This is a genomic window from Bacteroides celer, assembly GCF_002632415.2.
Lineage (GTDB): Bacteria > Bacteroidota > Bacteroidia > Bacteroidales > Bacteroidaceae > Bacteroides.
In genome coordinates this window covers 4,037,004-4,267,689 of sequence record NZ_CP178209.1, presented here as the reverse complement: position 1 = coordinate 4,267,689, position 230,686 = coordinate 4,037,004, and the positions used below count along the sequence as shown (strand labels likewise).

At 42.4% G+C, this 230,686-nt stretch carries 195 protein-coding genes, 2 tRNA genes and 5 pseudogenes (1 of these 202 running past the window's edge); 112 read left to right on the top strand and 90 right to left on the bottom strand.

Annotation, left to right across the window (positions count from 1 at the left end; genetic code table 11):
* Window positions 1-42: 42 nt before the first annotated feature.
* Window positions 43-1,494, bottom strand: coding sequence for a glycoside hydrolase family 10 protein (locus CJF29_RS17560; RefSeq protein ID WP_099146064.1), 1,452 nt, complete (start codon window positions 1,492-1,494; stop codon window positions 43-45).
* A 108-nt stretch (window positions 1,495-1,602) separates the two neighbouring features.
* Here CJF29_RS17560 and CJF29_RS17555 point away from each other — a divergent pair, with 108 nt between their 5' ends.
* Genes CJF29_RS17555 through CJF29_RS17545 form a run of 3 tightly spaced genes read left to right on the top strand, consistent with a single transcriptional unit; the run spans window position 1,603 to window position 3,749 of the window.
* Entirely contained in the window at window positions 1,603-3,033 is a 1,431-nt protein-coding gene (locus CJF29_RS17555; RefSeq protein ID WP_074556859.1) for a carbon starvation protein A, read from the top strand.
* Window positions 3,030-3,251, top strand: a complete 222-nt coding sequence (locus CJF29_RS17550) for a hypothetical protein (RefSeq protein WP_099146065.1) — start codon at window positions 3,030-3,032, stop codon at window positions 3,249-3,251. Before CJF29_RS17555 ends, CJF29_RS17550 begins: the two co-directional genes overlap by 4 nt.
* A 12-nt stretch (window positions 3,252-3,263) precedes the next feature.
* Window positions 3,264-3,749: an outer membrane beta-barrel protein gene (locus tag CJF29_RS17545; protein WP_008999784.1), complete on the top strand. Its 486-nt coding sequence runs from the start codon at window positions 3,264-3,266 to the stop codon at window positions 3,747-3,749.
* A 118-nt stretch (window positions 3,750-3,867) separates the two neighbouring features.
* On the opposite strand, the gene uvrA is transcribed toward CJF29_RS17545, so the two are convergent.
* On the bottom strand, window positions 3,868-6,639 hold the full coding sequence (uvrA, locus tag CJF29_RS17540) for an excinuclease ABC subunit UvrA (RefSeq protein WP_099146066.1): 2,772 nt from the start codon (window positions 6,637-6,639) through the stop codon (window positions 3,868-3,870).
* Window positions 6,640-6,655: 16 nt separating this feature from the next.
* Between uvrA and CJF29_RS17535 the strand changes: the two genes are divergently transcribed.
* Entirely contained in the window at window positions 6,656-8,242 is a 1,587-nt protein-coding gene (locus CJF29_RS17535; RefSeq protein WP_176553103.1) for a glycoside hydrolase family 10 protein, read from the top strand.
* Between the two features lie 106 nt (window positions 8,243-8,348).
* Here the strand turns inward: CJF29_RS17535 and CJF29_RS17530 are convergent, their stop codons facing one another.
* The 4 genes from CJF29_RS17530 to purL all read right to left on the bottom strand — a co-directional run bounded on the left by CJF29_RS17530 (window position 8,349) and on the right by purL (window position 17,498).
* A complete protein-coding gene (locus CJF29_RS17530) occupies window positions 8,349-8,897 on the bottom strand; it encodes a chromate transporter (protein WP_074556857.1) in 549 nt (182 codons plus the stop codon).
* A gap of 84 nt (window positions 8,898-8,981) precedes the next feature.
* The gene (locus tag CJF29_RS17525) at window positions 8,982-9,524 is read right to left on the bottom strand and encodes a chromate transporter (RefSeq protein WP_008999788.1); all 543 of its coding nucleotides are present in this window, start codon (window positions 9,522-9,524) and stop codon (window positions 8,982-8,984) included.
* A complete protein-coding gene (locus CJF29_RS17520; protein WP_074556856.1) occupies window positions 9,521-13,525 on the bottom strand; it encodes a response regulator in 4,005 nt (1,334 codons plus the stop codon). The genes CJF29_RS17525 and CJF29_RS17520 overlap by 4 nt, the downstream gene beginning before the upstream one ends.
* A 268-nt stretch (window positions 13,526-13,793) precedes the next feature.
* Window positions 13,794-17,498, bottom strand: a complete 3,705-nt coding sequence (gene purL / locus CJF29_RS17515) for a phosphoribosylformylglycinamidine synthase (RefSeq protein ID WP_074556855.1) — start codon at window positions 17,496-17,498, stop codon at window positions 13,794-13,796.
* A 258-nt stretch (window positions 17,499-17,756) separates the two neighbouring features.
* On the opposite strand from purL, the gene CJF29_RS17510 reads away from it, so the two are divergent.
* The 9 genes from CJF29_RS17510 to CJF29_RS17470 all read left to right on the top strand — a co-directional run bounded on the left by CJF29_RS17510 (window position 17,757) and on the right by CJF29_RS17470 (window position 27,196).
* Complete coding sequence (locus CJF29_RS17510) at window positions 17,757-18,410, top strand: LysE family translocator (RefSeq protein ID WP_008774798.1); 654 nt, start codon at window positions 17,757-17,759, stop codon at window positions 18,408-18,410.
* A 10-nt stretch (window positions 18,411-18,420) separates the two neighbouring features.
* The gene (locus CJF29_RS17505) at window positions 18,421-18,963 is read left to right on the top strand and encodes a DUF4924 family protein (protein WP_008999791.1); all 543 of its coding nucleotides are present in this window, start codon (window positions 18,421-18,423) and stop codon (window positions 18,961-18,963) included.
* Window positions 18,964-19,824 carry a dTDP-4-dehydrorhamnose reductase gene (gene rfbD, locus CJF29_RS17500; RefSeq protein WP_008999792.1) on the top strand — a complete coding sequence of 287 codons (861 nt, stop codon included), beginning with the start codon at window positions 18,964-18,966 and terminating at the stop codon, window positions 19,822-19,824.
* Window positions 19,825-19,900: 76 nt separating this feature from the next.
* Window positions 19,901-21,475 (top strand): peptide chain release factor 3, encoded by a 1,575-nt coding sequence (locus CJF29_RS17495; RefSeq protein WP_008025990.1) that lies wholly within the window; start codon window positions 19,901-19,903, stop codon window positions 21,473-21,475.
* Window positions 21,476-21,553: 78 nt separating this feature from the next.
* Window positions 21,554-22,144: an RNA polymerase sigma factor gene (locus CJF29_RS17490; protein ID WP_008999793.1), complete on the top strand. Its 591-nt coding sequence runs from the start codon at window positions 21,554-21,556 to the stop codon at window positions 22,142-22,144.
* A 10-nt stretch (window positions 22,145-22,154) separates the two neighbouring features.
* Window positions 22,155-22,994 (top strand): FecR family protein, encoded by an 840-nt coding sequence (locus CJF29_RS17485; protein ID WP_074556854.1) that lies wholly within the window; start codon window positions 22,155-22,157, stop codon window positions 22,992-22,994.
* An 844-nt stretch (window positions 22,995-23,838) separates the two neighbouring features.
* Window positions 23,839-24,099 carry an OadG family protein gene (locus CJF29_RS17480; protein WP_008999795.1) on the top strand — a complete coding sequence of 87 codons (261 nt, stop codon included), beginning with the start codon at window positions 23,839-23,841 and terminating at the stop codon, window positions 24,097-24,099.
* A 26-nt stretch (window positions 24,100-24,125) separates the two neighbouring features.
* Window positions 24,126-25,961, top strand: coding sequence for a biotin/lipoyl-containing protein (locus tag CJF29_RS17475; protein ID WP_099146067.1), 1,836 nt, complete (start codon window positions 24,126-24,128; stop codon window positions 25,959-25,961).
* The gene (locus CJF29_RS17470) at window positions 25,961-27,196 is read left to right on the top strand and encodes a sodium ion-translocating decarboxylase subunit beta (protein ID WP_008999797.1); all 1,236 of its coding nucleotides are present in this window, start codon (window positions 25,961-25,963) and stop codon (window positions 27,194-27,196) included. Before CJF29_RS17475 ends, CJF29_RS17470 begins: the two co-directional genes overlap by 1 nt.
* A gap of 107 nt (window positions 27,197-27,303) precedes the next feature.
* Here CJF29_RS17470 and CJF29_RS17465 read toward each other — a convergent pair whose 3' ends face one another.
* The 5 genes from CJF29_RS17465 to CJF29_RS17445 form a co-directional block, all read right to left on the bottom strand.
* Complete coding sequence (locus tag CJF29_RS17465; RefSeq protein ID WP_074556852.1) at window positions 27,304-28,575, bottom strand: TolC family protein; 1,272 nt, start codon at window positions 28,573-28,575, stop codon at window positions 27,304-27,306.
* A 48-nt stretch (window positions 28,576-28,623) separates the two neighbouring features.
* Window positions 28,624-31,656 carry an efflux RND transporter permease subunit gene (locus tag CJF29_RS17460; RefSeq protein WP_099146069.1) on the bottom strand — a complete coding sequence of 1,011 codons (3,033 nt, stop codon included), beginning with the start codon at window positions 31,654-31,656 and terminating at the stop codon, window positions 28,624-28,626.
* A 60-nt stretch (window positions 31,657-31,716) separates the two neighbouring features.
* Window positions 31,717-32,769, bottom strand: coding sequence for an efflux RND transporter periplasmic adaptor subunit (locus tag CJF29_RS17455; protein ID WP_074556851.1), 1,053 nt, complete (start codon window positions 32,767-32,769; stop codon window positions 31,717-31,719).
* Window positions 32,770-33,529: 760 nt separating this feature from the next.
* Entirely contained in the window at window positions 33,530-33,937 is a 408-nt protein-coding gene (locus tag CJF29_RS17450) for a hypothetical protein (protein ID WP_032853677.1), read from the bottom strand.
* Between the two features lie 243 nt (window positions 33,938-34,180).
* Window positions 34,181-34,435: a type B 50S ribosomal protein L31 gene (locus tag CJF29_RS17445; RefSeq protein ID WP_005678397.1), complete on the bottom strand. Its 255-nt coding sequence runs from the start codon at window positions 34,433-34,435 to the stop codon at window positions 34,181-34,183.
* Window positions 34,436-34,885: 450 nt separating this feature from the next.
* Here CJF29_RS17445 and CJF29_RS17440 point away from each other — a divergent pair, with 450 nt between their 5' ends.
* The gene (locus CJF29_RS17440; RefSeq protein WP_008999802.1) at window positions 34,886-35,890 is read left to right on the top strand and encodes a class II fructose-bisphosphate aldolase; all 1,005 of its coding nucleotides are present in this window, start codon (window positions 34,886-34,888) and stop codon (window positions 35,888-35,890) included.
* A gap of 205 nt (window positions 35,891-36,095) precedes the next feature.
* Here the strand turns inward: CJF29_RS17440 and CJF29_RS17435 are convergent, their stop codons facing one another.
* The 6 genes from CJF29_RS17435 to CJF29_RS17410 form a co-directional block, all read right to left on the bottom strand.
* Entirely contained in the window at window positions 36,096-37,256 is a 1,161-nt protein-coding gene (locus CJF29_RS17435) for a sodium ion-translocating decarboxylase subunit beta (protein ID WP_004304407.1), read from the bottom strand.
* 1 nt (window position 37,257) lies between these two features.
* Window positions 37,258-37,689, bottom strand: coding sequence for an acetyl-CoA carboxylase biotin carboxyl carrier protein (locus CJF29_RS17430; RefSeq protein WP_004304406.1), 432 nt, complete (start codon window positions 37,687-37,689; stop codon window positions 37,258-37,260).
* A 24-nt stretch (window positions 37,690-37,713) separates the two neighbouring features.
* The gene (locus CJF29_RS17425; RefSeq protein ID WP_004304405.1) at window positions 37,714-38,634 is read right to left on the bottom strand and encodes an OadG family transporter subunit; all 921 of its coding nucleotides are present in this window, start codon (window positions 38,632-38,634) and stop codon (window positions 37,714-37,716) included.
* Between the two features lie 31 nt (window positions 38,635-38,665).
* A complete protein-coding gene (locus CJF29_RS17420) occupies window positions 38,666-40,219 on the bottom strand; it encodes an acyl-CoA carboxylase subunit beta (protein WP_004327014.1) in 1,554 nt (517 codons plus the stop codon).
* A gap of 28 nt (window positions 40,220-40,247) precedes the next feature.
* Complete coding sequence (mce, locus tag CJF29_RS17415; RefSeq protein WP_004311398.1) at window positions 40,248-40,652, bottom strand: methylmalonyl-CoA epimerase; 405 nt, start codon at window positions 40,650-40,652, stop codon at window positions 40,248-40,250.
* A gap of 175 nt (window positions 40,653-40,827) precedes the next feature.
* On the bottom strand, window positions 40,828-41,826 hold the full coding sequence (locus tag CJF29_RS17410) for a GNAT family N-acetyltransferase (protein ID WP_004327013.1): 999 nt from the start codon (window positions 41,824-41,826) through the stop codon (window positions 40,828-40,830).
* Window positions 41,827-42,065: 239 nt separating this feature from the next.
* Here CJF29_RS17410 and CJF29_RS17405 point away from each other — a divergent pair, with 239 nt between their 5' ends.
* From CJF29_RS17405 to CJF29_RS17395, 3 genes are all read left to right on the top strand, one after another.
* Window positions 42,066-45,245 carry a SusC/RagA family TonB-linked outer membrane protein gene (locus CJF29_RS17405; RefSeq protein WP_074638675.1) on the top strand — a complete coding sequence of 1,060 codons (3,180 nt, stop codon included), beginning with the start codon at window positions 42,066-42,068 and terminating at the stop codon, window positions 45,243-45,245.
* Between the two features lie 19 nt (window positions 45,246-45,264).
* A complete protein-coding gene (locus tag CJF29_RS17400; RefSeq protein ID WP_074638607.1) occupies window positions 45,265-47,295 on the top strand; it encodes a RagB/SusD family nutrient uptake outer membrane protein in 2,031 nt (676 codons plus the stop codon).
* Between the two features lie 103 nt (window positions 47,296-47,398).
* A complete protein-coding gene (locus tag CJF29_RS17395) occupies window positions 47,399-47,941 on the top strand; it encodes a beta-class carbonic anhydrase (protein WP_004321516.1) in 543 nt (180 codons plus the stop codon).
* Between the two features lie 88 nt (window positions 47,942-48,029).
* On the opposite strand, the gene CJF29_RS17390 is transcribed toward CJF29_RS17395, so the two are convergent.
* Entirely contained in the window at window positions 48,030-48,254 is a 225-nt protein-coding gene (locus CJF29_RS17390; protein WP_004300876.1) for a hypothetical protein, read from the bottom strand.
* 122 nt (window positions 48,255-48,376) lie between these two features.
* Between CJF29_RS17390 and CJF29_RS17385 the strand changes: the two genes are divergently transcribed.
* From CJF29_RS17385 to CJF29_RS17365, 5 genes are read left to right on the top strand one after another with little or no spacing between them, the layout of a single operon-like run.
* The gene (locus CJF29_RS17385) at window positions 48,377-48,913 is read left to right on the top strand and encodes a nitroreductase family protein (protein WP_004327009.1); all 537 of its coding nucleotides are present in this window, start codon (window positions 48,377-48,379) and stop codon (window positions 48,911-48,913) included.
* Window positions 48,914-48,915: 2 nt separating this feature from the next.
* Window positions 48,916-49,251 (top strand): hypothetical protein, encoded by a 336-nt coding sequence (locus CJF29_RS17380; RefSeq protein WP_004311402.1) that lies wholly within the window; start codon window positions 48,916-48,918, stop codon window positions 49,249-49,251.
* A gap of 7 nt (window positions 49,252-49,258) precedes the next feature.
* Entirely contained in the window at window positions 49,259-50,053 is a 795-nt protein-coding gene (locus CJF29_RS17375) for a Rossmann-like and DUF2520 domain-containing protein (protein ID WP_074638606.1), read from the top strand.
* Window positions 50,034-50,555, top strand: coding sequence for a KdsC family phosphatase (locus tag CJF29_RS17370; protein WP_074638605.1), 522 nt, complete (start codon window positions 50,034-50,036; stop codon window positions 50,553-50,555). Before CJF29_RS17375 ends, CJF29_RS17370 begins: the two co-directional genes overlap by 20 nt.
* 40 nt (window positions 50,556-50,595) lie before the next feature.
* Entirely contained in the window at window positions 50,596-51,177 is a 582-nt protein-coding gene (locus CJF29_RS17365; protein ID WP_004300871.1) for a Maf-like protein, read from the top strand.
* 183 nt (window positions 51,178-51,360) lie between these two features.
* Here the strand turns inward: CJF29_RS17365 and CJF29_RS17360 are convergent, their stop codons facing one another.
* Both CJF29_RS17360 and CJF29_RS17355 read right to left on the bottom strand, forming a co-directional pair.
* Window positions 51,361-53,568, bottom strand: coding sequence for a tetratricopeptide repeat protein (locus CJF29_RS17360; RefSeq protein WP_081352740.1), 2,208 nt, complete (start codon window positions 53,566-53,568; stop codon window positions 51,361-51,363).
* A 7-nt stretch (window positions 53,569-53,575) separates the two neighbouring features.
* Window positions 53,576-54,586 (bottom strand): annotated as a pseudogene (locus CJF29_RS17355) (DUF418 domain-containing protein); the annotation flags it as partial.
* A gap of 87 nt (window positions 54,587-54,673) precedes the next feature.
* Here CJF29_RS17355 and CJF29_RS17350 point away from each other — a divergent pair.
* Window positions 54,674-55,084: a hypothetical protein gene (locus CJF29_RS17350; RefSeq protein WP_002558307.1), complete on the top strand. Its 411-nt coding sequence runs from the start codon at window positions 54,674-54,676 to the stop codon at window positions 55,082-55,084.
* Window positions 55,026-56,102: a transposase gene (locus CJF29_RS17345; RefSeq protein ID WP_002558306.1), complete on the top strand. Its 1,077-nt coding sequence runs from the start codon at window positions 55,026-55,028 to the stop codon at window positions 56,100-56,102. Before CJF29_RS17350 ends, CJF29_RS17345 begins: the two co-directional genes overlap by 59 nt.
* Window positions 56,103-56,127: 25 nt before the next feature.
* Here the strand turns inward: CJF29_RS17345 and CJF29_RS17340 are convergent.
* The 7 genes and pseudogenes from CJF29_RS17340 to pheS form a co-directional block, all read right to left on the bottom strand.
* Window positions 56,128-56,307 (bottom strand): annotated as a pseudogene (locus tag CJF29_RS17340) (hypothetical protein); the annotation flags it as partial.
* Between the two features lie 155 nt (window positions 56,308-56,462).
* On the bottom strand, window positions 56,463-57,506 hold the full coding sequence (locus CJF29_RS17335; protein ID WP_099147592.1) for a porin: 1,044 nt from the start codon (window positions 57,504-57,506) through the stop codon (window positions 56,463-56,465).
* 10 nt (window positions 57,507-57,516) lie between these two features.
* A complete protein-coding gene (locus CJF29_RS17330) occupies window positions 57,517-58,485 on the bottom strand; it encodes an ABC transporter substrate-binding protein (protein ID WP_099147591.1) in 969 nt (322 codons plus the stop codon).
* Between the two features lie 106 nt (window positions 58,486-58,591).
* A complete protein-coding gene (locus CJF29_RS17325) occupies window positions 58,592-59,851 on the bottom strand; it encodes a phosphoglycerate kinase (RefSeq protein ID WP_004300866.1) in 1,260 nt (419 codons plus the stop codon).
* Between the two features lie 93 nt (window positions 59,852-59,944).
* Window positions 59,945-60,622: an endonuclease III gene (gene nth, locus CJF29_RS17320; RefSeq protein ID WP_004300865.1), complete on the bottom strand. Its 678-nt coding sequence runs from the start codon at window positions 60,620-60,622 to the stop codon at window positions 59,945-59,947.
* Window positions 60,619-61,818 (bottom strand): MFS transporter, encoded by a 1,200-nt coding sequence (locus tag CJF29_RS17315; protein WP_008648869.1) that lies wholly within the window; start codon window positions 61,816-61,818, stop codon window positions 60,619-60,621. Before CJF29_RS17315 ends, nth begins: the two co-directional genes overlap by 4 nt.
* A gap of 148 nt (window positions 61,819-61,966) precedes the next feature.
* Window positions 61,967-62,986, bottom strand: a complete 1,020-nt coding sequence (gene pheS, locus CJF29_RS17310) for a phenylalanine--tRNA ligase subunit alpha (protein ID WP_099147590.1) — start codon at window positions 62,984-62,986, stop codon at window positions 61,967-61,969.
* Window positions 62,987-63,106: 120 nt separating this feature from the next.
* Between pheS and CJF29_RS17305 the strand changes: the two genes are divergently transcribed.
* From CJF29_RS17305 to CJF29_RS17295, 3 genes are all read left to right on the top strand, one after another.
* On the top strand, window positions 63,107-64,123 hold the full coding sequence (locus CJF29_RS17305) for an energy transducer TonB (RefSeq protein WP_004300861.1): 1,017 nt from the start codon (window positions 63,107-63,109) through the stop codon (window positions 64,121-64,123).
* A 563-nt stretch (window positions 64,124-64,686) separates the two neighbouring features.
* Window positions 64,687-65,553 carry a hypothetical protein gene (locus tag CJF29_RS17300; RefSeq protein ID WP_008648861.1) on the top strand — a complete coding sequence of 289 codons (867 nt, stop codon included), beginning with the start codon at window positions 64,687-64,689 and terminating at the stop codon, window positions 65,551-65,553.
* Window positions 65,554-65,681: 128 nt separating this feature from the next.
* Entirely contained in the window at window positions 65,682-65,915 is a 234-nt protein-coding gene (locus tag CJF29_RS17295; RefSeq protein WP_099147593.1) for a hypothetical protein, read from the top strand.
* Between the two features lie 27 nt (window positions 65,916-65,942).
* On the opposite strand, the gene tnpC (CJF29_RS17290) is transcribed toward CJF29_RS17295, so the two are convergent.
* The 6 genes from tnpC (CJF29_RS17290) to CJF29_RS17265 all read right to left on the bottom strand — a co-directional run bounded on the left by tnpC (CJF29_RS17290) (window position 65,943) and on the right by CJF29_RS17265 (window position 70,295).
* Complete coding sequence (tnpC, locus tag CJF29_RS17290; protein ID WP_004300191.1) at window positions 65,943-67,721, bottom strand: IS66 family transposase; 1,779 nt, start codon at window positions 67,719-67,721, stop codon at window positions 65,943-65,945.
* Between the two features lie 88 nt (window positions 67,722-67,809).
* Entirely contained in the window at window positions 67,810-68,154 is a 345-nt protein-coding gene (gene tnpB / locus CJF29_RS17285; protein ID WP_004297053.1) for an IS66 family insertion sequence element accessory protein TnpB, read from the bottom strand.
* Window position 68,155: 1 nt separating this feature from the next.
* Entirely contained in the window at window positions 68,156-68,524 is a 369-nt protein-coding gene (locus CJF29_RS17280) for a hypothetical protein (RefSeq protein WP_170834904.1), read from the bottom strand.
* A 180-nt stretch (window positions 68,525-68,704) separates the two neighbouring features.
* Window positions 68,705-69,124 (bottom strand): hypothetical protein, encoded by a 420-nt coding sequence (locus CJF29_RS17275; RefSeq protein WP_004304388.1) that lies wholly within the window; start codon window positions 69,122-69,124, stop codon window positions 68,705-68,707.
* A 1-nt stretch (window position 69,125) separates the two neighbouring features.
* Window positions 69,126-70,124, bottom strand: coding sequence for an AAA family ATPase (locus CJF29_RS17270; protein WP_004311410.1), 999 nt, complete (start codon window positions 70,122-70,124; stop codon window positions 69,126-69,128).
* A 97-nt stretch (window positions 70,125-70,221) separates the two neighbouring features.
* A tRNA-Ala gene (locus CJF29_RS17265) sits at window positions 70,222-70,295 on the bottom strand.
* A gap of 115 nt (window positions 70,296-70,410) precedes the next feature.
* Between CJF29_RS17265 and CJF29_RS17260 the strand changes: the two genes are divergently transcribed.
* The 3 genes from CJF29_RS17260 to pulA are packed head-to-tail and all read left to right on the top strand — an operon-like array spanning window position 70,411 to window position 73,334.
* Complete coding sequence (locus CJF29_RS17260) at window positions 70,411-70,713, top strand: DUF4286 family protein (protein ID WP_004311411.1); 303 nt, start codon at window positions 70,411-70,413, stop codon at window positions 70,711-70,713.
* Window positions 70,710-71,276 (top strand): crossover junction endodeoxyribonuclease RuvC, encoded by a 567-nt coding sequence (gene ruvC, locus CJF29_RS17255; RefSeq protein WP_004300848.1) that lies wholly within the window; start codon window positions 70,710-70,712, stop codon window positions 71,274-71,276. The genes CJF29_RS17260 and ruvC overlap by 4 nt, the downstream gene beginning before the upstream one ends.
* A 51-nt stretch (window positions 71,277-71,327) precedes the next feature.
* A complete protein-coding gene (pulA, locus tag CJF29_RS17250) occupies window positions 71,328-73,334 on the top strand; it encodes a type I pullulanase (RefSeq protein ID WP_099147048.1) in 2,007 nt (668 codons plus the stop codon).
* Between the two features lie 80 nt (window positions 73,335-73,414).
* Here the strand turns inward: pulA and CJF29_RS17245 are convergent, their stop codons facing one another.
* The gene (locus tag CJF29_RS17245; protein ID WP_099147047.1) at window positions 73,415-77,548 is read right to left on the bottom strand and encodes a two-component regulator propeller domain-containing protein; all 4,134 of its coding nucleotides are present in this window, start codon (window positions 77,546-77,548) and stop codon (window positions 73,415-73,417) included.
* Between the two features lie 395 nt (window positions 77,549-77,943).
* Here CJF29_RS17245 and CJF29_RS17240 point away from each other — a divergent pair, with 395 nt between their 5' ends.
* From CJF29_RS17240 to CJF29_RS17195, 10 genes are all read left to right on the top strand, one after another.
* A complete protein-coding gene (locus tag CJF29_RS17240; protein ID WP_004311414.1) occupies window positions 77,944-81,117 on the top strand; it encodes a SusC/RagA family TonB-linked outer membrane protein in 3,174 nt (1,057 codons plus the stop codon).
* Window positions 81,118-81,136: 19 nt separating this feature from the next.
* Window positions 81,137-82,783: a RagB/SusD family nutrient uptake outer membrane protein gene (locus CJF29_RS17235; protein WP_004300844.1), complete on the top strand. Its 1,647-nt coding sequence runs from the start codon at window positions 81,137-81,139 to the stop codon at window positions 82,781-82,783.
* Between the two features lie 14 nt (window positions 82,784-82,797).
* Window positions 82,798-84,201 carry a glycan-binding surface protein gene (locus tag CJF29_RS17230; RefSeq protein ID WP_004311416.1) on the top strand — a complete coding sequence of 468 codons (1,404 nt, stop codon included), beginning with the start codon at window positions 82,798-82,800 and terminating at the stop codon, window positions 84,199-84,201.
* A gap of 24 nt (window positions 84,202-84,225) precedes the next feature.
* Window positions 84,226-86,448 (top strand): endo-1,4-beta-xylanase, encoded by a 2,223-nt coding sequence (locus CJF29_RS17225; protein WP_009040541.1) that lies wholly within the window; start codon window positions 84,226-84,228, stop codon window positions 86,446-86,448.
* A 332-nt stretch (window positions 86,449-86,780) separates the two neighbouring features.
* The gene (locus CJF29_RS17220) at window positions 86,781-88,439 is read left to right on the top strand and encodes a sialate O-acetylesterase (RefSeq protein WP_004304379.1); all 1,659 of its coding nucleotides are present in this window, start codon (window positions 86,781-86,783) and stop codon (window positions 88,437-88,439) included.
* 16 nt (window positions 88,440-88,455) lie between these two features.
* A complete protein-coding gene (locus CJF29_RS17215) occupies window positions 88,456-89,871 on the top strand; it encodes an MFS transporter (RefSeq protein ID WP_099147046.1) in 1,416 nt (471 codons plus the stop codon).
* 39 nt (window positions 89,872-89,910) lie between these two features.
* Complete coding sequence (locus CJF29_RS17210) at window positions 89,911-91,041, top strand: endo-1,4-beta-xylanase (protein WP_004326483.1); 1,131 nt, start codon at window positions 89,911-89,913, stop codon at window positions 91,039-91,041.
* A 26-nt stretch (window positions 91,042-91,067) separates the two neighbouring features.
* Entirely contained in the window at window positions 91,068-92,045 is a 978-nt protein-coding gene (locus tag CJF29_RS17205; protein WP_099147045.1) for a glycoside hydrolase family 43 protein, read from the top strand.
* Between the two features lie 165 nt (window positions 92,046-92,210).
* On the top strand, window positions 92,211-94,346 hold the full coding sequence (locus CJF29_RS17200; protein ID WP_074558741.1) for an alpha-glucuronidase family glycosyl hydrolase: 2,136 nt from the start codon (window positions 92,211-92,213) through the stop codon (window positions 94,344-94,346).
* 107 nt (window positions 94,347-94,453) lie between these two features.
* Window positions 94,454-95,908, top strand: coding sequence for an ATP-binding cassette domain-containing protein (locus CJF29_RS17195; protein WP_008774775.1), 1,455 nt, complete (start codon window positions 94,454-94,456; stop codon window positions 95,906-95,908).
* A 35-nt stretch (window positions 95,909-95,943) separates the two neighbouring features.
* Here the strand turns inward: CJF29_RS17195 and CJF29_RS17190 are convergent, their stop codons facing one another.
* The gene (locus tag CJF29_RS17190) at window positions 95,944-97,764 is read right to left on the bottom strand and encodes a PAS domain-containing sensor histidine kinase (protein WP_081352754.1); all 1,821 of its coding nucleotides are present in this window, start codon (window positions 97,762-97,764) and stop codon (window positions 95,944-95,946) included.
* 492 nt (window positions 97,765-98,256) lie between these two features.
* On the opposite strand from CJF29_RS17190, the gene CJF29_RS17185 reads away from it, so the two are divergent.
* The 8 genes from CJF29_RS17185 to fsa all read left to right on the top strand — a co-directional run bounded on the left by CJF29_RS17185 (window position 98,257) and on the right by fsa (window position 110,326).
* Window positions 98,257-98,760 (top strand): RNA polymerase sigma factor, encoded by a 504-nt coding sequence (locus tag CJF29_RS17185; protein WP_004300832.1) that lies wholly within the window; start codon window positions 98,257-98,259, stop codon window positions 98,758-98,760.
* A gap of 66 nt (window positions 98,761-98,826) precedes the next feature.
* On the top strand, window positions 98,827-99,894 hold the full coding sequence (locus CJF29_RS17180; protein WP_004321485.1) for a FecR family protein: 1,068 nt from the start codon (window positions 98,827-98,829) through the stop codon (window positions 99,892-99,894).
* Window positions 99,895-99,913: 19 nt separating this feature from the next.
* Window positions 99,914-103,510, top strand: a complete 3,597-nt coding sequence (locus CJF29_RS17175; protein WP_074638729.1) for a SusC/RagA family TonB-linked outer membrane protein — start codon at window positions 99,914-99,916, stop codon at window positions 103,508-103,510.
* Between the two features lie 20 nt (window positions 103,511-103,530).
* On the top strand, window positions 103,531-104,958 hold the full coding sequence (locus CJF29_RS17170; protein ID WP_004311426.1) for a RagB/SusD family nutrient uptake outer membrane protein: 1,428 nt from the start codon (window positions 103,531-103,533) through the stop codon (window positions 104,956-104,958).
* 19 nt (window positions 104,959-104,977) lie between these two features.
* On the top strand, window positions 104,978-107,482 hold the full coding sequence (locus CJF29_RS17165) for a zinc-dependent metalloprotease (protein WP_074638730.1): 2,505 nt from the start codon (window positions 104,978-104,980) through the stop codon (window positions 107,480-107,482).
* 293 nt (window positions 107,483-107,775) lie between these two features.
* Window positions 107,776-108,522, top strand: a complete 747-nt coding sequence (gene gpmA, locus CJF29_RS17160; protein WP_074638919.1) for a 2,3-diphosphoglycerate-dependent phosphoglycerate mutase — start codon at window positions 107,776-107,778, stop codon at window positions 108,520-108,522.
* A 27-nt stretch (window positions 108,523-108,549) separates the two neighbouring features.
* Window positions 108,550-109,602: a class I fructose-bisphosphate aldolase gene (locus CJF29_RS17155; protein WP_074638920.1), complete on the top strand. Its 1,053-nt coding sequence runs from the start codon at window positions 108,550-108,552 to the stop codon at window positions 109,600-109,602.
* Between the two features lie 67 nt (window positions 109,603-109,669).
* Window positions 109,670-110,326, top strand: coding sequence for a fructose-6-phosphate aldolase (gene fsa, locus CJF29_RS17150; protein ID WP_074638921.1), 657 nt, complete (start codon window positions 109,670-109,672; stop codon window positions 110,324-110,326).
* An 85-nt stretch (window positions 110,327-110,411) separates the two neighbouring features.
* On the opposite strand, the gene CJF29_RS17145 is transcribed toward fsa, so the two are convergent.
* From CJF29_RS17145 to CJF29_RS17100, 10 genes are all read right to left on the bottom strand, one after another.
* Complete coding sequence (locus CJF29_RS17145) at window positions 110,412-114,356, bottom strand: two-component regulator propeller domain-containing protein (protein ID WP_074638922.1); 3,945 nt, start codon at window positions 114,354-114,356, stop codon at window positions 110,412-110,414.
* A 107-nt stretch (window positions 114,357-114,463) separates the two neighbouring features.
* Window positions 114,464-115,996, bottom strand: a complete 1,533-nt coding sequence (locus tag CJF29_RS17140) for a FimB/Mfa2 family fimbrial subunit (protein WP_074638785.1) — start codon at window positions 115,994-115,996, stop codon at window positions 114,464-114,466.
* A 14-nt stretch (window positions 115,997-116,010) separates the two neighbouring features.
* Complete coding sequence (locus CJF29_RS17135) at window positions 116,011-117,036, bottom strand: hypothetical protein (RefSeq protein WP_074638776.1); 1,026 nt, start codon at window positions 117,034-117,036, stop codon at window positions 116,011-116,013.
* Window positions 117,037-117,071: 35 nt separating this feature from the next.
* Window positions 117,072-118,154 (bottom strand): FimB/Mfa2 family fimbrial subunit, encoded by a 1,083-nt coding sequence (locus CJF29_RS17130; RefSeq protein ID WP_074638777.1) that lies wholly within the window; start codon window positions 118,152-118,154, stop codon window positions 117,072-117,074.
* A 35-nt stretch (window positions 118,155-118,189) separates the two neighbouring features.
* Window positions 118,190-118,795 carry a hypothetical protein gene (locus CJF29_RS17125; protein ID WP_255299393.1) on the bottom strand — a complete coding sequence of 202 codons (606 nt, stop codon included), beginning with the start codon at window positions 118,793-118,795 and terminating at the stop codon, window positions 118,190-118,192.
* A 102-nt stretch (window positions 118,796-118,897) separates the two neighbouring features.
* Complete coding sequence (locus CJF29_RS17120) at window positions 118,898-119,026, bottom strand: hypothetical protein (RefSeq protein ID WP_413544504.1); 129 nt, start codon at window positions 119,024-119,026, stop codon at window positions 118,898-118,900.
* Between the two features lie 544 nt (window positions 119,027-119,570).
* On the bottom strand, window positions 119,571-121,349 hold the full coding sequence (gene tnpC, locus CJF29_RS17115; protein ID WP_004300191.1) for an IS66 family transposase: 1,779 nt from the start codon (window positions 121,347-121,349) through the stop codon (window positions 119,571-119,573).
* Between the two features lie 88 nt (window positions 121,350-121,437).
* A complete protein-coding gene (gene tnpB / locus CJF29_RS17110; protein ID WP_004297053.1) occupies window positions 121,438-121,782 on the bottom strand; it encodes an IS66 family insertion sequence element accessory protein TnpB in 345 nt (114 codons plus the stop codon).
* 1 nt (window position 121,783) lies between these two features.
* Window positions 121,784-122,152: a hypothetical protein gene (locus CJF29_RS17105; RefSeq protein ID WP_170834904.1), complete on the bottom strand. Its 369-nt coding sequence runs from the start codon at window positions 122,150-122,152 to the stop codon at window positions 121,784-121,786.
* Between the two features lie 158 nt (window positions 122,153-122,310).
* A complete protein-coding gene (locus CJF29_RS17100; RefSeq protein WP_074638778.1) occupies window positions 122,311-123,207 on the bottom strand; it encodes a helix-turn-helix domain-containing protein in 897 nt (298 codons plus the stop codon).
* Between the two features lie 343 nt (window positions 123,208-123,550).
* Between CJF29_RS17100 and CJF29_RS17095 the strand changes: the two genes are divergently transcribed.
* Together CJF29_RS17095 and CJF29_RS17090 are read left to right on the top strand one after the other, a co-directional pair.
* Window positions 123,551-125,227: an alpha/beta fold hydrolase gene (locus tag CJF29_RS17095; RefSeq protein WP_074638786.1), complete on the top strand. Its 1,677-nt coding sequence runs from the start codon at window positions 123,551-123,553 to the stop codon at window positions 125,225-125,227.
* Window positions 125,228-125,236: 9 nt separating this feature from the next.
* Window positions 125,237-125,728, top strand: coding sequence for a cupin domain-containing protein (locus tag CJF29_RS17090; protein ID WP_074638779.1), 492 nt, complete (start codon window positions 125,237-125,239; stop codon window positions 125,726-125,728).
* 20 nt (window positions 125,729-125,748) lie between these two features.
* On the opposite strand, the gene CJF29_RS17085 is transcribed toward CJF29_RS17090, so the two are convergent.
* On the bottom strand, window positions 125,749-125,934 hold the full coding sequence (locus tag CJF29_RS17085; protein WP_255299425.1) for a hypothetical protein: 186 nt from the start codon (window positions 125,932-125,934) through the stop codon (window positions 125,749-125,751).
* Between CJF29_RS17085 and CJF29_RS17080 the strand changes: the two are divergent.
* The 14 genes and pseudogenes from CJF29_RS17080 to CJF29_RS17015 all read left to right on the top strand — a co-directional run bounded on the left by CJF29_RS17080 (window position 125,843) and on the right by CJF29_RS17015 (window position 151,713).
* A pseudogene (locus CJF29_RS17080) lies at window positions 125,843-126,713 on the top strand (EFR1 family ferrodoxin). The gene CJF29_RS17085 and the pseudogene CJF29_RS17080 sit on opposite strands and share 92 nt — an antisense overlap.
* Window positions 126,714-126,742: 29 nt before the next feature.
* Complete coding sequence (locus tag CJF29_RS17075; RefSeq protein WP_074638780.1) at window positions 126,743-127,396, top strand: flavodoxin; 654 nt, start codon at window positions 126,743-126,745, stop codon at window positions 127,394-127,396.
* Window positions 127,397-127,523: 127 nt separating this feature from the next.
* Window positions 127,524-128,954: a phosphotransferase gene (locus CJF29_RS17070; RefSeq protein WP_074638781.1), complete on the top strand. Its 1,431-nt coding sequence runs from the start codon at window positions 127,524-127,526 to the stop codon at window positions 128,952-128,954.
* Window positions 128,955-128,989: 35 nt separating this feature from the next.
* Window positions 128,990-129,739 carry a nucleotidyltransferase family protein gene (locus CJF29_RS17065; RefSeq protein ID WP_074638782.1) on the top strand — a complete coding sequence of 250 codons (750 nt, stop codon included), beginning with the start codon at window positions 128,990-128,992 and terminating at the stop codon, window positions 129,737-129,739.
* A 108-nt stretch (window positions 129,740-129,847) separates the two neighbouring features.
* On the top strand, window positions 129,848-131,836 hold the full coding sequence (locus CJF29_RS17060) for a response regulator (protein WP_099147346.1): 1,989 nt from the start codon (window positions 129,848-129,850) through the stop codon (window positions 131,834-131,836).
* Between the two features lie 825 nt (window positions 131,837-132,661).
* Window positions 132,662-135,994: a SusC/RagA family TonB-linked outer membrane protein gene (locus CJF29_RS17055; RefSeq protein WP_074638643.1), complete on the top strand. Its 3,333-nt coding sequence runs from the start codon at window positions 132,662-132,664 to the stop codon at window positions 135,992-135,994.
* A gap of 16 nt (window positions 135,995-136,010) precedes the next feature.
* Window positions 136,011-137,816, top strand: a complete 1,806-nt coding sequence (locus CJF29_RS17050; RefSeq protein WP_074638642.1) for a RagB/SusD family nutrient uptake outer membrane protein — start codon at window positions 136,011-136,013, stop codon at window positions 137,814-137,816.
* Window positions 137,817-137,849: 33 nt separating this feature from the next.
* Window positions 137,850-139,778: a DUF5006 domain-containing protein gene (locus CJF29_RS17045; RefSeq protein WP_074638641.1), complete on the top strand. Its 1,929-nt coding sequence runs from the start codon at window positions 137,850-137,852 to the stop codon at window positions 139,776-139,778.
* A 38-nt stretch (window positions 139,779-139,816) separates the two neighbouring features.
* Window positions 139,817-141,169, top strand: a complete 1,353-nt coding sequence (locus tag CJF29_RS17040) for a PL29 family lyase N-terminal domain-containing protein (RefSeq protein ID WP_074559928.1) — start codon at window positions 139,817-139,819, stop codon at window positions 141,167-141,169.
* Between the two features lie 232 nt (window positions 141,170-141,401).
* On the top strand, window positions 141,402-142,985 hold the full coding sequence (locus CJF29_RS17035) for a sulfatase (RefSeq protein ID WP_074559926.1): 1,584 nt from the start codon (window positions 141,402-141,404) through the stop codon (window positions 142,983-142,985).
* 14 nt (window positions 142,986-142,999) lie between these two features.
* Entirely contained in the window at window positions 143,000-145,324 is a 2,325-nt protein-coding gene (locus tag CJF29_RS17030; RefSeq protein ID WP_074638640.1) for a family 20 glycosylhydrolase, read from the top strand.
* Between the two features lie 39 nt (window positions 145,325-145,363).
* The gene (locus CJF29_RS17025; RefSeq protein ID WP_099147350.1) at window positions 145,364-148,438 is read left to right on the top strand and encodes a glycoside hydrolase family 2 TIM barrel-domain containing protein; all 3,075 of its coding nucleotides are present in this window, start codon (window positions 145,364-145,366) and stop codon (window positions 148,436-148,438) included.
* 142 nt (window positions 148,439-148,580) lie between these two features.
* Window positions 148,581-150,398 (top strand): alpha-L-fucosidase, encoded by a 1,818-nt coding sequence (locus CJF29_RS17020; protein WP_099147347.1) that lies wholly within the window; start codon window positions 148,581-148,583, stop codon window positions 150,396-150,398.
* Window positions 150,399-150,537: 139 nt separating this feature from the next.
* Entirely contained in the window at window positions 150,538-151,713 is a 1,176-nt protein-coding gene (locus tag CJF29_RS17015; protein ID WP_099147348.1) for a mechanosensitive ion channel family protein, read from the top strand.
* A gap of 164 nt (window positions 151,714-151,877) precedes the next feature.
* On the opposite strand, the gene CJF29_RS17010 is transcribed toward CJF29_RS17015, so the two are convergent.
* Complete coding sequence (locus tag CJF29_RS17010; protein WP_074559917.1) at window positions 151,878-153,077, bottom strand: endonuclease/exonuclease/phosphatase family protein; 1,200 nt, start codon at window positions 153,075-153,077, stop codon at window positions 151,878-151,880.
* Window positions 153,058-154,518, bottom strand: a complete 1,461-nt coding sequence (locus CJF29_RS17005) for an aminoacyl-histidine dipeptidase (RefSeq protein ID WP_074638638.1) — start codon at window positions 154,516-154,518, stop codon at window positions 153,058-153,060. The genes CJF29_RS17010 and CJF29_RS17005 overlap by 20 nt, the downstream gene beginning before the upstream one ends.
* Window positions 154,519-154,651: 133 nt before the next feature.
* On the opposite strand from CJF29_RS17005, the gene CJF29_RS17000 reads away from it, so the two are divergent.
* Window positions 154,652-154,885 (top strand): hypothetical protein, encoded by a 234-nt coding sequence (locus CJF29_RS17000; RefSeq protein ID WP_004300805.1) that lies wholly within the window; start codon window positions 154,652-154,654, stop codon window positions 154,883-154,885.
* Window positions 154,886-154,912: 27 nt separating this feature from the next.
* Window positions 154,913-155,515, top strand: a complete 603-nt coding sequence (locus tag CJF29_RS16995; RefSeq protein ID WP_004300804.1) for an OmpH family outer membrane protein — start codon at window positions 154,913-154,915, stop codon at window positions 155,513-155,515.
* 100 nt (window positions 155,516-155,615) lie between these two features.
* On the opposite strand, the gene CJF29_RS16990 is transcribed toward CJF29_RS16995, so the two are convergent.
* Both CJF29_RS16990 and CJF29_RS16985 read right to left on the bottom strand, forming a co-directional pair.
* Entirely contained in the window at window positions 155,616-155,957 is a 342-nt protein-coding gene (locus CJF29_RS16990; RefSeq protein WP_074638637.1) for a hypothetical protein, read from the bottom strand.
* A gap of 3 nt (window positions 155,958-155,960) precedes the next feature.
* Window positions 155,961-156,257 (bottom strand): FtsB family cell division protein, encoded by a 297-nt coding sequence (locus CJF29_RS16985; protein ID WP_004300802.1) that lies wholly within the window; start codon window positions 156,255-156,257, stop codon window positions 155,961-155,963.
* A 157-nt stretch (window positions 156,258-156,414) separates the two neighbouring features.
* Between CJF29_RS16985 and CJF29_RS16980 the strand changes: the two genes are divergently transcribed.
* The 5 genes from CJF29_RS16980 to CJF29_RS16960 all read left to right on the top strand — a co-directional run bounded on the left by CJF29_RS16980 (window position 156,415) and on the right by CJF29_RS16960 (window position 161,464).
* A complete protein-coding gene (locus CJF29_RS16980) occupies window positions 156,415-158,280 on the top strand; it encodes a DNA polymerase III subunit gamma/tau (RefSeq protein WP_074559913.1) in 1,866 nt (621 codons plus the stop codon).
* 104 nt (window positions 158,281-158,384) lie between these two features.
* Window positions 158,385-158,759, top strand: coding sequence for a hypothetical protein (locus CJF29_RS16975; RefSeq protein WP_099147684.1), 375 nt, complete (start codon window positions 158,385-158,387; stop codon window positions 158,757-158,759).
* Window positions 158,753-159,088 (top strand): IS66 family insertion sequence element accessory protein TnpB, encoded by a 336-nt coding sequence (gene tnpB, locus CJF29_RS16970; protein WP_099147683.1) that lies wholly within the window; start codon window positions 158,753-158,755, stop codon window positions 159,086-159,088. The genes CJF29_RS16975 and tnpB (CJF29_RS16970) overlap by 7 nt, the downstream gene beginning before the upstream one ends.
* A 68-nt stretch (window positions 159,089-159,156) precedes the next feature.
* Window positions 159,157-160,941: an IS66 family transposase gene (tnpC, locus tag CJF29_RS16965; RefSeq protein WP_413544503.1), complete on the top strand. Its 1,785-nt coding sequence runs from the start codon at window positions 159,157-159,159 to the stop codon at window positions 160,939-160,941.
* 40 nt (window positions 160,942-160,981) lie between these two features.
* Window positions 160,982-161,464, top strand: coding sequence for an IS66 family transposase (locus CJF29_RS16960; protein ID WP_413544502.1), 483 nt, complete (start codon window positions 160,982-160,984; stop codon window positions 161,462-161,464).
* 35 nt (window positions 161,465-161,499) lie between these two features.
* Here the strand turns inward: CJF29_RS16960 and CJF29_RS16955 are convergent, their stop codons facing one another.
* The 4 genes from CJF29_RS16955 to CJF29_RS16940 all read right to left on the bottom strand — a co-directional run bounded on the left by CJF29_RS16955 (window position 161,500) and on the right by CJF29_RS16940 (window position 164,436).
* Window positions 161,500-162,924, bottom strand: coding sequence for an IS66 family transposase (locus CJF29_RS16955; RefSeq protein WP_413544501.1), 1,425 nt, complete (start codon window positions 162,922-162,924; stop codon window positions 161,500-161,502).
* Window positions 162,925-163,002: 78 nt separating this feature from the next.
* Window positions 163,003-163,338: an IS66 family insertion sequence element accessory protein TnpB gene (gene tnpB, locus CJF29_RS16950; RefSeq protein WP_008998566.1), complete on the bottom strand. Its 336-nt coding sequence runs from the start codon at window positions 163,336-163,338 to the stop codon at window positions 163,003-163,005.
* The gene (locus tag CJF29_RS16945) at window positions 163,332-163,706 is read right to left on the bottom strand and encodes a hypothetical protein (protein ID WP_009041306.1); all 375 of its coding nucleotides are present in this window, start codon (window positions 163,704-163,706) and stop codon (window positions 163,332-163,334) included. The genes tnpB (CJF29_RS16950) and CJF29_RS16945 overlap by 7 nt, the downstream gene beginning before the upstream one ends.
* A 124-nt stretch (window positions 163,707-163,830) precedes the next feature.
* Window positions 163,831-164,436, bottom strand: a complete 606-nt coding sequence (locus CJF29_RS16940; protein ID WP_008644546.1) for a hypothetical protein — start codon at window positions 164,434-164,436, stop codon at window positions 163,831-163,833.
* A 499-nt stretch (window positions 164,437-164,935) separates the two neighbouring features.
* Between CJF29_RS16940 and CJF29_RS16935 the strand changes: the two genes are divergently transcribed.
* A complete protein-coding gene (locus tag CJF29_RS16935; protein ID WP_008644548.1) occupies window positions 164,936-165,148 on the top strand; it encodes a hypothetical protein in 213 nt (70 codons plus the stop codon).
* Window positions 165,149-165,261: 113 nt separating this feature from the next.
* On the opposite strand, the gene CJF29_RS16930 is transcribed toward CJF29_RS16935, so the two are convergent.
* The 14 genes and pseudogenes from CJF29_RS16930 to CJF29_RS16865 all read right to left on the bottom strand — a co-directional run bounded on the left by CJF29_RS16930 (window position 165,262) and on the right by CJF29_RS16865 (window position 178,110).
* Window positions 165,262-166,473 carry a hypothetical protein gene (locus CJF29_RS16930; protein ID WP_008644549.1) on the bottom strand — a complete coding sequence of 404 codons (1,212 nt, stop codon included), beginning with the start codon at window positions 166,471-166,473 and terminating at the stop codon, window positions 165,262-165,264.
* A 55-nt stretch (window positions 166,474-166,528) separates the two neighbouring features.
* Window positions 166,529-166,957, bottom strand: a complete 429-nt coding sequence (locus CJF29_RS16925; protein ID WP_008644557.1) for a hypothetical protein — start codon at window positions 166,955-166,957, stop codon at window positions 166,529-166,531.
* 23 nt (window positions 166,958-166,980) lie between these two features.
* Window positions 166,981-167,844 carry a WG repeat-containing protein gene (locus CJF29_RS16920; RefSeq protein ID WP_008644563.1) on the bottom strand — a complete coding sequence of 288 codons (864 nt, stop codon included), beginning with the start codon at window positions 167,842-167,844 and terminating at the stop codon, window positions 166,981-166,983.
* A gap of 329 nt (window positions 167,845-168,173) precedes the next feature.
* Window positions 168,174-169,934: an IS66 family transposase gene (tnpC, locus tag CJF29_RS16915; protein ID WP_304323848.1), complete on the bottom strand. Its 1,761-nt coding sequence runs from the start codon at window positions 169,932-169,934 to the stop codon at window positions 168,174-168,176.
* An 87-nt stretch (window positions 169,935-170,021) separates the two neighbouring features.
* Entirely contained in the window at window positions 170,022-170,366 is a 345-nt protein-coding gene (gene tnpB, locus CJF29_RS16910) for an IS66 family insertion sequence element accessory protein TnpB (protein ID WP_004297053.1), read from the bottom strand.
* A 1-nt stretch (window position 170,367) separates the two neighbouring features.
* A complete protein-coding gene (locus tag CJF29_RS16905) occupies window positions 170,368-170,736 on the bottom strand; it encodes a hypothetical protein (RefSeq protein WP_176817105.1) in 369 nt (122 codons plus the stop codon).
* A 792-nt stretch (window positions 170,737-171,528) separates the two neighbouring features.
* Complete coding sequence (locus tag CJF29_RS16900) at window positions 171,529-171,984, bottom strand: JAB domain-containing protein (RefSeq protein ID WP_099147091.1); 456 nt, start codon at window positions 171,982-171,984, stop codon at window positions 171,529-171,531.
* Between the two features lie 8 nt (window positions 171,985-171,992).
* On the bottom strand, window positions 171,993-173,078 hold the full coding sequence (locus CJF29_RS16895; protein ID WP_099147090.1) for a DUF3871 family protein: 1,086 nt from the start codon (window positions 173,076-173,078) through the stop codon (window positions 171,993-171,995).
* On the bottom strand, window positions 173,044-173,931 hold the full coding sequence (locus CJF29_RS16890) for an AAA family ATPase (RefSeq protein WP_099147089.1): 888 nt from the start codon (window positions 173,929-173,931) through the stop codon (window positions 173,044-173,046). Before CJF29_RS16890 ends, CJF29_RS16895 begins: the two co-directional genes overlap by 35 nt.
* A gap of 94 nt (window positions 173,932-174,025) precedes the next feature.
* A complete protein-coding gene (locus CJF29_RS16885) occupies window positions 174,026-174,295 on the bottom strand; it encodes a hypothetical protein (protein ID WP_099147088.1) in 270 nt (89 codons plus the stop codon).
* A gap of 330 nt (window positions 174,296-174,625) precedes the next feature.
* Complete coding sequence (locus tag CJF29_RS16880; protein WP_099147087.1) at window positions 174,626-175,294, bottom strand: hypothetical protein; 669 nt, start codon at window positions 175,292-175,294, stop codon at window positions 174,626-174,628.
* A gap of 233 nt (window positions 175,295-175,527) precedes the next feature.
* A pseudogene (locus CJF29_RS16875) lies at window positions 175,528-176,301 on the bottom strand (hypothetical protein); the annotation flags it as partial.
* 335 nt (window positions 176,302-176,636) lie between these two features.
* Entirely contained in the window at window positions 176,637-176,855 is a 219-nt protein-coding gene (locus CJF29_RS16870) for a hypothetical protein (protein ID WP_099147086.1), read from the bottom strand.
* Between the two features lie 442 nt (window positions 176,856-177,297).
* Complete coding sequence (locus CJF29_RS16865) at window positions 177,298-178,110, bottom strand: helix-turn-helix transcriptional regulator (protein ID WP_099147085.1); 813 nt, start codon at window positions 178,108-178,110, stop codon at window positions 177,298-177,300.
* A 132-nt stretch (window positions 178,111-178,242) separates the two neighbouring features.
* Between CJF29_RS16865 and CJF29_RS16860 the strand changes: the two genes are divergently transcribed.
* A complete protein-coding gene (locus CJF29_RS16860) occupies window positions 178,243-178,494 on the top strand; it encodes a hypothetical protein (RefSeq protein WP_099147084.1) in 252 nt (83 codons plus the stop codon).
* A gap of 183 nt (window positions 178,495-178,677) precedes the next feature.
* On the opposite strand, the gene CJF29_RS16855 is transcribed toward CJF29_RS16860, so the two are convergent.
* Window positions 178,678-178,929 carry a hypothetical protein gene (locus tag CJF29_RS16855; protein ID WP_141561027.1) on the bottom strand — a complete coding sequence of 84 codons (252 nt, stop codon included), beginning with the start codon at window positions 178,927-178,929 and terminating at the stop codon, window positions 178,678-178,680.
* Window positions 178,930-179,031: 102 nt separating this feature from the next.
* Here CJF29_RS16855 and CJF29_RS16850 point away from each other — a divergent pair, with 102 nt between their 5' ends.
* The 13 genes from CJF29_RS16850 (at window position 179,032) to CJF29_RS16790 (ending at window position 186,191) form a co-directional block, all read left to right on the top strand.
* A complete protein-coding gene (locus CJF29_RS16850; protein ID WP_176553159.1) occupies window positions 179,032-179,205 on the top strand; it encodes a hypothetical protein in 174 nt (57 codons plus the stop codon).
* Between the two features lie 265 nt (window positions 179,206-179,470).
* Window positions 179,471-181,540: a hypothetical protein gene (locus CJF29_RS16845; RefSeq protein ID WP_255299401.1), complete on the top strand. Its 2,070-nt coding sequence runs from the start codon at window positions 179,471-179,473 to the stop codon at window positions 181,538-181,540.
* Window positions 181,541-181,569: 29 nt separating this feature from the next.
* Window positions 181,570-182,484: an AAA family ATPase gene (locus CJF29_RS16840; protein ID WP_099147081.1), complete on the top strand. Its 915-nt coding sequence runs from the start codon at window positions 181,570-181,572 to the stop codon at window positions 182,482-182,484.
* The gene (locus CJF29_RS16835; RefSeq protein ID WP_255299400.1) at window positions 182,481-182,915 is read left to right on the top strand and encodes an AAA family ATPase; all 435 of its coding nucleotides are present in this window, start codon (window positions 182,481-182,483) and stop codon (window positions 182,913-182,915) included. The genes CJF29_RS16840 and CJF29_RS16835 overlap by 4 nt, the downstream gene beginning before the upstream one ends.
* A 24-nt stretch (window positions 182,916-182,939) precedes the next feature.
* The gene (locus CJF29_RS16830) at window positions 182,940-183,158 is read left to right on the top strand and encodes a hypothetical protein (protein WP_255299399.1); all 219 of its coding nucleotides are present in this window, start codon (window positions 182,940-182,942) and stop codon (window positions 183,156-183,158) included.
* Window positions 183,124-183,558 carry a hypothetical protein gene (locus tag CJF29_RS16825; RefSeq protein ID WP_099147080.1) on the top strand — a complete coding sequence of 145 codons (435 nt, stop codon included), beginning with the start codon at window positions 183,124-183,126 and terminating at the stop codon, window positions 183,556-183,558. The genes CJF29_RS16830 and CJF29_RS16825 overlap by 35 nt, the downstream gene beginning before the upstream one ends.
* Window positions 183,545-183,769, top strand: a complete 225-nt coding sequence (locus CJF29_RS16820) for a hypothetical protein (RefSeq protein ID WP_004303283.1) — start codon at window positions 183,545-183,547, stop codon at window positions 183,767-183,769. Before CJF29_RS16825 ends, CJF29_RS16820 begins: the two co-directional genes overlap by 14 nt.
* Before the next feature lie 23 nt (window positions 183,770-183,792).
* The gene (locus CJF29_RS16815) at window positions 183,793-184,440 is read left to right on the top strand and encodes a DUF3164 family protein (RefSeq protein ID WP_004303282.1); all 648 of its coding nucleotides are present in this window, start codon (window positions 183,793-183,795) and stop codon (window positions 184,438-184,440) included.
* Window positions 184,437-184,826: a hypothetical protein gene (locus CJF29_RS16810; protein WP_099147079.1), complete on the top strand. Its 390-nt coding sequence runs from the start codon at window positions 184,437-184,439 to the stop codon at window positions 184,824-184,826. Before CJF29_RS16815 ends, CJF29_RS16810 begins: the two co-directional genes overlap by 4 nt.
* Window positions 184,807-185,028: a hypothetical protein gene (locus tag CJF29_RS16805; RefSeq protein WP_099147078.1), complete on the top strand. Its 222-nt coding sequence runs from the start codon at window positions 184,807-184,809 to the stop codon at window positions 185,026-185,028. The genes CJF29_RS16810 and CJF29_RS16805 overlap by 20 nt, the downstream gene beginning before the upstream one ends.
* A gap of 13 nt (window positions 185,029-185,041) precedes the next feature.
* Window positions 185,042-185,335 carry a hypothetical protein gene (locus CJF29_RS16800; protein ID WP_099147077.1) on the top strand — a complete coding sequence of 98 codons (294 nt, stop codon included), beginning with the start codon at window positions 185,042-185,044 and terminating at the stop codon, window positions 185,333-185,335.
* Between the two features lie 19 nt (window positions 185,336-185,354).
* Window positions 185,355-185,627 (top strand): hypothetical protein, encoded by a 273-nt coding sequence (locus CJF29_RS16795; protein ID WP_099147076.1) that lies wholly within the window; start codon window positions 185,355-185,357, stop codon window positions 185,625-185,627.
* Window positions 185,628-185,882: 255 nt separating this feature from the next.
* On the top strand, window positions 185,883-186,191 hold the full coding sequence (locus CJF29_RS16790) for a hypothetical protein (RefSeq protein WP_099147075.1): 309 nt from the start codon (window positions 185,883-185,885) through the stop codon (window positions 186,189-186,191).
* A gap of 59 nt (window positions 186,192-186,250) precedes the next feature.
* Here CJF29_RS16790 and CJF29_RS16785 read toward each other — a convergent pair whose 3' ends face one another.
* The 4 genes from CJF29_RS16785 to CJF29_RS16770 all read right to left on the bottom strand — a co-directional run bounded on the left by CJF29_RS16785 (window position 186,251) and on the right by CJF29_RS16770 (window position 188,302).
* Window positions 186,251-186,739 (bottom strand): formyltransferase family protein, encoded by a 489-nt coding sequence (locus CJF29_RS16785; RefSeq protein WP_099147074.1) that lies wholly within the window; start codon window positions 186,737-186,739, stop codon window positions 186,251-186,253.
* Window positions 186,714-187,868 (bottom strand): GNAT family N-acetyltransferase, encoded by a 1,155-nt coding sequence (locus tag CJF29_RS16780; RefSeq protein WP_099147073.1) that lies wholly within the window; start codon window positions 187,866-187,868, stop codon window positions 186,714-186,716. Before CJF29_RS16780 ends, CJF29_RS16785 begins: the two co-directional genes overlap by 26 nt.
* On the bottom strand, window positions 187,865-187,990 hold the full coding sequence (locus tag CJF29_RS16775; RefSeq protein WP_004303272.1) for a hypothetical protein: 126 nt from the start codon (window positions 187,988-187,990) through the stop codon (window positions 187,865-187,867). Before CJF29_RS16775 ends, CJF29_RS16780 begins: the two co-directional genes overlap by 4 nt.
* Window positions 187,991-188,059: 69 nt before the next feature.
* Window positions 188,060-188,302, bottom strand: coding sequence for a hypothetical protein (locus tag CJF29_RS16770; RefSeq protein WP_099147095.1), 243 nt, complete (start codon window positions 188,300-188,302; stop codon window positions 188,060-188,062).
* Between the two features lie 229 nt (window positions 188,303-188,531).
* Here CJF29_RS16770 and CJF29_RS16765 point away from each other — a divergent pair, with 229 nt between their 5' ends.
* The gene (locus CJF29_RS16765) at window positions 188,532-188,789 is read left to right on the top strand and encodes a hypothetical protein (RefSeq protein WP_099147072.1); all 258 of its coding nucleotides are present in this window, start codon (window positions 188,532-188,534) and stop codon (window positions 188,787-188,789) included.
* Window positions 188,790-188,797: 8 nt separating this feature from the next.
* Here CJF29_RS16765 and CJF29_RS16760 read toward each other — a convergent pair whose 3' ends face one another.
* The 6 genes from CJF29_RS16760 to CJF29_RS16735 form a co-directional block, all read right to left on the bottom strand.
* A complete protein-coding gene (locus tag CJF29_RS16760) occupies window positions 188,798-189,397 on the bottom strand; it encodes a hypothetical protein (protein WP_004303269.1) in 600 nt (199 codons plus the stop codon).
* Window positions 189,398-189,408: 11 nt separating this feature from the next.
* Complete coding sequence (locus tag CJF29_RS16755) at window positions 189,409-189,987, bottom strand: hypothetical protein (protein WP_099147071.1); 579 nt, start codon at window positions 189,985-189,987, stop codon at window positions 189,409-189,411.
* A gap of 86 nt (window positions 189,988-190,073) precedes the next feature.
* Window positions 190,074-192,620, bottom strand: a complete 2,547-nt coding sequence (locus tag CJF29_RS16750) for a DUF935 family protein (protein ID WP_099147070.1) — start codon at window positions 192,618-192,620, stop codon at window positions 190,074-190,076.
* 32 nt (window positions 192,621-192,652) lie between these two features.
* Window positions 192,653-193,078 (bottom strand): hypothetical protein, encoded by a 426-nt coding sequence (locus CJF29_RS16745; protein ID WP_099147069.1) that lies wholly within the window; start codon window positions 193,076-193,078, stop codon window positions 192,653-192,655.
* 2 nt (window positions 193,079-193,080) lie between these two features.
* Entirely contained in the window at window positions 193,081-194,619 is a 1,539-nt protein-coding gene (locus CJF29_RS16740; protein WP_099147068.1) for a hypothetical protein, read from the bottom strand.
* Window positions 194,619-195,134 carry a DUF1804 family protein gene (locus CJF29_RS16735; RefSeq protein ID WP_099147067.1) on the bottom strand — a complete coding sequence of 172 codons (516 nt, stop codon included), beginning with the start codon at window positions 195,132-195,134 and terminating at the stop codon, window positions 194,619-194,621. Before CJF29_RS16735 ends, CJF29_RS16740 begins: the two co-directional genes overlap by 1 nt.
* Before the next feature lie 203 nt (window positions 195,135-195,337).
* On the opposite strand from CJF29_RS16735, the gene CJF29_RS16730 reads away from it, so the two are divergent.
* From CJF29_RS16730 to CJF29_RS16610, 25 genes are all read left to right on the top strand, one after another.
* Window positions 195,338-196,399 carry a Clp protease ClpP gene (locus tag CJF29_RS16730; RefSeq protein WP_099147094.1) on the top strand — a complete coding sequence of 354 codons (1,062 nt, stop codon included), beginning with the start codon at window positions 195,338-195,340 and terminating at the stop codon, window positions 196,397-196,399.
* A gap of 26 nt (window positions 196,400-196,425) precedes the next feature.
* Window positions 196,426-197,358: a hypothetical protein gene (locus tag CJF29_RS16725; protein WP_099147066.1), complete on the top strand. Its 933-nt coding sequence runs from the start codon at window positions 196,426-196,428 to the stop codon at window positions 197,356-197,358.
* Window positions 197,359-197,369: 11 nt separating this feature from the next.
* On the top strand, window positions 197,370-198,593 hold the full coding sequence (locus CJF29_RS16720) for a DUF2586 family protein (protein ID WP_099147065.1): 1,224 nt from the start codon (window positions 197,370-197,372) through the stop codon (window positions 198,591-198,593).
* Window positions 198,594-198,597: 4 nt separating this feature from the next.
* Window positions 198,598-199,038, top strand: a complete 441-nt coding sequence (locus CJF29_RS16715; RefSeq protein WP_099147064.1) for a hypothetical protein — start codon at window positions 198,598-198,600, stop codon at window positions 199,036-199,038.
* A gap of 29 nt (window positions 199,039-199,067) precedes the next feature.
* Window positions 199,068-199,442, top strand: coding sequence for a hypothetical protein (locus CJF29_RS16710; protein ID WP_099147063.1), 375 nt, complete (start codon window positions 199,068-199,070; stop codon window positions 199,440-199,442).
* Between the two features lie 213 nt (window positions 199,443-199,655).
* Complete coding sequence (locus tag CJF29_RS16705; RefSeq protein ID WP_099147062.1) at window positions 199,656-201,596, top strand: phage tail tape measure protein; 1,941 nt, start codon at window positions 199,656-199,658, stop codon at window positions 201,594-201,596.
* 4 nt (window positions 201,597-201,600) lie between these two features.
* Window positions 201,601-202,236 carry a DUF6046 domain-containing protein gene (locus tag CJF29_RS16700; RefSeq protein WP_099147061.1) on the top strand — a complete coding sequence of 212 codons (636 nt, stop codon included), beginning with the start codon at window positions 201,601-201,603 and terminating at the stop codon, window positions 202,234-202,236.
* Window positions 202,233-203,204, top strand: coding sequence for a hypothetical protein (locus CJF29_RS16695; protein WP_099147060.1), 972 nt, complete (start codon window positions 202,233-202,235; stop codon window positions 203,202-203,204). Before CJF29_RS16700 ends, CJF29_RS16695 begins: the two co-directional genes overlap by 4 nt.
* Window positions 203,201-203,704, top strand: coding sequence for a hypothetical protein (locus CJF29_RS16690; protein WP_099147059.1), 504 nt, complete (start codon window positions 203,201-203,203; stop codon window positions 203,702-203,704). The genes CJF29_RS16695 and CJF29_RS16690 overlap by 4 nt, the downstream gene beginning before the upstream one ends.
* Window positions 203,701-204,003: a hypothetical protein gene (locus CJF29_RS16685; RefSeq protein WP_099147058.1), complete on the top strand. Its 303-nt coding sequence runs from the start codon at window positions 203,701-203,703 to the stop codon at window positions 204,001-204,003. The genes CJF29_RS16690 and CJF29_RS16685 overlap by 4 nt, the downstream gene beginning before the upstream one ends.
* A 97-nt stretch (window positions 204,004-204,100) precedes the next feature.
* Window positions 204,101-204,313, top strand: a complete 213-nt coding sequence (locus CJF29_RS16680) for a hypothetical protein (RefSeq protein WP_413544500.1) — start codon at window positions 204,101-204,103, stop codon at window positions 204,311-204,313.
* A 9-nt stretch (window positions 204,314-204,322) separates the two neighbouring features.
* On the top strand, window positions 204,323-204,571 hold the full coding sequence (locus CJF29_RS16675; protein WP_099147057.1) for a hypothetical protein: 249 nt from the start codon (window positions 204,323-204,325) through the stop codon (window positions 204,569-204,571).
* Complete coding sequence (locus CJF29_RS16670) at window positions 204,564-205,061, top strand: N-acetylmuramoyl-L-alanine amidase (protein ID WP_099147056.1); 498 nt, start codon at window positions 204,564-204,566, stop codon at window positions 205,059-205,061. Before CJF29_RS16675 ends, CJF29_RS16670 begins: the two co-directional genes overlap by 8 nt.
* The gene (locus tag CJF29_RS16665; RefSeq protein ID WP_255299398.1) at window positions 205,058-205,564 is read left to right on the top strand and encodes a hypothetical protein; all 507 of its coding nucleotides are present in this window, start codon (window positions 205,058-205,060) and stop codon (window positions 205,562-205,564) included. Before CJF29_RS16670 ends, CJF29_RS16665 begins: the two co-directional genes overlap by 4 nt.
* A complete protein-coding gene (locus tag CJF29_RS16660) occupies window positions 205,564-205,842 on the top strand; it encodes a LysM peptidoglycan-binding domain-containing protein (protein WP_099147055.1) in 279 nt (92 codons plus the stop codon). The genes CJF29_RS16665 and CJF29_RS16660 overlap by 1 nt, the downstream gene beginning before the upstream one ends.
* Complete coding sequence (locus CJF29_RS16655) at window positions 205,842-206,519, top strand: hypothetical protein (protein ID WP_255299397.1); 678 nt, start codon at window positions 205,842-205,844, stop codon at window positions 206,517-206,519. Before CJF29_RS16660 ends, CJF29_RS16655 begins: the two co-directional genes overlap by 1 nt.
* Before the next feature lie 27 nt (window positions 206,520-206,546).
* The gene (locus CJF29_RS16650) at window positions 206,547-206,690 is read left to right on the top strand and encodes a hypothetical protein (protein ID WP_255299396.1); all 144 of its coding nucleotides are present in this window, start codon (window positions 206,547-206,549) and stop codon (window positions 206,688-206,690) included.
* The gene (locus CJF29_RS16645; protein ID WP_099147054.1) at window positions 206,680-207,168 is read left to right on the top strand and encodes a hypothetical protein; all 489 of its coding nucleotides are present in this window, start codon (window positions 206,680-206,682) and stop codon (window positions 207,166-207,168) included. Before CJF29_RS16650 ends, CJF29_RS16645 begins: the two co-directional genes overlap by 11 nt.
* Complete coding sequence (locus CJF29_RS16640; RefSeq protein ID WP_255299395.1) at window positions 207,161-207,967, top strand: hypothetical protein; 807 nt, start codon at window positions 207,161-207,163, stop codon at window positions 207,965-207,967. Before CJF29_RS16645 ends, CJF29_RS16640 begins: the two co-directional genes overlap by 8 nt.
* Before the next feature lie 7 nt (window positions 207,968-207,974).
* Complete coding sequence (locus CJF29_RS16635; RefSeq protein ID WP_099147053.1) at window positions 207,975-214,271, top strand: hypothetical protein; 6,297 nt, start codon at window positions 207,975-207,977, stop codon at window positions 214,269-214,271.
* 1 nt (window position 214,272) lies between these two features.
* Window positions 214,273-215,064 carry a Vir protein gene (locus CJF29_RS16630; protein WP_099147052.1) on the top strand — a complete coding sequence of 264 codons (792 nt, stop codon included), beginning with the start codon at window positions 214,273-214,275 and terminating at the stop codon, window positions 215,062-215,064.
* Window positions 215,065-215,089: 25 nt separating this feature from the next.
* On the top strand, window positions 215,090-215,899 hold the full coding sequence (locus CJF29_RS16625; RefSeq protein WP_413544499.1) for a DUF1566 domain-containing protein: 810 nt from the start codon (window positions 215,090-215,092) through the stop codon (window positions 215,897-215,899).
* Between the two features lie 145 nt (window positions 215,900-216,044).
* Window positions 216,045-216,440 (top strand): four helix bundle protein, encoded by a 396-nt coding sequence (locus CJF29_RS16620; RefSeq protein WP_099147050.1) that lies wholly within the window; start codon window positions 216,045-216,047, stop codon window positions 216,438-216,440.
* Window positions 216,441-216,442: 2 nt separating this feature from the next.
* The gene (locus tag CJF29_RS16615; protein ID WP_099147092.1) at window positions 216,443-217,864 is read left to right on the top strand and encodes an RNA-directed DNA polymerase; all 1,422 of its coding nucleotides are present in this window, start codon (window positions 216,443-216,445) and stop codon (window positions 217,862-217,864) included.
* Window positions 217,830-218,105: a hypothetical protein gene (locus tag CJF29_RS16610; protein WP_007766002.1), complete on the top strand. Its 276-nt coding sequence runs from the start codon at window positions 217,830-217,832 to the stop codon at window positions 218,103-218,105. Before CJF29_RS16615 ends, CJF29_RS16610 begins: the two co-directional genes overlap by 35 nt.
* A gap of 132 nt (window positions 218,106-218,237) precedes the next feature.
* Here the strand turns inward: CJF29_RS16610 and CJF29_RS16605 are convergent.
* From CJF29_RS16605 to CJF29_RS16555, 11 genes and pseudogenes are all read right to left on the bottom strand, one after another.
* Window positions 218,238-219,734, bottom strand: a pseudogene (locus tag CJF29_RS16605) (DEAD/DEAH box helicase); the annotation flags it as partial.
* 100 nt (window positions 219,735-219,834) lie between these two features.
* On the bottom strand, window positions 219,835-221,130 hold the full coding sequence (locus CJF29_RS16600; RefSeq protein ID WP_099147049.1) for a phage integrase SAM-like domain-containing protein: 1,296 nt from the start codon (window positions 221,128-221,130) through the stop codon (window positions 219,835-219,837).
* Between the two features lie 115 nt (window positions 221,131-221,245).
* On the bottom strand, window positions 221,246-222,181 hold the full coding sequence (locus CJF29_RS16595) for a transposase (RefSeq protein ID WP_074556840.1): 936 nt from the start codon (window positions 222,179-222,181) through the stop codon (window positions 221,246-221,248).
* 40 nt (window positions 222,182-222,221) lie between these two features.
* On the bottom strand, window positions 222,222-222,593 hold the full coding sequence (locus CJF29_RS16590) for a transposase family protein (protein WP_074559397.1): 372 nt from the start codon (window positions 222,591-222,593) through the stop codon (window positions 222,222-222,224).
* A 128-nt stretch (window positions 222,594-222,721) separates the two neighbouring features.
* A tRNA-His gene (locus CJF29_RS16585) sits at window positions 222,722-222,797 on the bottom strand.
* A gap of 64 nt (window positions 222,798-222,861) precedes the next feature.
* Window positions 222,862-224,010 carry a CapA family protein gene (locus CJF29_RS16580; RefSeq protein WP_074559116.1) on the bottom strand — a complete coding sequence of 383 codons (1,149 nt, stop codon included), beginning with the start codon at window positions 224,008-224,010 and terminating at the stop codon, window positions 222,862-222,864.
* Window positions 224,007-224,888: a bifunctional methylenetetrahydrofolate dehydrogenase/methenyltetrahydrofolate cyclohydrolase FolD gene (gene folD, locus CJF29_RS16575; RefSeq protein WP_004304330.1), complete on the bottom strand. Its 882-nt coding sequence runs from the start codon at window positions 224,886-224,888 to the stop codon at window positions 224,007-224,009. Before folD ends, CJF29_RS16580 begins: the two co-directional genes overlap by 4 nt.
* 157 nt (window positions 224,889-225,045) lie before the next feature.
* On the bottom strand, window positions 225,046-226,368 hold the full coding sequence (ffh, locus tag CJF29_RS16570; protein ID WP_004300796.1) for a signal recognition particle protein: 1,323 nt from the start codon (window positions 226,366-226,368) through the stop codon (window positions 225,046-225,048).
* A 104-nt stretch (window positions 226,369-226,472) separates the two neighbouring features.
* The gene (locus CJF29_RS16565; RefSeq protein ID WP_074638917.1) at window positions 226,473-227,795 is read right to left on the bottom strand and encodes an MATE family efflux transporter; all 1,323 of its coding nucleotides are present in this window, start codon (window positions 227,793-227,795) and stop codon (window positions 226,473-226,475) included.
* Between the two features lie 39 nt (window positions 227,796-227,834).
* A complete protein-coding gene (locus CJF29_RS16560; protein WP_074638916.1) occupies window positions 227,835-229,790 on the bottom strand; it encodes a sensor histidine kinase in 1,956 nt (651 codons plus the stop codon).
* On the bottom strand, window positions 229,787-230,686 hold the 3' end of the coding sequence (locus CJF29_RS16555; protein WP_099147216.1) for a sensor histidine kinase. It continues 951 nt past the right edge of the window; only the last 900 of its 1,851 coding nucleotides appear in the window; the start codon falls outside the window, past its right edge; the stop codon is at window positions 229,787-229,789. The genes CJF29_RS16560 and CJF29_RS16555 overlap by 4 nt, the downstream gene beginning before the upstream one ends.

Below are 230,686 nucleotides of genomic sequence, written 5' to 3'. Positions count from 1 at the left end.
TTATTTTGCTGGGAAGTTCATACCAGTATAGGCATGTTTATTTTACTTCTGTACCGCCGCACTTTCGTTTCCGCAACGGTCAATAGCCGTAACTGCGAAATGTTTCTTAGCATTCCAGGGTAGGATAGGAGCATAGATATAACTTGTCTCCCGAACGCCTTGTGCAACAATGTTCTCCGGGCGATTAGTATCTACTGGAAATTCATTTGATGCATAAATGACATACATCGGATTATTACGCGAATCATTGTCGGTAGCAGCCTGCCACTTTAATTCCGTATATCCATTGTTGATATCAGTAACCTTTAGTTCGGACGGAGCCGTAGGCAGAACATTGTCCAGCCAAGGCATAGGAGGCTGTAAAGCTGGATATGCATAGAAATTCTCAGCCAATTCATCGTAGATACCTTGTGTATTTTCCATAAGATATTTCACCCGGTAATGTCCTTCACCTGCCATTTTCTGACTGCGGATGAAATTCATCTGACGATCAATTTCGTCACGTGTCCATTTACCCTCATCAGGATGAAGAAAATAAATGCCAAGTCCCGGAACCACCTGCCGTCCGTTACTTTGTTCCTGCCAGTCGAGAGCAAAAGGATAGAAATTGTTTCCCTGGAAATACATCATCGGATAAATCTGGTCCATAATCCCTTCTCCCATCCAGCCTTGTGGGTCCTGATAAACGGTAAAGAAAGCATTCCATCCACGGGAAGGATAACGTGATGTATCCCGGTATTTTCCTACCGGACAGGTACTTACCTTTACCCAAGGCTTCATCGCTTTTACACCTTTATATATATAACGTACAATCTCGGAGATATTATCCCGGCGCCACTGGTCCAGCGTACGTCCTTTATTATATCGGCGGAAATCATATTTATCGGGGAAAAGGGGAGCATTCTCCGGATAACGCAGATAGTCAAAATGTACTCCGTCCACATCATAACCGCTTACGACTTCCCGTACCAGTTTCATCAAATACTCTTTCGTAGCCGGATGCCCTGGGTTGAGGAAATATTCACTTTTGTAAGGGACGCAGATATCTTTCATCCGCTTGGTGACGGACTGACTTCCGAGCGAAGCAACATGTTTCTTATTCCCCAGCGGAATAGTTACCATCCAGGCATGACATTCCATTCCCCGTTTATGACATTCCTCAACGGCGAAAGCCAGTGGATCATAGCCGGGGTTTCCTCCTGTCTTTCCTGTTAAGATTGAATTGAATGGTTCGATTGCTGAAGGATATAATACATCTCCACGTGTACGGGTTTGAAATAGGACAGTGTTGAAGTTGGCAGCCTTCAACTTATCAAGAATATCTATTAACTCTTCTTTCTGTTTGCGAATTGTTTGGGGAGTTGTTGCACGTGTACGAGGCCAATCCAGTCCGTACACAGCTGTGACCCATGCGGCACGAACTTCGTGTTTGGGTTGTGCGGCAATTGCGAGGAAAGGAAACAAAAGTGAAAGAATGAAAATAGTTAGGCGCATATTCTTTATTTTTTGTTTTAAATCCCTGCAAAGTTAGTAAAAGTGTCGGTATTGTTGGGCTGTTTCGTGAGATTATGTTACATTTGCCAAGTTAAAAAAAGACACGCTATGATTACATTTACTCTATGCCTGCTGGCACTGATAGTAGGCTATTTTACGTACGGACGCCTGATGGAACGCGTCTTTGGTCCCGATGACCGTAAAACACCGGCTCTTACCAAGGCTGATGGAGTGGACTATATTCCATTGCCCACCTGGAAGATTTTCATGATTCAATTTCTTAATATTGCTGGATTAGGCCCTATTTTTGGAGCAATCATGGGAGCAAAATTCGGTAGTTCTTCATACTTGTGGATCGTATTGGGAAGTATTTTTGCCGGTGCGGTGCATGATTATTTCGCCGGAATGCTTTCTTTGCGTAATGGAGGTGAAAGCCTGCCGGAAATAATAGGCCGTTATTTAGGGTTGACTACCAAGCAAGTGATGAGAGGATTCACTGTCATTTTGATGATTTTGGTAGGTTCCGTTTTCGTAGCAGGTCCTGCCGGGCTATTGGCTAAACTGACACCGGAGAGTCTGGATACAACCTTCTGGATTGTGGTTGTATTCGTTTATTATATTTTGGCAACCTTGCTTCCCGTAGATAAAATCATCGGTAAAATCTATCCAATATTTGCGGTTGCCTTGTTGTTTATGGCAGTCGGTATCTTGGTAATGCTTTACGTTAACCATCCGGCTTTGCCTGAACTTTGGGATGGTTTGCAAAATACAAATCCCGAAGCGAGTGAGCTTCCTATTTTCCCGATTATGTTTGTGAGCATTGCATGTGGTGCCATCTCCGGTTTCCATGCTACACAAAGTCCTTTGATGGCTCGTTGCATGACTTCGGAACGTCATGGTCGTCCGGTATTTTATGGAGCGATGATTACAGAAGGTATTGTTGCTTTGATTTGGGCGGCTGCCGCTACTTACTTTTTCCATGAGAATGGAATGGAAGAAAGTAATGCTTCTGTCATCGTAGATTCTATAACGAAAGAGTGGCTGGGAACTGTCGGAGGGGTACTTGCTATTTTGGGTGTGATTGCAGCTCCGATTACTTCGGGGGATACCGCTTTCCGTTCGGCACGTTTGATTGTGGCAGACTTCCTGGGTATGGAACAAAAAAGTATGCGCCGTCGTTTATATATCTGCGTTCCGATGTTCGTTCTTGCTATCGGTTTGCTTTTGTATAGCTTGCGTGACGCAAACGGATTTAATATGATATGGCGTTATTTTGCTTGGGCAAACCAGACACTGGCTGTGTTTACCCTGTGGGCTATAACGATTTTTCTGGTGGTATCTAAGAAACCTTATATCATTACCTTGATACCGGCACTGTTTATGACATGTGTATGTTCTACTTATATATGTATTGCTCCTGAAGGATTGGGACTTTCACACGCAGTTTCCTATGGCATTGGTATAACGTGTGTGGTCGTTGCAGTGATTTGGTTCTATATCTGGATGAGCAAGCAAAAAACAAGAAAATTATCAGAATGAAGAAAATAAGAAAATCGACAGGAGTGGCAATTGCATTCCTTATTTATGTTTCGGTAACAGCGGCTTATCTGTTGCCACGTAATACGGAAGTCAGCCAGACAGAGAAAATCCTGACGGTGGCAGGTTCTTATGTCATCGTCTTTCTTCTTTGGCTAGTGCTTCGGAAAAAGGAGCAAATGCGTGAACGCCGCAAAAAGACGAACAATCTATTCACTTAAAAAAGTAAGTTTATGAAGAAATTAGCTTTGGCTCTTTGCTTATTGGCAGTCTCTTTCACTGCACAGGCGCAATTTGAGAAAGGAACTACGATTATTAATCCTTCATTATCGGGATTGGATTTTTCGTATAGTAAAAATGATAAAGCAAAATTTGGTGTTGGTGCACAAGTCGGTACATTCTTTGCCGAGGGTATTGCCTTGATGGTAAATGCCGGAGCCGATTGGTCGAAACCGATAGACGAGTATACATTAGGTACGGGAGTACGTTTCTATTTCAATAAAACCGGTATCTATTTAGGTGGAGGACTCGACTGGAATCGTTTCCGTTGGAGTGGTGGCAAGCATCAGACTGACTGGGGACTGGGTATTGAAGGCGGATATGCTTTCTTCCTTTCGCGCACGGTAACGATTGAACCTGCTGTTTATTATAAATGGCGTTTCAATGATGGCGATATGTCACGTTTCGGTGTCAAGATAGGATTCGGTTTCTATTTATAAAAGAAATTGATTTTCTCCATATATGAAGCCCTTGCAGAAGTTCAATTCCTGCAAGGGCTTATTTTTGTCTATATGAGTTATTTTTCTATAACTTGGACAACAGAGCAATAGTGACTGCTTATCCCAGTTTTTCTTTCAGGAACTGTCCTGTATAACTTGCTCCGCAAGCGGCAACTTCTTCCGGAGTGCCCACTGCTACAATGTTTCCACCCTTATCTCCACCTTCCGGTCCGAGATCGATTACATAATCGGCACATTTGATGACATCCATATTATGTTCAATGATAACGATACTGTGTCCCCGGCGAATCAGTGCGTCGAAAGCATCCAGAAGTTTGCGAATATCATGGAAATGAAGTCCGGTAGTCGGCTCGTCAAAGATAAACATCGTCGGGTCGGCTTTCTCCTGGCTCAAATAGAATGCCAGTTTGACACGTTGGTTTTCACCACCGGAAAGAGTGGAAGACGACTGTCCTAATTTAATATATCCCAGTCCTACGTTCTGCAAAGGAAGTAACTTCTTCACAATTTTCTTTTGTCCATGTTCGTTAAAGAACTCAACCGCCTGATTGACGGTCATCTCCAACACATCGTAGATGCTTTTATCGTTGAATTTCACTTCCAGTGTATCAGACTTGAACCGTTTTCCGTGACAAGATTCACACTCCAACACTAAGTCTGCCATAAATTGCATTTCTACGGTGATGGTTCCTTCCCCCTTACATTCTTCGCAGCGTCCGCCTTCACTGTTGAAACTGAAGAATCCGGGAGTATACCCCATTTGTTTAGCTAGCGGTTGTTCAGACCACAGTTTACGAATTTCGTCGTAGGCTTTGATGTAAGTCACCGGATTAGAACGTGATGATTTACCAATAGGGTTCTGGTCTACAAATTCTACATTCCGCAGGTCGCGCAAACTTCCTCCGATTGAGGAGAACTCTCCCGGACGGTCACTGCATTCATCCAATTCACGTTTCAATGCCCGGAAGAAAATGTCTCTCACTAATGTACTCTTTCCGGAACCGGAAACACCGGTAACGACTGTCATCACATTAAGTGGGATGCGTACGTTTACTCCTTTCAGGTTATTCTCACGTGCGCCTTTCAATTCTATATAATTATTCCACGGCCGACGATGCTCCGGAACGGGAATTTCATCTTCTCCCAAAAGATAACGTACCGTGTAGCTGTTACTTCCTTTCTTCAAATCCTTCATATCGCCTTGGTAAACAACCTCTCCCCCCAGACGTCCTGCATTAGGACCTATATCAATAATGTAATCTGCAGCACGGATGATCTCTTCGTCGTGCTCCACCACTACTACCGTATTGCCTAATTGTTGCAGTTGACGCAACACATGGAGCAGACGGTCCGTATCACGACTATGCAGTCCGATACTTGGCTCGTCGAGAATATAAAGGCTACCAACAAGGCTACTTCCCAGTGAAGTTGCCAGATTGATACGCTGACTTTCTCCACCCGATAAAGAATTACTAAGTCGGTTCAAAGTCAGATAGCCCAAGCCTACATCAATTAGAAAACGAATCCGGCTATTTATTTCAACCAGGATACGTCGGGATACGTTGCTGTCGTGCTCGTCCAGTTCCAAATGATCGAAGAATTGCTTCAGCTCTGTGATGGGCAAATCTACCAGTTCGGAAATGTTTTTTCCACCCACTCGGACATATCCGGCTTCCGGTTTCAGGCGAGTGCCGTGGCATTTCGGGCAAAGTGTCTTTCCGCGGTAACGTGCCAGCATTACCCGATATTGTATCTTATATTGATTCTCTTCCAGCATCTTGAAGAAATCATTGATGCCATGGAAATATTGATTGCCTTCCCAAAGCAAACGGCGTTGCGCATCTGTCAACTCATAATAGGGAGTGAAAATCGGGAAGTCGAATTTATCCGCATTGTGAATCAGTTTTTCTTTCCATTCACCCATCTTTTCGCCTCGCCAGCATACGATAGCACCTTCATATACGGATAAGGAACGATCCGGAACAACTAAATGCTCATCAATACCGATCACTTTACCGAATCCTTCACATACAGGGCAAGCACCGATAGGAGAGTTGAATGAAAACATCTGGTCATTCGGCTCTTCAAAGATGATACCGTCTGCTTCGAATTTAGTGCTGAAAGTATGTAACTTTGTGGTTCCGTCTGATAGATAAAAACGCAGCATACAGGTTCCGTCACCTTCATACATAGCTGTTTCGGCAGAATCGGTCAGTCGGCTGATGGCGTCCTTGCTATTGGCAACCGCCATACGGTCCACCAGTAGATATACTTCATCACCTGCCACAGGCGTATATTCATCAATACGCTTCATTTCGCCGTTCACTTCGATACGGTTGAACCCTTGTTTCAGGTCTATTTCCAGTTGTTGTTGCAAGGTGCGGTCTTCACGCAGGCGGATAGGTGTCAGTACCGTATATCTTGTACCTTCCGGGTATGAGAGCATGCAGTTGACAATGTCTTCTGTAGAGTGTTTCTTCACCTCTTGTCCGCTGATGGGGCTATACGTTTTCCCTACCCGTGAATATAACAGGCGTAGATATTCGTAAATTTCAGTCGAGGTGCCCACGGTAGAACGGGGATTGCGGCTGTTCACTTTCTGTTCGATAGCAATGGCGGGAGGAATCCCTTTGATAAAGTCGCATTCCGGTTTGCTCATTCGTCCCAGAAACTGGCGCGCATAACTGCTTAGACTTTCCACGTAGCGGCGTTGTCCTTCTGCGTAGAGCGTATCAAAAGCAAGAGATGATTTTCCCGAACCCGATAATCCGGTGATGACAACAAGCTTGTTGCGGGGAATATCTACATCGATGTTTTTTAGGTTGTTGACGCGTGCGCCTTTGATCGAAATATAGTTGTTTTCTGACATAAAATACTCCTTTTTTATGGTAGTCGGCAAAGTTAGCGAATTTATCGGGAGTTTGTATTATCTTTGCGTCACATTATTACGATTTAAGAATATTATGAAGCTGAAAAACTATCTTTTACTTTTAGCTCTTCTTCTGGTGGTAGGAGTGAGGGCGCAGGTGCCATCAGGCAATAAATATCCTAAACGTGAATTCCGTGGAGCGTGGATACAAGCTGTTAACGGTCAGTTTCGTGGCATTCCCACAGAGAGACTGAAACAAATATTGGTTAGTCAGTTGAACTCTCTTCAGGAAGCCGGCATTAACGCAATCATCTTTCAGGTACGCCCTGAAGCGGATGCATTATATGCTTCCCAGCATGAGCCGTGGAGCCGTTTTCTGACAGGAACGCAAGGTCAGACGCCTTCTCCTATGTGGGATCCGATGCAGTTTATGATTGAAGAATGTCAGAAACGGAATATGGAATTTCATGCCTGGATCAATCCTTATCGCGTGAAGACCTCATTAAAGAATAAGTTGGCACCGGAGCATATTTATCACCAGCATCCGGAATGGTTTGTTACTTATGGCGATCAGTTATATTTCGATCCGGCACTTCCTGAAAGCCGGGAGCATATCTGTAAAATTGTGACCGATATTGTGTCTCGTTATGATGTAGATGCTATTCACATGGATGATTATTTCTATCCTTATCCGGTTAATGGATTGGATTTTCCGGATGATGCAAGTTTCGCCCGTTATGGTGGAGGTTTCACCAATAAGGTAGATTGGCGTCGTAGTAATGTGAATGTGTTGATAAAGAAGCTTCACGAAACGATTCGTGGCATCAAGCCATGGGTGAAGTTTGGTATCAGTCCGTTCGGTATTTATCGTAATCAGAAGAGCGATCCGTTGGGAAGTAACACTAATGGTTTGCAGAACTATGATGATCTTTATGCCGATGTACTCCTTTGGGCACGTGAAGGATGGATTGATTATAATATTCCGCAAATTTACTGGGAGATTGGCCACAAAGCTGCCGACTATGAGACACTGGTGAAATGGTGGGCTACTCATTCGGAAAACCGGCCGCTGTTCATTGGTCAGTCGGTGCCAAAGACAGTTCAGTTTGCCGATCCGCAGAATCCTTCTATCAATCAGCTTCCCCGCAAGATGGCTTTGCAACGTGCTTACCAAACAATCGGAGGTAGCTGTCAATGGTATGCAGCAGCTGTTGTTGAGAACCAGGGTAGATATCGCGATGCTTTAATCAGTGAATATCATAAATATCCTGCTTTGATTCCAGTCTTTGATTTTATGGATGATAAAGCTCCGGGCAAGGTACGTAAAATGAAAAAAGTGTGGACAGAAGATGGCTATATCCTTTTTTGGACAGCTCCGAAAGCTGAAACAGAGATGGATAAGGCAGTTCAATATGTAGTCTATCGTTTTGACAGTAAAGAAAAGGTGAATTTGGACGATCCTTCTCATATTGTAGCTATCACGCGCAATCCATTCTATAAACTTCCTTATGAAACAGGAAAAACAAAATGCCGTTATGTAGTGACAGCTTTAGATCGCTTGCATAATGAATCCAAGTCTGTGAGTAAGAAGTTGAAACTATAAAGACATAGCATAAACGATAAACGGTGAACACTCTGCAAAATGATAGTGCAGTTTGTTCACCGTTTTTTTGTTTACTGTTTATGGTATATCATTCAATCGCTCACTGTTAATAAAGTAGTAACCCTGCAATGCCGCAGCCGATAATCATTAATATCGGATTGGCTTTGTATTTTCTTGTTCCGATGAAAGCGATCAGGAATATAATGATACTGATGACGAATGAATAAGTATCTTCCGTAGGTGAACCGAAATTTTCTACATTCATTAATACCAGTGCAGCGGAAGCGAGTAATCCTACTACTGCCGGGCGCAGCCCGTCGAAGATAGATTCCACTACAGGATGTTTCTGATACCTTAAAAAGAACTTGCTAATGGTCAGCATCAAGATAAAAGAGGGGAGGACCACTGCAAAGGTTGCAATGATGGAACCCCAAACACTTCCGGTAGAAGTAAACCCTACATAGGTCGCTGCATTAATGCCGATAGGTCCCGGAGTCATCTGACTGATTGCTACAATATCAGTAAACTCCTGTGAACTCACCCATCCGTAGCGAGTAACCACTTCACCTTGAATCATGGAAAGCATGGCGTACCCACCTCCGAAACCAAAGAGGCCGATTTTGAAAAACGTATAGAATAACTGTAAGTAGATCATATAATTAATGATGATATCACTATAATTTATTTATATAATAAAAGTAGGTATGGATTACACTACTTTTACGGTAACTCTCCTTTCTTAGCTCTTGACTTTTCTAAGTTTTCCCCACAGGAACCCTCCTACACCGGCAGCAATGATAATCCAGATAGGGGAGAAGCCCAACAGCCAGATTAATAATGCCGAGACAACAGGAATCCACAGATTGTAGCGGTTGATTTTTGCGGATCGTCCCATGGTAAAGGTCGGCGCCGCGATGAGTGCCACCACTGCCGGGCGAATTCCTTTAAAAATACGTTCCACTATCGGATTGTCTTGGAAGCTATGAAAGAACAGGGCGATAGCTAATATAATAATGAAAGACGGCAAAACAGTACCCAATGCTGTGATAATACTTCCCCGGATGCCACGCAGTTTATATCCTATGAAGATAGAAATATTGACTGCCAGAATTCCCGGAGCGGATTGGGAGATAGCTAACAGGTCTATAAAATCTTCCTGCGCAATCCATTTTCGCTTGGTGACAATTTCATTTTCAATCAGTGGCACCATTGCATACCCTCCTCCAATGGTAAAGGCGCCTATTTTAAAAAAGATTCCAAATGCTTCGAGATAAATGTTCATTCTTTCTTTTCTCCTCCTTCCTTACTAGCTGTTTTTTTCTCTTTGCCATACTGACTGGGGCTTACATTAAAATGCTTCTTAAATACTTCGCGGAAGTACTTGGCATCACTGAATCCCGTCATTTCTGCAATTTCTGTTATGCTATGTGTGTCTTCTTTTAGTAATTGTACGGCACGTTTCAGACGAATCAGCCGGATATAATCTCCCGGTGCCTGATCGGTTAATGCTCTTAATTTATTGTAAAAACTTGTGCGACTCATTCCCATCAGGCTGCATAACACATCTACCGTCAGAGCCGGATTGTCGATGTTGTCTTCCACATTCTTTTTGACGTTTGCAATAAACTTCCAGTCAATATCCTGTGAACAGTTAATGCAGTCTTCATCATTTTCCTCATCATTCAGATCCAGGTTTGCGTATTTGCTGCGCAAAAGTGCACGATTAGCCAATAGATTGGCCACATTTGCTTTCAATATACCAATGTTGAATGGCTTCACAACGTATTCATCCGCACCAATCTGAAGTCCCGAGAGAATATCTTTCTCATTATTCAAAGCAGTCAGCAGGATAACAGGGATGTGGGAAGTCTCGATATTGTTCTTGATAGCCTGACATAATTCATCACCTCGCATTTCCGGCATCATAATGTCTGAAATAACCAGCTCCGGTTTGTACTCGGGAATAATCGTCAGTGCTTCTTTTCCATTGGAACAAACCTGTACGACATATTCTTCGGATAACGTTTGCGACAGATAGTTGCGCAACTCATCATTATCTTCCACAATTAAGATACGACGATGATTTATGTTCTCTTTCTTCTGCGCGTTTTCGTAAATTTCAGGCGATGAAGACGGAACGTTTTCGATTTCTATACGCTGTTTGCTCGGAGTTGCCAGATGTGCTTTCCGGAAACGCTTGCTATCTTTGGGGAACGTTATTTTGATAACTGATCCTTGGTTTTCGATACTTGACAGATTGATCTTTCCTTTATGCAAACGGACTAACTTCCATACAAGCATCAGACCGATACCGCTTCCCGTTACTTTGGAGTTAATAGCATTGCTGCCGCGGAAATGGAGCTTGAACAACTTCTTTTGTTCGTTAGCCGGAATTCCGATTCCCGTGTCTCTGACTTCCACACTCCATGAATCTGTTGATTCAGAAACGAAAACCTGTACATTTCCATTTTCAGGAGTATATTTCAATGCATTCGAAATGATGTTCTTAAAAATAGACTCCATCTTCTCTTTATCAAACCATACATTCATATACCTGAAATTACTTTCATAAGTGAAATTGATGTGTTTGATGTTGGCGTACTGCTGAAATGCATTGAATATTTCATTCATAAACGTGTTTAGTTCATGCTCTGAAATATATAGCTCGGAAGAATATACGTCCGCTCTCTCAAAGTTGATAAGATTGGTCGTCAGGCGCAACAGGGCATTTACGTTTCGTAATGCCGTATTCATGTTCGAAATACCTTCTTTGCTCAACTCCTCTTTTTCGCGTAGTTCTTCCAAAGGTGCTTTGATAAGTGTCAATGGAGTACGGATATCATGCGCCGTATTGATAAAGAAATGTATTTTCTCGTCAGAGACTTTACGCTGCTTTCTTAAAATCAGGATACGCAATAGAACGATTGCAATGAGACAAAGGAAAGCTGTATAAACCAATACAGCCCAGAATGTCAACCAGAAAGGCTGGGCTATGACAATATCCATACTTCTTTCTTCAAGCATGATGCGTTTGTCTTCATTGGAGATGGCGCGTACTCTTAGCGTATATGTGCCCGGAGCAAGATTGGTGTAACGAATCGTATTCTCCGTTCCGGGTTTGCTCCATTCATCATAGAAACCTTCCAGCCTCCAGGAATAAAGAATGTTGGAAGGATAGTCATAGTTGATAGAAGAAACCTGCAAAGAGAATATATTCTGATTGTATTTTAATTTCAATACCTTTGTATCATTGATACTTGCTTTCAACGGAGAATTCTCATCGCCCGGATAGATTGTCTGATAGAAAAGCTTGAAATCGCTGAAAATCATTTTAGAAGAATAGCCTCTGGGCAATTTCATGTCCTTATCAAATTCCACAGCTCCGTCCGAACTCCCTAAAATAAATTTATTGTTTTTCCGGAGAACACCCGACAGTGCATTGAAATGTGTAGTCATCAATCCCATATCTTTGGTCCAGTTATAGAATTTCTTCTCATTGGGGTAAAAGCTTGTCAGCCCGCTTTCTGTACTCATCAGTATGTCTCTATCGGCATCCGATAATATAGTATAGATATTATTAGATATTAAAGCACAGTTTTCTGTGTGGTAATGAGTGAACAGTTTTTTGTTAATATCATAAATCAAGAGTCCCGATCCGCTGGTACCTATATATAATGATCCATTTTTTGCCTGGTGCAGGGAGTAGATATAACTTGATTCTACCGGAAGTTTTATACGCTCGAATTTACCGGATTCTTTATCTAAAAGACATAGGCCGGTGGCACTACCGATCCACATACTTTTTTCATCCTTCTCAACGATGGCGGTAATGGAATTTAATCCATCATAAAACCGTACTTCCTGCGTCTTTAGATTAATACGCTTGAGGTTGTAGAATCCTCCTGACCAGATATACCCCTGCATATCTGTACGGATATCACGTATATATTTATCCGGCCGCTTGTTTGTATGAGTGTACAAAGGCGGCATGAAATAGCTGACGTTGAATGTCTTTTTATCTATCTGATAAGCACCGGAAGAGTACCCGCCTGCCCAGATAGTTCCGGGAGCCACTTCGCATATAGTAAGAAAGATGTGACTTTTATTACCTTGCGACTCTTCAAAAGCGCTAAGCACCGATCGCCATTGTCCGGTCTTTGAATTGAGAAAACTGATACCATTGTTCGTTGCGAACCATAAATCTCCGTCTCTGTCTTCAATAATGGAGTTCACTTGGTCATTAATTAAAGACTGTTTATTGCCAATAGAGTGTTTAATCCATTTGTAACTGGTATAGCGGTTGTTTTGTATTGTGATTCCGATGGGGTAATTAGCCAGCCATATCCGTTCTTCATCATCCACAAAGATATCATTAATACTGTTACCGTTCATACCATTGTTACTGTTGTAATCAGCAACAATATCGGGTACTATTTGATAAGTATCCACATTCATCTTGTGCATTCCTCCACCATCTATAGCTATCAATAACTCTTTGTCATTTAGCGGTTTGAATCGTGTGATACTAATATCCTTCAGGTTCTGTTCCGGACGTATAACAGATTTGGTATTCATATCGTAAATCATGATTCCCCGCAGGAAAGTTCCGATGAATAGTTTACGAATCTTTTTGTCGAAATGTAAATCGATGACCTGGGCTTTCACACTCTCCAACTTATCACAATTGATAAGCTCAAGTGCATTATTTTCCAGTTTCGCATAATGGATACCCATTTCCGTACCGATGAAGAAATGCGATTCGTCTATCTGTTCAATGTCTGTGATGTCTTCACTTATATCATTCTTTATATGGGTGACTTGTTGAGTTTCCGTGTTATAGAGGAAGATGGTATCCTTATTACACAGCCAGATGTGTTTGTTCTGGTCGAGCCAGGCATAAGTGACCGGGTCCGGCTGTTCGCTGAAACTTTCCATCGGTAATTTATATACAAGGCTGAAGCAGTCGTGAATCTGGTCATACCGGAATACTTTTCCTTTTTTTCCGATTTCCCATAAGACTCCTTCCTGATCGATATAAAGCCAGTTTAAATTTAACAGATAGTTCACTTCTACGTCACCATCCATTAACTTATATCGCTTAAACTCTTTTCCATTGTATCGATCAATACCTTCGTGCGTGAGGAACCACATGTATCCGGTTTTATCTTTTTGAATGCAGTATACCCGCCGGTTACTTAACCCATCCTCCACTCCAAGATATCGATACGTCTGCGCGACACAAGTTAGAGGAAACAATAAGATTAGAAAAAGCCATTTTTTCATACAAATAGGACTTTTAAGGGTTATTGAATCTTTTATGAGGGGGAAAGTTTGACAAAATTAAGAAGATTTTCCGATATTACAAAATTTTGGTGAAAGATAACAGCGCTCCAAAAATGAAGAAAACAGACTATTTGATAGCTATTGGTATATACTGTTTGTTTTCGGTGTTTTGGTATCTGCCAAACGTCTTTCGGTAGAGCGGAAAGTTTAATAAAACAAGAGGCTGATACTATTGAAAGTACCAGCCTCTGTAGAGTATAGAAATGATTTATTTCATTTTCGCTTCCACCCACTTGCGAGCATTGACGAACGCTTCTATCCATGGAGTAACCTGATCGCTGTTCTTGCGGTCGGCCGGATAACAACCGTTTTGCCATGGGAAGATTGAACGTTCCAGGTGCGGCATGATAGCCAGATGACGTCCGTCTGCGCTAGCCAGTGCTGCGATAGAATAATCGGAACCGTTCGGGTTGCCCGGATATTCGTCATAGCTGTACTTCGCTACCACATTGTATTTATCTTCGTCATATGGTAAAGAGAACTTACCTTCTCCGTGAGCTACCCAGATACCCAGTTTGCTTCCACTCAGAGAGCCGAACATCACACTGCGGTTAGTCGGGATAGTAAGGCCGAGGAAGCGTGATTCGAACTTGTGCGAATTGTTATGCAACATTTTGCCTTTCTTCTTCAGTTCCGGGTTGATAAGGTCGAGTTCCATCATCAGCTGGCAACCGTTGCAGACACCTAATGACAATGTATCTTCGCGTGCATAGTATTTATCCAATGCTTCTTTAGCTTTCGGGTTGAACAGGAATGCGCCTGCCCATCCTTTAGCAGAACCCAATACATCGGAATTAGAGAAACCGCCACAGTAAACGATCATGTTTACATCTTCCAGTGTCTCGCGTCCGCTGATGAGGTCGGTCATCGTCACGTCTTTCACGTCGAAACCTGCCAGGTAGAGTGAGTAAGCCATTTCGCGTTCACCGTTCGTACCTTTCTCACGGATGATAGCTGCACGGATACCGCTTGGAGTGCGACGATCCGGAGTGATACCATATTGAGAAAGCTTACCTTTGAATTCCGGCATGAAAGCAAATTCAAGAGGCTGCATCTTGTAGTTCTCGAAACGTGCTTTAGCACAACCGTTCATAGATTGTTTTCGGTCGAGCAGGTAAGAAGAAGAATACCACACATCTCGCATATAATCGATACCGAATTGGTAAGTAGCTCCATCTTTAGATACTAGAATGTGACGTTCGTCAGTCGGTTTACCCAACTTCATATAGCCTACGCCGGCATCTTCCAGAATCTTCTTCACTTCATCCTTATGCTTGTCGCTGATCTGGATAACGATACCCGGATTTTCAGCAAACAGAATCTTAACGATATCCTGTTCCTTCATCTTGTCGAGGCTGATTTCCATACCGCCTTCTACATTAGAGAAGCACATTTCGAGCAATGTCGTAATTAAACCACCGGCAGAAATATCGTGTCCTGCAAGGATCAGGCCTTTGTTGATAAGTTCCTGTACGGCAAGGAAAGCATCGCGGAAATATTCGGCATCTTGTACGCAAGGTACTTCGTCACCAACTTTACCCAGAGATTGTGCGAAAGCCGAACCACCCAGTTTCAGTTCATCGAAGCTGAAATCAATATGATAAAGCGTAGTCTTTTCATTGTTAACCAATACCGGAGATACCACTTTCTTTACATCGGAAACTTCACCACCGGCAGAAACAATCACAGTTCCCGGAGAAATCACTTTCTCACCGTTCGGATACTTCTGTGTCATAGACAGAGAGTCTTTTCCGGTAGGAACATTGATCTGCAGTGCGCAGCAGAAATCGCTCAATGCTTTGACAGCTGTGTAAAGACGGGCATCTTCACCTTCTTGAGAGCGGCAAGGCCACATCCAGTTGGCAGACAGTGAAATACTGTCCATACCTTCTGCCATTGGAGCCCAAACCAGATTGGTCAGCGCTTCGGATACAGAAAGAATAGAGCCGGCAGCCGGATCTGCTAATGCTGCTTGCGGAGCATGTCCGATAGAGGTAGCGATACCTTTTTCGCCACGGTAGTCGAGTGCTACGACACCACAGTCACTCAACGGCAACTGAAGTTCACCCTGGCATTGCTGACGAGCCACTTTACCTGTTACCGAGCGGTCTACCTTATTTGTCAACCAGTCTTTGCAGGCTACAGCTTCAAGCTGCAATACATTTGTCAGATATTCATGTAGTTTAGACAATTCGTATTTCGGCATTTCGTAATGACGTTCCACTGTTTTGTCTATCATATATGTCTTGGGAGAAGAACCGAACATCTGTTCTACGGCAAGGTCGAACGGACGTACACCGTCAGCCTGTTGGAAAGCGAAGCGATGATCGCCGGTTGTTTCACCGACTACGTACATCGGAGCGCGTTCGCGTTCGGCAATCTTACGTACATGTTCAATGGCTTCTTCTTTAATCAACAGACCCATACGTTCCTGACTCTCGTTAGCGATGATTTCTTTAGCAGACAAAGTCTTGTCACCGATAGGCAACTTGCTCATGTCAATCACTCCGCCACATTCTTCCACAAGTTCGGACAGGCAGTTTACGTGTCCGGCAGAACCGTGGTCATGAATAGAAACCACCGGATTCACCTCTTCTTCGCAAAGAGCGCGTACGACGTTGTTGGCACGTTTCTGCATTTCTGCATTGGCACGTTGCACGGCGTTCAACTCGATACCGCTGCTGTAACGACCGGTATCAACAGAAGATACGGAACCGCCACCCAGTCCGATACGGTAGTTGTCACCACCGATTACTACCACTTTGTTTCCAGCTTCCGGTGTGCCTTTCAGGCAGTCACGTTGTGTACCGTAACCAACACCACCGGCAAGCATGATTACTTTGTCGTAACCATAAACTTCTTTGTTTTCCGTATGTTCGAAAGTCAGTACCGAACCGCAGATCAGCGGCTGGCCGAACTTGTTACCGAAATCGGAAGCACCATTGGATGCTTTGATTAGAATCTGTTCCGGAGTCTGGTATAACCATTTGCGTACCGGAAGAATCTCTTCCCATTCGCGTCCTTCTTCTATGCGCGGGTAAGAAGTCATATAGACAGCAGTACCTGCAATCGGCCATGAACCTTTACCACCACCCATACGGTCGCGGATTTCACCACCCGTACCGGTAGAAGCACCATTGAACGGTTCTACAGTAGTAGGGAAGTTATGAGTTTCCGCTTTCAGTGAGATAACACTTTTGATGTCCTTTACCTGGAAGAAATCAGGTTTTGAATGATCTGCCGGAGCAAACTGTTCCACAACCGGACCTTCAGCGAAGGCTACGTTATCTTTATAAGCAGAGATTATTTTATTCGGATTTTCCTGTGTCGTCTTTTTAATCATTTGGAACAGAGAAGATTCCTGTTCTACGCCGTCGATAATAAACGTTCCGCCGAAAATTTTGTGGCGGCAGTGTTCGGAGTTGATTTGTGCGAAACCAAATACTTCAGAGTCTGTCAGCTTCCGTCCGAGGTCCTTTTCTACTTTCTTCAGGTAGTCCATTTCTTCTTTAGAAAGAGCCAAACCTTCTTTTTCGTTGTACACTTCGAGATCTTCGATATAGATGATCGGCTCCGGCTGACGGTTTGTTGTGAATACGTTTTGGTCGAGTCCTTTGTACATGCGTTGGAGCATCGGGTCGTAATCGGCATTTTCGTCCTTAACAGGGAAGTACTCCTCGATGCGGCTTATGCCTTCGAGCCCCATGTTCTGGGTGATTTCTACTGCGTTTGTACTCCAGGGAGTGATCATTTCGCGGCGTGGGCCAACGAAACAGCCTTTCAGGTTTTCTTCACTTTCCATCACGGCTTCGCCAAAAAGCCAGCAGAGTTTATTACTTTCGTCAGGGGTGAGCTGATGGTTGCTCTCTACGGCAATCACGCTCTTGGAAGGGGTTCTGAAAAAAAGAATCATGTTGTATATTTACGATTTTACGATTTACGATTTTACGATTGAAGTTCCTGCAGGAGAAACTCTTCTCTTTTTCTGTGGCGCAAAGATAATCAATTTCGTTGGTGGTAGGAAAAAAATAGAGAATAAATTCCTATACCTTATTTAATATGTTTATTTTCGATGTACGTTTTACTTATTATCGCTATATATAGTGATTCTTGTGTGGAAAAAACGTTAATATACTATCCCCATATCACAAAAAAGTGCGATATTTGCGACATGATTCAGATAGAGACAATATTCGATATATTAGTGAAAGGCTTTATTATTGGCGTTGTTGTGTCCGCACCCCTCGGTCCGGTGGGCGTATTATGCATCCAGAGGACTTTGAATAAAGGGCGTTGGTATGGATTTGTAACAGGTCTGGGAGCCTCTTTGAGCGATATAGCATACGCTTTGCTCACCGGCTACGGGATGAGCTTTGTGTTCGATTATATTAATAAGAATATTTTCTATCTGCAATTATTGGGGAGCATCATGCTACTCCTTTTTGGTATATATACCTTTCGTAGCAACCCGGTGCAGTCCATTCGTCCGGCTTCCTCCAGCAAAGGTTCTTATTTCCATAACTTTATTACCGCATTTTTCGTCACTCTTTCCAATCCCTTGATAATCTTCCTGTTTATCGGACTTTTCGCCCGTTTTGCTTTTGTGCAGCCGGGAGTTCTGGTGTTCGAAGAAATCACAGGCTATGTTGCTATTGCTATAGGGGCATTGACCTGGTGGTTGGGGATTACTTACTTTGTGAACAAAGTGCGCACTAAATTCAACTTGCGTGGTATCTGGATACTGAATCGTGTTGTAGGAAGTATTGTAATGCTGGTATCCCTTGCCGGACTGATTTTTACTTTGTTGGGAGAATCACTTTATTAGGAGATAACTTATGAATCAGATAGCACAACAACTGAAAGAGAAGAATATTGCCGAGTACCTTATATATATGTGGCAAGAGGAAGACTTGATCCGCGCCAATCATTGTGAACCGGAAGAGATGGAGGCAAATATAATTACCCGTTATCCGGCAGATCAGCAGCCTGCCATGAGAGAATGGTATACCAATCTGATTACGATGATGAGTGAGGAAGGAGTACGGGAAAAAGGCCATTTGCAGATTAATAAGAATGTGATTATCAATCTGACAGAGTTGCATAACGCATTGGCTTCTTCTCCTAAATTTCCTTTTTACAGTGCCGCTTATTTCAAGGCATTGCCGTTTATAGTAGAATTACGGAATAAAAACGGTAAGAAAGAGCCCGAATTGGAGACCTGTTTTGAGGCATTGTATGGAGTACTCCTGCTTCGTCTTCAAAAAAAGCCTATCAGTGAAGGTACTGCTAAGGCAGTGGAAGCTATCACTAGTTTCCTTTCTATGTTGGCAAACTATTATGATAAAGACCGTAAAGGTGAATTAAAACTGGATGAATAAATGAGAATTTTGGTAACGGGTGCCAACGGTCAGCTTGGCAATGAGATGCAGGTGCTTGCAAAAGAGAACCCGCAACATACGTATTATTTCACAGATGTAGAAGAACTAAACATCTGTGACAAGCAAGCCGTTTGGGCTTATATCGCAGAGAAGCGGATTGAGCTTGTCGTGAACTGTGCCGCTTATACGGCCGTAGATAAAGCGGAAGATAATTCGGAACTAGCCTATCAATTGAATTGCGAAGCACCGAAACAATTGGCAAGTGCGGCACAATTCAATGGAGCCGCTATGATACAGGTATCTACCGACTATGTTTTTGATGGTACTGCACACACTCCGTATACGGAGGATTGCGATCCTTGTCCGGACTCTGTATATGGCACCACCAAACTGGAAGGAGAATATGACGTGATGAATTATTGCGAGAAAGCAGTCGTAATCCGTACTGCATGGCTTTATTCCATCTTCGGCAATAATTTTGTGAAGACAATGATCCGTCTTGGAAAAGAGCGTGACAGTCTGGGAGTTGTTTTCGACCAGATCGGAACCCCGACTTATGCCAATGACCTAGCACGTGCTATCTATACCATTATTAATAAAGGTATAGTCCGCGGCATCTACCATTTCAGCAATGAAGGCGTTTGTTCCTGGTATGATTTCACAGTGGCTATTCATCGCCTGGCGGGAATAACCTCCTGCAAAGTGAAACCTCTGCATACAGCTGAATATCCTGCAAAGGCCAACCGTCCGGCATACTCCGTACTTGATAAAACAAAAATAAAAACAACATTCGGCATCGAAATCCCCCATTGGGAGGAAAGTCTCCAACGATGCCTGGAGAAATTGGAAATTAAAAATTGAGAGTTGAGAAATAAAAAAGAAACCACTTTGAGTATCATTTTTTAATTTTCAATTTTCAATTCTCAATTTAACAACTATGGCAGATAATACAGAAATTTTGAGACGGCGAACGTTCGCCATTATTGCGCATCCGGATGCCGGTAAGACATCATTGACGGAAAAGCTATTGCTTTTCGGTGGTCAGATACAGGTAGCAGGTGCTGTAAAGAGTAATAAGATAAAAAAGACGGCTACGTCCGACTGGATGGAAATCGAGAAACAACGTGGTATTTCGGTAACGACTTCCGTGATGGAATTCGACTATCGAGATTATAAAATCAACATTCTCGATACTCCGGGTCACCAGGACTTTGCCGAAGACACATACCGTACGCTGACTGCTGTGGACAGCGTTATCATCGTTGTAGACGGTGCGAAAGGTGTGGAAACGCAGACGCGTAAACTGATGGAGGTGTGCCGCATGAGAAAGACTCCGGTAATTATCTTCGTCAACAAAATGGACCGTGAAGGAAAAGACCCGTTCGACTTGCTTGATGAACTCGAAGAAGAACTGATGATTCAGGTTCGTCCCTTATCCTGGCCGATAGAGCAGGGAGCACGTTTCAAAGGAGTATACAACATCTACGAACAGAAACTGGACTTATACCAGCCATCCAAACAGATGGTAACAGAAAAAGTGGCAGTCGATATTCATACGGAAGAACTGGATCAGCAGATTGGCAAGCCATTGGCAGACAAACTGCGTGGTGATCTGGAACTGATCGAAGGCGTTTATCCCGAATTTGATTCGGAATCCTATCTCGCAGGAGACTGTGCACCGGTATTCTTCGGATCAGCGTTGAACAACTTCGGTGTGCAAGAGCTGCTGAACTGTTTCGTGGAGATAGCTCCCAGTCCTCGTCCTGTACAGGCAGAAGAGCGTGAAGTGAACCCCGATGAACCGAAATTCACCGGATTCATCTTTAAGATTACAGCCAATATTGATCCCAACCACCGTTCTTGTGTGGCATTCTGTAAGATTTGCTCCGGCAAGTTTGTCCGCAATGCTCCTTATGTGCACGTTCGTCATGGAAAGACCATGCGTTTTTCATCGCCCACCCAATTTATGGCACAGCGTAAAACAACGATTGACGAAGCCTATGCAGGAGATATTATCGGTCTGCCGGATAATGGTACCTTTAAGATTGGCGATACGCTGACAGAAGGTGAAATGCTTCATTTCCGCGGATTACCGAGCTTCTCACCGGAGATGTTCAAGTATATCGAAAATGCCGATCCGATGAAACAGAAACAGTTGGCGAAAGGTATCGACCAGTTGATGGATGAAGGTGTGGCACAGTTGTTTGTCAATCAGTTCAATGGCCGTAAGATTATTGGTACGGTGGGACAGTTGCAGTTTGAGGTCATTCAGTACCGTTTGTTGAATGAATACAATGCGTCCTGTCGTTGGGAACCGGTAAGTCTTTATAAGGCCTGCTGGGTAGAAAGCGATGATCCTGCAGAACTGGAAGCCTTCAAGAAACGTAAATACCAGTATATGGCAAAGGATAGAGAAGGGCGCGATGTGTTCCTGGCAGACTCCGGTTATGTACTTCAGATGGCGCAGATGGACTTTAAACACATCAAATTCCACTTTACAAGTGAGTTTTAAAATATATTCCGTTGATTTTTAACTAAAAAATCAGGTAAAAAAAGGAAAAACATATCTCATATAAATGAGTGAATAGAAATGAAGACACTATCCTGGGATAAAATTCAGCAAGGGGATGAAGAGGCATTCCGGCAGCTTTATGAGCAATATGCAGATTTACTGTATGGATATGGCATGAAGATAGCCGGTGATGAGACTTTGGTAACCGAGGCGATACAGTCGTTGTTTGTTTACATCTTTGAGAAAAGAGAAACTTGCGCAGCCCCTCAATCCATACCCGCTTACTTATGTGTCTCGTTGAGACACATGATAGTGAACGAACTGAAAAAAGAGAATAGTGGCTCATTAAAATCACTGGATGAAGTAGGCACAAACGAATATCAGTTTGATCTGGAGATCGATATTGAAACTGCTATTATCCGTTCAGAGTTAGAAAAAGAACAGCTGGAAGTTTTGCAGAAAGAGCTGAACAATTTGACGAAGCAACAGCGGGAGGTATTGTATCTTAAGTACTATAAGAAGATGAGTCCGGAAGAAATAGCCCAGGTGATGGGACTCACTTCACGTACGGTTTACAATACTACTCATATGGCTATCTCCAGTTTGCGGGAGCGTATGAGCAAATCTTTCTTGTTGTTGGTAGCAGCTAATTTGTGGATTTTTAATTGAGGTGTGAGATATGGAAAAGTGGACAGAATCTTTAGATAAATACTTAGAAGAAGGAAAACTTCCTCTGGTTGGCGAAATCTTTTCTCGTAAAAAAGAAATAGGTGATAAGCTGAAGTTGCAACGTGAGGAGAGCCATAAGATCGCCTTAAGCCGGAGAAGAAAACAAGGTGCGGGGAGAAGTTTCTCTTTCTCATGGGGAGTGGCAGCGGCAGTTGTCCTTCTTTTGGGGATAGGCGGTTACTTCCTGGCAGAAGAAAAGGTGGTGACTGATAACACTGCTATGAACTATGAATTGCCGGATGGCAGTACTGTGCAGGTGATGGAAAATTCCCGCCTGACTTACAATCATATCACATGGCTTTGGGAGCGCAAATTGCAACTATTGGGTAAAGCCTCTTTTAACGTAACCAAAGGCAAGACATTCACGGTCCGTACAGAAGCCGGCGACGTAACCGTACTGGGAACGAAATTCCTCATCGATCAGCAAGGAAAGAAGATGACCGTCAACTGTGAGGAAGGAAGTGTGAAAGTCGAGACTGCTGTAGGTAAGCATACATTGCTTGCCGGGGAAAGCGTGCATTGCGATGAGAACAAGATTGTGCCGGTAGAGAAAAAGGCAGAAGAATCGGAGTTCCCCGAGGTGTTGGGGTATGAAGACGATCCGCTGATAAATGTAGTGGCAGATATTGAACACATATTTAAGGTAACAGTCGTCGGGCGCGAGAAGTGCAAAGGGCTGACCTACAACGGGACGGTTTTGACGAAAGACCTGAACGCCACGCTGGAAAAAGTCTTCGGCTCGTGTGGAATCAGTTATCAAATTCGAGGGAAAGAAATTATTTTGCAATAAAAAAAGCCTCTTCTGGATAGTCAGGAGAGGCTTTTTTGTTTTTCTTCAAATTTTCTTCATTTTTTCTTGGTAAAAAACAAATGGATGCTTCTCTTTCTAATATAAGAGCTATTTAATGATGTTTGAAAAAAACGGTAGAATTGATTAGAAGATTAAATGTTGTAGAAGGAATTATCCGGTCATCTTCCTTATAGGAATAAAGGCCGGAGCTCAAAACAAACAATAGAAAGCCTTGTAGGGAATTACAAGCTAAATTCAGAACAAACAATAGAATGCTTTGTAGGAAATACAAACTAGACTCAAAACAAACAATATTTCGAAAAGAATACAAACTAAGGCTCAAAGCAAACAATAGGCAGTGGGCAGATGAAAAATTCCTGCCAGAGACGTAGGTCAGAAATGGTTCCCTCGCCAGGGTTATATGAGCTTTAGAAGGCTTGTTTTTCCCGATCAAACAAGTTGGCTTAAAAGGGTTTTTCAACTAGACTGCTACGCTAATTAAAAGAATGAAAGCCGTGATGGCGCATGAGAGGTTTAACAAGACCGGTTTTTATCTGGTAATTTAATAGGTTAAGAAGAGGGTATGAAACCAGATGAGGGCTAAACCGGTTTATCATTGAGTATTTTTATTTAATAATTGTTTTATCAGAGTGTGAGAGAAAGTTGAGGGGCTTTCTCTCACATTTTTTTTGTAATAAGTTTCTGCTCATAAATGCTCTGATTATCAATCAGAGAAATGACAGTTTTATACATTATATTCCTTTCTTAATTTATTTTATAATAAAAATTTGGTATTTTCGAACGCTTTTTAGACGAACAACTTAAATTACTAATAGTTTATTATATGGAAAATATCGAAACAGCGATCCTGCTGATGGTGGTCGGAATGGCTACCGTATTTGTTATTCTGCTGATTGTGATTTATTTAGGTAAGTTGTTGATTGCATTGGTCAACAAGTACGCCCCCGAAGAAGTGGTTCCTGTGAAGCGGGAAGCACCGCGAGGTCCTGCACCTGTTCCGGGAAACATTTTAGCAGCCATTACTGCTGCTGTGAATGTGGTGACACAGGGTAAAGGAAAAATCACTAAAGTAGAAAAATTATAAATCTATAAAGAATATCACTGAAAGACATGAAAAGAGAAGTAAAGTTTAGCTTGGTTTTCCGAGATATGTGGCAATCAGCCGGAAAATATGTACCTCGTGTAGACCAACTCGTAAAGGTAGCTCCGGCCATCATTGAAATGGGTTGTTTCGCCCGCGTAGAAACAAATGGCGGAGGTTTTGAACAGGTAAATTTATTGTTTGGTGAAAACCCGAATACAGCCGTGCGCGAATGGACAAAACCGTTCCATGAAGCCGGTATTCAGACCCACATGCTCGACCGCGCACTGAACGGACTTCGTATGAGCCCCGTTCCGGCAGACGTCCGCAAATTATTCTACAAAGTAAAGAAAGCACAAGGAACAGACATTACTCGTACGTTCTGCGGATTGAACGATGTGCGTAATATCGCTCCTTCCATCACATACGCAAAGGAAGCAGGCATGATTTCACAATGCTCGCTTTGTATCACTCATTCGCCTATCCATACGGTAGAGTACTACACCAATATGGCGCTGGAACTTATCAAACTGGGTGCAGATGAAATCTGTATCAAAGATATGGCAGGTATTGGCCGTCCGGTATCATTAGGTAAGATCGTAGCCAATATCAAAGCGGCACATCCCGAAATCCCTGTTCAGTATCATAGTCATGCAGGTCCCGGATTCAATATGGCAAGTATCCTTGAAGTATGCCAAGCAGGTTGCGACTACATCGATGTCGGTATGGAACCACTTTCATGGGGAACAGGTCACGCCGATTTGCTTAGCGTACAAGCCATGCTGAAAGATGCCGGATATCAAGTGCCCGAAATCAATATGGAAGCCTACATGAAAGTGCGTGGCATGATTCAGGAATTTATGGACGACTTCCTCGGCCTGTATATCAGCCCGAAAAACCGCCTGATGAACTCCTTGCTGATTGCTCCCGGACTTCCCGGCGGTATGATGGGTAGTCTGATGGCCGACCTCGAATCCAATCTGGAATCCATCAATAAATATAAGGCAAAACACAATCTGCCGTTTATGACGCAAGATCAGCTGCTCATCAAACTGTTTGACGAAGTGGCTTACGTATGGCCTCGTGCCGGTTATCCTCCATTGGTGACTCCATTCAGTCAATATGTGAAGAACCTTGCCATGATGAACGTGATGGCAATGGAAAAAGGAAAAGACCGTTGGGGAATGATTGCCGATGATATTTGGGACATGATTCTGGGTAAAGCCGGACGTTTGCCGGGCAAACTTGCTCCGGAAATCATTGAAAAGGCGGAACGTGAAGGCCGTAAGTTCTTCGAAGGCGATCCACAGGACAACTATCCGGATGCTCTCGACAAATATCGCAAACTGATGAAAGAGAACAAATGGGAAGCAGGACAGGACGACGAAGAACTCTTCGAATATGCGATGCACCCGGCTCAATATGAAGCCTACAAGAGTGGTAAAGCCAAAGAAGACTTCCTCGAAGACGTGGCAAAACGCCGTGCCGAAAAAGATAAATCACCGGAAGAAGATGTTAAACCGAAAACACTGACCGTACAGGTAGACGGACAGGCTTATCGTGTCACCGTAGCTTATGGCGATGCCGAGCTTCCTGCTACTCCAGCGGGTGCTTCCGCTGCTCCGGCAGGCGAAGGCAAAGAAGTACTTTCTCCGTTGGAAGGCAAGTTCTTTTTGGTGAAGAATGCACAAGAAACCGCCTTGCAAGTAGGCGATACGGTGAAAGAAGGAGACGTAATCTGCTATGTAGAAGCGATGAAGACCTATAATGCTATCCGTGTAGAGTTTGGCGGTACGGTGACTGCTATCTGTGCCAATCCGGGAGATACTGTTTCAGAAGATGATGTATTAATGAAGATAGGATAATGAACGAAATATTTGAGAACTTATATGACATGACTGCGTTCAGCAATATCATTGCCGATCCGCAGTTCCTGATAATGTATGCCATCGCGTTCGTCCTGCTCTATCTGGGTATCAAGAAACAGTACGAGCCGTTGCTGCTTGTCCCCATCGCTTTCGGTGTGTTGTTGGCCAACTTCCCCGGAGGAGAAATGGGTGTGATTCAGGCAGACGAGAATGGCATGATTATGATAAACGGAGTAATGAAAAACATCTGGGAAATGCCTCTGCATGATATCGCCCACGAACTGGGACTGATGAATTTCATCTACTATATGCTGATTAAAACAGGTTTCCTACCTCCGATCATCTTCATGGGTGTCGGTGCGTTGACGGACTTCGGACCGATGTTGCGTAACCTGCGTCTTTCTATTTTCGGTGCAGCCGCACAGCTGGGTATCTTTACCGTATTGTTGGTAGCTATCCTGATGGGATTCACCCCGAAAGAAGCCGCTTCTCTCGGAATTATCGGTGGTGCGGATGGTCCGACAGCTATCTTTACGACTATCAAACTGGCGCCACATTTGCTGGGCCCGATTGCCATTGCCGCTTATTCGTACATGGCACTCGTTCCGGTGATTATTCCGCTCGTTGTGAGACTGCTCTGTACTAAGAAGGAATTGAGCATCAATATGAAAGAACAGGAAAAGATGTATCCTTCAAAGACGGAAATCAAGAACCTCCGTGTCTTGAAGATTATCTTCCCGATTGTGGTAACTACTGTTGTGGCTCTCTTCGTACCAAGTGCTGTGCCATTGATTGGAATGCTGATGTTCGGTAACCTGGTGAAAGAAATCGGAACCAACACGTTCCGCCTGTTCGACGCTGCTTCCAATAGCATCATGAATGCGGCTACTATCTTCCTCGGACTGTCGGTAGGAGCAACGATGACCACAGAAGCCTTCCTGAACTGGACAACTATCGGCATCGTAGTAGGTGGTTTCCTGGCATTTGCCCTTTCCATCACAGGAGGTATCTTGTTCGTGAAATTGGTGAATCTCTTCTCTAAGAAGAAAATCAATCCGCTTATCGGTGCCACCGGCTTGAGTGCTGTTCCAATGGCAAGCCGTGTAGCCAATGAAATAGCTTTGAAGTACGATCCGAAGAATCACGTATTGCAATACTGCATGGCGAGCAACATCTCCGGAGTAATCGGTTCTGCTGTAGCTGCGGGTGTGTTGATTTCCTTCCTTGCGTAGTCAATATAGCTGACCTTATATACAAGAATCCGGAGATATGGATATTGCCCATTCTCCGGATTTCTTATTATATACTGCTTTATGAATACAGATTTCAGATTCTTCTTTTATTCGCTAATCACTTTCCTGTATTCTGCTATCGCCATCTTTTCCGACAGATACGCATTAATCAGATTCGTGTGCGCTTGCGTCCATGATAGCTGTGCCGACAACACATCCACCATATTCGCTTTTCCCTCATTGTAAGAGAACGAAACCAGGTCGAGATTTTCATTGGCCAGATTCATAGTCTCGGTAGCAGTTTTTACTTGATATTCCGTTTCCGTCAGTTTGGTCAGTGCGGCAGAAAGTTCCTCGTTGATATTGTCCGTCACATAACTCTGTTGCAGTTTCTGTATTCCGATGTACGCTTTTTGCTGGCGGTTCGTTTTGAACCGGGCTCCCCACCGGAAAATCGGGATATTGATATTAATGCCGACGACCGGATTGAAAGATACATCATATCCGAGATTAGGTGTAGCCGTAGCCCATCCGCCACTGAAATACATATTCAGTTGCGGGTTGAACTGGCTAAGAGCTGCTTTGCGCTGCGCCTCACTCTTCATGATGTTCACTTCCGTACTTTCAAAATCCGCACGGCGTTGCAGTACATTCTCCAAGGAAAGTATCTGTACCGGGGCAGAAGCCTTGTCAATCGTATAAAGGCTGTCTACCGGGCTGTTCGGCTCTTCTCCCATTAAGATGTTCAACTTTTGGAGGGCCAGTGTATAATTCTGGCGAGCCTTGATATATTGCAGTTCCGCTTCTTTCAGCCGGGTGGAAATCATTAATAAATCCGTACGGCTAATCATTCCGTCGCTGAAACGATCCTGTATGATGTCATACTGCTGTTTCACGATGCTTTGATACTTATCAGCCGCTTGCAACATAGCCTGTGAGGCAGAAGCATTCCAGTAAACCGCATCACTCTGATAATGAATTTGGTCGATAGTAAGCTCTTCGTTCAGCTGATTCAGCTTTTCATCTGCTTTGGCAATCTTGTGCTGGGCGTTGAGCGCGCCTCCTGTGTACAACGGTTGCGAAACGATAAATACTCCTTGATAAGTATGATTGCGGTATTCGCCTAATGGTTCGTTCCATGCACTAAGGTCACTCATGTTGAGCGTACCGTCCGCATTGGCATCGATTTTAGGTAAGAAACCGGTATGAGCAATTTTCCGTGCTTCCGTACTTGCCATCGTCTTTAGTTTCTGTTGCTTCAGTATTTGGCTGTAAGCTTCCACCTTATCCCGGTAGGCTTCCCGGCTAAGATAAGGCTGTTGTGCCCCGGCCGTGAGGCCGAGGAACAATAGAGACAGAGTTATAAGTTGAGTTTTCATTTTATTCAATCTAAACAATAAATTCAAGTTTCATATAAGAGTAGGCAATTATCCTTTGATTCTCTGAATAGCACAATAAGCTACCGGAAGAACAAACAATGTCAGTGCCGAAGCCACCAACAAACCTCCCATAATGGTAGCCGCCATGCCGCCAAACATCGCATCGAACAACAATGGCAACATACCCAGAATAGTAGTACCCGACGCCATCGCTACAGGAATAATACGGCTGGTCGTGGCACTGACAACAGCATCCAACGGCTTTTTGCCCGTCTTTGCCTCCAGGTCAATCTGCTCCACAAGCACAATCGCGTTTTTGATATTCATACCAATCAGTCCGAGCAACCCCAGGATAGAGAAGAAGTCGAACGACTTGCCGAGTAACACCAATCCTAACACGATACCGATAAAGATAAGCGGCAACATCAACAGAATCACTGTCGGTTTACGATACGTCCTGAACAAGAATAATAGAGTGACAAACATCAGGAAGAACGTCAACGGTAAGTTTTTCGCCAGTGACTCGTTAGACTCCACCTGACTTTCCTGCTCCCCGAAATACTTCATTGTATATCCCTCCGGCACTTTTATCTCTTTTTGCACCAGCGGCCAAACTTCATTGAAAGCAGCAATCGCATTTACCCCGCGACGCGGATCGCACTGTGCCATCATCACTATTTGCCGATTGTAATCTTTCACGTTCGAGAAACGATACTGGAAATTAAATTCCGATACCACCTGTTCCAGGCTGGTCGTCTCATTACCCGTACCAAACACGGGCAGCGTGCGCAAATCATTGATGCGGAACGAATCCACTGTGTTGTCCTTCAATAAGATAGGCAACACCTGATCCCCCTGCCGGTATTCTCCGAGCGTCATACCCGTAGTTCCGATCTGGATACTCTGTGCCATGCCCTGACGGGACACCCCTAATGGCTGTGCCCGTTCGGGACTATATATCGGTTTCCACACAGGAATCTTGTTTCCCCACGAATTGCGTACATTGATTAAATCCGGATTCCGGTGCATAATCTCCAATGCCTGATTGGTGAGCGCCACAAGCGTGTCTACATCCGGTCCTATAAATCCGATTTCGATAGCGGCATCCACCGCGGGCGACAGCTTGAACAGACTTGTACGCGTAATCGCATTTGGATAATTCGCCTTCATATATGCGTCGAAATCTTCCTCATACTCTTTTGTATATTTACTGTCTGTCAATTCAATCAACACATTGGCAAAATTCGGTTTCGGCCCTACGGAAGTGGAAGCAAGGTAATACCTCAACGGCGTGCTGCCGAAGGTGATCGACACTTTTTTCACTTCCGGCTGTTTTGCCAGATGCTCTTCCACCGATTTCATCTCTTTCACCACATCATTGATGCTATACCCGTCTGGATAGAACACGTCCGCCCGGAAATAAGGCTTGTCCAGAGAAGGGAAGAAGTTTTGAGGCATCGTCCCCATGATAATCAATGAAGCAACAAAAAGCACTACCATCGAACCTAGTGTCAACGTTTTCCTGCGAATCAGCGTACGGAGGATAGAAGCGAATTTGTGATAAAACGGTTTATCATACGGGTCTTTGGCACCATCCTTTGCTTTCGCTTTCAGGATGAAATTACCAAAAACAGTGGTCTGTGTCAGTGCAAGTACCCAGCTCAATCCCAACGAGATGGCAAGTACCACAAAAAGCGGTTTCACGATTTCCGCTACGGCAGAAGGAGCGAGGTAGAGCGGGAGGAACGAACAGATAGCGATAAAAGTAGCCCCGAGCAATCCCCATTGCGGGCCCGTTGCACCGTCTATCAGTGCTTTCCGCCGGTCTACTCCGCGGGCAATGGCAATCTGTGCGTTATCCGTCACTACAATGGCGTTGTCCACCAGCATACCCATAGCGATGATAAATCCCGCCAGCGAAGTACGGTTCAGTCCGACACCGAAGAAAGACATGATGAGCAATGTACCTCCAATGGAGAAAATCAGTGACGAACCGATTAGCATACCTGCACGCAGCCCCATCACCAACATGATAATCACAATCACAATCAGAATAGATTCGATCAGATTGATGATAAATCCGTTGTTAGCCTCATTGGCTATCTCGTTTTCCAGATACAGACTTTGCAACTCCAATCCCACAGGCATCAGTGGCAGCAATTCGTCTAGCTTGGCTTTCACATTCTTACCCGTCTGCACCACATCCCGTTGCGGGTCGGTGGAGACACCGATGCCGATGGCACGTTTGCCGTTCACGTGCATAATGTTGGATGGAGGGTCCATGTAACCTTTTTCAATAACGGCGATATCACCGAGTTTCACCTGTCCGGCCTTTGTGGTAATTACTTGGTTGCGGATATCGTCTACGGTGGTGTACATACCGTTAGCAGTCACCCGGAGCTGTTGCTCACCGGCACGGATTTCTCCGGTATTGATAATCTGATTCTGCGATTGCAGCAGACTGGCAAGCTGTTTGGGGTCGATGCCCATACCTACGAGCTTATGGGTCGAAATAAGAATATTGACCACTTCTGTCTGTGTTCCGAACAAAGCCACTTTCATCACTCCGTCTGCCGTCACTACCTGCGTCTTGATCCGTTCCGCCCAGTTGCGCATCTCTTCGTATGTGTAACCGTCGTCCGCCGTCAGACCGTAATAGATGCCGAACACGTCACCGAAATCATCGGAAACCGTTGGTGCAGAAGCACCGCTCGGCAACTGTGGCTGTATATTGAGCACTTTCCGTCGCAACTCGTCCCACTTTTGCGGAATGGAGCTTGCCGACAAGGAAGGTTGCAACTCGAATGTGATTTTTGAAAGTCCGTACATAGATTCTGATTTAATCTTGTACACACCGCTCATACTTTGAATCTCGCGAGAGATGGGCTCGGTAATCAACCGCTCCACTTCAGCCGGCTCGGCACCCGGATAACGGGTCATGATAACCGCCGACTTTATCACGAAAGGAGCATCCTCTTTCTTACCCAGTTTGCCAAAGGAAGTGATTCCCCCAATCAGCAATACGGCAAGAAAGAAATAGATGATTTTCGTATTATCTAATGAATATCTAGCTAAACTCATAATAAATGATAGTTGATAGTTGATAAATGATAGGTTGTAAATGATAGGTGTTATCAGCTATCATTTATCAACTGTTGTAATTGATTCTCCTTCCACTAGTTGGTGTACGCCTGCAATGACGATTTTCTCTCCGGGTTTCAAACCTTCGGAGATGAGAGTCTGTGCTTCTCCGGTAGGAGTGCTCACGGTTACTTGTCGTTTGTGGACTTTGTTGTCTTCTACCACCCAAACATACATTTTGTTTCCTTCGCTTTCACCGAATACGGCGCTAAGCGGTATGATTGTCCAGCTGTTCTGCACTAACGGGCCCACATCTGCCGTGAAACGGATGCCGCAGGTGAAACCGGGTTTCACAGCATAAAGGTCACGGTCGAATGACGGGTCGTCAATCGTGATGCTGACCGGGATACCTGTGCCATCGGTCGAAATATCCAGATATTCTTCTAGTTTTGCTTGAAACACGTGTCCTTTGAAGGTGTCAAATTCAACAAGGAAACGCGGGTCTTTGGCGCGCAACAAGTACAGATAAGCATCCGGAATGGTGAATTTGATGCGTAGATTATGCGTGTTGACAAGCTGAACGATGCCTTCTCCGGAGTTGACACGCTGATAATTTTCCACCAATCTCTTTTCGATGGAACCATCAAAAGGAGCGGTCAGTTTCGTGTCGCGCATATTGTTGGCGGATAGTTCGTATTCAGATTTCGCTTTCTGGTAGTTGGCGAGACTGATTTCGTATTCCTGTACGGAGATAGCTTGCCGGGAGAGGAGTCGTTTGTTACGTTCCACTTGTGCGGAAGCCGTTTCGTATGCCGATTTTGTGGCGGCATATTGCAACGCGATGTCTCTGGGGTCGATAGCTGCGATGAGTTGTCCCTTTTTCACTTTCTGTCCTTCGATGACAGGTAGTTGGATGATTTGTCCGTTGACCCTGAAAGCCAGCTTCACATATTCCACCGCTTCCACGATTCCCGAGAAATCTTTGCTAATAATCGATCTTGACTCGACAATGGTGGTCTTTACGGGACGGGCTGTTGTCGTTGTCGCTTCTTTTTTCTGTCCGCAGCCTGCCAATAAGATTGCAGCCGTCAGGACGAATCCAATTTTCTTCATATATCACGTTGATGTTTAGAGGTTTTGCGTTGATAAATAGCGAATAATATACTAAAAACAACTCCCGTTTATTTATGTTCACTATTCTTAATATTTTTCATACTCAACCTCTTATTTCTCTAGCAGAACACAAAATAATGGGAATCTTACCATTTTTTAAGTAAAATTCCCATCCAAACCATTTCACTAATCTGTAAATCACGGTTTGGAAATTCATTTGAACTAAATCACAACCTTCGTTAACCTCTTTCTATAAAGTTTGAAAATAAAAAAACATCTTGCACCTTACACTAATCGGGACCATCATACTGATATACAACTTTTTAGTGTAGTGTAAGATAGAGTGGCAGATAGTGTAAGATAAAAGGTATCTTACACGCTGTGTCGTCTATAAGAATCTTGGTGTATTTATAGAAGATATATAGCGATTTGCAAAACCTGTGCAGTAAATGACTTGTTCATAGCGGTAGACAAGGTGTTTCGTGCCTAAAAACAAAGTGTTTTCTATAGGGAAACAAAGTGTTTAGCGCCTTGAAACAGTTTGTTTTAAGCCTGCGAACATTTTGTTTCAAGCGCTTGAAACAAAATGGAACTGCCATCAATCGGAAATTAGTCGATAAGTAGTCACGAGACAATCAGTGTAAGATAAAGGTATCTTACACTATCTGCAACCGTATCTTGCACTACACTAAAGAATTGTATATCAGTATGATGGTCCCGATTAGTGTAAGGTGCAAGATGTTTTTGTGTTTTTTTCGTTTTAGTTCCGTTTTCTTTCCGGCTTTCCGGAGAAGATAGTCAGTTCTAAAACTTCAAATATGATTTCTGTTGTGGTATATCCGTTAAATGTATATTCCAGATTTTCGTCCTCAAGAAAGTATTTGAGATAAATGGTTGGAGTACCATTGTGGAAGTCGAGAAAAAGGTAAGAAGTATAGTTATAGATACCAAGATCGGCAAACTCATTTAGAATAGCAGTATTGAAAACTGTGGACCAGCCTGTTTTTGATTCGTTTCCGGACATTTCGAATCTACGATGTTCTTTTGCGAGATCGTCTTTTTTTACATGTCTGAACTGCTCGAGCAATTCATCATTGAAAGAAAGGCGTTGTCTGATAAAATTAAAAACTTCCTCCTTTGTCATTTGTTTTAAATCAGTTATTTCCATTTTTACTTAATTAGTCGGGTAAAGGTACTCCCTTTATTTGGTAATAAGTCGGATTTGGTGATATTTCTTTTATTTCTTTTTGGGGTTATATCCCTAAAAACTTTCTGATTCCGGTTGAAACCATTTTGTTTCGAAGGGGGGAGGAATAAACAAATGCGAAAAGGAATAAGGAATATAGAAAACGAAAAAGAGGAAATTCTCTACGAGAATCTCCTCTTTTTTCATCTTTCACGAAAGATCGAATTATTTCTTCTTACGGTCACCGTAACGGCTCATGAACTTATCAACACGACCTGCAGTATCCACCAATGTAGATTTACCTGTATAGAACGGGTGAGAAGTGTTTGAGATTTCAATCTTCAGCAACGGATAAGTTTCACCTTCGAATTCGATGGTTTCTTTAGTTGCTACAGTTGACTTAGACAAAAACATGTCACCATTTGACATATCTTTAAATACTACCGGACGGTATGATTCTGGATGAAGGCCTTTTTTCATTTCAGTATCTGTTTTTTTAATTTATATTCTGTTACTATTTTGGTAAGAAATAGTGTAATGGTCATTTTCAGAGCGCAAAGATAATGCTTTTCTGTGAAATAGAAAAAGGTTTTATGGAAAAAACTTCGATAAAGATACTCTGCTTTCTAAATTTAGGCAATCCGTACCTATAATATATCTATATAATATGATTCGCATCATTTATATATGAATAGCATAACTTATATTGATGAATGATGAATCGAACGCGGAAATACGCTTTACTGTCTTTTATCCGTTTATTTGCAAGGTAGACATTACAATCTAATGTCACACTCGTATTCCTGCTAAATTTTGGTGTCTGATTTAAACCTTTTTCTACTATATTTTTCTTTCCGATGTTCGTTATTCGATGGATAATGCTTACTTTTGCGTAGAATTTTTATTCACTAACAATAAACTTTAAACAAAATGGTAAATTACAAAGATTTAGGATTGGTAAACACAAAAGAAATGTTTGCTAAGGCTATCAAAGGTGGATATGCTATCCCAGCATTCAACTTCAACAATATGGAACAGATGCAGGCTATCATCAAGGCTGCTGTTGAAACTAAATCTCCTGTGATTCTTCAGGTTTCTAAAGGTGCTCGTCAGTATGCTAACGCTACTTTGTTGCGTTACATGGCACAGGGTGCTGTAGAATATGCTAAAGAATTAGGCTGCGCACATCCGGAAATCGTTCTTCACCTTGACCACGGAGATACATTCGAAACTTGCAAATCTTGTATCGATTCAGGTTTCTCTTCAGTGATGATCGACGGTTCTCATCTTCCTTACGAAGAAAACGTTGCATTGACTAAGAAAGTTGTTGAATACGCTCATCAGTTCGACGTAACTGTAGAAGGTGAACTTGGCGTATTGGCTGGTGTAGAAGATGAAGTTTCTGCTGACCACCACACATATACTGACCCTGAAGAAGTAATCGACTTCGCTACTCGCACTGGTTGTGACTCTTTGGCTATCTCAATCGGTACTTCTCACGGTGCTTACAAGTTTACTCCGGAACAATGCCACATCGACCCGGTTACAGGCGTAATGGTTCCTCCTCCATTGGCTTTCGAAGTATTGGACGCTGTAATGGAAAAACTTCCGGGATTCCCTATCGTTCTTCACGGATCATCTTCAGTTCCTCAAGAAGAAGTGGAAACTATCAACAAATACGGTGGTGCACTGAAAGCTGCTATCGGTATTCCAGAAGAATGGTTGCGTAAGGCTGCTAAGTCTGCTGTTTGCAAAATCAACATCGACTCTGACTCACGTTTGGCTATGACTGCTGCTATCCGTAAGACTTTTGCTGAAAAACCAGCTGAATTCGACCCGCGTAAGTATCTTGGTCCGGCTCGTGACAACATGGAAAAACTGTACAAGCACAAAATCCTTAATGTGCTCGGTTCTGACAACAAATTGGCACAGTAATCCTCGGATTATTCCATAAATAAAAGAAAGGCTGCTCCTGGTTAACCGGTGGCAGCCTTTCTTATGTTGAAAGGTGCAAGGAGAGAAGATAAAGCTTTTAAGTATTCCAGTTGGAATACATTTGAAATGGATTTAAACAAAAATAAGCGCGAACAAAATGCTGTTATAGCAATGTTCGCGCTTATTCTTATAATTGTAGTATTTCTTACATCAAGAATCCAAGGAGGATACCGGCAGCGACTGCTGAACCGATTACTCCGGCAACGTTCGGACCCATAGCGTGCATCAACAAATAGTTGGTCGAATCGTATTCCAAACCAATCACTTGTGAGATACGTGCAGAGTCGGGGACAGCAGAAACCCCTGCATTACCGATCAATGGATTGATCTTGTTGCCCTTCTTCAAGAAGATATTGAATATCTTAACGAAGATTACACCGGATGCAGTTGCAATGATGAATGACAATGCACCGAGGGCGAAAATCTTGATAGAATCGAGCGTCAGGAATTCGGAAGCTTGCGTAGAAGCACCTACTGTCAGACCCAACAGGATAGTGATAGTATCAATCAACGGACCGCTAGCTGTATTGGCAAGACGACGGGTTACACCACTTTCTTTCAACAGGTTACCGAAGAACAGCATACCCAACAAAGGTAGACCGGAAGGAACTAGGAAGCAGGTCAGCAACAAGCCGATAATCGGGAAAATAACCTTCTCCGTGTGAGAAACGGCACGCGGCGGTTTCATGCGGATGACACGTTCGTTCTTGGTGGTGAGCAGACGCATGATAGGCGGCTGTATCACCGGAACCAACGCCATATAGGAGTAGGCGGACACCGCAATGGCTCCCATCAGGTTAGGTGCTAGCTTGGAGGAAAGGAAAATGGCCGTCGGGCCGTCTGCTCCACCAATGATACCGATAGCGCCGGCTTGCATCGGGTCGAAGCCCATTTCCAATGCGATCATGTAAGCACCGAAGATACCGAATTGTGCAGCAGCACCGATCAACATCAATTTCGGATTAGAGATAAGTGCCGAGAAGTCCGTCATGGCGCCGATGCCCAAAAAGATGAGCGGCGGATACCAGCCGGAAGTTACTCCCTGATACAATATATTCAATACGGAACCTTCTTCATAAATACCGACTTTCAGTCCGGCATCCATATTAAAAGGTATATTACCGATCAGCATACCGAAGCCGATAGGAATCAGCAGCATCGGTTCGAACTCTTTGGCTACCGCCAAATAGATGAACCCCAAACCCACAAGAATCATAACGACATGCCCTACAGTAGCATTTGCAAAGCCCGTGTATGTCCAGAAGTCGGCGAGGTTATTTCCTAAAAAGTTTATAAAATCTCCCATATTATTCAATAATTACGAGGTCATTACCTTCAAGAACAGAGTCTCCCTTGTTGACGTTGATGGCAGTAATCTTACCGTCCTTATCCGCATTGATATTGTTTTCCATCTTCATGGCTTCCAATATGATAATGGTCTGTCCTTTCTTTACAGTATCGCCTACATTCACTTTGATGTCGAGGATCACACCCGGCAGCGGAGATTTCACTCCTGATTTTCCGGTAGACGGAGCAGTTGGTTTCACTACCTGAGTAGGAGCAGTAGGAGCATTAGGCATAGGACGTACTGTTACAGGTTTGGCAGCAGGCTTCGGCTGTTTCTCCATTTCCACTTTATAGTGTGTACCGTTCACTTCTACATGAGCGATATTATCTTCAATATCTCCGATGGTTACTTTATATGAGTTACCGTTGATTTTATATTTATATTCTTTCATCGTTTTAACTTTTTAAAAGGTGACTTACTTTCTGGGAGGAGTTTCACGCAAAGTGTAAATCTTCGAACTCCATGGTGAGTAACTGCGTTTTACGCGAGTGATGGTCAGTACCGTTTCTTCTACGTCGTGCACTTCATCCTGCATTTCGTGCAATGCCATAGAAATCGCAGCGTAAACTTCGCCCGGAGCCTGTGACAGTTCCTTAGCTTCATGCTTGTCAATGCCTTTAGATTTCATAGCATTGCGCTTGCTCAAATTTACAGCTACTTTTCCTACAATCTTGAAGGCAATAAAGAGAAGAATCAATCCGCAGAATACTACACTCATGGCAGAGATAGACATGCCGACACCGTCAGCATCATGCTCTTCGAATTTTTCCATCTTGGCATTGCTGTCAAGAGTTTTGTTGTTCGTACTCGGGGTCACGTATTTGTCACCACTTCCACCTTTTACCTCCCACTCCGCTGCTCCGTCGCTGACACGAGCGTATGACTGGTTGGGACCAAGAACACCTGCGGGCACTACAATCTGGTCGAGCAGCTTTCTACCGGAGTCAAACAGACCGATCCAGTTGGCCGTTTCCGGATTCAGCTTGAAGCTGGTGTGGAAAGTACCGCGGTTAGGTTCGCCATCTGCCCAGAATAGTGCATGTTGACGTGGCTTCACTAATGTAAGTATATCACCTTTCGGGATAAAGTAAGTAACTGTATCGCCCGGTTGGCTGCTTACTTTCAACAAGCAAGCTGCCAGGTCGGCGCTACCGAATGATTTATTGAATATTTCAATCCATGCGCTGTGCAATCCGTAGTCATCTTGAAAATTATTCTGATTGTCTATCAGAATTTCGTTCAGTACCAGCTTGTTGTTCGACTTTTGCTCTCCACAAGAAGTCAGCCCAATCAGCAACAGCAAAGAAAGGAATATTCCGATTTTGGTTTTGTTCATAATCGTTCTTGTTTTAATGTGAAAAGTAGGATTACAACGGAATATTACCATGCTTCTTAGCCGGATTACTCAATTTCTTAGTCTGCAACTGCTGCAAAGCACGGATTACGCGGAAACGTGTGTTGCGTGGTTCAATCACATCGTCGATGTAGCCGTATTTGGCTGCATTGTAAGGATTGGCAAACAGTTTCGTGTATTCTGCTTCTTTTTCAGCAAGGAATTGAGCGGGATTTTCCTGATCTTTGGCTTCGCGTGCGTACAATACTTCTACTGCTCCTGCTCCACCCATTACTGCGATTTCAGCAGTCGGCCATGCGTAGTTCATGTCACCGCGAAGTTGCTTACAGCTCATTACGATGTGAGAACCACCGTAGGATTTACGCAATGTAATCGTAACCTTAGGTACAGTAGCTTCACCGTAAGCATACAATAGCTTAGCACCATGAAGGATAACGCCGTTGTATTCCTGGCCTGTTCCCGGAAGGAATCCCGGTACGTCTACTAACGATACGATAGGAATGTTGAATGCATCGCAAAAACGCACGAAACGTGCACCCTTGCGAGATGCGTTGCTGTCGAGCACACCTGCCAAGTATTTAGGCTGGTTAGCAACGATACCTACCGACTGTCCGTTGAAACGGGCAAAACCGATGATGATATTCTTTGCATAATCTTTCTGGATTTCAAGGAACTCACCGTTGTCCACAATAGCGCCGATAACTTCGTACATATCATACGGTTTAGTAGGGCTGTCGGGGATAATATCATTCAAAGAATCTTCCAAACGGTCGATTGGGTCTGTACAATCTACATAAGGAGCTTCTTCAAGGTTGTTTTGAGGAATATAACTCAACAGTTTACGAATCAGTTCGAAACCTTCTTCTTCTGTTTTAGCGGTGAAATGAGTCACACCTGATTTAGTGGAGTGAACGCTTGCGCCACCGAGGTTTTCCTGGCTAACGTCTTCACCTGTTACGGTCTTCACAACTTTTGGTCCGGTAAGGAACATATAAGAAGTACCTTCCATCATCAGCGTGAAGTCGGTCAAAGCCGGAGAATAAACAGCACCGCCGGCACAAGGACCGAAGATACCTGAAATCTGTGGGATAACACCGGAAGCAAGGATATTGCGTTGGAAGATTTCTGCATAACCGGCCAAAGCGTTGATACCTTCCTGAATACGTGCACCACCCGAGTCGTTGATACCGATACAGGGAGCGCCCATCTTCATGGCTTGATCCATGATTTTACAAATTTTCAATGACATCGTTTCTGACAGTGAACCGGCAGAAACAGTGAAGTCCTGTGCGAACACATATACCAGACGTCCTTCGATCGTACCGCAGCCGGTTACTACACCGTCTCCCGGGTAATGTTTTTTCTCCATGCCGAAGTTCGTGCATCTGTGCTCAACGAACATGTCCATTTCTTCGAAGCTACCCTCGTCAAGCAGCATAGCCAGACGCTCGCGTGCTGTGTATTTCCCTTTTTCGTGTTGCTTTGCAATTGCTTTTTCACCGCCTCCGATACGTGCTACGGCACGGCGTTCAATAAGCTCTTTAATTTTTTCAAGTTGATTACTCATGAGTTCTTGTTGGTTTTAGAGTTTATGATTAATGTTCGCAGAGTTCTGTTAACACACCCAAAGTTGATTTCGGGTGAAGGAAAGCGATATTCAAACCTTCAGCACCTTTGCGGGGAGCTTTGTCGATAAGGCGGATTTCTTTGCCTTCTGCCTCTGCCAGCGCATTGGCTACGCCATCTTCTACAGCAAATGCGACGTGGTGAACGCCTGCACCTTTGTTTTCAATGAATTTGGCAATAGTACTCTCCGGGCAAGTAGGCTCCAACAGTTCAATTTTTGTTTCGCCCACTTTTAAAAAAGCAGTTCTTACTTTCTGATCTTCCACTGTTTCAATGTTGTAACACTTCAGACCTAATACATTTTCGTAGTAAGGAAGGGCTTCTTCGATGCTTTTTACAGCAATGCCCAGATGTTCAATGTGTGAAATCTTCATAACTATACTTTTTTTATTTGGTTTTAAATCTGTGCTTATAAGGCATAAAACAGCACAAAGAAAGACATTTCTTATCTAATAAAGAAATATTTCTGCATTTAATTATTGGATTATTAAACAGAAAAAATGGTGGGAAAGGAGCATAAAACATTGTTTTGTAATCTTGAGATTACATTTAGACATAAAACTTGACTAAGAGTTTATTCAGCCAACTCCAATTGACGCGGAACCAACGGCGGGTACTGCTTTGTTTTCCTCCGAAGCGAAGAACGAAATCACGATAACCGTGTTTACGGAACGGAAGTCCTACATCCATAAATTCCATGTGACGGAATCCCCGTTGGTGTGCGTCTTCCAATGCTTTCCAAACGGCTAGCACACCCGGATATTGAAGTGCGTATGTCTTTCTCATTCCTCCCGAAAACCAAAGGTATGCGTCGTCTCCCGAATAGATACAGACAGAACCGCCAATGATTTTCTCTTTGTATTTCACAACGAATATTTTTGCCTGTTGTCCTTTGATTAACATATTGTTCATGTGGCGGAAAAAATCGTTGGCCGGGAAATATCTGCGTATGCGGGAGGAATAAATCTTGTGCAGCATCCGTGAGAAATCGTGTATCTCTTCCACGGTATGTGCTTCCTCTACTCTGGCTCCATTCTTGAGTCCTTTTTTTATCTGACGCATACGCGACGGACTGAACCGGTCTTCTGTCTTTTCCATACTGTGCAGCGAATTGCGTACCCGCAACCAGTTGACTGGGAAATAATCGTTGGTACGGAAAACCCGATAACCGAACATCGAATTGTTCAGGTTCCGGAATTCGATCAGGACACAGCTGCGCGATGCTTCTTGTGTGAGATGTTCGAGCATATCGCCGAAGACTTCTTCTGCCTTTTCTTTGTTGGTCGAAAGAGACTCGTCCAGAAATTCGCCTTCACTATATACTACACAATGTTTCACTAAAGAAGAAGGGAGCCACTTCTTTGCTTTGCGGATGGCAGCAAGCAGGCGTGCCACCGGTCTGCCGTCTTCTGTTGCCACTATTAATAAAGGAGTATACCCAGGAGTTGCTTCATAAATCAGAAATAACTCTTTGGAATGGAAGGTGTTTTTTCCCGGCAATTCAGGAATATCCTTCCCATGATAATATGTTGTTAGTTTCAGTGGCATCTAGGTACAAATTTACACTTTTTATTCTTTATTCAACAACAAAATAAAGAATTTGTTGGAGCTGCTTGAAGTAAAGTATAATATATAGTTGCGTATTTAATGGAGAAAATGTATTTTATAGGAGAAATATGGTATGAAAAGTGAGTACGTATTAAAATTAGCTTCGTCTTTAATTAAGATTATAATCGAATAGTTTTTGCAAAACAACGAGAATTAATATTAACTTTAAATTAGAACGAATGAGATGTAATGCATTTGTTGAAGCATGGAAGAATCATCATAGACGCGCTTCCATGATTTTAGGGCTGTCTTTATTGTCTGCCCCTCTGTCATATTCTGTGTATGCAGAAGATGGAGTTTCTAATACTATGGTGCAAGTTGTCACACAAACGAAAACTGTGAAAGGAACTATCATTGATGAAAGCGGGGAGCCGTTGATTGGGGTTTCTATCGTTGTGAAAGGAACAAGTACAGGTACGATTACCGATTTTAACGGTAACTTCTCTATCAATCTTCCGGCGGGAAGAAAAGAACTGGTCATTTCTTATATCGGTTACAAAGAACAAACGGTGACTGTGACGGGTAACGGACCGGTCAATGTGAAAATGGTTTCGGACACACAGGCATTGGATGAAGTGGTGGTCATTGGCTACGGTGCAGTGAAGAAACGTGATTTAACAGGGGCGGTTGCTTCAGTGAAATCGGAAGACATTACGATGAATCCGGGCACAAACCCGATGGAAGCGTTGCAGGGTAAAGTAGCGGGATTGGATATTACGAGAGAATCGGGTCAAGCGGGTTCAGGAGTGAAAATGCAATTGCGCGGTAACCGTTCATTGACAGCAAGTGGTAATCCTATGTTTATTATTGACGGGATGCCGGGTGACTATGCGACACTGAATCCGAATGATATTGAATCTATTGAAGTGTTGAAAGATGCTTCTTCTACGGCTGTTTATGGTTCTTCCGGTGCCAATGGTGTTGTAATCATTACTACCAAAGGCGGAAAAGAAGGAAAATTGACTGCTAATTTTAATGCTTTTTTTGGTATAAACAGCTGGTCTACAATGCCGGAAGTCCGCCAAGGAGAAACCTACATGGAGGGCTTGCGTACAGCCCATAAAAATGCGGGTACTTATGTGGATGATGCCAATATGTTTACTAACCCTGCTTATTATAAAGCTTATCAAAACGGGAAATACATTGACTGGGTAGATGAATTGCTGCATACGGGGACTGTTCAGAATTATAGTTTGTCGGTTTCAGGAGGTACAAAAAATACAAAGGCTTATATGTCTATGAATTTTTCGGATGAAAACGGACAATACAACGATGATAATTATAAATTGTATTCAACAAATATTCGCATCGATCACACAATCAATAAATGGTTTACTACAGGAATTAGTATTCAGGCATCTTATGTGCATCAGAATAAGCCTTTTGCAAAGATTCAAGATGGTATGACGGCTATTCCTTATGGTGAAATCTATGACGAGAATGGCAATGTTAATCCTTATCCGATTGAAGGGGATGCCGGCTATTTGAATCTTTTGATGAATAATAAAAGTAATTGGAGAAACCAATCCCAGAATACAAAACTGTATGTGAATCCTTATATTAAAATAACTCCGATTAAAGGATTGACATGGGAGTCACGCGTGAATGGGACGTTGACTTATTCCCGTTCGAATAGTTTCCAGGGAGATGGCTCGTACAACTTTTATAAAGCGGGAGGAAATGTAGAGACAGATACGAATGCCAAGATTACTCAAAACAGATCATATAATTATAAGTGGGAAAATATCGTAACTTACAACTTTAATATTGCTAAGATACATGAATTTACGCTTACTGGTGTGTCTACCTGGAATCATAACCAGACGGATAACACGGAAATGACAGGAACAGGTATTGCTAACAATAAATATTTGTGGGAAGGATTGGAAAAAGCTGCCGTTCAGAAGAATTCATCCAGTTATACCATGTCTAAAGGAGTCGGATTAGTAGGACGTATCAACTACTCTCTATTGGGTAGGTATTTGCTTTCTGCTTCTATTCGTCGGGATGGTTCTTCACGTTTGGCTAAAGATCATAAATGGTCTAATTTCCCGGCTGTTTCATTGGGATGGCGTATTTCTGACGAGAAGTTTATGGAAAGTACAAGAAACTGGTTGGATAATTTAAAAATTCGTGTGGGTTACGGTATTTCTGGTACGGCCAGTATTGATCCTTATTCTTCCTCTTCTTCTCTGGAGTCCGGATGGTTGACGTTAGGTGGTGAAAAAACGCAGATTTATAATCTCACTAAAATAATAGCTAATCCGGAACTGACATGGGAACGTTCAAAGAACACCAATATCGGTATTGATGCTTCTTTCCTGAATAATCGTATCAATGTGACATTGGATATGTATAAGACTAAGACGGAAGGTGTGATATGGAAAAAATCATTACCTGTAGTGAACGGTTCCTATAGTTCTAAAGAGCAATATCTGACCAATATAAACTTGTGTGAAACTAAAAATAAAGGTCTTGAGCTTGCTTTGAATACCCGCAACATTGAAACTAAAAATTTTCAATGGACATCGGCTCTGACTTTTGCATATAATAAGGAAGAGATTACGAAACTGACCGGAACTGCTAATGATAAAGTAATCAATGGCGATTATACGTATGCGGTAGGTAGTGCAATCAACTCTTTTTATCACTACAAATTGGATGGTATCTGGCAGAAAGGTGAAGAAGCTGATGCTGCTGTGTTTGGATTGAAGCCGGGATCTATAAAGATTAATGTGCCTGATATGGTGCGGCATACGGATACGGACGGTAGTGTCTACTATACGAAGGTGAATGCTGACGGACAGGAAATCCGTTATGATGCTTCTAATACATATTCTGTGTCTGCTGATGATTATCAAGTATTGGGACATAACTCTCCGGATTGGACAATGGGTTTCCAGAATACTTTGACATATAAAGATTTTGATTTAAGTATTTATATGTATATGCGTTGGGGACAGATGATTAAATATTCTGTATTGACGGATTATGACCCGACAGGGTTGAACAACTATCCTACTTATTTCAATGTATGGTCTGAAACAAATCCTTCGAACGATTTTCCAGCCATGGATGCTTCTATCAAGGATAAGTTGAGCTATTATCCGGGCTTTGCAGCGTTGTCGTATGTAGATGGATCATTCTTTAAAATAAAGAATATAACGTTGGGATATACTATGCCTGATAAATTGGCTAAAAAATTGGGATTGGGCAAGCTCCGTGTGTATGGAACGATTACTAATCCATTCGTTATTGCAAAAAGTCATTTGTTGAAGGATTATGATCCGGAAATGAATGGTGGTTTGAACTATCCATTGACAAAACAGTTAGTCTTTGGTCTTAATCTTTCATTTTAATTCTCTAAACTGATAAATAATGAAGAAATTAGTATATAATGTGGCCTTAGCATTGTGTGCGATGGTTACTATCAATTCATGTTCATTGGATGAATATAATCCAATGGAAGTTACCGGTGAAGAAACGTTGGCTACGTTTGACGGGTGGTACGGAATGCAAACCCAGTGTTATAACCCTATTTATAGTCAACTGTATACTGTGACAGACTTTTTATCTGTTGCAGAGGTTGGTACGGATACGTGGTTGACGGCAAATAATAATGATAACTCGAAAGAACTCTTTTATTATGAATCTCTGACGCCGAGTAAAGATAAGGCATGGGATAAATTATTTATGCAGGCGTATACTGCTTTGGGGATATGTAATACCGTTATAAACCGTGCGGAAAGTGTAGAAGGAAATGCGGATGATATTCGTGTGTTAACAGCCGAAGCACGTTGTTTGCGTGGTTTTTATCATTTGATATTGACTACATATTTTGGTCCGATCACTCTTTGTATGAATGAAGCGGGAAATAATATTGTGTTGGAACCTAAACGTAATACGTTATCTGAAATTTATTCATACATCATTGATGATTTGAAATATGCTGCGGATAATCTGAATACAACTCCTTACGGTAATAATCGTGCCCGTGTTTCAAAAAAATCGGCTATGGGACTTTTGGCTCGTGCCTACATACAAGGAGCCGGCCAGGGGTTGAGTGAGAATGGTGTTTCTTACTGGCAAAGAGCGGCAGATGTTGCAGAAAGCTTTATTGCGGATACAGAAGCTGGCGGAGGTACTTATGGAGGTTATCTTTATAAAGATATATCGGATATGTGGGCTGATGGCAATAACCGTACTAATAAAGAAGCGCTTTTTGTTGCAGCAGGTTGTGATGCCGGTGATGATGACGCATGGGATTATTCGAATGCGGGATATAATAAATTGTTTACGTATACTTACTGGAATCAGACGAACCTGTCGGATATTAGTAAGATTACATCTGACAAACAGAACTATTTTTATGGACGTACCAACAATGGCAACTGCGCACCATCTAAATATTTGCTGGACTGCTTTGAACCAACTTGGGATAAACGTTGGGAGAATTCATTCCAGACTGCTTTCGGGGCATTTTCTATGGAAAAAGTGGCATGGATTCCGTATACTAAGAATATAGTGACTTTGACTAGCGATTTATGTCAGAAGTATGGTATTGATGCTTCTCATGTAGGTGAAAAAATTTATCCGTATGTTGATTGTGATGGCAAAACGATGTCTCATGGAGGAAATCAGTATACAGCGTCTGTGTGGCCCAAAGGGGTAACTACAGGAGATATATCAACATTGACGACTCCTAAAAAAGTATATGTAATAGATTATCCATTGCCTGCGGATGATAATCGTTTCTTCCTCTATTTATCCAAAGAACCTTTGTCGGCGGAAGACAAGAAAGACCGTGTTTATGCATGTGTGAATATAGATGATTTGTTTGATGCAAATGGCAATTACGTGAAAACACAGAATGATATGCCTGGCAGTTATGATCGTACTTCAAAAGTATATGCAACATACCCATGTTTGAATAAGTTTATCTGGAGTTATGAAGGAGTATATTATGGAAGTAACTTGCAAATCCGTAATGGTGATATTTTTGTGATGCGTATGGCAGAAGTTTATTTGATTGCTGCCGAGGCTGAACAACATTTGGGTAATGGAACAAAAGCTGCAGGATATTTGAACACGCTTCGTGCCCGTGCGGCTCGTTCCGGAGTTTTGGAGTCGTCTTATAAGCTGACTACTGTCACCGAAGAAGATATCTACGATGAATATGCACGTGAACTTTGTGGAGAACATTCACGTTGGGCATTGTTGCAGCGTCATCAAGCATTCTCAACTCGTTTGGCGAAATATAACAAACGTGCTGCTTCCAGTTTTAAATCTTATAATATATGGCGTCCTATATCACAAACATTCCTTCAACAGATTGATAATGCTGAAGAATATGGAGACAATGGATATGGTACAACAGCTAAGTCTGGTCTGGACGGATTTTTACAATAACAATATAGATTAAATTTTAAATTAAGAGGGGATATGTCGTGATGATATGTCCCTTTTTTCTATATCTTTGTGTAATCGAACAGAACTTTTAAAAAGCGGAACTATGTTAGAAGAAATTTTAGCTTACAACAAGCAATTTGTTGAGAACAAGGGATACGAATCGTATATTACCAATAAATATCCCGATAAGAAAATAGCTATTCTTTCCTGTATGGATACCCGACTGACTGCTTTGCTGCCAGCAGCATTAGGAATTAAGAATGGCGATGTGAAAATGATAAAAAATGCAGGTGGCGTTATTTCCCATCCTTTCGGTAGCGTGATACGTAGTTTGCTTGTTGCTATTTTTGAGTTGGGGGTAGAGGAAATAATGGTGATTGCTCATTCTGATTGTGGAGCTTGCCATATGCATAGTGAAGAAATGCTCGAAAAAATGAAAGCACGCGGAATCAATCCGGATTATATTGACATGATGCGTTTCTGCGGAGTTGACTTTCATTCGTGGCTGGATGGTTTCGAAGATACGGAAAAGTCGGTGAGAGGAACAGTCGATTTTATTGTACGCCATCCTTTGATCCCTTCAGATGTGACAGTCTACGGATTTATTATTGATTCTACGACCGGGGAATTAACGCGGATTGTATAGATAATTAGATAGATAGGTAAATAGATAAACTGCTTTTTTAATCCCCTAAATATAGTGACGCTATCCTATCATGATAGTGACGCCATTCTTATTGTATAGTGTCGCTATGTCTGGAGGATAGTGACGCTATTTTGAAGACAAAAAAATAAGGCAGCTTTTTGTCGGCTGCCTTTATCTTTCTGCGGTTATATACTTTCTTTGACTGGTGCACTCGTTTGTGACAAATAGGGTGTCCGTACATCTCAATTTCTGCCTCACGGCTAGCTTTACGATTCGCTTTAACGTAATCGTCCTGTGTAATTCGCTTTTTCATAATGAAATTATTTCTCTGTGCAAAGATACAATATATTCTTCATTTAGTATAAACTTTTATTTCCTATTACGCTCGGTTTGCATTATCTTTGCATACATTAATCAAATGAAACCGGAAATAATATGGAAAATTTCAGTGAATTGATAAAGAACCGTCGTAGTATGCGGAAGTTCACCGATGAAGAATTGACACAAGATCAGGTAGTTGCGTTGATGAAAGCAGCTTTGATGTCCCCTTCTTCCAAACGTAGTAATAGTTGGCAGTTTGTAGTGGTTGATGATAAAGAGGTATTGAAAGAATTGTCTCATTGCAAAGAACAGGCTTCTTCGTTCATTGCCGATGCAGCTTTGGCGATTGTTGTAATGGCCGATCCGTTGGCCAGCGATGTTTGGATTGAAGACGCTTCCATTGCTTCCATCATGATACAGTTGCAGGCTGAAGATCTTGGCTTGGGAAGTTGTTGGGTGCAGGTTCGCGAACGTTTCACTGCCACCGGAATGCCTTCCGATGAATTTGTCCATGGAATTTTGGATATTCCCTTGCAACTTCAGATTCTTTCTGTCATTGCTATCGGACATAAAGGGATGGAACGTAAACCTTTCAATGAAGAACATCTTCAATGGGAGAAAATTCATATTAACAAGTTCGGAGGAAAATAAGTATGGGAGCTGCTAAAGCGAATAATAGTAAAGATACCTATCTGGCTACTGCTGTTACCTTTATCGTTATCGGAGCACTTTATCTGATTGATAAACTGATTCATTTCTCTTCCATTGGACTGCCTTGGGTGATGAATAAGGACAATATGCTATTGTACGCCTCGATCTGTTTCCTTATTTTCAAACGCGATAAATCAATTGGTTTTGTGTTGCTTGGGCTTTGGCTAGTGATGAATATCGGTTTGGTCATGTCCTTATTGGGTTCGTTATCCGGATATCTGTTGCCATTGACACTGCTCATCATCGGAATCGTTTTATTCTGGTTTGCAAAACGATAAGAGAATAATGAAAAGAAGTATAGAAGATACACCGATCGTGTTTATCGGTGCAGGTAACTTGGCTACTAATCTGGCGAAAGCTCTTTATCGTAAAGGTTTCCGCATTGTACAGGTATATAGCCGGACTATGGAATCTGCCCGTACCTTAGCCGAGAAAGTAGAAGCTGAATATACAACAGATTTACAGGCAGTCTCCAAAGATGCAAAATTGTATATCGTATCGTTGAAAGATGATGCTTTAGTAGATTTGTTACCGCAGATAACAGAAGGAAAGCAAGCGTCTTTGTTGGTGCATACGGCAGGAAGCATTCCGATGAGCGTTTGGGAAGGGCATGCAGAACGTTACGGAGTATTTTATCCGATGCAGACATTCAGCAAACAACGTGAAGTTAAATTTCAGGAAGTGCATTTCTTTGTTGAAGCGAAAAGGCCGGAAGACGTGGAATTGTTGAAGGCTGTTGCCGCCACACTTTCGGAAAAGGTCTACGAGGCTTCTTCCGAGCAACGTAAGAGCCTTCATTTGGCTGCTGTTTTTATCTGTAACTTCACCAATCACATGTATGCATTAGCAGCTGATTTGCTTGAAAAATACAACTTGCCTTTCGATGTCATGCTTCCGCTGATAGATGAAACAGCACGTAAAGTCCACGAATTGGCGCCACGTGATGCACAGACCGGACCCGCTGTTCGTTACGATGAGAATGTGATGAGTAATCATCTTGCCATGTTGGTAGATTCTCCGGCATTGCAGGAAATATATAAACTAATGAGCAAAAGTATCCATGAGCACCATCAATTATGATTTATCCCGTATCAAGGCTTTAGCTTTTGATGTAGACGGAGTATTGAGTTCGACAACCGTACCTTTGCATCCTTCCGGAGAACCGATGCGCACGGTGAATATCAAAGATGGGTACGCCATCCAGTTGGCTGTGAAAAAAGGACTTCACATAGCTATCATCACCGGTGGCCGGACAGAAGCGGTACGTATCCGTTTTGAGGGACTGGGAGTGAAGGATTTATACATGGGTTCTGCTGTGAAGATACATGATTATCGTGCTTTTCGTGATAAGTACGGATTGACCGATGATGAAATTCTATATATGGGTGATGACGTGCCGGATATTGAAGTGATGTGTGAGTGCGGACTGTCATGCTGCCCGAAAGATGCCGTGCCGGAAGTGAAATCCGTTGCAAAGTATATTTCTTATGCAGACGGTGGTCGTGGATGCGGACGTGATGTAGTGGAGCAGGTGCTGAAAGCTCACGGTCTATGGATGGTGGAAGACGCCTTCGGTTGGTAACTTAATCATAAATAATCGTTGTTTAATAACGAATAAAACCATGCTTGATAACTTAAATAAATATCAGATTATATTAGCTTCCAATTCTCCCCGTCGGAAAGAACTGATGTCGGGACTAGGAGTAGACTATGTAGTCAGAACATTGCCGGATGTAGACGAGTCATACCCGGATACATTGGTAGGTGCTGAAATACCTGAATATATTGCCCGTGAAAAGGCGGATGCCTACCGTACCATGATGAAGCCGGGAGAATTATTGATTACGGCAGATACCATAGTCTGGTTAGATGGGAAAGTACTTGGAAAACCGGAGGGTAGGGAAGGAGCCATTGAAATGCTTCGCGCTCTCTCGGGAAAATCTCATCAGGTTTTCACAGGGGTTTGCCTGACTACTACTGAGTGGCAAAAAAGCTTTACCGCTTCCTCCGAAGTGCTGTTTGATGTCTTGTCGGAAGATGAAATCCTGTATTACGTAGATCGTTATCAGCCAATGGATAAGGCAGGAGCTTATGGCGTTCAGGAGTGGATCGGGTATATCGGGGTTAAATCAATTTCCGGTAGTTTCTATAATATTATGGGGCTTCCCATACAGAAACTGTACGGAGAGTTGAAAAAGCTGTAGTAAGTATCTTGAATATATCTGAATATATCAGTGTAATAAACTTATTGATTACATGAAATACATAAGATATACTTAGTCCAATAATGCAAAAAGGCTACCTCAAAATAGAAAATGAGGCAGCCTTTTTCTGTATTTTTAAGCAGGAACATTTACTGAATATCCCAAACTGAAAGATGTGGAAGACTATAATAAATCCAACATCAGAGGAATATCTTCTTCCCGAATTCCTTGTGTGAGAAGAGCTTCTTCATCTTTATGGAACATTTCCAGGAATCGTTCCCGGTTTCCACTAGCCGTAATGGCTTTTCCATAGAAAACGGAAGCTTTCTGAATATCTCCCATCACCCAGGCAACATGTCCTGCATTCATATAGTCAATAGCCAGAGGCTTTTGTTCTATTATTTTTTCATAATACTTCATCGCCTGTTCATGTTTCTGGCTGATAAATGAACACCATCCGATACCACGCCATGCCTTAATACAGTTGTTCTCGATGAAATCCAGTTTGAAGAAATAATTCAGTGCTTCTTCATATTGCCCCAATTCGGCCAGACAGCTACCGATATGGAAAGTCACATTGGTATCTTCCGGGGCAGCTTCTTCTACCTTCTTATAATAGGTGATTGCTACCTGGTAATTTCTGTTCAATCGATAACAAATAGCCAGATGGCGATTGTTCCAGATATTATCCGGTTTCAACGTGTCTGCTTTCAGGTAAGCCTGGATAGCTTCTGCATATTTCTTTCTTTTCTGCAATGCATAGCCAAACTTCTGGTAATATTCAGCACTCTCTCCTTCGAATCCGCCAATCGTTTCCAACTCTTCATAAATTTCGATAGCCTCGTCCCAACGTTCCTTTGACAGGTAGAAATCGGCAATGGGGAATAATACATCTTCCCAGTGCAATATATTGTCGAGTGCAGGGACATGATGAAGATCAAGCTTCTCTTTAAAAATATCTCTGAATTCACTCTTGCGCACACTAAGTTTGAAGAAACGATATAAATCGTGCAGGTACTGGTTGCTGACCGTTCCCGGACGTTCATTGAATTTCTTCATCGTCTCAACATTCGATTTCTCCGCCAATTCTGCAACCTGTTGTTCATTCAGTTGGCTCAACATCATATCCTGTTGTGACTGTGGCAATTGATGGATCGTGAAAAAGAGAGAGTACTTATCACTGTTACTGAAGAATCCCGATTGAAGAATTAAATCCAGTAGACTGCCTCCCTGATTTCCTGCCTGCTTCATTGCCTTGAGCACATTAGACTGTTGCTTGCTGAATGGATAAAACCAGTTATGCACCTCGCGGAAGAACGGATAGTTTTTCAAAGCCGCAAAAGTACTCATATATACATCTGCACCCTCCAACTGCAATTCGTTCATTTCACGCAATTTATCCCCCAGTCCGGATTTCTCGAATGCATCTTCCCAATCCGGATTCATGTCGTTGTTCTCTTCATCGCTTTCTTCAAAGCCGAACCGCATATTTTTCATGGAGGAAACATTCTTCAGCATTTCGGGAATAATCTCCTCCCTCATTTTTTTGTCAATCTTTTCCGTTTCCTGACATAATAGCATTTGGCGGTAAATGCGAGCGACATCTTCTCTGAATGAAGGAATTTCTTCCATGAGATCCACCCTTTTTATCAGTTCCGGATAGAAAGTAAGTCGGCTTCTGTAAATGTGGAAAATAATCATCGCACCAACCAATGCCCGTTGACTGACGTTGACGTTGGGATGCTCGTAAGCATCAAGCAACCACATTATTTTTCGTAGGTCGAAACATTCCATCAAGCTCAATGTGAGGGCACTGACAAACAAACATAAATCATCTCCCGGAAGTAGTTCCGAGGCAAGCATGGCTTTTGCATCTTCCTCGTCTTCGGGAGTCCATGCGCTGTTTGTCCATGTTCTGATAAACATAAACTTGAGTGTGTCCTCATGCCGCTTTAATACTTCATCCATCTTTTCGTCAGACAGTAATCCGCTGACTGCCAAGTCGTCATTAAAAGATTCCAGTATGTGTAATATGGTTTTAAGACCATAGTTTGACAAATCTGGCGATTTGGGAGTACGTCGTACTTCATGATAGTATCTTGATGAAGCGTTATCCAATATGAGCAAACGTGATTGGTCGGCAATTCCCCATGTGTCCGATACCATTTTCTGATACAGATTCCACCGTTCAGGGTCATTTGCTCCCTGTTTCATGTATTCCAGCATATATTTGTAGGAAGTCTGCAATTGTTCCAGGCGAGTGCGTAGATCCCAGTCAGGACACTGCCACAGCAGAGATTCCAACTGCATCAGAGCTTCCTTGAGTCTTTTCTCTTCAAGTAAGGCACGTATATATGCGTATTGTTCATTAATCGTTTTTTCGTTCATCATTATCTAATTATTTATTTTTTCCAATCCAGGTCAAGCGTTTCCAGAGACCCTCAAAAGGACCATGTTTATGGTGTCGCAGCCACCACGAACAGAATACCATTTGTAATAGAACAAAAAGGATGCCAAAAAGGAAGCTATATGTGATTCCTAAATATCGTCCCAATTCGAATCCCCAATGATAGAACAAAAGAGAACCGAAAATGGATTGCCCGAGATAGTTCGTTAAACTCATTTTACCATAAGATGTGAAACGCATAAAGAAACTACGGTCTTTCACACGGTAGAAAGTCAACAGTAATCCTGTCACCAGTAATACCATGAAACTAAGGCTGCTGAATGAACTTAATATCAACTGTAGAGGAACAAGGACGGCACTCCGTTCGATGAATTCCGGCAACATATTGTTCAATCCGTAGATGGGGAAGAAGCAGAGAAGCGAAATTGCTAATGCTTTTAACCACAAGCGTTCGTTCTGTTCGCTATACAGGAAATATTTGCGGCGGCCAACCAGCATTCCGAATAGGAATAATCCCGGTGTTTGTAAGATACGTCCATGTTCCAAAGCCCAGGTCATGTTAGCCATTTGTCCTTCCCACATATTCATGCGGACTGTTTCAAGGAAGTTGCCATGTTTTTGTACGTCGAAAGCGATGCTGAAATAATAACCTGCCAAACTTTTACCTGCCACATAGTCAGGATTGCACAAGGCATAGATCAGTTTTGCCCAGTCGATAGGTTGAAGGATTAATAAAGTAGCAAAGATGGCAACTGTACGGTCACTCATCCGGCAGAATATCGGCAGGATAATTCCTAAAATCGCATACATGGTTAATATTTCGCCGGTAAAGAAAGCGGCATTGAATTGTCCTATAATGAATAGGATGAATAATCTCCATAAAAAACGCAGGCGGAAATCTTTCCCTCTCCGTTGTTGGTTATTGTCCTGAATATAGAAACTGAAACCGAAGAGCAAAGCAAATACAGCGTATGCTTTATTACTGAAAGTGAAGAATAATCCGGGGCACGTGTAAAAACCTGTGTTTTCGTTTGTTATTTTTTGCTATAAAAAATCTTTGTAGTACCTTTGTTTTGCAATCATATAGCAATGTCAGAGAATCCATTAGTAAAGCTATTAAGCTACATACTCCCTTCGGAGTTCAACGAATATTTTGACCTTACCGATGTTAAGGAAGAAGAACGTGGCGTGGAGAAGATTCTCCATCTGTATCTTCACGAGAAGAACCTTCAGCCGGATGGTCACACAGAGCTGTCTCCCAACGGTTTCTACCCGGAATCATGCATCAACCACTTTCCTCTCAACGAGCACCGTACCGTTCTGCACGTATGCCGTCGCCGTTGGAAGGACGGTTTGGGCAGGACGTATAGCAGAGATTGGGAGTTGACAGCAAAAGGAACACGGCACACTAAGGAGTTTGCCGCTTTTTTAAAAGAATTCCTTGGATACATCCCCGATTACAGCCAGATCACTCCAGAAACCGTATCACATCAAGGCTGACGAGTTCGAACGTGCCTACAAGGATTTCCTCAGCGGTTACCGCACGTGGAAAGAATTGTCACATGCGGAGGACTGGCTTGTCTTCTATAAGAACATAGGGCCACAACTGAGCATTGACGAGACAGCGCTCTCTGACGGTGAACTTTATACAATAATCTCCAACAAGGCTGCCCATGGCGGCAAGGGAGCTATCGTGGCCATTATCAAGGGGACAAAGGTCGAGGATGTCGTAAAGGCGTTGATGCGCATCCTTTGGTACGAGAGGGCTAAGGTGCTGGAGGTAACGATGGACTTCTCCGAGAGCATGCATTCCATAGTAAAGCAGTGCTTCCCGTATGCCACGATAACCATCGACCGCTTCCATGTCCAGAAGGACTGCTACGATGCCATGCAGCAAGTGCGTATCAGGCACAGGCGCGAGGCCCAACGTACCGAAGTGGAAGCGCGCGAGCAGCACAAGCTCCGTAACAAGAAGAATGCCGAGGCACGAAAGAGACGTCTTGAGAAGAATGGAGGCAAACGGAAAGGAAAACAAGGACGGAAGCCTAACCGCAAGAATGAGAAGTACGAGCCTGTGAGGCTGTCAAACGGAGATACCGTCTGTGAACTCCTGACGCGCTCACGCTATTTGCTGATGACATCGGCAGATAAATGGACAGCGACTCAGAAAATCCGTGCAAGGCTGCTGTTTGAACTCTATCCTGATATGAAGACCGCATATTCAATCTCGCACTCTTTGCGCATGATTTTCAATAACAAAAACGCCACAAGGGAAAGCGGGAAGAAAAGCCTCGCCCAATGGTATGCAAAAGTCGGAGAGTTCGGAGACGAAAACTTCAACACTGTTGCAGCAACCATCTATGAACGGCAGGGAGAGATTCTCAACTACTTCATCAATCGGTCTACCAATGCGTCTGCTGAATCTCTTAATTCAAAGATCAAGCAGTTTCGAGCACAACTACATGGGGTTATAGATGTAAAGTTCTTCTTATTCAGACTCTCAAAGATATTTGGCTAAACACAGGTTTTTGCAAGTGCCCCAATAATCCTCTCCAGATTGCTTGATCGGTAAATTTCATCCATTCAAAAGGGACTTCTTCCGGGAAAGAATAGAAATTAAAGTGTTCAATGCTGTGCAAGAGGATGATTCCCATTACTGCCAATCCTCTTAATACGTCGGCCACGTCTATTCGGGCGTTGGTTTCGGCGATTTTACTTTCCATGTTTTTTTAGTTACTGTTATTAATAAGATTAATATTTGTTCCAAAAGGAATATATTCCTTATTTATAATTTCATTCATAACCCTATGGGAATGAATGATAGTCTGTTCTCAACTATTACGCATTAATACTTAATACTTGACACTTAATACTTGAGTTAGAATCTCACCTGCACCTGTGCCTGTATCAGATTGGAATCTTTCTGTCCGTCTCCTTTTTTATCACAAAAGGTATATTGTGCCTGCAATCGACATCTGGGATAAAACCAGTATTGTACGCCTGCAATATAGTTATTTTGTTTGAAATCTGCACTCTTGTTCGGGTTGAAATAATCGTACGAAGCGATGAAATCGAAATTTCGTGCAAAGCGTACGCTTCCTGTTGCATAGAAACCTTCGCTTTTCACACTTCGGTCTTTTCCGCCAAGATATTCTGTACGCAGATTAAAAGTGGGAGTAGTGACAACACCTCCTGCACTCCAACGTTTCTTGGCGTAATTTTCTCCCGCTTTGATTCCGGTATATTCCGAATCGGCTATGGCGTGCCCTGTTCCGCGGATGAACGAACCACCTACGGATAACCATTTCAGAGGATAAACCATTAAATTGCCGACCACATCTTTCTGGCTGTTTTTGTCTTTGGTATTCAATCCCTGCCCGTTCATTACGGCCACTTTATATTGCAGGAAGTCGCGAAAGACTTTCCCATGAAGCATCATGCCGATATCCCGTCCGGAAGTCATTCCGTAACACTTATCGCTACCGCTTACTCCTGCCAGATAGCAGACAGACTGTGAATAGCAATTGATAAGTTCTACTGTAGTAGGAGACAATTCGTTTTCTATGGTATAAGGAACTTTAAATTCACCGATACGTGCCGTAAGTCCGGGAAGAAACTGATAATCAGTATATACTTCGAGTAGCATACCGCCATTGTAGAAGTCATACATAAAGTCGCAAGTCCATCGTTTGGTGATCTTTCCATGTGCCATGAAAATAATTCGTTTGATGTCGAATGTATTGTCGGGATTCGCTGCATCATCGTATGTATATCCCAGCTGGGCATATCCGGAGAGACTAATCCGTTCTTTCAGTGTGTTGACAACCTGATTTAGTGGTGTTTGTTCTTGTGCAAGAAGGGCATTTTGTATACCTGTTATACATAATACAAAAGTGAAGAGTTTGAGTAGTGTTTTTCGCATGAGTCAGTTGTTATTTGATTATGGTTGATACTGTGGGGATAAACGTAGTGTCGATCAGATTCTTTTCAGAGTAGGTTTGAGGGATTCGGTGGTTTTCTTTCAACCAGTGTATAGCCTTGTCTATCGCTTCAGCGGAGGGGCGTTTTGCTTTTTGATAATTGGGGAGGGCGACGAGTCCTGTCAGATTTTCGGGCACACCTATTTCTATCAATACTTGCTCCCATTCTTTCTGTGGGTGCATTTTTATGTAATCTACTCCCAGGTTATATCCTGTGATGAGTAGCTCGATTTCTTCTCTCTTCTCGTTGAGCGCTTTTCGTGAAAAAGCGGTAGCGGTGAAATCGATACCCAACTCTTGCGTACTTACCAATGAACGATGTTTACTGTTCATGGCGATGGATGCGGCAGGGTCGGGTAGGAAAGAGGCATCAATTTGATTGTACTGCAACATTTGCAGACGGAGAGGAAGCTGGCCGATTTCCGGCATGTTTATTTCCGCATGCTTGATTCCGGCTTTGCTTAATAGCTGGTCGGTGGCATATTCGATAACTGTGTTGCGCGACACGGCGATATTCTTTTCCTTGAGCTGTTCCAGTTGGTTGATGTTACTTTCTTTGGAGACAATGAAGCAGAAATAACCATCATTCTTCAGGATGAATCCTAAATCAGTATGATGAATAGCTTGTAATGCTACCGCACTGGGATAGTCAGTAATCATGCCATCCATTTTCCGGGTTTGGAAAGCGGCGTCCCGGTCGTTGGCAGAGTTGAATGAAAGAATGGTCAAATCCAGTCCTAATGAGTCGTAAATGCCTTGCGTTTTGGCTATATGAAAAGGAAGTCCGTCCAGTGTAGGCATCATGCCCAGGGTAAGTGGTTGCAGTTCGGTTAGAGGTAAAAAAGAGCTGTCTCCTTTCTTACTCTGACAAGAGTAAAGGAAGAAAAGGATGAACCAAAAGAATAGTATCGGTCTTTTCATACCTCGTTTTTATAAATAAGAGGAATTCTGTTTTTATAAATAAGGGCAACTCTTTTCACAAAGAACTGCCCTTCTAATAATTAACTATGTGATTTTAACAATTATCTTATTCTTGAATAGCAGCGATACCTGGAAGAACTTTTCCTTCGATTGCTTCGAGCAATGCGCCACCACCAGTTGAAACATAAGATACACCGCTAGCCAAACCAAACTTGTTAACACAAGCTACAGAGTCGCCACCACCCACAAGTGAGAATGCGCCGTTCTTAGTTGCTTCAACGATTGCTTCACCTACTGCACGTGAGCCGTGAGTGAAGTTGTCAAATTCGAATACGCCTGTAGGACCGTTCCAAAGAATAGTCTTAGATTCTTTGATAACGTTAGCGAAGATTTCTTCAGTCTTAGGACCGATATCAAGACCTTCCCATCCGTCAGGAATTTCGTCAACAGCACAGAATTTAGTATTTGCATCGTTAGAGAATGCGTCAGCAATCTTAGCGTCAACAGCCAATACCAGGTTTACACCTTTTTCTTTTGCTTTTTTCATCAAATCCAAAGCCAGGTCAAGTTTGTCGTCCTCACAGATAGAGATACCGATTTTGCCGCCCATAGCTTTAGTAAATGTATAAGTCATACCACCAGCGATAATCAGGTTGTCTACCTTGCTCAACAGGTTTTCGATGATTTCGATTTTAGAAGAAACTTTAGAACCGCCCATAATAGCAGTGAACGGACGTTTGATATCGTTCAATACTTTATCAACAGCTTTCACTTCTTTTTCCATCAAGTAACCGAACATCTTGTTGTTTACATCGAAATATTTAGCGATCAATGCTGTAGAAGCGTGTGCACGGTGAGCAGTACCGAATGCGTCGTTAACGTAGCAGTCAGCGTAAGAAGCCAATTTCTTGGTAAATTCTTTCTGGCTTTCTTTTACTGCTTTCTTAGCAGCAGCTTTTTCTTCGTCAGTTGCATCTTCTGCCAAACCTCTTGGTTTGCCTTCTTCTTCAGCGTAGAAACGAAGGTTTTCGAGCAACAGCACTTCTCCCGGTTGCAGAGCAGCAGCTTTTACAGCAGCTTCTTCGCCCATGCAGTCGTTAGCGAACTGAACCTCAACGCCCAGCAATTCAGACAGATGCTTGATGATATGTTTCAAAGAGAATTTATCGGCAACGCCTTTCGGACGGCCCAGGTGAGAGCCAATGATGATGCTTCCGCCGTCTGCCAGGATCTTCTTCAAAGTAGGAAGAGCTGCACGCATACGAGTGTCATCTGTAATGTTGAAGTTTTCGTCCAGGGGTACATTGAAGTCCACGCGAACAAATGCCTTTTTACCGGCAAAATTGAATTTGTCAATTGTCTGCATAATACTCTATTTTTATTTAAAAGTGTTTTTAAAATTCTTCTTTTAGAACGACCGCAAAGTTACTATTTATTTCGGTTCCTTGCTATTAAATCGTTATTTATTCTTGGCTTTTGGTTCCTCTTTTGTAACTTTATAGGTGTTACAGAAATATTTGCACATCATTTGCAAACCACAGGTGTCACATTTGGGAGTACGTGCCTGACAAACGTAACGGCCGTGCAGGATGAGCCAGTGATGGGCAATCGGTATGAGCTTTTCCGGAATATTCTTCACCAGTTCTTTTTCCACGCTGAACGGGGTGGTGCAACTGTCCGGCACCAGTCCGATACGGTGGCTGACACGGAACACGTGTGTATCTACCGCCATTGCCGCTTTTTTGAATACAACCGACTGAATCACATTGGCAGTCTTTCTTCCTACACCGGGCAACTTTATCAGATCTTCCAGATTATCCGGCACCTCGCTATTGAAGTCATTCACCAGCATCTTTGCCATACCGACCAGATGTTTGGCTTTGTTGTTGGGATAAGACACGCTTCGTATATATTCGAAAATCACTTCCGGCGTAGTGGCAGCCAATGCTTCCGGAGTCGGAAAATCTTTATACAAAGGAGGAGTGATGATATTCACCCGTTTGTCCGTACATTGTGCAGAAAGAATAACAGCGATCAGCAACTCATACGGATTGTTGTAATGCAGTTCGGTTTCGGCCACAGGTATGTTGTCCTGAAACCAGGCGATTACTTTCTCATAACGTTCTTTCTTTCTCATCGTAGCTTGTTTTTATGGTAATGAGGCGTCACTTTTAGTCTGAAATAGAGGGCGGAAACTACCGTCAGGCAGGCTCCGAAAAGATAGGCCTTATCAAATGTACTTATTTCTGCGATATATCCTCCCGTCAGCATACCGATACCGATTCCTACATCCCAGGAAGTGAGGTAGGTGGAAGTCGCTGTTCCCCGCTGACTGTTGGGGGCGAGGTTGACAAACAGCGTGTTAAATGCCGGAAACATAATTCCAAACCCGACACCCATTAATAATGCGATGCCAAAAAACAGCAGGGTACAGGCTGTATCATCCCATTGAATCAGATATACACAAGTTGAAAGCAGGAAGAAGCTGAAAACAACCAGGTATAATCCGGCAGCTATTACTTGCGTTATTTTTCCGCGATCCACCAGTTTTCCTGAAAAGATGCGGGAGATGGCCATACCGACTGCCATAAAGGTAAAGAAGAACCCGGTTTGTGTGTTCAATCCTATTTGGCGGGCGTACATGGCGACATAGTTAGTGGTCATTCCGTAAGGGATGGAAAGTAACAGCAGACTAAGTCCGGCAGGCAGTCCTTTCATCAGGATAAAGCGGTCGAGCGAGATCGGTTCCCGTTTCACAGGAGGCTTGTAGGGCGTTTTAACCAGACTTGCGCATAGAAAACCTAAAATACAGGAACCGAATGCATAGCAGAATATCGTAGCAAAAGAAACTCCCGCATCATGCAGAAACAGTCCGAACATCGGTCCGATGGACATGGCTGTATTGTTGGTAAGCCCGTAATAACCTAAGCCTTCCCCTCGCCGGGAAGAGGGCATAATGTCTATTACTACCGTGTTTCCGCCTACTGTGACCATTCCGAAAGAGACGCCATGAATGATTCGGAATATAATAAATAAGGTAAGGGAACCGGCAATTAAATATCCGCCGAACATCATCATAAAGATGAAGTAAGCAAACAGATAAAGAGGTTTTCGGGCAAACGTGTCGAGCAGATAACCGGAAAATGGACGGATACAGAGAGCTGCCACCGTGTAGCAGGAGAGGACAATGCCGATAGTGGAATTTCCAGCTTGGAAGAATTCGGATAAATAGAACGGCAAAACAGGAATCAGCAACCAGAAACCGAAGTATAGCAGGAAGTTGGCTGCCAAGATGAAACAATAACTGGGAGTAATGAGTCTATCCTTTGCCATAATGAATGATCGTTCAATCGACCGATTCGCATTGATTGGAAACCAACGCCGTTGGCCTGATTGGTCTGTTGATGAATATGCCAATGTCCCGATCACCGTCCGACGGTTTCATTGGGAACATTGGCATACTGGTAAATTTAGCACATTATTAATATGCCGCTTCGAATTCTTTTAGGAAGCGTGTATCGTTTTCAGAGAACATACGGAGGTCTTTCACCTGATATTTCAGGTTTGTGATACGCTCGATACCCATACCGAGGGCATAACCGCTGTATCTTTTGCTGTCTATACCATTTGATTCAAGTACGTTCGGGTCTACCATACCGCAACCGAGGATTTCTACCCAGCCGGTGTGTTTACAGAACGGACATCCTTTACCGCCGCAGATATTACAGCTGATATCCATTTCCGCACTTGGTTCGGTAAACGGGAAGTAAGACGGACGCAGACGGATCTTTGTATCAGCACCGAACATTTCTTTGGCGAAGAGCAGCAATACCTGCTTCAAGTCGGTGAATGATACGTTTTTATCTACATACAGCGCTTCTACCTGATGGAAGAAACAGTGTGCGCGATAGCTGATAGCTTCGTTACGATATACACGTCCCGGACAGATGATGCGGATAGGAGGCTGTGAAGTTTCCATCACACGAGTCTGTACAGAAGAAGTATGTGTACGCAATACTACGTCCGGGTGAGCTTCGATAAAGAAAGTGTCCTGCATATCGCGTGCCGGATGGTCTTCGGCAAAGTTCAGTGCCGAGAACACGTGCCAGTCATCTTCAATTTCCGGACCTTCGGCAATGCTGAATCCCAGACGGGCAAAGATATCAATGATTTCGTTCTTTACAATGGTGAGCGGGTGGCGTGTACCGAGTTCTACAGGATAAGCCGAACGCGTCAAATCCAGTCCGTCACAATCGTTGTCCTGACTTTCAAACATTTCTTTCAGCGCGTTGATTTTGTCCTGCGCTTTTGTTTTCAGTTCATTCAGTCTCATGCCGACTTCTTTTTTCTGTTCGGCAGCTACATTACGGAAATCTGCCATTAAGTCGTTAATGGCTCCCTTCTTACTTAGGTATTTGATGCGGAGAGCTTCGAGTTCTTCGGCATTGGAGGCGTGTAAGGCTTCCACCTCTTTCAGAAGTTGTTCAATCTTAGCTATCATATTTTTGATGTATTGTTATTCAGTTTCTTAGTAAAAACCGTGCAAAGATATAATTTTATCACGAACCATCGAAATAATTTGTATCTTTGTTGCCGATATGTACCGAAAATCCGGCAACTTATGAAAAAGATTGTTTTCTGTCTTCTGCTTTTAACCTTTTCTTTTCGCCTTGCGGCCCAGATTGACTATTTGGAGCCGGTGAAACCTTTTTCCACTTATACAGGCGAGTTAGGCGAATATTATCGTAGTGTGTTTTCTTTACTTAATACGGGCTTCCAGAAACAGCCTTATGCGCGTTTTGCAGCTATCCCTTCCTTTTCGCCGGAGTATGCAATGTCGGTAGAGAAGAGGAATGGACGTTATACCCTGGTTTCGAACACATTATCGCGTACTTATTGGCAGGCAGAGAAGGGGACGGTGACGGTGGATACTAAATCGGTTGTCATTAGTGCTTCCCTATATCAGTCTTTAGGGGCTATCTTTCGTTTGGTGACAGAACAGGTACAGGATTTGGACGGTTCTACGGCTGGTTTGGATGGAATTGTTTATTTTTTCTCTTCTACGGATGCCAAAGGTAAAGAGCAGATGGGACGTAAATGGTCGCCGGAAAAGGGAACGTTGATGGAACGTCTCGTGTTGGTTTGTCAGTCGGCTTATATGTTATCCCGGGGGGAGAATATTTCGGAACAGACATTGGCGGTGGAGGCCGCTGCTTTATTAAAAGCATTGCAACAGCGCACCAAGGAAGAGCCGGATGCTTATAAGCGGCCGATGTATATCGGAATTTATCCGGTGGGTCCCCGTTCAAAGACACTTTCCGGAAGACAGGTGGAGGAACCTGCTCATTTCTCTGCGATGACTCCGGAAGAATATATTGCCAGTGAAATGGTTTATCCGTCAGGGCTTTTGGAGAAGAATGTTTCGGGTTATGCTTTATGTGAGTTTACTATTGATAAAGAAGGGGTTATCCTTCGTCCTCATATTCTACGTTCCACTCATCCGGAATTTGCAGAGGAGGCTCTCCGCATTGTCAAAGGAATGCCGAAATGGTCACCTGCATTGGTGGGAGGAAAGCCGGCGGATAGTAATTACACTCTTTATGTTCCTTTCCGTCCGCAACTCTATCGGAATAAATAAGCAACTTTGCATCTAAAGTCCGATTAATAAAAAAGAAATATTGCATTTATAAGTTGAACTTATACTCTCTCCAATAAATAAAAAAAATAAATTTGCTGTCATCTGTCACAGATTGTAGCTTAACTGTTTGATTATGAAAAGTTAATGGCGTGACAGCAGCATGGTGACAGCACTGTGACGGCAATAATGCTGTCACTATTCTCCCGTGTAGTTGTTTACTTATTTGTCTTATATAAAATTCTATTGTAACTAAAAAGCTTGTCATTTATTATCTTTCTTTTCAGAAAAAAGAAGTATATTTGCAATCAAGGACCGGACCTTTGACAGCCGGACTTGTATTTATAGGACATTTAATTTATTAGTAGGAAAGTCGCATTTTCGAATAGATGATAAATCAAATGTCCGTGCCAAGCTTATATCCCTATCGATATATAAGTTCTGGTGCGGGCATACTGTATTTTTCATCTATGGGTATGCGACTACCTCTACTAGGAAATACATGTATCGTTCGCACCTTTTTTTATATCTGGTTGCGACGCATACATCTAAAAATAAAACGAGGTATGACAACAAAACAATGGATTGGTATTGAAGAAGCGGCAACCAAGTATCAGGTATCTACCAGACGTATTATTACTTGGTGTAAAAGGCAAGAGATTATTTATTCAGAAGTCGGCGATTATCTAATGCTTGATGAAAACAGTCTGACGGATTGTCTTGAACGAAATATCCGGTTCAGTCTTTCCGAAGAAGAACACAAACGCCGGATGGATGAGAAGATGAAGGAAAATGAAGAGGAATTTTTTCTACTTCAATCACTGAAAGAGTTGACCCCATTGATCCGGTTAATAATAAAGGAGCTTGCCGGAATGATAAGGAATGATGAAAGACGGCAACTATTTCTTTATACCGTCTTACAAGGAAATATTAAGGATTTTAGTGTCCGGAAACGCATGAAATATCGTCAAGCGCAGAAAGCATTTGAGGGACTTGTACAGGAAATAAAATCTCAAGCGGGATTCCTTAGGACGTATAAGGAAGAAAATATCCGCCTTAGAGCAACAGTACGGGCGTATGAAATGAAATCCCGCCAAAATGGCTTTGATAATGATATGTTCATGAGAGAGGCGGAAGAAACGAATCCGGAAATTTTTATTCCCGAAGATATAAAAGCGGCAAAGGCTTTACTTGATACTCCTATCACAGAATTGAAATTCGATATTCGGTCGCAGCGGATCATTTCTGAAGCTGATATAAAAACACTTCGGGAACTGCTACAAATCACTTCTCAATATGGGTTTAGGAAGTTGCGTGATATGTTACGGAATTTCGGGCTGGTTTCACAAAAGAAAGTGGAAAAACGCTTGAAAGAACTGAATGTACTGGACGTTGCCGGCAACTGCAATTTATATAGGTATCTGGATGAATGACACAGATTGGGCTGGAGTGTTTCTTTGATAGTATAATAACATGGCTGATTTCTTCAAAAATCATTAAAATAGAAAACTTTTCTTCGTTTGTATTGTCTTATAGCCATAAACTTTTAAAACGAAAACTTATGGATGATATGATTAACAGGCATGATTCGATAGCCGAGGAAAATATCGAGCCGAATGGTCGTCCGGCTAAGGACCAGTTTGAGGAATGGAGTGGCGAGGTTGCCGACCGTGCCGATGACGTATTTAAGAATGACAAGAAAGACGGTCCCATTAAAGATCGTGAGAAACGTATAGTAACCATACTATTTTCCGCCACGCCAATTTTATCGGCTGTCTTTCAGCCGATAAAATAAAAATGCCCGTAAGAAAATATTTTTGTTTTAACATTCCGGTTTATAGAAACATGGCAGAAGAGCCTTCTTGTCGCAGTCCTTACCATGAAGAATACATTCAAACAAGTGTTTCAGGTAATTCTGAGGGTCTATGCCGTTCAACTTACAGCTTTCTATCAGAGAGAAGGTGAATGCAGAGTTTTCTGCCGCATCCTCACTGCCAACGTTCATACAGTTCTTGAGCAGCAGCTTTACAGGTTTCATCCTTTGCTCACAGAGGTTGTTCGAGATTTCTGCTGAACCGTCCTTGAGGATATTTCTCAAGGATTTCCACTGGTTTATCGTATAGTTCACGGCCTTTCTCATCAGTTCGTTAGCCATAATCTTCGCATCCTGCATCATAATGACCACCTTATGATGGATACGTTCAAGAATCGGTCCTGTTAGCTTAAGCCTTCTTTCCTTAATCTGCTCACCGCTGAGTTTCATCATACGGAACAGGTCTTCATTTCTGAACATCTCACCGATAGGATCTATTATGTCCATCGCTGTTCTGTCTGAAGGCAGGGCATCAACCCACAACCTTCTACAATGCGTCCAGCATCCTATATGAAGCACCTTTGAGTCGTCTCCGTCAAACATCCTGTAAACCGTATATCCGTCAGTGGATATGGTTCCCATAAAATATTCCAGGAATGATTTTGCCGCATCGGACGACCTGCTGCCGTTATTATAGTGATAATAGACCATCTTAATATGCTTGGCAAAGAAAGCCCATAAGTACTTTCTCCTGTAAGCCTTACCTTCCTTTGTTTCCACTCCAACAAGCTCAGTAGTCTCATCAACCATAAGGTAATTAGCTCTCTGTACAAACTCCTTGAAGACATCTTCCATGAACTCCCTTAGTTTGGCGATTCCGTTATGGATATAGCTGTTCAGCGTGGTATTGCTTATGTGGATACCCTCTCTTGCAAGCAGTCTTATCTGTCTGTTCTCAGGCATGCTGAAGTCATATTTCAGACAAAGCAGACGGGCAAGCAGTTCAGGAGAGAAGATACCTCCAAGGTTTTTCAGCGGATGTTCCATGGTGCTTGTGAAAGTGCCGTCCGCAAGCTTTACCCTTGCCACCTTGTAAACATGCTCCACGTTATAAGCCCTTACATGTTCTATGACCCTGTATTCCCACACATCAGGCATACCGTTGCGGTTCATAAACCGTCCCCCTTCTGGAAGCGTGTAATACTCGTCCACTTCATGTACTACCACCTTGTCAACTTTCAATTTTGTTTTCCCGGCACGTGGTGCGGTTTCCTTTCTCCTTGAAGGTTTGCTGTTCTGGGCAGGTATGTTGCCGGAAGAGGTATTGCTGCCGGTTTCGTTATCATCGGTCTTATTATTATCATCCTTCCTGTCAGAACCGTCATACTCGGATTGTTCCAGAGCGGACTTGTCGAGATTACGGTTGTTCAACAGCCTTCTTTGCTCGGAAGTACGGCCGAAACGGTGTTTCCTGCTGTCCTCAAGCTGAAGTCTGAGATTGGAGATCTCGTTTGCCAGCATCCTGTTCACCTCATCCTTTGCTTCAAGCTGCTTTCTCATAAGTTCCATTTCTTTCCTGTAATGTTCAACCGTGGTTGACTGCTTTTCGATGGTATCTTTGAGATCATTGATGGTATCTATCAGATTTTTAGAGTTCTCCCTGTTGGATTCTTCAATAGACTCAAGCCTCGCAATCAATTCTTTATTCTGTTTGCGAAGACCTGCCTTTTCCTCATTCGCCAGACCCAGCTGGCAGCAAAGTAACTCGTATGCTCTTTCATCAATCATGATATAAAGGTACGAAAAATCAGGCACTTACGCAAACTTTTTACCGTTTATTTTTTATACTATCCTGTTGATAATCAGTATGTTAATATTAGCCTTTCGGACTAACGTACATCTTGTCAACTACAATGCTTTCCGTAAGATAAGCCATGTCCGACCACTGTATCCGGTAGCACCTGGAGACTTCATCAAATACAGGTTTCTTGAATTTGCCCATAACAGGACGTTTTTCGTAAAGCACATAAAAACCGCGTTCGTAATGAAGTATCTTCACAACCTTTCGGTTCCGGGACATGAACATATATACATTGGACGCATCGCTCGGGTCAAGGGACATTTCTTCCCTTATACTCTCACACAGACGGAAAATGCCTTTCCGCAAATCAACATTACCGTTAAACAGGTAATAGTTAAGGTTAGCACTCAGTCCAAGCATATCATCCTATCATTTTATTAAGCAACAGGCTCAAATCAAGAACGGTGGTGTTTCTCAGGAACAGTGTTGCGCCAGACGCCAGCTGTAACTTGATCCATTTTATTGGTGGTTCACCTTCAGGATGTTTCACGTCCAACTTCACAGTTGGACTATTGCATGGTTTCCCGGTTATCTGGACTTTGGCAACCTTGGGCTGCTCAACCTGGACTGTCTTGCCTAACTTCTCACTCCACAACTGGTGACGCTGCCAGTTCATGAACTTGTCGTAATTTACACCATAATCAGCACAGAACTCTCGAAGATCTTTGGTCTCGCTGCATAACTGGTAGAGGTCATATACCTCCTGATAGTTTACTTTTTCTTTTGCCATAATCATTCTTGTTAAAGGTTACGGCGCAAAGATATGGCGGCTAACAACTTATGTCAAGGCGGAAAATAGAATGGTTACAAACGTATAAAAGAAATGGACGAAGTGATTAAAAAGGACCTTGAATAAAGGTCCTTTTTTTGCTATTTATGCAAAAAAAAGGAAGTCTGATTTGTCGGGATATTATTTGATTGTAATTTCTATTTGTATATTCTTGGGTATAAGCTCTACTCCATATTTTTTCTTGAACATAGCTTTAGCTCTTTGTACCGAAGTGTCATTGGAGGGATTACGGCTTGATACAATAATAGCCTTTTTTTTAATTGTATGGTTGGGGGCTGATAATTGCTGGATACTGGCTTCCAGTTGTTCAACAGCATGAGGCAGATCTTTCCCCTTTAATTCAACAAAATATTCGTTGTGACAATGGTCGAGTATCAGGTAGTCACATCTGATGCCATCAGTAATTTGGCAACCATCAACCTTTATTTTTGTGAGTAGATGCTGATTGGGATTTGAGAAAACGCATTTGCATTTATTTTCTTTTACTACCAGCAACTTATCTGTTACTTCCCATGTGCAGGCTTGTTTGAATATTGCCATATTATTCTAAATCTAATAATGAAGAAAAAATCCTTCCCTGTTCATCTGAAGTAGAGTCTATTTGGTCGGCGACAATGATGTTATATTCTTTATCTAAGATAGAAATGATATGTCCTTTTTCTATCTTATAGGCAGTAATTTTATTAAAGTCAACCCAACTGCTTTTAGGCATGAGTGCTGCAATCTCTTCTTCTTTTTCCGGGTGTAACTTAGATACGTTACCGGCTTCTAGCATATTGTTTAAAGCCGACAGTAGATATGGGCTATGAGTTGTTATTGTCAGCTGATGACATTCTTTTACTATGTGTTGGAGCAAAGCAATTTGAGTTTCAGGAAAGAGATTAAGTTCCGGTTCTTCTATTACGAAGTGAGTGTCCGATTGCTCCTTGGTGATGTAATCAATAACCATGAGTAAGGGTACGACGGATTGAATACCCGACGATGCGTCTTTGAATGGAATGATTTTATCATAATTGCTTAAAACTAGATTCTCACTAGCCTCACGGACTTGGAATATTATATTGAAAATAGGAACTTGATAATTTACGAATAGGTTCTTTGCTTTTTCATAGAAAGAGGCAAATTCCAACAATGTGACTGGTATAGGTGCTTTGGACAACACCAAAGTAGCTATGGAGCGGGAGAATGTACTAATGAAGAAGCGTTCTGCCGGAATGTATAAATTATGGCTTGTCGAATGGTACGAAAAAGTGAAATTGAAGGAACCATCTTCGTAGGTGATATCTCCTTGTTCTGAAGAATAACTAATATAGCTGTCCGGATTAAAATACGAAATAATATTGTACTCGGAGAACTTAGTCATTAAATAGTCGGAATCAACCTTCAAAACTTTATCCCTACTATTCTCGAAGATAGTAATTAGTTTGGCCACTGTGCTCTTTCCGGCTCCTTGTTCACCTATGAAGATATTGAAGTCTTTCAATGCAATATCTGCTGAAGCGATAGCTCCAAAATTACGAATGATAAGTTTGCGCTCCATAATTATCAAATAACTTGGTTCTGATTCGTACAATATAATTACTTCAAGAAGGCTATCAAAAAAGAGCAACTCTTTTGGAAATTGCTCTTTTAAAAAGTGGAGCGTATCGGACTCGAACCGATCACCTCGACACTGCCAGTGTCGCGCTCTAGCCAGATGAGCTAACGCCCCTTTTCTATCTTATATGATAACGTTTGTAAACGAATCTTTTTTGTTGCCGCAAATATAATGCATTATTCTGAAATAATTGCTATGTTTGCGGTAAATAATAGTATGAAATTAAGATATGCTGATTTATAATACAACTTTTCAAGTGGACGATGACGTTCACGACAATTTCATGATTTGGATAAAAGAGAGTTATATTCCTGAAGTACAGAAACACGGTACGTTGAAGGCACCGCGCATTTGCAGGATATTAAGTCATCGGGAAGAAGGAAGTGCGTATTCTTTGCAATGGGAGGTGGAAAGCAGTGGATTACTACATCGCTGGCATCTGGAACAGGGAGTGCGGCTAAATGACGAACTGGCAAAAATATTTAAAGATAAAGTGATCGGGTTTCCGACCTTGATGGAGGTGATAGAGTGATTCAACCGGTAAAAGAAAAGATAATCCTGGGGATTGACCCCGGTACGACAATCATGGGATACGGTGTTCTAAGAGTGAAAGGAACCAAGCCCGAAATGATTGCGATGGGGATTATCGACTTGCGTAAATTTGCCAACCACTATCTGAAACTTCGCCATATCCATGAACGGGTATTGAGCATTATTGAAAGTTATCTGCCTGATGAGCTGGCTATTGAAGCGCCTTTCTTCGGTAAAAATGTACAATCGATGTTGAAGTTGGGCCGTGCACAGGGGGTAGCGATGGCAGTGGCGTTGAGTCGGGATATTCCGATTACGGAATATGCTCCTTTGAAGATAAAGATGGCTATCACCGGAAACGGGCAGGCATCCAAAGAACAGGTAGCGGATATGTTGCAGCGGATGTTGCGCTTTCCCAAAGAGGATATGCCTACTTTTATGGATGCAACAGACGGATTGGCAGCAGCCTATTGTCATTTCCTGCAAATGGGGCGGCCGACAATGGAAAAAGGTTATAATAGCTGGAAGGATTTTATAGCGAAGAATCCGGATAAGGTGAAGTAAAGCGACTGATTATAGGGATAGATATAAAGGAAATATCTAGGGGAGGTTTAAATGAAGATGGGAGGTAATTATTTAGCAATATTAGGGGTGACTACAGTGACAACAGTAATGAGCTGCTCCCCTGCGAAAAAGGAATATGCTTCTTTTGAGCTGTATCCGGTTCGTACGGGAAGTCTTACGGAAATGGAATATACGCCGTTGGCAACCAAATTTTATCTTTGGTCACCAACTGCAGAAGAAGTACGCCTGATGCTATATGATGCCGGTGAAGGCGGACATGCTTATGAAACAGTAAAGATGGAGCCCACAGAAGATGGAACCTGGACAACTTCAGTAGATAAGAACCTACTTGGTAAATTCTATGCCTTCAATGTAAAAATCAATGATAAATGGCAGGGAGACACGCCGGGAATCAATGCCCATGCTGTCGGAGTGAATGGGAAACGTGCTGCCATTATTGACTGGAAGACTACAAATCCCGAGGGATGGGAGAGTGACAGGCGTCCTTCTCTGAAATCTCCTGCTGATATGATTATCTATGAAATGCATCATCGTGACTTCTCGGTTGATTCTACTTCGGGAATTAAGAATAAAGGTAAATACCTCGCATTGACTGAACACGGGACCATGAATTCAGATAAGTTATTGACCGGTATCGATCACTTGATAGAACTGGGAGTGACACATGTACATCTTCTTCCTTCCTCTGATTATGCTTCTATCGACGAAACAAAACTGGAAGAAAACCACTATAACTGGGGATATGATCCGGCGAATTATAATGTGCCGGATGGCTCTTATTCAACTGATCCTTATCAACCTGCCACTCGTGTGAAAGAGTTCAAACAAATGGTACAAGCACTGCATAGAGCTGGTATCCGTGTGATAATGGATATGGTTTATAATCATACTTTTAATACCGTTGAAAGTAATTTTGAACGTACTGTTCCCGGTTATTTTTATCGTCAGAAAGAAGACGGGACATTGGCAAATGGTTCCGGATGCGGTAATGAGACGGCAAGTGAACGCCCTATGATGCGCAAGTTTATGATAGAGTCCGTTCTTTATTGGATAAAAGAATATCATATTGACGGTTTCCGTTTTGACTTGATGGGAGTGCATGATATTGAAACCATGAATGAGATCCGGAAAGCGGTGAACAAGGTTGATCCTACCATTTGTATTTATGGAGAAGGTTGGGCAGCCGACACTCCCCAATATCCGGCAGATTCGTTGGCAATGAAAGGGAATGTTTCCCACATGCCGGGAATTGCCGTATTCTCGGATGAATTGCGTGATGGGCTTTGCGGACCTGTGTGGAAAAAGGAGAAAGGGGCTTTCCTCGCCGGAGTTCCGGGAGCAGAAATGAGTGTTAAATTCGGTATTGTGGGTGCTATTGAGCATCCGCAAGTACGGTGTGATTCTGTTAATTACAGTCAGAAACCGTGGGCGGAGCAGCCTACCCAGATGATTAGCTACGTTTCCTGCCATGACGGTTTGTGTCTTGTTGATCGCTTGAAAGCAAGTATGCCGGGAGCTACTCCCGAGCAACTGGTCCGGCTTGATAAGCTTGCGCAGACGGTAGTCTTCACTTCGCAAGGTATTCCTTTTATCTATGCGGGAGAAGAAGTGATGCGCGATAAACAAGGGGTGGATAATAGTTATAAGAGTCCGGATGCAGTCAATGCTATCGATTGGCGACGTAAAACGACGAACGGAGATGTTTTCATGTATTATAAGCGACTCATAGATCTGCGTAAGTCCCATCCCGCTTTCCGTATGGGAGATGCGGAAAGGGTTCGGAAACATCTGGAGTTTCTTCCGGTGGAAGGACAAAACCTGATTGCATTCCGCCTGAAGGATCATGCGAACGGAGATAGTTGGGAAGATATTATCGTGGCTTTTAATTCCCGTATGACTCCTGCGCGTTTGGAAGTGCCTGTTGGTAAATATACAGTGGTATGCAAAGATGGTGTGATAGATGTGCGTGGATTAGGTACGCAGATCGGACCGGAAGTAATTATTCCCGGACAGTCTGCATTGATTATGTATAAGTAGCTTTAGTCATTATTTGTCATATCAATAACGGCTTTCTTTCTAATTTAGATTCTTGTTTGTAACAAGTCTAATTCTGTTTGTTACATCTGTTGTTCTTTATATTCACTCGGTGAAATTCCGTAAAAGTCTCTGAATGTATTGGAAAAATGAGAGAGGTTGGAGAAGCCTGTAGCGTATGCAACTTCCGAAACGCTTAGATTCTTCTCACGTAGCAGATTGGCAGCTTGTTTCAGTCTGATAGAACGAATGAAATCTCGTGCTGACTGATTAGTCAACTCCTTTAATTTGCGGTGCATATGTACGCGGCTCATTCCAACGTTGGCTGCCAGCATCTCTACATTAAGGGTAGGGTCGGCAAGATGGTCATTGATGGTTTTCATTACTTTACTCATCAAGATCTCATCATTGGACTTCATTTCTATCTTTGTTATTTTTTCTTCTACTTGTTGTTCACCTACCAGTTTGCCGCGCAGTCTTTCCCGATTGGCTATCAGATTACTGATAGTAGTTCGTAATAATTCAGTGTTGAATGGTTTTACGATATAAGCATCTGCTCCAATTTCAAGCCCTTCGATTTGGTCTTCGGCTTTCGATTTGGCGGTTAATAATATAATCGGTATATGATTGATATTGATATTCTGTTTTATTTTCCGGCAGAGAGTGATCCCATCCATTTCGGGCATCATAACATCACTGATGACGAGATCGGGTTTCTCCTTCAAAATGGTTTCCAGTCCTTCCCGTCCATTTGTACATTCATAGATACGGAAATCACTATCCAGTTCGCTACGTATGTAGCGGCGTATTTCTTCATCATCTTCTACGATTAAGACGCGATAACGTGTTTTTGCTTTGGGTTTCCTGTACTCGTTAGTTTTGTTTTCTTCTTCCGTTTCATAGATCGAATCTTTGGGAAGTTGGGAGATTGTTGGTTCGCTTCCGGTTTCTTCAGGATTTTCCAGTTCTTCTGCTTTCAAGTGATTACTACCTAACGGCAGGCGGATGATGAAACGGGTTCCTTGTCCGTCTTCGCGGTTTTCTGCTTTGATGATGCCGTGGTGCAGTTCCACTAACGACCGTGAAAGATGCAGTCCGATTCCTGTACCGAAATTAGATTGTGTCATGTCGTTGTCAATCTGATAGAAACGTTCGAATATTTGTTCTATTTTGTTTTTGTCAATACCGATTCCGTTATCGGTGATATCTATCTCGAAATAATCTTTCAAAGCACCCCGGTAGGCATCGTTGTGACCGGTTTTCAATAACACTTCGATATTTCCTCCCTCATGTGTATATTTGAAAGCATTGGAAAGGACATTCATCAATACTTTGTCAAAGTTATTTAGATCAATCCATACTTTCAGAGAATCAGCACCTTCCAGTTCTTTTTCGAAAGTAAATGTGATGTTCTTTTTTTGCGCTTGATAATTGAATGTTTGCATCAAGTCATTGATAAATCCTACGATGTCTGTTTCCCGGAATTTCAGATGCATTTGTCCTTTGTCCAGTTTTCGTATGTCCATCAGTTGATTGATCAGACGTAGAATACGTTGGGCATTCCGGTAAATCATGAGATAAACCGGTTGTTTCTCGGAATGTTCGGCTAACAGTTTCTCTAACGGGCTGATGATAAAAGTCATCGGGGTACGTATTTCATGTGAGATATTAATGAAGAATTGTAATTTGGCTTCGTTAATCTGTTCCATGTGTTTTTGTCGCATCACTTCTTGCCGGTGGCGGATACGTGACAGAATATACATGGTAAGAGCATAGATTAGTAATGCTCCGAGACATCCCCAGATTACTTTTGCCCACCAGGTCTGGTACCAGGGTGGAGTGATGGCAATAGTAACTGTGCGGATATTAGAGAAATTATTATGGTCGCGTGCCTGTACGGAGAAAGTGTATTTCCCCGGTTTCAGACTGCTATAAGTCACCCGGTTTGTTCCCGGTTGCGTACTGATCCATTCATCGCCTAATTCTTTTATCTTATATTGATAACTAATCCGGTCGGGATTGCTGAATTCCAAAACAGAAAAATCAATGCTGAATGTATTTTCATTATATGCCAGTGTAAATTGCTCGGTATCCATGACAGCAGTATCAGTGATGACATTGTTGCCGGATTTATCCCCTTTTTTCACAGGGCGGTTAGCAACGTGAAAGCCGGTAATCAATACATTCATTTCTTTTTTGATTTCGGTGATATCCTGGGGGTAGAAAGCTGTTACTCCATTGGTACCTCCAAAAAATATCTTGCCGCGTTTATCTTTAAATACAGCAGTGCGCGTAAACTCATTTCCTTGCAGACCGTCGCCTGCATAATAGTTGATAAACTTCTTTTCCGGAGGATTCAGTTTGGAGATTCCCTGATGGGTACTGATCCATATATTTTTTTTCTCGTCTTCAGCCAGGCCGCAAATAATATCACTGGGGAGTCCATCGGCAGTAGTGAAAAGTACAGGTGTTAGTCTGTCTTTATTCAGGCAGACCAATCCTTCGGAAGTACCAGCCCAGATCTCTCCATTACTACTTTCCAATAAACTGTAAACGACATACCCGGGGAGGAGATTGTTTTGCTTTTTATAATTGATAAAATTGTCCGTTTGAGGATTGAGTACGGCCAGACCTTTATAAGTGCCGATCCATATCATTCCCTCTCTATCTTCCAGTAGGTAGCTGATCCAATCGTTTGGAAGTCGGTTGATGCTCCAGTCATCGTTTTCGTTGCGGGTAGATTCGTAATAGGTGACATGTTGAGTTGGTAAATTGATTTTGTATAAGCCCGAACCATAAGTACCCACCCAGAGATTCTTGTTTTTGTCTTCAATGATGCAGGAAACTTTGGGCTTGCCTGCGTTAAGATTTCCTTGTAAAAGCGAGGTGGCATCTTGACATGTTCCGGTTTGTTTGTTCATCCGTGCCAGACCATCGAAGTAAGATCCTAGCCAAAGTTCCTGATTGGAATCTTCATAGAGACATAGGATAGTGCCGGGGACAGATTGGGGATTACCTGCCTGATGGGTGTAATGGCGTAATTGTTTTCCCTGATCGTTTATGGCATATAATCCGTCGTTATCCGTACCTATCCAGATTGTAGCTTGTTCATCTGTATGAATAGCCATAACACAGCTGGAACCAATGGTGTTGTTGTGTATTGATTTGTAGCCGTAGTAGTCGAACTTATTTGAAATGCCGGGCACTAGTATCAAACCTTTCTGAAAAATGCCCAGCCATAAATTGTGATCTTTATCTTCGATTAACGAGTGAACCTTGGATTTGGAGAAGTCAAAGGGACCCGCATTAATCTCACTGTCCACAATAATATCTTGTTGAGGCTGATATTCTTTTACTCCTTCACCGTCTGTTCCTATGATAAGTTTTCCACGGGTATCAATGATGAGAGTCCGGATATTCAAATTCATCCGGTTTTGGTAGAGGACAGGTTCGAAGTTTCCTTCCTGCCGGGATGATAGTCTGAAAAGACCTTTTGTCAAGGTTCCTACGAAAATTTGTCCGTGTGCATCCTCACAAATGGCAGAAACGTCATCACCTGCTATATGATAAGGTGCTTTATAGCTTTTAAGCTCTTTATTTTCCGGAGAATAACGGTAAAGTCCTTTTTCTTCTGTAGCAATCCATAAATTTTGCCGGGAATCTTCGAAAATGACATTCAGGTAGTTACTACCTATCCGGTCTGTCAGTTCGGTTTCGATATGGAAGGAGGCGGGATTGCTGTTCTTTTTTAGGGATATGGCGCCTTGTCCGGAAGTTGCTATCCAAAGATCTCCGTTCCGGCGTTCAATAATGGAAGTGATATGAGGATTCTTTCGTCCGTCTTTCCGAGAGATGAATAATTCGTGAAAGTTGTCTGTGGCGCGGTCATATCGCTGTAAGCCATTGATGCATCCGATCCAGAAATTACCGCGACTGTCTTCGAATAATGTCCGTACATAGTTGTTTTTCAAACTGGTGCTATCCGTAGCATTATGTCGATAGATCGAGAAACGTGTCCCGTCGAATTTATTAAGTCCGTTTTCGGTAGCTATCCAGATAAATCCTTTCCGGTCCTGATATACGGCATTGATCAGACTGTTGGAAAGTTCTTTGTCTGTTGAATAGAATTTGCCGGTCTGTGCTTTCATAACAGGAGTGCTTCCTATCAGGAAACAGTATATGGAAAAAAGGAATAGGATTTGTGCTTTCATACTCATTAATATAAGCAGGGTTTATTGGTGCTTTTTATATAGACAAAGATACTATATTAAATTAAAATAGCATTAGCTTTGTTACTTTTCCTTTTACTGATGTTACGTGCAAACCCTTTAGGGATGCTTCTGGGAGGGGTATGTAACGGGTGTGCAATAGCTTGTAACGTACATGCAAGTGTATGTAACCGCCTGTCAATTGCTTGAAACAAAATCTCCACCTATGCTTGATATATTATCCATAAATTTGCATTAACAAAAAAAATGAATTGTCGGACACCTTAAAATAATAACTGCTTATGGAAACATGAATTCCTTACTCTATTCCTTATTATAAATAAGAAGAGAAAAACCTATAACTTGGATTAACCACTATCATTATTAATTAAAAAAATGATTTTATGGAAAGCACAAATCATTATTTTCGACCGTTAGGTCTTATCATTCTTTTCTGCCTCTTCCCTGTATGGGTATTGGCACAGACTGTTTCCGTGACGGGGATGGTCAAAGATGCATCGGGCGAACCGATTATCGGAGCCAGTGTAGTAGAAGCTGGCACTACCAATGGTATAGTTACCGATTTGGATGGTAATTTTAAGTTGAATGTATCAGCCAAAGGTAGCTTGAAGATTTCTTTTATCGGATATCAGACACAAACGATTCCTGTAGCCGGGAAAAAGCAGTTTGATATTACCCTCAAAGAAGATGCAAAAGTATTAGACGAAGTAGTTGTAGTTGGATATGGTCAGATGAAACGTAGTGACCTGACCGGTTCTGTTGTATCGGTCAACGATGAAGCCATTAAGAAATCTGTAGTGACTTCCGTTGACCAGGTACTGCAAGGACGTGCTGCTGGTGTGCAGGTACAGGCTAATAGCGGTATGCCCGGTGGTAGTTCTTCCATCCGTATTCGTGGTATCAACTCTTTGAATGCCTCCAATGAACCTATCTTTGTCATTGACGGTGTTATCATCGACGGTTCCACAGGTTCGGGAAGTGATAATGCACTGGCATCTATCAATCCTTCGGACATCGTCTCTATGGACGTATTAAAGGATGCTTCCGCCACTGCTATTTATGGTGCGCGAGCTGCAAACGGTGTGATTATGATTACTACCAAACGTGGACAGAAGGGTGAGGCGCAAATAACTTATGACGGATATATAGGATGGCAGGAAATGCCTAAAAAACTGGATATGCTGAATCTGCGTGAATATGCGGAGCATAAGAATGTTCGTTCAGGAAAAGACTATTCGGGAAATGATTGGGGAATAGTGAACAAGGATAATAACTTTGTTCGTCCGGATTTACTAGGTGAGGGTACAGACTGGCAGGATGAGATGTTCTCTAAAGCTATGATGACCAGTCATAATCTTTCTGTGACCGGAGGTACTGATAAAAGTAACTATGCATTGGGAGCAGGTTACCTCAATCAGGATGGTATTGCTGTTGGTTCAGGGTTCAGGCGTCTGAACTTACGAGGTAGTTTTGATGCCCAGGTGAAGAGCTATTTAAAAATGGGTATTAACTTTGCGTTTAGTAATTCCCGTCAGAAATTGACTGTATCTGACGAGTCGTTGATTAGAACTGCTTTATTGCAGAGTCCGAGTGTGGCTGTTCGTAATGCTGAAGGCACATTTGACGGACCGGATACGGACGAATGGGTACAAACGAATCCGGTGGGTCTTGCCATGATTAAGGATAACCGCAACGAGAAAATGGGTATTCGGGCAAACACCTATGCTGAAGCTACTATCATTGACGGACTGACGTTTAAAACGGAATTGTCTTTCGATTATGGGGTAACTAATACTTATAAATTTGATCCCTCATATACTTTTGGTGCGATTGAAAATACGGACCGTCAGGGGACTTTCTCCAAATCATATAATAAGTTCTGGAGTTGGAGAAATATCGTGAATTACATGAAAACTTTTGGAGTGCACAATGTGAATGCAATGATTGGCCAGGAAATGCAGGAGAGCAAATGGGAATATCTGATGGGAAGCCGTATGGGATATTTGTCCAATGCTGCAACCGACCTGACATTGGGAGATGCCGCAACAGCCAAGAATAATGGTAATAGTGGAGAAAGTTCGATTTTATCTTATTTCGGCCGTCTGTTCTATTCATACGATGACAAATATCTGTTGACATTTACTCTTCGTCGCGACGGTTCTTCCAAATTCTACAAAGATAATCGTTGGGGATGGTTCCCGTCGGCTGCTTTGGCTTGGAAGGTTTCCAATGAATCTTTTTTGAAAGACAACAATATTATTAATAATCTGAAATTGCGTTTAGGATGGGGTGTTGTAGGTAATCAGAATGTGCCTAATAATGCATATAAAGCCATTTATTCATCTGTTGCTACCGTTTGGGGAACAGGATTGCTGGCTGGCAATACTCCGAATCCCGAATTGAAATGGGAGTCTACTTATTCAAGTAATCTGGGACTTGATATTAATCTTTTCCAGAACAGGATTGAATTGATAGCCGATATTTATTATAAGAAAACAAATGATTTGTTGTTGCAAGTGCCTCTTCCTGCTTACGTGGGAACTTCAGGTCAGGGCTCTACTTCCGCACCCTGGAAGAATGTGGGTTCTTTGGAGAATAAAGGACTTGAGTTGACTTTAAATACAGTGAATATTGATAAAGGCGGATTTCAATGGAGAAGTAACGTGGTATTCTCTATGAACCGTAATAAAGTAAAATCGCTGGATACGGCAACCAGCCTGATAGATAAGAGTAATCAGACAGGCGAAACAATAACCGTACTGACACGTACATCAGTAGGAAACCCTATCGGACAGTTTTATGGTTATAAAGTGATTGGCCGCTTTGAAAAGGCTACTGACTTTTACTATAAAGATGCTTCCGGAGCAATTAAGCCGGTAGCATTGCCTGAAGGTATGTCGATTTCCAAGAATAGTATCTGGATTGGTGATTATATTTTTGAAGATGTAAACAAAGACGGTGTTATCAATGAACAGGACCGTACTTATATCGGTAATCCTGAACCGGACTTTACTTTCGGCTTCGGTAACTCTTTCTCTTATAAAGGCTTCGACTTGAGCATTAACCTGACCGGATCGGTGGGAAATGAAGTTGTAAACTGGGGGCGTCGTGAACTTGAAAATCCACGGGGCAATAATAATATCCTGAAATCGGCGTTGGATTATGCACAACTGGCTTTGATTGATCCGAATGGTCCGGATGATTATCGGAATATACAGATTGTAGGCGGTGACCCTTATGCTTGCCGTATGGCTATTGCCAAAGGGACAGATGATTCCAATTATCGTTTCAGTGACCGCTTTGTGGAAGATGGTTCTTTCCTGCGTATTCAGTCTATCTCTTTCGGCTATACGTTCCCGCGTAAATGGTTGGCACCGATTGGTATTCAGAATCTGAAACTTTATTGTAACCTGCAGAATGTATATACATTCACAAAATACAAAGGGATGGACCCGGAAATAGGTTCTGCCAATCAGGACGCTTTGCTTACAGGCTTTGATAACTATCGTTATCCTTCTCCGCGAATTTATACATTCGGTCTGAATTTAACCTTTTAATCATTTAAAGTGACTAAATATGAAAACAAGTAAATATATATACTCTTTCATGTTGGCTGTAGCTTTGGCGTTTGCAGGATGCAGTGACTTCCTCGATTCTGAAGATAACTCCAATATCGCAGGAGATAACTTTTATCAAACGGAAGATGATTTCCGGGCAGCAACAGCTCCTTTGTACAATAAGGTGTGGTTCGACTTTAACGATAAGTTCTATTATGGACTGGGTGATGGACGCGGATTCAACCTTTGTGCGACAACCTCTAATTATATCTATCCTTTTGCCGATTTGACCGAAACCGGATTGACGGGGCCGTTAGTTTCGGCTTGGGGCTCATTATACAATATAGTACAGCAAACTAATAAGATTATTAACGGGATCAAAGGTAACTCATCCAATAGCGAAGAAGTGAAGAACCCATATATTGCTGAAGCACGGTTCATGCGTGGAGTTGCTTATTCCTATCTGGCGATGTTATGGGGAAATGTTATTATAAATGAGGATACGGATGAACTGGTGGCTAATCCAATTGTCAATACTAGCCCGGTAAGTGATGTCTATGAATTTGCGATGCGTGACTTGGAATTTGCGGCAAAATATTTGCCGGAGGTTTCTTCTGCTGCCGGACGTGTCAATAAATACAGTGCCTTTGGCATGTTGTCGCGTGTTTATCTGACGTATGCCGGTTATAGTAGTAACCCTAATAGTGCGACCCGTAATCAGGACTATCTGGATTTGGCAAAGAAAGCGGCTTTAAAAGTGATAGAAAACAGAAATTTTGAACTGATGACTGATTATGCCGATTTGTTTATGATTGATAAAAATAACAACTCGGAAACACTGTTTGCTTTACAATGGGTTAGTAATGGTACGTATGGGGAATGTAATACGATACAGGACTATTTTGCTTGTGAGTCGGCTATTACCGGTAATGACCGTGCATGGGGCGGTTATGTTTTTGCACAACCGGACGTGATTTGGGAGTATGAAAAAGGAGATAAACGGCGTCAGCCGACTTGGATGGCTTATGGCGATCATTATCCTGAAATACAGAAAGCAAACGGAGGATATACTTGTGAGAAGAAAGCATCGGGTACTGTTTCCGGAATTTATTGTAAGAAATATGTTTGTGGTTCTAGCAAAGATAATGCGAAGATCACTTCCGGAAGTACTCCTATCAATACTTACATGTTGCGTCTGGCAGAAGTATATCTGATTTATGCAGAAGCTATATTGGGAAATAATCCTTCAACAGATGATGCCGATGCAATGGAATACTTTAACAAAGTGCGCAAGCGTGCCGGTTTGGAACCCCAAAATTCGATTACTTACGAAGATATTCGTCGTGAGCGTAGACTGGAACTTTGTCTGGAAGGACAGTATTGGTATGACTTGGTACGTAGAGCTTATTATAAACAACAGGAAGTACTCAATTATATCACCGGACAGGATAGGGGTACTGCTATTCCTGTAGTATGGGATGCGGATACACAGACTTTGAAGAGAGACGAGGATTCGGATGAAACGAAGCGTGCCATAGGTGACGTCGATTCCAGTATATTCCTTCTTCCTTATCCGGAATCGGAGACTGTGCAAAATCCTTTGTTGAAAGCGGATCCTATGCCTTATGCATTTAAGGAAGACAGAATAACCGATTTGTTTAACTAAAAACGAGAATACGAATGAAAAGCTTGATATATAAAAATAGTATGAAAGCATTTGGCTTATTGGTGAGTCTGCTCATCTGCTCTTGTTCATTTGTTTCGTGTGACGACGATGACGATAATGGCGGAAGTTCTGTGATGAACATAACAGGGATCTATCTGGAAGACGCGAAGTCGAATGTTCCTGACCGTTTGGTTGATTTTGCCCGTTTGGGACAACTGATTCGAATTGAAGGTGAAGGATTCAACGGATTGAAGAAAGTGTATATTAATGGATATAACTGTTATTTTAATCCGGTTTTTGTTTCGAATAAATCTTTTTTGGTTAGTGTGAACAGTAAAGTTCCGACTACAGAAGCTGACGAGAATGTACGTAATACAATTCGTTTGGTAAAAGATGGCGGTGAATACGTTTATGATTTCCAGATTCGTGCTGCTGCACCGTCTATAACGAAAATCTCCAACTGTATGCCGAATATAGGTGAACCTATCATTGTTTACGGAAGTGGATTGACGGAAATAGCAAAAGTCGTTTTCCCCGGAAATGTGGTGGTGACAGAAGGTATTATTTCTGATCTTGACGGTGAATATTTTATGGTGGATATGCCTGCCGGAGTTTCTGAAGAGGGCGGTTCTATTTTCGTAGAAGGTTCGAATGGTGGTGCTTATTCTCCTGCCTATTTCAATTATAAGAAAGGCTTGTTGTTGAACTTCGACGGAGTGGGTGCACAAGGGGCATGGGGCGATTCTGAAAGTATGATTCAAACAACCGAACTGGAATCTGCTTCGATTGGTGAAGGTAATGTGTCGCAAGGTGCTTACTGTCGTTTGCCATTAGAAAGACAGTTGCCGGTGGCAGCAGCGAAGAATCGTTGTGCTGAAGTTTGGACAGCTGGTAATGGCACTGATCCTGACTGGTTGACGCTGGGTGTCCCTGCTGAAACTCCTGTTGCCGAATGTGCTATTCAGTTTGAAATTTATGTGCCCGAACCTTGGTCTGAATCCGGATTCCTGAAGATTTGTGGTCAGAACGGATTCAACGGTGGAGAATGGGAGAGAGACTGTTATAATTACGTACCGTGGCTTGTAGACGGAAAGATTGTTCCTTTCCAGACAACCGGTTGGCAGACTGTAACTGTTCCGTTTAGTGAATTCTACAAATCGAAAGCATCCAGCGGAGCTTGGACCACTTTTGCCGATGTGGCCGCTACCCGTGCATCTGCTTCTTATGCCAACTTCGGTTTCTATTTTGAGAACTCTGATATTACATTGGATAAGATCACAGGTGCGAGCTCGGATAAAGAAACAGAGTTTCTATCCAAAGCAACTTCCGTGAAGATTTATATTGATAACTGGCGTGTCGTACCTTTGACGAAGCCGGAATATACCGATTTCCCGGACGAAGAAGAGGATGCAGAATAATAATGACTTTAAATTGAAAAGATTATGAAATACAGAAATATGCTTCCGTTTGTTGCCTTGTCGGTGCTGATATTGACATCGTGTGACGATAATAAGATGGAGTGGTATAAAGACCCTACACATGGAGCGGTTACTTCTTCCGAACTGCCTTTACAGTTGGCTGAAAAGATTTCCCGTTACAAGCCGTTGAAAGAATATTTATCCGATCCCAACTTTAAGTTGGGTATCGGAGTGGGGATGGATGAATATCTTGGTGACGAGACAACGACTACCATTGTGAATGAGAACTTTAATGATCTGACGATAGGATATGCCATGAAGCACGGTCCTATGGTCGATTCTAAAGGGAATTTGAAATTTGATAAGGTAGATCAATTGTTTACAAAGACTACAGAAGCGGGTATAAGCATTTATGGACACTGTCTGATTTGGCACACTAATCAGAATGCGAGTTATCTGAATAGTCTGATTGCACCGGAAGTTATTCCGGGACCGGCGGGCAGTAATTTGTTGGATCTGTCAGGCATTGAAGATGGAACCTTTGATGGCTGGAATCGTAAAAATGGAAGTGATGCGATGTCCATTGTGGAAGGGGAAGGACTGACAACTACTTCCAAAGCATTGAAATTTACAGTAGGATCTTCTGTAACGGCTGCTCATTCTGTGCAATTATATACTCCTGACATTTCAGCAGTAAGTGGGCATAATTATGAAATTTCATTTTTTGTCCGTTCGGATAAAGCTGGTAAAGCCCGGTTGACTTTCGCTGGGTTAGGAAATAATTATCCATATAAAGACTGGTATGCTACAGGTGGCAGTTGGACGGAAGCTTTTGAGACAACGTCTCAATGGCAGCAGGTGAAGATCACAGTGAATGATTTTGTTAGTACTACATTTCAGATTGCATTTGAATTTGGTTATTTGCCGGATGTGACTTATTATGTAGATAATATTGTTGTGACAGACAAAGATGCCGATCCTACTGTGGTTAATCTGATTTCTAACGGAGATTTTGAAAGCAAAGCTATTACTCCTTGGGGAGCTTGGAGTAGTGGAAAAGCCGCGATTTCGGAAGAAGGTGAAGGATATGGAAGTTCATATTCGATGAAGCTGACTAGTTCTGTTGACGGAGGGGCGGGCAATGCATATAAGGCACAGGCTGGATATGGCTTTGATACTCCTTTGGAAGTCGGCAAGACCTATGAGTTCTCTGCTATGATTAAAGCAAGTGTCTCAACTACTTTCCAAATTCAAATTCAGAACTCAACGAGTTATGCAGGTGAATGCTATGTAGATGGAAATGTGAGTACGACTTGGACAGAATTTAAGAAAGAATTTACAGTGTCTAAAGAGGATATGAATCGATTCTGTATCAATTTCGGAGTTAGTGCAGGCGATTATTATATAGATAATATCGTATTGTCGGAGAAAGTGGTGGAGACACGTGCAGTCACTCGCGCTTCCGGTCCTACTATCATTGAGAAGACCGACGAAGAAAAAGCCGAGATTATCAGAGATGCTATGGAAGACTGGATTTCAAAGATGGTTACCCATTGCAAACCTTATGTTCATGCATGGGACGTAGTCAATGAACCAATGGATGACGGAAAAACATCAGACATTAAGACTGGTAAAGGCAAAACTGATCTGGCTTCTGATGAATTCTACTGGCAAGATTATTTCCTGACTCCGAAAGACTATGCAGTAGAAGCTTTCAAACTTGCCCGTCAGTATGGAAATCCGGATGATAAACTATTCATCAATGATTATAATCTGGAATATAACCTCAATAAGTGTGACGGTCTGATTAAATATGTGGAATACATCGAAAGCAAAGGGGCCATAGTGGATGGTATTGGTACACAAATGCATATTGCTATTGATTCCAATAAAGACAATATTGCTCAAATGTTCCAGAAACTGGGTGCTACCGGCAAGTTGATTAAAGTATCCGAGTTGGATATTAAGGTTAACACCTCGTCGCCTACTACTGAAAATCTGGCACAACAGGCAGAAATGTATCAGTATGTTATTGATATGTACAAGAAGTATATTCCGGTGGATAAACAATATGGTATTACCATCTGGGGAGTATCGGACAATGAAAAAGAACATGTGAATTGGATACCGAATGACGCTCCGAACCTTTGGGATGCTAATTATGCACGTAAACATGCTTATAAGGGAGTAGCCGATGGTTTGGCTGGTAAGGATGTCAGCGAAGACTTTACCGGAGATTTGGAATAAATGATTTTATAATAATTAAAGAGGGGGAGAGTGAGGGTTACAGTAGTTGTTATCATCCTGGAGCGGATCGAATGAATAACAATAACTACTGTAATCCGCTCTTTCTAAAACTTTCGTTTTCCTCCTGTTCATCGGTGGTTTCAGCTTGAATGTAACATTACAACAAGTTTTTGTAACATACGTAAACGATGATGTAACAAGCGAGTAATGATTTGAATCAGAATTTCTGGGTAAGTGGGAAGAAACTTCCTAAGTTTGCAAAGTGGAATCCCGATGGATTTCTTCTCTTGCTAAATTATCATGAAATAAAGACATATAAAAGAAAAGACAGAATGAATAAGTATTGGTTTTATAAGGTAGGGTTAGTAGTTGTGTTCCTTTGCTTCGCCTTGTTGGGCGGAGCAAAGGTTAAACTTCCGACTCTTGTTTCCGACGGAATGGTACTTCAGCGTGGGGAACCTGTCAATATCTGGGGAACGGCTGATCCTGATGAAACCGTTGATATAACTTTCCTGAAAAAGAAATATAAGACTGTTGCTGATGTACAAGGTAACTGGAAAGTGACTTTGCCTATATTGAAAGCTGGCGGACCTTATACGATGGCCATTAATGATATCGAATTAAAGGATATTCTTATTGGTGATGTTTGGGTATGTTCGGGACAGTCGAATATGGAATTGCCTGTTTCACGGGTTACAGATCGTTTTCGCGATGAAATATCTACGGACAGTAACTATCCGATGGTACGCTATATAAAAACACCTCTGCTCTATAATTTTCATGCTCCGCAGGCAGATATTCCGGGAATTTCCTGGCAAGCGATGACTCCTGAAAATGTGATGCCTTTCTCTGCTTTAGCCTATTTCTTCGCTAAAGATGTCTATCAAAAGACAAAGGTTCCGGTAGGAATCATAAATTCCAGTGTCGGAGGTTCACCGGTAGAAGCGTGGATCAGTGAGGGAGGGTTGAAGCCTTTTCCATTTTATTTGAATGAAAAGCGTATCTATGAGTCAGACGATTTGATGGAGTCGATGAAAAAAGAGGAGAGGAAGAAAAGTCATGCCTGGAATGTGGCGTTGTTTCAGGGAGATAAAGGGATGCATGAGGCTACCCCTTGGTATGCTGCCGATTATGATGATAGCAATTGGACAGAAACAGATTTGTTTACTTCCGGCTGGGCAACAAACGGACTGAATACCGTCAATGGCTCCCACTGGTTCCGTAAAGACTTTCAGGTGTCTGCACAACAGGCGGGAGAGAAAGCGACTCTTCGTTTGGGATGCATCGTAGATGCAGATTCGGTCTATGTAAATGGCACATTTGTGGGGACTGTCTCTTATCAGTATCCTCCCCGTATCTACACCATTCCTGCCGGATTGTTGAAAGCCGGAAAAAATACAATAACCATACGCCTTTTCAGTTATGGCGGTCGTCCTCAATTTGTAAAGGAAAAGCCTTATAAAATCCTTTTCGGAAAAGGTCAGCCGGAAAAAGGAGAATCGGAGATCAATTTGGAGGGGAGTTGGAAATATCATCTTGGTGCTCCTATGCCCGCTGCTCCGGGACAAACGGCTTTTCATTATAAACCCACAGGACTGTATAATGCAATGATTGCTCCTTTGCTGAACTATACGGTATCCGGTGTCATCTGGTATCAGGGAGAATCGAATGTCTCACGCAGAAATGAGTATAAAGACTTGTTGACGGCTATGATTAGCGATTGGAGACAACGATGGAATAAGTCGGATATGCCTTTCTATATCATTGAGCTGGCGGATTTCCTTTCACCCACAGATAAAGGAGGACGCACTGCCTGGGCGGAATTCCGGAAAGCGCAGGCGGAAGTAGCCGATACAAATAAAAATGTTACTCTGATTAAAAATAGTGATTTAGGAGAATGGAATGATATTCATCCATTGGATAAAAAGACGCTAGGGCAACGAGTGGCAGCAGCTATCTTGATAGAAATGAATACGAAAAACAGAAAATGACCAATTTATCTATTTTATGGAGAATACAATAAAGACCAATGAAGCGAAAGGTTTCTATAAACTCTCTTGGCTTCAACGTATAGGATTCGGTTCCGGTGATTTGGCGCAAAACCTTATTTACCAGACCGTATGTATGTATCTGCTGATTTTTTATACCAATGTATATGGACTTAAACCGGAAGTGGCAGCCGTGATGTTTCTTATTGTCAGGATAGTGGATGTCCTTTGGGATCCTCTGGTGGGTGCTTTCGTCGATAAACACAATCCTAAACTAGGTAAATACCGTTCATATCTTATTTGGGGAGGAATTCCGCTGACTGGTTTTGCTATTCTTTGTTTTTGGAACGGCTTTTCGGGTTCACTGTTCTATGCCTATTTCACTTACGTTGGATTATCCATGTGTTATACATTGATTAATGTGCCTTATGGAGCACTGAATGCGTCACTTACCCGCGATACGAATGAAATCACGGTGTTGACGTCAGTGCGTATGTTTCTTGCCAATTTGGGTGGTTTGGCTGTGGCATACGGTATTCCGATACTGGTGAAGGTGTTGTCTCCCGATGGTAAAATCAATACTACTGCATCTGCTAACGCATGGTTTATTACGATGACTATTTATGCTGTTATCGGATTGGCGTTATTGATGTTCTGCTTTAGCCAGACGAAGGAGCGTGTGGTTATGGATCAGGAGGAGACATCTAAAGTAAAAGTGTCCGACTTGTGGGTAGAATTTTGTAGAAATAAACCTTTGCGTATTTTGGCGTTCTTTTTCATTACTGCTTTTGCAATGATGGCGATTGGTAATTCTGCCGGTTCATATTATATGATTTATAATGTACGTGCACCGGAGATGTTACCTTATTTCATGGCCTTGGGCTCGATACCCGCATTCATTTTCATGCCGATGGTACCTGCCATTAAACGTGCCATTGGAAAAAAGCAAATGTTTTATGTATTCCTTTCAGTCGCTATATTGGGTATGGCATTGCTGTATATTATTTCTGTGGTTCCGGTACTCAAAACGCAGATATGGTTGGTCTTTGTGGCGCAGTTCATAAAATCGACGGGAGTCATTATTGCGACAGGGTATATGTGGGCTTTGGTTCCCGAAGTAATTTCGTATGGCGAATATACTCATGGTAAACGTATTTCGGGTATAGTCAATGCTTTGACTGGTATTTTCTATAAAGCGGGAATGGCTCTTGGAGGAGTTGTACCGGGACTTGTTATGGCTTTTGTCGGATTCGACCAGACAAATGAAGTGTCACAATCACCTTTTGCCGAACAGGGAATACTGTGGCTCGTAGCCGTTATTCCGGCGTTGTTGCTTTTGATCGCTATGTTCATTATTTCTAAATATGAATTGGAAGATAATGTGATTGACAATATAAATGAGGAGATAGAATCGCGCTGTAAAAAAGGCGAATAGATAAGATAGTAGAATGTTTATTACTCAAAAATATAACGTATGAAACTCAAACGAATAATTCTGTTGTTATTGACAGTGATGTTTTCTTTTTCTTATGGAGAAGTTTTTGCGAAAGATGGAAATTCGCTGAAAAAGGCTTTGAAAAACAAGTTTTTGATTGGCGTGTCAGTGAACACACATCAAAGTTCCGGTAAGGATGTCGCAGCTGTTGAAATTGTAAAGAAGAATTTTAATTCCATCGTGGCGGAAAACTGCATGAAGTCTTCTGTCATTCATCCGAAAGAAAATAAGTATAATTTTGCGCAGGCAGATGAATTTGTCAGTTTTGGTGAGAGCAATCAAATGGCTATCATTGGTCACTGCCTGATTTGGCATTCACAATTGGCTCCTTGGTTTTGCGTAGATAAGGACGGGAATAATGTTTCTCCGGAAGTCCTGAAGAAACGGATGAAAGACCATATCACTACCATCGTGAAACGCTATAAAGGCCGTATCAAAGGCTGGGATGTAGTAAATGAAGCGATTGAAGATAATGGAGCATATCGCAAGACAAAGTTTTATGAGATTCTGGGGGAAGAATATATCCCATTGGCTTTCCAATATGCACACGAGGCTGATCCGGATGCCGAACTTTACTACAATGACTACTCAATGGCCCAACCGGGGAGAAGAGAAGCCGTCGTGAAAATGGTGAACGATTTGAAAAAACGTGGAATCCGTATTGATGCCATAGGTATGCAAGGACACATCGGCATGGACTACCCGAAAATCAGTGAATTTGAGAAGAGTATGCTGGCCTTTGCCGGAACAGGAGTGAAGATAATGATAACAGAACTGGATTTGACGGTGATACCATCACCGAATCCCAATGTAGGTGCAGAAGTTTCCGCTTCCTTTGAATATAAGAAAGAGATGAATCCTTATCCGGATGGATTACCGGAAGAGGTATCGAAAGCATGGACTGAAAGAATGAATGACTTTTTCCGTCTGTTCCTGAAACATCATAACCTCATCACCAGGGTTACTCTTTGGGGAGTAGCCGATCAGAACTCTTGGCGTAATGACTGGCCGATGAGAGGCCGCACGGATTATCCGTTACTTTTTGATCGCAATTATCAGCCGAAGCCGGTAGTCGGCCTGATTATCAAAGAGGCTGAAAAAACAAAATAAGTTTCTAACAGAAAAACCGAAAAAGCATGAAAACAGAAAAAAGATATTTAGTTCCCGGTGATTATATGGCTGACCCTGCCGTACATGTATTTGATGGCAAACTGTATATTTATCCCTCGCACGATTGGGAAAGTGGTATTGCTGAAAATGATAATGGCGATCATTTCAATATGAAAGATTATCACGTGTATTCTATGGATGATGTGATGAACGGTGAAATAAAAGATCATGGAGTGGTGCTTTCCACAGAGGATATTCCTTGGGCGGGCCGTCAACTATGGGATTGTGATGTGGTTTGTAAAGATGGTAAGTACTATATGTATTTTCCATTGAAAGATCAGAATGATATATTTCGTATCGGGGTAGCTGTGAGTGATAAACCTTATGGTCCTTTTATACCGGAAGCTAATCCGATGAAAGGAAGTTACAGCATCGATCCGGCTGTATGGGATGACGGAGATGGTAACTATTATATATATTTCGGTGGATTGTGGGGTGGACAACTTCAACGTTACCGTAATAATAAAGCCTTGGAATCTGCCATTTTTCCGGAAGGAGAGGAGGAGGCAATCCCGTCGCGTGTTGCTCGTTTGAGTGAAGACATGATGGAGTTTGCCGAAGAACCCCGTGCAGTGGTAATTCTGGATGAAGACGGTAAGCCATTGACAGCAGGGAATACGGAACGCCGTTTCTTCGAAGCTTCGTGGATGCATAAATATAATGGTAAATACTATTTTTCCTATTCTACGGGAGACACTCATTTGCTCTGCTATGCAACAGGTGATAACCCTTATGGTCCGTTTACTTATCAGGGAGTCATTCTGACTCCGGTGGTAGGATGGACTACTCACCATGCTATTGTAGAGTTTAAAGGTAAGTGGTATCTGTTTCATCACGATTGTGTACCATCAGAGGGAAAGACTTGGCTCCGTAGCCTAAAAGTCTGTGAACTTCAGTATGATGCAGACGGGCGAATCATTACTATCGAGGGAAAAGATGAATAATAGAATACATTAAAACAACCGCTTCTATTTGAAAAACATACCTACTTTTACCAGAATATTAGGTAATAGGGATTTTTCAGGTAGAGGCGGTTATTATTAACTATGAATGCTTAATTTACTTATGCTATCATACTGTAAATTAATTGTGATAACATACTTTGTACTATGAGAAATATATTTGCATTGACATTCACTTTGTTTTTTTGCTTTTCTTCTATTTGGGCTGAAGATGGAAGTGCCTTGTGGCTTCGTTATGCATCGGGAGCGAAAGCGGAAATTACCAGCAAGAAACAATCACCTACATTACGTATTGCGGTTTCCGAATTACAGAACTTCTGGCAGGGAGGAATCCCGGTTACTTTGGAGGTCCGGAACAATAAAGAACTTCGTGCACTTGGAAATGAGGGATATACGATTCAGACCTCCAAAGGTGGCAATCAAATAACGATAGCTTCTTCCGGTGAACAAGGAGTACTTTATGGAACGTATCATTTACTCCGTCTGCAAGCTACCGGACAACTACCGGAATCAGCTTTGCAATCCCTCAATATCTCCGAACGACCTGATTATCGAATTCGTATCCTGAATCATTGGGATAACTTGGATGGTACAATCGAACGCGGATATGCCGGACATTCACTTTGGAAATGGGACGAACTTCCGTCTGTTGTCTCCCCCCGTTATGAAGCCTACGCTCGTGCCAATGCTTCTATCGGCATTAATGCCACTGTAATAAACAATGTCAATGCAAGTCCTAAGATACTATCTAATGATTATTTGCAGAAAGTCAAAGTCTTGGCCGACGTTTTCCGCCCTTATGGCTTGAAAATATATCTTTCTATCAATTTCTCTTCTCCCGCAGCTTTAGGCGGTTTATCCACTTCCGATCCGTTGAATAAAGAAGTGATAAACTGGTGGAAGCAGAAAGCCAAAGAGATTTATTCTCTGATTCCCGATTTCGGAGGTTTTCTGGTGAAAGCGAATTCCGAAGGGCAGCCCGGTCCGTGTGACTACGGACGGACTCATGCCGAAGGAGCCAATATGCTTGCCGATGTGTTGAGGTCCTATCATGGCATTGTGATGTGGCGCGCTTTCGTTTATTCTCCTACCGACAGCGACCGTGCCAAACAAGCCTATCTTGAATTTGAACCTTTGGATGATAAATTTCGGGATAATGTTATTGTGCAGATCAAGAACGGTCCGATAGATTTCCAACCCCGTGAACCATTCAGCCCGCTGTTCGGAGCCATGAAAAAGACGGCAGTTATGCCCGAATTTCAAATCACACAAGAGTATCTTGGTTTTTCCAATCATCTTGCATTCCTTGCTCCTATGTGGAAAGAGTGTTTAGACAGTGATACTTATCTGCAAGGCAAAGGCTCTACCGTTGCCCGTGTGACAGATGGTTCTTTATTCTTTCATCCGCTCACGGCTATTTCCGGAGTGGCAAACATCGGTGATGATACTAATTGGTGTGGACATCCTTTTGCTCAAGCCAACTGGTATGCTTTCGGACGATTGGCATGGAAACATTCGCTCTCTTCCGAACAGATAGGAGAAGAATGGTTGAAACAGACTTTTCTTCCCGTTACCGGTGCGCAAACCGATACTCCGGCAGGAGAAGTCATTCAAAAAGAGCAGATCGACGCTCAACTCTCCCTTCTCAACTCCCAAGTGCTTCAGAAATCGAGAGAAGCAGTAGTAGACTACATGATGCCTCTCGGCTTGCATCATATCTTTGCATGGGGACATCATTACGGACCGGAACCCTGGTGTGATATTCCCGATGCTCGCCCGGATTGGCTGCCTCCTTATTACCACCGTGCCGACAACATGGGAATAGGTTTCAACCGCAGCAGTACAGGAAGTAATGCTACCGGACAATACCATTCTCCATTATGCGAGCAACTGGACAATGTGAATACTTGTCCGGAGAATCTGCTCCTTTGGTTTCACCATGTCCCTTGGAATCATCAGATGAAGAGCGGACGTACACTTTGGGCAGAACTGTGCTACGCGTATGATCGTGGTGTAAACGAAGTGAGAAACTTTCAAAAAGTGTGGGACAGGATGGAACCGTATATTGATTCCGAACGATTTCGTGATGTGCAACACCGCCTGAAGATTCAGGCACGGGATGCTGTCTGGTGGCGGGATGCTTGTTTGCTTTACTTCCAGCAATTCAGCAGACAACCGATACCTTACGAATTGGAACGTCCCATACACGAGTTGAAAGATATGATGGAATACAAATTGGATATTACCAATTTTGAATGTCCACCTTATGGGTTTAGTAAGTAAATAAAGATATTCCTTCTACGGAACGAATAAGAATATGTTTGCAATTTGGCGTCTTTTATGATAAAATTGTTACCTTTGCGGGCAATAATAAAACAGAATAAAAGAATATGAACCAAAATACATTCTGCATGGCGGGGGGCGTAGCACGCAACCCGCTTGTGCGTTTAGCCAAACCCATCACGGCAACTATCGGAGCGAATGAACACATAGCTATTGTAGGTCCCAATGGTGGTGGTAAAAGTCTTTTTGTAGATACCCTGATCGGAAAATATCCATTGCGTGAAGGAACCGTACAATATGATTTTTCCCCCTCTGCCACCCAGACTCTTTATGATAATGTGAAATACATTGCTTTCCGTGATACCTATGGAGCTGCCGATGCCAATTACTACTACCAGCAGCGTTGGAATGCTCACGATCAGGATGAAGCTCCCGATGTTCGTGAGATGTTGGGAGAAATCAAGGACGAGCAACTACAACGCGAACTGTTTGAACTCTTCCGTATCGAACCGTTGCTCGACAAGAAAATCATTCTCCTTTCCAGCGGTGAATTACGTAAATTCCAGCTAACCAAAACCCTGTTGACTGCTCCCCGCGTGTTGATTATGGATAATCCGTTTATCGGACTGGATGCTCCTACGCGTGAACTGTTGTTTTCTTTGCTCGAACGTCTGACAAAAATGTCGTCCGTACAGATCATTCTGGTACTTTCCATGCTCGATGATATACCTTCATTCATCACTCATGTCATTCCTGTGGACAAAATGGAGGTCTTTCCTAAAATGGAACGTGAAGCCTATCTGGAAGCTTTCCGCAGTAGAGATGTGGTTACCTCTTTGGATGATTTGCAGCAACGGATTATAGATTTGCCATCTGATGGCAACAATTACGATTCGGAGGAAGTAGTAAAACTTAATAAGGTCAGTATCCGTTATGGCGACCGAACTATTCTGAAAGAACTGGACTGGACAGTCCGTCGTGGTGAGAAGTGGGCGTTGAGTGGTGAGAACGGTGCTGGGAAATCGACTCTGTTGAGCCTTGTCTGTGCAGACAATCCGCAATCGTATGCCTGTGACATCAGTCTCTTCGGACGGAAAAGAGGGACGGGAGAAAGTATTTGGGAAATCAAGAAACATATTGGTTACGTAAGTCCGGAGATGCACCGTGCTTATCTTAAAAATCTGCCCGCTATTGAGATTGTAGCCAGTGGTTTGCATGACAGTATCGGTCTGTATAAACGTCCTCAACCGGAACAGATGGCTATCTGTGAGTGGTGGATGGATATATTTGGCATTGCAGATTTGAAAGATAAACCATTCCTGCAACTATCCAGTGGAGAACAACGTTTGTCCTTGTTGGCAAGAGCTTTCGTCAAAGACCCGGAACTGCTGATTCTGGATGAACCGCTTCATGGCTTGGATACTTATAATCGTCGACGGGTAAAGAAAGTGATTGAGGCTTTCTGCCGACGCAAAGATAAGACGATGATTATGGTGACACATTATGAATCGGAACTTCCCAACACTATAACAGATCGTATTTTCTTAAAGAGAAACCGGTAAACATTGTTTTCTGATATTTATTTTGAATTTAGATTTTAGTTAATCGGATGCGTAAACCAGAAACAAGAACCTTTCCCCGGTTCAGATTCCACTCCGATTTTGCCGCCTAACTGTGTGACGATACTTTGACAGATAGGGAGTCCCAGCCCTGTGCCGGCAATAAAATTATTCAATTTCACGAATCGGGTAAAGATAGCTTCCTGCTTTTCCGGTTCGATGCCCATTCCCGTATCTTGAACCGAGAATCTGACTTCATTTCCGTTGATTCGGTAATCAATAACAATACTGCCCTCGGAAGTAAATTTCAGAGCATTCGTTACAAAATTCAGCAATACCTGATACAACCTGTTTTTGTCGCTGGTAAAAGTAAGCTCGGGCAGTTCCGGTGCTAAGAGAATCTCTACTTGCTCTGTAGCCCTTACCTGCATAGATTGTAGCAGTTCGTTGCAAAGTTGTTGTGCATCCACTTGTTCCGGGATAATGTCGAAAGTCCCTGCCTCAATCTTTGACAAGTCAAGAATATCCGAGATCAGTTGTAACAAGAGCTTGTTGTTTTCGTCAATAATCGTTGCATACAGATGTTTTTCTTCTGCATCCTCCGCTTCCTCAAGCAAACTGGAAAAGCCTACTATCGCATTGAGCGGGGTACGTATCTCATGACTCATATTCGCAAGAAAAGCAGATTTTAGCCGGTCGGCTTCTTCAGCTTTCTCTTTGGCGCCAATTAGCATCCGCTCTGTCTCTTTCAGTTCGGTAATATCAAAGTTGATACACAGCATTTCGATGATATTGTCCTGGGGCTGGTAATTCCTTACTAATACGTTAACCCGTGTCCAAGTGTAATTTCCATCTGCTCTGCGAATCCGGACATCGCGGGATAGCTTGGAACTTTCTCCTTTTATCACTTTATCCAGGAAGTCGATCATCACAGCCCGATCTTCTGGATGGAAATGGGAATGAATGCCGATGATTTCCGGCAATGGGGTACCCTCTTCTTCACCTACATTCCTGTACCAGCTTCTCAAAGCATACCCATCCCGACTCAAAGCATCGAAGTGCGCGTAACCTACTTTGGCATAATCTCCTACCAGGTCGAAAAAACTCTCGAATTCCTGAATCTTATTATAAGCAATTGTATCTTCGGTCTTGTCTACATTAATTAAGAGGTAGTTGATAGGTTCGTGATTGTGATCGTATAGAGTGGTGACTTTGGTTGTTAAGTCAATGAAACCGGTTGTACTGTTAGGCTGATAATATTTGTTGATTTTGGAAAAGTCATACCGGAATGTAAAATCTGCGTTCTCATTGTCTTTTATTTTCTGTTTTATCTCTTCCGGCAATATAGGATTCTCGAAAATGTTGACTCCCAAAATATCTTCTTTATTGGAAATACGGAACATTTCCATATCTTTTTTATTCAGGTCGACCATTTGACCGTCCTTATCATATAATTCGATGCCTACCGGAAGATTCTTATATATATTATGAAGGATCCGCTCGCTATTTTGTAGAGCCTGGTGTGCAGATGCTATATGAATTCCCTCTTGGGTTTCGGCAATTCCATATACTTTGGTGTTACCATTTTCGTCTGTTTCCTGGAAGCATGCCTTGCTACGAATCCATACATGACCTTTGGGAGTATCAAACAAGTATATTTCTTCTACAGTCTGTTGTACTTTGTCAAAAGACGGAAAAGTTGCGTATCCCTGATCTTCTTTTAGAATACGCTTGTTGAAATCTTCGAAACTGATGAGCCCGTCTTCTCCTATTCCGAGTAGTTGGGAGATAAGTTCCGAACACTTGTAAGTCTCTGCTTTCAAGTCAGCTTCCCACCATCCTATATTCGCTTTGTTCATAAGCTTTTGTAGGAATTCGCTTTCGTTTTGTTCGTTTATTTTCAAGGTATGTCTGTATTATCAGGTAGTTAGACAATAATTTGCTCGTAAAAATAATCATTTTTGTTGAATTCCACCTTAAAAAAGTAAAAGATAGTATGATTGTATCACAAGGAAAGTATGTATTACAAAGAAAATGGGCATATATGAGCAGAGTATCAATAAATTATCTTCGTGTAAAAAAAGTAACCGAAGCATTCTGTACGCGTAAAGATAAAGCGAAGATTAAATCAACGTCCAGATGAATGGAAACGGCCGGATATAGTTGTGAATCGTATCTTTCTGGAGAGAAACATAGTGTCAAAATATTAAGAGTCAGACGATGGGAATAGAATATGTCTATAACAACAAATGTATTTATATGAATTATAATCTTTTTTAATAAATAGAGTGTTTTTTGCTCCAATTGGTTATCTTTGCGCTCTATGAAACGCAAAAAGTAACTATAAATACATGAATAATAGTCAAAATGCTATAACTGTTATATACAGGGAACATTGGCAAAAACTCTATATTCATGCATATAATCTGCTGAATGATGAGGAAAGCGCAAAAGATGTGGTGAACGATGTCTTTTGTTCGGTGCTTGAGAGCAACGAACGGTTGACAACGGAAGAGGATCTGCTGCCGTTATTCTTCGTCATGGTGCGAAATCGTTGTATTGACCAAATACGTCATCAGAACGTGGTGCATAAAAATGCGGAAAGATATCTGGAAGAACTTTACAGTGGCTGGACTGTGAAAGAATACCGTGAGTATGAAGACAAGATAAACCGGATGCAGGAGAGTATTCGCCAGATGGCTCCACAAATGCGAACCGTAGTGGAAGAATTCTTCTTAAATGAAAAGAAATGTGCGGAAATCAGTGAAAAGTTACGTATTAGTGATAATACCGTTAGAACGCACATTGCCAGAGCTTTAAAGATACTCCGAAAACAATTAACCATCTTTTTTTAAAAAAAATCCTATCGGGGTGTCATCAGTTTCAGTAACCTTTACGTGTTTAATGAAACTATTGACACTATGATAGACCATTCAGATAAAAAATTAGATTATGCACTTCGTGCCATACAACATCCACAATTAAGAGAAACTGATGAATTTCTTCAGTGGATAGGTATACCTGAAAATAAAGAACTTTTCTTGGAATTAATGGCTTGTAAGGAAGCTGTGATACGTGAGAATCTGCAACGGAAACGCAAGTACAGAAAGAAAATGCGTATCTTGGCAATTGCTTCTTCTGTTGCAGCTGTCTTGATACTGGCTTTTCTGATTCCTTCTTTGCTTCCTTCCACTTCTTTACCTGCAGAACAGCCGATACGTTTTTTTGCTGCGAACAACAATGATGAACATGTGGTCCTACAAATGGATGGTCGTAGTGAACAGCAGTTATTGACAGACAGTGTGATGGATGTGAAAGACTGGAAAACTGTCTCGGCAGACACTGTATGCTGTCAGACTTTGACTACACCACGTGGAAAAGATTTTCTGCTGGTACTGGCTGATGGGACTAAGGTATGGCTCAATGCTGAAAGTCGTTTGCGCTACCCTGTGGCATTTCATGGAAAAGAACGACGTGTGGAACTAGAAGGGGAGGCTTGCTTTGAAGTGGCAAAAGATGCCGAACATCCGTTTATTGTATGTGCTAATGGCATGAATACCATGGTGCTGGGAACTAAATTCAACGTGCGTTCCTATAGTGTTGAAGATCGTCATGTAACTTTGGTGAATGGTAAGGTGCAGGTCACAAACACAGTTAACAATAAGTCGGTAACATTACGTCCGGGACAGGATTTGACCTATACGGAAACCGGAGAGGAAAAAGTATCAGAAGTGAATATCGCTACATATACAGCCTGGACAGAGGGAATGTTCTACTTTGAGGATGTGCCGTTGGAAGAAATCATGGGTGCTTTGGGAAGATGGTATAATGTGAATATCGATTTTGAGCGGTGCGAACTGTACCATATCAGGTTGAACTTCTGGGCTAATAAAAATACCCATTTGGATGAAGCATTGGAACTGCTGAATAAGTTGGAGAAAGTGCAGGTGGACTATCAGGACGGGACCATTACAATCAAGCAGATTTAACTATACAAATACAACTCTTATGAAAAAGCAACAAATTACATTATTAGAAAAAAGAACTAAAAAAAAGCTTGTGTGGATGAGAACTGCCTTTCTATTGCTGGTGTTTACAGCAACAGCCTTGCAAGGATGGGCGCAGAATGCAGAAAACAGGCAGATTTCTTTAGAGATGAAAAACGAACCGCTCGGTTCGGCCTTGAAACAGTTCAGCAATGTATCTGGTTATAAGGTGAATTTTCCCAGTGAAGACGTTGCACCCTATCGTGTAACTGTGAGTATATATCAGATGTCTCCTTTTGCAGCACTTCAGAAGATGCTGGAAGGAAAGCCTTTTGAGTATGATGTGAAACAAAATTTCATCACTGTCCGTAAAGTGAAAGCTACCTCGACAACTGCTTCAGGTAAGTTCAGAAATGTTGGGGGACAGGTAGTGGATGAGGGTGGTAATCCTTTGCCGGGAGCAAATATCAAAGTGCTCAATAGTCCTTTTGGTGCTATTGCAGATGCAGAGGGAAACTTTACTTGTAAAGTTCCGGTGGATGTACATACATTGGAAGTGTCTTTCGTCGGTATGCAGTCGGAAAAGGTTTCTGTTAAAGACCGTAACAATGTCCGGGTGATAATGCATGAGGACAAGCAACAATTGGGAGATGTTGTGGTGACGGGCTATCAGCGTATTAGTCGTGAACGTTCTACTGCAGCTTTCGGTTTCGTTGATTCCGAACAACTGAACAGACAGATGCACAGTGACCTGGCCTCATCTCTGGAAGGGCAGATAGCAGGTTTGCGTATGAATATTAATCCGAATACGGGTGATATGAGTCCTATTCTTCGTGGAGTAGGTACGTTCTCGGATGACGTAGGAACAAATCCGCTGATCGTTGTGGACGATATGCCAACCAATTTAAGCTTGAGCGAGATAAATCCTTATAATGTGGAAAGTATCACAGTCTTGAAAGATGCTGCCGCTGCTAGTATTTATGGTGCTTTGGCAGCCAATGGTGTTATTGTAGTGACCACGAAACAAGCTCAGAAAGAAGGTGCGCACGTGAGTATTAATGCAGACTGGTTTATCACTACCAAACCAAGTTTCAAGAGCTTGAACTTAGCTTCAACAAGTGATATTATTGATTATCAAACAGCTGTTTTTGATGCTAATGTAGCGGAAAAAGGAAGTGCGGCGAATTTTTTATCTTCTTTTCAGTACAATTATTATAATCCCTTGTTCCAACTCTATCTGGATCAGGCCAATGGAGATATTACCAGTAGTGAAGTAAATGCTACGTTGGGACAATGGCGTAATAATGATTATTATAAGGAATATCGTGATAATGCTTGGCGTACGGCTATAACCCAGCGCTATAATGTAACTGTATCACAGAAAGCCGGAAATAGCAATCATTTCCTTTCTTTCAATTATGAAAAGGATAGTCAGCGCGTTATTAGCGGTAAAAGCAATAAAATTTCTTTGTACTATAAATCGAATTATGCGGTCACAAACTGGTTGAATCTGAATGCCGGAGTGGACGTACGTATGGGACGTAGTCATACTCCGAATAGCAGTTATACCAGCTATACCCTGCAACAACGATATGAGCGGATATTGGATGCCGACGGTAACCATTATACTTCTCCTTATGTGAATGTAGGTGCATATCCTTCCTATAATGGGAGTGTTGTAAGAAAAGCTGAAGGTGTCTCACCTTATAGAACGTTTGGTTTCAATGTACTTGATGCATTGGAGGAAAGCATAACAAAGTCACATGATGTTAGTATTCGTCCGTTTGTAAGTTTACAGGCTCGTTTCCTGAAAATGTTCAAATACAACTTCATGTATCAATATGAATGGAATAAAGGTAAGAGTGAACTATTTGAGTCGGAAAATACTTATGCAATGCGTATGCTACATAACAGTATGGTTGATACAAATGGAAAAGCACAATTGCCGCAAGGGGGACGTTTTTCTCAGACAGAAGTTGAAAGTAAGCGTTACACGGTACGAAACCAAATAGACTTTGATAAAACTTGGAAGGACCATGCAGTAACTGCCATTGCCGGTCTGGAATTTCGTGAAAATAAGATTCCGACACCTGCCCGCCAATTGTTGTATGGCTACGATCCGCAAACATTAACTTCTGATTTTATGAATTGGCAAGCCTATCGTGACGGTGTAGGAACCAGTGCTCTTTCTGACAGAACGATTACTTTATCGGGGCTGTCTGCTACTTTGCACGAGTCACGCCATCGTTATGCGTCTTTTTATGCAAATGCAGGATACTCTTATCTGTCACGTTATAATCTTTCCGGAAGTATTCGTTGGGATCAAGCCGATTTGTTCGGGCTCGATATACGTAATCAGCGCCATCCTTTGTGGTCAGTCGGTGCGTCTTGGATTCTGTCGGAAGAATCATTCATGAAAGAGATTTCCTGGCTGGATTACCTTAAACTACGTATGACGTACGGTATTAACGGTAATGTAGATCAAGCTTCGACTACCTATTTTGTTGTAAAGAAAAAAACACAGAGCAATCCCATCAAAACGACTTATCTGACTTACGAGGATGATGATCTGCCGAATCCGAAGCTTCGCTGGGAGAAAACGGCTACTTACAATATAGGATTAGATTTCCGTCTTTTCAAGAATCTGATAAGTGGTACTCTGGAGTATTATAATCGTCACTCATCTGATTTGTTGGTACGCCGATATATGGATCCGACTTTAGGAGCTGGCTCACGTGTAGTAAATAATGGTGAGATGCGTAATCGTGGTGTAGAGCTTTCCCTTTCAGCCAATATCATACGTAAGAAAGACTGGAACTTCGCTGTAGATTTTAACTTTGACCATAATAAGAACAAAATGTTGAAGGTGGATCATAGTGAATCCGACAATGCGAGCCTCTTTATAAAGAGTCCGCTGAACTATTTTATGGAAGGTACTAGTTATAATACGTTATGGGCTTACCGTATAGATCGTATGGAGAATGGATATCCGGTAGCAGTGGACAAAGATGGAAATGATCTGGTGAAATTTAATGAAGACGGCACGGTAGCCAGTATCACTTCTGGTTCTTCGCTCAAAGGTACTGATGACTTGGTGAACCTTGGTTCGCTGACTCCGAAATTCAGCGGGTCAGTGGGGTTAAGATTCAACTATAAGAATTTTGATTTGAATGCATTCTTTGTGTATGCTGGTGGTAATAAGCTGCGTAACAGTGTATTAAAAATGGATGACCAGTTAGGTACTCAAACCTTGAAAGGAATTGCCAACCGTTGGACTGCGGATGATTCGAATGCACAGGTACGTATGTACCTCGATATACCGGCACAGGTGAAAACTTATGCCAGCACTTTCCAAGATTGGTGGCAATACGGTGACATCAATGTGAAAGATGCAGGTTATGTAAAATTGCGTAGCTTGAGTGTAGGGTATAACTTACCGTTTACGGTTTGCCAACACCTCCGCCTCTCTTCTCTGAAAGTGAAAGTGCAGGTAAATAATCTGTTTACCTGGTGTAAGGCAGGAAGTGATATTGATCCGGAAAGCTATGGAATGAATGACGGTACACGTGGCATCGCTTCTCCCAAGACTTACTCCATCGGATTATCAACAAGTTTCTAACCATTTAAAAGATATAAGATATGCGTAAATTACTTTATATATTGCCAGTTATTCTCATATTGGGTTTTGCAGCCTGTGAAAACTATGTGGATATTACTCCTACAGGCAAGAAAACGGTGGATTCTACTGATACTTATTATGAATTGATAGCCCTGCCCAACCGGGCCTACCATCCGGCAGCTTTTGCCTTGTTGAGCGATAATGTCTGGTCGAAAGAATCGAATATCATAGGTAATGAATTTATTTCATGGGATGGTATTAACATGACTTTTAATGAGGCAGCTAACCGGAAAGAGCTAAGTGATAACAATTTATATGAAAATTGTTATACATATATCCTACGGTCAAATATCGTAATTTCATTGGTTGATGCTAGTCTGGGTGATAAAGATGTTAAGGAATTGGCAAAAGCGGAAGCAAAGATCATGCGTGCCTGGGATCACTTTATTCTGATAAATACATTTGCGAAAGCATATAATCCGGAAACTGCAGCCACTGACGGTGGAGTTGCTATCATTGATAAATATGATTTGGAGGCTACTCCAACCAAATCTACGGTTGCTCAAGTATACGATTTTATTATTAAGGATATAGAAGAAGCGCTTCCTTATTTACAGGAAGAGCCGGTGAATGTATATCATCCGTCAAAAGCTTTTGGATATGCGTTGGCTGCCCGTGTTTATCTGTTCCATCGAGATTGGAAAAAAGCGAAAGAAGCTGCCGAAGAATCATTGAAGTTGAATAATACCCTGATTGATTATATTGATTTGGGAGCTAAAGGAGGTCCGACTAAGGTTACTACTTATGCCAAAGGCGGTAACCCGGAAGTGCTGAACTATGCTTATATGGGTGGTCCTACTGAAGTTTTGGCCTTTTGTTATGGTATGCTTAGCCCGGAGATGGTACAACTTTTCGGGCAGAATGATGAACGTTTGAACCAATTCTTTAAAACGAGTGACAACAGTATATACTACTTTGACGAAGGTTCAGGAGCTGCTTTGTGGAATACTTCGATTACTTATTCTAAGTTTCAGCCTATGTCTGTGGGAATGCGTACTGCCGAAGTTTACCTGATTCTGGCAGAAGCGAAAGCACGGCTGAAAGATATACCGGGAGCTGTCCAAACATTGAATCAGTTGCGTGAAAAACGAATCAAGGGAGCCGAAGCTGTATTGCCGGAACCTGCTACCGAACGTGCGATGGTGCAGGCAGTCATTGATGAGCGCCGTAAGGAGTTAATCTCCGGATTTAGTCGCTTCTGGGATTTGAAACGATACAATACGGAAGCTGATTACGCAAAGACAATCACCCGTACTTTCCCGCTGGTATCTACGGATGTCGAGAAAAAGACATATACGTTGAAGCCGGATTCCCGGTTGTATATCATTCCATTCCCGTTGGCTGCCCGTGAAAAAAATCCGAACCTGACAATGAACACTAACGAATAAAAAAAATAAAGAGAAAACTATGCGAAAGATTTTGATGATGGCTGTGTTGGCGTTCCTGTCCTTGCAAGGTGTGGGAGCTCGTGCCAGTGGTATATCTCTTCTGGAAAGTGGAAAGAAGAAACTGGTAGCACAGGAAGATACGGTCAAGAAAGACACTGTTAAGAAAGTAACGGCTTATGAAAAACTGTTGAAAGATGGAGGAAGTGAATGTGAGGGTATGTTTACGGTACGCCACATCAAAGATAACTGGTATTTTGAAGTGCCGGATACTCTTTTAGGACGGTTGTTGTTGGCTGTGACCCGGTTTAAAGCAGTGCCACAGGGTTTCAAAATGCTTAGCGGAGAAGAGGTGAACCGGAGTGTTGTTTATTGGGAACAGCATGATGATAAGACTCTCTTTTTACGCGAATATGTGCAATCACAGTTTGCCCGTCCGGGTGATAACATTGCCGAGGCATTGAAACAATCGACTGTAGATCCTGTAATCTATAAGTTTGATGTAATCGGTAGAAATCCGGAGACTCAGGCACAGCTCATTGATGTATCAAAACTCTTTTTAGGTGATAATAAATTGTGTGGCTTTACCTCAAGCGACCGTTCCATTCTTGGCATCGGTACTTTAGCCCAGGACCGCACATTTATGGATACGATAAAAACCTATCCTATCAACGTGGAGGCAGTGACTTTGCGTACTTATAGTATTAGTGCTGGTAGACTACCGGCTGCACAGACTGGTTCGGTGACTGTGAAACTGAATACAAGCATCGTGATGTTACCCAAAGAACCGATGCAGCCACGGTTTGCCGATGACCGGGTGGGATTTTTCCAAAACTCGTTGACCGAATTTTCGGACGACCAGCAGACTACCGATCGTGGAGCCATCATCCAGCGCTATCGGTTGGAACCGAAAGATCCGGAACGTTACCGTCGGGGACAACTCTCCGAACCGAAAAATCCCATTATCTACTACATTGATCCGGCAACACCGAAGAAGTGGATACCTTATCTTAAAGCAGGTGTCGAAGACTGGAATACAGCATTTGAAGCTGCCGGATTCAAGAACGCTATAATAGCTAAAGAATGGCCGAACGATCCCAATATGAGTTTGGACGATGCGCGTTATAGTGTGATACGTTATCTACCCTCCGAAACGGAGAATGCTTACGGTCCGCGTATTGTCGATCCGCGTAGTGGAGAAATTATGGAAAGTCATATTTGTTGGTATCACAACGTAATGAACTTACTCAAAAAGTGGTATATGGTGCAGTGCGGGCCACTGGATAAGCGCGCACGCACGATGACTTTTGACGACAAATTAATGGGCAGTCTGATTCAGTTTGTCTCTTCACATGAAGTGGGGCATAGTATCGGCTTACGGCACAATATGGCAGCCAGTTCGGCTACTCCGGTAGAGAAACTGCGTGATAAAGCTTGGGTAGAAGCCAATGGTCATACGGTATCAATCATGGATTATGCGCGGTTTAATTATGTAGCCCAACCGGAAGATCGGATTTCCGAAAAAGGATTGTTCCCTCGTATCGGTGTTTATGACAAATGGGCTATCCAATGGGGATATCGCTATCGTCCGGAATTTAAGGATCCTTATAAAGAAAAAGACGTATTACGTGCCGAAGTAACCAAAAAACTGCGGGGAGATCATCGCTTGTGGTTTGTTGGTGATGAAGGAAAGGGATTTGATCCCCGTAGCCAGAGTGAGGACTTGGGCGACAATAATATGAAAGCCAATGAATACGGTATAAAGAACCTGAAAAGAGTGATGGAAAACATACTGACCTGGACAGCACAGCCTGACGGAGAGTACACTGACTTAACCACCATTTATAATTCGGTTCGTGCCCAACATCTGAAGTATACCCTGCAAGTGCAGAAGAACATAGGAGGACGCTATACCAATAATTTGCCGGATCTCAAAGTGCATGATTATCTGCCACGCAGTTTGCAGAAAGAAGCTGTTGAATGGTTGGGACGCAATTTGTTTGTAGCTCCACTCTGGCTCTACCCTGATGAAGTGGTGAGTTGTACCGGAGTCAAACCGGTGGATGAGATTCGTGACCGCCAAAGCTCTGTTGTAGCTTTGCTACTTGCACCGGGAATGTTGTATAATATTTACTCAACCTCATTGTGTTCTTCGGAATCGTATGCACTCGATGATTATTTGAACGATGTATTTACTGCAATATGGAAACCGTTGAATGATCCCAATGAACTGGAGAATAATTTCCGCCGTCAGTTGCACCGGACTTATCTGGGGTTTGTCGAAGGCATGATTAAACCTAGTAGCAAAGATGGTGCCAATGCAAATCTGGCAATCAGCCGTTCTGATATTCAGCTTTTTGTAGAACAGCATTTAGATAAGATTGAAGAGTCGGTAAAAGAGCAACTTGATGCTTCTAAGGAGGGAGATCTCAATTACCGGCATTATGCGGCATTGCTGCGCAACGTTCAGAAAATAAAAGAAGGATATTATGGAAAAGATGCTGATACGCAGGCTTCCGATAAATAACTTAGAGGAAAACGAACAATAGAAGAGCAGAATAAATTTTCTTGTATATATAAACTCTCTCTCTAACAGGCTTACTCTTCTCTAACGATAAACTTGTTTTGATTCATAATCGATCAATACATGCAAGTTTTGAGTTAGAGGAGGGTAATTTTTTTATATGCCTAATTACCGTACATTACTTCTCAACTAAAAGAATCATTATTTCTGGGTATTGACAACTATTTGTTTTCTGGTGAACTTTGTGAAGAAACAATCTGTTGTATATATAAAAAGAAGAAAGGAGATTTTTAGCAATGAAAAAGATAGTATTGCTCCGTCATGGAGAAAGTGCATGGAACAAAGAGAATCGTTTCACCGGCTGGACCGACGTAGACCTGACTGAAAAAGGAGTTGCCGAAGCCGAAAAAGCCGGAGAAACATTGAAAGAGTATGGCTTTAATTTTGATAAAGCATACACCTCTTATTTAAAACGTGCAGTGAAAACGTTGAATTGTGTACTCGATAAAATGAATCTCGACTGGATTCCTGTAGAAAAGAACTGGCGCCTGAATGAGAAACATTATGGTGACTTACAGGGATTGAATAAAGCCGAAACTGCCGAGAAGTATGGTGAAGAACAAGTGCTCATCTGGCGCCGTAGTTATGATATAGCCCCTAATCCACTTTCAGAAAAAGATTTGAGAAATCCGCATTTTGATTACCGTTATCATGAAGTGCCCGATACAGAATTACCTCGCACTGAATCGTTGAAAGATACCATTGAACGTATTATGCCTTATTGGGAAAGTGATATATTCCCCAGTCTGAAAACAGCTCATACGCTGTTGGTGGTCGCTCATGGCAATAGTTTGAGAGGCATCATCAAGCATCTAAAAAACATCTCCGATGAAGATATTGTCAAACTGAATCTACCTACGGCTGTGCCTTACGTATTTGAGTTTGATGAAAACCTGAATGTATCCAGCGACTACTTCCTGGGAAATCCGGAAGAGATTAAAAAGCTAATGGAAGCAGTTGCCAATCAGGGAAAGAAAAAATAAAATAGTTACATATTAAAAAGTAAAGTTATGAGTAAAGTAGTTGAATTATTAAGAGATCAGGCCTGTTATTATTTGGAACATACCTGTGAAACCATCAATAAATCATTAATTCATGTTCCGTCTCCCGATACGATAGATAAAATCTGGATTGATTCGGATCGAAACATAAGAGTATTAAACAACCTGCAATCCCTGTTGGGACATGGACGGCTGGCAAATACCGGTTATGTGTCTATACTTCCTGTCGATCAGGACATCGAACATACTGCCGGAGCATCATTTGCTCCCAATCCGATCTATTTCGATCCTGAAAATATTGTGAAACTGGCTATTGAAGGCGGTTGTAACGGAGTAGCTTCCACGTTTGGAATTCTTGGATCCGTAGCACGTAAATATGCGCATAAGATACCCTTCATTGTGAAATTGAACCACAATGAACTGCTCTCTTACCCGAATAGCTTCGACCAGGTGTTGTTTGGCACTGTCAAAGAAGCCTGGAACATGGGAGCAGTGGCCGTAGGAGCTACTATTTATTTCGGCTCGGAACAGAGTCGCCGTCAACTGGTAGAGATTGCCGAAGCTTTTGAATATGCTCATGAGTTGGGTATGGCAACCATCCTCTGGTGTTACCTGCGCAACAATGATTTTAAGAAAGGTGCAGTCGATTACCATGCTGCCGCCGACCTGACAGGCCAGGCCGACCGCTTGGGAGTCACTATCAAAGCTGACATTGTGAAACAGAAACTTCCTACTAATAATGGTGGCTTCAAGGCCATTGGTTTCGGAAAAATCGACGAGCGTATGTATACCGAACTGGCTTCCGAACATCCGATTGACCTTTGCCGTTACCAGGTAGCCAACGGCTATATGGGACGTGTAGGCTTGATTAACTCCGGTGGAGAATCTCACGGTTCTTCCGATTTGCGTGATGCTGTCATTACAGCCGTAGTCAACAAACGTGCCGGAGGTATGGGATTGATTAGCGGACGTAAAGCGTTCCAAAAACCAATGAACGAAGGAGTCGAATTATTGAATACCATTCAGGATGTATATCTTGATCCGTCAATTACGATCGCTTAATCAGGGATGAATAGAAATAAATTCTTATCTTTGACTATTAGATCGTTAACCATTAAAAATTAAGAGTATGAAGTTTTTTATTGACACAGCTAATCTGGAGCAGATTCAGGAGGCTTATGACCTCGGAGTGCTTGACGGTGTAACTACCAACCCTTCGCTGATGGCGAAAGAAGGCATTAAAGGAACACAGAACCAGCGTGAACATTACGTCAAGATATGCAAGATTGTTGACGGAGATGTAAGTGCCGAGGTGATAGCAACCGATTATGAAGGAATGATTCGTGAAGGCGAAGAACTTGCTGCGCTCAATCCGCATATCGTAGTAAAAGTTCCCTGTATTGCCGATGGCATTAAAGCTATCAAACATTTCACGGAAAAGGGAATCCGTACGAACTGTACATTAGTCTTTTCAGTAGGACAGGCATTACTGGCAGCTAAAGCCGGAGCTACTTATGTTTCACCTTTTGTCGGCCGCCTGGACGATATTTGTGAAGATGGAGTAAGGCTTGTGGGAGATATCGTACGTATGTATCGTACGTATGACTATAAAACACAGGTATTGGCTGCTTCCATTCGTAATACGAAACATATTATCGAATGTGTAGAAGTAGGAGCCGATGTTGCTACTTGTCCGCTGAGTGCTATTAAAGGATTGCTCAATCATCCGCTGACTGATTCGGGATTGAAGAAGTTCCTGGAGGATTATAAGAAAGTGAATGGCTGAAATTAAGTGAGATGCAATGATAAAATGGATGGTGAACATCATCGTGGATATTTCCTATCCGCATGATGTTCACCTTTTTTTATTCTCATTCTTTCCTTTCTCGTTTCTGCCTTTCTTTGTATTGGGTCGGCGTTTCTCCTGTGTATTGTTTGAAAGCCGTACTGAAATAGCGTGAAGTAGTAAATCCGATCTTTTCGGTAATTTCCGTGAAAGACATATCCGTATGAGTGATTAACGTAATCGCTTTCTCCATCCGGAATTTATTAATGTAATCATTGGCGCCCATGTCGGTTAGAGCTTTCAGCTTATTGTAAAGGGAAGCCCGGCTCATTCCTATTTCTTTGCAAATAAGAGTGACATCCAGATTACTGTTATCCAGATTCTCCTGAATAATTTTATTCAATTTCAACAGGAATGTTTCATCTGCCAGGCTGAAGGTACTCTCTTCCGGTGCAGGGACTAATCCGGCATTCAAATATCTTTTCTTGATAGATTCACGGTTCTTTAACCGGTTACGAACGATTTCCATCAGCATTTCTATCTCAAAGGGTTTGGTCAGATAAGCGTCTGCCCCGTTCTTGTAACCACTCAACTGACTTTGTTTATCATCTCTTGCTGTCAGCAGAACGATAGGAATGTGGCTGATCGTAATATCTTCCTTTATATTTTTGCAAAGTTCATATCCATTCATTCTCGGCATCATCACGTCACTGACGATAATGTCCGGAACATGGCTTTTGGTCAGTTGAAGGGCTTCCATACCATCCGAAGCGATCACTACCCGTTTGAAATATTCTCCCAGTGACTTTTTCAGGAAGTCCGTCAAGTCCGGATTATCATCCACTACTAAAACACTGTAAGGACTCGTGTCGAAATTATCTTCCTCCGGTTGTTGCTCTTTATTATCGTCACTCATCAATTCGTTCAGATACGCTTTCGGATGGCAGATAATCTCTTCCGATTGTTGTCTCAAGGGCAGTTCAAAGAAGAATGTTGCACCGGCATCCTGATTATCTTGCGCACTAATGGAACCTCCGTGTAGTTCTACCAGAATCTTGGAATAAGACAGTCCGATCCCTGTGCCGCTCTGTTCTCCTGTACCCTGATAGAAACGGGTGAAGAGTTTCTGTGTATTTACTTGTTTCAATCCGTTTCCCCGGTCAATGATGGAGATACGTACGCTATTTTCTTCGGAAAGCAACTCCGACATAATTATTATTTCTGCATCCTGCGGGCTGTGTTTCAAGGCATTGATAAGCAGATTGCTTAGAATAATCTCACACTTATCTTTATCAAAACTTACAGTATCGATATGTGGATCAAGCTGATAACGGATGCGGACGTTCTTTGCTCCACCTTCACTGATGAAATCTTGGGATACATGTTCAATCCATTGATTGAGAGCATACGGCTGTATCTGCAATTTGCTTTCGCCAACCTCCATCTTGCGTACATCGAGTACCATATTAATAAGGTTCTTCATCCGTTGCGACTGACGGTAGATTGCCTTTATTGGCAAATATTGTGTATCTTCGGCAGAAAGCGATTTCAATATCCGGCTAAGTGGCGCATGTATGAGCGTTAAAGGTGTGCGCAACTCATGACTGATATTAATAAGGAAACGTACTTTTTCTTCATATACCTGTTGCTCATGTTCCTTCATAGCCCATTTCAGCTTCTCTTCCTTACGTTTCAGGGTTCTTCTGAAAGTTTCAACAATGATAGCGGCAATGAAAATAGCACAACAGAGAATAAACCACCATGTCCGATACCAGGGAGGGAGAATGGTTAGTTCCAATACTTCCTGACTGGGAATCCAGCTGCCATCTTTGGCCGTACAGGAAGCCATAATCTTATAACTTCCCGGAGGAAGTGAACGTATGGCCAATTCAGGGTTATATGATTCGATTTGCTGATCGTTCAGTCCTTCTATCTGATATCTGTATACTTTCTGCCGGAAGATATCTTTTTCTTTCGACATGATTCTAATGGTTATGTTACTGTTCCAAGGAGCGGAAATACCCACAGGAGTACCACTTAGTTTATCATTAACGGATTCTCCGTTGATAATCACATCCGAAAGTTGTAATTGCGGGAATTCGGAAGTGATTAAAGGCAAATTACTGTTAATATGCAACAATCCTTTCACGCCACCCATATAAATATTTCCCTGCGAACTTAATAAACGAGGTTTGGATAGATACTCATTCTGAATGACACCGTCAGATTCACCGAATAGAACGAATTTCTTTTCTTTGATTAGCCAGGCGAAAAGCATGTTATCTGTTCCTATCCATACCTTTCCTTGTTGGTCGCATACTATCTGGGTGACTTCCCCAAAGAGGGAGGTCGGCATCGGAGTCTGTTCTTGGGTGGCAGGATGATAGTGCGTCAATCCGTAATTGTTTCCTATCCAGAAGTTTCCGTATTCATCCCGTGAAACAGAATTAAGAAGAGTGTCTCCGCTGCATTGGTACAATACTTCGAGGCGGTTGGTATGATTATCCAGCCTGAAGATATGTTTGGTATCGTTCAGATACGTGTAATTCTGATAATTTGTTACAGGTAAAATAGCGCCGATAATGTCTGCTCCTTGTTGTTCGGTGGCAATACTGAATGTTTGTTCTTTCAAGTGGTATTGGTAGACATGGTCTCCCAGTAACAGTACGCTGTGAGGCGTATTTTGGAATAAGTTTACTGTTTTTCCCCGGCTTCCGAGGCGTGTAGATGTTTCGGAATCAATGATAATGAAAGGGGTTTTCTTTCCCGTTGACGGATTGAATACAAATACACCTTGTGAGAAGATAGAAAGCAGTAGATTGCCAGAGGTAAAGGGGCAAATGGATGCAACTTTGTCTTCCCATGTGGAAGGAAAGTGGGTGAATTTCTCCGTAAGAGGATTAAAAAGATTGAGACCTCCACCGTCCGTACCTATCCAGATGCGGTCATCAGCTTCCTGGTAGAGACTTAGTACGGTATTATTGCTTAATCCGCGATCACTGCCCGGCAATACATCCGTGTAAGTTTTCATAGAAACTTCCCGGATACTGATAAGACCGTTACGGATACTTCCTGCCCATATATTGTTGTTCCGGTCATTGTAAAGACAGAGAATAGAGTTAGCAGGCAGTGAGTAGTTGTCGCTTCCCGGTACGTGCTCCAATAAAGAGAAACGTCCCGTTTCTGGTTCGAGGATATTGATACCTCCTCCGTCCGTTCCGATCCATATTTTCCCTTCCCGTTCGGCAAGACTCAAGACAACATTATTGTTTAAATTCGAGTTGTGTGTGGTATACGAAGCCAATTGTTTGCCGTCAGGGGTGAAACATCTGATGCCTTCGTTGTAGGGGGCTATCCATATTCTGTTTTGTGAATCAATAAGCATATTCATGATTTCCTTTCCGCAGTCAAAAGGAGGAGGACTGTGTTTGCCCGTATTTAAATCCAGAAGAAGTAGTCCCTGCCATCGACTGCAACAAAGAAGAGTATGTGCATTCCACAAACTTAGCAGTGTGATATTGAAATTGGGTTCTTGATTAAATGTCTGTAAAAGTCGGAGAGAGGAATTCTGGTAGTTATAGAAATAGACTTTGTTTTGTGAACCGAATAAAACTCCGTCTTTCATTAAGCAAGTCGAGTAGGCTAAGATGTTATTTCCTTTTTCGTCCGTAGGTATGAAGAAGTCATCGCTTTGTCGCTGGTAACATGCCACTCCCTTATCTGTCAGAATCCAGATGTTATTTTGTTTGTCTTCTGTTATCTGATTGATTAAGTTGTGAGGGAGAGAATGAGGATGGTCTGCCTGATGAATATACTTTTTGAGTTCGTGCCCGTCATATCGTCCCAGTCCGGAACGGGTTCCAATCCATACAAAACCTTGTTCATCCGTCAGGATGCATCGTACGGTAGAAGGCAGTCCGTCTTTCAGGGAGATTTGCTTGTAATAATAATGCCCGGCTTGAAGGGGAAAGACACCTGCAAACTGTATAATGAATGTTATGCATAGTAGAATAAAGGTTCTTGTTCTCATGGGGATTAGGTCAGTTAAACTGAAACAAAGATAATATATTCGAATGAATATCTGTTAAAAGCCTGACTTATTTTGTATTCCTTATGAGTAAAAGACCATATAATATTCTAATATTTCACTGGTGGCGTTTTCCAACTACCGGATAAGCTAAGATTATCGGCCCCCAATAAAGGAAGATTGATAGGCACACTGACCGTTACATTGCCTATTAACCCTTTAATTGTAATATTTAGTACAGGACCCAGGAGTGGAATCCCCTCCAAGATACCATTTAAATTAGCTATATTAGACAATTTCACAGAAAGAGTCAGCGAATGATTGCCATCTGTTTGTTGGGTATATGATTTCAATCCCAGGCTGACGAAAGAGTAATCTGACCGATAACGATAGTTAGTCTCTACTGTGGCCTGAATAGGATCGGTTATATTCACCAGTGCGCCATTCAGCAACAGACTGCCGTCTATAACTTCATCAACCAGTAAACCGGAGATAAGTCCGGGGTTGGCTACATGAATCTCCCGCACGTTAAACACACCGTGGAATCCTCTGATAAGAATATCTTTTTCACTATTAGTGGTTCCGGGAGTGGGGGGAAAGCTGTAACGGAAGCGATGATCGCCGGAATAAGTGTCCGTCACATTCAAATCTAAATCTATAGCTTTCGGAAAGTTATTAATGGTAACCAAAGCATAGGCAGCATCACTACCACGCCAGGGGTTCAACAAATTTCCCAAAGCTCCCAAAGCACCATCCTGTGTGGCGTTACCGGAAAGAGTCCGGCCTATTTCATTCACTAATTGTTGCAACAACTGATTATATAATGCATCAGTTACCGGTTGAACCAATGCATTGGTCACCAAATTGACTGCAGCATCCAATCCTCCCACCACAGCATATACCGCATTCCCTAGTGTTCCCAAATCCATAGCCGTTTTCAGCAAACCCGGAAGGACTCCTTGTACCGTAGTCTTTATTATATTTTTATAACCGATTTGAGTTACGATATTGTTTGTAAGCGAGTTCAATGCCGTTTGCGAGTCCACAAACACACGGCGGAGATTAAGCATTGTAATAATACGTTGTAACAAAACAGAAGGTTGTGATGACGTATTCGAAAAACTCACACTTGCAAAATAAAATTCAGAAGTGTCGGAGAACTCCGAACCGGGCAGATTGATACGGGCATTGGCACGCATAGTCTGATAATTAGTCAATAGATCCGAATAAGTGCTTCCTCCTGTTCCTGATATCGGAAATTGTGTTTTATCCATATTCGCAAGGAACACAGCGGTATATTGTCCTTTGGGAAGCGTATCTCTCATGGCGGCTAAAGGCCATACCGGAGCGGAATCAGTAGGTTTTAATACTACTTTTTCTTTCACAAACTCACCGGTAGCCTTATAGATGACATAACGGATGCTACGTACCCGGAGATCTGAACCGGAAACTGCGGCGCGAGTATCGGGAGATTCCTTTGGCGAAAACAGAACCTCAAAATATCCGTCAGGTATATCCGATGTAGCTCCCTCCGAAGATTGATTTCCGGAAGATGGTTCCGATAGATTGTCCTCCTCCTTGTCACAACCGGCAAAGAGAAAGGAAAAGAATAAAGCTACTATTGCCAAATAAGCTGTTTTCATGGCTTTTATCATTATTATTGAATATCATCCCATGCATTATCATCCAGGTTGATGTCACCGGATAAGGTAAATCCCAGGTTAATAGAGGAATAATTTCCTGTAATCTTTACCCAATGATTGGAATCGAACGTAATGCGGTTGCCTGACACGACTCCTGTCTGATCGGGAATCTTCACTGTATATCGTTCCTTGAAGCCGGTTCCATACGCTACATCCAAATAAAGTAATGTATTCCTGGTTGTGGTAGTCGGCAGCATATAAAGATTAAAACTCACACTGCCCGAAACAGGCATTTGCGTTCCTAATGTCTTTGTTCCACTATCATCGGCCGTCTGCCATACCAAGGGGGCGGCATCCGTAATCCTGATACCCGTTACAAGCTGTTCGGCTATTAGAGTCATAGTGTTTACATAACCCGGAACGTTATTCACTTGCAAGCTTAGGGCACTTGCTAACCGCGTAAGCGTTCCCTGCACATTATCCACCTGCGAAGGTTTGAATTTTTGTCCTACCATGGCGTTTTTCAAATAGCCGGTCCCGGTACAGGAAAATAATTCCGGCACAATCGGTGCATTGGCTGGCTGCAGATACAAGTTTGCCAGTGTGGCAGGTGTAACGGTAGAAGCAATACTGAACTTCCGTGTAGCGCTATTCTGATTCGCAAAATCATAATCGCTTTGGTTATAACCGATTATTACCAGCTGATAAGTGGACGCAGCAGATAAGTTCAGCATGGTAGCAACTGCTGGAAACGAACTAACATTCAGTTGACGTGCCGAACTGTATTCAGGTACGAAATTGGCAGGATCATCCGTCAATGCTTCATTCGTTTTACGGAAAGGCAAAATCAGTATCCTGTTCACTGAAAGGGCAGCATCACCCGGTGCACGGGTATAACTGCTATTTCCGCTGATAGCCAAATGTACAGGAACGATGCTTTCATCCGGGAGTAGGTCCCGATTCTCTTCCGTGGAACATCCACCCAGGAGAATCATTCCTATTCCCGTTAACAAGGCTATTATATGATTTGTCAATTTCATACCTGTTATTCTCAAAATCTACTATTCTGTTTCTGTTACTGGATGATGAGGTTATGAATCAATGACCATGCCGGACTGATTGTAATTACTATATTTTGGTCAATTAATAAATCAATCGGATTATCATCATCGCCCGGGTCACCCGGAGTACCGCCATTCGTGCTGCCGGCAGCTCCTTTGGTTCCTAAAGAATAGAAGTGATTAGCCAAAATGTCAAAAGTGGTAGCATTGCTGGTATTATCTTTCACAGTCCATTCCTTGATAGCCGTATTCGAAGTGTCATAGAGTCCAAGAACCATGGTTACTCCACTAACCGGCATATAGAAAGCACCGCCCAACTGTGAGTTGGCAACTTTTACGACTCCCTGCGATGAAAGATCATTCCCTGCAAATACACCATTGGAAACAGCCTGCCCGGACAAACCAAGGTTTATGATATTATAGGAGACAGGAGTCGTATTAATACCTGTTCCGGTAGTCAGATTCACTTGTTGATTAGAATTGCTCACCGCCAGGCGTAAGTATCGCACTGTACTGTTATTCAACTGTTGTGGCACATTTTTAAAATATCCGAGAATACCGGCAACTTTACGGGTCATTTCAATGCTTATGCGAGCACCTTGATCGGTAACTGTAGCATCTGCCGAGCCTGAAAAAATTTCAGACTCCTGTCCCGTACTCGTAATCGTAGCCAGCATATCACCATAGGTCGTAGTAGATGTTGGCGTAGCTATACTGAACAAGTCTGAAGCATCGCGTCCTACTGCCAAAAACTTATAGGTTCCCCCCGGAAGCTTGTTTCCATCAGGCACGGCAAAGTGTTTAAAAGTAGTTCCATCACTCCAGTCTGTCACTGTATAAGTCTTATAATACAGATAGCTGGAACTGGCAGAAGCAAATTGGAAAGCATAAATGCTAACCCGGGTGACATGTTGGGAAGCTTCCTGGCTATACACCGGAGTGCGGGTGGAAATTCCACCACTAAGTTTATTCACGGCCGAAAGTTCAAAAGTAACGCTACCGTCCTCCGGCTGGGGTTGGACAGTCAGATCATCTTCATTAGAGCATGCAGCAAATACAGACAGGCTTGCTGCAACAAAAAACATCCATTTCTTCATAATCGTAAAGGTTTTAGTAAAAAATAAGGGAATAATCATTGTATATCCAGACGATGAATCATGACCCATTGTTTTTGGACGAACATCCAGACTTCACATACACCATCTGTTTTTTTATAATCTACAGCGATAGCTGATATTTCGTTGCGCTTCATGGTGAGGTCCATCTCCGGCAGTTCCGGAAAGGGGGCAGTTGCCCCTGTGTCATCCGTATAAAAAATGAGCTTTACTTTTGAGGGGCCTTCTGAAGTGGGGGCAAGCCATGTAGATATGGTTGGCTGCAATGGTACACGTTTTTCTACATTCGTATTACCTGTATAATTGAAATTTGCATCTACTGATTGATAAAGATGATTGATACTTTGACCTACACTTGTCACTGTAGCCGGAAAGTTGGAGCAAAGTAACAGGAACAGACCTTTGGTTCGTTCCAATGAAAGTTCGGTTGTCTGATAGGAACGGTCAAGCCGGAGTGTACGGGTAGTCATATACATGTCCGTATGCTCTTTGGTATCCTGGTGCAAGATACCTGCCGGATACTCCGGTGGCATATTTCCCCATACAGTCAGAATATATTCTCCCTCCGGAATATCGGTAAGAATAATAGGGTATGTCTGGCCTTCACCGTAAACTGTCATCACGGAAGACTCTTTCACAAGGGCACGGGTAGTCGATTCACTTAAAGTATAACAGATCGTTCCTTCAAAACGTTGGAACGGTGCATTCTCTTCTTTAGATTCAAGTTATGGAAAGTCGCCAATATTCTTATAATTCTTATCTTTTACAGATACCTGTACTATATATTGAGGGCTGGGGCAATCGGAAAGATCATCGGATATGCAGGAATTGGTAAATCCCAATAAAACTGCCATATAGAAAGAATGTATAAGCCGTACATTCATAATAGTCAAGATTTAAACAGGAAATCAAAATGGATTCGGTATCAACAACATCGTTTTAGATTTGTTTTCGCATAATGGATATATTTTCTGTTAAATCATTGATAAGATTAGGTAGGCACTTTAAAGTATGGCATTTAGTGTGGCAGGTTGATACTAATTTCCTGTTGCACTCTTGTTTTTCATAGATTAATTTTGTATCTTTAGTGCTTTTCTCTTCTTTTCCTTTCCTTCAAAGAAAGTTATCATCTTACAGAGTGACAAATATCATATTATAAGGTGACATTTATCTCTTTATAAGGTGACTATTGTCCTGTTACAAGGTGACAACTACCCGAGTGCATAAACTATTATAAATTTATGCACTGAAATTCTTTATTCTTTGCACTGGAAGATCTTAAATACAATAATAAAATGAAAGTTTATTATTGTAACCATACTATTTTCCGCCACGCCAATTTTATCGGCTGTCTTTCAGCCGATAAAATAAAAATGCCCGTAAGAAAATATTTTTGTTTTAACATTCCGGTTTATAGAAACATGGCAGAAGAGCCTTCTTGTCGCAGTCCTTACCATGAAGAATACATTCAAACAAGTGTTTCAGGTAATTCTGAGGGTCTATGCCGTTCAACTTACAGCTTTCTATCAGAGAGAAGGTGAATGCAGAGTTTTCTGCCGCATCCTCACTGCCAACGTTCATACAGTTCTTGAGCAGCAGCTTTACAGGTTTCATCCTTTGCTCACAGAGGTTGTTCGAGATTTCTGCTGAACCGTCCTTGAGGATATTTCTCAAGGATTTCCACTGGTTTATCGTATAGTTCACGGCCTTTCTCATCAGTTCGTTAGCCATAATCTTCGCATCCTGCATCATAATGACCACCTTATGATGGATACGTTCAAGAATCGGTCCTGTTAGCTTAAGCCTTCTTTCCTTAATCTGCTCACCGCTGAGTTTCATCATACGGAACAGGTCTTCATTTCTGAACATCTCACCGATAGGATCTATTATGTCCATCGCTGTTCTGTCTGAAGGCAGGGCATCAACCCACAACCTTCTACAATGCGTCCAGCATCCTATATGAAGCACCTTTGAGTCGTCTCCGTCAAACATCCTGTAAACCGTATATCCGTCAGTGGATATGGTTCCCATAAAATATTCCAGGAATGATTTTGCCGCATCGGACGACCTGCTGCCGTTATTATAGTGATAATAGACCATCTTAATATGCTTGGCAAAGAAAGCCCATAAGTACTTTCTCCTGTAAGCCTTACCTTCCTTTGTTTCCACTCCAACAAGCTCAGTAGTCTCATCAACCATAAGGTAATTAGCTCTCTGTACAAACTCCTTGAAGACATCTTCCATGAACTCCCTTAGTTTGGCGATTCCGTTATGGATATAGCTGTTCAGCGTGGTATTGCTTATGTGGATACCCTCTCTTGCAAGCAGTCTTATCTGTCTGTTCTCAGGCATGCTGAAGTCATATTTCAGACAAAGCAGACGGGCAAGCAGTTCAGGAGAGAAGATACCTCCAAGGTTTTTCAGCGGATGTTCCATGGTGCTTGTGAAAGTGCCGTCCGCAAGCTTTACCCTTGCCACCTTGTAAACATGCTCCACGTTATAAGCCCTTACATGTTCTATGACCCTGTATTCCCACACATCAGGCATACCGTTGCGGTTCATAAACCGTCCCCCTTCTGGAAGCGTGTAATACTCGTCCACTTCATGTACTACCACCTTGTCAACTTTCAATTTTGTTTTCCCGGCACGTGGTGCGGTTTCCTTTCTCCTTGAAGGTTTGCTGTTCTGGGCAGGTATGTTGCCGGAAGAGGTATTGCTGCCGGTTTCGTTATCATCGGTCTTATTATTATCATCCTTCCTGTCAGAACCGTCATACTCGGATTGTTCCAGAGCGGACTTGTCGAGATTACGGTTGTTCAACAGCCTTCTTTGCTCGGAAGTACGGCCGAAACGGTGTTTCCTGCTGTCCTCAAGCTGAAGTCTGAGATTGGAGATCTCGTTTGCCAGCATCCTGTTCACCTCATCCTTTGCTTCAAGCTGCTTTCTCATAAGTTCCATTTCTTTCCTGTAATGTTCAACCGTGGTTGACTGCTTTTCGATGGTATCTTTGAGATCATTGATGGTATCTATCAGATTTTTAGAGTTCTCCCTGTTGGATTCTTCAATAGACTCAAGCCTCGCAATCAATTCTTTATTCTGTTTGCGAAGACCTGCCTTTTCCTCATTCGCCAGACCCAGCTGGCAGCAAAGTAACTCGTATGCTCTTTCATCAATCATGATATAAAGGTACGAAAAATCAGGCACTTACGCAAACTTTTTACCGTTTATTTTTTATACTATCCTGTTGATAATCAGTATGTTAATATTAGCCTTTCGGACTAACGTACATCTTGTCAACTACAATGCTTTCCGTAAGATAAGCCATGTCCGACCACTGTATCCGGTAGCACCTGGAGACTTCATCAAATACAGGTTTCTTGAATTTGCCCATAACAGGACGTTTTTCGTAAAGCACATAAAAACCGCGTTCGTAATGAAGTATCTTCACAACCTTTCGGTTCCGGGACATGAACATATATACATTGGACGCATCGCTCGGGTCAAGGGACATTTCTTCCCTTATACTCTCACACAGACGGAAAATGCCTTTCCGCAAATCAACATTACCGTTAAACAGGTAATAGTTAAGGTTAGCACTCAGTCCAAGCATATCATCCTATCATTTTATTAAGCAACAGGCTCAAATCAAGAACGGTGGTGTTTCTCAGGAACAGTGTTGCGCCAGACGCCAGCTGTAACTTGATCCATTTTATTGGTGGTTCACCTTCAGGATGTTTCACGTCCAACTTCACAGTTGGACTATTGCATGGTTTCCCGGTTATCTGGACTTTGGCAACCTTGGGCTGCTCAACCTGGACTGTCTTGCCTAACTTCTCACTCCACAACTGGTGACGCTGCCAGTTCATGAACTTGTCGTAATTTACACCATAATCAGCACAGAACTCTCGAAGATCTTTGGTCTCGCTGCATAACTGGTAGAGGTCATATACCTCCTGATAGTTTACTTTTTCTTTTGCCATAATCATTCTTGTTAAAGGTTACGGCGCAAAGATATGGCGGCTAACAACTTATGTCAAGGCGGAAAATAGAATGGTTACTTTATTATTGACTAAATAAAGGCTCTATTGCGTTACACCGACCATTGTTCTTCAAAACTGGATGATGATAGAAAGACCGGTTAATTTGTTATCCTATATTCATTCGGAGCCACTCCAACCACTTTTTTGAATAACCGGCTTAAATGATGTGGGTATTTAAAGCCTAATTCGTAGGCGATTTCGCTAACCGATTTATTACCTTCAATCAGCAATTCTTTAGCACGGTCGATGGTGGTCAGCTGGATATACTCTTGTGCCGATTTACCTGTTTCTTTCTTAATAAGATCACCGAAATAATTAGCGGATAAATGTAGTTGGTCAGCGCACCATGCCACCGAAGGTAAGCCGAGTTGCTGGGGTTTATCCGAAGCAAAATAACCACGTAATAGTTCCTCGAAACGAGTTAGCGAGTCTTTGTTCGCCGTTTCACGTGTCACGAACTGGCGGTCGTAAAAACGGACGCAGTGGTTGAGCAACACTTCGATATTGGCCGTAATGATTTGTTTAGAGTGCTTGTCAATGGCGTGTTGCAGCTCTTCCTTGATTTCGTGGAAACAGTTAATGATAATTTGCTGTTCGCGTTCGGACATATGCAATGCTTCGTTCGACGAGTAAGAAAAGAACGAGTAATCTGCCATGCGACGTCCGAGAGAGGTACCGCGCAGCAAATCGGGATGGAACATCAGACACCATCCTTTATACCGATACGATACTTTGCCGTCATCAACACCGGCAACCTGCCCCGGTGCAATAAAGACTAATGTTCCTTCTTGATAATCGTATTGGTTACGTCCGTAAAGCAGCGGGCCGCAATCGATATGTTTGAGGAAAATGCAGTAAAAACCAAAATTCTTGAGACAGTGGCGGACACTCTCCAATTCAGAAAAATCGACTACGCTTACCAATGGATGAACAGTCTCTACTCCCAACAGTTCGTTGTAATCTTGCACCGAATCTAACTTTATGATTGTTCCCATACTCTCTATTCTTTATTTCTATGGCAAAGATAGCAGATTTTTATATACAAGCAACCTTTCCCTGAAAGAATCAGTAATATCGGTTAGTGAATAGGTAATTTGTGTTATTCTGCTGAAAGCAAGCGATATCCAATCAGTAAAATTGGTATTTGAAACCGTAATCCGTCTATGGACATGCTTCTGTTTATCGCATAATTTTGCATCATCGAAAGTAGGTAATTTGAATCATCTAAATAACGAGAATATGAAGTACAGAAAGTTAGGAAACAGGAAAATGCAAATGTCCGCTATCGGACCGGATGTCGGCTTTGTGCTGTTTAGTCCGCTAGGAAAAAGGGAGATAATGAAAAAGTACATTTTAGGAATATGGATGGTTTGTCTTGCCTCTTTAGTCATGGCACAAACCCCGAAAGCAGAACAAGTTATGAATAAAAAGCAGCAATATATTGTAGAGGTTGCCGCCCTTGTGGGTAAAGGAGACCTTACTAAACTAAAACCGGTCCTCGTTGCAGGATTGGAGGACGGAATGACCGTCAATGAATTGAAAGAAGTAATGGTTCACTCTTATGCTTATTGTGGTTTTCCACGAGCTCTTCGCGGATTACAGACTTTTGTCGCCGTACTCAATGAGCGTAAGGCAAATGGTATTGAAGATAAAAGAGGACGTAAAGCCTCACCGATTACCGATACCCGCAGTAAATATGAGCGCGGACGGGATATCCTTGCCGAGATTTCGGGTGCGCCGGTTGATGCTCCGAAAGCGGATTATGCTGTATTGGCTCCCGAGATTGAAGTGTTTCTCAAAGAACATCTTTTTGCCGATATTTTTGAACGTGATGTACTGACTTATGGCGAGCGTGAAATGGCTACTGTGGCGGTACTAGCCGCTATTGGCGGCGTAGAGCCGATGATGAAAAGCCATATTGGTATTGCTTTGAACGTGGGCGTAACGCCCGACGAGTTACGCCGTCTGTTTATTATCGTAGAGAAACAGATTGGTCGTGGCGAAGCTGATGCCGGGCGCATGGTATTGAATGAAGTATTGCAAAGTAAAGGATTAATAACCAATCCCGGCACACCGGTTGTAGTTGTAGAGAATGGAGTGAAGAAGCAGAAAGTTACATTTCACAACCGTTTTCTGATTGATGTGGTCGGTGATCTTTATCTCCCTGCCAATTATGATCCGGCAAAGAGATACCCGACACTGGTTGTCGGCCATCCTTTCGGTGGTGTGAAGGAACAGACTTCCGGGCTCTATGCACGTCATTTGGCAGAACAGGGGTATGTTACACTGGCATTCGATGCTTCCTATTATGGTGAAAGCGGTGGTTATCCGCGACGTATCGAATCTCCCGAAGTACGGGTGGAGGATTTCAGCGCAGCGGTCGATTTTTTGTCGAATCATCCGGCGGTTGATGCGGATAAAATCGGAGTGATTGGTATTTGCGGTGGTGGATGCTATTCGGTGAGTGCTGCGCAAATAGACCATCGTATCAAAGCTGTGGCAACAATCAGTATGTACGATATGGGACGTGCCCGTCGCCAGGGGGTAGGTGATTCGATGACTTACGAACAGCGGATGGCGACACTCGACGCAGTAGGCCGTCAACGTACGGCAGAGTTTGGTGGAGCAGACCGTAAAGATATCCGTGCCCTGCCGGAAAAGGTGGATGCTTCAACCCCGAAATACGCACTCGACTTCCTCGATTATTATGATAATCCTGCGCGTGGACAGCATCCTAACTCTACGGCCTATTATTCTTATACAAGCCTTGCACCGATGATGAACTTCTTCCCCTTCGTACAGATTGAAACGATCTCACCGCGCCCGTTACTTTTCATTGTGGGAGAGAATGCCGTCTCTGCCTATTTCTCGGAAGATGCTTATGCAAAAGCCGCAGAACCTAAAGAACTGTTCGTTGTGCCGAGTGCTACCCATGTCGATCTTTACGACCGTCCGGAGTATTTGAAAATAACGCTTCCCAAGTTGGATAATTACTTCAAACAATACCTAAAATAACAACTCGATATGAAACAAATATTTATAATTGCTGTTGCGGCGTTGATGAGTGCCTGCTGTAATCAAAATGAAAAAGAGATGGGAACCACTGTTCAGAAAGATGTGTTCTCCAAAGGCTCTTTGATAGTGGATAATCCGAACTTTACGGGTGAAGCATGGCTTGATAGATTTGTCACGGCGGCTGATTCAATGGACTGCACTGTCAGTAATGTGACTTTCGCGCCGGGTGTACGCAATAGCTGGCATTCGCATCCGGGCGGTCAGATTTTGCTTTGTACTTCAGGTAAGGGATATTATCAGGAAAAAGGGAAGAGCATACAAGTGCTTCATCCCGGTGATGTTGTGAGAATCGCTCCCGATATAGTACATTGGCACGGTGCGGCTCCCGACAGCGAGTTTACGCATATTGCCATCGGTACGCAGCTAGCGAAAGGTCCGGCCAAGTGGTTCGAACCGGTAACGGATAAAGAGTATAATGAATTAGAGCGGGCTGTAGAATAAGCAAAATGAGTATTTCCGTTTTAAGAATGCAGGAGTAGTTGGAAACTGATAATAAAATAATTAAACGATATGGGAACAGATAAAAGAATCAGCCGTAGAGAAGCTTTGACACGAATGGGGATGATTGTTGCCGGGGCAGCCGCCTCATCAATAGGACTGCCGGCTTTAACTTCCTGTGCTGAAAAGCCACAGAAGAAACGCATCATTTTGTTTGCATGTTGCCCGTCAATTAGTAGAGTCGGAAGAACAATTGTTGAGTATTCCGCAAATGGTAAAGCAAAACAGGTATGAGTTTGAGGCGGATGAAATAGGCCTTGTCTATCCGATATACGGTCATATGCCGCCTAATATGGTGCGGAACTTTGTTAAGAAAGCAAAGTTGAAAGCGGCATATAAGTTTGCAGTGCTTACTTATGGAGCGAGGAAATGCGATTCGGTAGAGATATGGAACGATATATCGAGTAAGGCTGGTAACACATTCGACTACATCAACACACTCGTTATGGTAGATAACTGGTTGCCGAACTTCGATATGAATGAACAGATAAAAATAGACAAACATATTCCGGAGAACTTGCGGCAGATTACCGAAGATTTATCACAAAGGCGGCATTGGCATGAGCCGGTAAGTGAAGAAGAACGACAGATGCACGCTGGGTTCATGGCACGTTCGGGGCTCGATCCGGAAGTTGGGTTTCTCAAAAGGAGCGAGAACTATTTTGTCATTACAAAGAACTGCATTGATTGTGGAGCTTGTACAGATGTGTGTCCACGTGGCAATTATGAGTTTACCTCCAATGGTATTAAAATGCAGGGGGATTGTGATTTCTGTTTTGCCTGTATTCAGAATTGTCCGCAGAAAGCCATCCAGTTCAAGAAAAATGACGAGGATCCTTTGTTGGCAAATGGTGAACGAAATCCGAATGCCCGCTACCGGAATGAACATATCTCGCTTGTGGATATAAAAAGAGCTAACAGACAATAATTGAATAACGATAATTAAAGAATCAACGTATGAGAAAGTTACTTTTAATCCCCTTTTTATTCTTTTCCCTGACAATAGCGGCTGCTTGTTCCGGGAGTGATGATACTGAACAACCGGACACTCCCGATCGATTATCCGGTAACAGTAAAATTTTGGTTACTTATTTCTCTGCAACAGGTAATACACAAGCGGTTGCAGAACGTATTGTAGAATTGACCGGAGCTGATGTATACCGCATCAGGACATCTGTTCCCTATGCATCGAATCCTTATGACGATAGCGACCGTATTCAGAATGAAGCTTACAACGATTTACGTCCGGCAGTAGCTAATTTGCCTTCTGCCGAAACGATTGCACAGTATGATACGATTTTCGTCGGTTCGCCTTGCTGGTGGCATCAACCTGCTATGGTTGTCTGTACCTTTCTTGAAAATTATGATTTGAGCGGTAAAACGATTATCCCCTTTATTACTTACGGTGCAACCACTTATTTGAACGAATCAATGCAGAAGATTTATAAGCTGACTCCCAATTCGAAACATATCCCGGAAACTCTTCCGGAGGATCTTGATCCGGATGATATTACGACTCCCGGACGTCCCGATGATGACGGAATCTATATGCCCGGTCGTGCTAGTGGGGTAGAAGCATGGTTGAGAAGGATGGGTTTAACGGTTGAATGAGCGATGTATCATGTATTCGGAAGTAAAAGCCTGTACACAGCAGATTTGGTAAAGTAGTCGGTTTTTATCAGCGGGAAGATAGTATTATTTAACTAGATTCTCTATCTTTGCTCGAAAATATACGACTATGATTACCGAAGAACTACAGAAACTTTATCAGTCATATACGGGCGTTCCCGCTGAAAACATAACAGAATTACCGTCTTCCGGTTCCAACCGCCGTTATTTTCGGCTGACGGGTATAGAAACATTGATTGGAGTCTACGGGGCTTCTATCGACGAGAATGAAGCATTCCTTTATATGGCAGGACACTTCCGCAAATGTGGACTGCCTATTCCCGAAGTTCGCATCGCCTCGGAAGATAAAACCTATTATTTGCAGGAGGATTTGGGCGATACTCTGTTATTCCATGCCATAGAGAAAGGACGTGTTACCAGTGTCTTTTCAGAAGAGGAAAAAGAGTTGCTTCGCAAAACGATTCGTCTGCTTCCTGCTATTCAGTTTGCCGGAGCCGATGGATTTGATTTTTCCCGCTGTTATCCTCAACCGGAGTTCAACCAACGCTCCATTCTGTGGGATTTGAATTACTTCAAATATTGCTTCCTGAAAGCTACCGGTATGGAGTTTCAGGAAGACAAACTGGAAGATGATTTCCAGAAAATGAGTGATGTCTTGCTTCGTAGTTCTTCCGCTACTTTTATGTATCGTGATTTTCAGAGTCGTAATGTGATGATAAAAGATGGCGAACCATGGTTTATCGACTTTCAGGGCGGACGCAAAGGTCCGTTCTATTATGACATAGCCTCTTTCCTGTGGCAGGCGAAAGCGAAATATCCCGATAGTCTCCGTAAAGAACTGCTGCAAGAGTATATGGAAGCTCTTCGCAAATACCAACCGATTGACGAATCCTATTTTTATAGCCAACTTCGTCACTTTGTCCTTTTCCGTACGCTGCAAGTGCTGGGAGCCTATGGTTTCCGTGGTTACTTCGAGAAGAAACCGCATTTTATCCAAAGTGTTCCCTATGCTATCGAGAACCTGCGTGAATTGTTGAAAGAAGAATATCCGGAATATCCGTATCTCTGTAACGTTTTGCGGGAGCTTACCGGACTGAAACAATTTACGGACGACCTGAAAAAGCGGCAGCTAACTGTCAAAGTAATGAGCTTTGCTTATAAGAAAGGGATTCCCGATGATTCTACCGGCAATGGAGGAGGTTATGTATTCGACTGCCGTGCTGTGAATAATCCCGGTAAGTATGAGCGTTACAAACCTTTCACCGGACTGGATGAACCTGTGATTACTTTCCTTGAAGAAGATGGTGAAATACTCCGTTTCCTCGATCATGTCTATGCTTTGGTAGATGCTTCCGTGAAACGTTATATGGAACGAGGATTCAGCAATTTGTCCGTCTGCTTCGGTTGCACCGGCGGACAGCATCGTTCTGTTTATTCGGCCCAGCATTTGGCAGAGCACCTGAATCAGAAATTTGGTGTGAAAGTCGAACTGGTGCACCGGGAACAGAATATTGAACATACGTTTGAGGCAACGATTTAAGAAGAGTAAATATAAAGAAGAAAGTAACCGAAAGAATGAAAGCAATGATATTTGCAGCCGGTTTGGGTAGCCGGCTAAAACCACTCACCGATACCATGCCTAAGGCTTTGGTTCCCATAGCCGGACGTCCGATGTTGGAACATGTGATCTTAAAACTGAAGGCTACCGGCTTCACAGAAATAGTGATTAACATTCACCATTTTGGCGAACAGATACTTGACTTCTTGAAAGCCAATGAGAATTTTGGACTTATCATACATATTTCCGACGAACGTGACTTGTTGCTCGACACGGGTGGGGGAGTTAAGAAAGCCCGTTCTTTCTTTGAAAACTCCGATGAGCCTTTCCTGATACACAATGTAGATATTCTTTCAGACGTGAATTTGAAAGATTTATATGACTACCATCTACAAAGCAGTACTGTTGCCACTTTACTGGCCAGCCAACGTAAAACCTCCCGCTATCTTCTTTTTGATACAGACAAGAGACTTTGCGGATGGATAAACAAGGATACGGAACAAGTGAAACCGGAAGGTTTTCAGTATGATCCTTCCCTTTATCACGAATACGCATTCAGTGGTATCCATGTCCTTTCACCTGCCATTTTCCAATGGATGACTTCTCCCTGTTGGGAGGGTAAATTCTCTATTATGGATTTCTATCTTGCCACTTGCCAACAAGTAAACTATGGTGGTTATTTGACAGAAAAGTTACATCTGATTGATATAGGCAAACCGGAAACATTAGCGAAAGCAGCAGACTTTTTATACCAAAACACCAAATAAAGATACTGAAAGAGGCTAAAAAGCCTCTTTCTTTCTATGTAACAAAATATTTAAGTAACTTTGCTTGGATGAACAATCAATATTGTAATACTATACAAATTTTGCTGCATGGAACAGACTTTGGTAAATGGGATAGCTGATAACTTATTGCATAATATCTTTAATGACCTGTCTGTAGGGTTGGAGTTATACGATAAGGATGGTCTCATGATAGATGTCAATTATTCGCGGTTGAGATCGATGGGAATAAAAGACAAAAAAGATATTCTGGGCCATAATCTGTTCAACTATACCAGTTTCTCTGATGAAATCAAAGAACAGATAAGAAAAGGAGAAACTGTACGTTTCGTTGCGAAATATGATTTTGATGCCTTGCGCCGTCTTTTTCCTACTTATTTATCCGGTACAAAATACTTCGAGATAACCGTTTCTTTCGTACACAATGAAAAGTCCGAAGTAACGAATTATATGGTGATAACCCAGGATGTCACCGAACGTGTTCTGTGGCAAAACAAATATGATAATCTTTACGAAGAAGCTGTGCGTTCGAAAAAAGAACTTCTTGAGAGCGAACAAAGAATGATCCATTTGATTCGTCAGAATGAATTGGTATTGAACAATATTAATTCGGGGTTGGCATATATTGCGAACGACTATATCGTACAATGGGAGAAGATCTCGCTTTGTAGTAAAAGCCTATCTTATGAGGCTTACAAAAAGGGAGAACCTTGTTATCTGACAGCACATAATCGCACCACTCCTTGTGAGAATTGTGTGATGCAACGTGCCCGGCGATCCGGTCAGGTAGAGTCTATTTTGTTTAATCTGGATAACAAGCATGTCATAGAAGTTTTTGCTACTCCTATCTTTAATGAACAGGGGGATGTTGACGGTGTTGTAATTCGCGTAGATGATGTTACCGAGCGCCAGCACATGATTGGTGAACTTGAAAAGGAAAGGAACCGGGCTGAACAATCTGATAAGTTGAAATCTGCTTTTCTGGCAAATATGAGCCATGAAATCCGTACACCGTTAAATGCTATCGTTGGTTTTTCCGACTTATTGATGGTGACGGAAGATCAAGAAGAAAAAGAAGACTTTATTCAGATTATTAATGCCAACAATGAATTACTTCTAAAATTGATTAATGACATACTGGATCTTTCGAAAATAGAAGCCGGCTCGGTAGAATTGAAATACGAAGATTTTGATCTGGCTGTTTATTTCAACGAATTGGCTGCTTCGATGCATCGGCGTGTAGTAAACCCGCAGGTTCGTTTGGTTCCCATGAATCCTTATGAGACTTGTACCGTTCGCTTGGATAAAAACTGGTTAGCGCAGATTCTCACTAATTTTGTGACTAATGCCATCAAATATACCTCCGAAGGAATGATTGAAATGGGGTATGAAAAGGTAGGCGGAAGTATTCGCCTGTACGTTCGCGATACAGGTATCGGCATACCGGAGGATAAAAAAGATAAAGTATTTCATCGTTTTGAAAAACTGGATGAATTCGCACAGGGAACCGGATTGGGATTGTCCATTTGTAAAGCCATTGTTGAGGCTTGCAGAGGAGAGATAGGCTTTGAGTCAGAATTTGATAAAGGGTCTTTATTTTGGGCGATTTTGCCATGCCAGTTCGAATCGGTTAACAGCGAACCGACTTCTTCCCGTCGGAATAATGAGAAGGATGCGAATGGAGATAAAGAAAATATTCCTGATTCCGAAGTTGCAAAGAAAGCACCTAAACGGGTACTAGTCGTAGAAGATATTCAAAGTAACTTCTTTTTAGTATCTTCCATCTTGAAAAACAAATGTCAGTTGTTACATGCACCGAATGGACTGGAGGCAGTTGAGATTGTCCGAACCCAACCAGTGGATCTGGTACTGATGGATATGAAGATGCCTGTTATGGATGGACGCATTGCAACTTCCGAGATCCGGAAGTTCAATACAGAAATACCAATTATCGCTTTGACTGCTCATGCTTTTGATGCCGACCGGGTGGCTGCATTGAAGGCCGGTTGCGATGATTATCTAGTGAAGCCGATCAATGGGGCAAAGCTGATGCAGACTCTGAAAGAGTATGGTTGCTGAAAGGATCGGATTAAAAATGTGTTGATCTGAAAAAATGTATATTCCGTTCATCCTGCTTTTAATATTTAGGTCAATGGTCAATGGCTTGCTGAAAAATGAGCCTCATTTTCATTTATAGAGTGTGAGATTGTGTGCTGTTTTGCTGTATAGCCTTTGAAAGTGTTTCTTGTAGGTTCATTTTTATGTTTATATGCTTCCAGTTTTACTATATAGAGAATATTTTGCTTTTTGTTTCAGTTGTTTATTTAAAGATGAACTAGCTTGCAAATAGTTTTTTTAGAGAGCTTTTGTACCTTGGTCGGTGGCTTTGGATAGGTTCTTCGGTGAGTAAGGAGGTGTTGCTCACCGAGGAACGGTTTGTTGCTCACTGGGGAAGTTTATTAATTTCTTTGGGAAGAATGCATATTATCCGAAAACAAATGTAGTATTTCTCTTCTAATATGCATATATATGTAATTTCTTAATGCTTTTTTATGCCAGGGTACTTTTTTCTGTAATCGTTTCATCTTTCTGGATATGAAAAATAGAACATGTATCCAGCTTAAAAGAAAAGTTAGGTCTTATCATAATTATAGATTTCCTTATTTGACTTGAAAAGTGTTCAATGATGTCTACAACGCTATAATTTATCGATGAAATGGATGATTTTAGATAAAATTGGATATAAAATAGCGATTTTGGAACATCTTGTTTTTATAGCCTTCTTATTTTTGTAGTCGATAAGAGTTGCCAAATAATGTTTTTAGGAACTCTTCCAAACTAATAATCTTTGAGATTTATTTTTGTTAGCTAATAAATAAAGTCTTTATTATTAAATGTAATATTATGAAAAGAAAGAAGCTTATGAAAAAACAAAGCTGCTTTGTTGTTCTTCTGATGCTGCTCCTGTTGTTTCCGTCGGGAGTATTTGCACAGCAACAAATGATTAAAGGACAAGTAGTAGATGATAAGGGTGAAACTGTTATTGGTGCTACAGTCATGGTAAAAGGAGGGCAAGAAGGTGCCATAACCGATATTGATGGAAATTTCTCTGTAAAAGGTAAAGTTGGAGCCACATTAACTATTTCTTATGTAGGTTTTTCTCCTCTTGAAGTAAAAGTAACGAAACTGGAGGGTAATCGTTTCGTGCTCAAAGAAGATTCAAAAGTACTTGATGAAGTGGTAGTGGTAGGTATGGGTAAGCAGAAACGTAATACAATTACGGCTGCCGTAGCTACTGTTAAGTCCGATGCGATTGTCAATCGTCCGGTAACCGACGTGACTAGTGCGCTGCAAGGTAATGTCGCTGGTTTAAACTTTGCGTCAGATGCTGCAGCGGACGGTGTAGGTGGTGAGACTGGTGCTGAAATTAAATTTAATATTCGTGGAGTTGGTTCTATCAATGGTGGCGAACCTTATGTATTGGTAGACGGTGTGGAACAAAGTATGCAGAATGTCAATCCTGCCGATATCGAAAGTATCAGTGTTTTGAAAGATGCTTCCGCATCAGCAGTGTACGGTGCCCGTGCTGCTTATGGAGTAGTATTGGTGACCACTAAAAGCGGACGGAAGGAAAAGACACGTGTTACCTATCGCGGAACAGTTGGTTTCAGTTCTCCTATTAATATGCCGCAAATGATGAACTCATTAGAGTATGCCAACTATTGCAATCAGCGGGATGTGAATATGGGACGTACGGCGCAGATCTCAAATGCAACCATCGAAAAAATGAAAGGTTTTATGGCTAATCCTTATTCGGCAGAATTTCCCGGCATCGGTCCTAATCAAGCGGGTGACGGTTGGGCTGCAGCCGATAATGTTCAGTATGGTAATACAGATTGGTTTGATTATTATTTCAAAGACCGTGCGATACGTCATTCTCATAATTTGAGTGTACAGGGTGGTGGAGAAAAATCTACTTATTACATTGGTTTAGGATATACTTATCAGGAAGGTTTGATGGATCAGGTTCAGGATGATCTGAAAAAGTATAATATCAATACTAAGTTTTCGGTTACAGCAACCGATTGGTTGAAATTCCACTTTAATAATAATGCAACGATAAACATCATCAATCGCCCGATGGCTAATCAGACTATTTTTTATGGTACGATAGCCAATACGGCTCCAACCCGTGTGACTCAATTACCCATTGAACAGACGGAGTATTCCACTCCAACCTGGAATGAATTATTATATCTGAAAAAGTCCAATTATAATCAGAACCGTGTTTCGGATGCATTATCTTTCTCGGCTATTATTACCCCGCTGCAAGGGTGGGACATCATGGGAGAAATGAAAGCTCGTCTGGATGTGGAAAATAATAGTTTCAAACTGAAAAAAAGCAATCATGCATTGCCTAACGGGCAAGTTATAGAGACTTCCGGCAATCGTCAGGGGTATCAATATCCGGGTATGAGATGGCAAAATACACGTTTCGGTTCACTGACACGCGGTAGTGCTTTCAATTACTATCTGTCTCCCAGTTTGTCCAGTACCTACATGAATCAATGGGGGGATCATGACTTTAAAATCATGGCAGGTTATCAAATGGAATTGCAAGAAAATTCCAGTGAATATATGTATAAAGATGGAATGTTGAGCGAAGATACTTATTCATTTGACAATGCTGATGGAACCGTATATGCTGGAGAGGCTCGTACCCACTGGGCTACGATGGGATTTTATACCCGAATCAACTGGAACTATCAGAATACTTATTTCTTGGAACTTAGCGGACGTTATGACGGCTCTTCCCGCTTTGCATCGGGACATCGTTGGGGATTCTTCCCGTCTTTTTCTGCCGGTTATGACATTGCTCGTACTAAATACTTTACCGATTTAAATATGCCGGTATCACAATTTAAAGTACGTGTCTCTTATGGACGTCTGGGAAATCAGAATGGTGCCGGATTATATGATTATCTGGGAGTGATGAGTCTTGACCCGAATAATGTGAATGCATGGTTACTTCCGGGAGGAGGTGATGTAATAGGTAAAGGAACAATCTCATTAACTCCGAAAATGATTAGCCCGTACATCACATGGGAGAAAGTAGATACTGCCAACTTCGGTTTGGATCTGATGTTATTGAAAGATCGTTTGTCTGTAACGTTTGATGTTTATCAACGTACGACCAAAGACATGATTGGTCCTGCTGAAGCTATTCCGGCTGTCAGTGGTATCATTCCTGATGATCGTGCAAAAATAAATAATGCTACTCTTCGTAACCGTGGTTGGGAACTCTCTGTCAACTGGCAGGATAAGTTGAAATGTGGTTTTAGTTATGGAATAGGATTCAATTTATTCAATTACAAGGCTGTTATTACGAAGTATAACAATCCTGAAGGCATTATTTATAACAACCATACCGGTTTGGATCGCAACAAAGGTTATTATGAAGGAATGGATATAGGTGAAATTTGGGGATTCGTAGCAGATGACTTGTTTATGACCAATCAGGAGATTGATTCATATCTGAATAGCAAAGACCTTTCTTTCTTTAAGAATGATAACCTTTGGCAAGTAGGTGATTTGAAATATCTGGATACTAACCGTGACGGTAAAGTAGATCCGGGAAAAGGAACATTGGAGGATCATGGTGATCTGAAGGTAATCGGAAATGCTACACCTAAATATTCATTTGGCATCAATTTGAACTTGGGATATAAAGGATTCTCTGTCTCTACTTTATTCCAGGGAGTGGCGAAACGTGATTTTGCATTAGCGGGAAGTACTTATCTTTTTGGTGGAAAGAACTTCTTTAAAGAGCATCTCGACTATTTTAGCCCGTCAAATCCCCGTGGATATCTTCCTCGTCTGACAGATCCCAAAACAGTAGATTATAATACAAATATTGGTTACAATACAACACGCTATATGGTCAATGCCGCCTATATGCGTATGAAGAACCTGACCGTGTCTTATACATTCGACAAGAAACTCCTGAAAACGATGAGACTGGAAAATTTGAGGGTATATTTTACGTGTGACAATCTGTTCACTATTACTAAGTTGCCTAAGGCTTTTGATCCTGAAACATTGAATCAGGTAAATACTTGGGCGGGTGGTAGCAATGCCACAGCACCGGGACTTACCTCCGCTGCCAATGAAAACGGTAACGGTAAAGTATATCCGATGAACAGAAACTTTGTGTTTGGTCTTGATTTTACTTTTTAATAAATAACAGAGAAGTATGAAACGATTTTATTTATATATAGTATTGATGGCAGGTCTTGGTACATGTGTATCTTCTTGTGCCGACTTTCTGGATCGTGAGCCGCTTACCGTGCCGAACAACGAATCGTTCTTGTCCGGTGAAGCCCAAGTGCGTGGATATATCAATGGTCTTTATACAGCGCTTCCTTCATTGGCAAAATTCGGAATGGGAGTGCGTGGAGAAGAAAAGAACAGTGATAATATTCTTTCCGAAATTTACAATAAGCGCCTGAATGGTGAGGAAACCTTGTTTTCCAGCAGTGAAGACTGGGAAAACGGTTATAAAAATCTGCGTAATGTGAACTATTTCTTTCACTATTACTTGGTACCGGAAGACATGGAAACAGAAGAAGTGAAATCATTGAAAGGCGAAGCTTACTTCTTACGGGCTTACTGGCACTTTGTTCAGTTGAAGAAGTTCGGTAATATCCCTATTATGGATGCTTTCTGGGATGAACATGCCACAATAGCCGGTTTGCAGATCCCACAGAAAGATCGTGGTGAAGTTGCTAAATTTATTTTGGAAGATCTGGACAAAGCAGAGAAACTATTGTTCAATAGAAGCAAATACAGTGGTTTGCGTATTTGTAAGGAAGCGGCTATGTTGCTTGCCATGCAGGTTGCGCTATACGAAGGTTCGTGGGAGAAATACCACAAGAATGATGAATTTGCGGCTGCCACTGACCAATCGGCTTATTTCTTTGGAGAAGTGTTGAGATGGGGAGATATGCTTTTCGAGCAAGGTATAAAATTAAATACGAAAGAAACAGATGGCGGTGTAGTCAATCCGGGAGATGCTTACGGACGTCTGTTTAATCAAAATGATTATTCCAACATTTCAGAAGTATTGTTCTGGAGAAAATATTCGGTTACTGATGGTGTATTTCATGCTTTGACCGGATTAGTGGGTGGAGGAGTTGTCGATCAGGATGGACCTGCCGGTATAGCCGGAGATTTGGTAAATACTTATTTGAATGCTGATGGAACGCCCGTTGATCCGAACAATAGCAAGTTTAAGGATTTTAACGAAACCTTTAAAAGCCGGGATTTGCGTCTCACAGAAACTATCATGAGCACTGGCTATAAGTTTAAATCTACTGCGAAAGGTTCTCGTCCGATGAAAGTGGCAGATGTTTCTACCGGTGATAAAACAATCAATCCTCCTTTTCTGGCAGGTGATGGTAATGCCAAAAATGTAACAGGGTATCACATTCGTCTCGGAGTAGATACGACATACGTTTCAGGGGACTGTGAAACCGGACTGGTACTCATGCGTTATGCTGATGCATTATTGAGCTATGCCGAAGCTGCCGAGGAACTGGGCAAATGTGATGATGAAGTGTTAAGTAAAACATTGAAACCTCTGCGTGCACGTGCCGGAGTCACTTATGTGACACCTGTCAGAGATCCTAACTTTACAGATTATGGTTATACGTTGACTCCCGTTATGCAAGAGATTCGTCGTGAGCGTCGTGTGGAACTGGCATTGCAGGGATATCGTTTGGATGATCTGATGCGTTGGGCTGCTGATAAGGTAATTGTTGGCAAACGTGGCAAAGGAGCATATTTGGGACATGATGGTGTTTTATACAAATCATTTGCGGAAGATAAACATGAAGCATTAGCCAAAGTATTGGTAGATGGCAACGGATGGATGGATCCTTTGCAGGAGTTGATACCGGGTGGTTATCAATTCAATCCTAAGAGAGACTATCTGTTACCTATTCCTCCAAGTGAACTGGAACTGAATAAGCAAATGAAACAGAATCCGGGGTGGAAATAATAATCATAGACTTTATAATTAAAGATATACTGTATGAAAAAGATTTTAGAATGGACATATTTGTGGATGCTGCTTATATTGGTGGCAGTGAGTATGTCAGGATGTTCTGACGATGATAATGTAAGCCCGTTGGCAGAACCTGTACCTTTAAAGATGACACTGAACAGTACAGATTTGGTAATGGGAGAGATGCTGGAAATCACTTTTGACGTGACAGGTACGGAAGAAGGAAAAAAAACGATGAATGAGGATCTGAATATCAGATTGAGTGCCACTACTGATAAGGGAGCAGTCGATCAGTTGGTATTTGATGATTTTCCATCGGTGGTTACCATGAAGCAGGGAGAGACGACTAAAACCGTTCGGGTTCCTGTAAAGAAAGAAGGACTGAATAGAGAACGTTCCGTCGAAATATCTGCATTTGCACGCGGATATAGAATGGCAGGTGCTTTGCAAATTGTGACTGTCAGTGACTACCACTATTCTAAAGTTTCATTGAAAAATAATGCCGATAATACGGTGAAGGAGGGACAGACTTTTGTATTGGTAGCTTCCGTCAATACTACATTGAGAGACGAACTTACCATTACTATTACTCCTAAAGCCGGAGAAGGAGAACGTTATGAAAATCTTCCTTTAGAGTTGACTATTCCTGCCGGAGCTAACTCGGTAGAAAGTGCGCCGATTACTATAATAAAAGATGTGAATACTACCGAGGATGAAGAGCTGACTCTTGATCTTGCTACAGTTCCTGTTCTTAGCCGTTATCCTTTGCAGGCTACGAAGTTGATTATAAAGAAGATTGATATTCATAAAAATATGGGCAGTGAGGTAAGAGATGAGCGCTGGCTATATGAAGATGCAGATCAGTTGTTTGTTTCACCGAAAAATGAAGCGGCTATAAAAGCTTGGGGACAGACTAATTATCAGGTAATGAATGAGGGCGATCCTCATCCGAATAGTGGAAAAGTGCTTCCGGAAGGAAAGTGGAAATTCTTCCGTGCATACGAATTTCATAAAATATCTTCGTGTTTAACGACGAAAGAAAGCAATGATAAAACATATGTGAGTAATGAATATCCTTTAGGTTTTGCTGACCAGAATACAGCGGCGGTAGAAACTGCAGGTTCTGTGGATAATGCTAAATATGCATGGGTTACAGACGAAGGTTATTTGAGAATGATTTCACTGAAAGAGCGTACTCCAGGAAATAATGGTACTAAAGATTTTGGAACTTCTGCTTTTTATTCCTGTAAGTTTATGCGAGGAAATGTAAATAGTCCTACTTGGGCATCCTCTAACATCCGTATTTATCCGGGAATGCGTATCGAGACACGCGCACGTATTCGTGGTGCAGAAAATAGCGGAATGTTACCGGGTATCTGGCTCCAGGGTAATGAGCAGGTAGGAGGCGACTCGCAGTGGAACGTTTGGCCGGATTTTGGAGAAATAGATGTGATGGAAAATAACACCAAACATGGAAATTTAAGCTATAGAAGATCAGCGGAGCAAACTTTTCATATCGGAAACACAGCTCCTGGAACAGGGGGAAGTCGGCATTATAATCCGACTGTTGCCGTAACCGACATTGCGGGAACAATAGATCAGTTCCAGATTTATTGGATGGAATGGGTGGATAATCAGACCGTGCGTATGGGAGTCAATGGTAAGACTACAATAACCATAACTGAAGCACAAGCGTTGGCTAATGGTGCCAGATGGCCGTTTACAGATAAAGTAAATACCGAGGGACTTTATTACATTCTGACGATGATGTTCCTAGGTAAACAGGCTCCGAATTATCCATCAATGGAAATGAGTTATCTGACAGCAAGGAATATGTTGAAAAATAATCCGGATGCGCTGATTCCCCGTATGGAGATAGACTGGGTTCGTTTCTATATCGACGATACCTATACCGATCATGATATGCCATATCGGAAAGATCTGATCCTTTATTAATAAACTGAATAAATAAACCTTTTTAATAAGATAATAATATGAAACTGAAATCAATTTTATGTGTAGTATTTGCGGCAACTTTATTAGGTAGTTGTAGCTATGATGATGGAGATTTGTGGGATGCAGTCAACGGACAGGAAGAGAGAATTTCCGCTTTGGAGAAATGGCAGAAGACAGTGGTTGAGCAACTGAATTCTTTGCAGGGAATTCTTACTGCTACAGATTATATTACCGATGTAGAGAAGGTGACAAAAGAAGATGGAACGGAAGGCTATAAAATCTCATTCCTTCATGCATCTCCTATTACGTTGTTTTACAACAAAGATGGTGAGGTGAGTGGAACAAATGAAGAAAGTATTGGCGTGGATAAAGGCGATGATGGTAAATGGTATTGGACATTGGGCGGTGAGCCCTTGCAGGTAGATGGTAAAACTATTTACGTAAATAGTGGAGATGTTATCAAAATGGAAACAAATCAGGACGGTTCTACCAAATTGACCATTGGAGATAATTCAGTGACGATACCGTCATATCCGGTTGCCCATCCTGTGACAGGAGTTACTCAATCGGGTAATATTGTTACAATTACATTGAACGGAGGTGCAACGGTAGAACTTCCTAAATATATCAACTGGAATGGTTATTTAGCAGCGGAATATAGTAAAGAGACTGCAGGAGAAGAAATTTATCCAATAGTGCTTCCGGAAGGCTGTATTATGAGAATGTTGGATACCAATCCTTCAAACTGGACAATCCAAGTGACAGGTTCGGGAAATAACACAAAATTGAAAGTTGTTTATCCGGCAACCGGAGAAGCTACAGTCGCTTTTTTGCTTTCAGATGGAGAAACTCAAACAGTAATTAAAACAGTGACGTTTAAGGCAGCTACAGATCCGGGTATCCAGTGGACTACTATAGAATATACAGGTGCGATTATCACAATACCGGAGGGGGTATCGAGTATTAAGGTGACAGGAACGTGTTCCGGAGGAGCTCCAAGTTTTAGAGATCACATCGCTACACCTCTGAAGACAGCAAGTGGTGTGGTAAATATTGATTTATCGGAATTGGTATATAGTGCTGCTATTCCAGCTAACGCATTTTATATAAATCTTCCTGCTTTGCCAGAAAAGGACAAAAACACATCCATTGAAACAATTATTCTTCCGAAAGGGACTATTAATATTTTCAATTTGGCATTCAAGAACTGTGTTGCTTTAAAAAGCTTGACTATTTTATCAGCAACTACCTTAGGATATAATGCTACGGCTTTCGAAGGTTGTGATGCTTTGGAATCTATCTTTGTAGCAACAGATAAAGTAGAAGCATATAAAGCGGGTTGGAGTGCACTAGCGGATAAGATCAAACCGCTTCCCGAAGCAGGAGAGTAAAAGGTCTATTTTGTCATCAGATTTTTTAATGACATGAATACCTTTCAATTAAAAGGGGGGAAATCCCCCTTTTTGCCACTTATAAGTATAGCAAGTAAATAGTGATTTCCTATATTTTTTGATGAAACAAAAAGATTTGTAGAATATTGGACATTAATTGGTGATTTGTGGAAGTCTGAATAGATGGCTATCCCCTACCTTTGTCGCTATAATCTAATATAAAGTTGTTTTTATGGAAAAACTGCAATCCAACTTATTCTTTCCTTTAGCGGGAGTAGCTGCTGTAGCTTCCCTTGCTTCTTGTGCAGGCAAGCAAAAAACTGCGGAACAGCAACCTCTGAACATTGTCTATATCATGACAGACGACCATACGGCTCAAATGATGAGCTGTTATGACACTCGCTATATGGAAACTCCGAATCTCGACCGTATTGCTGCTGACGGAGTACGTTTTACTCAAAGTTTTGTAGCCAATTCTCTAAGCGGCCCCAGCCGCGCCTGCATGATAACGGGCAAACATAGCTGTGCAAACAAATTCTACGATAATACCACTTGCGTTTTCGACAGTTCTCAACAGACTTTCCCTAAACTCTTGAGAAAAGTCGGTTATCAGACCGCATTAGTTGGTAAATGGCACCTTGAGAGTTTGCCATCAGGATTTGATTACTGGCAAATCGTCCCCGGACAAGGAGACTACTATAATCCGAACTTTATCACGCAGAACAATGATACCATTCAGAAACACGGCTATATCACCAATCTTATTACGGATGATGCCATCGACTGGATGGAAAACAAGCGTGATCCGCAAAAGCCTTTCTGCCTTTTGATTCATCACAAGGCTATTCATCGTAACTGGATGGCGGATACCTGCAATCTGGCTTTGTATGAGGACAAGACTTTCCCATTACCGGATAATTTCTTTGATGAGTATGAAGGTCGTCCGGCTGCTGCCGCACAAGAAATGAGTATCGTGAAAGATATGGATATGATCTATGACCTCAAAATGCTGCGTCCCGACAAAAACTCACGGTTAAAATCACTGTATGAAAGATTCTTGGGCCGAATGGACGAAGGACAACATGCTGCATGGGACAAATTCTATACTCCGATTATCGACGACTTCTATAAGCAAAATCTGAAAGGAAAAGAACTGGCTAACTGGAAGTTCCAGCGTTATATGCGCGACTACATGAAGACAGTGAAGTCTCTGGATGACAATGTAGGCCGTGTACTCGATTATCTGAAAGAAAAAGGATTACTGGATAATACACTCGTTGTCTACACTTCCGACCAGGGCTTCTATATGGGCGAACATGGCTGGTTCGACAAACGCTTTATGTATGAAGAATCCATGCGCACGCCACTTGTCATGCGCTTGCCGAAAGGCCTCGACCGTAGAGGAGATATCACCGAAATGGTACAGAATATCGACTATGCACCCACTTTCCTCGAATTGGCAGGAGCAGAGGTGCCATCGGATATCCAGGGAGTCTCACTTGTTCCTCTGTTGAAAGGAGAACATCCGGAGAACTGGCGCAAGGCACTTTATTACCACTTCTATGAATATCCGGCCGAGCACATGGTGAAACGTCATTATGGAATACGTACGGAACGCTATAAATTGATTCATTTCTATAATGATATCAACTGGTGGGAACTCTATGACATGCAGGCAGATCCGACAGAGATGCATAACCTCTACGAGCAACCTGAATACGAACCGGTAGTGAAAGAATTGAAAGAAGAGATGTTGAAACTACAAGAACAATATAATGACCCTGTCCGATTCTCCCCCGAAAGAGACAAGGAATAACCCTGAAATAAATCATGATAAAATATATCTTCATACTGTTGACCGGATTTCTGGCATCAATAGTGACAGGATGTGACAATACAAACTTAACACACAGTATTTCTATGGTTCCACGCCCGGCACAGATGATGCCGGGCAGTGGCAACCATTTATTCTCCGATCAGACCGCTTTTGCAGTGGAGAATGAAGGGCAGGCGGAAGTTGCCCGGAGTTTGATTGCTTTGTTTACTCGTACAGCCGGTTTTACCCCCAAACTGAATGTAGGAGGAGAGGGAAATGTCTGTTTACTGACGGACCCTTCTTTGAAAAGCGAAGCCTATTCTTTGGAAGTTTCTCCCCAAGAGATCATTATTAAAGCTTCGGATAATAAAGGCTTTTTCTATGCCTTGCAAACAATTCGCCAATTACTTCCTCCCTCCATTGAAAGAGAAAGTTTGTCGGACAAGAATTTGGAATGGAGCATTCCTGTCGTGACCATTCAGGATGAACCACGTTTCGGATACCGGGCATTGCTGTTGGATGCATCCCGTTTCTTTATTCCTAAAGAAAATGTATTGCGTATCATTGATTGTATGTCAATGCTTAAACTGAATACACTTCATTTCCATTTGACAGACGACAACGGCTGGCGGGTGGAAATAAAGAAATATCCCCGATTGACGGAAGTCGGTGCATGGCGGGTGGATCGTCAGGAATTACCTTTTCCTGCCCGTCGCAATCCGAAAAAGGGAGAATCTACCCCGTTAGGAGGTTTTTATACACAAGAGGATATTCGGGAAATGGTGGCTTATGCTGCTGAACGTCAGGTTGAGATTGTGCCCGAAATAGATATGCCTGCTCATAGCAATGCTGCATTGGCGGCTTATCCCAAACTGGCTTGTCCGGTAGTGAAAGAATATATCGGCGTACTGCCCGGTTTAGGAGGACGAAATTCCGAAATTATTTATTGTGCGGGAAACGATAGTGTCTTCACCTTTTTGCAAAATGTGATGGATGAAATCATGGAATTATTCCCTTCACATTATATTCATATTGGTGGTGACGAGGCTCAAAAGACACATTGGAAACTGTGTCCGTTGTGTCAGGCACGGATGAAAAAGGAGCAGCTGGCTAATGAAGAAGATCTACAGGGATACTTCATGAAGCGGATCAGCGACTATGTGCGTAGTAAAGGCAGGGAAGTAATCGGCTGGGATGAACTGACCAATAGCAGTTTTCTGCCCGACAACTCTATCATTCTTGGTTGGCAGGGATTTGGACAAGCTGCATTGAAAGCAGCGGAAGAAGGGCATCGCTTTATCATGACTCCGGCACGCATCATGTATTTGATTCGCTATCAGGGACCACAGTGGTTCGAGCCGGTGACATACTTTGGAAATAACACACTGAAAGATGTGTATGACTACGAACCGGTGCAGAAAGACTGGAAACCGGAATATGCTTCCTTATTGATGGGAGTGCAAGGTTCGATGTGGACAGAATTCTGTAACAAGCCGGAAGATGTGGACTATCTTTTATTCCCCCGTCTGGCAGCAGTGGCAGAAGTCGCCTGGACACAACCGGATAAGAAAGACTGGGCTTTATTCCTGAAAGGAATGGACAGATATAATGAGCATCTTGCAGAGAAAGGAATTGTTTATGCTCGTTCCATGTATAATATTCAGCATAAAGTGACTCCCGAAAACGGAGTGTTGCAAGTGAAGCTGGAGTGTATTCGTCCCGATGTGGAAATCCGTTATACAGTAGATGGCAGCGAGCCAACGGCAAGTTCATCCTTATATACCGATTCATTAACAGTAACGGCGGCTCAAACCATTAAGAGTGCTACCTTTGCACAAGGTGAGCAGATGGGGCAGACGCTTGTGTTGCCTATTGCCTGGAACAAAGCGACCGGCAAGCCTATCCTCGGAAATAAACCGAATGAGAAACTCATGACGAACGGGGTACGTGGCAGCTTGAAGTATACAGACTTTGAATGGTGTTGTTGGGAGAAGAGCGATCATATTTCTTTCACGATAGATTTGCTGCAAAAGGAAAAATTGAGTACTTTCACCATAGGTTGTATCACCAACTACGGCATGGCAGTGCATAAACCGAAATCAATCCGCATAGCAGTTTCGGATGATAATGAAACCTATCGTGAGATAGCCGGCCTGCATTTTACTGCTGAAGAGATCTTCCGTGAAGGAGCTTTTATCGAAGATTTCTCCGTAGATATGAAAGGAACGGAAGCAAGATATGTCCGTGTAACGGCAGAAGGGGCGGGAGCATGTCCTGCCGATCATGTACGTCCGGGACAAGAGGCGAGAGTTTATTTTGATGAAATCAGGATTGAATAACATTTATTGTATAGCATAATACCATCAATAACAATGACAATGAAGAACCTAAAGAAACGAACTTTTTTAATCTTATCGGCGGTGCTGGCTGCTACTACTTTCACTTTAGCGCAGCAACAGCCGTTGCCCGAATGGCAAAGTCAGTATGCTGTGGGACTGAATAAGCTTGCTCCTCACACCTATGTATGGCCTTACGCCCATGTTGCAGACATTGAAAAGCCCGGAGGATATGAACAGTCTCCTTTTTATATGAGCCTGAACGGAAAGTGGAAATTCCATTGGGTGAAGAATCCCGATAACCGTCCGAAGGACTTTTACCAACCTTCTTATTATACAGGAGGATGGGCGGACATCAATGTGCCCGGCAACTGGGAACCTCAGGGGTATGGCACAGCTATCTATGTTAACGAGACGTACGAGTTTGATGATAAAATGTTCAACTTCAAGAAGAATCCGCCGCTGGTTCCTTATGCAGAGAATGAAGTCGGCTCCTACCGCCGTACTTTCAAAGTGCCTGCCGACTGGCAAGGACGCAGGGTAGTACTTTGTTGTGAAGGAGTTATTTCTTTTTATTATGTATGGGTGAATGGAAAATTACTGGGATATAACCAGGGATCAAAGACGGCTGCCGAATGGGATATTACAGATGTCCTGAATGAAGGCGAAAATGTGGTCGCCTTGGAGGTGTACCGTTGGAGTTCGGGCGCTTATCTGGAATGTCAGGATATGTGGCGTTTGAGCGGCATCGAACGAGATGTGTATCTTTACAGTACTCCCAAACAGTACATTGCAGACTATAAACTGAATGCTTCTTTAGAAAAAGAGAAATACAAAGATGGTATTTTCGGACTTGAAGTGACCGTGGAAGGACCTTCCGCTACTGCTTCTTCCATTGCTTATACACTGAAAGATGCTGAAGGCAAAGCAGTTTTGCAGGATGCTATCCGGATAAAATCCCGTGGATTGAGCAATTTTATCGCATTTGATGAAAAGAAGCTCCCCGGTGTAAAGGCTTGGAGTGCGGAGCATCCTTATCTTTATACATTAGTGCTCGAACTGAAAGATGAACAAGGCAAGGTCACTGAACTGACCGGCTGTGAAGTAGGTTTCCGTACCTCGGAAATCAAAGACGGACGTTTCTGCATCAACGGCGTTCCGGTATTGGTGAAGGGAACCAACCGACACGAGCATTCTCAACTGGGACGTACCGTGAGCAAGGAGCTGATGGAACTGGACATCAAACTGATGAAGCAGCACAACATCAACATGGTGCGTAACTCGCATTATCCTACGCATCCTTACTGGTATCAACTTTGCGACCGTTACGGTTTGTACATGATTGATGAGGCAAACATCGAATCTCACGGAATGGGATATGGTCCTGCTTCCCTAGCCAAGGATAGTACCTGGTTGACCGCGCACATGGATCGCACCCAACGTATGTATGAACGTTCCAAGAATCACCCGGCTATCGTTATCTGGTCATTGGGAAATGAAGCCGGAAACGGAATCAACTTCGAACGTACCTATGACTGGCTGAAATCGGTAGAGAAAACTCGTCCCGTGCAGTATGAACGTGCCGAATTGAACTATAACACAGATATTTACTGTCGTATGTACCGCGGTGTGGATGACATCAAAGCGTATGTAAACCAGAAAGACATCTATCGTCCTTTTATTCTTTGTGAATACCTCCACGCAATGGGTAATAGTTGCGGTGGACTGAAAGAATACTGGGATGTATTTGAAAACAACCCGATGGCACAAGGCGGCTGCGTTTGGGACTGGGTGGATCAGTCATTCCGCGAAATAGACAAGAACGGTAAATGGTACTGGACGTATGGCGGCGATTACGGACCGGAAGGAATTCCAAGTTTCGGCAACTTCTGCTGTAACGGCTTGGTAGGCGCTAATCGTGAACCGCACCCGCATTTGCTCGAAGTAAAGAAAGTATATCAGAACATAAAAGCAACGATGGCAAATCAGAAGAATCTGACTATCCGTGTTAAGAACTGGTACGACTTCTCTAACTTGAACGAGTATATACTGACCTGGAATGTGACAGCAGATAATGGTAAGATCTTGGCGGAAGGTACGAAAACGGTTGATTGTGCGCCGCACGCCACCGTCGATATTACTTTGGGTGCTGTAAAACTTCCGAATACAGTTCGTGAGGCTTATCTGAATATCAGCTGGACCCGTCGTGAAGCTTCTTCAATGATAGATAAGGACTGGGAAGTGGCATACGACCAGTTTGTACTTGCCGGTAATAAGAATTACACAGGCTACCGTCCGCAAAAAGCAGGTGAAACGACTTTCACCGTTGATAAGAAAACAGGTGCGCTTACTTCATTGAACCTGAACGGCAAAGATTTATTGGCTGCTCCGCTGACATTGAGCCTTTTCCGCCCGGCAACGGATAATGACAACCGGGATAAGAACGGCGCACGCCTGTGGCGTGATGCAGGACTGGATGGTCTGACCCAGAAAGTAATATCACTGAAGGAAAGTAAGACTTCGACTACCGCCCGTGTAGAAATTCTAAATGCGAAAAATCAAAAGGTAGGAACAGCCGATTTTGTGTATTCGTTGGATAAAAACGGTGCACTGAAGGTACACACTACTTTCCAGCCCGATACGACCATCGTGAAATCCATGGCCCGCCTGGGCTTGACATTCCGGGTAGCGAACTCTTACGATCAGGTTTCTTACTTGGGACGCGGGGACAATGAAACATACGCTGACCGCAATCAATCCGGCAAAATCGGTGTATATCAGACTACACCGGAACGGATGTTCCATTATTATGTTGCTCCGCAATCTACGGGCAACCGCACCGATGTACGTTGGGCGAAGTTGGCAGATACTTCCGGCGAAGGTATCTTTGTTGAGCCGGATCGTGCTTTCCAGTTTAGTATCATTCCTTTCTCGGATGTATTATTAGAGAAGGCCCGCCATATCAATGAACTGGAACGCGATGGATTGTTGACAGTGCATCTGGATGCTGAACAGGCAGGTGTGGGAACGGCTACTTGTGGTCCCGGAGTATTACCGAAATACTTGGTTCCATTAAAGAAACAGAGTTTTGAATTTACCCTTTATCCGGTGAAATAGATACTAAATCAATAGGTTATTTAGATTATATAAAGGTGGGGGTTACACTGATTGGATGGAATGTCGTAAGAAAATATTCCATGAGGATCGTGAAATCTGCACCTTTATTTTATCTTTGTACGATTGCAATAATTAATAGACCATGAATAAACTACTAACCTCTCTTTTATTGTCTGTTACTCTCATGAGTGGAGCGCAGGCGCAGAAAAAAGAAAATTACTATGTGAAGCATGTTGAATTTCCTCAAAGTGCAACTATCGAACAGAAGGTTGATATGGCAGCGCGTCTGGTACCTACTCCACAGCAATACGCTTGGCAACAAATGGAATTAACAGCTTTCCTTCATTTTGGTATCAACACCTTTACCGGACGTGAATGGGGGGACGGGAAAGAAGATCCCGCGCTCTTTAATCCTTCGGAACTGGATGCTGAACAATGGGTACGTACCCTCAAGGAAGCCGGCTTTAAAATGGTGCTTCTGACTGCAAAACATCACGACGGTTTCTGCCTTTGGCCAACGGCTACTACCAAACATTCCGTGGCCTCTTCTCCTTGGAAAAACGGACAAGGCGATGTAGTGAAAGAACTTCGTGCTGCCTGTGACAAATATGATATGAAGTTTGGAGTATATCTTTCTCCCTGGGACCGGAATGCGGAATGTTATGGAGACTCTCCCCGTTACAATGATTTTTTTATTCGGCAATTGACGGAATTGCTCACCAATTATGGTGAAGTACATGAAGTCTGGTTCGACGGGGCGAATGGAGAAGGTCCGAACGGAAAGAAACAGGTGTATGATTGGGATGCTATTTACAAGACCATCCGCAGCCTGCAACCGAAAGCGGTGACCGCTATTATGGGGGATGATGTTCGTTGGGTAGGTAATGAAAGTGGCTTAGGACGTGAGATGGAGTGGAGTGCTACCGCACTTGTTCCGGAAATTCATCCTGGTTCGAAAGCTAGTCGTGAACGTGCGGGAATAAGTTGGAAATCATCCGATCAAGGAAGTCGTAAGGTATTGGAAAAAGCTACGGAATTGAGTTGGTATCCTTCGGAAGTGGACGTATCCATTCGTCCGGGATGGTTCTATCATGCGGAAGAAGACAGCAAAGTGAAGTCATTGAAACATTTGGCGGATATCTATTTTCAATCAGTAGGTTATAATTCTGTTTTGTTGCTGAATATTCCTCCGGATCGTAGGGGACTGATTAATGAAGCCGATGTGCGGCGATTGAATGAATTTGCAGCTTATCGTGAGCGGGTATTCGCTTCTAACAAGGTTGTGAATGGTAGAAAATACTGGAATGCAACCCCTGGCAGTGAAAAGGTTTATTCATTGAAGCCGAATGCAGAGATGAATGTGGTGATGCTTCAGGAAGATATAACGAAAGGGCAGCGGGTAGAAGCCTTTACGGTGGAAGCCCTGACTGATAATGGCTGGAAGGAAGTTGGAAAAGGTACGACGATAGGATATAAGCGTATGTTGCGTTTTCCGGCAGTTAAGGCCAGTAAGCTCCGCGTGAAAATAGACGAATGCCGGTTGACTGCATTTATTAGTCAGGTTGCTGCCTATTATGCGGAACCTTTGCAGGAAGAGACAACGAAAGAAGACTGGAATAATTTGCCGCGTTCCGGATGGAAACAAGTGGCTGCCTCTCCGTTAACGATTGATCTGGGAAAGACAGTAACGTTGAACAGTTTTACGTATGCTCCCGCGAAAGCGGAGGCAAAGCCGACGATGGCATTCCGTTATAAATTCTTTGTAAGTGTGGATGGCAAGAATTGGAAAGAGGTTCCTACCAGTGGGGAGTTCAGCAATATCATGCATAATCCGTTGCCACAGACGGTTGCTTTCAATCAGAAAGTGCAGGCACGTTTCATTAAACTGGAGGCCACTACGCCTGATGCTGCCGTTGCAAAAGTAAATATGGATGAAATAGGAGTGATGGTGGCTCCCTGATAGAGCCCTCATCGGAAGATATGTTTAGAGAATAGCAGTGTAGGCCGGCATCTTGATTTTTAATGAATCAGGTGCCGGTTTCTTTTTTTTCTAAACCAAATGAATATTTTACTGTTATTTATTAAAAAAGACAGAAGTTATGTTAGTAGTAGATTTAGGAAAATGGATGAATAAAACCCTCATAAATTGGGGAATAGATCCGGCCGTTGCCGATCGTTTTGATGAGACTATTATGGCTTTACTGATGATAGTGGTTGCCATCGTTCTGAATTACCTCTGCCAGGCGATTTTGATCGGAGGAATGAAACAGTATACGAGGCGGAAGCCCCATCAGTGGAATACGTTGATGATGAAGCGCAAGGTGTTTCATCATTTGATTCATACCATCCCGGCTTTTCTGGTTTATGCTTTGTTGCCGATGGCTTTTATCCGGGGGAAAGAGTTGTTGTTGATTTCTCAAAAGGCGTGTGTCGTTTATATTATTTTCTCTTTACTATTGGCTATTAATGGGATTCTGTTGATGATAATGGATATCTATGACGGAAAAGAAACGATGAAGGATCGCCCGATGAAAGGGTTTATTCAGGTCTTGCAGGTGCTTCTTTTCTTTGTAGGTGGAATTGTAATCATTGCCATTATCGTGAATAAGTCTCCTGCCACTTTGTTTGCCGGGCTGGGTGCTTCGGCAGCTATTTTGATGTTGGTGTTCAAGGATTCCATATTAGGCTTTGTGGCAGGTATTCAGCTTTCTGCCAATGACATGGTCCGTCCGGGCGACTGGATAACGTTACCTTCCGGCGACGCAAATGGTACGGTACAGGAGATAACATTGAATACGGTCAAGATTCAGAATTTTGATAATACCATTTCCACTATCCCTCCTTATACATTAGTGAGCAGTACTTTCCAGAATTGGCGGGGAATGACACAGTCGGGAGGACGACGGGTGATGAAGAATATCACTTTGGATTTAACTACACTTCAATTCTGTACGCCGGAAATGCTGGACCGTTACCGGAAAGAAATTCCATTAATGGCGGATTATCAACCGGAAGAAGGAGTGGTTCCTACCAATTCTCAAGTGTACAGGGTGTATATTGAGCGCTATTTGTGCAGTCTGCCTGTGGTCAATCAGGATTTGGATTTGATTATCAGCCAAAAAGAAGCTACCATGTACGGAGTACCTATTCAGGTTTACTTCTTCTCTCGTAATAAGGTTTGGAAAGAATACGAGCGTATCCAGTCCGATATCTTCGATCATTTGCTGGCAATGGTTCCGAAGTTTGATTTAAAAGTTTATCAGTACTCGGATTAGTCAACCATTATCAGGTAAGTATAATTCTCAAGCATTCTCACCACTATGAGAATTTTTTCTCATAGTGGTGAGAACTTTTTCTCATTGCGATGAGAATATTTTCTCACTACGATGAGAATGATCTCTTATCAGAATATACTGTGACGTCGTTTGGTGAGTTCTAATCAATAGGGAATCAGTTCGAAGTCTGCATAAACAGGAAGATGATCGCTGATACCTCCCTGATATTTCATTCCTTTGTAGGTGCGGAAAGGTTCTTTATCCCCATATTTCTCGTCTTCTTTCAGTAAAAAGGGGAGAAGACAGACGTTTGCTCTTTCTTCACTGGTGAAAAAATGGCTCGATTGATTTAATAGAGTACCCGATACAATCAGATGGTCAAGCAATCCCCATTCACCGCGATATTTGTAAGAACCGAAGCTTTTTGACTTCGCTTTCCGGGCAAGCAGATGATATAGTTTTAGTGAGGAAGGAACAATTGTTGAAGGGTTGGTGGAGTTGAGTGTTGAGGCTGGCTTTGGGGCAGTAATGGGAGGCGCTTCGGCCTCCAGTATTTTCTGGATAGATTGATTCGTCGGGTAATCATTGAAATCCCCCATAATAATAACTTGCGGATGAGAACGAATATTTAGAATGTGATCGACTTCCGTGCGCAGAATTTGAGCTGCGTATAAACGATAGGGTTCCGATTCTTTAGCTCCACCCGAACGGCTTGGGAGATGGCAGACAAATACGTCTAATGTGTCTCCCGTCAGCAGAAGTCCGCTGACGTGCAGCAAATCTCTTGTCGGGCGGTATTGTCTCAACGGAGGAATGGAGATAGAACGGGAAGATAACAGCTTGAATAAATCCCGTTGGTAAAGCAGGGCTACGTCAATCCCTCTCAAATCAGGGGAATCGGTCATTACATAACGATAGTTAAGCTCTTTTAAAGGAGAACGGCGGGTCAGATCACGCAGCACCGTATCATTTTCCACTTCGCATAATCCGACTAGTGCAGGAGGATTCCATTCTCCAATAGCTGTGATTACTCGCGCCACATCAGCCAGCTTTTTCTTATATCTGCTATAATTCCAATGACGCAGCGCATCGGGAAGAAATTCGTGGTCGTTCTTTAAACTGTCATGGTGCGTATCGAACAGGTTTTCTATGTTCCAGCTGACAACACGGAAAGGGATTCTTTCTTCCTGACAGGGAGCTTGTTTGCTATGATAGTCTTGTGCTATGACAGAGCAAGGAACGAAGAAACTTACGACAATTAAAAACATTGTAAGAAAGAGCATGGCAGCAGCGATTCTTTTCCGCTTGTTACCATACTCTTTTTTGTGATATTTTATCTGTCTGTTATTTTTTGGCAGGTACATGTGCCAAGATATCCAACAGATGTTTCCAGAATTTCTCTACGGTAGGAATAAGCATCCGTTCGTCGGGAGAGTGAACACCTGTAAGTGTCGGTCCGAAAGAAACCATATCCAACGTTGGATACTTATCAAGGAACAGGCCGCACTCCAATCCTGCGTGGATTGCTTTTACTTTCGCATCTACGCCGAATAAGCGTTTGTATGATTCAACTGCTACTTCGAGGATGGCCGAATGTGGATTCGGTTTCCATCCCGGATAACCTTCTCCGAAAGTAACATTGGCTCCTGCCAGTTGGAATACGGCGCGAACCGTGTTCGCCATATCGTTGCGTGCGGACAGTATAGAACTTCTCTGACTGGTTTCAATGCGGATGATATGGTTGGGCTTCATCTTGACAGATGCCAGATTGGTAGAAGTTTCCACCAGTCCGGGAATATCCTGGCTCATGGCATATACACCGTGAGGAGCTGCATACAGAGCTTTTAATAAACGGGTAGTAGTATCCTGGTCGATAACCATTTTGCGTGGATTTTCCGATTCGAGAACCAGCTTTAAGTCGGGCTCTACAACGGATAATTCGTCTTCCATTTCGCTGGTGAAGATATTCAGTTCGGTGCGGACATCATGTTTGGCGTCTTCGGGAACAGCACAGATGGCATAAGCCTCGCGGGGAATAGCGTTGCGCAGGTTACCTCCGTTGATTTCACATAGGTACAGATCGTGTCTGGCAGCCATGCGGGAAAGGAAACGGTTCAGAATTTTGTTGGCATTGCCACGTCCCAGGTGAATGTCGCCACCGGAGTGACCGCCTTTCAGCCCTTTTACTTCTACCTTGAAGAAGAAATATCCGGCGGGAACTTCCACTTCCTTATAAGTAAATTCTGCAACGGAGTCAATACCTCCGGCACATCCGATAAAGATTTCCCCTTCATCTTCCGAATCGAGGTTCAGAAGGATGTCACCGCTCATAAAACCTTCTTGCAGGGCAAAAGCTCCGGTCAGTCCGGTTTCTTCGTCTACGGTAAACAGGCATTCCAGCGGACCGTGCTCAATGCTGTCGTCAGCCAGGATAGCCAGCTCGGTAGCTACACCGATACCGTTGTCGGCTCCGAGGGTAGTGCCTTTGGCTTTCAGCCATTCACCGTCAATTTCCGTTTCGATGGGATCGGTGAGGAAGTCGTGTTGAACATCGTTATTCTTTTCGCACACCATGTCGATATGCGATTGCAGAACGACGGTTTGAAGATTTTCTTTTCCCGGAGTAGCGGGCTTTTTAATCAATACATTGCCGGCTTCGTCCACCTTGGTTTCCAGATTATGTTTTGCTCCGAATGCCTTCAGGTAGGCAATCATTTTCTCTTCCTTCTTCGAAGGGCGTGGCACTTGGCAGATTTCTTCGAAATACTTGAATACGCCAGCCGGCTTTAAGTCTTTTTTTTCCATGCTGTTTCTATTTTATAATAGGAATAGAAGGGCTGTTTTCGCTTCTTCTATTGCTAAATATGGTTAATTTGATTGACTTATCTGAACTCATATCTCATTAAAGCCTATCTTTGCACTCACAAAATTAATAGAAATGGTTGAGACTATACTGATAACTTTGTTAATAGTTGCTATTTCCCTGGTATTATTAGGGGTGAAAGTATTCTTTACGAAGGGTGGAAAGTTCCCGAATGGTCACGTGAGTGGGAATAAAGCGTTGCGTCAGAAAGGAATCGGATGCGCACAGTCGCAAGATCGCGAAGCACAAAAGAAGCCGCGTTTTTCTATTAACGAGTTGGAAAAAGCCTTGAACGATAGTATGAATTAAATTTATTAAAAACAATACTTATTAATTATGAATAGAATGAACTACCTCATGAACGGTTTGGCTGCTCTTGCGTTTATCGTTTTATTTTCACAATGTGCTGGCAAAACTGACAATCAAACTACCAATGCTCCGGCTCAGGCTAATGCCGAACTGTCAGGAATGAAAATTGCCTATGTTGAAATAGATACGCTGCTTGCCAAATACAATTTCTGTATTGACTTGAATGAGGCGATGGTAAAGAAGAGCGAAAACGTTCGTATGACATTGAATCAGAAGGCTACCTCTTTGAACAAGGAAAAGCAAGATTTTCAGAAGAAAGTTGAAAACAATGCTTTCCTGTCACAAGATAGAGCGCAGCAAGAGTACAACCGTCTGGTGAAGTTGGAACAAGATTTGCAAGAGTTGAGCAACAAACTTCAGAATGGTTTGATGGAAGAGAACAACAAGAATAGCTTGCAGTTCCGCGATTCTATCAACGCTTTCCTGAAAGAATATAATAAGACTCACGGATATAGCCTGATCTTCAGCAACACTGGTTTCGATAACCTGCTTTATGCTGACAGCACTTTCAATATTACAAAAGAAATTGTTGATGGGTTGAATGCAAGATATTCACCTGTGAAGAAATAAATGATATAAAACTGTTCCGTTCTTTATAAAAGGACGGAACATTATCGAATTAAAAAAAGTGATGCCTGTTCAAGACTGAAAAGCTATGAACGGGCTTTTTTTATGACCTTTCTTTTTCTTCTTCCTGTGGAATACGGAAAGCGGTGTAAAGTTCGAGGATGGCAGCAACTGTGAGGCAGGCAATCCATTCATTGCCTCGTGTGGTAAACATAAAGGCTCCGGTCAGGATAAGTGCCAGTGCACCGAATATCTGCTGAACACGCAGGCGTTTCAATGTTTTGCTCTTTCCTTTGACGGGTGTGTTCACTTGTGCCAATGCGATACATCCGGCTCCAACAGTATATATGTAAGGAGCATATATCCATCCGGTAATAAACACAGCTGCTCCGGTGAGAGCCATTATGGCGCCTACGGTGAAAAGGGCGGGTACTAATTGTTTCATTCTTTAATCTTCAAAAACGTAAATATCTTCGTTGGGTTTCTTCATCAGATACTTTTCACGGGCGATCTGTTCGATGGCGTCCGGATTGGTACTTATTTCGTTGAGACGTTTGGTGTTCTCTTCGTAATCTGCCCGGTACTTTTCTATCTCTTCTTTCAACTGGCTGATTTCCCGTTCATATCCGAAACGACGAACCAGGCTGTTCTCGTCCAGAAAGCCAATGATAACAGCAAATGCAACGACCGTAATGAGGTACTTGCGTCTGCATATGAAACTCCAGATACTGATTAGTTTACCCATAATTTCTCCTTTTAATATCTGCAAAGATAAAACTAATAACTTAAAAACTTATCGCTTCGGCTTCAAAACTTCTCTCTTTATCCCTTATTACTTATCACTTTTTTTGTGTACATTTGCAGAATAAGCGAAAATTCAAAAAACAGAGAGAATCCCGGATATGGAAAACTATATCGTTTCAGCCCGTAAATACCGTCCGTCCACGTTCGAATCGGTGGTGGGACAGCGGGCGTTGACTACTACGCTGAAAAATGCAATTGCTACCCAAAAACTGGCTCATGCTTATTTGTTTTGCGGACCGCGCGGGGTAGGAAAGACGACTTGCGCGCGTATCTTTGCCAAAACCATTAATTGTATGACGCCCACCGCTGACGGAGAGGCTTGCAATCAGTGTGAGTCATGTGTAGCTTTCAACGAACAGCGGTCATATAATATTCACGAACTCGATGCTGCTTCTAATAACTCGGTGGATGACATTCGCCAGTTGGTGGAGCAAGTGCGTATCCCGCCACAGATTGGTAAGTATAAGGTATATATCATCGACGAGGTGCACATGCTCTCGGCATCTGCTTTCAATGCGTTCCTGAAAACGCTGGAAGAACCTCCCCGTCATGCAATTTTTATTCTGGCTACGACGGAGAAGCATAAGATTCTTCCTACCATTCTTTCCCGTTGTCAGATTTATGACTTTAACCGGATAAGCGTGGAAGATACGGTGAATCATCTGTCGTATGTTGCTTCGAAAGAAGGAATCACGGCAGAGCCGGAAGCGCTGAACGTGATAGCCATGAAGGCGGACGGTGGTATGCGTGATGCATTGTCTATCTTCGATCAGGTGGTTAGTTTCACCGGAGGAAATATCACCTATAAGAGTGTGATTGATAATCTGAACGTACTTGATTATGAATATTATTTCCGTCTGACGGATTGCTTCCTCGAAAACAAGGTGAGCGACGCATTGTTGCTTTTCAATGATATATTGAATAAAGGTTTTGACGGAAGTCACTTTATTACCGGATTGTCGTCTCATTTCCGTGACTTGTTGGTCGGGAAAGACCCGGTGACATTGCCTTTACTGGAAGTGGGAGCGAGTATACGCCAACGTTATCAGGAACAGGCGCAGAAATGTCCGTTACCTTTCTTGTACCGGGCTATGAAGCTGTGTAATGAGTGCGATTTGAATTACCGCATCAGCAAAAATAAGCGTTTGCTGGTAGAACTGACCTTGATACAGGTTGCACAGCTTACCACCGAGGGGGATGACGTGAGTGGTGGGCGTGGCCCTAAGAAGACTATAAAACCCGTATTCACTCAGCCTGCCGCAGCACAGCAGCCGCAGGTAGCTTCTGCCACTCAGGTTCAGCAGGCTCCAGTTCATTCGTCTCCGTCTTCAGTTACAACACAGGCTGCTAATGGCACTACTGTCCAGCATCCGCAGGCTTCTGCGGCTGTGCAACCGGGAGCACCGGCTTCTCCTGGTGCGGCTTCGTCTGCTCCGTCACAAGGAGCGGGAGTTGCTCAGACTGCCAAGGAAGAACGAAAAATTCCCGTGATGAAGATGTCCAGCTTGGGGGTATCTATCAAGAATCCGCAGCGTGACCAAGTATCGCAGAATGCGACTACAACTTATGTTCCTAAGGTGCAACAACCGGAAGAGGATTTTATGTTCAATGACCGGGATTTGAATTATTATTGGCAGGAGTATGCCGGCCAGTTGCCGAAAGAACAGGATGCTCTTGCAAAACGTATGCAAATGCTCCGTCCGGCGTTGCTTAACAACTCAACGACTTTTGAAGTGGTGGTTGATAATGAGTTTGCTGCAAAGGATTTTACAGCTTTGATTCCCGAATTGCAGGATTATCTTCGCGGCAGACTGAAGAACAGTAAAGTGATGATGACAGTGCGGGTAAGTGAGGCAACAGAAACAGTACGTCCTGTGGGACGTGTCGAGAAATTCCAGATGATGGCTCAAAAGAATCAGGCATTGATGCAACTGAAAGATGAGTTCGGGCTGGAATTATATTAATGTACTTACTTCTATCAGATTACCAGTTAGCGTCCAAAAATGACGTATAGGATAACCGATAAAAAAGCTAGACCTTTGCTTTCGTTAAATCAAAATCCAAGTTTATGTATAGTTACAATGATTTTGAGCGTCTATTTTTGCGCTATAAATTGGAAGGTATCCCTGCTGGTGTTTCTATTGAGAAATTTTGTATGTCCAACCAAGTTCCTTATAACCTATTTTCCAAATGGTACAAGGATACCCGAAAGAAGATAATTCCTGTTCAGGTTTTGGGTTCTCCCTCAACGGAAGCAGAAGTGCCGGAAAGTCCTTCCTCAATCCGGGAAGTAAAGCCAGAATCGGATCCTCGGCTTTCTTGTCATACCGAACTTCGAATCCTGGTGGATATCCGCATGAGCAATGGTGTTCATCTCAGTCAGAAAAATTTAAGCTACGAAGGTTTGAAAAGCTTAGTGGAGAAACTGGAGGGCTTATGTTGAATATTACAGGACTAAATCGTTTTTTCTTAGTTCGTGATTTTCATGATATGCGCTGTAAATATGATAAGGTCTTATCCATCATCCATCAACAGTTGAACCGTGAGCCTGAGGATGGTGATGTCTTTATCGTGATGTCTAAAGATTTACGTCTGGTTCGTTTGTTCAGCTATGACCGACGGTCTTACAGTATGTTTGAGAAACGTTTCAGACCCGGCTACCAGTTTATGCATGTAACCTGTAATGGTGCTGAAAGTATTTATTCAATCAATTGGCAGGATGTCATCCTCTTGTTGGAATCCCCTGTTGTTAAACGTTTAATAATCAAATAATTATCAATTAAAAAGTAGTAAAAAATTCTTTTATTTCATTGTTTTTTTGTATCTTTGAAGCAACAAAGATGCTGAATATGAATGATTTGGAAAGAATGAAACAGCTTTCTTCCGCAAGGAAATTGAAGGAACGGGAGGAGACTCCTGCACCTTTTGAAGACCCATATTCAGATATGACCCCTGACGAAAAATCAAAAATGATAATAGCGCTGATGGCTGCCCGTGAGCGTGACGCTGAACGGATCCAACGGGACGAGGCTCGCATAGATGAACTGTTGTCCAAGGTTGATGAACTGTTGTCTTTGCAGAGATCGGCCATTGCAGCTGAAAAACAGCTGGACGATTATAAACAGATGAACATCAATCTGTTGTCTAAAATATCAGCTTTGGAAGAGCGGCTTAAAGTCCGTAATAAGAATCTTTATGATGGTAAGAGCCAAAAGGGAATCCGTAAAAAGAAGCGTGAGGTCGAAGAGGACCATACACGTGACAAGGATGATTTCGACGGCACTCCCCAATCCCTCGGCTCCTGCTTGCCACAATCTGGTGAGGCTCATGCGCAGGAAGAGGATTTTGAATCAAAATCAAAAGAAGCCCGTCTTTATCGTCAAGGACTTTCTTATCGCACTATGAGCGCTGACAATACGGTTTGTCATAATAGTGATATCCGCCAACTGCCGGCAGGTTCAAAAATCATCAAACGTTTCCGTAAATATGCCTATGAACAGGTAAGCAAGCTTGTCGAGCATGATTACGAGGTTATCCGCTATAAGACTTCGGACGGGAAAATTCATGAAGGCTATTTCCCTTTCAGTGGGCAGCCTGAAATCATTGACGTGGTTCCTGGAACGCACGCTTCCGGTTCTTTTCTGGCTTATCTTGCTTTCAACAAATATGTTCTGGATACCCCTCTTTATCGTGAAATGTACAGATTATCAGGTGAATCAATGCGTTTGAGCCGTATGAGTCTGACCAATTGGTTGGAGAAAGGCTCTACCCATTTCTGCGTTTTGATTGCTTATCTTAAGAATACTTGTTTGGAAAAGGATTCCATCGTGAACTGTGATGAGACCTGGTGCCGGGTAAAGCGTAAAGGCTGCTATAAGAAGAAATACATCTGGTGTCTGGTCAACAAACTGTCAAAAGTGGTTATCTATTGCTACGAGGATGGTTCCAGAGGACGTGATGCCTTGAAGCATATCTTGGGTGACAGCCAGGTGAAAGCTCTTCAGTCAGATGGCTACAATGTCTATCTGTATTTGGATGATCATATGGTCGATATAGAACATCTTTGTTGCATGGCCCATGCCCGTGCGAAGTTCAAGTATGCGTTGGATCAGGGTAATGATAAGGATGCGGCATTCATATTGGAATTGATCGGTGAGCTTTACAAGCTGGAACGCGAGTATGAAGAAGGGCAGTTGTCCCCCGAGCAGATAAAGCTTTGCCGGAATAACTTAAAGACCAAAGAAGTAATCATAAAGTTACGCAGTAAGCTTGACGTCTTGCTCAGTGACGGTCATCCGCCCCGCGGAGAGTTGATGGAGAAGGCAATAAATTATATGAATACTTTTTGGACTCAGCTGTTCGCCTACTTGAATGACGGCTCTTATTCCATCGACAATTCCATTGCCGAACGTTTTATCCGTCCCTTGGCCGGTGAGCGAAAGAACTCGTTATTCTTCGGAAGTGACAGGATGGCACACGTTTCAGCGGTATATCATACCATCATCTCAACCTGTAAGATGCAGGGTGTGTCTGTGCTTGATTATTTCAAGAGATTTTTCAGCGAAATTGTTAAAGGACGTAGGGATTATGAACATTTGTTACCCTTGACAATCGGACTGGAGTAATAACAAATATTAAAAATCAGTATCTTTTTTGACGTTATTTATGAGGGAACCGCCTTGTGGCGGCTTTCCTTGGGGTACACGTCAAAATTGGACGCTAACACAGATAAGGCTTTGCCGGAATAACTTAAAGACAAAAGAGATAATCATAAAGTTACGCAGCAAACTTGATGCTTTACTCAGTGAGCATCATCCACCCCGTGGGGAGTTGATGGAGAAGGCTCTCAACTATATGAATACTTTTTGGACTCAGTTGTTCGCCTACTTGAACGACGGCTCTTACTCAATCGACAATTCCATTGCCGAACGTTTTATTCGTCCATTGGCCGGTGAGCGTAAGAACTCGTTATTCTTCGGAAGTGACAAGATGGCCCGCGTCTCGGCGGTATATCATACCATCATCTCCACTTGCAGGATGCAGGGTGTGTCTGTGCTTGATTATTTCAAGAGATTTTTCAGTGAAATTGTTAAAGGACGTAGGGATTATGAACATTTGTTACCCTTGACAATCGGACTGGAGCAATAACAAATATTAAAAATCAGTATCTTTTTTGACGTTATTTATTGGAGAACCGCCGTGTGGCGGCTTTCCTTGGAGTACACGTCAAAATTGGACGCTAACCTTATCTGTTCGGGGGACAATTTGCCTTCTTCATACCCCCGTTCCAGCCTGTAAAGCTCACCTATCAACTCCAAGATGAATGCCGCATCCTTATCATTGCCCTGCTCAAACGCATACTTGAACTTCGCACGGGCATGGGCCATGCAACAAAGATGCTCTATGTCGACCATGTGATCATCCAAATACATATAGACATTGTAGCCATCTGACTGAAGAGCTTTCACCTGACTGTCTCCCAAGATATGCTTCAAGGCATCACGTCCCCGGGAACCATCTTCGTAGCAATAGACAACTACTTTGGAAAGTTTATTGACCAGACACCAGATGTATTTCTTCTTATAGCATCCTTCACGCTTTACCCGACACCAGGTTTCATCACAGTTCACTATCGAATCCTTTTCCAAACAACTATTCTTAAGATAAGCAATCAAACCGCAGAAATGGGTAGAGCCTTTCTCCAACCAATTGGTCAGGCTCATACGGCTCAAATGCATCGACTCTCCGGATAATCTGTACATTTCACGATAAAGCGGAGTGTCCAGAACATATTTGTTGAAAGCAAGATAAGCCAGAAAAGAACCGGAAGCGTGCGTTCCAGGAACCACGTCAATGATTTCAGGCTGCCCACTGAAAGGGAAATAGCCTTCATGAATTTTCCCGTCCGAAGTCTTATAGCGGATAACCTCGTAATCATGCTCGACAAGCTTGCTTACCTGTTCATAGGCATATTTACGGAAACGTTTGATGATTTTTGCACCGGCGGGCAGTTGCCGGATATCACTCTCATGACAAACCCTATTGTCGGCACTCATGGTACGGTAAGAAAGTCCTTGCCGATAAAGACGGGCTTCTTTTGATTTGGCTTCCACGTTATCTTCCCGTGCATGAGCCTCACCCGGCTGCGGCAAGGAGGAATCGAGGGATTGGGGAGTGCCGTCGAAATCATCCTTGTCACGTGTATGGTCTTCTTCCACCTCACGCTTCTTTTTATGGATTCCTTTTTGGCTCTTACCATCATAAAGATTCTTATTACGGACTTTAAGCCGCTCTTCCAAAGCTGATATTTTAGACAACAGATTGATGTTCATCTGTTTATAATCGTCCAGCTGTTTTTCAGCTGCAATGGCCGATCTCTGCAAAGACAACAGTTCATCAACCTTGGACAACAGTTCATCTATGCGGGCCTCGTCCCGTTGGATGCGTTCAGCGTCACGCTCACGGGAAGCCATCAGCGCGATTATCATTTTTGATTTTTCGTCAGGGGTCATATCTGAATAGGGGTCTTCAAAAGGTTCAGGAGTCTCCTCCCGTTCCTTCAACTTCCGTGCGGAAGAAAGCAGTTTAATTCTTTCCAACTCATTCATATTCAGTACCTTTGCTGCTTCAAAGATACAAAAAAACGATGAAATAAAAGAATAATTTCGATACTTTTTTCTTGTTATTTATTTGATTATCAACTTTTTAATAACAGGAGATTCTAACAAGAGAATGACATCCTGCCAATGGATTGAATAAACACTTTCACCACCATTATAGGTTACCTGCATAAACTTGTAGCCGGGTCTGAAACGTTTCTCAAACATACTGTAAGACCGTCGGTCATAGCTGAACAAACGCACCAAACGTAAATCTTTAGACATCACGATAAATACATCACCATCCTCCGGTTCACGGTTCAACTGTTGATGGATGATGGATAGGACCTTATCATATTTACAGCGCATATCGTGGAAATCACGGACAAAGAAAAAGTGGTTTAGTCCTGTAATATTCAACATAAACCCTCCAGTTTCTCCACTAAGCTTTTCAAACCTGCGTAGCTTAAATTTTTCTGACTGATATGAACACCATTGCTCATACGGATATCCACCAAGATTCGAAGTTCGCTATGCGAAGAAAGCAGAGTATCCGCTTCCGGCTTTCGTTCCGGGATTGGGGAAGGACTTTCCTTCATTTCGGCCTCCGTTGAGGGAGCACCCAGAACCTGAACAGGAATTATCTTCTTGCGGGTATCCGTGTACCATTTGGCAAATAGGTTATAAGGCACTTTGTTAGACATACAAAATTTCTCAATAGAAACACCCGCAGGGATCCCTTCCAATTTATAGCGCAAAAATAGACGCTCAAAATCATTGTAACTATACATAAACTTGGATTTTGATTTAACGAAAGCAAAGATCTGGATTTTATATCGGTTATACTATACGGCATTTTTGGACGCTAACTGGACTGTGCTAAGTTTCCTGCTTCTGTTTCATAACTAAATTTATTTAAAGTGTTATCTCAATAGGTCTAAATCTGATTTGGGTATCAATGAAGTAAAGCTTGTCATCAATACCATACAGCACATTATTAGGTACTGCATCAAAAACCTCATATTCTGCATTGTGATATTCATCCTCATAGACCATTTCAAAGCCTAATGCTTGCATGTGTTCTGCTATTTCTTCCTCTGTAGCTTCTCTTTTAGCTCTGACATAAGGTTGAACTAACACAGCACAAAACTCATGTTGACTGTTATAAGCAAAGCCAATCATCTGATAAGTGACATTGCTAAAGAATACGTTATGAGCTTCTATCCTAATGAAGAAGTTCTCAAGGTCTTCACCTGCATACTCAAAGTTGTTTAACTTGAATACAATATCTTCATGACCTGTGAATACTTCATTTTCTCCCCCTTTACTAAGGTAAGATAAGGGGAGAGAGTTTATGTTAATCCATAAGTTATGTTGAGTAGCAAATAGTTTTAGCTCTTCAATTTGCCTTCTCTTATAGCCTTCTGCTGGTTCAACATTTCCTGCTGCTTTTTTTTCTCTTCTAATGAGATTGGCTGCTTCTGCCAAGAGGCTATTGACTTGAGAGTGCTCTCTATCCATTGCTTGTGGAATTCATTAATATAGGTTCTTTCCATGCTTTAATCATTTAAAGTGGTTGATGCAAATGTAGTAAATCCATTTGGTTCATCCAATATTATTCTTCACTTTGTGCTAGGTTACCTTCTCTTCTTACATGTGAGAACTGGCTATGATGTAAGTATTAGTAGGATAAGAAGCATCTTATTAATAGATAGAGCAAGAAGGCAGAGCATCCAAGACTAGTATAAGGGTTATGTATAATATCAATAACTAGGCACTTGAAAATGATGATACACTTCTTAACTAGGGTCATCTTCACCTTAACAGGCTTCTCCCAAGAGTATTCAGGTTGCCTATAAGTCATCTCTTTAATTAGATGACTATGGTTGTACCAGATGCATAGGATGGCAATCAGCCAACCTATCAGGTTGAACCAAGGATTAATCCACTGATCTTTCAAGTCTACTTGTCCATAAGGCTCATATTTCATAATTATCTTCTGCTATTTAATATTACAAATATGCTGAATATAGTAGAAAAAGCTGTGACTGAACAGATTCCTAACAGCACTCCATTAATGAAAGATGAGGATATAATCCAACCTGCAATACTGGCTATTATAAGCCATTTGATACTTGTAGGAGTAAGTTGTTTAGTAAATAGAGCTACCAAAGTAAAGAATAAACTTCCTATAGAGCCTGTCAAAAAGAGCCATTGTAAATCAGCAAAGTAGCCAATAAGCCCTAGTATGGGTAAGAGTAAAACTATAATCTGTATCATGTCAATCTCGAATTTTAAGTTCTTTGAAATCAATAATCCACTTGTTCTCCAGTAAGAAGTCAGTACTTAATCATTGTTCCAACTAAGCTGAAAAGTATAAATAGTATTATTGATTGGAATATTAATGTTCATATTATCACTCTTCTTATATTTAATGTTAAAATAACCAGCGTATTGAGTCTGATTTTGCAATGTGTTGACTTTAGCATAACCTTCATTTATTTGTGCCTTTATTTGATACTGTTGCTGTAAATAGGCATTGGTATTATTAGATGCATTTTGTTGTGCTGCATATGCTGCTGCTCCATTATAAGATTGTGTGTGACTTTTGCCATAAACAGTGGAATATGATGAAGCAGTAGCATTCATATATCCATATGTGTTTCCAATGAAACCAGAGGCTGAAGTATATGAACTAGTGTAACCATTTCCTGAGAAGTTAGTAGTTGAACTAGAGTATCCTGCTCCAGAAGCAGCAAGTCCTTGAGCCATTCCATACAGAGCCGCACTCCACGCTTGTTTATTCTTTACCTTTTTCATGTATTGTTCATATGATAAGACCTCTAAATCCTGAACAACTTCTTTGTTTTTGTCATAAGTTTTAGCTGTTATTGATAATGGATTAAATAGTAGACTTCTTCCTGTGAAGTTCTGTATGTCAATGTATGGTGTATAATACTTTCCATAACTGTTATTCAGAGTTAGGTAAAGAGAGATGAGCAATCCTTGATGTTTGAAATAGTAAATACTTTGACCATCTTTCATATATATGCCATACTCTTTTACAGGGGTAGAGGCTATATAGTCATCAATATTGATGAAATCCTTCTTTACTTCTGGATTTAATGTTATACCATAGAAGTTAAATGCATCTTTATTATTTTCATCTTCAACCATATCAAATTCAATAGTTGAATCTGGTAGTTTCTCAAATTCTAGACTAAAGTAATGAATTTGGTCTTTTGAATCAAATATCATGTATCTATTTTCTCCTTCACTATTAATGGGGATATTAATACTATTAAGGAGCTTATATCTTTTATTGGTATTCTTATCCTTTAAATATGAATTTTCACCAATATTCATCCAACCTCCTCCTTCAAAGTAATTGATATATTTAAAATGAATTATTGTACTATATTCTCTATAGTCAATTTGTGTAATCTGCATACTCTGAGGATGTTGTTTGCAATGTACATCTGAATATTGTGCATTCATCTTAATAGTAGCTGATAATATGAACCATATTATCATACTGGTTTTCATAATTGTGTTCATAATCTTTTGGTTTTATAAGTTATTAATATATAATTGATTATTCTAATAGAATGAATTATTGTTTATTGGATATTGTCAATTGAAGCTCTTTGAAGTCTACAATCCATTCATAATCCACCAAAAAATGGATGCCTAAGACCCCATGTATCTGTACTCCAGATTCTTCTTGTACATGCTTCATGCCATCAGATACATCTAATACAGAGAAGATTGAAGTATAATTCTTTCCCTCAAAATCAAATGTAGCTTCTATCTGTGGTGTCTCATGTTGCTGACCTTCAAACCCCATAATAGAACCTTGCTTATCTAATGATTTGAAGTTCTTCTGAAAGTGCTCATATACAAAGCTGAATAATATGTTGTTGGTAGAACCGGTATCAATTAATAGACACAAATCTCTATTTGTTCCTGTGTCATCAGTACAAGTGACAACAATAAGGGGTAGCCCTGTCTTTTGCAGTCCCCAGTATAAAGGAAATTCCATATTATATATATTAAAGTTAGTAATCAATCTATATTCCAATAGGCATCCAAGTCTCCTTCAAAAGCATCAGCTAGTCCACTTTCTACATCTTCTCTACTCCATCCATCATAATAATCTCGGCAATCATCATAACTTGAGTCTTCATCATTTGAGTAATATACATGATGGGGGGTATAATTATATGGTAGCTTGGGTTCTTCACGTTTATAGTAAGATAGCTTCAAACACTCTTTTCCTGTATCTTCTTTTGTATGAGCTAGAAAAAATAATTTACCATTAATATTGGAGACGATAGAAATGCAAATTTCTGATTTTGGAAGGTTGTTCACATCAAAAGCCACATATCCCTTGCCGCAACCTATGCTAAAATAAGCTAAGTTGGTTTCTTTTTCTTTAAAAACTCTCAGTAATTCTATGTTGTATAATTTCTTAAAACTATCTATCGGAAAAGTCTTAATATAGATTAGTCCATCTAGTAATGTATAGTTGTATAGGATTTTATTTATATCTAAAATGTATTCATTCTCATTAATAAAAGTCTTAATTCTAAATATATACTCATCTTTTAAGGGATATATTTTATCAAATTGGAAGGGTAATATTATATTGCCTTGTGTGTTAATTATTCCCCATTTTCCATCTTTGACAGCTCTTGCTAATCCCCAACAGAAAGAAGAATCACACCATGAATATAATCCAAAAGGGATAATTTGAGTATTATCTATGTTAATGTAAGCATACTGTAGACTTGCATTTCTGACCATAGCTAATCCACAACTGAAAGGATTGAAGTTAGTATATTGTGGTGGAATAATAATATTCCCACTTTTATCTTTCAATCCAAAAAGACTATTCTCTTGGTAAATTATAAAGTCTGCATTTTCCATAATAATTTCCTTTTGTAGCATACTACAAAAAGAAGGTGTGAGCCTAACCTTGATTGCTTATCAGAAGGTATCGCCAAACACCTATAACCATGCAAACAAGGAAAGCCCACACCTATATAGGTATGAGCATTCACTAACCTGCTTTTGATGGTTATATCTGATTGAAATTGGAGATTTCTCTGATAACATCAAGCAAGAAGCAAACACTTCTTTTCTAATATGTCTTGTTAAACTTCTATTTCGTAACCATACTATTTTCCGCCACGACAATTTTATCGGCTGTCTTTCAGCCGATAAAATAAAAATGCCCGTAAGAAAATATTTTTGTTTTAACATTCCGGTTTATAGAAACATGGCAGAAGCGCCTTCTTGTCGCAGTCCTTACCATAAAGAATACATTCAAACAAGTGTTTCAGGTAGTCCTGAGGGGCTATGTCATTTAACTTACAACTCTCTATCAAAGAGAAGATGAATGCTGAGTTTTCTGCCGCATCCTCACTGCCTATGTTCATACAGTTCTTGAGCAGCAGCTTTACAGGTTTCATCCTTTGCTCACAGAGGTTGTTCGAGATTTCCGCTGAACCGTCCTTGAGGATATTTCTCAAGGATTTCCACTGGTGTATCGTATAGTTCACGGCCTTTCTCATCAGTTCGTTAGCCATAATCTTCGCATCCTGCATCATAATGACCACCTTATGATGGATACGTTCAAGAATCGGTCCTGTAAGCTTAAGCCTTCTTTCCTTAATCTGCTCACCGCTGAGTTTCATCATACGGAACAGGTCTTCATTTCTGAACATCTCACCAATAGGATCTATTATGTCCATCGCTGTTCTGTCTGAAGGCAGGGCATCAACCCACAACCTTCTACAGTGCGTCCAGCATCCTATATGAAGCACCTTTGAGTCTTCACCATCGTACATCCTGTAAACCGTATATCCGTCAGTGGATATGGTTCCCATAAAATATCCCAGGAATGACTTTGCCGCATCGGATGACCTGCTGCCGTTATTATAGTGATAATAGACCATCTTAATATGCTTGGCAAAGAAAGCCCATAAGTACTTTCTCCTGTAAGCCTTCCCTTCCTTTGTCTCCACTCCTACGAGTTCGGTGGTCTCATCAACCATAAGGTATTTAGCTCTCTGTACAAACTCCTTGAATACATCTTCTATGAACTCCTTTAGCTTGGCGATTCCGTTATGTATATAGCTGTTCAGCGTGGTATTGCTTATGTGGATGCCCTCTCTTGCAAGCAGTCTTATCTCTCTGTTTTCTGGCATGCTGAAGTCATATTTTAGGCAGAGCAGGCGGGCAAGCAGTTCAGGAGAGAAGATACCTCCAAGATTTTTCAGCGGATGCTCCATGGTGCTTGTGAAAGTGCCGTCTGTAAGCTTTACCCTTGCCACCTTGTAAACATGCTCCACGTTATGAGCCCTTACATGTTCTATGACCCTGTATTCCCAAACATCAGGCATACCGTTACGGTTCATAAACCTTGCACCATCCGGGAGTTGGTAATAGTCTTCTATTTCATGAACAACTACCTTATCCACCTTCAGCCTGCTCTTTTCTGCACGTGGGGCGGTTTCCTTTCTTCTTGAAGGTTTGCTGTTCTGTTCAGGCACGTTATCGGAAGAGGTATTGCCACTGGTTTCGTTACCATCGGCCTTATTATTATCATCATCCTTCTTGTCATAACCGTCATACTCGGACTTCTCCATTGCAGACTTGTCAAGGTTACGGTTGTTCAGCAGCCTTCTTTGCTCGGAGGTACGGCCGAAACGGTGTTTCCTGCTGTCATCAAGCTGTAGCTTGAGATTGGAAATCTCGTTTGCCAGCATTCTGTTCACCTCGTCTTTTGCCCCAAGCTGCTTTCTCATAAGTTCCATTTCCTTTCGATAGTTCTCGACTGTTGCGGATAACTCATTGATTGTCTCCATCAGAGCCTTGGAGTTCTCCTTGTTGGATTCTTCAATTGCTTTAAGCCTCGCAATCAGTTCGTTTACCTGTTTGCGAAGCCCTGCCTTTTCCTCATTCGCCAGACCCAGCTGACAGCAAAGTAACTCGTATGCTCTTTCATCAATCATGATATAAAGGTACGAAAAATCAGGCAGTTACGCAAACTTTTTATCGTTTATTTTTATACTATTCTATTGATAATCAACATGTTAATATTAACCTTTCGGACTAACGTACATCTTGTCAACTACAATGCTTTCCGTAAGATAAGCCATGTCCGACCATTGTATCCGGTAGCATCTGGAGACTTCATCAAATACAGGTTTCTTGAATTTGCCCATAACAGGACGTTTTTCGTAAAGCACATAAAAACCGCGTTCGTAATGAAGTATCTTCACGACCTTTCGGTTCCGGGACATGAACATATATACATTGGACGCATCGCTCGGGTCAAGTGACATTTCTTCCCTTATACTCTCACACAGACGGAAAATGCCTTTCCGCAAATCAACATTACCGTTAAACAGGTAATAGTTCAGGTTAGCACTCAGACCAAGCATATCATCCTATCATTTTATTAAGCAACAGGCTCAAATCAAGAACGGTGGTGTTTCTCAGGAACAGTGTTGCGCCAGACACCAACTGTAACTTAATCCATTTTATTGGTGGTTCACCTTCAGGCTGTTTCACTTCCAACTTCACAGTTGGACTATTGCATGGTTTCCCGGTTATCTGGACTTTGGCAACCTTGGGCTGCTCAACCTGGACTGTCTTGCCTAACTTCTCACTCCACAGTTGGTGACGCTGCCAGTTCATGAACTTGTCGTAATTTACCCCATAATCAGCACAGAACTCCCGAAGATCCTTGGTCTCGCTGCATAACTGGTAGAGGTCATATACCTCCTGATAGTTTACTTTTTCTTTTGCCATAATCATTTTTGTTAAAGGTTACGGCGCAAAGATATGGCGGCTAACAACTTATGTCAAGGCGGAAAATAGAATGGTTACTTCTATTTCATTAGTTGTCATTTAATTAATACTGTTGCAAAGATAGAACTTTCCAGTAATACTTCATCATTTGACTGCCATAATTTAATAGGTTTCAAGTCATATTAGTACCATAGGTGCAGGCTATATCCTTATTGCACAAAGGTAAGCTTAATTATTCATTTTCTATATGCTAAACTGATAAATAGAGCACCAGTAACTATCAATATAAGCCACTGTAATATCATATCTAATGCTGTCATATATACACAAGTTAAAGCCCCAGTCCATTACAGAACTAGGGCTATCAACAACAATAAAATCACATAGTAAGAGGCATATAACCTCTTAATCCTTAAGTATCATACTGGTGAGGACAAACCCTACCAGAATCAAGATAATCTCACACATAATTCAATCAACATTTAATTTAGTCTAACTTACTAACTATTGCTACAATTCATGTTTACATACTTCACCGAACCTCAAGTGGTTAAGTAATTATAGCAGCACTTCTCTATACTTTACAATAAAATACCATCTGTTATTGATAATGTATTCACTTCTCTTAATAATAAGAAATAGAAGTGGATACAATTTATCCTGCTTACTTATTAATATATTATACCAACAAAGTGAGATTCTCAAAATTTCCCATCATAATGGTATAATAACAGCAGAGGGGGATGGATTTAATAGAAGGTAGGTTATTGTAGACCTTAGAAGGTTAAGTATTTATAGTTTTCCTTCATCATAATAGGAGTAGTATTCCTTCTCTGGGCTTAAGATTACATGATCTGCTACATGAATCTCCATGAGTTCTGCTGCCTTCTTAACCTTTTCAGTCAAAACATCATCCAGAGTACTGGGTCTCATGCTTCCAGAAGGGTGATTATGTGCCAATATTACCTGTGTTGCATTAGCCAGTAAGGCAGCTTGTAATATCAATCTTACATCTACATAAGTTGCAGAGATTCCACCTTCTGAAATAGGTACTATACCCAATACTCTATTAGACTGATTAAGTAGTACTACTTTAAAGCTTTCCTTGTATTCTATTGTGTCATCAGGGAAGTACTTTATCAATAGTTCATAGGCATCCTGTGAGCTATTTATCTTGTATCTAGTTGATGATTTGACATTACTTTTATAGCTCAATTGAACCTCTGCTACATTCATTATACTGTCCATAAGATACACTAATTAATGAACCAACTATATTCACTTTCACCATATAAAGCCTTATTAAGTCCTTCTGCCAATTGGGTGGCATTAAGTGACCTGTCCAAGAAGTTGTCAATGTAGCTACTTTTATTAGCTCCAGTTAGTAAGTTGTACACATTCCACATGCTGATTTCCCTGCTGTCCAAAAGGGTACTAAAGTTATCATCATTGTAGTATGCTTTGGCAACTAATCCTATCTGGGTATCAGTCATTAGCATCTGTGGTAACTTCTTCTTCTGGTCTACAGGTAAGAACTGATATAATCTGCATCTGCCTAAGAATTGTGCAAATTGGGACTCTCTCATATAGCAATCCTTGTAGGCTGACATATAATACAAGTGTTGGGCTATATTGTACTCTTGGAACAGTTTCAGCACTGCATTGAATAGTTCAGTTGTACTCATAACCTTTAATTCTGACCTGTAACCATCTGTTGAGACACACATGTTACAACATATAAGATTTTTAAAGCCAATGAACACTTTAAACTTCTCTGCACTCTTCTTGCTGTAGAGGTTCTCATGGTTATAAGCCCTAACTCCTCCAATAGTCAGATTAAGCCTGTTGCCTGCTATATCTTCATATATGGTAGGTATCTCAAAACAGAACATCATTCTCTCAAAGTAGATGGTTTTATCAGATTCCAGTAATTGATTCACTGGCTTATGAATAGCTTCCGGTATTCTACCTTTGATAACATGGCTTACCCTGATGGCAGGTTCTTCTATTCTCTCATTGGAGAACACTTTATTAGCTGCTTCCCATACAGTTTCAATGAAACTGGAGTGTGATATAGTAACCTCATTGTCCTTAGAAAACACAGGTGTAATACATTCCTCCTTGAGGTATTGCATGGTTACTTCCTTTGTATTAGCCTCAATAAAAGGTAACTTATTACCTTCTCTGGTGCTTATGGAATCAGCTTCTACAGGATTTGTTGACATAATACCTGTGTTGATGATTTCCATTGGCTCAACTATTTGAACATGAGAGTCTTCTTTGTTGATTCTATTAGGGTATATCAGATTAGCTCTGACTGGCTGCAACTGCATTATTTCCATATCTAATGTAATTAGGGGTATAGTTAATAGTTGGTTGATTCTTTTGTACCTGAAGTGCTGCTTTCTTCTGCATGAATTCTGATGTTAACTGTTGATACCATTCAGGAAATTGATGATAGATGGCAGTTAGTTCTTCAATGGTTTTACTGCTGTTAATCTTACTCCTTATCATCTCTAGATTAACTCCATCATTACACCAGTCAAGTATTATCTGACCTGTAGTAGGTGTAATGGTAAAGTCAGGCTTACCTATAAACAGGTTTGTCCTGTCTTTAGATGCAATAGTCTGGTGCTTCATGTTGATGTCAAAAACTATGGTAAACTCATAATCTATACCATCTCTCATGACTGCTTTTAGTCCTACTTTCTCTGGTATCATCTTGCCATTCTTCTCACTTAGAACATAGTCCTGTTTGCATCTCATAGTGCATATAATATGCCTATTGGATTGTAGAATTTTCTGCATGAAAGCATTGATTCTGGGTGTCACCTTCTGCAAATTAGTGAAGCTGTTACCTTGTAATCCTGCATGGTATTCAAGCAGGTTATCCCAACACTGTGAGATGCTATCAATTATAATAACTTCCATACCTGCACCTTCACATATTTCAATAGCTTGTATATAAGTTTCAGGTGTAAAGTTATCACTTAGACTTAATACATTATAAGCACCTAAGTGAGCATAAAGGTCAGCACTTCCATTCTCACTGTCAATAATGGCTATCTTAGTCCAGTCATTACATAAACCATAAGCTAAAAGCAATGCAGAATAGGTCTTACCTGAACCTGCACAGCCTTGTAGAGCAAGCTTTATTTTAGCCTGCTTCTTGGATGAAACTCTTAAATTCAACATATCTGAATAGGATTAATTGTTATACACAGTCTATAAAGAAAAAAGGAAGCAAGTCCTAATAAACTTGCCTCCTTGAGGTCTACATTGAGACCTGTCATAAAGTTGCCAATGTCATAGCTCCACCTTCACCTCTTTGGTGCAGCATATAGAACATGTCACCTGTATCTGGTGAACATACTTGAGAGATAACAGGATTGGTAACCTCTCCATTGAGAAACTTGTCACTTACTGCACCAGTTTCACAGCCATAAACAAAGAAGCACTTACCTGTATGAGGATTCTGCTTGATTTCAATCTTGTTGACTCCCTTTTGAGCCTTGAACTCATTCACTGTCACTGTCTCTAAGAACTTTAACTTTTCCATAATCTTGTATTTTATTGTTGTGCAGACAGACTATTCTGCTGCTGTTGATTCAGTTACTATGGTGGGGTAATGAGCTAACTGTAATGAGCTTATAATGTAAATCCAATATTCCCCAATATGCATAGGGGGACTATCCCACTCCTAAGGTAAGGGGAGGGAGACTTTGTGACTTAGAGTGCACTTGTAAGTATCAAATTGAAGAAAAAAATAAAAAATTTAGAAGTATAATATATCAGGTGACAGTAAGAAGTGTTATATATTAGTTATGTACATATAAAGCAATCCCCTGCCTTCTGGTGGGGAAACAGGGGATATTGGGGTATGTATCATTCATTCATCATTAATACTATCAAGGTAATGCTTGATTTCATCATCATCTGATACATGTGATATAACTTTGTCTATCCAAGTATCGTGACCCAAATGAGGGTACAGAAGGACTTTAGATTCCATGTGCTCAGTCCATGCTAGTGCCATTGGAACATCATAAGAAGACCAGATTACTTTCTTCTCAATCAATAAGTCTCTATACTTTTTATATGTATTCTTTGCCATATCCAAGTGGCTATAAATGGCTTTGTCTGATAGGTCTATCCTGAACTCTTTGTTAACACAAAGGCAGTATAACCCTATCATAACTCCTTTCTCTTCTGGACTTAAAGAACTGTCACTGAATAACTCTGCCCATATAATCCTGAAATTCTTTGGTGGATTAGGTAGATGATAAATATTTCTCTTGACCATATAGCTCTCCTGTATGGTCTCAATTTTAACATAGTTGGTTTCTTTTAATCTGGGAATAAAGGCATCCTTGATATAATCAAGACTGACCCCTGTAGTGCCTGATAGCTGTTCATAAGTGGTATTTGTCACCAGATATTCTTCTCTTTCCTTATAAGGTGCATTAATATACAGACCTGCCAGTAGATAAAGGTCTTTGGGCTTGAAGTATTTGCAAGCTTCAATGGGGATGATGGTGAATTGTTTAACTGTTGTCATTAATTCTGATTTTATAGGGTCAAAATCCACCCCATACTAATTACCTACAGTAATAAAGGATTAAAGGTAATTAGTATAGGGTGATATTTGACCCTAAGGTTGCTTCTGTTGATAGTTAATGTCATATTAGAGATGTATCACTCCTATAACCATCTGATTATCAAGTGTAAATATAGTAAATAAAGTCTATAATACCAATATTCTTATCATTTATCTGATTACATATTAACCTTCTATAACATAAATAACTTTAACAAGTTATTCTCTTTGGTAGCTATCCTGCCGGTATGTTCTTTAAAACCTCTTGGATTCTCATTTCTGATGGTATACTTATTCCCAGATGTTCTGCTAGTGGTATATACTGCCTTCAATAAGACTACATACTTTCTTGGTTTCAGTACCTTGTGTAGATGATACTGGACTATGGGAGTCAGCTTATCTTGTATCTCATTTGCTGAATAACTTCTATTAAGGGTAAAGCATCTTCTTATAGCAACTTTGAAAGGATGCTCTTCATCTAGTGCCCAGTACATGACTGTATTATTAAGGTTCTTGAAGACTACACTGTTACTTGTTCTAATTTCCCATAGTTGATGTAACAGAATATCAAGGTCAACATACCTATATAGCTTGATGAATCTCTCTAAGAATATCTTAGTTTTACTTCTGCAATGTCTAGTATATGAGTACAAGGTATTATCATTCAACTGTCCTGTGGTTGATAATGTTTTGATGTATTTTATGGCATCTTGGATATTGCTGTCTGTTAGTTTATTCTGTGCATCCTTATTGGTTTTCTCTATGATGTTTTGCTCTGGAGATACATCATAGTTCAGGGAGTTGTAGCTAATGATTTTAACCTGTTTCCTTAGTACTTCTTTCAGTGTTTCAGGCATAAAGTATGTGGAGTATAACTCTGTCCTTTCAATGATGTAGTCTATATTGAGGTAGGCAGGTACATCCTTTCCATGTACATCCTTTCTAGTCAAGTTAATTAACTCATTCCCTGTACGGGGCTCAATACAAAATGTGGCATGAATGAGGTGTAGGGAGAAGTACGTGAAACCGCCTATACATCGGTGATTGACGAATGTCTATCGATATATTTGGGGAGAAAACAAAAAGTTCCGTTCCTTCTATTTTGCTTCCGTTGCTTCTATATTCGTTCCGGTGAACCGTGCTGTAAAAAGGGAAATAATAGGGGGCTGAAATAAAAAGACGAAGGAAAGGCTATATGTTACTTCTGCTTTAGACTCAAAACAAAGGCTATACACTCCATTTAGACTGGGTGTATAGCCTTTGTTGATTTGGATATAGAAATGCGTTATAACGGCTTAAAATCCTATTTTCGCACGCTTCTAATAAGTACTCCTTGTTGTATAATAGCTTTTTTAGTAGCAAAAGAAACACCATCCGTCAGTCCTTTGTGCCGTAGGGTTTCTTCCGTAATACCTATCTCTTCAGCAGTAAATTCGGAATATATTGCTGATATAGAGCCAAAAAAACGGCTTGTTTTTTTGAAAATGAGATGGACATGTATAACCTTAGTCTCTTTAGCCATAGCTTTATTTTTAGATAATTACAATGCAAAAAACTTCTATATAGTTACTATATGGAAGTTTTTTGCATTGCAAATATACAAAATAATGAAAAGAATACAGCAAATCGAAGTGATTATTTTCCTTAAACTATACCGGAAGTTATAGATGTTAATTTATAGTTAAAAATCAGCATACCCGCACTAACACCCGTCAATCACCCGTATGATTTTAAAACAAAATGTGAATAACACCCGTCTAACACCCGTACTTTTTTGGGGATTTTTTATGTTGAGTTACGACCTATATTATAGATTTTGATATTGAGTTATAACCTATAATACAAAATTAGATATATGTTATCATGTATTAACTACGTGTATGTCAATGATTTAATCACAAGTAGTACACTTAATTTATTATATGGGTGAGACATGGGACTCATTATATACTAATGAGTAGACTTTACTTTATTGAATTTACACTCTTCATTATTTGAGACATTTGATTTTTTAAAATGTCCATATCATTCTCCAAATGGTTTACCTTATCATAATAAGTCTCGTTCAAATTCGGCATTTTAGCTGATAAATACCATTCAGCATAAAGTATATTATTTATTTCATTCTCCATTAAATTAAAATTTGGGTAATTAGCTTTATCTACATTATCGGACATACATGTGATAAATCCATGATCACGAAAACGGTTCTTAATTCTTTTTATATAAGATCTTCCTTCACGATCACTAATACCATATACATAATGATCCTTTATATCTCCCCATTCACATCTGTCTAGCAGTCTTAAAATAACGTATGAGCTGTCAAGCATAGTGGGTGACATACTCTCACCGCGAACGAGAGCACAATAATATATACTTCCACGGTGAAGCATGTGCGAAGGTAATTTTATAGTATCCATTATTTCAATACTATCGGGGTTGTCACACCCGCCACATCCAGCAGCTATAGATATATCTACAATCGGGATAGACACTAAGTCGTCAGAGTCCAACCGAGTATTAATAAAGGGTTCTACTGGAGCAAGTTTATTTTGCTTTAGCATTTCACCATTCCCGGTTAGAAGCCATTCAAAATTTAGATCAGGATAAGCAACTAAAATTTTAGCAAGAACCACATCCGATATTGTTGCTTTCATTTTATCACTGTCTAACAACCCCCTTTTTATGTCTAAATCGGCATAAAATTGGGTTCTACTAATACCTTTATAATCAAGGTATTGTAATAATCTCTCTTTTGTAGTCACTAAAATCATAGTTAAAAAGCTTATTTTTCTACTAAAATCTTCGCAAATTCCTTGCTTGATTACTAAAATCTTCGTAATATTGCAGCATGTTTCTTTGAAACAGCCCCCAAATATACAGAAAATATTAAATATTAGTGATATATGAGACAGAAAATAGAACTAAGTGCTTCAGGGAAAGCAAACCTTGCTAAAATTTTCGGAGTTAGCATACAGAATATAAGTCAAGCCCTTTTATTTCGTAGAAATAGTGAACAGGCTCGTAAAATTAGAGAAGCAGCTTTGATTAATGGTGGAAGTTTGGTACAAATCATAGATGTGACCGATGAATTAAAACGTACAGTTAAAGTTTTGGATTCTCACGGCAATGTAACAGGAGTAATAAGCAATAAATAAAAATCTGTAATGCAAAAGAATAAGATTTTGAAGCGTATAGATCGCATCATTTTTCAAGCCATTGTAATAGGTGATAACTTAACGATTGAAGACGTAACACGTATGGCTAACCATGTCAGATTTAGAAAGAAACTCTTTATGGTCAGCGATACATGTCGGGTTTCAGTAAAACGATTGTCTGATTCAGCGAGTGTATTCACAGTCGTCAATTACTACTACGTCGATAGCCTCTGCCTTAAGGAGCGTATCAGACACTATCTTGGCAAACTTCGGACAACAGCACTTCTTAATATGGGCATTAGTGAAGTTGTCGTCGTAATCATAAACGATACAGGCTTTTAGTTTGTGAGTAGGACATTTTATATCCCGGAGAATATTCTTGCACATTTCCTGATCGGATGCAAGTTTGGATTCTAAGTCATAAAAAAACATCATGGTTTTATAAATTTTGGTTTATAGCTACAAATGTAGCAAAACTATCTCGGTTCGGGAGAATAGGGATAGACTTTTAAAAACAATATTAAAAACGATATGCGTATGAAAACGATTAGAATGATTCAGAATGTAATGGTTGTGGCGGGTGTGATCACCGCTATAGCATTAGTAGATCAGATTGAAGTTTCCTCGTCAAAAATGTGGGCGGCTTTTGTAATAGCAGCCTTTTCTGTAATGACAGTTATTGAACGCGAATTGAGAGCGGAAAATAAGTAAATGGATAGCAAGTACAGAACTTCCCTGTTTTCAGGTAACACTATTAATTTGAATACCCCTATGTTTTCAATGGGTATGGTAAAAAGTAGGGAAGCAGCTACAATTTCGGGGCAGTGCCGAAACTTGCACAAGTAATAATATTAATATAATGGCTGAGATATTTAATAACCGGATTTGCGTTTTTGCAAATGAGTTAATCCTCTTTAACCCTAAAACGAAAGTAGGGAGTGAGGACGGATTCATAAACGAAAACACATACTACAAAATGAAAAAGAACGGTCAACTTATCGTACTCCGTCGTGGTATTCCCGGATGTCCTGCCCTAGTAGATTTTGAAACCATGAGAAAGGACGTAAAGAAAGAGTACATTGTACGTAAAGGTGACCCCCGTGCGGAAATTGCTACTAAAACACAGAAGTCCATACTGGAAGATGCGATTGTCTACGGTAACGCTGCCTATGAGTTTTTCAGTGTGAAATACCGCTATGATGGTGATAAGAAACTTCCGCCTGCGAAGGTTGACGAATATACCCTTAATGTGCGCATAATGAATGCACTCCTGTCCCTTCGCGATGGTCGTAAAGTTAACTCGATAGGTGGGGGAAGCACACGGATCAATGTTTGGGAAAAACTCTGCAAATTAAGCAATGATTTACTAACATTGAAAGACCCGAACGGGCGTGATATTTTTCCTCATAACTTACCAAAGAACTGGAAGTCTTTGAAACGTAAATGCGAGCAATATGAAGCGGCACGACGGATCAGCGAGGAAGAAGGCTATCGCAGTGTCATTCACAAATCGTATGGCAACAAATACGCGGCAGTCGTGATAAATGAGGACGCACAGGCAGTAATGCATAAGTTAATCGGTATGCATAACAATCTGAATAATGTTCAGATCATGGAGGAATATAACAAGGTGGCTTACTTTATGGACTGGAAGCCGATTGACAGTCCTACCACGGTCGAGAACTGGAGACAAAAGTTTGCTCTGACTACAATGGCAGGAAACAAAGGCAGTAAAGCCCTGAAAAATACACGCATGAAACAGATACACCGCGAAGCCCCGACACAAGCACTTACTTACTGGACGCTGGACGGATGGGATGCGGAACTGTTCTATCAGAAAAAGACTCCCAAAACGGTAAAGAAAAACGGTGAGGAAAAGAGATATATGTACACCACTTATACCAACCGGAAAACGATGGTAGTCGTACTTGACGCATGCGAAAAATATCCGGTAGGGTATGCCATTGGCGACCATGAATCACCCGCTCTTATTCGTGAAGCATTACGAAACGCGGTGCAGCATACCAAAGAGCTGTTTGGTAACCGCTATAAGCCTTTACAGCTACAAAGCGACAATTATCAAAAGAAGGTGATGGTTCCCTTCTATGAAGCCATGACTAAGTATTATACACCAGCCGCTTTAGGAAATGCAAAGTCCAAAATAGTAGAACCCTATTTCAAACACCTGAATGTGGAATACTGCCAAAAACAGGCGAATTGGTCAGGCTTCGGTATCACTGCAGAAAAAGATAACCAGCCTAATTTGGAAGTCTTAAACCAAAATCACAAGTTCATCCCGGATGAAGCCACCGTTATTGCGCAATTAGAGGCTATTATAGCGCAGGAACGGGCAAAGAAGATAGATGCTTACCTCGCTGCGTGGGAACGTACCGAAGAAGTCCGTAAAATGCCTTTCGGGATTGAGGAATATCTGATGCTCATGGGGGAAACAACCGGACGCACAAATAAGATTACTGGTTCGGGTATGTTTATCGAGTTCATGGGTGAACGAATCTGCTTCGACAGCTTCGACCTTTCTCTCCGCGACCATTACAACGAAGACTGGGTAGTACGCTTTGACCCGGACGATATGAGTCAGGTGCTTGTATCGAACGCAAAACGCCTGAAGTCCGGTCGCGTTGACAAAGAGATTGGGACATTACAATACATGTTGCAACGTGACATCAAAGTTCCGATGGCTTTGGCAGATCAGAAACCGGAGCACTTTGAATATCGGACACGGGTAGACAAGTTCAACTATGAAATTGCGGAAACGGTAAAAGAAAAGGTGAAAGACGTAGATAAACGGATTACTACTATTTGTCAGCGTATTCCTGAAATAGCTGCGGCAACAGTCCTTGACCGATACTTGATTACTGACAGTTTAGGGCAGCATAAGGATGTCCGGTCAAAAATGAGGGATGATGCCACAGATGCGGACTTTACGGAAGTAACCCAGCGTATTACCAAGCAAAGCGTAATGGTTTCCACCGGAGATGATGACGATTACGATTATAACCCGCTGGACATGAATTTTTCAAGATGATTTAAAAACAATTTAAAAAGATATATAACATGGAGAATCAAGCATTAAAAACGTACATAGAGAAGTTAATCACTCGCGGATCATCCGCAACAGAGTTAGCGCGGAAATGTGGAATATCAGACACCGCCATGTCTCAATTCAGAAGCGGCAAGTATGGAGCTAATGAAGACTCCATCGCTGAAAAGATTGCTTCCGGTCTTAATTATTATGAGAACGTTTGGAATGTAGTGGAAAGCGTCACCAGCTACCAGCAGGTACGTACTGCATTCGTGGCGGCTAAGAAAAATCACAAATGGATGTGTATATCTTCCCGTTCCGGCAGTGGGAAGACTCAATCCCTCATAGACCTTTATAACATGAGTGCTGATAATTCAGTTATATACCTGAAATGCCGGAAGTGGACAGCACGTAAATTCCTGACCAAGTTAGCCACATGCATGGGAGAAACAGTAACACGCTATATGGATAACGATGACCTTATGGACTTGATTGTTTCACACGTTAACCGTATGGCTGGAAAATCTCCTTTGTTAATCCTTGATGATGCCGGAAAACTGGCGCACAGTGCTCTTTGCACGTTTATACCGCTATATGATGACACTTTACACCGTTTGGGAGTTATCGTAGCCGGAACAGAGACGCTGGAACGTAATATAAAACGTTATGTTGGACGTATAGAAGGATATGATGAAATCGACGGTAGATTTTGCCGTAACTATATCACATTGCTGGGGGCTACAAAGAAAGATGTTAAAGCCATTTGCGCAGCAAACGGAATCAACGATATGGAGGAACAGGATACCATTTGGGGCAAGTTGAATAAAGAGAAAAAAGAACCCGTACCGGGAAAATCTGTTTGGTTTACCGATGATCTGCGCGAGCTGTCCGGCATGATTGAAGACCGTATTATCAAACAACAAATAGAGCGCGGAGAATTGGCATGAAAGTTTGGAGTCAGAAGAACCTAGAAGACATCCGACATGAATATATTGATTTTGATGGTGAATGGTATCTGGCATTCGGTCGTCCGGAAAGATCCGGTTGCTGGATCATTTACGGAAAGTCGGGACAAGGTAAAAGTTCTTTCGCTCTGCAACTGGCTCGCAAATTTGATGAAATGGGGCTTCGTGTTCTTTATCTGACATTGGAAATGGGCGCGTGTGACGACTTCGTGAACTCCGTGCTTGATGTAGGTATCAGCAGTAAGACAAACAATATAATCTACTCGGACGAAGCCACTATAAATGACTTGGAAGATTATCTGTCTAAGCAACGTAGCCCTGACGTGATAATGATAGACTCCATACAGTACTTCGAGCAACAGGGAGGAGCGAAAGCCCCTGAAATAATCCGCCTCCGCAAGAAGTTCCCATGAAAGATATTCATATTTATCTCACATGTGGACGGACGCGAGGTAGAAGGAAAAACGGCTTATGAAGTGAAACGTGACAGTTTTAAAAGAATATACGTAGAACATTTCAAGGCAACATTTATCGGACGTGGCAAAGGAGGTTCACGCGGATATTACATAGTTTGGGCGGAAGGGTATCAAAAACATTGGATTGAAAATATTAAAAGCGATAATGATGGAGCAGAAAATGAAGAAACCTATCAGTAAAAGCCTTATCAAGCGTTTGCATACAATATACAACGCGCAAGGCATTGATGACGAGCAAAAGCGGGCTATCCTGCTAGCCCTAACGGACGGACGGACAAATACCACAAAAGAGTTGACATACAGCGAAGCAATGTATCTCTGCGGCTATTTGAATGGTGCGAAAAAAGAAAACCGGGATTTGACTATCACCGAACGAGAAATAAGGAGACGCAGGTCGGCTGTCCTGAAGAGAGTGCAGCGGATCGGAATCGACACAACGGACTGGGGAGCGGTAAATGCGTTTTGCCTTGATGTCCGGATAGCAGGAAAGAAGTTTCGCGAACTGGACGGGGAAGAACTTCTCCTGTTGATACCGAAGCTGGAATCAATATTAAAGAAGAAAGAAGATGGCGGATATTAGTGCGGAACAACACCGGATTAACCGGATTAATGAATTACTGGATCGGCTTGACAAGATTCCCGGTGAACTGGATGCCATACACGAAAAATTGTATGCTGGGAATATGGATCGCAATACATTTGCGAAGTTGGTAGACCAAAGGTCATCGCTTTATATCGAAGCGGAAAACAAGGAACGGGAACTGAAAGAAGTATATAAAATCAAATTGTAATTAATCATTTAAAAGTTTATAGTATGGATATTAGTAAATTGTCAAAAGAAGAAAAGGCAGAACTGTTGCGTAAACTGAAAGAGGAAGAAAAAACAGAGTCCATTCAGCGGAAAGAAACCTACGAAGCATTGAGGCATCAATTCATGTTCGATGTGGAAAGTAAACTCATGCCAGTAGTGAATGATGTTCAGGGCTTTTATGATTGGATTGTGGGTGAAAGCAAGGCTTTCCGCAACGTAATGCGGGAATACGGTCAGCTCCGTATGCGTCAGGGTGAAGAGACCGCCACTTTTTCAGTAGTAGACGGGAACTTCAAACTGGAGGTAAAAAGCAATAAAGTGAAAAGTTTTGATGAACGTGCCGATCTCGCTGCCGAAAGGCTGATTGACTACCTGAAGAATTATATAGCCCATTCAGAAAAAGGAGTCGATGATCCGATGTATCAAATGGCAATGACGCTTCTCGAACGTAACCGTCAGGGGGATTTGGACTATAAGTCTATAAGCAAGTTGTATGAATTGGAGTCACGTTTTGATGAAGAATATGCGGCTATCATGCAGTTGTTCAAAGAAAGCAATGTGGTATATAAAACTGCAACTAATTACTATTTCCATAAGCGTGATGAAAACGGAGTATGGCGTCGTATTGAACCTTCATTTTGTAGATTATGATCATAGCAGTTGACTTTGACGGAACCATTAGCCGGGGGAAATTCCCGGCTATTGACGGGGAGCAGCCATACGCTGGCGAATCGCTCCGGAAATTACATGATGAAGGACATAAAATCATTATTTGGACGTGCCGTACTGGTGAACAGTTATTGAATGCCATCAACTGGCTGTTGGAACGCAAAATACCATTTGACCGTGTAAATGACCATGATCCTGAAAATGTTGCCAAATATGGGGAAGGCGGGAAAAAGATATATGCCCATTGCTATATCGATGACAAAAACATCGGAGGCTTTCCCGGATGGTTGCAATGTGTGGAAGAGATTGAACGCATGGAAGAAGCCTATAAGACTTCTTTAAAAGAAAATGAAACGTCCCCCTATTAAATTCATCATCCAAATAGATGAAGACCGACTCTCGGAACTTATTTATTACTGGAATTACTACGACAAGCCCTGTGACTTACTTTTCTGTAAACCGAAAACACCGGGGCTAGCCGCAGTAATATTGACGGTAGAAAGTGATGAGAGTGCGGACTTCCTATGGAGGGTAAAAGAAAAAACAGGGGCGAAGTTATATCAAAAATAAGACTAATACAATTATGAGCAAAAAAGACATTTTAATAAAATGGAAAACAGTTGAGACAATAACTCCACTTTTCCCTGATGGTGTGATTTATATAAAAGAAGATACTCCTATCGAATACCCTTTGGCACTTGTGCCCTTCCCGCTGGGGAGACACAAGAACGGAACAAAGAAACAAAAGAAGAATGCTAAATTAATAGCTGCTGCTCCTGAATTACTAAGAGCATGTAAGGAAGCACTTAGGTTTGTTTGTATTGAAGAACCCGCCTATGATATTTTATGCGATGCAATTAAAAAGGCTACTGAATAACCCTCAATAAAGAATAATAATGAAGATAACCGAAGATGATGTAGATATACTTCCGGGTTGCGTAATAATTGAAACGCTTAATCAGGAAAGGGATGTAAACAAATTGATGTACATCCATGAAGAACTTGCTCTAAAAGGTTACTTATTGGACGTGTGGGACTATGACTATATGGGCTTTTTCACTGCTGGGTTACACTCCACTACGGATGCTAATATAACCAACCATCGAGAGTACAAAGAGGAATTCATTCGGGACTTGGTGAATTGTATTAATGAACATTTGAAAGAGTAACGTAAAACAGAATAGAAAGGAATATTATGACACGAAAGGAATGCTTAGATAAGATTCAAGAAGCAGTTGACAATTTAGATACACTTCTTGCTGTAATAAAGTTACCATCTAAAACTACAATTAGGTGGGATTGTGAAGTATATGCAGATGAAGCGGACAAAATCACGAATGCACTCAATGCCCTACATACCAATTATGGGAACGAGACGAGAGAGGAATTTTGCGTAGGATTAGATAACGAATAATAAAGAAGAAATGAATAAGAATATACTCGTAAAGAAGGAAAAGCCTTTTTGTCAATTAAAGAAGCTTCCTGGGGTAAAGAAGTACAAAGTTGATGCATATTGGATTAACGATACTAGCGATATAGAACCGACACTAGAATTGGGATATGCGTGCACTTCTTCCGGAAATAACGGAGCTATAAACATTTGGAAGGATGATACAGGAATGATTCGCAGTGAATTAATGCGACACTTAGTAGTTGTTGAAAAAAGAACGTTTGTCAGCTATGCAGAAGTGGAAAAATGTGTTAGTAATTGGCTTAAAAGAATTAACGAATAACAATAATGAAGCCGTGCGGAACTTTTCTTCTGCACGGCTTTCGTTTTTTCTAAAAATGTTTATAACCGCTTGTCATAGCTTGAATAGCTTTCCACCTGCGGTATTTTTCGTATATATCCCATTTGAATGTTGTCCAAGCAACGTACCAGTGTCCTTTCCATAGCGGGTAGAATATCACGTTCGTAAAAATCACGCGGGCGGGCTGAATAGTCTATTTTGACTATTTCCTGTTCGCATATATCCCCCGTATCGAGTCCGTTATCCGCCCAAAACCATGTGGCGGCAGTGATTGGCTCTTGCCGTTTATAAGCCCATTTGATTGAAGACGCTCCACGCCCATACGGCAGTGGTGACGGGTGAAATATCAATGTCCCGTAAAGCGGTTCTTTCAACACTTCCACCGACACCTTTTCCGTCAGAAGCGGGGCAATGGCTAGATCATACACTCCGGTGCTTTCGTTCCAAACGCGGTGACCTTTCTCACGTACACAGGCTTCCGCTATTTTGTAAGCCTGTGAGTCCTTATTTCCTAATATCTTGATGATCATATTCCCCAATGTATTTAAATGCCTGTACTGCCCTGAAATGACCTCCGTATCCGGTAGAACATTTATCGGACTTTCCTTTTCTCTGCATGGACTTTGCCATCGAACTTGCACTTCTCGCCTTATTCGAACCATAAAGGCTGGCTCCCGTTTGTACCCATTTCTTTGAGTGTCGCAAGGCCCCGCATAACTGGGGGTGTGAAGTGTGGAAAAATACAGGTAGCTTTTTCCCGCAACGTCCATTCCCCTTCAGGTGGTATTCGCATACTGCAGCTAAAAATTTAGTACCAACTCCGATGCCTTGCCATTCCGGCATGACTACCAAACGCGTCGAGCGATACGCTCCAGCTGTGAAAAGGGGGGCTACTGCCAAATGGCATACAGGCTCGTTCCCAATGAAACCCACGAAATATTCCGCAGCAACGGGCAACGGCAAGTCTAAATAATAATGCTGTTTAAACAGTCTTGGGAATACACTTCCCCTGACTTTATAAATTTGAAGTTCGAGTCTTGGACGTTGCCGAAGACAGTCACGCTCGTAAAAGCGTGCCTCCGCAGTATCGTACACCCAATCCGGCTGCAACCATTCAATAATATCATAATGACAGGACAGAAGGACAATCTTACCTTTGCCACGTCTCCAAGTTTTTGAGAATGCTGCTGCACCCACTTTCGCGATCTGACGATCAATCACGGACGTAAATTCATCAACGACTGCACGCTCCGGACGTTCGCAAGCCAAGCGAGCTAAACCAGCGCGGAATTTCTCACCGTTCGACAGTACATTGAAAGGTCTTAACCATGCCGGAACATCACCCAAACCTACAGCCGAAAGCATTCCAGTGACTGTATTAAAATCCCCGTCCGGAGCGATGCAGTCAATAATAGGTTTATTACTGTCCCAACCGGAGTAAAGGTCATAAATCGGCTCGTTAAAGATTTTGCTTCCGATACTGGTTTTTCCACTTCCTGACGGTCCGACTATCAAACCTATTTGCCATTCCTTGTCCTCGATGGGCAATTCAGCTACCTTTTCCCAATCACAACCTTTTTCCGCATTGAAAAGGCTCTTTACCCTTGCAGCGCGATAGCTGTCAAAATCGCTGCAATGGTGTCGTACTTCTACTCTCATACACTTACTACCTTTAAAGTTAAACCTTCAGCTTTCAGGCGTTCATAAATAGCCTGCTGTTCCTTTTCATCTGTGCAAATGACGATAACGCCATATTGCGGTTTATACGTATATTTTCCCATAACTAATAATTTTGAGTTCGGGACAAAAGTACTCCGGGGCTGTCAATCCGGCACGATACATGAAGCCGTTTACACTGCAAACGTTTTGCAGTCACTTTGGAAACGCTTGATAAGACTATATACCTTTCTCTCACTGACAAGGTACTTGTCAGATAATGCTGCGACTATATAAGACACTTTCTCACCATGTCCTAACAGTTTCATATAATCCGCATACAGATCGATATAGCGACAATCCTCAAGCCGTATTCCGGCATCCCGCAATTTTTTCAGGAGCTCCCGATTAAAGTTTAGTATCTCTATGACCTTCATAATACAAATTTGATTATCTTTGCAATGCCAATCACATAAAGCAAAAATGCGAGTAGACGCAGCAAGGGTCTTTGCCCCCGGCTGTGCGTCTACTCGCATTTTGTTAGTATGTGATTGGCGTCTTTACTAACAGGCTGGGGGCTTTTTATAGCCTTTCCCCCGCAGGCTTATATTCAATTTTGACAAATCATTGGAAATCCGTATATTTGCGCTATAATAATGTTTTTTTATGCGGAATCCTGAAATGACCAAAATACGTGACCGGAAGATGGTAGAAACGTTCTATCATCTCTATGATAAAAAGCGCATCCGCTTAGAGGATGTTCTTTTGCGTATGAGTCATGACCTGTTCTTCCTCGATCATAACTACATCTATAAACGAATCTTTTATATATCGGAGAATTTATCATATTACGAGCAATTAAAAGAGGGCAAAAAGCCTGATTCAAAAAAGGACGATATAAGTCAACTAAGCCTTAGCTTTTAGGCGTTGTATCATAGATGATACAACGGTTCTTCGTCTTCCGCTTTCTCCGGTAAGCCCCCATTGCTAATTTTCATTTCACGGTCTTTCATATCGGCATGGCTTGCAAGTTCCATTGTGGTATAATCCATAATTTCACATTCAAAGCTGATCCGGTACAAGTTTCCTGCACCCCCCGACTCTTCCCGTCCGACATGGGTACGTCGGAGCGTGCCGAAGTTCTTCCCCGATTTCCCGTGTAGCATCATCCCCAGCAATGTCAACAGATCAAGGAAGGACAACGCCTCTTCCTGCATTGCCGCACCTTCACAGGTATCGGAAAAGGTTTCGTAAAACAGCCGGAAATCAATCTGTGTGTGAAGCCGTTGAACGAGTAACCCTTCGTCCTCGATGCCCAGTGTATTAAATTCAATGAATACAGCCGGAGACGGGAACGGATGCTCCTCATCGAGAAAACTGACCTGCTCATGCCACATGTCAATATGTTCAATCTCTGGTGTATTTTCCATCTGTTCCCTTAGCTCGGAATACTCATCCGGGATAGATGCCAGGAACTCATTTTTGCCCCGGATTATTTCAACCAGTTCTTTGTAACAGTCTGTCCAAATCATAATTATATTGATTAAATATTTGAGAATCGTTTGTCAATCTCCGATGTTATCCATGCGTCCAGCTGCTTCATAAATGTAGCCGACTCACCCATGTACTGACGTTTTGGAATCCTTATTTTACTGCCCGCCTTTTTGAGTGCCATACCTTTGTAAAAGGAAGCCATTGTAGACAGCCGCGCATTGGCTTTATTTTGCCGTAATTCACCGTTTTTCTTCTTTTGCATAGTTCCGGTCGATTTCATGTACAAAAACCAAAAATAACGCTTCATTCGCTCCGTTACGACAATATACCCGCCTTCATTGTGAATCTTGGCATACGACAGCGGATCAGTCTGAAAAGTAATGCGGTCTATTCCTCGACTGACTGCATGGATACTGTCGCGAAGTTTTCCGCTTTGTATCAATACACCGCGATCCGAACCAATAGTGAGCGATCTCTTTGCCCACGGTGTCAGTGATGTGTCAAGAAACCCCTGCCTGCGAAAATTCTGCTTGAAGAAGTTCACACCCGCAACTTTCGCATAGCGGTGCGCATCTTCTACCAGCGTGGATAATTCTTTGAAAAAATCAGGTAATTCAGTCCTTTCCATTTGTATTTCAAAATAAAATTGTATATTTGCAATGTTCGCGGCTGTAACAGGTCAAGAACTCCCTTCAGGAGTGTCAGTTTCGGCTGTCACTCCTGAAGTTCTTTTAAGAGCTTGGTAACCTTTCCGGCTTTCACGTCTTTCCACGATACCTTCACAGCCTTCCCACTATAAATGAATATCATCTGCTGTCCGGAGAACTTGTCCCCATATAGCTTATATATTCCATTCAACTTGTTCTGCACCATTTCGGGCTTGAGACTTTCAAATGCATCAAGGTTAAAAACCGTGTACTCACATTGCTGCTTACGTGAACTGTCCAGCCCGTTTTTGATACCGCCTAGTCCCTGAATGTTCTTCAGGTCTGCCAGCTTTTCGTTAATCAAATATTCCGGGTTCTTTACCCCGTCCTCGTTGATATGTGGGCGGATTTTAACTTTCATCTTTAGCTCTTTTGAAATCACCCGTGCGCTTTCGACATTTTTCACCAAGTCTTTCGGGTCGGCAAAATCGCTGATCATCACTTTCGACTCCGGATCACGATGATAAGGAGCGTATAATTTGCTTCTTTCCGTCTCTTTCCTGATTTTTTCCAAGTGTTCGTCAGGCATTGAAAAATACGGGTGAGCGACAGTGAATATTTCACCGGATTGCCCTACATTATTTGCAAAGGCATCCGGTATCGTCACGACAGGGGTGGCAGGGGTTTCAGGCTCATCCGTTTGCTCGACATAACACCTGCACCGATACCCGTTGGGCGGGTAGTTCTGCAGCCAAAACGAGTCGTTAATAGGTTTTACGACGCCATCCAGTATCCTATGTGACTCTCGTACCCTTTCATCCCCCGCAGTTACATATTTCAGGTTAGGCATGATATCCGCGTTCGCTTTGAACTCTTGCCACTCACTGGCGCGTCTGCCACTTGTTTCTGCCGTTTCAAATTCCGTCCGAAGATAGTTTTCATTGTAGTCCTTATTGATCGCCAGTGCTTTTTCCCGGAAATCCTTATAAGATAGCTTTTTGCCTTTTTCGTCGTAAAGGGCGTCATTCATCTCCTTAATTTCCTGATACGTCTTCGCTCCGGAGAACTTGAACAAGTTGTCACGTATCCGTTGAGGTTCTTCCGCCTGTTCCGGATCATCATAGTCATCTTTTCCCCATCCTTCAGCCGCCTTTTTATTCAGTTCCTCGTATGTCTTCCTGAATAATTCCTCGTCGATATCTCCCGTTTTGACTTTGCGCTCATAAACTTGTTTCATCACCCTGCCGATGATGCCGCTGAAATCATACTCCCCTGCTTCCATGACGGGTGACGTTACCGCTTCATCGTCCGGTTCGGTCTTTTTTTTTTGAGGGTCTGTTTTGGGCTGATTCGGCAGTGTTCCTCCCTGCTGCTCACCACCGGGATTTTTCTTTTGACCAATGATCGGAAGTCCCGTTTTCTTTGCGACCTCTTCGTGATCAAATTCAAAGGTATAAGCCAGTTTGTTAATCGCCTCAATATATTCCGTAATAGACAAACTTTCCGTATCGTCCCACTTTAATTTCAGTCTTTCAAGCGGCTTATAAACAGGGCTTATCTTTACCAGTTTAGGGATAATAATATAATTGAAATAGAACTGGAAAAGCATCTTATCATATTCGTGCCGTGACTTTTCAACACGTTCATGTACTTCTGCCGTTCCTTCCCACGCTCCATTCTCGGTCGTACCTGTTTGACCAAGCAAACGCTTACTGATTTGATTGTCACATCGTTCTTCTAATGGTAAAAAGGCATCGGTCGTGTTTCCACCGGCTTCTTTCCCATACTCGACCTTTTCATTTCCGGACAACACTGCAAAGAAATTATTCCTGAAGTCCAACATCATCTCGAATAATTCGTCCAAACGTTTTTTATCCTGTCTGTCTGAAGTAACGAAGACGGGCGGAATGCCGTATTTCTCAATGTAATTCATCCACGAGCCTAAGCCCAGTTTTTTGGCAAGCATGATAATTGCCAGTTCATTCAACATGCCCAAAGCCCACGCACTCCCGAACTGAACGTAATACGGTTCAAGTGCCCCGTCCTTATATGACCATCCGGTTTTGTCTGACTCTTCCTTGACGATTATCATCTGTTGCGGGATATAGTTGGACATGGGAACTTCTTCCACATGGCTGATTTCCAAGTTTTCATCAAGGTGGGAAATGTCGGCAAGTGAGACTCCCTGCATCTGGTGTAAAAAACATATCCGGATTAATTGGTGATACCACGGACGATCCAGCAATTTCTTCGCTTCCTCGTCCTCATTATCATTGTCATCTACAAGGTTGAACTCCGCCTGTTGTACAGGTAATACACGATTGTCAATCGTCGTTTGTAAATGCTCGTCATTGTACAACGATTGGTAGAACCGATATAATAAGCCACGTCGGGGATCATCCGGATCGGTTGCCGAAGTTACCGCCATGATCCAGTCATCAATGGTCTTTTCCCGGTAGACGATAGCCTGTCGTTTATAAGCAGCACCTGACGAAGATTGTGTCCCACTGCTATCCATCCGAAAATAATACTCATTAAGTACATTTTTCAGACTCATTCGACGAATGGCTTTCTGCTGAAACCAGCTGAATATTTCTCTTAACTTCTTATACATAACATACCTTTTAAAAGCGGTTTAAAAACTATTTAAAGAAACCATCCATTGTTCCGTGTGTGACCAAACAGAATGGGAGATTCTACATTACCTTCCTCGTCCGTTATCAAAGGAATTTCAGGAGGCAGCGACATGATCCCGTCGCGTAACTTGGCAAGCATAAGGTCAGCCCAGTCGCTCATATCTGATAACGGGTTATTTCCCGTTTTGCGGGCTGCATTCCGGCTTACTGCACGAAAGGCGGTAATACAGGATATTATCCGGATTAATAACCCTGTCCGTATCGGAGGAACACCGAATATCTTTTTCACGTCATAACGACCGCTTATGTAAGCAGATACTTCACTGATGACAAGGTCTTCAATTCCATCCAAGACTTCTTCATCTTTTTCGATACTTTCAACCAGCAACCGATTTTGTATGACGGTTGTCAGGTCATCCATGTTGATATACTTCATAGTTACCAAGTGTATTTACGTTTATATCGTCCCGCTTTCCACGGTCGTGTCGCGGGTTCGTCTTCCGATTGTGGAGTGTCAGTGTATATCTCCAGCTTTTTCACAGCCTGTTCGTCAGCGTCAGGGCTATCGTCATGTTCTGTCATGCCGGGTTCGACAGCATATAATTGCTTTAAACCGACAGCAATGTCCGGGTTTGCTTTCAGTTCCTCGTTGACATGCATCCGGGAATTTTGATAATATGGATGCATGCTTATCATGCGAAGTACCTTATTTGTTGTTTTGGGAGTCTGTACCGGGACTAAGTTCAGCTCTACACCTGTCTCCGTTTCGGCTTCCCCTATGATACGTTTCACTTCATCGTTCCAAAATTGGGATTCATACTGCCAAAAGCAAATAATGTCCTTTGCCTTGAATTCAGCCTGCTTCATGCACATCCACTGTACGCAGAGTTTCATCTTTGACTGCTTTACGAATCCGTCTATCAGCCAAAAATCGTTCTTGTGCCGTCCCCAAATCTTACAGGCATTAAAGTCACTCGTATCTGTTCCGGCATACGCAATGTCCCAATGTGCTACAATCGCATTCATTATGTGCAGGTCAGGGAGCTTTCCCCACTTCACCATTTCGGGCTTGAATATTTTACCCTTGACAAGTGGAACATGATTGTACTCCGCATGTGCCGCAAGAATACCCATATCCTTTTCCTGTTGCCGATAGAACTGTGCGGAATACATTGACTTCCACGCAGGTTCATACGTTACCGGGTCGTAGGCTTTCACCAAATGCCAGTCCCAATCGGGATGCCGTTGTTTAAGAATAGTTTGTACCATACGGGACGCAAAGCGGTTGTTTGCACCTATCAGACGCCTGCGTTTTCCCGTCATGGTTGCCAGTACGTCCGCTTCTATCCAGTCCGCATAATCATCCTGCATCCGGTTATTTTTGATTGTCTGTGGTGTCTCCAAGTCGTCAACCACCCACAAGTCAGGACGATGTGCACCCTTACGGAGTCCACGAACCTTTTGCTTCGCACCGAACGCCTTACAAATAAACCCGTTCATCGTCACGAAGTTTCCCTTCTCCCAATATCCGGGATTATACTGTTCGCCAAAGTCATGCTTCAGTAACTCGTTTGCTTCGAACTCCGCGCGTATATCTTCCAACAAGTCACACGCGCGATCAAACGTATCGGAAACGATACACATATAATGTGTCTCACCATTGATCCATAGCCATAAAGGAATAATCACGTCGTTCCATACCGATTTTGCAAGTCCGCGTCCCCATTCCGCATAGCCTTTGTAAATAGGATCGTTCATTACCTTGTTGGCATGCGCGATCTGAAAGTCCGCACAGTCTGCGGTTGCATAATGGGGAAGATAAGTCTCGACAAGGTATTTGACATCACTTTTTGCACGCTGTATGCGGTTCATCCGAACTGTCAGTGATTCGTCCGGATCAATCAAGTTGCCTGTGCACCGCGCACGCTTTAGCTTCTCCTGATACTCTTTGAGGGCTTTGCTATCTTCGACTTTCATTATCCTAACATTTTTGCGGCTTCATAAAGGTGGTTCTCCTGAAAGTCCAGTGTTTTGAAGTAAAGTTCGGCATTGTATGCCTTCATCGCATCGAATATCCTGCCCATTACATCAATGTATATAGCCAGTGTTATCCGGTTCTTTTTGTCTACCTCTTTGAGCTGGTTACCCCATTGCGCCACGCTGTTATCAAGCGTAGCCGCTTGTTTCCGCAGTTCCAGCACCTTGTCACTCTCACCTTCTGCAATGGCTTCGTCAATCATGCGCAACAGTTCCAGTTTTTGATCCGCAAGAATGTTGATAATCTGCTTCAGGTTGTCACCCTGTTTTTGTGACGAAATAACAGATGCCTGCCGTTCTTTTTTCCAAAGTGCGTCATTTTCATTGATCCAATTAGACACAGACCTTTCCGACACGTTGATACGTTCGGAAATCTCCTTGCACATCATTCCATCCCTTACATAAAGGTCGTGCGCTTCCTTCTTTAATTTACGGTAGTACTCTTTGCTTGGCATATCGCTTCCTTTCTTTTACGCAAGCAAAGGTCAGATTTCAACACCACCTGTGGAAAATGGCTTTTCATGTTGGAACGTATTCTTTCCAAGTTGGAAAAAATACGTCCTTGTTAACACTGTTTTTTTTCCAAGATGAAAACGCTTTTTCCGTACCCGCCTTTCCTTTCTCAATTTTGCAGCATGAAATTTTAAATATCGCGAAAATGAATCTGACTGCAACAGCGGAAAACGGACGTGCCCGGATTGAACTCAAAGGCACGATATCAAAATGGAGGGAGACGGAAGCGGAATTCACTTCTAAGGTTGAGCAACTGATAAAATCAGGAATCAAAGACGTGCACATCTATATCAATTCTCCCGGTGGTGAATGCTTCGAAGCTAATGAGATCGTGAACGTGATCAAGAGGTTTCCCGGCAAAATTACAGGTGAAGGTGGTGCACTGGTAGCTAGTGCGGCAACATACGTCGCTATTAACTGTACATCATTTTCCATGCCCGCTAACGGACTTTTTATGATTCACCAAGTCAGCGGGGGCGCATGCGGAAAAGTCGCTGATATTGAGTCTACGTTGGAGGTCATGCGCAAGCTGAATGACCACTACCTGAACGCTTTCCTTTCCAAGTGTACCGACAAGAAAAAAATCAAAGACGCATGGGATAAAGGTGACTACTGGATGAGCGCACAGGAAGCAAAGGAAAACGGCTTTGTGACGGAAGTAACAAGCAAGGCAAAGGTGGATAAGGCTACGGCACAAATGATTACCAATTGCGGCTATACAGGTGAAATTGAGATTACTGACTCTATTAATAACGAAAAATCAAAAAATGACATGGATTTAACAATGTTGACTTCCCGCTTCGGAATGGACGCAAGCTCCACGGAAGCACAATTTATCGCGCAGGTAGACGTGTGGAAACGCAAGGCAGACCGCGTCGAAATGCTCGAAAGACAAGAAGAGGAACGCAAAGAACAGGAGATCGAGAACGTCCTGAACAAAGCTATCAAGGAAAAAAGAATCACTGCTGACGTGCGCGACGATTGGAAAGCGAACCTGACCAGCAACTTTGATACCGCAAAGAAGTTGCTTGATGCCATCAAGCCCGTGGAAATGCCGGAAGTTCATGCTCCTAATCTGACAGATACCACAAACAAAAAGTTCGAAGACCTTCAAAACGATCCGGAGGCTTTGAAAAATATCATGGAGAAAAATCCGTCGGAATACGAACGTCTTTTAAATGACTACGTAAAGCGCAACGGAAAATAAAATACTAACCATTTAAAAAAAAGAATATGGCACTACCAGTAGACGGTTTTTATTTGAACAAGTACGTCGATCCTCAACTGTTGATCGAACGTCGCAATTACAGAGCGGACTTCATGCAAGTTTTAGGCTCTGTCCCTGCCGGAGCTTTAGCAGCAGATGGCATACGCAGAAATAAACTGATTAACAATGTCGGTTTCCGCGTAAATAATACAGAGGAATTCACTCCCAAAGCTATGACAGGACAAAATATCATAGTTCCCTGGGAGATTTACGACACAGAACCGACATCATGTACAGATGACGAAATCCGTTACCTTGCATTTGATAAACGGGCGTCTATTCGTGTGAAACATAACGAAGCCTTCCAAGTCGGTATCCGTAACCATGTCCTGTACAAGTTAGCTCCAAACGATAACGAAAAAAAAGAAATGCCAGTCATTAAAACAACAGGTGCTAATGACGGTACAGGACGACTCCGTTTGTGCTATAAAGATTTGGTTAACTTCGCAACGCAAGTTAAGACTTGGAATCTTCCAGTCAGTGACGCGCTTTATATGGTGCTTTGTCCTTTACACATGGGAGACTTGCTCTTGGATGAGAATGCATCCAAGTATTTCTATGACCGTACATTCTACGTTGATCCAATTACCGGAAAGCCGAAAGGATTCATGGGGCTAAAATTCTTTGAGAACAATGATACTCCATATTATAATGCGACTACATTGAAAAAGATTGATGAGGGAAAAGCTCCTGCCGACACGGATTTTCAGGCAAGTACCTTCTTTTATGCTCCTAATACGTATTATCACCTTGAAAGCGTAAAATCGCTGTATAAGCCGGAAACGACTGACACACGCAGTAAAAGTCCTACATCCGAATATCGTACTCAAACTTACGGCATTGTAGACCGTATCGAGGAATTCGGTGTTGGTGCAATTTTATCGGCTAAATCTGAATAACTACAATTATCATGGGAAATTTTACAGGAGTATCAATTAACAAAGTGAATGGCGGACTGGTACGGGATACCGATACCAGCGACCGCGTCATTTTGCTCGTGGTCGGTGGTTCGGAAATCGGAAAGCTTGAGTATTACAAGCCGGAAGTCCTGAACGATATCACCGATTTGGAAGCGTTGGGATGGGACGATACTATCGACCTTGAGAACAAGGAACTGGTGCATTATCATACCAGCGAAGTCTTCCGCCTGTCTCCGGAACGTTCACTGTATCTTATGCTAGTTCCGAAGTCTGAAAAGGTGTCAAGCCTGCTGACGAAAGAAGACTTTGTCAATGCGGTGCGTACCATCAACGGGGTAAATACCATTGGTATCTGCTCACTGACTGCGGACGAGACAATCACCGTAGCCGTACAAGAGACACAGAAGATGGTCAATAAATTCAGGGAAGACCATCTGTATATCGATGTGGTAGTATTGGAAGGGGGCGGTAAGTATATCAATGCCATTAATGATGCTGTCGATCTTCGGAAGCTGGACTCTGAAAATGTCGCTGTCGTGATAGGACAAGATCCGGCACAGGCAGCAAAGGACGAAGCGTACAGGACACATGCTGCCGTCGGCAGCGCACTCGGAATGTTATCTGTCCGCTATGTACATGAAAACATGGGCAGCGTCGATATTGAAAACCACCCACGGACAGCAAAGGGAACAAAGGACTATCCATTGACTAACAAACTGAACGGGCTTTGGCTGGATGCGGCTTTGAGCAATGGCAAACCCTTCTCGCAGTTGAGCGTATCCGACCAGAAAAATCTGACAGGCAAAGGGTATAACTTTGTCGGTAGCTTTCAAGGGTATGCCGGGTTCTTCTTCAGCAATTCATGTACTTGTACGGAAGCGGGCAGCGACTATGCTTACATAGAATATAACGCTGTTTGGAACAAGGCTGCACGCATCATCCGCAGTACTCTTTTGCCTCGTGTAAGAAGCAAGGTGAAGGCTGATCCGTCAACCGGATATATCAGTAACACCACGATCAGCAGTTGGGACGCGCTTGTCAAATCCGCACTGGAAAGCATGGTCAATTCGGAGAATATTGCGGACTTCGATATTTACATCAACCCCAAACAGATGGCTGTCAGCGACAAGCCTTTTAATATCAAGGTGAGACTGGTTGCGGACGGTATTGTACATGAGTTTGAGATTGATTTGGGTTTCACGAATAAAATCTAAAAATATGGGACTGTTAGGAACATTAATCAACAAATTCGGAAAAATAGCCGGATGGAACAGCGTCAAGGTTGTCATGCTCGGACGTCATGTAGAAGGCATTACAGCCCTTTCCTACAAGGACAGCAAAGAGAAAGAGAACATTTACGGGGCTGGTGAATTTCCCGTCGGTCGTGGTGAAGGAAATTACAAGGCTGAAGCATCGATCACCCTTCTGAAAGAAGAAGTGAACGCCTTGCAGTTGACACTCGGTCCGGGAAAGCGTCTCATGGATATTGAACCGTTCGATATTCCGGTCATGTATGAGTATAAAGGACTTATCATGAAAGACGTAATCCGGAATGTCGAATTTACAGACAATGGTGTAGACGTTAAGCAGGGTGATAAAAGCATTGCTACACAATTCACCCTTCTTCCCAGCCACATCGACTGGAACGTAGCAATGTAGTTTAATAACCGTTTAAAAGACTTTTAAAAATGGAAGATAAGAAAATCAAGGCTGGAAAGCCTTACGAGGAACTGACAGCGGAAGAAAAGGCTCTAATCGTTGACTTCAAGGAAGAAGAGCACGCAGAACTGAAAACGAAATACGGGAAACGACTGAAACATGTCACCGTACAGGTGGATGAAGACGAACGTTATGACTACCTGATTGTCCGTCCGAGCAAAAACATCTTGTTGGCAATGGCGAAGAAAAAGGACGATCTTGAAGAAGCGAATGATATCCTGATCCGGAACTGCGTGGCAGCTGGTAATATGAAAGCGTTGGACGATTCTGCCGTCTATACTTCAGTTCTGACCGCCATTGGGCAGTTAATCGCTGGTCAGGCGGCTTTTATCAGCAAAGCATAGAGGAATATTCAAAATCGTTCAGTCTTGTTGAGGGAATAGACGCCATTCTGAAAAAAGTATATGGCGTCGACGTTCCGGGCAAACTGGACGAAGATGAATGGCTCAGGCTCTATGCCGAATACCGCATGTTGCGGAAAACTGAGTTGGAAGAATTTGAAATAGTGGTGCATAATGCAGTCGCTAAAGTAGTAAACCGATTATTCTCAAAAGACAATGCAAGTGACTCAATGGATATTGGAACTGGTTGACAGGATCACCTCTCCGTTACATGCCGCGACCGATGCAGCCGAAGAAGCTACACGGGTAATCGACGACACGGAAGAAGTGGTCGACCGTCTTGGGGAAACATCGGGAAAAGCAGCCGGGAAACTGGAAGGGTTGGGAAAAGGAATGTTCTTTCTCAACCAACTGAAGGAAGGTGTTGACAATATCCGTGATTCCTTTAACGATGCTATCGAGCCGGGTATTCGGTTTGAAACTGCCGTTGCTGAAATGTCCGGTATCACCAACATGGAAGGCAAGGAACTGGACGTTTTAGCTGGTAAAGCACGGACAACTGCAAAAGTGTTCGGTGTCGATGCGGCAAACGCTATGGGCGTTTACAAGGACTTGCTTTCAAAGATAACTCCGGAACTGAAGAAAGCACCGGATGCGCTGGAAATTATGTCGAATAACGTAATGACGCTTAGTAAGACAATGCAGAATGACGTTCCCGGAGCGTCCGCCGCCATGTCTACCGCCATGAACCAGTACAAGGTTTCGCTCGACGATCCGATGAAGGCTGCACAAACCATGACGGACTATATGAACATCATGGCGGCAGGAACCGTCGAAGGTTCTGCCGAAATTAAAGAGGTAGCTGAAGCACTGAAACAAACGGGTAGTGTCGCAAAAACATTCGGAGTTGAATTCGCTGAAACGAACTCTGCAATCCAGTTGCTTGATAAATCAGGGAAAAAAGGTTCTGAAGGCGGTATTGCCTTGCGTAATACGATAGTCAAATTACAGGCTCCGACTACGGACGCGGTCAAGCAGTTAAAAGCTGCCGGGGTCAGTATTGAAACGATGCAAAACCAGTCCCTTTCACTGACTGACCGCCTGCGTGCCCTGACTCCGGTCATGCACAACGCGACAACCATGTCCGCATTGTTCGGAGGTGAGAACCTAGCTTCGGCAATGGCTTTGATTGATGGCGTAGACCAAATCGATACATGGACGGAAGCGATACAGGGTTCTACTTCAGCAGTCGATATTGCAGGCAAACAAATGGATACCTATGCCGAAAAGCAGAAACGCATGCAAGCGTTTATTGATGATCTGAAAATCAGCATCTTTGAATTTGTAGAGCCTATTGCGCCAGTTCTTGAAGTGCTAGGAGTCCTTGTCGGGGCATTGGTGACGCTCGGAACTGTCGCGTGGTCTATCGGGCAAATCATGACTCTTGTCTCTATCAAATCCTCGATTGCATGGCTGGCTGGCATGGCAAAAATGGTCGTATCAACAGTAACGTCTTCGGCTCTCATATCCACCGCTATTTACAGTATTCCGATTATTGGATGGATAGCACTTGCAATCACTGCCATTACAGCACTGGTCGCTTTTCTCTGGAATAAGTTTGCAGGAGTACGCGCCTTCTTCTATGCCTTGTGGAACTTTATAAAAGTAATCTTCACGGAATACTATAAGTTCATTTTTAACGTGATGAAAGCGATTGTCGATGTCATAAACCCGGCAAACTGGTTTGATGATGATTTCCATTTCAGCGATGTTTGGGACAGGCTATCACAGCAAGCACTTGAAGGGGGTAAAAAGGTCGGCAGCGCATTTTCAGATGGCTGGAAAGAAGGCATGGCAGACTGGGAAAAGTCACATCCTAAAGACGGAGAGAAAAAAGGAGATACCAGTTTTAACCTGAATTCCCCCTTGTCTCCAGTCAACGGGCAAACCGTACTGGCAACTGGAGGGACAAAGGCAACCGATGAGAAGACCGGACTTGGCGGGAAAGGCGGAAGCAGCGTGAAAAACATCACCATGAACGTGACATTCAACAATAATTTCAGGGTTTCAGGAGGTGCGGATACGCGTGAAATTGCGGATAAAGTTAAACGGGAAATTTTGGCAGTGATGACCGATACAGTACCAGCAATAGGATAAAGTTATGACAGGAAATACAGCGTTAAATATTGGTGCATTGTTCACGGAAGTTTTCGGAATCTCATCCCCGATTTATCTTCCGTGGGGACGCACCCTGCAGGATTACGATCCGGGACAATATACCGGAGTGACAACCATTCCGGATGCCGAAGCCGAAGCGTATAGCTGGATGGGGACTCCGGTGATCGGAACGTTTACTCTTGACGGAAACAAGCAATACAGCACCTATAATCCGGACGGGTCACGCGGTACGATGAACATGGCTAGTTTTCCGATGCCCTATGCAACTATCGTTGATTTTTCGCGCTCGATGAACTGCTCGAAGACTAAAGTTTTGGGCGTTCACGGGACTGTGAAAGAAATCTACGGGCTTGATGACTGGAAAATCAACATCCGGGGATTTTGCATAGCCGATAAAAGCCGGGACGGTTACAAGACGGTAGCCGAACAGGTGAACGCTCTTAATAAGTTCCGCAAAGTGACGGAAGCGATCGGAGTGACGGGAAGTATCTTCAATAACAAGGATATTTATTCCATTGTCATTGATAACCTTTCGTTCAACCCGATTCAGGGAAACAGCAGCGTAGTCCCCTTCACGATAGAGGCGACAAGTGACAACCCTTACGAATTGACATTATGAGCTATATGATGTGCAGCCGGATCATATTTCCGGCAAACGAAAAACGCGAGGAACTGGTCATTCATGCGATATCGTCGGTTCACATCGAAAGTTCATGGAAGATGTTGACGGATTCGGCTGAAATAATACTTCCCAGGCGTATCAAATACTTTGCAGGAAAAGACCTGAAGGAAATGCTGTCTGCCGGGGATCAGGTGAAAATTGAACTCGGATATGACGGTGACCTGTACACGGAATTTGAGGGGTATATTTCATTAATCGGCTGGGGTGTCCCGGTGACGATCCGGTGCGAGGATGAAATGTACAAACTAAAAAGAAAGACGGTATCCTATTCCGCAAAGAATGTCACGCTGAAGAAGCTGCTGGCAGATGTTGCCAAAGACTATGAGGTGAAAACTAACTATGATGCGGAACTTGGCGCAGTACGGTATTCATCAAAAACGGTTGCGGAGATTTTTGACGACATACGGAAAAAGACTAACCTTCACTGCTATTTCATCGGTAAAGTCCTGTATTGCGGAAATGTATATTCCGAAAAGGTTGACACCAAAAAGGTGAAGATTGTACTGGAAAAAAACGCAGTCAGTCAGGACTTGAACGAAACGAACGGTGAATTTCAGGTTAAAGTGGTCAGCATTGGTGCAGGCGGTAAGAAACTGGAAGCAAAAGCCGGGGTAGAAGGAAGCGAGGTTTATAACCTTACCTACAATGAGAAAGGAAAGTCCATCAAGGTAGAGGACTTGAAGACGTTTGCAAAGGATTTTTACGAAAGCCTTAAAAAACAGAAGTATCGCGGGGGTGTCGAACTGTTCGGAGTACCTGTCGTTCATCACGGAATGACAATCGACCTGAAAAGTGAGGTGACACCGGAAATGAATGGATGCTATTATGTTGAGAAGGTGACAAAGGATTTCAGAGACGATGCCACTTACAGACAAAAAATAGACCTAGGAGGACGGGCGGAATGACAACGGATGAACAATTACGCGATGCGTTTGAAAGGCGGATAAACGGTGCAAAACAAGCGCAGCTGCGCTGGGTAACAGTCGATACGGTTGATAAGGACAACAGGGCAATGGACGTGACGGGAGTCGTTGACCAACTTGAATACTATAACGTCCAGTTGGGAATGGGTGCACTATGTATCTACCCGAAACCGGGAACGACTTGTCTGGTCGGGATCATTGAGGGACAGGAGACCGACACCTTCCTGATCTCCGCTGACGAAGTGGACGAAATTGTACTGAATGGCGGGGCATTGGGCGGACTGGTAAAAGTCGGTGAACTGACGGAACGGCTGAACCTGATAGAAAAGGACATCAATTCGCTGAAACAGAAATTGTCCGGCTGGACGCCTGTTCCGAACGACGGGGGATCGGCTTTGAAAACAGCATTGTCCGCCTATTTTACGGAGTCCCTGCAGGAAACACAAGTCAAGGATATTGAAAACGAAAGGGTGAAACAATGAAAGGACTATTACTTGATAAAGACGGTGATATCAGGATTGTTCCGCATACAGCGACAGACGGGAAACTGACTGGATTTGCAGTCGGTGATACCCTGATTCAAAACGCGGCAATAGTGCTGGAACTGAATCAGGGAGAATTGAAGGAAGACCCGGTTCTTGGAGCAAACCTGATCCGATACATACGTTCAAAGGCTAATAAAATAGTCATTGAAAAACAAATGAAAGTCCACCTGAAACGGGCAGGCATTGACTATTCGGAACTGGTGGACAAAATAAATATTGAAATTACTAACGATTAAATTAACGAAAATGAAAGCAAGTAACGATTTGATTAAAAAGTTCGGAGTGGACAAAATCATTCACGGACTAATTGGAATGCTCATTTTAGCCGTGTGCGTGGTAGCATCAGTTTTCCTGTTTGGAGTGAGCTTCCTTAGCGTATTGGGCGGCATGGTCTTGGGGACTGTTTTCGCATGGCTGGCTGGTAAATGGAAAGAATCGAAAGACGATGATCCGGACACGGCAGACATCCGGGCGACGGTACGCGGGGCGTTGTTGGCAGATGCGGTCATATTACTGGTGTGGATAGTCTTCCGCCTGATTTTATAAGTATGTATCATGAAAAGACTACACGTACAGTTATGGATCGCAGTTTTCCTGTCCGTATCCGGAATGACCCTACTGTTTTGCGGATTTTGGGTTGAACCTACGGGGCAGATTGACAACTCTGTTTTAGTCGCCTATGGCGAAGTTTCGACTTTTGCGGGCGCACTCTTCGGAGTTGATTACAGGTATAAATGCAAGTATAAGAAATACATTCAAGGAGAAGACGAAACAGAAAATAAGGAGGAAAAGAAAGATGAATAAACCTACATACATTATCATTCATTGTTCTGCGACACGCGAGGACAAAGATTTCACAGAGAAGCAAATTAATGATTCACACGTAGCCCGTGGCTTTGGAAAATGGGGATACCATTATTATATCCGAAAAAACGGACGTGTGATCCCCATGCGGGCGGAGAACGAAATCGGAGCACATGATAACTTTATCGTTCCCGGTATGAAAATCAGTTATAACCGTTGTTCGATTGGCATTTGCTATGAAGGCGGACTGGATAAGAACGGCAAGGCAAAGGATACCCGGACGGACGCGCAGACGAAAGCGATGCGCGAGCTCGTTCAAGACATCTGCCACCGCCACGACATTATCGATATCCTCGGACATCGTGACACCAGCCCGGACAAGAACGGGAACGGTATCGTCGAGAAATGCGAATGGATGAAAGAATGTCCCTGCTTCGACGTAAAGAGTGAATTCACCTCATTTTTACCACCTGTAATCGTTCGACCATGAAAAAGATACTCATTTTTCTATTCGCAATCGTGGTGCTGTCTGTCTGTTCCTGTCGTTCGTCGAAGATTGACACGACCGTCCATCAGACTAGCACAGAGCAAAAGCAGACGGAAAAGGAAGAAACGTCCACCGACAAAACGCAAGTTGACGTAAACAAGAACGTCGAGCGAATTATGGAAATGATGCAGCAGATGAATTTCAACTGGCAAAAGACAAACCTTTCGCCACCGGATTCGACTGGGAAACAGTACCCGACTTCGACGGAGACAGCAACAGGAACGTCCACCAAACAGGAGAAAGAAACATATAACGAACAGTTACAGGTGCAAATTCAAGAGATTCAGGAAACCCTGATGACATTGAAGGTACAACTGGAGAAGCGGGAGAAGAATGATACAAAGGTCGTTGAAGAGGTTACTTACATTCCCCCGTGGATGACGGCAATAACTGTAATATCATGCATCGTATTAGTTCTATACCTTTATAAAATTATAAAAATGTAATGAAAACAGTAGTACAAGCCGGGCAAACCCTGCTGGATATAGCCGTGCAGGAATATGGTACAATCGAAGCGGTGTTTATGCTTGCAAAGGCAAACGATATGAGCATAACGGACACCCTGAAAGCCGGACAGGAAATCGAAACACCGGAGAAGGTATATAACAGCGAACTGGCTGATTATTGTCAGCGGAACTCCGTTTGCCCGGCTACTTCTGAAACTGCATCAAATGCAATACGATTGAGAATTTTCACAGAACAATTTACCGAACAATTTAAATAATGGCTAGAACAATCGCAGAAATAAAGAAAGAAATGACGGACGCCTATATGTCTAACAGCATCATCCGGGACATATACGGTATCACAGGTGATGCCGACTTTGATTCGGTGTTTTCTCCCGTGTCAATAGAAAGCACCCTGTTCTACATTTTTGCGGCAACAGCGCACGTCATAGAGCAAATGTTTGACCAGTTCAAAACGGACGTTGAAGAACGTATTGACGCTAATATCATACCGACCGTGCGCTGGTATCATAGCAGTGCGCTGGCTTTCCAGTATGGTGATCCGCTGGTTTATGATCCGGAGAAATATCAGTTCCGGTATTCCACTTATGATGAGACAAAACAGCTTGTCAAATATGTGGCAGTCAAAGACCGTGGCGGAAGCATTCAAATACTTGTGTCCGGAGACGAAGGCGGGCTTCCCTGTCCTTTGACCGGAGATGTTTTAACGGCATTTAAAAGCTATATGAACTCGATTAAAATAGCCGGAGTAATTCTCTCTATCCAATCAATGAAGGCAGACGACATCTGTATCAACGCGACCATAGAAGTCGACCCGATGGTTATCAATTCTTCCGGTGTACGTTTGTCCGATGGCAGCAAACCTGTGGTCATTGCTATCAATGATTACCTGAAGGGCATCGAGTATGGAGGTAAATTCAATAAAACGAAATAGGTTGATGCAATCCAAAAAGTTGAAGGAGTGCTGGACATTGAGCTTGGAGAATGTGCCGCGAAAGCGTCATCCGCTACGGAATATAATGTAATTAAAAATAATAACTATACGGCTGTAGCCGGATGCTTCATCTTAAACAGCCTTGAAACTTCTCTGACTTATGTGGTATGATTTTGACATTATCAAATACGCGCAGTATGTGCTTCGTCCGTCATTGAGGAAAAGGAAGATATTTGCAATTATCTCGGTCTTCCTGCTTCCTTTGATTTTCATCTATACCCTGTACAAAAGTTATCGTAAGCAGGCTATTGACAAATTGAACATCAACGGTCAAGTGATATATATTGAAAAAGTCCTGAACGACAGGTTTTTCTTAAAAAACCGGGAAATATACATAACTGATATTGCGGGAAAGGAATTCTACCTGTATCATCGCAGGGAAGAACAAATACCGTCTTATTTGCATAAACGGAGTGAAGGGGCAGAAATAAAATACATCCAGCAGCGCGGTGAAGGAAATTATTCAGGAAATTACATGGTGAATATACCGTCGTTCCTGTCAGCGTATGAGGGTGAAATTAAAAATTTGATTGACTATTATAAACCAGCCGGACGCTCTTATGTCCTTAAAATATACGAATATGAATAAATTGTTATTTAAAGAAGGCGGACAACCGTTTTATCTTGATGATTTGGAATTTATGCAAAGTGCATTTGCTGAAACCGTGAAAGGAATAATCAGTACATATGGTAATGTTATCCTTTCCGGCTGTAACATTCCACCTCCTATTTCTATAGCCGGACATCCGACGACTTATGACTGGGAAGAAGGTTATATAGCCATTAACGGAGAAGTTTACAGGGTAGAGAAGGGCAGATTTCAAGGAGGGTTGAATTCTGAACTTTACTGGAAAGTGGTCAGTACAGATGAACAAAAAGAGAACTATGAAGACGCATCAGAAGGCTGTGTCTACCGAATCAGAAAGGTAGTGCTGACAGATACGGTAAAAGAGGGTGAACTATTTGTTTCGCAACAAACTATGAAGACGTTGGAAGAACTGACGAGCCGTTCGCTGTCATTATCAGTGGAAGAGGTATCGGTAAACGCTGACGGGAATAAGGCGACAATCCGAGTGTCCGAGGAAGATATACCTCTTCTTCAAGAGGGGGACATGATAGAAATTATTATCTCTCTCGGGTTTAAGTACGGTATTATGGATGGGGCAGTCACAAGTGTTGAATCATTCAAGTTTATAGTTAGTAATGATTCCCGCTCTTACAGGTGTATCGTAGCGAAATCTGATACTGGCGAAACAATTATTCCAGTATATGCCAATTTTAATGCGGGAACAGGTGCGTTATACCTTTCCCATGACACCAATCGGGTTTTATATGTTAGTCCAAAATCCAATCATCGTATAATCGTTCACAAAAATATTCAGAAATAAAATAAGTATGGCAACAATATACGAATTAAAAAGACGGGCACAGGAGCTTTCGGCAAAGAAAGACTCCCTATCCATATCACCTGACGAAGTGGGCGGTTTGATTGATGAGACGCTGGATGTCATCAATGAAGCGGAAAAGAATCAGGTGGGACTGGGTATTCGTAATACATATACGACCGTCGCGAAGATGAACGCGGACAGTACTTCTCCGGCTGGTTCTGACGGAAAACCGTTGAAATTCGGTCAGATTGTGACGGTATATGATGACGGCAATCCCGATGCAGCCGACAATGGCAATATTTATGCCTTTCAGAATCCGGGCTGGAAGCTTGTCTCAACGACAGGCAACCTTTCCGTATATGCCAAAAAAGAAGACGTACAGGCGGCAAAGAAAACGGCTGACGATGCACAAACGAAAGCGAATGAAGCAGCGGAATCCGCAAAAAAAGCAAATGAAAACATCGGAAAGCTATCCGATAATGTCGGTACGGAAGAAGCATCAGAAAGCGAAGACGGGACAGTATGGGGCAAACTTAAAAGCCTTTCCGACGATGCTGACAGTACATCGCAGGACGTGTCCTCTTTAATGGTAGACTTTGTACACCATTCGACGGAACGCTTTGACGAAATAGTGACTGATGCTTCCATCGTGATGGAGCAGTCCAGCGCAACCGCAGAGGGCGGTAAGGTTGTATTTGTTGCCAGCAAGGGTAAATTTGCCTATTTCGTTGATAACAAATATTATCCAAGTTGGACGGGTGTTGATAACTACATGAACGCTGACCGGACATCCCCGCACGAGAATAAAATATTCCTGTTCGGCAACAAGACCTACATCTACTTTGCCGGGGCTCTGCTTTCTGCCGACTCCGACGCGATGCAGTTAGCCGCGTCTGCGGACTTGGCGGCAAAAGCGGCAAAGAAATCGGCTGAAGGCGCACAGACTACCGCGTCTTCCGCATTGTCACTGGCCAACAAAGCCTTGTCCGTTATTAACGTCAACGGAGTTTGTGGCGGCTCTGTTTATTCATTACCTACAGCTATTGCCGCGATTACGGAAAGGGAAGATGTGGACAACATCATCTACCGTAAACCGGGTATTGTTTTAACCTATAAAATTGCTGAAAGCGAATGGGAGTCCAAGCAGTTTGCAGGTTCATCCCTTGAAGGATTTGCCACAGAAGCGAACTGGATAGACTTCGGTAGTGCTAGTGGAGACATGACAGGCAAAGGCGCAGTACTGTTGGTCGATGAAATTGCACCATTATCAAACGGATACTATATTCTTCAAACGGCTATTAATGCCCTGACAACCTACGAGACAGCAAATGAAACGGAATGCATCAAGCCCGGTGTGGTCATTATCTACCGCACCGGAAAAGAAACATTCGAGTCTAAACAGTTGTGCGCGTCCCGTGCCGATTATAATGACTTGGCGGCATGGATTGACTTCGGTTCTGCTGCCGGAGGAACGGTCGAAACCGATTCCGAAATCATTAAAGACAGCGTGAATCCGGTAGCGGGTGGCGCGGTCTATGATGCCATGCCCGTCGAAGTGGATGGTGAACAGGCGGAAGACGGAACGGTGCGCGTGTATATGAAGAACGCGGAAGGGCTTCCACTGGGAGACGGTTTCACTTTTGCGGTCGGAACTGGTGGCGGTGGGGACGTTGCCGGGACAATCGTGTACATCTACCCGCAAAAAACGTCCCTGTATGCCGCACTCGGAACTGACGACCTGACAATCAAACTTGCAATCCTGTCACGTACCGGATCGGGCGAAATGATTTCATATAACAATATCGAAACCCTGCAACTGAAAGACAAGTCAACGGGTGAAACGCTTGAAACGTTCAACGTGAACCGGGAAAGCTCCGCATCTGATACGGACTACTCTTTTACCATCCCGGTAAAAAGCTATTTCAGCGAAGCGATGAACCGAAAGTTTGTAGTCGTCGCCACCGATGACGGGGGAAACACCGCACAGAAGACAATCAGCGTCACGGCTGTAAACCTGAAACTTTCGCGTGTGTGGGCTTTGTATAAAACATTGCAGCAAGGCTCCGGACTTGTCACCATGACGGACGTGTTCAAACTGTCCTCCGCTAATAAATCCACCGTTACGGCACATATTAAAGTGGGTGAAGAATGGAAACTGATATCACAGTCCAGCGTGGCTTCTACGCGCTCACAGGACTTGCAAATCAACGTTTCGTCTTTGGGATTGACACATGGTGCATATACTGTCAAAATCGTTGCACAGGACGTGGAATCGGGTGTGTGGTCGAACTACCAGTTTTTTGACGTGATGATCGTCAACCCGTCCAGCCTTATGCCCGTTGTCTCGTTGGCACATTCGGAAGAGACGGAAACGGCATGGTCAGTCAGGAAGTATGCAAACCTCAATATCGAGGTGGCGTGCTATGATCCCAGCCATGTCGCCACCGATGCCCACGTCGAAATACACAGGGTCGCAAAAGTTACCAATACATCTACCGGGGACAATAATGAAACCGACACAGTGCTGACTACCGTATCAGTAGGACGTAACAGTACATTCAATCTGTCCACCCGTGTCGATGGCTTCACGATTGCAGACAACATCCGGAATACGTTGGGTATTTACGGGAAATGCGGTGCTGGGGAAAGCAATACGATTGAGTACTCCGTTAACAGTTCCGTCATTGACATTAACGGTGATTCCAGCTATATAATTTATTTCAATCCGGCAGACAAGGACAACTCGGATCAGGACAAGTCATGGCTGTACGGACTTTATGAAATGAAGCAGAGCGGGTTCAACTATTCCACGAATGCCTTTGTCACTGACAAGAACGAAGGGAAGGCATTCAAGGTTTCGGATGATGCCACCGCATTGTGTACTTATCGTCCCTATAACCGTACCAACATTGAGCAGACCGGATCGACTACCATCATCAAGATAAAGACGCAGAACGCTGCCGATCCTGACGCGAACGTCGTGTCATGCTGGGACGAAGCAAACCAAATCGGGTGGCGTATCACTTCAAAATGTGTGTACTTCAAAGCACTCGGAACTGAACTGATCGAACGGTATTTCAAGCCGGGCGACATCTACGAGTTTGCCTTCGTCATTGAAAAGGCAAATGCGGAAGAAGATGGCAAAGGGTACATAAAACTGTATTGTGACGGTGACCTGATTGGCGCATCCAAATATACGGCAGGACAAAGCGCGATCAAACAGTCCGAACAAATCAGTTTCTCCGGAACAGCCGGGGAACTGTATATGTACCGCTTGCTCTCTTGGGAAAAGGAAATGGCGGACGAACAGATTAACGATGAACTTGTGATCGGTAAATCTGATACGGACGAAATGATCGCTTTGAACAAAAAGAACGATATCCTAACCGATAATAAAATCGACCTGAACAAAGCACTTGAAATGTGTGACTGTCTGGTGGAAATGCCGCACGGGGATTATAAACTTGAAACGCTTGACAACGTAACGGATACGTCCACCAAGATATATACAGACCTGTACCTGTTCTGCAAGGACAAAGGTATGAGCCTTATTATCGAGAACGTGGAAACGACCAATCAGGGTACGACATCCGCCTTCTATCCGACCTATAAGAATAGGAAATACAAGCTGAAAAAGGCAATCATCCGTGCAATGTATCCGGAACTAGCTCCGCAGGCTTTGCTTGATGCGATTGCAAACAAGAAAATCATCCTGCGTGGCAAGACTATCCCATTCGACAAGGTCTGCCTGAAGGTGAATTATGCATCACCCGACAAGGTGAACACACCGATTTCCCGTATCAATAACGATATGCAGAAAGCTTTGGGCGAGGATTACATGACACCAGCGCAAAACGCGTACTATGCGGACGAAAACAACACGCTGGACTTGCGTACAAGTATTGACGGTAACAGCGTGCTTGTCTTCAAGTCGGATACCGGAAATATCAATGACGCGTACTTTTGGTGTCGCGGTGACTGGAACATTGACAAGGGAAATCCACCGACTTTCGGTTTCAAAGATGTTCCCGGTTACAATGCCGACTGTTTGAGTTATGGCGACTTCACCGACCTTCCGGACGTGACGGAATCCTATTTCATGTCCCATACTGGCGACTACGATCAGGATACAATATACATGCTTTCCAAATCGACGGACGCTTCGTACAAGTTTATGGAATACGTCGACGGAGCATGGAAGAACACCACCGGGACAGTCTCTTTCAACGGCAAGAAAACGGTCGTTACCGGGCGTGTCCTGAATCCGGTTGAATGTGTTGAAATGCTTGATTATGAAGGCATGTGCATCTTCGATGACATAGACAACTTCATGACCATGCAGTCGACGCACAGCAAGTGGGTGAAAGGCTTGTACGGTGCGGAACTGTCAACGGAAAGCCTTGTTCCGAAATGGACGATGTTCTTTGAATTCCGTACACCGGACGATGATGATATGAGTCTTGCTTATGCGCTCGGAAAGAAGACACCATACCGCTGGAAACAGTTCTGCGAATGGGTATATTCCTGTAACCCGAAGAACCGTATGGCAGGCGGCAAAATCAGTATCAACGGGGTACAGGTCAGCGACACGCTTGAAAACCGATACCGGAAGCTGGTTGAAGAAATGGACAAGTATTGTAGCGTGGCTTCTTTCCGCGCATACCTAGTCCGTATCCTGTATCATTCAGGCGTCGACCAGTTATCGAAAAACAGCATGTGGGCTTTGTACCTTTGCCCGGATGGTGTCTATCGCTGGTATATGAACCATGATTATGACTCGGACAGTACGAACGGCAAGAATAACTCCGGTATCTTCAAACTTCCGTATAACGTGATGCTTGACAGCGTCATGGAGGGGGAAAACGTGTTTGCCGGACGTATGAGCGTCGTATGGCAAGGCATGTGGCGTTACGATCAGGTCGGGCTTGCAGCGACCGCAGAAAAAATCCGTACATCGCGCCTTCCGGGTGGTGAGTCCGCATTCTCCTACGAAGCCGTACTGCGTGAGTCGGAAGAAAAAGACCACCTGATGATACCCGCAATCGTTGCCTGCCGTGATTCCGTGGCGAAGTACATCACCAATCCGGGCGGTCAGGCATTCAATGTGATCTCCGGTATGGGTATCCCTTACCGCCATTACTATGTGTCTGCCCGTTATGATTTCCTTGACGCTTATTTCGGTGTCAGTACAATCCTGAAAGCGGATAATATGTGCATGTTCCGTGCTATCGGTGAGAACATCAATATCGAAGTCACAGCGAGCGAGCAATGGAAACTATGGGCGGGATTCAACACACCAGCCGCACAACAGGGAGCGTGGGCGGAAGAAGACGGTTCAAAGGTGACATTCCACTTTGACGGTTCAAATTCATCCAGTGCGATCTATATCATCGGTGCATCAAAAATCAAGTCTTTGGGTGATTTGAGTACTGTCAATATTGACGGTACACAGGCAAAGGACTTCACTACGCTGATCCGCGTCGAGGAACTGGTGTTCGGCAGTAAGCGCGAAGGATATGCTAACAATAGCGTCACAGACCTTCCGCTTGGTGAAAAGCCGTATATGAGACTCCTGAACGTAGAGAACTTCAAAAAGCTGGTATCTCTTGACCTGACCGGAGCAACGCGCCTTTTGCGTCTGCTGGCATACGGCAGTTCCCTTCAAATCGTCAACTTCGTGGGTGGCTGTCCGGTTCAATATGCGGAATTGCCGACCACCATGACACAGTTCAAGTTGATGAACCTCGATAAGTTGAGCTATAAGGGGCTGAATGCGGACACAGGCATCGTTGTTGAATCCATGCCGAACATCACCACACTGCGCGTGGAAAACTGCCCTCTTATCGACGTTGTAAAGATGATCCGCGATATAATCGATTCGCAGGAAGGTAATGTCGTATTCCGCCATATCCGTATCACCAACCGTGATTTCATCGGGAACGGTTCGGAAGTGCTGGAAATCCTGCAACTCGGTATCGGGGGACTGGACGAAAACGGAAATCAGGTAGAGAAGCCCGTACTTACCGGAAACTATCTGCTGGATGAAGTCATCGAGAACTCGGATATAGAAGCGATCCGTAACGGCTTCGAAGGTCTGACCGTCAGCACCATAATCGACGCTTATATCAAGATCATCGACTGGTTTAATGCGGAAGCCTACGGCGGAGAACCCTATTATCCCGAAGTCACATTGGATAATGTGGGTGAAATCATGGACTATTATAATGGTGAAACCTATGAAGAATACCTTCAACGGTTTGCGGAAGAAAATATGGATATTAACGATATAGTAAACAGCAAATAACATGAGTACAAAAGAACAGAGCGCAACCCTGCTGCGTCTCAATAAACAGGAACAGGTAAAAGCATTGCAGGCTGTAGGCTTTGCCGACATCACGGAGAACTCGCGTGCCAGCGAGTTCCCGAACCGAATCAGATGGGCGTCCGGATTGCTTGACCTTCGTGTTGCATGTAACCGGATATCAGACAATTCAAAGATGTACTTTACGCGGGAAGAATGGAATGCCCTGACCCCCGCAAATAAACTGAAATATATCCGTCGCGGTCTGCTAGTCCGCGCCCACGGACATTCCTTCGTAATTGCTGCCCAGGAGTGCTATAATGCCGACCTTACCACTGTCTTTTATTGGGGCGGTCAGGGTAAAGCCATAGACGGCCTGAACCAAAAAGGACTGGGTGTCATGTACGGCTGCTTCACGGGTGAGGAGGATACCGACCTGATTATCACCGGCCTGAAAGACCAAAACAATAGCGGTGTAATCGGTGCACCGGCTGCCGAAGCCGCCCGTGCATACCGTGCCTACACTTTGGAAAGTGACGGTATCGAGGATGAATCCAACTGGTTCCTTCCTTCATCCGGCCAAATGCTTCTGATGTACCGCTACCGCGATAAAATCAATGAGATGATGCGTACCTTTTGGAGTAGTGACAGTATGCTGATGACTGATAAATACTACTGGTCATCAACAATTTGGGATACTAACTCCGCCTGGGCGTTCGAACTGAATACCGGGCGTATTACGAATCAAAACAAAAATTCAGCCCTTCTTTATGTGAGAGCTGTTGCTTCCGAATAGTATTAACTTAATATTATACAATAAAATGGATAAAAATATCGCCAGCGCCATGCTTCTGCGCTTGAATAAACAAGACCAGATAGAAGCCTTAAAATCAATAGGTTTTACAACCGTGAATGAAAACACCCCCGCAAGCGACATCGCCAAATATATGCAATGGTCAGGTACGCTTCTTGACCTTTCTTTGGCTACGCTCCGGATTGAAGACGGTGAACAAGTCTTTTTCACGGCTTCCGAATGGAACTCCATGAGCGCAAATAACCGCTCCAAGTATATCCGTATTGGCATCCGACTTCGCGCCGAATGCCACCAGTTCATTATCGCCAAAAGTGACTGCGTTGACGCAGGCGGCAACAAAACGTTCAAATGGGGTGGCTACGGAACCGACCTACGCGGACTGAAAAACTACGGCAGTGGTAACCAAGGACTCTATGATACCTTCGACGGCAAGGAAAATACCGATGTTATAATAGAAACCCTTGCAGGCGTCAAGGACACCCAGGGAACTGTCGGCGCCCCTGCCGCCGAAGCTGCCAGAGCCTATAAAGCCTGTACGCTTGAATCTGACGGAATTGAAGATACAACCGTGTGGAACCTGCCCGCACTGGGCGAACTTATGCTTATGGCCAAGTATAAAACCGAAATCAATGAGCTCATAACTTCCATGTTTGGTATTCAAAATATAATTACAACCGACTGGTATTGGAGCAGCATCGAATACGACGCCTCGAACAGTTGGTACGTGTACATGAACAACGGCAACGTGAACGCGAACAACAAGACTACCGCAGGCAGGGTTCGTCCCGTTTCCGCAATAGATTCTTTATCTCTTTAACTCTTTATCTCTTAGATAGTTACGTTTAATTAGCCCCGGTAGGGGCTTTTTAAGTTTTAAAATTTTGAAAAAATGAGTGTTAATAGTTTGACAATCATTAACTTTGCGGAGCAAAAGAAAAATTTTAAAAATATCAAAAATTAACATGGGAAAAGCAGAAGACAGACCAGTTTATCAGTGCATGTATCGGTTAACGATGTTGATACTCGACGCAAGGGACAAGTTCCCCAAAGGGTATCGTTACGAATTCGGTACGGAACTTATGATGTCTGCAATCCGTTGCTGTGAGTTGATTCGCTATGCAAATTCAAGCCTTCCGCGTCGTGTGGAGTACCTGAATGAATTCCTTGTTAAATTTGATACATTGAAGCTCTTACTAAGGGTATGTCGAGACCGGAAACTGATAAATATTCAAACGACAGCCGACATCATTGAAATGGTGACTTCTGTTGAAAAACAAATTCTAGGGTGGCGAAATTTCACCGCTTCCCAAGAAGAAAAAGCAGCTTCCGTAAAGCCGGGGTCATGTTCATCAAGGTGAGCATGAGCGAGCAATCTAATTTATCTATTGGGCATTCCCCCGGTGATGAACCGGGAAAGACTAAGACAGTGAATGCTGAATCCTCGAACAGTTGGTACGTGAACATGAACAACGGCAACGTGAACACGAACAACAAGACTAACGCAGGCAGGGTTCGTCCCGTTTCCGCAACAGATAAACCGATCTATGACATACCCTTATCTTCAATTATTGAAGCATACGATGACTGTTGCAGGCAAAAGCGCAATACTGGCGACTGTATTGAGTTTTCCTTCAATTATGACACAGAGCTAGTCGCTGTATGGGAAAGTATCAGATACGGTCACTATGAGCCGGACTTCTCACAATGCTTTATGCGCAAGAAACCTGTTTTGCGTGAAGTATTTGCTGCCGCCTATATCGACCGTGTCGTACATCACTGGATCGACCTCCGTCTTGACCCGATTTTGGAAGAACGCTTTCAGTCACAGGGAAATGTTTCCAAGAACTGCCGTATAGGTGAAGGATGCCTGTCTGCAGTCATGCGTATGGACGAAATGATTAAAGAAGTCAGTGGAAACTATACACAGGACGCATACATCTTTAAAGGCGATTTAAAAAGCTTTTTTATGTCCATGTCAAAACCCTTGTTATGGGAAATGATTGATATATTTGTTCGTGACAATTACAAAGGAGATGACATCGAATGCCTGTTGTACCTGATTCGGGTTGTCATATTTCACCAGCCACAAAACAAGTGCCACAGGAAATCACCCTTATACTTGTGGGATAAACTGCCTAAAGACAAAAGCCTGTTTTATAGCGATCCGGAACGCGGTGTCGCCATTGGTAATCTTCCATCCCAAAAATTCGCTAATTTCATAGGATCAGTGTTTGACTATTATGTGTCTGAAATATGCGGAATTAAGCATTATGTACGCTTTGTCGATGACTTTGGCTTTGTCATGCGTTTTAAAGAGGACATCCTGAAGTATGTTCCTTTGCTCAACGATTACCTGAAAGAACAGTTACTCCTAGAACTTCACCCTAAAAAGATATATATACAACACTATTCAAAAGGTGTCCTGTTTGTTGGCGCATTTATTCTCCCCGGTAGAATCTATATTTCAAATCGTGTCGTGGGAAATATATATGATGCAGTCAGCAAGTATAACAAGATCGCAAAGGAAGGCTTCTGCGAAGCCCATATTGAGACTTTCGTGGCTACGATGAACAGTTACTATGGATTGATGAGACATTTCAATACGTACAATCTAAGACGCAAAATAGGGAAACTTATTGCTCCGGAATGGTGGCAATATATATATGTCGAAGGACATTGGGAAGTCTTTGTAATAAAGAGCGAATTTAATTTTAAGAAACAACTAAAAAAACAAATAAGAAAAGGCAATGCGAAGAAATATCTTACCCCTGAAATCTGCTAAGCCTATCGAACAACAATCCGACGGAACATGGATAATTCGATATGCAATACAATCAATCGGTAGAACTGATAGTGAAGGAAACGAACTGGTAACGTTTGCCAGTTCTACATTCTTAGAAAAACCAACATTGGAAATGATAAAGAAGAGTATTCATAGATATGCAATGAGCGTTCTTGATGACGAAGATGTTCTTCCGCTTGTTGCTAATCCTGATTTATCCGTTTACATGATCATTGATTAAATTTAAAGCCTGTTTAAACTCAATTAAACAGGCTTTAAATTTGCACCCAAAATCACATTTTGTTTTATGTTAAGATGTGTTTCAATGACACATTTTGTTTTTCGGTTGGGAATTTTTTGATTTGGCGATTGTACCTGCAATTCTTTCCTGTGCTTTCTCTCTTATGGCTTCTTTGATTATTGCAAATAGATCAGTCAAGGTATAATCCCCCTGTGAGATGGTATCTGCTGATTCAAGTACTTTGAGTACCTTTTGGGCTTTGTTTAATAGAGTGGCAGTGTACTTTTCCATACTTTCCATTACTGATACATATCCTAAGGTGTTATATATGATAGTTTCACTTAGTATTCCATTATCCTTTCTGCATCTACCATGTATTTGTGTCATTCTATCTAAGGTCAACATTGAGTGACTTCTTCTTACATCTGATACAGTGATTAGATGGTAACTATCCTCTATATCTATACCAGTGAAGTAACAACAAGTGGCAAAGTTAATCCTAGCAGGTAAGGTATTATTGTCCCCCAATTTAGGTGCAAAGTATTCTCCTGCTTCCTTTATGGATGCCTCACTACATAGGATAGCACATTCCTTTCTGGTTTCTTCATCTAGTGATGATATAATGTTTCTTATCTGGAGTATGGAGTTATAGGCTATGAATATCTTATCTCTAGGGTGGGAGATAATCTCTTCTATAACAGTCTGCGTGGTATTATTAGTGTGCAATAACCTAACATTTCTTCGGGCATTATATATCCAAGTTATGGAGAACTTACATTCTTTCTTTAGTAGTGGATTGCTGAATTCCTTCATAGTAGCTGTTACCATACATCTGTTCTTTAATGGGAACATAAGGTAGTAGTCAATCACATTCTCCAATTGAGGTCTAAAGTTGTTGTCAGTCTGGAGAACATCAATCTCATCAATCATAAGGAAGTAGTCTTTATAATTTTTTCCTATGATACTTAATAGTCTACCTAGACTGTCTGCAACTACTAGAAGTTTCTTGTATCCATCTTTTGCTAGGTATTCCTCAATCTGCTGATTAGTTACCTTTTCCTTTTCACCTTTAATCTCACTACCTACATATAATGTATTAGGATGCTTTGAGTGTTTACCATAAGCCAGAGCCTTAGTAGGAAAGACTATGATTGAGTTTCTCTTTGAGTTTATCTCAAGGGTAGTAGCTCCAATGCCGGGTATCTTCTTGTCTATAATACCATGAGGCATCTTATCTATGAAGTTAGCCAGATTCCAGAAGGAGTCACCAACTTCTTCTCTTATTACTTCTGGTGCTCTGCCAAATAGCAAGTTATCCAAACTAGTTATTACTGTATCTTGAGGTATGGTTTTAGTTTCTCCTACTTTTCCAGAGGATAATATCTCAATGTACTCTACAGGTGCATCATGTAAGTCACCATAAGTATTAGGTACTGTCTCTTCTAATTGGTTTTCAACTATGGAAGATTTAACCTCTTTAGAGTGCTCTTCTGATACAGGAGTAGTGCCTAATGTTATAACTTCTGACAGGTTGGTCTTCTCATCAGGAATCTGGAGATTGTATAACTCATCTATGAAACTACTATCAAGTCCTGCTATTTCCTTTGACAGTTCATCTTCTATGCTCATGTCTCACTTAGTTTGTAATTAGTATATAGATTGTAAGTGAACAAATATACTAAAGAGCCTCCATAATTCAATCAATTACAGAGGTTCTTTTGTGTTAAACTTACTTCACTTCTGGACTAGGCAGCTCACTATAACTACCAAATACATACTCAACCACCTTCTTGTTAGCTTCATTCTCTACCTTGAAGTCTCTTTCAATATAGATGTCAGTGACTTTCATAGCCTCATCAATATGATTCAATGCAGCATGAACTGTATACTTATCTATACCTACTTTATTAACAGCTAATGTAGCCCATGAGTGCCTTGCAGCATAGTATTCCAAATCATCCACTTTCAGTATTTTGCCAATTTGCTTTAACCCAAGATTGATGGCTCTGTTGAAGTTCTTGAAAGTAGAATAGAGATGATAGAAGCAGAACACCTTCTTCTGGGTGTAATCTTCATATTTCTTCATTAAAGGTAGTAAGACAGGAAGAACATCTACTTTCATCTTAGCTTTATCAAGTCTTCTGTCTGTAGTCTTAGTCCTGTAATAGGTAATTGAACCATCTTCCAGTTCACTACAGTTATACAAATCAGCAGAGTTCATCCCTATAAGACAGAAAGAAAGGATAAAGCAATCCTTAGCTAGGTTAAAGGGGCATAACCTTTCCCTGCCATTAGCATTAATGATATAGGGTAATTCCCATATCTTCTTAATTAACTCTGCTGATAATGCTCTCTTCCTAGTTGCTTCCTGCTTTGGTATCACCAAGTTCTCAAAAGGTGAGTTAGGTATCCTAATGAGATTCCTGTCATAATCATTGTACTTCTTCTTAGCTTCATTGAATAGATGTCTGATGCTACTAGTGTACAGTGATACCATTCTGTTAGAGGGTATTCTCTTTCCTTTCTTCTGAAGTTCTGCCACCTGTTTAGCCCTTTTCTTGTGAAGGTATTCCATGAACTCCATCATTAACAACTTGGTAACTTGGTTAGTATTTAATTTGTCCTTTCCTAAGAAGGCAATGAAGGCATTGAGGGCAGTTTGATAATTTCTCTTACCCTTGACCTCTGTAGCTGCCAACCAGTCTTTGCAGAACTGGATAAAGTCAATAGGAGTATTCTTTTCCTTCTCTTTCTGGATATAATCAAGTACATCACTTAAGGTTAAATTGGAAGCCTCCAATGGAAGCCCCATACATAACTCTTCATAGTATCTGACCAATCTGTCAGCTTCCTTGATGTACTTTGGATTCTTTAACTTGAAGTCCTTAGTCAGGTCTTCTGCTCTTACAAAGATATGAGTAGCCAACCTCTTAACCTCTCTGTTGTAGGTTAGCCTAATCTTTACGTTATAAGTTTTATCAACTTTTTGCTTAGATTTTAAGACTTCAGCTTTAATAGTCAACATGTTACATTGGTTTATTGGGAACAACAATAGACCAACAACTATACTTTAAAGGGGTAATTTAGCCTAATTTCGGCTCAGTTGTAATTCTTGGGGAATTAAGTTTAGTCAATTCCCTTCATGCATATACCTTTGCTAGCCTAAAAAGGAAGAAGCTCATATCCACTACTCCTCTAAATGATGCCCTAAATGCTTTGATTTTAGCATTAAATGCTTCCGCTGCTGCATTTGTACTCCTGTTCACAAAGAAGTTCAAAATCCTTTCATAATGATTCTCAATAGAGTTTGCTACTGTTGTGAATGTATCGTATCCATATTCTTCAATCTTATTATACCATAGTGCCAGCTTTGCTCTTGCTACATCCTTGTCATAGTTTGTGGAAAAGATCTTTCCCAACTCCAATGAGTAGTAATATACATGCTTAATATCTTCAAACTGCTTGAAAAGTAATTCTGCCCTGATTTTCTGGCTCTTGGTCCATTTATCAGGTGATTTAAATAATAAATATCTGCTTCTGGCTAATAATTGCCTGAATGTATCTCCGTTTTCGAGTTCTTCTGCTTTATGTACTTCCCCCTTCTCTTTTGCGGCTTTCATGGCTTTATTCTCCTCTTTTATCACTTGCCATCTATATGTAATACGCAACTCTTGTACAGCTTCGTATACAAGTTTTTGTACATGAAACCTATCAATCACCTGCATGGCACGTGGAAAGCACGTTTTCGCAATCTTTTGCATGCTCCCTGCCATATCCAGTGTAATTTCTTTGACTTGATTACGCAGCTCCTGTGGCATCTTTGTAAGTACCGCAATGATATCATCAGCTTTAGTGCCCTGAATTACAGCTATAATAGAACCTTTCCTACCTCGCTTATCTCTATTTATTAAGATGGTATAAAGATCTCCCTTGCTCAAAGCCGTTTCGTCAATACATAGGCGATAACCCATATTCTTTGGATAAAGGATATACTCTTGGGCATGTGCTCTCTGATCCCAATTCTGGAAGTCACTCAGGTGATCTTTATATTGGCTTTGAAGCTGTTTGCCATCCATACAGTAATGCTCAGCTACACTTTGGCAGCTAACGGCGTGATTATCTAAGTAATTCTTTTAAAAAAGCACCGAACTCAGCGGTTATGCGAGTACCGGTGGCTACCAAACTCCAGTCACGACTATATGTCTGCCCAGTGGATGGATCTTCCCAGCGACGACGCTTGATACGTAAATAAACGGCTTTACCACGGATAGGGAAGTCCTGAACTTCAATCTCAGGGAGGAAACCTTTTGAGTGAAGATGGAGATCTGAGTACTCAGCAGGAATAGTGGCTTTCTCCTCTAAATAAAGAATAAAGCAAGTATCCTGAGAAACATGATTGACTAGGGTAAAGTAATCAAGGATTCCTGAAGGCAAGAACAAGCTTAAAGAAACAACAGGATCAATCGTTTGGGAAGAGGATGTGTTCATGATGCAAAAATAAGAATTTTAACGCAATCCCCCAAGTTTTCAGACTGAGCCATGATTTGCTCTCTAAGATGCCTATTTCCTGAAAGCAGAAAACCCTCATAAGTATTTAACTTACAAGGGTTTTTGTTGGGTGGAAGACCGGACTCGAACCGGCGACATTCAGAACCACAATCTGACGCTCTAACCAACTGAACTACATCCACCATGTTTGCGTTTCTCTAACGCGGTGCAAAGATAGATATTATCTTCTAATCTCCAAAAGATTCTGCTATTTTTTTTCGAAAAAAGTATATTCTTTTATTCCCCGATTGTGCTTGCTGAAAAGGGTTCGCGCATCATTTACAAAGATTTTCAGAGAGTTACGTGCTTGTAAAGGAATTGAATCAATCGGCAAATTGACTGGGAGCAATTGATGATTTTTTTTTCCTGATTGAATGGGACGGGCTGTCCATACCAAACTATAATCACAATTATTGAGGCGGACAGTGCTGTCTTTTACTAATTCCATTCTTACCATCAGTCCTCCGTCAGTGCGGCGGGCGGACATATTGGAAATATAATTTCCCAGCGAATAGACTACGAGATGTTTGTCATTCGTCAGGCTGTCTGTGCGAACTTCGATGGGCTGAACTACGTGAGGATGGGAGCCGATGATATGGTTTACTCCTTTTTCAATCAGCCAGTCGGCGAGGAATTTTTGCTCTTTGTCCGGGAGTGACTGGTATTCGATTCCCCAATGCATACAAGCTATGATGGCATCCGGCTTCATTGCTTTACTCTCTTCAATATCTTTGGCGATGATGGCTGTATCGATATAGTTCACGATATTAGGAGGGGTAACGGGGATGCCGTTTGTTCCATACGTGTAGTTGAGCAGGGCGATGCGGAATCCGTTCTTTTCTAATAAAAGAGGATATTTCTTTTCGCGTTCATCAGCGTTGATATACGTGCCTGCATGTGGAACCTTTAAAGAGTCTATTAATTGAATGGTTCTCTCCAGTCCGGATTTACCACGATCGAGACTGTGGTTGTTGGCAGTCACTAAAATATTGAAACCTGCATCGTGAATTGCGGTCAGAAATTCGTCCGGCGCGCTGAAAGCAGGATAACCTTTGTAAGGTTTGCCTCCTAATGTCACTTCCAGGTTGGCGATGGAGAGGTCGGCTTTCTTTATTTCTTCTTTGACATACGCGAAACATGTGGAGTAATCATAGCCGGTTGATGTTCGTGCAGCGTTGATTTGTCCCTGATGTTGCATGAGGTCACCTACGAAAAGGAGGCGTAGGGTGTCAGTGGGGAAGATGCTGTCGGAAAGGCTGTCCGACAGGGTGTCAATGATAGAATCTCTCTTTGCCTGCGACCGGGAGGTGCAGGACAAAGAGAGAAGCAAAATCATCAGAAACAGGGTATGTCTCATTGATAAATAGCTTTCTTACCAGCTAAGAGTGTATTTTTCATTAACGATACAATCGTCATTGGTCCAACACCGCCCGGTACGGGAGTGATGAATGAGCATTTCGGTGCAACTTCGTCAAACTTTACGTCGCCGGTCAGTTTAAAACCTGATTTCTTGGTTGCATCCGGCACACGGGTAGTACCTACGTCAATAACTACCGCGCCTTCTTTCACCATTTCGGCTTTTACAAAGTTCGGTTGTCCCAAGGCAGCGATAATAATATCAGCTTCCTGACATTCTTTTACCAGGTCTCTGCTACGGCTGTGGCATACGGTTACTGTGGCATCGCCCGGATAGGCTTTCTGCATCATCAGGGCAGCCATCGGTTTGCCGACAATATTGCTGCGTCCGAGTACGACGCACTTTTTTCCGGAAGTTTCTATGTTATAACGTTTCAACAATTCGAGGATGCCGTTGGGAGTAGCGGATACGTAACACGGAAGCCCGATGGACATACGGCCTACGTTGATCGGGTGGAAACCGTCTACGTCTTTACGGTAATCAATTGTTTCGATTACTTTCTGTTCGGAGATATGCTTGGGTAAGGGAAGTTGTACGATAAAGCCGTCCACGTCGTTGTCTTCGTTTAGTTCACGTACTTTGGCAAGCAGTTCTTCTTCGGTCACGTCACTTTCATAACGGATGAGGGAAGACTTGAACCCACATACTTCACAGGCTTTTACTTTGGCAGCTACATAAGTCTCGCTACCACCATCGTGTCCTACAAGAATAGCGGCCAGGTGCGGGCGTTTTTCGCCATGAGCCACCATTTCGGCTACTTCGGCTGCAATCTCTTGTTTTACTTGTTCGGAAATTGCTTTTCCGTCTATCAGAGTCATATTTTCAGAGTATTTATTGGTGATGGACAAAAGTAAAATAAATAACTGAACTCTCCAAAGGGATTGGAATTTTTGTCAAGAGATGGGTGGTATAAAAAAAAGAGGGAGCCGAAACTCCCTCTTTTTACTTATCATTAGATTTGGATCTACAGAATGATTACTTTTTCATCTTAGGCATCATCTTACCCATTTTGCTGCTAGTCACCATTTTCATCATTTTGCGTGTCTGGTCGAACTGTTTCAATAGGCGATTCACTTCCTGGATAGTCGTTCCGCTACCTTTGGCGATACGCGTACGGCGTGAACCGTTCAGTATTTCCGGATTGGAACGTTCTGCCGGAGTCATGGAATAGATGATGGCTTCGATGCTCTTGAAAGCATTGTCGTCAATATCAATATCTTTGATTGCTTTTCCTACTCCCGGAATCATGGAAGCGAGGTCTTTCAGATTACCCATTTTCTTGATTTGTGCAATCTGGCTAAGGAAGTCGTTGAAGTCGAATTGGTTTTTGGCTATTTTCTTCTGTAAGCGTTTGGCTTCTTCTTCATCGTATTGTTCCTGTGCGCGTTCTACCAATGAAACGATGTCACCCATACCGAGAATACGGTCGGCCATACGAGCAGGGTGGAACTGATCGATTGCTTCCAGCTTTTCACCTGTACCTACGAATTTAATCGGTTTGTTCACTACCGAACGGATAGAAAGAGCCGCACCACCGCGGGTATCACCATCGAGTTTGGTCAGTACCACACCGTTGAAGTCCAGACGTTCGTTGAATTCTTTAGCTGTGTTTACAGCGTCCTGACCGGTCATGGAGTCTACCACGAACAGAATTTCGTCCGGGTTGATTGCTTTTTTGATAGCGGCGATCTCGTTCATCATCTGCTCGTCTACTGCCAGACGTCCGGCTGTATCGACGATAACGAGGTCGTATCCTTTGGCTTTGGCTTCCTGAATGGCGTGTTGTGCAATTTCTACCGGATTCTTGCTGTCCAGTTCGCAGTACATCGGTACTTCAATCTGTTCTGCCAATACACGCAACTGTTCGATAGCTGCCGGACGGTAAACGTCACAAGCCACCAATAATGGCTTACGGTTCTTCTTGGTTTTCAGCATCCGTGCCAGTTTACCGGAGAAGGTGGTCTTACCCGAACCCTGCAAACCTGACATCAGGATAACTGCCGGACGGGCGTCGATGTTGATCTCGGCTGTCTCTCCACCCATCAATTGTGTAAGTTCATCATGCACGATCTTCACCATCAACTGGCTTGGCTTCACAGCCGTAAGAACGTTCTGGCCAAGCGCTTTTTCTTTCACCGTATCCGTGAAATTCTTTGCAACCTTGTAGTTTACGTCGGCGTCGAGAAGTGCTTTACGTACGTCTTTCAGCGTCTCCGCCACGTTGATTTCGGTGATTTTGCCTTCACCTTTCAGAATCTTGAATGACCGTTCTAGTCTTTCACTTAAATTATCGAACATAGTTATTTAATTACGAATTACTAATTACAATTTACTTGGCCGAAAGAGAGACTTTTCCGTCTGCTCTTTATTTGAGCTTGCAAATGTACAAAAATCTCTTGTATTTATATCTTTTTATTCTGCCATTTTGCTTTTTTGAGATAAATATAACTTGTTATCAACAGTAAGCTATAATACACAATCTCAATTGTAAAGCAGATTTCGATTGGTGCTTTCAGCCACATTCCGATGAAAACAATGTAAGATCCGTAGATGATGATTGTAATTGTTTCGAGCAACAGGGCTGCTTGTGTATTTCCTGTTCCGGAGATGCCGTTGAACACCACGTTGGCTACGGATGCGATAAGCATGGCGAAGCAAATAACGTATACCGAGGGTACGGATTCTGTAATGAGTGCCGCCTCACTGGTGTAGATGGAGAGTAGGAACTGCGGAAATAGTGCTGACACCGCTACTAGTCCCAGCATGATGAAAAAGGAGAACCGGGCAATTTTATTGATGAGCGGCATCACGTGCTGGATACCTCCTGCACCAATGGCGTTGCTGACAAGGCTGTTGGTGGTTGTAGCCAGTGCATTGACCGGAATTAGCAGTACGACGTAGATACTCCGGACGATATTGGCAATCGCCAGTTCCCGTTGTCCCAACCGTTCTACGGCTACAAAGAATACGAACCAGGTAGCCATTGACAGGAAATATTGCAGCATGGTGAAACAGGAGATACTAAGTATTCGCATCAGTAATGCCGGGTCGAATGTGCGCAGGCGGTTCAGGCCGTATTTCTTCAAATCGACGGTGAGGTATGTGTAAATGACGAAAAAGAGAATGGAGGAAGCTTCTGCCAGTACGGAGGCGATAGCTGCTCCTTTGATGCCCATTTCCGGCAAACCGAATTTTCCGAAAATTAATGCGTAATCCAGTACGACATTGGTTAATGCCATGACGATGGCATTGACGGTTAGTACTTTAGTACGTGTAATGCCGATATACAATGCACGGAACATGACATTGATGAACGAGAAAAAGAATCCGTAAATACGCCAGTCCAGAAATTCCATCGTTCCTTCGTAGATGGATTCTGAAGAAACCAGCAAACGCATGATGTTTCCGCCGAATGCTTTGGTGAATCCGAATAGCAGCAGTGCCATCACGAACAGGAACATGACTCCTTGAATCATGACGGGACCGACATCCGAATAGCGCCCTTCGCCGTTGCGTCGTGCGATGACTATCTGCGAACCGGTGCTGAATCCGAATGCGATGGTGAATACGCATATATAAAATAACCCGCCCATAGCTGATGCTCCAAGGGCTACCTCACTCACGTGTCCGAGGAATGCTGTGTCGGTGACATTGATGACATTTTGTGCCAGCAAGCTTAGTAGTATCGGATAACTGACACTCCAAATCTGTTTGTTGGTGTACATAATTAAGTGTTTAAGTTTACACTTTGCAAAGATAGTGCTTTATTTCGATTCGGAAACGATGGGGTAGATGAAAACAATTTCCGGACCTTCGGGAGTTTTATCATTGACGAGATAGTTTCCTCCGAAATGTTTTAGTAACAACAGGTTGATATCATGCCGGATGATGGTTTCCTGTGATACGAATGCATGGTCTGCCAAAGGTGAATTAGTGATCCGGAAACGGAGCATGTCTTCATTCTGGCTTAAAGTGAACCGGATGATTCGTGCTTGCCGGTGTTCTTGCGGGTACACCAGTGCGCTAATCAAGGCCTGCGTCAGTCGCATTATATCGGTATGGATTTGGGCGTCCGTTTCACTGGAAAATTCAATCTGGATACCTGTTTCTTCGTTCCTCATCTGAGCCATGCTGCATGCTTCCTTGCATAGGGTAGTGGCATCATAGTCTTGCAACTGGAACTTCATCATTTGAGCTTCCAAACGGGATAAGTCGAGAACGTCATTGACAAGTCTCATTAACTTCTCCGAACTTTTGTGGATGATGTTTGAGTATTCTTGCCTTATTTCCTTGTCTATGTTGGGTTCGCTGGCTATGAGTTGTGAGAAACCGACCACATTGTTGAGTGGGGTACGGATGTTATAGCTCATGTTGGACAGGAAGCGATTTTTTATTTCATTGGTCTTCCGCACGTTTTCTGTTGTTTTCCGGATTTCGTTTTCCGCGTATTTAAGTGCTTTCCGTACCATAAAGAGTCGCGCCATAAAGATAAAAAGCAGAATCAGGATGACAAATATAAAGATCAGATAGGTGAGCTGGATCCGGTTGTTTTCCCTTTTTTGCTCCAGTTCTGTTTTTTCGATATTGTATTTGCTTTGTATCTGTGCCATCTGATTGTTTGAGAGTACAGTGGCTGTCGAGTCTTTGATGGCGAGTGCCTGCTCATACAGAGGGATGGCTTTTCCGCTTTGCCCTGCCTGTTTCCATATTCTGGCCTTTTCGAGTAGTTGTTCGGCATAGTCGCTTGTGAAGTCTTTCTTCAACATCGTCAGTGTCGTGTCGATATAATCCGATGCCTGTTGATAGGCTCCAATTACCTGGTAATATTTGGCAAATGTGTCGAAATAGAGTACTTTATACATGAAATAAGTATTCTCGTCCAGATATTCTTTAGATTTTACGAGATGTTCATAAGCTTGTTGCGGCTGATGGGTATTCAGGTAATAATAGCTGTAGAACAGTTCATTGAACAGGTATACATCGGAAAATCCCGCTTTTAAGGATGGGTTCGCGCTGATGTGGTTATGAAGAGTGTTTTCCAGTTCCTGCAGGTATTTGAGTAGTTTTTTATTATCTTTCTTTTCTTTGACAACGGATACTAACTGTGATAATACCGAGATACGGACCACCGGATTTTCTGTTGGAGTGAGTAGCTGGTAGGCAGCCTCCAGTGCTTCTATTCCTTTATCCCAGCGTTGACTGCCGATATATGCATTATTCAGGCATTGATAGGCGGCTATACTGCCCCGGTTACTATTCATTTGGGAGGCTTGCTGTTGCATCTTTTGAGATTCGTTGATAGCAAGTTCGTATTGTTCGTTGAATGTGTACAGGTCTATCTGGAAACGTTTGGCATCAAAGAAGTAGTTCCATAAATCTGATTTCCGGGCATGAGGCTCCATTATGGTGAGCCATTTCGTTACACTGTCTTGATTATTACGATTGTAATAGTATAAGATATGGTAGTAAGCAGCCAGACCGGCATATTTGTCATTTTCCAGTTGCAATGCTTCTTTCATTAATGCATCTGAATATTGGATACATTGCTGGTTGTTTTGTTCTATTCTGATGATTTGATTGAGAACATTCAGCTGTGTCGTATCGTACGGTAATGTTTGCAACACCTTTATCAGGCTATCGGATTCCAAAACAATCTCGGTGCTGGCTTTTCCGGTGAGGGTGCAGCATAATAGAAGGAACAGGAGCAGGACTTGTTTCATTCGGCTTCCTCCTTTCCTGGTTGCTCATGACAAATAGGGTGTGTGAACAGGAAACGGGCTCCTTCCTTATAATTGGAGTCAATCCATATTTTACCACCCAGCTGCTCGATAATGAGTTGGCAGATAGACAAACCGAGTCCTGTGCCTTGAGCATTTTCATTCAGTTTCTCAAAACGGTTGAATATTTTATTCTGATTCTCCGGAGAGATACCGCAGCCGGTGTCGGTCACAGAAAACAGTGCTGTGTCTTCTGTCTGTTTTTCCAGTTCCATGGTGATGGAACCTTGTGGAGTAAATTTGGTTGCATTGATGAGAAGGTTGATTAATAATTGTTGCAACCTTGCATTGTCTGTCGTCAATTCTAATGAATGGAGAGAGGTTGAAAAACGGACGTTTGCATTCGTTTGTTTTATTTTCTCAACCATGTCGATAACGTTTCTGCATATTGTTACTGCATCACATCGCTCATATTTGAATTTCATCTTGCCCACTTCGAGACTGGACAAGTCGATTACGTCGTTAATCAGCTTGAGTAACAGTTCTGAATTTTGCTGAATAATATCGCTACACTGTTTCCGGGTCTCGTTGTCGATGGATTCTTCCGTCAGGATGGAAGAGAAGCCGGACAACGCATTGAGCGGCGTGCGAATTTCATGGCTCATGTTGGAAAGGAAAAGGCTCTTTGTCCGGATGGAATTTTCTTCTTGCTTTTTCACTTTTTCCAGTTCCTGCTGCGATTGGCGCAGTTTTTTATTTCCTCGTCTGACCAAAAGGATGAAGAATACAATCAGTATGACTATGAATAGGATGGTGAACCAGCTCCAGTAGAGGATTGTCTTCTGTCTGTTTAAGTTGTCCAGTTCGTTTTTATCTATTTGGTAGAGGGTGTGTAATTC

Excerpts from the sequence above, each read along its gene's own strand:
- CJF29_RS17480 (WP_008999795.1), top strand. The coding sequence starts at position 23,839 with ATGGAAAATATCGAAACAGCGATCCTGCTGATGGTGGTCGGAATGGCT.
- CJF29_RS16635 (WP_099147053.1), top strand. The coding sequence starts at position 207,975 with ATGGCAACAATATACGAATTAAAAAGACGGGCACAGGAGCTTTCGGCA.
- CJF29_RS17455 (WP_074556851.1), bottom strand. The coding sequence starts at position 32,769 with ATGAAGAAAATTGGATTCGTCCTGACGGCTGCAATCTTATTGGCAGGC.
- CJF29_RS16600 (WP_099147049.1), bottom strand. The coding sequence starts at position 221,130 with ATGTTGACTATTAAAGCTGAAGTCTTAAAATCTAAGCAAAAAGTTGAT.
- CJF29_RS17375 (WP_074638606.1), top strand. The coding sequence starts at position 49,259 with ATGAAAAGAAGTATAGAAGATACACCGATCGTGTTTATCGGTGCAGGT.
- CJF29_RS17055 (WP_074638643.1), top strand. The coding sequence starts at position 132,662 with ATGAAAAGAAAGAAGCTTATGAAAAAACAAAGCTGCTTTGTTGTTCTT.
- CJF29_RS16725 (WP_099147066.1), top strand. The coding sequence starts at position 196,426 with ATGGCACTACCAGTAGACGGTTTTTATTTGAACAAGTACGTCGATCCT.
- CJF29_RS16805 (WP_099147078.1), top strand. The coding sequence starts at position 184,807 with ATGAAACGTCCCCCTATTAAATTCATCATCCAAATAGATGAAGACCGA.
- CJF29_RS17145 (WP_074638922.1), bottom strand. The coding sequence starts at position 114,356 with ATGAGAACAAGAACCTTTATTCTACTATGCATAACATTCATTATACAG.
- CJF29_RS17435 (WP_004304407.1), bottom strand. The coding sequence starts at position 37,256 with ATGGGAGATTTTATAAACTTTTTAGGAAATAACCTCGCCGACTTCTGG.
- CJF29_RS17050 (WP_074638642.1), top strand. The coding sequence starts at position 136,011 with ATGAAACGATTTTATTTATATATAGTATTGATGGCAGGTCTTGGTACA.
- CJF29_RS17380 (WP_004311402.1), top strand. The coding sequence starts at position 48,916 with ATGGGAGCTGCTAAAGCGAATAATAGTAAAGATACCTATCTGGCTACT.
- CJF29_RS17175 (WP_074638729.1), top strand. The coding sequence starts at position 99,914 with ATGAAAAAGCAACAAATTACATTATTAGAAAAAAGAACTAAAAAAAAG.
- CJF29_RS17130 (WP_074638777.1), bottom strand. The coding sequence starts at position 118,154 with ATGAAGAAATGGATGTTTTTTGTTGCAGCAAGCCTGTCTGTATTTGCT.
- CJF29_RS16610 (WP_007766002.1), top strand. The coding sequence starts at position 217,830 with ATGCGAAGAAATATCTTACCCCTGAAATCTGCTAAGCCTATCGAACAA.
- CJF29_RS16995 (WP_004300804.1), top strand. The coding sequence starts at position 154,913 with ATGAATAGAATGAACTACCTCATGAACGGTTTGGCTGCTCTTGCGTTT.
- CJF29_RS16675 (WP_099147057.1), top strand. The coding sequence starts at position 204,323 with ATGAAAAGACTACACGTACAGTTATGGATCGCAGTTTTCCTGTCCGTA.
- folD (WP_004304330.1), bottom strand. The coding sequence starts at position 224,888 with ATGACTCTGATAGACGGAAAAGCAATTTCCGAACAAGTAAAACAAGAG.
- CJF29_RS17185 (WP_004300832.1), top strand. The coding sequence starts at position 98,257 with ATGAATAATAGTCAAAATGCTATAACTGTTATATACAGGGAACATTGG.
- CJF29_RS16870 (WP_099147086.1), bottom strand. The coding sequence starts at position 176,855 with ATGGCTAAAGAGACTAAGGTTATACATGTCCATCTCATTTTCAAAAAA.
- CJF29_RS16820 (WP_004303283.1), top strand. The coding sequence starts at position 183,545 with ATGGCGGATATTAGTGCGGAACAACACCGGATTAACCGGATTAATGAA.
- gpmA (WP_074638919.1), top strand. The coding sequence starts at position 107,776 with ATGAAAAAGATAGTATTGCTCCGTCATGGAGAAAGTGCATGGAACAAA.
- CJF29_RS16930 (WP_008644549.1), bottom strand. The coding sequence starts at position 166,473 with ATGAACACAATTATGAAAACCAGTATGATAATATGGTTCATATTATCA.
- CJF29_RS17445 (WP_005678397.1), bottom strand. The coding sequence starts at position 34,435 with ATGAAAAAAGGCCTTCATCCAGAATCATACCGTCCGGTAGTATTTAAA.
- CJF29_RS16835 (WP_255299400.1), top strand. The coding sequence starts at position 182,481 with ATGAAAGTTTGGAGTCAGAAGAACCTAGAAGACATCCGACATGAATAT.
- CJF29_RS16815 (WP_004303282.1), top strand. The coding sequence starts at position 183,793 with ATGGATATTAGTAAATTGTCAAAAGAAGAAAAGGCAGAACTGTTGCGT.
- CJF29_RS16560 (WP_074638916.1), bottom strand. The coding sequence starts at position 229,790 with ATGAAACAAGTCCTGCTCCTGTTCCTTCTATTATGCTGCACCCTCACC.
- CJF29_RS17545 (WP_008999784.1), top strand. The coding sequence starts at position 3,264 with ATGAAGAAATTAGCTTTGGCTCTTTGCTTATTGGCAGTCTCTTTCACT.
- CJF29_RS17390 (WP_004300876.1), bottom strand. The coding sequence starts at position 48,254 with ATGAAAAAGCGAATTACACAGGACGATTACGTTAAAGCGAATCGTAAA.
- CJF29_RS16625 (WP_413544499.1), top strand. The coding sequence starts at position 215,090 with ATGGATAAAAATATCGCCAGCGCCATGCTTCTGCGCTTGAATAAACAA.
- CJF29_RS17035 (WP_074559926.1), top strand. The coding sequence starts at position 141,402 with ATGGAAAAACTGCAATCCAACTTATTCTTTCCTTTAGCGGGAGTAGCT.
- CJF29_RS17420 (WP_004327014.1), bottom strand. The coding sequence starts at position 40,219 with ATGAGTAATCAACTTGAAAAAATTAAAGAGCTTATTGAACGCCGTGCC.
- CJF29_RS17510 (WP_008774798.1), top strand. The coding sequence starts at position 17,757 with ATGATTCAGATAGAGACAATATTCGATATATTAGTGAAAGGCTTTATT.
- CJF29_RS17225 (WP_009040541.1), top strand. The coding sequence starts at position 84,226 with ATGAAATACAGAAATATGCTTCCGTTTGTTGCCTTGTCGGTGCTGATA.
- pulA (WP_099147048.1), top strand. The coding sequence starts at position 71,328 with ATGAAGATGGGAGGTAATTATTTAGCAATATTAGGGGTGACTACAGTG.
- CJF29_RS16705 (WP_099147062.1), top strand. The coding sequence starts at position 199,656 with ATGCAAGTGACTCAATGGATATTGGAACTGGTTGACAGGATCACCTCT.
- CJF29_RS17060 (WP_099147346.1), top strand. The coding sequence starts at position 129,848 with ATGGAACAGACTTTGGTAAATGGGATAGCTGATAACTTATTGCATAAT.
- CJF29_RS16720 (WP_099147065.1), top strand. The coding sequence starts at position 197,370 with ATGGGAAATTTTACAGGAGTATCAATTAACAAAGTGAATGGCGGACTG.
- CJF29_RS16845 (WP_255299401.1), top strand. The coding sequence starts at position 179,471 with ATGAAAAAGAACGGTCAACTTATCGTACTCCGTCGTGGTATTCCCGGA.
- CJF29_RS17535 (WP_176553103.1), top strand. The coding sequence starts at position 6,656 with ATGGTAGTCGGCAAAGTTAGCGAATTTATCGGGAGTTTGTATTATCTT.
- CJF29_RS17240 (WP_004311414.1), top strand. The coding sequence starts at position 77,944 with ATGGAAAGCACAAATCATTATTTTCGACCGTTAGGTCTTATCATTCTT.
- CJF29_RS17350 (WP_002558307.1), top strand. The coding sequence starts at position 54,674 with ATGTCAGAGAATCCATTAGTAAAGCTATTAAGCTACATACTCCCTTCG.
- CJF29_RS16685 (WP_099147058.1), top strand. The coding sequence starts at position 203,701 with ATGAAAGGACTATTACTTGATAAAGACGGTGATATCAGGATTGTTCCG.
- CJF29_RS16905 (WP_176817105.1), bottom strand. The coding sequence starts at position 170,736 with ATGGCAAAAGAAAAAGTAAACTATCAGGAGGTATATGACCTCTACCAG.
- CJF29_RS17120 (WP_413544504.1), bottom strand. The coding sequence starts at position 119,026 with ATGGCAGTTTTATTGGGATTTACCAATTCCTGCATATCCGATGATCTT.
- CJF29_RS16825 (WP_099147080.1), top strand. The coding sequence starts at position 183,124 with ATGATGGAGCAGAAAATGAAGAAACCTATCAGTAAAAGCCTTATCAAG.
- CJF29_RS16960 (WP_413544502.1), top strand. The coding sequence starts at position 160,982 with ATGAGGGAACCGCCTTGTGGCGGCTTTCCTTGGGGTACACGTCAAAAT.
- CJF29_RS16940 (WP_008644546.1), bottom strand. The coding sequence starts at position 164,436 with ATGGATAGAGAGCACTCTCAAGTCAATAGCCTCTTGGCAGAAGCAGCC.
- CJF29_RS16855 (WP_141561027.1), bottom strand. The coding sequence starts at position 178,929 with ATGATGTTTTTTTATGACTTAGAATCCAAACTTGCATCCGATCAGGAA.
- CJF29_RS17090 (WP_074638779.1), top strand. The coding sequence starts at position 125,237 with ATGAAACAAATATTTATAATTGCTGTTGCGGCGTTGATGAGTGCCTGC.
- CJF29_RS17260 (WP_004311411.1), top strand. The coding sequence starts at position 70,411 with ATGCTGATTTATAATACAACTTTTCAAGTGGACGATGACGTTCACGAC.
- CJF29_RS16785 (WP_099147074.1), bottom strand. The coding sequence starts at position 186,739 with ATGATCATCAAGATATTAGGAAATAAGGACTCACAGGCTTACAAAATA.
- CJF29_RS17440 (WP_008999802.1), top strand. The coding sequence starts at position 34,886 with ATGGTAAATTACAAAGATTTAGGATTGGTAAACACAAAAGAAATGTTT.
- tnpC (WP_004300191.1), bottom strand. The coding sequence starts at position 121,349 with ATGATTGATGAAAGAGCATACGAGTTACTTTGCTGCCAGCTGGGTCTG.
- CJF29_RS16810 (WP_099147079.1), top strand. The coding sequence starts at position 184,437 with ATGATCATAGCAGTTGACTTTGACGGAACCATTAGCCGGGGGAAATTC.
- CJF29_RS17370 (WP_074638605.1), top strand. The coding sequence starts at position 50,034 with ATGAGCACCATCAATTATGATTTATCCCGTATCAAGGCTTTAGCTTTT.
- CJF29_RS16750 (WP_099147070.1), bottom strand. The coding sequence starts at position 192,620 with ATGTATAAGAAGTTAAGAGAAATATTCAGCTGGTTTCAGCAGAAAGCC.
- CJF29_RS16800 (WP_099147077.1), top strand. The coding sequence starts at position 185,042 with ATGAGCAAAAAAGACATTTTAATAAAATGGAAAACAGTTGAGACAATA.
- CJF29_RS16695 (WP_099147060.1), top strand. The coding sequence starts at position 202,233 with ATGAGCTATATGATGTGCAGCCGGATCATATTTCCGGCAAACGAAAAA.
- CJF29_RS16645 (WP_099147054.1), top strand. The coding sequence starts at position 206,680 with ATGTGGTATGATTTTGACATTATCAAATACGCGCAGTATGTGCTTCGT.
- CJF29_RS17200 (WP_074558741.1), top strand. The coding sequence starts at position 92,211 with ATGAGAAATATATTTGCATTGACATTCACTTTGTTTTTTTGCTTTTCT.
- CJF29_RS17085 (WP_255299425.1), bottom strand. The coding sequence starts at position 125,934 with ATGATGCGTTTCTTCTGTGGCTTTTCAGCACAGGAAGTTAAAGCCGGC.
- ffh (WP_004300796.1), bottom strand. The coding sequence starts at position 226,368 with ATGTTCGATAATTTAAGTGAAAGACTAGAACGGTCATTCAAGATTCTG.
- CJF29_RS17560 (WP_099146064.1), bottom strand. The coding sequence starts at position 1,494 with ATGCGCCTAACTATTTTCATTCTTTCACTTTTGTTTCCTTTCCTCGCA.
- CJF29_RS16615 (WP_099147092.1), top strand. The coding sequence starts at position 216,443 with ATGAGCGAGCAATCTAATTTATCTATTGGGCATTCCCCCGGTGATGAA.
- CJF29_RS17520 (WP_074556856.1), bottom strand. The coding sequence starts at position 13,525 with ATGAAAAAATGGCTTTTTCTAATCTTATTGTTTCCTCTAACTTGTGTC.
- CJF29_RS16730 (WP_099147094.1), top strand. The coding sequence starts at position 195,338 with ATGAATCTGACTGCAACAGCGGAAAACGGACGTGCCCGGATTGAACTC.
- CJF29_RS17135 (WP_074638776.1), bottom strand. The coding sequence starts at position 117,036 with ATGAAATTGACAAATCATATAATAGCCTTGTTAACGGGAATAGGAATG.
- CJF29_RS17195 (WP_008774775.1), top strand. The coding sequence starts at position 94,454 with ATGAACCAAAATACATTCTGCATGGCGGGGGGCGTAGCACGCAACCCG.
- CJF29_RS16975 (WP_099147684.1), top strand. The coding sequence starts at position 158,385 with ATGTATAGTTACAATGATTTTGAGCGTCTATTTTTGCGCTATAAATTG.
- CJF29_RS16955 (WP_413544501.1), bottom strand. The coding sequence starts at position 162,924 with ATGAATGAGTTGGAAAGAATTAAACTGCTTTCTTCCGCACGGAAGTTG.
- tnpC (WP_004300191.1), bottom strand. The coding sequence starts at position 67,721 with ATGATTGATGAAAGAGCATACGAGTTACTTTGCTGCCAGCTGGGTCTG.
- CJF29_RS17280 (WP_170834904.1), bottom strand. The coding sequence starts at position 68,524 with ATGGCAAAAGAAAAAGTAAACTATCAGGAGGTATATGACCTCTACCAG.
- CJF29_RS16850 (WP_176553159.1), top strand. The coding sequence starts at position 179,032 with ATGAAAACGATTAGAATGATTCAGAATGTAATGGTTGTGGCGGGTGTG.
- CJF29_RS16780 (WP_099147073.1), bottom strand. The coding sequence starts at position 187,868 with ATGAGAGTAGAAGTACGACACCATTGCAGCGATTTTGACAGCTATCGC.
- CJF29_RS16795 (WP_099147076.1), top strand. The coding sequence starts at position 185,355 with ATGAAGATAACCGAAGATGATGTAGATATACTTCCGGGTTGCGTAATA.
- CJF29_RS16660 (WP_099147055.1), top strand. The coding sequence starts at position 205,564 with ATGAAAACAGTAGTACAAGCCGGGCAAACCCTGCTGGATATAGCCGTG.
- CJF29_RS17020 (WP_099147347.1), top strand. The coding sequence starts at position 148,581 with ATGAATAAACTACTAACCTCTCTTTTATTGTCTGTTACTCTCATGAGT.
- CJF29_RS17190 (WP_081352754.1), bottom strand. The coding sequence starts at position 97,764 with ATGAACAAAGCGAATATAGGATGGTGGGAAGCTGACTTGAAAGCAGAG.
- CJF29_RS17460 (WP_099146069.1), bottom strand. The coding sequence starts at position 31,656 with ATGAGTTTAGCTAGATATTCATTAGATAATACGAAAATCATCTATTTC.
- CJF29_RS17385 (WP_004327009.1), top strand. The coding sequence starts at position 48,377 with ATGGAAAATTTCAGTGAATTGATAAAGAACCGTCGTAGTATGCGGAAG.
- CJF29_RS16900 (WP_099147091.1), bottom strand. The coding sequence starts at position 171,984 with ATGGACAGTATAATGAATGTAGCAGAGGTTCAATTGAGCTATAAAAGT.
- CJF29_RS17505 (WP_008999791.1), top strand. The coding sequence starts at position 18,421 with ATGAATCAGATAGCACAACAACTGAAAGAGAAGAATATTGCCGAGTAC.
- CJF29_RS17000 (WP_004300805.1), top strand. The coding sequence starts at position 154,652 with ATGGTTGAGACTATACTGATAACTTTGTTAATAGTTGCTATTTCCCTG.
- CJF29_RS16630 (WP_099147052.1), top strand. The coding sequence starts at position 214,273 with ATGAGTACAAAAGAACAGAGCGCAACCCTGCTGCGTCTCAATAAACAG.
- CJF29_RS16665 (WP_255299398.1), top strand. The coding sequence starts at position 205,058 with ATGAAAAAGATACTCATTTTTCTATTCGCAATCGTGGTGCTGTCTGTC.
- CJF29_RS16760 (WP_004303269.1), bottom strand. The coding sequence starts at position 189,397 with ATGATTTGGACAGACTGTTACAAAGAACTGGTTGAAATAATCCGGGGC.
- CJF29_RS16925 (WP_008644557.1), bottom strand. The coding sequence starts at position 166,957 with ATGGAATTTCCTTTATACTGGGGACTGCAAAAGACAGGGCTACCCCTT.
- CJF29_RS17010 (WP_074559917.1), bottom strand. The coding sequence starts at position 153,077 with ATGTACCTGCCAAAAAATAACAGACAGATAAAATATCACAAAAAAGAG.
- CJF29_RS17550 (WP_099146065.1), top strand. The coding sequence starts at position 3,030 with ATGAAGAAAATAAGAAAATCGACAGGAGTGGCAATTGCATTCCTTATT.
- CJF29_RS16980 (WP_074559913.1), top strand. The coding sequence starts at position 156,415 with ATGGAAAACTATATCGTTTCAGCCCGTAAATACCGTCCGTCCACGTTC.
- tnpC (WP_304323848.1), bottom strand. The coding sequence starts at position 169,934 with ATGATTGATGAAAGAGCATACGAGTTACTTTGCTGTCAGCTGGGTCTG.
- CJF29_RS17040 (WP_074559928.1), top strand. The coding sequence starts at position 139,817 with ATGAAACTGAAATCAATTTTATGTGTAGTATTTGCGGCAACTTTATTA.
- CJF29_RS17105 (WP_170834904.1), bottom strand. The coding sequence starts at position 122,152 with ATGGCAAAAGAAAAAGTAAACTATCAGGAGGTATATGACCTCTACCAG.
- CJF29_RS16755 (WP_099147071.1), bottom strand. The coding sequence starts at position 189,987 with ATGGAAAGGACTGAATTACCTGATTTTTTCAAAGAATTATCCACGCTG.
- CJF29_RS17180 (WP_004321485.1), top strand. The coding sequence starts at position 98,827 with ATGATAGACCATTCAGATAAAAAATTAGATTATGCACTTCGTGCCATA.
- CJF29_RS16745 (WP_099147069.1), bottom strand. The coding sequence starts at position 193,078 with ATGAAGTATATCAACATGGATGACCTGACAACCGTCATACAAAATCGG.
- CJF29_RS17270 (WP_004311410.1), bottom strand. The coding sequence starts at position 70,124 with ATGGAGCGCAAACTTATCATTCGTAATTTTGGAGCTATCGCTTCAGCA.
- tnpB (WP_004297053.1), bottom strand. The coding sequence starts at position 170,366 with ATGCTTGGTCTGAGTGCTAACCTGAACTATTACCTGTTTAACGGTAAT.
- pheS (WP_099147590.1), bottom strand. The coding sequence starts at position 62,986 with ATGATAGCTAAGATTGAACAACTTCTGAAAGAGGTGGAAGCCTTACAC.
- nth (WP_004300865.1), bottom strand. The coding sequence starts at position 60,622 with ATGAGAAAGAAAGAACGTTATGAGAAAGTAATCGCCTGGTTTCAGGAC.
- purL (WP_074556855.1), bottom strand. The coding sequence starts at position 17,498 with ATGATTCTTTTTTTCAGAACCCCTTCCAAGAGCGTGATTGCCGTAGAG.
- CJF29_RS16640 (WP_255299395.1), top strand. The coding sequence starts at position 207,161 with ATGAATAAATTGTTATTTAAAGAAGGCGGACAACCGTTTTATCTTGAT.
- CJF29_RS16895 (WP_099147090.1), bottom strand. The coding sequence starts at position 173,078 with ATGGAAATAATGCAGTTGCAGCCAGTCAGAGCTAATCTGATATACCCT.
- CJF29_RS16580 (WP_074559116.1), bottom strand. The coding sequence starts at position 224,010 with ATGAGACATACCCTGTTTCTGATGATTTTGCTTCTCTCTTTGTCCTGC.
- CJF29_RS16565 (WP_074638917.1), bottom strand. The coding sequence starts at position 227,795 with ATGTACACCAACAAACAGATTTGGAGTGTCAGTTATCCGATACTACTA.
- CJF29_RS16710 (WP_099147063.1), top strand. The coding sequence starts at position 199,068 with ATGGAAGATAAGAAAATCAAGGCTGGAAAGCCTTACGAGGAACTGACA.
- CJF29_RS17525 (WP_008999788.1), bottom strand. The coding sequence starts at position 9,524 with ATGAACATTTATCTCGAAGCATTTGGAATCTTTTTTAAAATAGGCGCC.
- tnpC (WP_413544503.1), top strand. The coding sequence starts at position 159,157 with ATGCTGAATATGAATGATTTGGAAAGAATGAAACAGCTTTCTTCCGCA.
- CJF29_RS16595 (WP_074556840.1), bottom strand. The coding sequence starts at position 222,181 with ATGGATGGCAAACAGCTTCAAAGCCAATATAAAGATCACCTGAGTGAC.
- CJF29_RS16700 (WP_099147061.1), top strand. The coding sequence starts at position 201,601 with ATGACAGGAAATACAGCGTTAAATATTGGTGCATTGTTCACGGAAGTT.
- uvrA (WP_099146066.1), bottom strand. The coding sequence starts at position 6,639 with ATGTCAGAAAACAACTATATTTCGATCAAAGGCGCACGCGTCAACAAC.
- CJF29_RS17230 (WP_004311416.1), top strand. The coding sequence starts at position 82,798 with ATGAAAAGCTTGATATATAAAAATAGTATGAAAGCATTTGGCTTATTG.
- CJF29_RS17465 (WP_074556852.1), bottom strand. The coding sequence starts at position 28,575 with ATGAAAACTCAACTTATAACTCTGTCTCTATTGTTCCTCGGCCTCACG.
- CJF29_RS17530 (WP_074556857.1), bottom strand. The coding sequence starts at position 8,897 with ATGATCTACTTACAGTTATTCTATACGTTTTTCAAAATCGGCCTCTTT.
- CJF29_RS17335 (WP_099147592.1), bottom strand. The coding sequence starts at position 57,506 with ATGCGAAAAACACTACTCAAACTCTTCACTTTTGTATTATGTATAACA.
- CJF29_RS17330 (WP_099147591.1), bottom strand. The coding sequence starts at position 58,485 with ATGAAAAGACCGATACTATTCTTTTGGTTCATCCTTTTCTTCCTTTAC.
- CJF29_RS17065 (WP_074638782.1), top strand. The coding sequence starts at position 128,990 with ATGAAAGCAATGATATTTGCAGCCGGTTTGGGTAGCCGGCTAAAACCA.
- CJF29_RS17025 (WP_099147350.1), top strand. The coding sequence starts at position 145,364 with ATGAAGAACCTAAAGAAACGAACTTTTTTAATCTTATCGGCGGTGCTG.
- rfbD (WP_008999792.1), top strand. The coding sequence starts at position 18,964 with ATGAGAATTTTGGTAACGGGTGCCAACGGTCAGCTTGGCAATGAGATG.
- CJF29_RS17165 (WP_074638730.1), top strand. The coding sequence starts at position 104,978 with ATGCGAAAGATTTTGATGATGGCTGTGTTGGCGTTCCTGTCCTTGCAA.
- CJF29_RS16840 (WP_099147081.1), top strand. The coding sequence starts at position 181,570 with ATGGAGAATCAAGCATTAAAAACGTACATAGAGAAGTTAATCACTCGC.
- tnpB (WP_004297053.1), bottom strand. The coding sequence starts at position 121,782 with ATGCTTGGACTGAGTGCTAACCTTAACTATTACCTGTTTAACGGTAAT.
- CJF29_RS16860 (WP_099147084.1), top strand. The coding sequence starts at position 178,243 with ATGAGACAGAAAATAGAACTAAGTGCTTCAGGGAAAGCAAACCTTGCT.
- CJF29_RS17220 (WP_004304379.1), top strand. The coding sequence starts at position 86,781 with ATGAATAAGTATTGGTTTTATAAGGTAGGGTTAGTAGTTGTGTTCCTT.
- CJF29_RS17215 (WP_099147046.1), top strand. The coding sequence starts at position 88,456 with ATGGAGAATACAATAAAGACCAATGAAGCGAAAGGTTTCTATAAACTC.
- CJF29_RS17315 (WP_008648869.1), bottom strand. The coding sequence starts at position 61,818 with ATGGCAAAGGATAGACTCATTACTCCCAGTTATTGTTTCATCTTGGCA.
- CJF29_RS17410 (WP_004327013.1), bottom strand. The coding sequence starts at position 41,826 with ATGCCACTGAAACTAACAACATATTATCATGGGAAGGATATTCCTGAA.
- CJF29_RS17430 (WP_004304406.1), bottom strand. The coding sequence starts at position 37,689 with ATGAAAGAATATAAATATAAAATCAACGGTAACTCATATAAAGTAACC.
- CJF29_RS17495 (WP_008025990.1), top strand. The coding sequence starts at position 19,901 with ATGGCAGATAATACAGAAATTTTGAGACGGCGAACGTTCGCCATTATT.
- CJF29_RS17485 (WP_074556854.1), top strand. The coding sequence starts at position 22,155 with ATGGAAAAGTGGACAGAATCTTTAGATAAATACTTAGAAGAAGGAAAA.
- CJF29_RS17360 (WP_081352740.1), bottom strand. The coding sequence starts at position 53,568 with ATGATGAACGAAAAAACGATTAATGAACAATACGCATATATACGTGCC.
- CJF29_RS17235 (WP_004300844.1), top strand. The coding sequence starts at position 81,137 with ATGAAAACAAGTAAATATATATACTCTTTCATGTTGGCTGTAGCTTTG.
- CJF29_RS17490 (WP_008999793.1), top strand. The coding sequence starts at position 21,554 with ATGAAGACACTATCCTGGGATAAAATTCAGCAAGGGGATGAAGAGGCA.
- CJF29_RS17395 (WP_004321516.1), top strand. The coding sequence starts at position 47,399 with ATGTTAGAAGAAATTTTAGCTTACAACAAGCAATTTGTTGAGAACAAG.
- CJF29_RS17075 (WP_074638780.1), top strand. The coding sequence starts at position 126,743 with ATGAGAAAGTTACTTTTAATCCCCTTTTTATTCTTTTCCCTGACAATA.
- CJF29_RS17425 (WP_004304405.1), bottom strand. The coding sequence starts at position 38,634 with ATGAACAAAACCAAAATCGGAATATTCCTTTCTTTGCTGTTGCTGATT.
- CJF29_RS17170 (WP_004311426.1), top strand. The coding sequence starts at position 103,531 with ATGCGTAAATTACTTTATATATTGCCAGTTATTCTCATATTGGGTTTT.
- CJF29_RS16865 (WP_099147085.1), bottom strand. The coding sequence starts at position 178,110 with ATGATTTTAGTGACTACAAAAGAGAGATTATTACAATACCTTGATTAT.
- CJF29_RS16740 (WP_099147068.1), bottom strand. The coding sequence starts at position 194,619 with ATGAAAGTCGAAGATAGCAAAGCCCTCAAAGAGTATCAGGAGAAGCTA.
- CJF29_RS17365 (WP_004300871.1), top strand. The coding sequence starts at position 50,596 with ATGCTTGATAACTTAAATAAATATCAGATTATATTAGCTTCCAATTCT.
- CJF29_RS17015 (WP_099147348.1), top strand. The coding sequence starts at position 150,538 with ATGTTAGTAGTAGATTTAGGAAAATGGATGAATAAAACCCTCATAAAT.
- CJF29_RS16890 (WP_099147089.1), bottom strand. The coding sequence starts at position 173,931 with ATGTTGAATTTAAGAGTTTCATCCAAGAAGCAGGCTAAAATAAAGCTT.
- CJF29_RS16735 (WP_099147067.1), bottom strand. The coding sequence starts at position 195,134 with ATGCCAAGCAAAGAGTACTACCGTAAATTAAAGAAGGAAGCGCACGAC.
- CJF29_RS16765 (WP_099147072.1), top strand. The coding sequence starts at position 188,532 with ATGCGGAATCCTGAAATGACCAAAATACGTGACCGGAAGATGGTAGAA.
- CJF29_RS16945 (WP_009041306.1), bottom strand. The coding sequence starts at position 163,706 with ATGTATAGTTACAATGATTTTGAGCGTCTATTTTTGCGCTATAAATTG.
- mce (WP_004311398.1), bottom strand. The coding sequence starts at position 40,652 with ATGAAGATTTCACACATTGAACATCTGGGCATTGCTGTAAAAAGCATC.
- CJF29_RS16920 (WP_008644563.1), bottom strand. The coding sequence starts at position 167,844 with ATGGAAAATGCAGACTTTATAATTTACCAAGAGAATAGTCTTTTTGGA.
- CJF29_RS17045 (WP_074638641.1), top strand. The coding sequence starts at position 137,850 with ATGAAAAAGATTTTAGAATGGACATATTTGTGGATGCTGCTTATATTG.
- CJF29_RS17450 (WP_032853677.1), bottom strand. The coding sequence starts at position 33,937 with ATGGAAATAACTGATTTAAAACAAATGACAAAGGAGGAAGTTTTTAAT.
- CJF29_RS17475 (WP_099146067.1), top strand. The coding sequence starts at position 24,126 with ATGAAAAGAGAAGTAAAGTTTAGCTTGGTTTTCCGAGATATGTGGCAA.
- CJF29_RS17405 (WP_074638675.1), top strand. The coding sequence starts at position 42,066 with ATGAGATGTAATGCATTTGTTGAAGCATGGAAGAATCATCATAGACGC.
- CJF29_RS17275 (WP_004304388.1), bottom strand. The coding sequence starts at position 69,124 with ATGGCAATATTCAAACAAGCCTGCACATGGGAAGTAACAGATAAGTTG.
- CJF29_RS16885 (WP_099147088.1), bottom strand. The coding sequence starts at position 174,295 with ATGGAAAAGTTAAAGTTCTTAGAGACAGTGACAGTGAATGAGTTCAAG.
- CJF29_RS16620 (WP_099147050.1), top strand. The coding sequence starts at position 216,045 with ATGGGAAAAGCAGAAGACAGACCAGTTTATCAGTGCATGTATCGGTTA.
- CJF29_RS16790 (WP_099147075.1), top strand. The coding sequence starts at position 185,883 with ATGAATAAGAATATACTCGTAAAGAAGGAAAAGCCTTTTTGTCAATTA.
- CJF29_RS17140 (WP_074638785.1), bottom strand. The coding sequence starts at position 115,996 with ATGAAAACAGCTTATTTGGCAATAGTAGCTTTATTCTTTTCCTTTCTC.
- CJF29_RS17030 (WP_074638640.1), top strand. The coding sequence starts at position 143,000 with ATGATAAAATATATCTTCATACTGTTGACCGGATTTCTGGCATCAATA.
- CJF29_RS17155 (WP_074638920.1), top strand. The coding sequence starts at position 108,550 with ATGAGTAAAGTAGTTGAATTATTAAGAGATCAGGCCTGTTATTATTTG.
- CJF29_RS17470 (WP_008999797.1), top strand. The coding sequence starts at position 25,961 with ATGAACGAAATATTTGAGAACTTATATGACATGACTGCGTTCAGCAAT.
- CJF29_RS17400 (WP_074638607.1), top strand. The coding sequence starts at position 45,265 with ATGAAGAAATTAGTATATAATGTGGCCTTAGCATTGTGTGCGATGGTT.
- CJF29_RS17210 (WP_004326483.1), top strand. The coding sequence starts at position 89,911 with ATGAAACTCAAACGAATAATTCTGTTGTTATTGACAGTGATGTTTTCT.
- CJF29_RS17095 (WP_074638786.1), top strand. The coding sequence starts at position 123,551 with ATGAAAAAGTACATTTTAGGAATATGGATGGTTTGTCTTGCCTCTTTA.
- CJF29_RS16985 (WP_004300802.1), bottom strand. The coding sequence starts at position 156,257 with ATGGGTAAACTAATCAGTATCTGGAGTTTCATATGCAGACGCAAGTAC.
- CJF29_RS16715 (WP_099147064.1), top strand. The coding sequence starts at position 198,598 with ATGGGACTGTTAGGAACATTAATCAACAAATTCGGAAAAATAGCCGGA.
- fsa (WP_074638921.1), top strand. The coding sequence starts at position 109,670 with ATGAAGTTTTTTATTGACACAGCTAATCTGGAGCAGATTCAGGAGGCT.
- CJF29_RS16690 (WP_099147059.1), top strand. The coding sequence starts at position 203,201 with ATGACAACGGATGAACAATTACGCGATGCGTTTGAAAGGCGGATAAAC.
- tnpB (WP_099147683.1), top strand. The coding sequence starts at position 158,753 with ATGTTGAATATTACAGGACTAAATCGTTTTTTCTTAGTTCGTGATTTT.
- CJF29_RS16935 (WP_008644548.1), top strand. The coding sequence starts at position 164,936 with ATGCTGAATATAGTAGAAAAAGCTGTGACTGAACAGATTCCTAACAGC.
- CJF29_RS17325 (WP_004300866.1), bottom strand. The coding sequence starts at position 59,851 with ATGCAGACAATTGACAAATTCAATTTTGCCGGTAAAAAGGCATTTGTT.
- tnpB (WP_004297053.1), bottom strand. The coding sequence starts at position 68,154 with ATGCTTGGACTGAGTGCTAACCTTAACTATTACCTGTTTAACGGTAAT.
- CJF29_RS16990 (WP_074638637.1), bottom strand. The coding sequence starts at position 155,957 with ATGAAACAATTAGTACCCGCCCTTTTCACCGTAGGCGCCATAATGGCT.
- CJF29_RS17005 (WP_074638638.1), bottom strand. The coding sequence starts at position 154,518 with ATGGAAAAAAAAGACTTAAAGCCGGCTGGCGTATTCAAGTATTTCGAA.
- tnpB (WP_008998566.1), bottom strand. The coding sequence starts at position 163,338 with ATGTTGAATATTACAGGACTAAACCACTTTTTCTTTGTCCGTGATTTC.
- CJF29_RS17100 (WP_074638778.1), bottom strand. The coding sequence starts at position 123,207 with ATGGGAACAATCATAAAGTTAGATTCGGTGCAAGATTACAACGAACTG.
- CJF29_RS17555 (WP_074556859.1), top strand. The coding sequence starts at position 1,603 with ATGATTACATTTACTCTATGCCTGCTGGCACTGATAGTAGGCTATTTT.
- CJF29_RS17070 (WP_074638781.1), top strand. The coding sequence starts at position 127,524 with ATGATTACCGAAGAACTACAGAAACTTTATCAGTCATATACGGGCGTT.
- CJF29_RS16775 (WP_004303272.1), bottom strand. The coding sequence starts at position 187,990 with ATGGGAAAATATACGTATAAACCGCAATATGGCGTTATCGTCATTTGC.
- CJF29_RS17245 (WP_099147047.1), bottom strand. The coding sequence starts at position 77,548 with ATGAGTATGAAAGCACAAATCCTATTCCTTTTTTCCATATACTGTTTC.
- CJF29_RS16880 (WP_099147087.1), bottom strand. The coding sequence starts at position 175,294 with ATGACAACAGTTAAACAATTCACCATCATCCCCATTGAAGCTTGCAAA.
- CJF29_RS16670 (WP_099147056.1), top strand. The coding sequence starts at position 204,564 with ATGAATAAACCTACATACATTATCATTCATTGTTCTGCGACACGCGAG.
- CJF29_RS17300 (WP_008648861.1), top strand. The coding sequence starts at position 64,687 with ATGACAACAAAACAATGGATTGGTATTGAAGAAGCGGCAACCAAGTAT.
- CJF29_RS16590 (WP_074559397.1), bottom strand. The coding sequence starts at position 222,593 with ATGAACACATCCTCTTCCCAAACGATTGATCCTGTTGTTTCTTTAAGC.
- CJF29_RS17305 (WP_004300861.1), top strand. The coding sequence starts at position 63,107 with ATGAAAAAGATTGTTTTCTGTCTTCTGCTTTTAACCTTTTCTTTTCGC.
- CJF29_RS17205 (WP_099147045.1), top strand. The coding sequence starts at position 91,068 with ATGAAAACAGAAAAAAGATATTTAGTTCCCGGTGATTATATGGCTGAC.
- CJF29_RS16770 (WP_099147095.1), bottom strand. The coding sequence starts at position 188,302 with ATGAAGGTCATAGAGATACTAAACTTTAATCGGGAGCTCCTGAAAAAA.
- CJF29_RS16655 (WP_255299397.1), top strand. The coding sequence starts at position 205,842 with ATGGCTAGAACAATCGCAGAAATAAAGAAAGAAATGACGGACGCCTAT.
- CJF29_RS17295 (WP_099147593.1), top strand. The coding sequence starts at position 65,682 with ATGGATGATATGATTAACAGGCATGATTCGATAGCCGAGGAAAATATC.